Annotated in this window: 176 protein-coding genes and 1 pseudogene (1 of these 177 only partly in view); 77 read left to right on the top strand and 100 right to left on the bottom strand. The window is 72.0% G+C overall.

Annotated elements, in window-relative coordinates; genetic code table 11:
* The first annotated feature begins 133 nt into the window (after window positions 1–133).
* Window positions 134–688 (top strand): GH25 family lysozyme, encoded by a 555-nt coding sequence (locus tag ACH4S9_RS13130; protein ID WP_311730363.1) that lies wholly within the window; start codon window positions 134–136, stop codon window positions 686–688.
* A gap of 45 nt (window positions 689–733) precedes the next feature.
* Complete coding sequence (locus tag ACH4S9_RS13125; protein WP_311730364.1) at window positions 734–1,042, top strand: hypothetical protein; 309 nt, start codon at window positions 734–736, stop codon at window positions 1,040–1,042.
* A gap of 50 nt (window positions 1,043–1,092) precedes the next feature.
* Here ACH4S9_RS13125 and ACH4S9_RS13120 read toward each other — a convergent pair whose 3' ends face one another.
* The 5 genes from ACH4S9_RS13120 to ACH4S9_RS13100 all read right to left on the bottom strand — a co-directional run bounded on the left by ACH4S9_RS13120 (window position 1,093) and on the right by ACH4S9_RS13100 (window position 5,375).
* Window positions 1,093–1,302, bottom strand: coding sequence for an EF-hand domain-containing protein (locus tag ACH4S9_RS13120; RefSeq protein WP_311730365.1), 210 nt, complete (start codon window positions 1,300–1,302; stop codon window positions 1,093–1,095).
* A gap of 78 nt (window positions 1,303–1,380) precedes the next feature.
* Window positions 1,381–1,998, bottom strand: coding sequence for a peptidoglycan recognition family protein (locus ACH4S9_RS13115; RefSeq protein ID WP_311730366.1), 618 nt, complete (start codon window positions 1,996–1,998; stop codon window positions 1,381–1,383).
* A 437-nt stretch (window positions 1,999–2,435) separates the two neighbouring features.
* On the bottom strand, window positions 2,436–2,939 hold the full coding sequence (locus ACH4S9_RS13110) for an ATP-binding protein (protein WP_311730367.1): 504 nt from the start codon (window positions 2,937–2,939) through the stop codon (window positions 2,436–2,438).
* Window positions 2,940–3,299: 360 nt separating this feature from the next.
* Window positions 3,300–4,067 carry an enoyl-CoA hydratase-related protein gene (locus tag ACH4S9_RS13105; protein ID WP_311730368.1) on the bottom strand — a complete coding sequence of 256 codons (768 nt, stop codon included), beginning with the start codon at window positions 4,065–4,067 and terminating at the stop codon, window positions 3,300–3,302.
* A 78-nt stretch (window positions 4,068–4,145) separates the two neighbouring features.
* Window positions 4,146–5,375 carry an Ig-like domain-containing protein gene (locus tag ACH4S9_RS13100; RefSeq protein WP_398371849.1) on the bottom strand — a complete coding sequence of 410 codons (1,230 nt, stop codon included), beginning with the start codon at window positions 5,373–5,375 and terminating at the stop codon, window positions 4,146–4,148.
* Window positions 5,376–5,717: 342 nt separating this feature from the next.
* Here ACH4S9_RS13100 and glgX point away from each other — a divergent pair, with 342 nt between their 5' ends.
* The 4 genes from glgX (at window position 5,718) to ACH4S9_RS13080 (ending at window position 13,169) form a co-directional block, all read left to right on the top strand.
* The gene (glgX, locus tag ACH4S9_RS13095; protein WP_398371673.1) at window positions 5,718–8,099 is read left to right on the top strand and encodes a glycogen debranching protein GlgX; all 2,382 of its coding nucleotides are present in this window, start codon (window positions 5,718–5,720) and stop codon (window positions 8,097–8,099) included.
* Between the two features lie 161 nt (window positions 8,100–8,260).
* Window positions 8,261–10,066, top strand: coding sequence for an ABC transporter ATP-binding protein (locus tag ACH4S9_RS13090; RefSeq protein WP_398371671.1), 1,806 nt, complete (start codon window positions 8,261–8,263; stop codon window positions 10,064–10,066).
* Window positions 10,063–11,943, top strand: coding sequence for an ABC transporter ATP-binding protein (locus ACH4S9_RS13085; RefSeq protein WP_358847342.1), 1,881 nt, complete (start codon window positions 10,063–10,065; stop codon window positions 11,941–11,943). Before ACH4S9_RS13090 ends, ACH4S9_RS13085 begins: the two co-directional genes overlap by 4 nt.
* Complete coding sequence (locus ACH4S9_RS13080; RefSeq protein ID WP_398371668.1) at window positions 11,940–13,169, top strand: HEAT repeat domain-containing protein; 1,230 nt, start codon at window positions 11,940–11,942, stop codon at window positions 13,167–13,169. The genes ACH4S9_RS13085 and ACH4S9_RS13080 overlap by 4 nt, the downstream gene beginning before the upstream one ends.
* A 54-nt stretch (window positions 13,170–13,223) precedes the next feature.
* Here the strand turns inward: ACH4S9_RS13080 and ACH4S9_RS13075 are convergent, their stop codons facing one another.
* Genes ACH4S9_RS13075 through ACH4S9_RS13060 form a run of 4 tightly spaced genes read right to left on the bottom strand, consistent with a single transcriptional unit; the run spans window position 13,224 to window position 17,394 of the window.
* Window positions 13,224–13,865: an aspartate/glutamate racemase family protein gene (locus tag ACH4S9_RS13075; RefSeq protein WP_398371666.1), complete on the bottom strand. Its 642-nt coding sequence runs from the start codon at window positions 13,863–13,865 to the stop codon at window positions 13,224–13,226.
* Window positions 13,862–14,677: an AroM family protein gene (locus tag ACH4S9_RS13070; protein WP_385344226.1), complete on the bottom strand. Its 816-nt coding sequence runs from the start codon at window positions 14,675–14,677 to the stop codon at window positions 13,862–13,864. The genes ACH4S9_RS13075 and ACH4S9_RS13070 overlap by 4 nt, the downstream gene beginning before the upstream one ends.
* A gap of 52 nt (window positions 14,678–14,729) precedes the next feature.
* Window positions 14,730–16,409: an OPT family oligopeptide transporter gene (locus ACH4S9_RS13065; RefSeq protein WP_361189597.1), complete on the bottom strand. Its 1,680-nt coding sequence runs from the start codon at window positions 16,407–16,409 to the stop codon at window positions 14,730–14,732.
* A gap of 22 nt (window positions 16,410–16,431) precedes the next feature.
* Window positions 16,432–17,394, bottom strand: coding sequence for a DUF1177 domain-containing protein (locus ACH4S9_RS13060; RefSeq protein WP_311730378.1), 963 nt, complete (start codon window positions 17,392–17,394; stop codon window positions 16,432–16,434).
* A 161-nt stretch (window positions 17,395–17,555) separates the two neighbouring features.
* Between ACH4S9_RS13060 and ACH4S9_RS13055 the strand changes: the two genes are divergently transcribed.
* Together ACH4S9_RS13055 and pepE are read left to right on the top strand one after the other, a co-directional pair.
* Window positions 17,556–18,371 (top strand): IclR family transcriptional regulator, encoded by an 816-nt coding sequence (locus ACH4S9_RS13055; protein WP_398371663.1) that lies wholly within the window; start codon window positions 17,556–17,558, stop codon window positions 18,369–18,371.
* A gap of 75 nt (window positions 18,372–18,446) precedes the next feature.
* Window positions 18,447–19,181, top strand: coding sequence for a dipeptidase PepE (gene pepE / locus ACH4S9_RS13050; RefSeq protein WP_385344220.1), 735 nt, complete (start codon window positions 18,447–18,449; stop codon window positions 19,179–19,181).
* Between the two features lie 10 nt (window positions 19,182–19,191).
* On the opposite strand, the gene ACH4S9_RS13045 is transcribed toward pepE, so the two are convergent.
* On the bottom strand, window positions 19,192–19,716 hold the full coding sequence (locus ACH4S9_RS13045) for a DinB family protein (RefSeq protein WP_398371661.1): 525 nt from the start codon (window positions 19,714–19,716) through the stop codon (window positions 19,192–19,194).
* A 401-nt stretch (window positions 19,717–20,117) separates the two neighbouring features.
* On the opposite strand from ACH4S9_RS13045, the gene ACH4S9_RS13040 reads away from it, so the two are divergent.
* The 3 genes from ACH4S9_RS13040 to ACH4S9_RS13030 all read left to right on the top strand — a co-directional run bounded on the left by ACH4S9_RS13040 (window position 20,118) and on the right by ACH4S9_RS13030 (window position 26,122).
* Window positions 20,118–22,340, top strand: coding sequence for a M4 family metallopeptidase (locus ACH4S9_RS13040; RefSeq protein WP_398371847.1), 2,223 nt, complete (start codon window positions 20,118–20,120; stop codon window positions 22,338–22,340).
* A gap of 353 nt (window positions 22,341–22,693) precedes the next feature.
* Window positions 22,694–24,301 carry a M4 family metallopeptidase gene (locus ACH4S9_RS13035; protein ID WP_398371659.1) on the top strand — a complete coding sequence of 536 codons (1,608 nt, stop codon included), beginning with the start codon at window positions 22,694–22,696 and terminating at the stop codon, window positions 24,299–24,301.
* 171 nt (window positions 24,302–24,472) lie between these two features.
* Window positions 24,473–26,122: a M4 family metallopeptidase gene (locus ACH4S9_RS13030; protein ID WP_385344419.1), complete on the top strand. Its 1,650-nt coding sequence runs from the start codon at window positions 24,473–24,475 to the stop codon at window positions 26,120–26,122.
* A gap of 69 nt (window positions 26,123–26,191) precedes the next feature.
* Here the strand turns inward: ACH4S9_RS13030 and ACH4S9_RS13025 are convergent, their stop codons facing one another.
* The 3 genes and pseudogenes from ACH4S9_RS13025 to ACH4S9_RS13015 form a co-directional block, all read right to left on the bottom strand.
* The gene (locus tag ACH4S9_RS13025; RefSeq protein ID WP_385344210.1) at window positions 26,192–27,127 is read right to left on the bottom strand and encodes a MerR family transcriptional regulator; all 936 of its coding nucleotides are present in this window, start codon (window positions 27,125–27,127) and stop codon (window positions 26,192–26,194) included.
* A 54-nt stretch (window positions 27,128–27,181) separates the two neighbouring features.
* Window positions 27,182–28,208: pseudogene (locus ACH4S9_RS13020) on the bottom strand (aldo/keto reductase).
* A 98-nt stretch (window positions 28,209–28,306) separates the two neighbouring features.
* Complete coding sequence (locus tag ACH4S9_RS13015; RefSeq protein WP_398371656.1) at window positions 28,307–28,870, bottom strand: helix-turn-helix domain-containing protein; 564 nt, start codon at window positions 28,868–28,870, stop codon at window positions 28,307–28,309.
* A gap of 275 nt (window positions 28,871–29,145) precedes the next feature.
* Between ACH4S9_RS13015 and ACH4S9_RS13010 the strand changes: the two genes are divergently transcribed.
* Both ACH4S9_RS13010 and ACH4S9_RS13005 read left to right on the top strand, forming a co-directional pair.
* Window positions 29,146–29,739 (top strand): SMI1/KNR4 family protein, encoded by a 594-nt coding sequence (locus ACH4S9_RS13010; RefSeq protein ID WP_398371654.1) that lies wholly within the window; start codon window positions 29,146–29,148, stop codon window positions 29,737–29,739.
* Between the two features lie 118 nt (window positions 29,740–29,857).
* Window positions 29,858–31,297: an FG-GAP-like repeat-containing protein gene (locus tag ACH4S9_RS13005; protein WP_398371652.1), complete on the top strand. Its 1,440-nt coding sequence runs from the start codon at window positions 29,858–29,860 to the stop codon at window positions 31,295–31,297.
* Between the two features lie 24 nt (window positions 31,298–31,321).
* Here ACH4S9_RS13005 and ACH4S9_RS13000 read toward each other — a convergent pair whose 3' ends face one another.
* Together ACH4S9_RS13000 and ACH4S9_RS12995 are read right to left on the bottom strand one after the other, a co-directional pair.
* Window positions 31,322–32,293, bottom strand: coding sequence for an aldo/keto reductase (locus tag ACH4S9_RS13000; RefSeq protein ID WP_398371650.1), 972 nt, complete (start codon window positions 32,291–32,293; stop codon window positions 31,322–31,324).
* A 41-nt stretch (window positions 32,294–32,334) separates the two neighbouring features.
* A complete protein-coding gene (locus ACH4S9_RS12995) occupies window positions 32,335–32,976 on the bottom strand; it encodes a LysE family translocator (protein ID WP_311730909.1) in 642 nt (213 codons plus the stop codon).
* Window positions 32,977–33,104: 128 nt separating this feature from the next.
* Here ACH4S9_RS12995 and ACH4S9_RS12990 point away from each other — a divergent pair, with 128 nt between their 5' ends.
* From ACH4S9_RS12990 to glgB, 9 genes are all read left to right on the top strand, one after another.
* Complete coding sequence (locus ACH4S9_RS12990; protein WP_398371647.1) at window positions 33,105–34,697, top strand: sensor histidine kinase; 1,593 nt, start codon at window positions 33,105–33,107, stop codon at window positions 34,695–34,697.
* Window positions 34,698–35,145: 448 nt separating this feature from the next.
* Complete coding sequence (locus tag ACH4S9_RS12985) at window positions 35,146–37,065, top strand: rhamnogalacturonan lyase (RefSeq protein ID WP_398371645.1); 1,920 nt, start codon at window positions 35,146–35,148, stop codon at window positions 37,063–37,065.
* A 101-nt stretch (window positions 37,066–37,166) separates the two neighbouring features.
* Window positions 37,167–37,979 carry a pectate lyase gene (locus ACH4S9_RS12980; RefSeq protein WP_311730914.1) on the top strand — a complete coding sequence of 271 codons (813 nt, stop codon included), beginning with the start codon at window positions 37,167–37,169 and terminating at the stop codon, window positions 37,977–37,979.
* A 74-nt stretch (window positions 37,980–38,053) separates the two neighbouring features.
* A complete protein-coding gene (locus ACH4S9_RS12975) occupies window positions 38,054–38,956 on the top strand; it encodes a helix-turn-helix domain-containing protein (RefSeq protein ID WP_398371642.1) in 903 nt (300 codons plus the stop codon).
* A 298-nt stretch (window positions 38,957–39,254) separates the two neighbouring features.
* Window positions 39,255–40,475 (top strand): S8 family peptidase, encoded by a 1,221-nt coding sequence (locus tag ACH4S9_RS12970; RefSeq protein WP_398371640.1) that lies wholly within the window; start codon window positions 39,255–39,257, stop codon window positions 40,473–40,475.
* Between the two features lie 303 nt (window positions 40,476–40,778).
* On the top strand, window positions 40,779–42,773 hold the full coding sequence (locus tag ACH4S9_RS12965; protein WP_398371638.1) for an alpha-1,4-glucan--maltose-1-phosphate maltosyltransferase: 1,995 nt from the start codon (window positions 40,779–40,781) through the stop codon (window positions 42,771–42,773).
* Window positions 42,770–44,506, top strand: coding sequence for a maltose alpha-D-glucosyltransferase (gene treS, locus ACH4S9_RS12960; RefSeq protein WP_311727986.1), 1,737 nt, complete (start codon window positions 42,770–42,772; stop codon window positions 44,504–44,506). Before ACH4S9_RS12965 ends, treS begins: the two co-directional genes overlap by 4 nt.
* A 266-nt stretch (window positions 44,507–44,772) precedes the next feature.
* Complete coding sequence (locus tag ACH4S9_RS12955; RefSeq protein WP_398371635.1) at window positions 44,773–46,341, top strand: phosphotransferase; 1,569 nt, start codon at window positions 44,773–44,775, stop codon at window positions 46,339–46,341.
* A 31-nt stretch (window positions 46,342–46,372) separates the two neighbouring features.
* A complete protein-coding gene (gene glgB / locus ACH4S9_RS12950; protein ID WP_398371633.1) occupies window positions 46,373–48,889 on the top strand; it encodes a 1,4-alpha-glucan branching enzyme in 2,517 nt (838 codons plus the stop codon).
* A 37-nt stretch (window positions 48,890–48,926) separates the two neighbouring features.
* Here the strand turns inward: glgB and ACH4S9_RS12945 are convergent, their stop codons facing one another.
* Window positions 48,927–50,177 (bottom strand): nucleotide disphospho-sugar-binding domain-containing protein, encoded by a 1,251-nt coding sequence (locus ACH4S9_RS12945; protein ID WP_398371631.1) that lies wholly within the window; start codon window positions 50,175–50,177, stop codon window positions 48,927–48,929.
* 158 nt (window positions 50,178–50,335) lie between these two features.
* On the opposite strand from ACH4S9_RS12945, the gene ACH4S9_RS12940 reads away from it, so the two are divergent.
* On the top strand, window positions 50,336–50,980 hold the full coding sequence (locus ACH4S9_RS12940) for an antibiotic biosynthesis monooxygenase family protein (RefSeq protein WP_311727983.1): 645 nt from the start codon (window positions 50,336–50,338) through the stop codon (window positions 50,978–50,980).
* Between the two features lie 6 nt (window positions 50,981–50,986).
* On the opposite strand, the gene ACH4S9_RS12935 is transcribed toward ACH4S9_RS12940, so the two are convergent.
* The gene (locus ACH4S9_RS12935; RefSeq protein ID WP_398371628.1) at window positions 50,987–52,153 is read right to left on the bottom strand and encodes a nucleotide disphospho-sugar-binding domain-containing protein; all 1,167 of its coding nucleotides are present in this window, start codon (window positions 52,151–52,153) and stop codon (window positions 50,987–50,989) included.
* Window positions 52,141–53,388, bottom strand: a complete 1,248-nt coding sequence (locus ACH4S9_RS12930; RefSeq protein ID WP_385338895.1) for a nucleotide disphospho-sugar-binding domain-containing protein — start codon at window positions 53,386–53,388, stop codon at window positions 52,141–52,143. Before ACH4S9_RS12930 ends, ACH4S9_RS12935 begins: the two co-directional genes overlap by 13 nt.
* Before the next feature lie 176 nt (window positions 53,389–53,564).
* Between ACH4S9_RS12930 and ACH4S9_RS12925 the strand changes: the two genes are divergently transcribed.
* The 3 genes from ACH4S9_RS12925 to ACH4S9_RS12915 all read left to right on the top strand — a co-directional run bounded on the left by ACH4S9_RS12925 (window position 53,565) and on the right by ACH4S9_RS12915 (window position 57,472).
* Window positions 53,565–54,818 carry a nucleotide disphospho-sugar-binding domain-containing protein gene (locus tag ACH4S9_RS12925; RefSeq protein ID WP_398371626.1) on the top strand — a complete coding sequence of 418 codons (1,254 nt, stop codon included), beginning with the start codon at window positions 53,565–53,567 and terminating at the stop codon, window positions 54,816–54,818.
* A gap of 7 nt (window positions 54,819–54,825) precedes the next feature.
* Entirely contained in the window at window positions 54,826–55,794 is a 969-nt protein-coding gene (locus ACH4S9_RS12920; RefSeq protein WP_398371624.1) for an NAD-dependent epimerase/dehydratase family protein, read from the top strand.
* Between the two features lie 220 nt (window positions 55,795–56,014).
* Window positions 56,015–57,472 carry a glycoside hydrolase family 16 protein gene (locus ACH4S9_RS12915; protein WP_398371622.1) on the top strand — a complete coding sequence of 486 codons (1,458 nt, stop codon included), beginning with the start codon at window positions 56,015–56,017 and terminating at the stop codon, window positions 57,470–57,472.
* A gap of 137 nt (window positions 57,473–57,609) precedes the next feature.
* On the opposite strand, the gene ACH4S9_RS12910 is transcribed toward ACH4S9_RS12915, so the two are convergent.
* The 8 genes from ACH4S9_RS12910 to ACH4S9_RS12875 form a co-directional block, all read right to left on the bottom strand.
* Entirely contained in the window at window positions 57,610–58,038 is a 429-nt protein-coding gene (locus ACH4S9_RS12910; protein ID WP_385338907.1) for a hypothetical protein, read from the bottom strand.
* Window positions 58,039–58,108: 70 nt separating this feature from the next.
* Complete coding sequence (locus ACH4S9_RS12905) at window positions 58,109–58,237, bottom strand: hypothetical protein (RefSeq protein ID WP_385338910.1); 129 nt, start codon at window positions 58,235–58,237, stop codon at window positions 58,109–58,111.
* 135 nt (window positions 58,238–58,372) lie between these two features.
* Window positions 58,373–58,792 carry a hypothetical protein gene (locus ACH4S9_RS12900; RefSeq protein WP_398371619.1) on the bottom strand — a complete coding sequence of 140 codons (420 nt, stop codon included), beginning with the start codon at window positions 58,790–58,792 and terminating at the stop codon, window positions 58,373–58,375.
* Between the two features lie 88 nt (window positions 58,793–58,880).
* Window positions 58,881–59,723, bottom strand: coding sequence for a helix-turn-helix domain-containing protein (locus tag ACH4S9_RS12895; protein ID WP_398371617.1), 843 nt, complete (start codon window positions 59,721–59,723; stop codon window positions 58,881–58,883).
* Window positions 59,720–60,259, bottom strand: a complete 540-nt coding sequence (locus tag ACH4S9_RS12890; RefSeq protein ID WP_398371615.1) for a DUF6879 family protein — start codon at window positions 60,257–60,259, stop codon at window positions 59,720–59,722. The genes ACH4S9_RS12895 and ACH4S9_RS12890 overlap by 4 nt, the downstream gene beginning before the upstream one ends.
* 5 nt (window positions 60,260–60,264) lie before the next feature.
* A complete protein-coding gene (locus tag ACH4S9_RS12885; RefSeq protein ID WP_385338922.1) occupies window positions 60,265–60,468 on the bottom strand; it encodes a hypothetical protein in 204 nt (67 codons plus the stop codon).
* Between the two features lie 130 nt (window positions 60,469–60,598).
* Window positions 60,599–60,832 (bottom strand): DUF397 domain-containing protein, encoded by a 234-nt coding sequence (locus tag ACH4S9_RS12880; protein WP_385338925.1) that lies wholly within the window; start codon window positions 60,830–60,832, stop codon window positions 60,599–60,601.
* A gap of 12 nt (window positions 60,833–60,844) precedes the next feature.
* Window positions 60,845–61,732, bottom strand: coding sequence for a helix-turn-helix domain-containing protein (locus ACH4S9_RS12875; protein ID WP_398371612.1), 888 nt, complete (start codon window positions 61,730–61,732; stop codon window positions 60,845–60,847).
* A gap of 120 nt (window positions 61,733–61,852) precedes the next feature.
* Here ACH4S9_RS12875 and ACH4S9_RS12870 point away from each other — a divergent pair, with 120 nt between their 5' ends.
* The gene (locus tag ACH4S9_RS12870) at window positions 61,853–62,167 is read left to right on the top strand and encodes a hypothetical protein (protein ID WP_385338931.1); all 315 of its coding nucleotides are present in this window, start codon (window positions 61,853–61,855) and stop codon (window positions 62,165–62,167) included.
* Between the two features lie 248 nt (window positions 62,168–62,415).
* Here ACH4S9_RS12870 and ACH4S9_RS12865 read toward each other — a convergent pair whose 3' ends face one another.
* Window positions 62,416–62,598: a hypothetical protein gene (locus ACH4S9_RS12865; RefSeq protein WP_385338934.1), complete on the bottom strand. Its 183-nt coding sequence runs from the start codon at window positions 62,596–62,598 to the stop codon at window positions 62,416–62,418.
* Window positions 62,599–62,699: 101 nt separating this feature from the next.
* Here ACH4S9_RS12865 and ACH4S9_RS12860 point away from each other — a divergent pair, with 101 nt between their 5' ends.
* Window positions 62,700–63,545 (top strand): hypothetical protein, encoded by an 846-nt coding sequence (locus tag ACH4S9_RS12860; protein ID WP_398371609.1) that lies wholly within the window; start codon window positions 62,700–62,702, stop codon window positions 63,543–63,545.
* Window positions 63,546–63,858: 313 nt separating this feature from the next.
* Here ACH4S9_RS12860 and ACH4S9_RS12855 read toward each other — a convergent pair whose 3' ends face one another.
* Window positions 63,859–66,813, bottom strand: coding sequence for an AfsR/SARP family transcriptional regulator (locus ACH4S9_RS12855; RefSeq protein WP_398371607.1), 2,955 nt, complete (start codon window positions 66,811–66,813; stop codon window positions 63,859–63,861).
* A 302-nt stretch (window positions 66,814–67,115) separates the two neighbouring features.
* On the opposite strand from ACH4S9_RS12855, the gene ACH4S9_RS12850 reads away from it, so the two are divergent.
* Window positions 67,116–67,415 carry a hypothetical protein gene (locus ACH4S9_RS12850; protein ID WP_311727977.1) on the top strand — a complete coding sequence of 100 codons (300 nt, stop codon included), beginning with the start codon at window positions 67,116–67,118 and terminating at the stop codon, window positions 67,413–67,415.
* 150 nt (window positions 67,416–67,565) lie between these two features.
* Here ACH4S9_RS12850 and ACH4S9_RS12845 read toward each other — a convergent pair whose 3' ends face one another.
* Window positions 67,566–71,387, bottom strand: coding sequence for a hypothetical protein (locus ACH4S9_RS12845; RefSeq protein WP_398371605.1), 3,822 nt, complete (start codon window positions 71,385–71,387; stop codon window positions 67,566–67,568).
* Between the two features lie 251 nt (window positions 71,388–71,638).
* On the opposite strand from ACH4S9_RS12845, the gene ACH4S9_RS12840 reads away from it, so the two are divergent.
* Window positions 71,639–71,782, top strand: a complete 144-nt coding sequence (locus ACH4S9_RS12840; RefSeq protein WP_311727975.1) for a hypothetical protein — start codon at window positions 71,639–71,641, stop codon at window positions 71,780–71,782.
* 73 nt (window positions 71,783–71,855) lie between these two features.
* Here ACH4S9_RS12840 and ACH4S9_RS12835 read toward each other — a convergent pair whose 3' ends face one another.
* Entirely contained in the window at window positions 71,856–73,259 is a 1,404-nt protein-coding gene (locus tag ACH4S9_RS12835; RefSeq protein ID WP_398371602.1) for a cation:dicarboxylate symporter family transporter, read from the bottom strand.
* Between the two features lie 162 nt (window positions 73,260–73,421).
* On the opposite strand from ACH4S9_RS12835, the gene ACH4S9_RS12830 reads away from it, so the two are divergent.
* The 5 genes from ACH4S9_RS12830 to ACH4S9_RS12810 all read left to right on the top strand — a co-directional run bounded on the left by ACH4S9_RS12830 (window position 73,422) and on the right by ACH4S9_RS12810 (window position 79,495).
* On the top strand, window positions 73,422–75,191 hold the full coding sequence (locus ACH4S9_RS12830) for an ATP-binding protein (RefSeq protein ID WP_398371600.1): 1,770 nt from the start codon (window positions 73,422–73,424) through the stop codon (window positions 75,189–75,191).
* Complete coding sequence (locus tag ACH4S9_RS12825; RefSeq protein WP_311727972.1) at window positions 75,188–75,895, top strand: response regulator; 708 nt, start codon at window positions 75,188–75,190, stop codon at window positions 75,893–75,895. Before ACH4S9_RS12830 ends, ACH4S9_RS12825 begins: the two co-directional genes overlap by 4 nt.
* A gap of 143 nt (window positions 75,896–76,038) precedes the next feature.
* Window positions 76,039–77,085, top strand: a complete 1,047-nt coding sequence (locus tag ACH4S9_RS12820; RefSeq protein ID WP_398371598.1) for a chitinase — start codon at window positions 76,039–76,041, stop codon at window positions 77,083–77,085.
* 134 nt (window positions 77,086–77,219) lie between these two features.
* Complete coding sequence (locus tag ACH4S9_RS12815) at window positions 77,220–78,581, top strand: extracellular solute-binding protein (protein ID WP_311727970.1); 1,362 nt, start codon at window positions 77,220–77,222, stop codon at window positions 78,579–78,581.
* Window positions 78,581–79,495 (top strand): carbohydrate ABC transporter permease, encoded by a 915-nt coding sequence (locus ACH4S9_RS12810; RefSeq protein ID WP_398371595.1) that lies wholly within the window; start codon window positions 78,581–78,583, stop codon window positions 79,493–79,495. Before ACH4S9_RS12815 ends, ACH4S9_RS12810 begins: the two co-directional genes overlap by 1 nt.
* Here ACH4S9_RS12810 and ACH4S9_RS12805 read toward each other — a convergent pair.
* Window positions 79,465–79,665, bottom strand: a complete 201-nt coding sequence (locus ACH4S9_RS12805; protein WP_398371593.1) for a DUF397 domain-containing protein — start codon at window positions 79,663–79,665, stop codon at window positions 79,465–79,467. The two genes, ACH4S9_RS12810 and ACH4S9_RS12805, sit on opposite strands and share 31 nt — an antisense overlap.
* Window positions 79,666–79,668: 3 nt before the next feature.
* Window positions 79,669–80,532 (bottom strand): helix-turn-helix domain-containing protein, encoded by an 864-nt coding sequence (locus ACH4S9_RS12800; RefSeq protein WP_398371845.1) that lies wholly within the window; start codon window positions 80,530–80,532, stop codon window positions 79,669–79,671.
* A 185-nt stretch (window positions 80,533–80,717) separates the two neighbouring features.
* Between ACH4S9_RS12800 and ACH4S9_RS12795 the strand changes: the two genes are divergently transcribed.
* Both ACH4S9_RS12795 and ACH4S9_RS12790 read left to right on the top strand, forming a co-directional pair.
* Complete coding sequence (locus ACH4S9_RS12795; protein ID WP_398371591.1) at window positions 80,718–81,185, top strand: ATP-binding protein; 468 nt, start codon at window positions 80,718–80,720, stop codon at window positions 81,183–81,185.
* A gap of 11 nt (window positions 81,186–81,196) precedes the next feature.
* Window positions 81,197–81,721, top strand: a complete 525-nt coding sequence (locus ACH4S9_RS12790) for an HIT family protein (RefSeq protein WP_398371589.1) — start codon at window positions 81,197–81,199, stop codon at window positions 81,719–81,721.
* Here the strand turns inward: ACH4S9_RS12790 and ACH4S9_RS12785 are convergent.
* The 3 genes from ACH4S9_RS12785 to ACH4S9_RS12775 all read right to left on the bottom strand — a co-directional run bounded on the left by ACH4S9_RS12785 (window position 81,699) and on the right by ACH4S9_RS12775 (window position 85,051).
* Window positions 81,699–82,415, bottom strand: coding sequence for a hypothetical protein (locus ACH4S9_RS12785; RefSeq protein WP_398371587.1), 717 nt, complete (start codon window positions 82,413–82,415; stop codon window positions 81,699–81,701). The two genes, ACH4S9_RS12790 and ACH4S9_RS12785, sit on opposite strands and share 23 nt — an antisense overlap.
* A 97-nt stretch (window positions 82,416–82,512) precedes the next feature.
* Entirely contained in the window at window positions 82,513–83,799 is a 1,287-nt protein-coding gene (locus tag ACH4S9_RS12780; protein ID WP_311727963.1) for a DUF222 domain-containing protein, read from the bottom strand.
* Window positions 83,800–84,268: 469 nt separating this feature from the next.
* Window positions 84,269–85,051, bottom strand: coding sequence for a maleylpyruvate isomerase family mycothiol-dependent enzyme (locus ACH4S9_RS12775; RefSeq protein ID WP_398371585.1), 783 nt, complete (start codon window positions 85,049–85,051; stop codon window positions 84,269–84,271).
* 168 nt (window positions 85,052–85,219) lie between these two features.
* Between ACH4S9_RS12775 and ACH4S9_RS12770 the strand changes: the two genes are divergently transcribed.
* Window positions 85,220–85,702, top strand: coding sequence for a cupin domain-containing protein (locus tag ACH4S9_RS12770; protein WP_311727961.1), 483 nt, complete (start codon window positions 85,220–85,222; stop codon window positions 85,700–85,702).
* An 8-nt stretch (window positions 85,703–85,710) separates the two neighbouring features.
* Here the strand turns inward: ACH4S9_RS12770 and ACH4S9_RS12765 are convergent, their stop codons facing one another.
* A complete protein-coding gene (locus ACH4S9_RS12765; protein ID WP_398371582.1) occupies window positions 85,711–86,199 on the bottom strand; it encodes a MarR family winged helix-turn-helix transcriptional regulator in 489 nt (162 codons plus the stop codon).
* Window positions 86,200–86,347: 148 nt separating this feature from the next.
* Here ACH4S9_RS12765 and ACH4S9_RS12760 point away from each other — a divergent pair, with 148 nt between their 5' ends.
* The 4 genes from ACH4S9_RS12760 (at window position 86,348) to ACH4S9_RS12745 (ending at window position 93,661) form a co-directional block, all read left to right on the top strand.
* Entirely contained in the window at window positions 86,348–87,931 is a 1,584-nt protein-coding gene (locus ACH4S9_RS12760; protein WP_398371580.1) for an FAD-dependent monooxygenase, read from the top strand.
* A 175-nt stretch (window positions 87,932–88,106) separates the two neighbouring features.
* Complete coding sequence (locus ACH4S9_RS12755; RefSeq protein ID WP_311727992.1) at window positions 88,107–88,907, top strand: carbohydrate ABC transporter permease; 801 nt, start codon at window positions 88,107–88,109, stop codon at window positions 88,905–88,907.
* 43 nt (window positions 88,908–88,950) lie between these two features.
* Window positions 88,951–89,379 carry a hypothetical protein gene (locus ACH4S9_RS12750; RefSeq protein WP_398371578.1) on the top strand — a complete coding sequence of 143 codons (429 nt, stop codon included), beginning with the start codon at window positions 88,951–88,953 and terminating at the stop codon, window positions 89,377–89,379.
* Window positions 89,380–89,383: 4 nt separating this feature from the next.
* Window positions 89,384–93,661: a caspase family protein gene (locus tag ACH4S9_RS12745; protein ID WP_398371576.1), complete on the top strand. Its 4,278-nt coding sequence runs from the start codon at window positions 89,384–89,386 to the stop codon at window positions 93,659–93,661.
* A gap of 28 nt (window positions 93,662–93,689) precedes the next feature.
* Here ACH4S9_RS12745 and ACH4S9_RS12740 read toward each other — a convergent pair whose 3' ends face one another.
* The 3 genes from ACH4S9_RS12740 to ACH4S9_RS12730 form a co-directional block, all read right to left on the bottom strand.
* Window positions 93,690–94,856: a hypothetical protein gene (locus tag ACH4S9_RS12740; protein ID WP_398371574.1), complete on the bottom strand. Its 1,167-nt coding sequence runs from the start codon at window positions 94,854–94,856 to the stop codon at window positions 93,690–93,692.
* The gene (locus ACH4S9_RS12735; protein WP_398371572.1) at window positions 94,847–96,181 is read right to left on the bottom strand and encodes a hypothetical protein; all 1,335 of its coding nucleotides are present in this window, start codon (window positions 96,179–96,181) and stop codon (window positions 94,847–94,849) included. Before ACH4S9_RS12735 ends, ACH4S9_RS12740 begins: the two co-directional genes overlap by 10 nt.
* Before the next feature lie 95 nt (window positions 96,182–96,276).
* Complete coding sequence (locus tag ACH4S9_RS12730; RefSeq protein ID WP_311727954.1) at window positions 96,277–97,302, bottom strand: 6-phosphofructokinase; 1,026 nt, start codon at window positions 97,300–97,302, stop codon at window positions 96,277–96,279.
* 381 nt (window positions 97,303–97,683) lie between these two features.
* Here ACH4S9_RS12730 and pta point away from each other — a divergent pair, with 381 nt between their 5' ends.
* The 3 genes from pta to pyk all read left to right on the top strand — a co-directional run bounded on the left by pta (window position 97,684) and on the right by pyk (window position 102,471).
* Window positions 97,684–99,789, top strand: coding sequence for a phosphate acetyltransferase (pta, locus tag ACH4S9_RS12725; protein WP_385339005.1), 2,106 nt, complete (start codon window positions 97,684–97,686; stop codon window positions 99,787–99,789).
* The gene (locus tag ACH4S9_RS12720; RefSeq protein WP_311727952.1) at window positions 99,786–100,931 is read left to right on the top strand and encodes an acetate kinase; all 1,146 of its coding nucleotides are present in this window, start codon (window positions 99,786–99,788) and stop codon (window positions 100,929–100,931) included. Before pta ends, ACH4S9_RS12720 begins: the two co-directional genes overlap by 4 nt.
* Before the next feature lie 112 nt (window positions 100,932–101,043).
* Window positions 101,044–102,471: a pyruvate kinase gene (gene pyk / locus ACH4S9_RS12715; RefSeq protein ID WP_311727951.1), complete on the top strand. Its 1,428-nt coding sequence runs from the start codon at window positions 101,044–101,046 to the stop codon at window positions 102,469–102,471.
* A gap of 142 nt (window positions 102,472–102,613) precedes the next feature.
* Here pyk and ACH4S9_RS12710 read toward each other — a convergent pair whose 3' ends face one another.
* The 4 genes from ACH4S9_RS12710 to ACH4S9_RS12695 form a co-directional block, all read right to left on the bottom strand.
* Window positions 102,614–103,906 (bottom strand): hydrogenase expression protein HypF, encoded by a 1,293-nt coding sequence (locus tag ACH4S9_RS12710; RefSeq protein ID WP_398371569.1) that lies wholly within the window; start codon window positions 103,904–103,906, stop codon window positions 102,614–102,616.
* Between the two features lie 82 nt (window positions 103,907–103,988).
* Entirely contained in the window at window positions 103,989–104,552 is a 564-nt protein-coding gene (locus ACH4S9_RS12705; RefSeq protein ID WP_311727950.1) for a DUF6114 domain-containing protein, read from the bottom strand.
* A gap of 143 nt (window positions 104,553–104,695) precedes the next feature.
* On the bottom strand, window positions 104,696–105,319 hold the full coding sequence (locus ACH4S9_RS12700) for a DUF6230 family protein (protein ID WP_385339012.1): 624 nt from the start codon (window positions 105,317–105,319) through the stop codon (window positions 104,696–104,698).
* A gap of 560 nt (window positions 105,320–105,879) precedes the next feature.
* Window positions 105,880–106,842 (bottom strand): tetratricopeptide repeat protein, encoded by a 963-nt coding sequence (locus ACH4S9_RS12695; RefSeq protein WP_311727948.1) that lies wholly within the window; start codon window positions 106,840–106,842, stop codon window positions 105,880–105,882.
* A gap of 128 nt (window positions 106,843–106,970) precedes the next feature.
* On the opposite strand from ACH4S9_RS12695, the gene ACH4S9_RS12690 reads away from it, so the two are divergent.
* Window positions 106,971–107,627, top strand: coding sequence for a TetR/AcrR family transcriptional regulator (locus ACH4S9_RS12690; protein WP_398371565.1), 657 nt, complete (start codon window positions 106,971–106,973; stop codon window positions 107,625–107,627).
* On the opposite strand, the gene ACH4S9_RS12685 is transcribed toward ACH4S9_RS12690, so the two are convergent.
* From ACH4S9_RS12685 to ACH4S9_RS12650, 8 genes are all read right to left on the bottom strand, one after another.
* Window positions 107,603–109,321, bottom strand: a complete 1,719-nt coding sequence (locus ACH4S9_RS12685; protein ID WP_358843192.1) for a methylmalonyl-CoA mutase family protein — start codon at window positions 109,319–109,321, stop codon at window positions 107,603–107,605. The genes ACH4S9_RS12690 and ACH4S9_RS12685 overlap by 25 nt on opposite strands.
* Window positions 109,322–109,388: 67 nt before the next feature.
* Window positions 109,389–110,441, bottom strand: a complete 1,053-nt coding sequence (locus ACH4S9_RS12680) for an acyl-CoA dehydrogenase family protein (protein ID WP_361184311.1) — start codon at window positions 110,439–110,441, stop codon at window positions 109,389–109,391.
* Between the two features lie 65 nt (window positions 110,442–110,506).
* Entirely contained in the window at window positions 110,507–111,454 is a 948-nt protein-coding gene (locus ACH4S9_RS12675; RefSeq protein WP_398371563.1) for a carbohydrate ABC transporter permease, read from the bottom strand.
* Entirely contained in the window at window positions 111,451–112,293 is an 843-nt protein-coding gene (locus ACH4S9_RS12670) for a carbohydrate ABC transporter permease (RefSeq protein WP_361184317.1), read from the bottom strand. Before ACH4S9_RS12670 ends, ACH4S9_RS12675 begins: the two co-directional genes overlap by 4 nt.
* A 3-nt stretch (window positions 112,294–112,296) precedes the next feature.
* The gene (locus ACH4S9_RS12665) at window positions 112,297–113,760 is read right to left on the bottom strand and encodes an ABC transporter substrate-binding protein (protein WP_385339025.1); all 1,464 of its coding nucleotides are present in this window, start codon (window positions 113,758–113,760) and stop codon (window positions 112,297–112,299) included.
* A gap of 485 nt (window positions 113,761–114,245) precedes the next feature.
* Entirely contained in the window at window positions 114,246–114,584 is a 339-nt protein-coding gene (locus ACH4S9_RS12660; protein ID WP_043490159.1) for a DUF3817 domain-containing protein, read from the bottom strand.
* Window positions 114,585–114,648: 64 nt separating this feature from the next.
* Window positions 114,649–115,158, bottom strand: a complete 510-nt coding sequence (locus tag ACH4S9_RS12655; protein WP_361184322.1) for a MarR family transcriptional regulator — start codon at window positions 115,156–115,158, stop codon at window positions 114,649–114,651.
* A gap of 43 nt (window positions 115,159–115,201) precedes the next feature.
* Complete coding sequence (locus ACH4S9_RS12650) at window positions 115,202–116,545, bottom strand: MFS transporter (RefSeq protein WP_398371559.1); 1,344 nt, start codon at window positions 116,543–116,545, stop codon at window positions 115,202–115,204.
* 84 nt (window positions 116,546–116,629) lie between these two features.
* On the opposite strand from ACH4S9_RS12650, the gene ACH4S9_RS12645 reads away from it, so the two are divergent.
* A complete protein-coding gene (locus tag ACH4S9_RS12645; protein WP_398371557.1) occupies window positions 116,630–117,610 on the top strand; it encodes a DUF5937 family protein in 981 nt (326 codons plus the stop codon).
* Between the two features lie 43 nt (window positions 117,611–117,653).
* Here the strand turns inward: ACH4S9_RS12645 and ACH4S9_RS12640 are convergent, their stop codons facing one another.
* Complete coding sequence (locus ACH4S9_RS12640; protein ID WP_054233191.1) at window positions 117,654–117,947, bottom strand: MTH1187 family thiamine-binding protein; 294 nt, start codon at window positions 117,945–117,947, stop codon at window positions 117,654–117,656.
* Window positions 117,944–118,288 (bottom strand): DUF3817 domain-containing protein, encoded by a 345-nt coding sequence (locus tag ACH4S9_RS12635; RefSeq protein ID WP_311727937.1) that lies wholly within the window; start codon window positions 118,286–118,288, stop codon window positions 117,944–117,946. The genes ACH4S9_RS12640 and ACH4S9_RS12635 overlap by 4 nt, the downstream gene beginning before the upstream one ends.
* Window positions 118,289–118,448: 160 nt before the next feature.
* Between ACH4S9_RS12635 and ACH4S9_RS12630 the strand changes: the two genes are divergently transcribed.
* The 4 genes from ACH4S9_RS12630 (at window position 118,449) to ACH4S9_RS12615 (ending at window position 120,976) form a co-directional block, all read left to right on the top strand.
* Window positions 118,449–119,087 carry an AIM24 family protein gene (locus ACH4S9_RS12630; RefSeq protein ID WP_398371554.1) on the top strand — a complete coding sequence of 213 codons (639 nt, stop codon included), beginning with the start codon at window positions 118,449–118,451 and terminating at the stop codon, window positions 119,085–119,087.
* Complete coding sequence (locus ACH4S9_RS12625) at window positions 119,087–119,737, top strand: AIM24 family protein (RefSeq protein WP_358843183.1); 651 nt, start codon at window positions 119,087–119,089, stop codon at window positions 119,735–119,737. The genes ACH4S9_RS12630 and ACH4S9_RS12625 overlap by 1 nt, the downstream gene beginning before the upstream one ends.
* Complete coding sequence (locus ACH4S9_RS12620; protein ID WP_311727934.1) at window positions 119,734–120,414, top strand: AIM24 family protein; 681 nt, start codon at window positions 119,734–119,736, stop codon at window positions 120,412–120,414. The genes ACH4S9_RS12625 and ACH4S9_RS12620 overlap by 4 nt, the downstream gene beginning before the upstream one ends.
* Before the next feature lie 85 nt (window positions 120,415–120,499).
* On the top strand, window positions 120,500–120,976 hold the full coding sequence (locus ACH4S9_RS12615) for a MarR family transcriptional regulator (protein WP_311727933.1): 477 nt from the start codon (window positions 120,500–120,502) through the stop codon (window positions 120,974–120,976).
* On the opposite strand, the gene ACH4S9_RS12610 is transcribed toward ACH4S9_RS12615, so the two are convergent.
* The gene (locus ACH4S9_RS12610; RefSeq protein ID WP_398371842.1) at window positions 120,973–122,331 is read right to left on the bottom strand and encodes an ATP-binding protein; all 1,359 of its coding nucleotides are present in this window, start codon (window positions 122,329–122,331) and stop codon (window positions 120,973–120,975) included. The genes ACH4S9_RS12615 and ACH4S9_RS12610 overlap by 4 nt on opposite strands.
* Before the next feature lie 13 nt (window positions 122,332–122,344).
* Window positions 122,345–123,007, bottom strand: a complete 663-nt coding sequence (locus ACH4S9_RS12605) for a response regulator transcription factor (protein ID WP_311727931.1) — start codon at window positions 123,005–123,007, stop codon at window positions 122,345–122,347.
* 110 nt (window positions 123,008–123,117) lie between these two features.
* On the opposite strand from ACH4S9_RS12605, the gene ACH4S9_RS12600 reads away from it, so the two are divergent.
* Both ACH4S9_RS12600 and ACH4S9_RS12595 read left to right on the top strand, forming a co-directional pair.
* The gene (locus tag ACH4S9_RS12600; protein WP_398371550.1) at window positions 123,118–123,627 is read left to right on the top strand and encodes a PepSY domain-containing protein; all 510 of its coding nucleotides are present in this window, start codon (window positions 123,118–123,120) and stop codon (window positions 123,625–123,627) included.
* 58 nt (window positions 123,628–123,685) lie between these two features.
* A complete protein-coding gene (locus ACH4S9_RS12595; RefSeq protein ID WP_398371548.1) occupies window positions 123,686–124,336 on the top strand; it encodes a PhzF family phenazine biosynthesis protein in 651 nt (216 codons plus the stop codon).
* 189 nt (window positions 124,337–124,525) lie between these two features.
* On the opposite strand, the gene meaB is transcribed toward ACH4S9_RS12595, so the two are convergent.
* Both meaB and ACH4S9_RS12585 read right to left on the bottom strand, forming a co-directional pair.
* Window positions 124,526–125,497 (bottom strand): methylmalonyl Co-A mutase-associated GTPase MeaB, encoded by a 972-nt coding sequence (gene meaB, locus ACH4S9_RS12590; protein WP_398371546.1) that lies wholly within the window; start codon window positions 125,495–125,497, stop codon window positions 124,526–124,528.
* Between the two features lie 48 nt (window positions 125,498–125,545).
* Complete coding sequence (locus tag ACH4S9_RS12585; RefSeq protein ID WP_385339046.1) at window positions 125,546–126,739, bottom strand: acetyl-CoA C-acetyltransferase; 1,194 nt, start codon at window positions 126,737–126,739, stop codon at window positions 125,546–125,548.
* Between the two features lie 136 nt (window positions 126,740–126,875).
* Between ACH4S9_RS12585 and mce the strand changes: the two genes are divergently transcribed.
* The 6 genes from mce to ACH4S9_RS12555 all read left to right on the top strand — a co-directional run bounded on the left by mce (window position 126,876) and on the right by ACH4S9_RS12555 (window position 136,303).
* Window positions 126,876–127,379 carry a methylmalonyl-CoA epimerase gene (mce, locus tag ACH4S9_RS12580; RefSeq protein WP_311727926.1) on the top strand — a complete coding sequence of 168 codons (504 nt, stop codon included), beginning with the start codon at window positions 126,876–126,878 and terminating at the stop codon, window positions 127,377–127,379.
* 327 nt (window positions 127,380–127,706) lie between these two features.
* Window positions 127,707–131,720: a polarized growth protein Scy gene (gene scy, locus ACH4S9_RS12575; RefSeq protein ID WP_398371543.1), complete on the top strand. Its 4,014-nt coding sequence runs from the start codon at window positions 127,707–127,709 to the stop codon at window positions 131,718–131,720.
* Window positions 131,721–131,949: 229 nt separating this feature from the next.
* Window positions 131,950–132,888 (top strand): cellulose-binding protein, encoded by a 939-nt coding sequence (locus ACH4S9_RS12570; RefSeq protein ID WP_311727924.1) that lies wholly within the window; start codon window positions 131,950–131,952, stop codon window positions 132,886–132,888.
* Between the two features lie 202 nt (window positions 132,889–133,090).
* Window positions 133,091–133,936, top strand: a complete 846-nt coding sequence (locus ACH4S9_RS12565; protein WP_385339053.1) for a hypothetical protein — start codon at window positions 133,091–133,093, stop codon at window positions 133,934–133,936.
* Window positions 133,937–134,015: 79 nt separating this feature from the next.
* Complete coding sequence (locus tag ACH4S9_RS12560; protein ID WP_311727922.1) at window positions 134,016–135,266, top strand: ATP-binding cassette domain-containing protein; 1,251 nt, start codon at window positions 134,016–134,018, stop codon at window positions 135,264–135,266.
* Window positions 135,263–136,303 (top strand): ABC transporter permease, encoded by a 1,041-nt coding sequence (locus tag ACH4S9_RS12555; protein WP_385339057.1) that lies wholly within the window; start codon window positions 135,263–135,265, stop codon window positions 136,301–136,303. Before ACH4S9_RS12560 ends, ACH4S9_RS12555 begins: the two co-directional genes overlap by 4 nt.
* 16 nt (window positions 136,304–136,319) lie before the next feature.
* Here the strand turns inward: ACH4S9_RS12555 and ACH4S9_RS12550 are convergent, their stop codons facing one another.
* The gene (locus ACH4S9_RS12550) at window positions 136,320–136,646 is read right to left on the bottom strand and encodes an ATP/GTP-binding protein (RefSeq protein WP_311727920.1); all 327 of its coding nucleotides are present in this window, start codon (window positions 136,644–136,646) and stop codon (window positions 136,320–136,322) included.
* A gap of 207 nt (window positions 136,647–136,853) precedes the next feature.
* Between ACH4S9_RS12550 and ACH4S9_RS12545 the strand changes: the two genes are divergently transcribed.
* Window positions 136,854–137,915 carry an LLM class flavin-dependent oxidoreductase gene (locus tag ACH4S9_RS12545; RefSeq protein ID WP_311727919.1) on the top strand — a complete coding sequence of 354 codons (1,062 nt, stop codon included), beginning with the start codon at window positions 136,854–136,856 and terminating at the stop codon, window positions 137,913–137,915.
* Between the two features lie 72 nt (window positions 137,916–137,987).
* Here the strand turns inward: ACH4S9_RS12545 and ACH4S9_RS12540 are convergent, their stop codons facing one another.
* Window positions 137,988–138,380 (bottom strand): SCO5389 family protein, encoded by a 393-nt coding sequence (locus tag ACH4S9_RS12540; protein ID WP_311727918.1) that lies wholly within the window; start codon window positions 138,378–138,380, stop codon window positions 137,988–137,990.
* 211 nt (window positions 138,381–138,591) lie between these two features.
* Here ACH4S9_RS12540 and nucS point away from each other — a divergent pair, with 211 nt between their 5' ends.
* A complete protein-coding gene (nucS, locus tag ACH4S9_RS12535) occupies window positions 138,592–139,254 on the top strand; it encodes an endonuclease NucS (protein ID WP_311727917.1) in 663 nt (220 codons plus the stop codon).
* 86 nt (window positions 139,255–139,340) lie between these two features.
* On the opposite strand, the gene ACH4S9_RS12530 is transcribed toward nucS, so the two are convergent.
* The 4 genes from ACH4S9_RS12530 to ACH4S9_RS12515 form a co-directional block, all read right to left on the bottom strand.
* Window positions 139,341–141,914, bottom strand: a complete 2,574-nt coding sequence (locus ACH4S9_RS12530; protein ID WP_398371538.1) for an ATP-binding protein — start codon at window positions 141,912–141,914, stop codon at window positions 139,341–139,343.
* A 226-nt stretch (window positions 141,915–142,140) separates the two neighbouring features.
* Window positions 142,141–142,464, bottom strand: coding sequence for an STAS domain-containing protein (locus ACH4S9_RS12525; protein ID WP_311727915.1), 324 nt, complete (start codon window positions 142,462–142,464; stop codon window positions 142,141–142,143).
* 257 nt (window positions 142,465–142,721) lie between these two features.
* The gene (locus tag ACH4S9_RS12520) at window positions 142,722–143,570 is read right to left on the bottom strand and encodes a 3-hydroxyacyl-CoA dehydrogenase family protein (RefSeq protein WP_311727912.1); all 849 of its coding nucleotides are present in this window, start codon (window positions 143,568–143,570) and stop codon (window positions 142,722–142,724) included.
* Window positions 143,571–143,660: 90 nt separating this feature from the next.
* Window positions 143,661–144,302 (bottom strand): TetR/AcrR family transcriptional regulator, encoded by a 642-nt coding sequence (locus tag ACH4S9_RS12515; protein ID WP_398371535.1) that lies wholly within the window; start codon window positions 144,300–144,302, stop codon window positions 143,661–143,663.
* Window positions 144,303–144,381: 79 nt separating this feature from the next.
* On the opposite strand from ACH4S9_RS12515, the gene ACH4S9_RS12510 reads away from it, so the two are divergent.
* The 3 genes from ACH4S9_RS12510 to ACH4S9_RS12500 are packed head-to-tail and all read left to right on the top strand — an operon-like array spanning window position 144,382 to window position 146,551.
* Window positions 144,382–145,164 (top strand): ABC transporter ATP-binding protein, encoded by a 783-nt coding sequence (locus ACH4S9_RS12510; RefSeq protein ID WP_398371533.1) that lies wholly within the window; start codon window positions 144,382–144,384, stop codon window positions 145,162–145,164.
* A 20-nt stretch (window positions 145,165–145,184) separates the two neighbouring features.
* Window positions 145,185–145,940: an ABC transporter permease gene (locus ACH4S9_RS12505; protein ID WP_398371531.1), complete on the top strand. Its 756-nt coding sequence runs from the start codon at window positions 145,185–145,187 to the stop codon at window positions 145,938–145,940.
* A gap of 38 nt (window positions 145,941–145,978) precedes the next feature.
* The gene (locus ACH4S9_RS12500; protein ID WP_385339071.1) at window positions 145,979–146,551 is read left to right on the top strand and encodes a cob(I)yrinic acid a,c-diamide adenosyltransferase; all 573 of its coding nucleotides are present in this window, start codon (window positions 145,979–145,981) and stop codon (window positions 146,549–146,551) included.
* Here ACH4S9_RS12500 and ACH4S9_RS12495 read toward each other — a convergent pair whose 3' ends face one another.
* On the bottom strand, window positions 146,552–147,229 hold the full coding sequence (locus tag ACH4S9_RS12495; protein WP_398371529.1) for a hypothetical protein: 678 nt from the start codon (window positions 147,227–147,229) through the stop codon (window positions 146,552–146,554).
* Window positions 147,230–147,307: 78 nt separating this feature from the next.
* Between ACH4S9_RS12495 and ACH4S9_RS12490 the strand changes: the two genes are divergently transcribed.
* The gene (locus tag ACH4S9_RS12490) at window positions 147,308–148,543 is read left to right on the top strand and encodes a histidine kinase (RefSeq protein WP_311727906.1); all 1,236 of its coding nucleotides are present in this window, start codon (window positions 147,308–147,310) and stop codon (window positions 148,541–148,543) included.
* A complete protein-coding gene (locus ACH4S9_RS12485; protein ID WP_398371526.1) occupies window positions 148,540–149,232 on the top strand; it encodes a response regulator in 693 nt (230 codons plus the stop codon). The genes ACH4S9_RS12490 and ACH4S9_RS12485 overlap by 4 nt, the downstream gene beginning before the upstream one ends.
* Before the next feature lie 306 nt (window positions 149,233–149,538).
* Here ACH4S9_RS12485 and ACH4S9_RS12480 read toward each other — a convergent pair whose 3' ends face one another.
* From ACH4S9_RS12480 to ACH4S9_RS12425, 12 genes are all read right to left on the bottom strand, one after another.
* Entirely contained in the window at window positions 149,539–149,994 is a 456-nt protein-coding gene (locus ACH4S9_RS12480) for a DUF2550 domain-containing protein (protein ID WP_311727904.1), read from the bottom strand.
* A 120-nt stretch (window positions 149,995–150,114) separates the two neighbouring features.
* Window positions 150,115–150,492, bottom strand: coding sequence for a F0F1 ATP synthase subunit epsilon (locus ACH4S9_RS12475; RefSeq protein ID WP_311727903.1), 378 nt, complete (start codon window positions 150,490–150,492; stop codon window positions 150,115–150,117).
* Between the two features lie 177 nt (window positions 150,493–150,669).
* A complete protein-coding gene (gene atpD / locus ACH4S9_RS12470; RefSeq protein ID WP_385339076.1) occupies window positions 150,670–152,124 on the bottom strand; it encodes a F0F1 ATP synthase subunit beta in 1,455 nt (484 codons plus the stop codon).
* A gap of 5 nt (window positions 152,125–152,129) precedes the next feature.
* Window positions 152,130–153,044 carry a F0F1 ATP synthase subunit gamma gene (locus ACH4S9_RS12465; RefSeq protein WP_311727901.1) on the bottom strand — a complete coding sequence of 305 codons (915 nt, stop codon included), beginning with the start codon at window positions 153,042–153,044 and terminating at the stop codon, window positions 152,130–152,132.
* A gap of 2 nt (window positions 153,045–153,046) precedes the next feature.
* On the bottom strand, window positions 153,047–154,618 hold the full coding sequence (gene atpA / locus ACH4S9_RS12460) for a F0F1 ATP synthase subunit alpha (protein ID WP_385339081.1): 1,572 nt from the start codon (window positions 154,616–154,618) through the stop codon (window positions 153,047–153,049).
* Between the two features lie 103 nt (window positions 154,619–154,721).
* On the bottom strand, window positions 154,722–155,537 hold the full coding sequence (locus ACH4S9_RS12455; protein WP_311727898.1) for a F0F1 ATP synthase subunit delta: 816 nt from the start codon (window positions 155,535–155,537) through the stop codon (window positions 154,722–154,724).
* The gene (locus tag ACH4S9_RS12450) at window positions 155,534–156,103 is read right to left on the bottom strand and encodes a F0F1 ATP synthase subunit B (protein WP_311727897.1); all 570 of its coding nucleotides are present in this window, start codon (window positions 156,101–156,103) and stop codon (window positions 155,534–155,536) included. The genes ACH4S9_RS12455 and ACH4S9_RS12450 overlap by 4 nt, the downstream gene beginning before the upstream one ends.
* A 40-nt stretch (window positions 156,104–156,143) precedes the next feature.
* On the bottom strand, window positions 156,144–156,395 hold the full coding sequence (locus ACH4S9_RS12445; RefSeq protein ID WP_311727896.1) for a F0F1 ATP synthase subunit C: 252 nt from the start codon (window positions 156,393–156,395) through the stop codon (window positions 156,144–156,146).
* A gap of 78 nt (window positions 156,396–156,473) precedes the next feature.
* On the bottom strand, window positions 156,474–157,283 hold the full coding sequence (gene atpB / locus ACH4S9_RS12440; protein WP_311727895.1) for a F0F1 ATP synthase subunit A: 810 nt from the start codon (window positions 157,281–157,283) through the stop codon (window positions 156,474–156,476).
* Window positions 157,284–157,547: 264 nt separating this feature from the next.
* Complete coding sequence (locus ACH4S9_RS12435; protein ID WP_311727894.1) at window positions 157,548–158,003, bottom strand: hypothetical protein; 456 nt, start codon at window positions 158,001–158,003, stop codon at window positions 157,548–157,550.
* A gap of 325 nt (window positions 158,004–158,328) precedes the next feature.
* Entirely contained in the window at window positions 158,329–159,684 is a 1,356-nt protein-coding gene (locus tag ACH4S9_RS12430) for an MraY family glycosyltransferase (RefSeq protein WP_311727893.1), read from the bottom strand.
* A 160-nt stretch (window positions 159,685–159,844) separates the two neighbouring features.
* Complete coding sequence (locus tag ACH4S9_RS12425; RefSeq protein WP_398371521.1) at window positions 159,845–161,188, bottom strand: glycosyltransferase; 1,344 nt, start codon at window positions 161,186–161,188, stop codon at window positions 159,845–159,847.
* Window positions 161,189–161,333: 145 nt separating this feature from the next.
* Between ACH4S9_RS12425 and ACH4S9_RS12420 the strand changes: the two genes are divergently transcribed.
* Complete coding sequence (locus ACH4S9_RS12420) at window positions 161,334–162,620, top strand: glycosyltransferase (protein ID WP_398371519.1); 1,287 nt, start codon at window positions 161,334–161,336, stop codon at window positions 162,618–162,620.
* Between the two features lie 27 nt (window positions 162,621–162,647).
* Here the strand turns inward: ACH4S9_RS12420 and ACH4S9_RS12415 are convergent, their stop codons facing one another.
* Entirely contained in the window at window positions 162,648–163,487 is an 840-nt protein-coding gene (locus ACH4S9_RS12415) for a hypothetical protein (RefSeq protein WP_398371517.1), read from the bottom strand.
* Window positions 163,488–163,491: 4 nt separating this feature from the next.
* Complete coding sequence (locus tag ACH4S9_RS12410) at window positions 163,492–163,701, bottom strand: MbtH family protein (protein WP_311727889.1); 210 nt, start codon at window positions 163,699–163,701, stop codon at window positions 163,492–163,494.
* Between the two features lie 307 nt (window positions 163,702–164,008).
* Here ACH4S9_RS12410 and ACH4S9_RS12405 point away from each other — a divergent pair, with 307 nt between their 5' ends.
* Together ACH4S9_RS12405 and desII are read left to right on the top strand one after the other, a co-directional pair.
* A complete protein-coding gene (locus ACH4S9_RS12405; protein WP_398371514.1) occupies window positions 164,009–165,136 on the top strand; it encodes an aminotransferase class I/II-fold pyridoxal phosphate-dependent enzyme in 1,128 nt (375 codons plus the stop codon).
* Between the two features lie 5 nt (window positions 165,137–165,141).
* Window positions 165,142–166,599, top strand: coding sequence for a dTDP-4-amino-4,6-dideoxy-D-glucose ammonia-lyase (gene desII, locus ACH4S9_RS12400; protein WP_398371512.1), 1,458 nt, complete (start codon window positions 165,142–165,144; stop codon window positions 166,597–166,599).
* 18 nt (window positions 166,600–166,617) lie between these two features.
* Here the strand turns inward: desII and ACH4S9_RS12395 are convergent, their stop codons facing one another.
* The 12 genes from ACH4S9_RS12395 to ACH4S9_RS12340 all read right to left on the bottom strand — a co-directional run bounded on the left by ACH4S9_RS12395 (window position 166,618) and on the right by ACH4S9_RS12340 (window position 209,184).
* Complete coding sequence (locus ACH4S9_RS12395) at window positions 166,618–167,529, bottom strand: TIGR03621 family F420-dependent LLM class oxidoreductase (RefSeq protein WP_311727886.1); 912 nt, start codon at window positions 167,527–167,529, stop codon at window positions 166,618–166,620.
* A 24-nt stretch (window positions 167,530–167,553) separates the two neighbouring features.
* Window positions 167,554–168,798, bottom strand: coding sequence for a crotonyl-CoA carboxylase/reductase (ccrA, locus tag ACH4S9_RS12390; RefSeq protein ID WP_398371509.1), 1,245 nt, complete (start codon window positions 168,796–168,798; stop codon window positions 167,554–167,556).
* Window positions 168,798–187,037, bottom strand: a complete 18,240-nt coding sequence (locus ACH4S9_RS12385; protein WP_398371506.1) for a non-ribosomal peptide synthase/polyketide synthase — start codon at window positions 187,035–187,037, stop codon at window positions 168,798–168,800. Before ACH4S9_RS12385 ends, ccrA begins: the two co-directional genes overlap by 1 nt.
* A gap of 1 nt (window position 187,038) precedes the next feature.
* Window positions 187,039–201,318, bottom strand: a complete 14,280-nt coding sequence (locus ACH4S9_RS12380) for an amino acid adenylation domain-containing protein (RefSeq protein WP_398371502.1) — start codon at window positions 201,316–201,318, stop codon at window positions 187,039–187,041.
* Window positions 201,319–201,762: 444 nt separating this feature from the next.
* Window positions 201,763–202,698, bottom strand: coding sequence for a TauD/TfdA family dioxygenase (locus ACH4S9_RS12375; RefSeq protein WP_311727882.1), 936 nt, complete (start codon window positions 202,696–202,698; stop codon window positions 201,763–201,765).
* A complete protein-coding gene (locus ACH4S9_RS12370) occupies window positions 202,695–203,546 on the bottom strand; it encodes an enoyl-CoA hydratase/isomerase family protein (protein WP_398371500.1) in 852 nt (283 codons plus the stop codon). The genes ACH4S9_RS12375 and ACH4S9_RS12370 overlap by 4 nt, the downstream gene beginning before the upstream one ends.
* Before the next feature lie 10 nt (window positions 203,547–203,556).
* Window positions 203,557–203,925 carry a nuclear transport factor 2 family protein gene (locus ACH4S9_RS12365; RefSeq protein ID WP_385339113.1) on the bottom strand — a complete coding sequence of 123 codons (369 nt, stop codon included), beginning with the start codon at window positions 203,923–203,925 and terminating at the stop codon, window positions 203,557–203,559.
* A complete protein-coding gene (locus tag ACH4S9_RS12360; protein ID WP_398371497.1) occupies window positions 203,922–204,746 on the bottom strand; it encodes an alpha/beta hydrolase in 825 nt (274 codons plus the stop codon). The genes ACH4S9_RS12365 and ACH4S9_RS12360 overlap by 4 nt, the downstream gene beginning before the upstream one ends.
* Complete coding sequence (locus ACH4S9_RS12355) at window positions 204,728–206,323, bottom strand: amino acid adenylation domain-containing protein (RefSeq protein WP_398371495.1); 1,596 nt, start codon at window positions 206,321–206,323, stop codon at window positions 204,728–204,730. Before ACH4S9_RS12355 ends, ACH4S9_RS12360 begins: the two co-directional genes overlap by 19 nt.
* Complete coding sequence (locus ACH4S9_RS12350; protein WP_311727877.1) at window positions 206,307–207,512, bottom strand: acyl-CoA dehydrogenase family protein; 1,206 nt, start codon at window positions 207,510–207,512, stop codon at window positions 206,307–206,309. Before ACH4S9_RS12350 ends, ACH4S9_RS12355 begins: the two co-directional genes overlap by 17 nt.
* Window positions 207,509–208,900 (bottom strand): TrpB-like pyridoxal phosphate-dependent enzyme, encoded by a 1,392-nt coding sequence (locus ACH4S9_RS12345; RefSeq protein WP_358843151.1) that lies wholly within the window; start codon window positions 208,898–208,900, stop codon window positions 207,509–207,511. Before ACH4S9_RS12345 ends, ACH4S9_RS12350 begins: the two co-directional genes overlap by 4 nt.
* Window positions 208,897–209,184: a phosphopantetheine-binding protein gene (locus ACH4S9_RS12340; RefSeq protein WP_358843150.1), complete on the bottom strand. Its 288-nt coding sequence runs from the start codon at window positions 209,182–209,184 to the stop codon at window positions 208,897–208,899. Before ACH4S9_RS12340 ends, ACH4S9_RS12345 begins: the two co-directional genes overlap by 4 nt.
* 355 nt (window positions 209,185–209,539) lie before the next feature.
* Between ACH4S9_RS12340 and ACH4S9_RS12335 the strand changes: the two genes are divergently transcribed.
* From ACH4S9_RS12335 to ACH4S9_RS12305, 7 genes are all read left to right on the top strand, one after another.
* Window positions 209,540–210,967 carry an aldehyde dehydrogenase family protein gene (locus tag ACH4S9_RS12335; protein WP_398371492.1) on the top strand — a complete coding sequence of 476 codons (1,428 nt, stop codon included), beginning with the start codon at window positions 209,540–209,542 and terminating at the stop codon, window positions 210,965–210,967.
* A gap of 62 nt (window positions 210,968–211,029) precedes the next feature.
* Window positions 211,030–212,058, top strand: a complete 1,029-nt coding sequence (locus ACH4S9_RS12330) for a hypothetical protein (protein ID WP_358843148.1) — start codon at window positions 211,030–211,032, stop codon at window positions 212,056–212,058.
* Between the two features lie 93 nt (window positions 212,059–212,151).
* Window positions 212,152–213,048, top strand: coding sequence for an oxygenase MpaB family protein (locus tag ACH4S9_RS12325; RefSeq protein WP_311727872.1), 897 nt, complete (start codon window positions 212,152–212,154; stop codon window positions 213,046–213,048).
* On the top strand, window positions 213,045–214,115 hold the full coding sequence (locus tag ACH4S9_RS12320; RefSeq protein WP_311727871.1) for a cysteine synthase family protein: 1,071 nt from the start codon (window positions 213,045–213,047) through the stop codon (window positions 214,113–214,115). The genes ACH4S9_RS12325 and ACH4S9_RS12320 overlap by 4 nt, the downstream gene beginning before the upstream one ends.
* Window positions 214,116–214,122: 7 nt before the next feature.
* Window positions 214,123–215,283, top strand: coding sequence for a CaiB/BaiF CoA transferase family protein (locus tag ACH4S9_RS12315; RefSeq protein WP_398371489.1), 1,161 nt, complete (start codon window positions 214,123–214,125; stop codon window positions 215,281–215,283).
* Window positions 215,273–216,937, top strand: coding sequence for a class I adenylate-forming enzyme family protein (locus tag ACH4S9_RS12310; protein ID WP_398371487.1), 1,665 nt, complete (start codon window positions 215,273–215,275; stop codon window positions 216,935–216,937). Before ACH4S9_RS12315 ends, ACH4S9_RS12310 begins: the two co-directional genes overlap by 11 nt.
* Window positions 216,934–218,004 carry an LLM class F420-dependent oxidoreductase gene (locus ACH4S9_RS12305; protein ID WP_311727868.1) on the top strand — a complete coding sequence of 357 codons (1,071 nt, stop codon included), beginning with the start codon at window positions 216,934–216,936 and terminating at the stop codon, window positions 218,002–218,004. The genes ACH4S9_RS12310 and ACH4S9_RS12305 overlap by 4 nt, the downstream gene beginning before the upstream one ends.
* 77 nt (window positions 218,005–218,081) lie before the next feature.
* On the opposite strand, the gene ACH4S9_RS12300 is transcribed toward ACH4S9_RS12305, so the two are convergent.
* The gene (locus ACH4S9_RS12300) at window positions 218,082–218,744 is read right to left on the bottom strand and encodes a DUF6875 domain-containing protein (RefSeq protein ID WP_394816831.1); all 663 of its coding nucleotides are present in this window, start codon (window positions 218,742–218,744) and stop codon (window positions 218,082–218,084) included.
* Between the two features lie 39 nt (window positions 218,745–218,783).
* On the opposite strand from ACH4S9_RS12300, the gene ACH4S9_RS12295 reads away from it, so the two are divergent.
* Window positions 218,784–221,243 carry a BTAD domain-containing putative transcriptional regulator gene (locus ACH4S9_RS12295; RefSeq protein WP_398371485.1) on the top strand — a complete coding sequence of 820 codons (2,460 nt, stop codon included), beginning with the start codon at window positions 218,784–218,786 and terminating at the stop codon, window positions 221,241–221,243.
* 43 nt (window positions 221,244–221,286) lie between these two features.
* Here ACH4S9_RS12295 and ACH4S9_RS12290 read toward each other — a convergent pair whose 3' ends face one another.
* The 9 genes from ACH4S9_RS12290 to rho form a co-directional block, all read right to left on the bottom strand.
* Window positions 221,287–222,510: a cytochrome P450 gene (locus ACH4S9_RS12290; protein ID WP_311727864.1), complete on the bottom strand. Its 1,224-nt coding sequence runs from the start codon at window positions 222,508–222,510 to the stop codon at window positions 221,287–221,289.
* A 92-nt stretch (window positions 222,511–222,602) separates the two neighbouring features.
* On the bottom strand, window positions 222,603–223,931 hold the full coding sequence (gene glyA, locus ACH4S9_RS12285) for a serine hydroxymethyltransferase (RefSeq protein WP_385339130.1): 1,329 nt from the start codon (window positions 223,929–223,931) through the stop codon (window positions 222,603–222,605).
* Between the two features lie 91 nt (window positions 223,932–224,022).
* Window positions 224,023–224,682: a protein-tyrosine-phosphatase gene (locus tag ACH4S9_RS12280; protein ID WP_385339133.1), complete on the bottom strand. Its 660-nt coding sequence runs from the start codon at window positions 224,680–224,682 to the stop codon at window positions 224,023–224,025.
* Complete coding sequence (locus tag ACH4S9_RS12275; RefSeq protein WP_311727989.1) at window positions 224,679–225,326, bottom strand: L-threonylcarbamoyladenylate synthase; 648 nt, start codon at window positions 225,324–225,326, stop codon at window positions 224,679–224,681. Before ACH4S9_RS12275 ends, ACH4S9_RS12280 begins: the two co-directional genes overlap by 4 nt.
* 68 nt (window positions 225,327–225,394) lie before the next feature.
* On the bottom strand, window positions 225,395–226,240 hold the full coding sequence (prmC, locus tag ACH4S9_RS12270) for a peptide chain release factor N(5)-glutamine methyltransferase (RefSeq protein WP_311727862.1): 846 nt from the start codon (window positions 226,238–226,240) through the stop codon (window positions 225,395–225,397).
* A 49-nt stretch (window positions 226,241–226,289) separates the two neighbouring features.
* Window positions 226,290–227,360, bottom strand: a complete 1,071-nt coding sequence (gene prfA / locus ACH4S9_RS12265; RefSeq protein WP_311727861.1) for a peptide chain release factor 1 — start codon at window positions 227,358–227,360, stop codon at window positions 226,290–226,292.
* Window positions 227,361–227,512: 152 nt separating this feature from the next.
* Entirely contained in the window at window positions 227,513–227,737 is a 225-nt protein-coding gene (gene rpmE / locus ACH4S9_RS12260) for a 50S ribosomal protein L31 (RefSeq protein WP_311727860.1), read from the bottom strand.
* A gap of 192 nt (window positions 227,738–227,929) precedes the next feature.
* Window positions 227,930–229,060: an LCP family protein gene (locus tag ACH4S9_RS12255; protein ID WP_385339140.1), complete on the bottom strand. Its 1,131-nt coding sequence runs from the start codon at window positions 229,058–229,060 to the stop codon at window positions 227,930–227,932.
* A 368-nt stretch (window positions 229,061–229,428) separates the two neighbouring features.
* Window positions 229,429–230,686, bottom strand: partial view of a transcription termination factor Rho gene (rho, locus tag ACH4S9_RS12250; protein WP_385339143.1) — the 3' portion only. 908 nt of this gene lie beyond the right edge of the window; 1,258 of the gene's 2,166 nt are visible here — the last part of the coding sequence; its start codon lies beyond the right edge, outside the window; it ends in the stop codon at window positions 229,429–229,431.

Below are 230,686 nucleotides of genomic sequence, written 5' to 3'. Positions count from 1 at the left end.
CCGGTTGAGCCGCGCCTGACGCCTCGTTAGCCTGCGCAGTCTGCGGTGCACACCGCCCCTCACCGGGCATGACAAGGACACAGACTCTTCCCCAGCCTCCCCCCACACTCCGTCTCTCCTCAAGGCAGGCAGCATGCTGCGCGGCATCGACGTCAGTTCGCATCAGAGCACGTTCGACACGGACGGACTCGCCTTCGTCTTCGTCAAGGCGACTGAGGGCCGTTCGTACATCAACCCACGCCAGTCCGCACAGGCGGCCCGCGCCCGCTCGGCGGGGTGCGTGGTCGGCTTCTACCACTTCCTGTGGCCCGGCAACATCGCGGCCCAGGCCGCCTATTTCGTGGAGAAGTGCGCCTCCCAGTCGCACGATCTGCTCGCCGTGGACTGGGAGACCACCTCCGAGGGCACCCACGCGAGCAACGCCGAGAAGGACCGGTTCATAAGGGAGGTCAAGAAGCTCCGCCCGGGCCACCGGGTGCTGCTCTACTGCAACCGCACCTACTGGCTGAACATCGACACCACGTCGTATGCCGGGGACGGGCTGTGGATCGCCGACTATGTGACGGCGGGCGAGCCGCGCATCAAGGCGACGTGGCGGATCCACCAGTACGCCGAGCACCCGGTGGACAAGAACGTGGCGCGCTTCGGCAGCAAGGCCGACCTGGTCGCCTGGGCCCGCAAGGAATAACCGGCGCCCGGGGGCGCTGTCGGTGGCGGCGCCTACCCTTCCGGTATGAGCTACGCAGACCTGCGCGAACTCCGCAGCGCGCTGACCACCGCGTCGGACATCGCCTTCGCCCTGGACGCCGCGCCCTCCGGGCAGGAGGCCGAGCAGCTCTCCGACGCGCTGCGCCGGGCGCTCGCGGCCGCCGGGGCGCTGGGGGCGGCGCATGGCGCCACGGGCTGCCCCGAGCATCCGCGCGGCGCGGTCGACCCGCTGTACGGGGACAAGGACGACCCGCTGCCGCCCGGATATGGCCGCTGTCTGCTGTGCAACGACCGCCGGCGGCGGGCGAGCGCGCAGCGGCGCGGCTGGCGGTGATCCGCCGGCCGCGCCGCGGGCTCCGGGCGCCGGAGCGCCGGGTTCAGTCCTTAGTTCTGGGCCGCCCAGAACTCCTCGAAGGAGAGCAGTCCGTCGCCGTTCGAGTCATGGGAGTTGATCACGGCCTGGGCGACCGGCTCCGTGACGTACGGGTCCCCCAGCTGAGCCATCACGCTCTTGTACTCGGCCGCGCTGATCAGTCCGTCCCCGTTGAGGTCGTACCGCTCGAACGCTTTCCGCGCCGCCTCGATGTCCGCCACGTGATCCACCCCTTCTGTGCGCTTGTCTGACCCGCACAGATTAGCGGGCCGGGGGCCCGGGGCCCGCGCGGCCGCGGCTCAGGCCGACTTCACCAGGTCGATGTAGCGGTCCCAGTCCCAGTACTGGCCGGGGTCGGTGTGGTCGGCGCTCGGCACCTCGTCGTGGCCGATGATGTGGGCCCGGGTCTTGGGCACGCCGTAGCGGTCGCAGACGGCCGCGGTCAGGGCCGCGGAGGAGGCGTACATCTCGTCCGTGAAGTACTCCGGCTTGTCGACCCAGCCCTCGTGCTCGATGCCGATGCTGCGGTTGTTGTAATCCCGGTTCCCCGCGTGCCAGGCGACGTCCTTCTCGCGCACGAACTGGCCGATGTAGCCGTCGGCCGAGGCGACCATGTAGTGCGCGGAAACCTGCTTGGCCGGGTTCTGGAAGATCTTCATCGCGTCCTGGAACGTCTCCTGCGTCACATGGATGACGACGAAGTCGATCGGATACGAGGTGGGGCGGCTGGAGACCCGGTAGTTGGAGGTGCTGGCCGGGATCCAGTGGGTGGGTGGGTAGGCGACGGCCGCGCGATCGTGTCTGGCCTCGGCGCGTGCGGGGGTCGTGGCGGCGGTGAGCCCCGCCGCGGCGGCGCCGAGGTAGGCGCCGGAGCGCAGCAGGGTACGGCGTGACGGGGTGCGGCCGTGCGTTTCCATGGGGGGTCTCCCGGGATCCATAGCCGTGACAGTGGGGGTGTGACGCGCGTAGCGCCGTTCCATGGTGGGGTGTCGACAGGGCCATGCCAAGGATTGCGAGGCAAAGAAAGAATTCGTGTCACGGTATGGACCTCTGAAAATCCGCCTTACGCAAAGACAACGCAAAGGAAATGCCTCACGACTGCCCACCATTAACAAGGCGGGTGTCATACCTCACCTTGGATTGAGTTGGTCGCGGCATCGGGCCTCTGCGATAGTGAAACGGGCGACCCCCATCGACCCGGGCCAGGTCGTTCACCCCTCTGCCACAGATGACACCCCTTTCCATCCGTGGCGCACACGAAAGAGGCCCCGCGTCGTCGCGAACCGACGGCAGGGGCCTCTTCGTCATACGGCGGGCATACGGCAGGCATCCGGCGGGCGCCCCGCCGGGACGGTCAGGGCTCGGTCACCCGCATCTCGAACCAGGTCGTCTTGCCGCGCGGCAGCAGATCCGCCCCCCACCGCTGGGAGAGCAGATCCACCAGCATCAGCCCCCGCCCGCTCGTATCGAGCTCGGCCACCGGCATCAGACAGGGCAGCCCGCGCGACGGATCGCGGACCTCCACCCTGATCCAGCCGCGCCGCCGCAGCATCCGCAGCCCGAAGGTGCGGGCTCCGGTGTGCCGCACGGCATTGCCCACCAGTTCGGATACCAGCAGCACGGTGTATTCGGCCAGCTGATGGGTCAGGCCCCAGTCACGCAGGACGACGTATTCGGCCAGCCGGCGGGCGGTGCCCGCCGATTCCGGACGGGAAGGCAGCCGCACCTCGTCGACCGCGGGATTTCCGAACAGGTCGACCGCCTTGGCGGCCGATTCGTCATCGACGGACGGCGCGCGCCGAGCCGCGGCCGTACCGATGCGCCGCTGCGGCTGCTCCATACCCTCCAAGCCCGCCATGCCCCCCATCATGGCCGCCCGACAGGCCCTTGGGGGCGGAACCGTGGGATTCCGAACACCCGAGCCCTAGGCTCCACAAACCCGGTCCAACATATGCCAGCGGCCGCGAGATGGCCCAAATACCCCACCTGACCAGCGATATCACGCCGCGTATGCGCGATCACCCAGCGTACCGGACCGGGTTGTCCAAGGGTCCGCGAGTGGCCAAACAAATTCGCTCGCACGGGGCATCCGCCGGGCCCGAACCCGCGCGGAAACCCGGCCCGGAACGCGCGCGGAAACCCTCGCGCAGACCCGGGCGGAAACCCTCGCGCAAACCCGGCCGGAAACCCGGGCGGCGGCCGCCGCCCGGGCCGCCGCTCACCGGAATTTGGCCTTCCCCGGCCCTTCCTCCACAAAGCTCCGCATCCCGATCTCGCGGTCCTCGGTGGCGAACAGCCCCGCGAACCAGCTGCGTTCGATGGCGAGACCCGTCTCCAGGTCGGTCTCCAGACCCGCGTCCACCGTCTCCTTGGCCGCGCGCAGCGCGATCGCCGGACCCCGCGCCAGCCGGGCCGCCCAGGCGTGCGCCTGCTCGTAGACCTCCTCCGCCGGTACGACGCGGTCCACAAGACCGAGCGTCAGCGCCTCGTCGGCCTTGACCTGACGGCCCGTGAAGATGAGGTCCTTGGCGCGGGACGGGCCGATCAGCCGGGCCAGCCGCTGGGTGCCGCCCGCGCCCGGGATCAGGCCGAGCAGGATCTCCGGCTGGCCGAGCTTGGCGTTCTCGCCGGCGATCCGGTAGTCGGCGCACAGCGCCAGCTCGCAGCCGCCGCCGAGGGCGTAGCCGGTGACGGCGGCGACGACGGGCTTGGGGATCCGGGCGACGGCGGTGAAGGAGTCCTGGAGGGCGCGGGACCGGGCCACCATCCCGGCGTGGTCCATGTCCCGCATCTCCTTGATGTCCGCGCCGGCCGCGAACACCTTCTCGCCGCCCCAGATCACCACGGCCCGTACGTCGTCGCGGCCGGTCACCTCCTCGGCGAGTTCCCGCAACCGGTCCTGTGTGGCGATGTCCAGCGCGTTCATGGGCGGGCGGTCCAGCCGGATGGTGCCGACGCCCTCGGCGACCTCGAGGTTCACAGTCATGGCCGCAGGTTAGCGTCCGTTAGCACGCGGCCCACAGACCGGCCGTTCTCCGCGCTGCCTCCCGCGCCTACTGGTCTCCTACTGGTCGGCCTTCCACTTCGACCACGACATGTTCCATCCGTTGAGCCCGTTGTCCGGCTGGATGGTCCGGTCGTTCGAGTTCTTCACCACCACCACGTCACCGATGATCGAGTTGCGGAAGAACCAGGCCGCCGGGGTCGACCTGTCGCCGCCGCCCCGCTGGTCGAAGAGGCCGACGCAGCCGTGGCTGACGTTCGCCGAGCCGAAGGTCGGCCGGCCCGCCCAGTAGTTGCCGTGGATGAACGTGCCCGAGGTGGACAGCCGCATCGCGTGCGGCACGTCCTTGATGTCGTACTCGCCGTCGTAACCGACCGTGGCGCCGTTCATCCGGGTCACCGCGAGCCGCTCGCTGATGACCATCTTGCCGTTGTACGTCTCGTAGCCGGGCGCGCCGGAGGTGATGGGGAGGGTCTTGATGGTCTTGCCGTCCCGCTTGATCACCATCTTCTTGCTCTTGGCGTCGACCACGGAGACCTGGCTGCGGCCGACGGTGAACTTGACGGTCTTCGTCTGCTCCCCGTACACACCCGGCCGGCCCTCGATGCCGTCGAGGTTCAGCCGGAGGGTGACCTTGGTGCCCGGCGCCCAGTACTTCTCCGGCCGGAAGTCCAGCCGGTCGTTGCCGAACCAGTGGCCCTCGATGGGCACCGACGGGGAGGCCGAGACCTCGATGCCGCGCTCCACGGCCCCGGGGTCGGTGATGCCCCGGGAGAAGCGGATCGAGACCGGCATTCCGACGCCGACCTTGGAGCCGTCCTCCGGTGTGAAGACGCCGAGGAAGGTCTTCTTGGGGCGGAGGGTGGTGAAGGCGGAGTGCTTCGCGGCGGTCAGGCCCTGGGAGTCCTTGGCGACCGCGTCGACCGTGTATGTGGTGTCGGAGCGCAGATGCCGGGCGGGCCGCCAACTGGCGCCGTCCGCGGCGATCTTCCCGTCCACCTCGTTGCCCTTGGCGTCCTTGACCTTGACGGAGGTGAGCCGGCCCTTCTCCGAGGTCACCTTGAGCGCGCCCTGGGTGTCGACGCCCTTCGCCCCGTCCTTCGGCGCGATCGCCACGACGGCGCGCGAGGTCTTGACGCCGCCCCCGCCCTTGTCGCCGTCCTTCTTCTTCCCGTCGTCCGACCCGCCGTCACCGCCGCCGCAGGCGGCCACGAGCAGCAGCATCGCCCCGGTCAGCAGCGCGGGCAGCCCCCTGCGGCCCCGCCTCGTCAATGACCCCATCGGCCCCATCGACCCCGACGGCCCCATCGACCCCGACGGCCCCGATATCGGCTGGTCTTCCACTACGGCTCTCCCCTCACCCCGCGCCGCGTCCCGCGGCACCCCCGAAGACACTGCGCACATGCGCGCATACGCGCCGGTGACAGGTAATCACATGTCACCGACAATGGGCTGCCGGTCCAATGTCACGGTTGCGTCCCAGGTGGGAGGGGTCAAGACCGCTCAGCCCCGGGCGTGCGGGGCGAAACGTGATGCTTGACCCGATCGCGGGCAGAACAGGTGAGAGGGCGGCAGCACTCCGCGCGGCACGGGACGCCGCGCGGGCTCAGCCGCGAACGCCGGAGGCGCCACGTGTCGAACGCAGCCGACCACAGGACGGCGCACAACGGGCTGCCCAGGCCCCGCTCGGGCGCGGCGGCCATCGAACTCGGCGCCCGCCGCGCGGACTCGGGGCCGCCGCCCGCGCCCGCGGCCCTCCCCGACCCGCACGGCGAGCCCGCCGGGGGCGCCCCGGTGTGGCCGGGCAGCGCGCAGCCGCTCGGGGCGCGGGTGCGGACCGGGCCCGGCGGGGTGGTGGGCATCAACTTCGCGCTGTGGGCCGGGGGCGCGGAGGCCGTGGAGGTGTGTCTGTTCGACGACGACGGCACCGAGATCCGATGTCCGCTCACCGAGCGGACGCATGAGATCTGGCACGGCTTCGTGCCCGGCGTGCTCCCCGGGCGGCGGTACGGCTACCGGGTGCACGGCCGCTGGGACCCGTGGACCGGCGCCCGCTGGAACCCCGCCAAGCTGCTGCTCGACCCGTACGCCCGCGCCGTGGACGGCGACTTCGCGGGCGCGGGGGTCGTTCCCCGCCCCTGGCACGGCCCCCTGCCGCCCGAGGTCTACGGCCATGTGCGGGACTGGCCGCAGCAGCACATCGCCGACACGGTGCGCGACGACCGCGACTCGGCGCCGTACGTCCCCAAGGGCGTGGTCGTCGGCGACGACGACCCGGGCGGCCCGCCCGACGAGTGGCTCGACGACCGGCGCCCGAAGACCCCCTGGGCCGACACCGTCCTCTACGAACTCCATGTGCGCGGCTTCACCAAGCGCCACCCCGGCATCCCGCCCGAGCTGCGCGGCACCTACGCCGGGCTCGCGCACCCGGCCGCGATCGAGCACCTCACCCGGCTCGGGGTGACGGCCGTGGAGCTGCTGCCGGTGCACCAGTTCGCCCACGAGGACCATCTGCTGCGGCGCGGGCTGCGCAACTACTGGGGCTACAACTCCATCGGCTACTTCGCGCCGCACGGCGCGTACGCGGCGACCGGCACCCGCGGCGCGCAGGTCGGCGAGTTCCGGCGGATGGTGCGCGCGCTGCACGACGCGGGCATCGAGGTGATCCTCGACGTGGTCTACAACCACACCGCCGAGAGCGGTGAACTGGGGCCCACGCTCTCGCTGCGCGGCATCGACAACCGCGGCTACTACCGCCTCCAGCAGGACCCGCGCCGCTACGCCGACTACACGGGCTGCGGCAACACCCTGCATGTGGTGCGGCCCCACGTACTGCGGCTGATCACGGACTCGCTGCGCTACTGGGTGACCGAGATGGGCGTGGACGGCTTCCGCTTCGACCTCGCCGCCACCCTCGCCCGCTCCGCGCACGACGTGGACATGCTCTCCCCCTTCCTGTCGGTCATCGCCCAGGACCCGGTGCTGCGCCGTGTCAAGCTGATCGCCGAGCCGTGGGACGTGGGCCCCGGCGGCTACCAGGTCGGCGCCTTCCCCCCGCTGTGGACGGAGTGGAACGACCGCTACCGCGACGCGGTGCGCGACTTCTGGCGCGGCGCCCTGCCCGACGTACGCGACCTCGGCACCCGGCTGTCCGGCTCCAGCGACCTGTACGCGTGGGGCGGCCGGGGCCCGTACGCCTCGGTCAACTTCATCACCGCGCACGACGGCTTCACCCTCCGCGACCTGGTGAGCTACGACCGCAAGCACAACGAGGCCAACGGCGAGGGCAACCGCGACGGCACCGACGACAACCGCTCCTGGAACCACGGCGCCGAGGGCGAGACCGAGGACCCGGCCGTACGGGCGCTGCGCCGCCGCCAGCTGCGCAATCTGCTCACCACGCTGCTGCTGTCCACCGGCGTCCCGATGCTGGTCGCGGGCGACGAGATGGGCCGCACCCAGGGCGGCAACAACAACGCGTACTGCCAGGACAACGAGACCGGCTGGCTGGACTGGGCGCTGCTGGAGGACCCGGGCTGGCGCGCGCTCGCCGACCTCACCGCCCGTCTGGTCCGGCTGCGCCGCGACCACCCCGTGCTGCGCCGCAGGACCTTCTTCTCCGGCCGCGCGCAGGGCCCCGACGGGCTGCGCGACCTGGCCTGGTTCACCGCGCGGGGCACCGAGATGACCGAGGAGGACTGGTACGCGCCGACCGCCGCGCTCGGCCTGTATCTGTCCGGCCGCCACATCGCGCAGCGCGACGCGCGGGGCGCCCCGGTCACCGACGACAGCTTCCTGGTGCTGCTGCACTCGGGCCCCGCGCCGGTGGACTTCACCCTCCCCGGCCCGCCCTGGGCCGCCTCGTACGAGCTCCTGCTGGACACCTCGCGGGAGGACCAGGACGCGCCCCCGAGCACCCCCCATCGCGCCGGCTCGCCGATCGTGCTCCCTGAGCGCGCGGTGCTGCTCCTACGCGCCGTCACGGCCACGGAGGCGGACCGGAAAACCGAGTGAGCGCTGTCAGTGCCGGACCGTAACCTCGGCAGGTGATGGCTGCGACAGATGAACGACTCAGGGGACCGGAAAGGGAAACGCACCGGAGCGACGCGGAGGGGGAGGCAGAGGGGGAAGCGGGAAGTCCGTCGGCGAGGAACGCGGGGCGCGGGCGCTCGGCCGTGCGCTCCCTCTCGCGCCTGTGGCCGTATCTGCGCCCGGTCAGAGCGCGCTTCTTCACGGCGGCCGGGGTCGCGGTCGTGGCCTCCTGTCTGGGCCTGGTCATCCCGCTCGTGCTGAAGTGGATGGTGGACGGGCCGGTGGCCGACCGGGACCCGGGCGGGGTGTGGCTGGGCGGCGCCCTGCTGCTGGTCCTCGGGATCGCGGAGGCGGGGCTGTTCGGGCTGCGGCGCTGGCTGGTGGGCCGCCCGCTGGCCGCCGTGGAGGCCTCGATGCGCACCGACCTGTACCGGCATCTTCAGCGGCTGCCGGTCTCCTTCCACGACCGCTGGTCGTCCGGGCAGCTGCTCTCGCGCGCGACGACCGACCTGATGCTGCTGCGGATGTTCCTCGCCTTCCCGCTCACCTTCCTGGTGGTCAACGGGGTCACGGTCCTCGCCGGGTTCGCCATCCTGTTCGCGCAGCAGTGGACGCTGGGCCTGGTCCTGCTGCTTCCGGCCGTGCCGCTGGTGGTCCTCTGCTCCGTCTTCGAGACGCGGTACGCGGTCGTCGCCCGCGCCGTCCAGGACCAGACGGGCGATCTGACCACGGTGGTCGAGGAGGGGGTGCTCGGCGTCCGGATCGTCAAGGGCTTCGGACGCCACCGCAGCCAGGCCCGCGCCTTCCGGGCGCTGACGGAGCGGGTCCGCTCGACGGAGCTGCGCAAGGCGGGCCTGCTGGCCACGATCTGGGCGCTGATCATGACCCTGCCCGAGCTGGCCATCGGCACGGCCCTGGTGCTCGGCACGGTGCAGGTCGCCAACGACGAACTGTCGGCGGGCACGCTCGTCGCCTTCCTCTCCACGGCGCTGACGCTGCGCTGGCCGGTGGAGTCGCTGGGCTTTCTGCTGGCGATGAGCCAGGACGCGGCGACCGCGACGGACCGGTTCTTCGAGGTGATGGACGAGCCGACGGCCGAGCCGCAGCCCGCAACACAAGAGGCCGCAGCACAGCAGGCCTCCGCGACGCGGAACGGCAGCGCGCCGAGCAGCGGCAGCGTGCCGAGCAACGGCAGCGCGCCCCGGGACGGGCTGCGCTTCGCGGGCGTGGAGTTCCGCTACGCGGACGCGCCGCCGGACGCCCCGCCCGTGCTGGCCGGGGTGGATCTGCACATCCGCTCCGGCGAGACGATGGCCCTGGTCGGGGCGACGGGCTCCGGCAAGACCACGCTCACCGCCCTGGTGCCGCGCCTCCACGAGCTGACGCACGGCCGGATCACCCTCGACGGGCGGGACATCACCGCCCTCCCCCGGGACGAGCTGCGCGAGCTGGTCGCCGTCGCGTTCGAGGAGCCCACGCTCTTCTCGGCGACGGCCGGTGAAAACGTCATGATGGGCGCGGCCGAGGTCACCGAGGCGGATCTCCTGCGGGCGCTCGACGTGGCCCAGGCCGACTTCGTACACGCCCTGCCGAAGGGCACCGACACCCAGGTCGGCGAGCAGGGACTGAGCCTGTCGGGCGGTCAGCGCCAGCGCCTCGCCCTCGCGCGCGCCGTCGTCGGGCAGCCCCGCTTCCTCATCCTCGACGATCCGCTGTCCGCGCTGGACGTGCACACCGAGGCCCTGGTGGAGGCCGCGCTCCGCCAGGTCCTGGCCACGACGACGGCGCTGGTGGTCGCCCACCGCCCGTCGACGGTGCTGCTCGCCGACCGCGTCGCACTGCTCTCCGAAGGCCGTATCACCGCCGTCGGCACCCACCACCAACTGCTGCGCGACAGCGCGGAGTACCGGTCGCTGATGTCCGGTGACGAACGGGAGGAGGCCCGATGACCCAGACCGCTCCCGGCACCGGAACCGGCACCGGAACCGGCACGAAGGCAGACCGGGCCGTGGACAAGCCCGGGGCGACCCCGGACGGCGACCCCTTCGACCAGGACGTGCTGCCCACCCCGAAGGGCGCCTCCCTCACGCTGCTGCGCTCGCTGCTCGCCCCGCGCCGCGGCCGGGTCTGGTTCGCGGCCGTCCTGCTGCTCCTCCAGCAGGCCGCGGTGCAGGCCGGCCCGCTGCTCGTCGCGTACGCCATCGACACCGCCGTGCCCGCCTTCCGCGACGGCGGCCACGGCCCGCTCATCGCCGTCGGCGTCGCCTACCTCGGCTGCGCGCTGGCCTCCGGGGCGCTCCAGTACACCTTCATCCGCACCTCGGCCCGGATCAGCCAGGACGTGCTGCTCGATCTGCGGGGCAGGATCTTCCGCCATGCGCAGGCGCTCAGCGTGGACTTCCACGAGCGCTACACCTCGGGACGGCTGATCTCCCGCGCCACCACGGACGTCGAGTCGCTGCGCGAGCTGCTCAACGAAGGGCTGGACGAACTGCTCGGCGTCGTTCTCTCCGGCTTCTACATCTCGGTGATGCTGCTGTATCTGGACTGGGGCCTGGGCGCGGCGGCCGTGCTCTCCTTCTGGCCGCTGTATCTGCTTGTCCGCCTCTTCCAGCGCCGCTCCATGCTCGTCTACCGCAAGCGGTCCACGGCCATCGCCGCCGTCATCGTCAAGTTCACCGAGACCATGAACGGCATCCGGCCGGTGCAGGCGTTCCGCCGCGAGCGGGTCAACGACGCGGACTTCCACGCGCTCAACCACCGCCACGAGCGGGTGAACGGGGACGCGATCCTGGAGATGGCCCGCTATGTGGTCGGCTCCCGGCTGGTGGCCAACACGGCGGTGGCCGCGATCGTCCTGTGGGGCGCGTACCGGGTGGCCTCCGGGGGCCTGGCGCTGGGCGTGCTGGCCGCGGCCGCGCTGTATCTGCGCAGGCTCTACGACCCCATCGACCGGCTGGGGATGTTCCTGAACTCGTACCAGTCGGCGGCCGCGTCGCTGGAGAAGATCGCGGGCCTGCTCGCCCAGCGGCCCTCGGTGGCCGAGCCCACCGACCCCAGGCCGCTGCCGCCGCGCTCCGCCGAACTGCCCGGCCGCGAGGTGGTCTTCGACGGCGTGCGCTTCGCCTACCGTACGGGCGGCGAGGTGCTGCCCCGCTTCGACCTCACGCTGCCCGCCGGGCAGACGGTGGCCGTGGTGGGCGCGACCGGAGCGGGCAAGTCCACCCTCGCCAAGCTGCTCGCCCGCTTCTACGACCCCACCGGCGGCCGGGTCCTGCTCGACGGCGTGGACCTGCGCGAGCTGGCCACACCGGAGCTGCGCCGCGGCGTGGTGATGGTCACCCAGGAGGCGTTCCTGTTCTCCGGCACGGTCGCCGACAACATCGCCATCGGCCGCCCCGACGCCACCCGCGCCGAGATCGAGCACGCGGCCAAGGCCATCGGCGCACACGACTTCATCGCCGCCCTGCCCGACGGCTACGACACCGATGTGCGCAAGCGCGGCGGCCGGATCTCGGCGGGCCAGCGCCAGCTCGTGGCCTTCGCCCGGGCGCTGCTCGCCGACCCGTCCGTGCTGATCCTGGACGAGGCGACGTCCTCGCTCGACATCCCGGGCGAGCGCGCGGTGCAGCGCGCCATGCACACGGTGCTGCACGGCCGCACCGCCGTCGTCATCGCCCACCGCCTGTCGACGGTGGAGATCGCCGACCGGGTGCTGGTGATGGCGGACGGCCGGGTCGTCGAGGACGGCTCGCCGCAGCGGCTGATCGCGGGCGAGGGCCGGTTCGCGGCGCTGCACCAAGCATGGCGGGAGAGCTTGGTTTGACCGCCACCGATGGGGACGACGGGGGAGACGCTGTGCAGACCGCCGGCAGCGCGGTGGAGGTGGAGTCACTCGCGTTCGCGGACGACTTCGAATTCGACCTGGACACGCCGGGCGAGGCCTCCGGCGAGGCGCTGGATCTCCTGCTCGCCGACCTGGCAGGCGACCTGGCAGGCGCCCCGGTCGAGCGCCCGTGCGAGTGGCTCGACGCACTGGCGCTGGCCCTGGAACACGGGGTGGACGCGGTGCTGCGGCGCGTGGCACACGCTGACCCACGCATCGGGCGGATCGCCGCGCATGTGCTGGCGTACGCGCGCCTGGACGAGGCCGCTCTCGCCGCCCTCCTCCCCCGGCTCCTGGCCTGCTTCGACCAGGTCGAGGACGAAACCGTCCGGGCCGCGCTGCTGTTGGTGATCAGCCGCGCGGCCGGGACCTCCGCGACGGCCGACGACCCGGCGGCCCGCGTGCTCCGCGAGTGGCTCACCGCCGCCGACCGGCCGGGGCTGCGGCTGACCGCCGCGCTGGCCCTGGAGCGCCGTGGAGCGTACGACGAGGCCGTCGCCGACGCCCTGGTGTCGGGGGTGGTCAAGGGCGGCGGCGCGGTGCTGGAGCCGCTGGCCTGGGCGGAGTGGGGCAGTGTGGAATGGCTCGTGTCCTACGCCTTCGAGGAGCGGGCCGGATGGTTCGGCCGGAGGTACGCGCCCTCCCCGGAGCGGAGGCGGACCCGGGTGGCGCACATCCTCCGGCTGATCTCCGAGGCGCCCACCCAGCTGGCCGTCGAGATCGCCGGGGGCATGCTGTACGACCGCCCCCGGTCCCAGCCGCTGGCGGCGGCGCTCGGGCGGCTGCTGAGCCACCCCGAACCGGCGCTGCGTTCGGCCGCGTTGTTCGGCCTCGCCCGGCACTACCCGCCGCCCGAGGCCGTACGCGACGACCTCGCCCGCGCCCAGTCCGACCCAGTGATCGGCTGGAAGGCCTCGGTCACCCTGGGCCGGATGGACGACGCGCGCGCCCTCCCCGCGCTCCTGAAAGCCCTGCCCGAACGGCGCAAGGAGGTCTACATCGCCCTGCGCCGGATGAGCGCGCACGCCGAGGTCCTGATGCCGGCCATCCGGGCCCGGCTCGCCGCCCCGGCCGACGAGCTGGAGACCTACGAGCTGACCCAGGTGCTGCACGAGTGGGAACACCCGGAGGAGGTGCCGGAACACGGGTGGTGGCTGACCTACTGAGCCGGGCCTTCTGCTGAGCCACAGGGCCCCGCTCCATACCGGCACCCGCTCCGCTCAGCTCCGCGTGTACGAGGCCATCAGCCCGGCGGCGAGCACCGGGTCCACGACCGGCACCCCCAGCCGGTCCTCCAGCAGCGGGCGGATCCCGATCGTGTTCAGGCCGGTGCAGGCCAGCAGCAGGGTGTCCGCGCCCGACTCGACCAGCCCGGCCGCGGCCTCCAGCACCGCCGCGGGGCCCTCGGGGGCCTGAAGGTCCGTCGTACGGTGCACGCCCCGCGGCCGTGCCTCCCCGGCGAAGCGCTCGCCGAGGACCGCGCGCACGGCGGGCGGCGCCTCGTCCCTGATGCCCAGCACCCCGACGCGGCTGCCGAGGCCGAGCGCCACGGCGGCGGCCGCCGAGCCGGCGCCGATCACCGGCACGTCGACCGCCTCGCGGGTGCGTTCCAGCGCCGGGTCGGCGGCGCAGCTGATGACCAGGGTCCCGGCCCCGTCGGCGGCCAGTTCGCGGGCCAGGGCCACGATCTTCGGTTCGGCGCGGCGCTCGGACTCGTCGTCGTGGATGCCGTGCGGCTGCCCGGGGATGCAGCGGGAGACGGCCGGAATGCCGTACCGCTCCTCGATCACCCTGCCGTGGGCCGCCACGGTCGAGGCGTCATCGCTGGTGAGGACGCGGATCACGCCGATGTGCGCGTTCATGAGCCGCTCCCGGGGCGGGCCGCGGGCGTCTCGGAGGGGCGGCCGAAGGCGGCCACCACCTCCCCCGCCATGCGGACCGCGATGGCCCTGGCCAGGAGGACGGGGCGGCCTGCGGCGCGGACCGCGGCCTCCCGCATCCGCTCGGTGTAGCCGATGCAGTCCAGGACGATCCAGGAGCTGCCGGCCTCGGCGAGGGCGCGCGCGGCGGCCGCCACCTCGTCCAGGGCCTGCTCGGGCGGCGCGTAGGGATTGGCGGGGGCGGCCCGGACCTCGCCGGAGAGTACGTCGGACCAGCGGCGGGTCGCGTCCTCGGCCTGGTCCGGGTGGGGGCAGACGATGCCCACCGGGTCGGAGCCGACGGCTGCCGCGACGCCGCGCAGCACCAGCGGTTCGGCGAACAGCAGCGGCCGGTCCGCCCGTACGGCGGGGAAGTGGCCGGTGCACAGCAGCAGGGTCGCGGCGGCGCCGTCCCGCTCCGCGCGGGCGACGGCCCGCTCGATGCGCGGGACCAGCGCGGTGTGGCCGAGCATCACCGAGCCGCCGTCGCGCAGCCGGGTGACCAGCGGGGCCTCGCCGGGCTCGGGGGCGAGCAGCCGGCGGGTCTCCTGCTCGGCGGGGCCGTCGAACCGCTCGCCGTCGAGTGCGCCGTGTTCCACGAGGCGCACCCCCGGCAGCAGTGGTTCGGCGTCGGGCCGCAGATCGGCGCGCGGGGCCTGGCCGATGGTGACGAGGCCGAGGGCCGGGGCGCTCGGGCGGACGCGGTCCGCCGCGAGCTCCGGCTCCGGCTCCGGGTTCAGGACCGGGGCGGTCACGGGTGAGGCTCCTTCCGTGTGCGGGGCGTGTGGTGACAGGCCACGTGGCGGGTCACAGGGCCTTCGTGAGCTGGCCCACGTCGTTCAGCGAGCTTCCGGCCACCAGGCCCGCGCCCACGAGCGACAGATCGTTCTCCGACTGCTCGTCGCACTCCTTGCGGGCCTTCGCATCGGTCAGCCCGCGCCGCCGCCACATCGTGTACGCCTGGCGGATGGCCAGGGCGCCGAGCACCATCCACCCGGCGTCGGGCGTGGCCACCAGCAGACCGGTGGCCAGCAGGACGCCCATCTGCCGGGACGGGCCGCCGAGGAACTGGATGAGCGCTCCGGGGATCGCCCACAGCAGCATGGTGGTCATGGTGCCGGGCTCCAGGCCGCCCTTGATGGTGGCCACGTACACCTCGGACACCGGCGGCACCCGCCCGTCCGAGAAGAACGACTTCCACGCGACGGCCACCACGACGAGCGCGACACCGAAGCCGACGAGCTGGGCGAGGTACTGCTGGCGCCGCCCCTCGATCTCGAAGGGCTGCCACGGCACGGCGTCCCGGCGCAGCAGCCAGCCGGCCTTGAAGTCGTAGCCGAGGTCGGCGAAGGCGGGGCCGGTGGAGGCCGTGTAGCCCACCATCAGGGCGAGCGGCACGGTCGGGATGTGCAGGACCAGGCCGATGATCAGGAAGATCAGGGTGACCGCGAAGGCCGGGAACCACCCGGAGTGCATGGCCGCCAGGCCCACGATGAGCTGGTGCACGATGGCGGCGATTCCGGCGAGCGCCACCCAGCCGACCAGGGCGGGGACGGACAGCCGGCCGGCCACTCCGCCCGCGATGGCGACCACGATCGCGCCGCACACGAACAGCCCCATGCCCTCGAGCAGACCGCGGCGCAGCTGCGGGGCCTTGACCGTACGCTCGTCGTCATCGGAAGCGGAGACGGTGTCATGGGCGGACGCCGGGCCGTCGCCACGCCCCTTGCGGGTCCGCATCAGCAGCAGCGCCTGGATCAGGGCGACCAGCCCGGCGCCGACCATCAGGCCGTGCGGCACCCGCTCGGCGCCCAGGTCGAAGCCGAAGTCCGGGGCGTACTGGCCGGCGGCCAGCCCGATGCCGAACATCGCGAGCGCCCAGATGTTGCCGAGGAAGCCGACGCCCGCGGCGCTGGTGGGGAACTTGAACAGCGCGCCGACCAGGCCGACGAGCGCGCCCACGCCGAGCACCGCGGCCTTGCGCCCGCCGGTGTCCCCGGCCTTGATGGTCTCGGCCGCGGCGATGCCCGCGGGCCAGGAGCCGGTGGCGGGCAGCAGCTTGGAGTCGAACACCCGGTACAGCACCCAGCTGTCGACGGCCAGCCCGATGACGGCGCCGCCGAGCATGGGCCACACCAGGTCGGTACGGCCCAGGGCGAAGGGCACGGCGATGGGGGTGAGGAGGGAGTTGGCGGCGGCGAAGGTGGAGCCGGAGATCGCCGACTGCACCAGGTTCTGCCGGTGCTGGGAGCGCATCCGGGCCAGCATGCCGACCGGGATGCGCCCGATCAGCATCGCCACCAGGGCGCCGATCACGGCCGTGTTGGGGGACACGCCGAGCGAGGTGATCAGCACGATGCCGATCAGGGCGCCGAGGACTGACATCAGGATGGTGATGACGAGGGTGATCGGTTCGAAGGCTCTGGGGTGAGCTTCGACCGGCGCGGAGGTGGCCTCCGCGGCGGTCTGGGTGTTCGAGTCGTTCATGGGGACTCCTGGGCGCGTGGGCTCACTGCGCGGGGACGGGCGCCTGAAGGTGGGTCATGGGGCCGTACAGCTCGACCAGGCGCGCGAACTCCTCGTCGTCGAGGAAGCGCGCGACTCCGCGGCCGAACTCCTTGGCGGTCTCGATCGCGAACCGGGCGGCGGCCGCGATGTCGGTCTCGTGGCTGGCGCCGGTGGCGCAGCCGGCCACGGCGGTGGCGGCGGTGATGGCGAGGCCGACGACGGGGGCCTTGGTGGCGACGGCGGGCTGGAGGATGGAGTTGAGGTGGTGCACCCCGTTGCCGTACGGGGTGATGTCCTGCGTGGTGATGGGCAGCACGCGGGCGGGCTCCCCGGTGACGGTCTCCAGGATCGACACCAGGTCCTCGCTCACCCGGAGGATCCAGCCCTCGCGGACCGTCGGCGACAGGGCGAGGCCGCGGTGGTTGAGCAGCCGGTTTCCCTTGGTGGTGTCGATGGAGACGACCGCGTCCATCTCGGGGGAGATCTCCTCGCGGTTGCACACCAGGGTGTCCACCGGGGAGTCCATGAAGGGCACCGGGTCGTGCGGCTGGGTGGGGGCCCATCCGCACACATGGGTGGAGAGGGTCACATCGCCGTCCAGGACGTCGCCGCGGGCGTGCATGTCCAGCAGCTTGGCGGCGGCGGACAGCGCCGCAACCGCCCCGTCGGCGTCGGAGACCAGGCCGATCCGCTCCGGCCGGGCGCCGACTCCGCCGAGCCGGCCGAGGATGCCGAGGGTCGGCGCGTCGCCGCCCGCGGCCCGGCCGCGGCGGCCGGGGACGGTGACGGAGACGAAGTCCGTGCTGCCCTTGTCGCCCTCGACCGTGCGTACCTCGATCCGCGGCGCGGTCGCCGGGTCGGCCCCGGCCGCGGTCTGGACGGCCCGCAGGTGGTCGGCGAGCAGCTCCCCGCTGGTCTGCGGGCGGTCGAGGAGTTCGATGATCTCAAGGACGTGTTTGAGCACGGGGGCCTCTCAGGACGAGCGAGGTCGCGGGTGACGCGGTCGGACAGCCGGTCCGGGCGAGCGGCGATGAGGAGGCCCGGGTTCCGGTCGCCCCAGAGTCAGCCGACCGTTCCGCCGAGCGCAATGTTTTCTCGATATGCGGGATTGTTTACTCTTCCTTCATGGCCGAGCAGTCACCCGTAACCGGTCCGCCGCCTTTGCAGACCGCGGACCGCGTCCTCAATGTCCTGCTGTCCTTCGACCGGGAGCGCCCCGAGTGGGGCGTCACCGAAGTGGCCGCGGAGTTCCGCCTGGACAAGTCGGTCGCGCAGCGGCTGCTGGCCGCGCTGGCGTACCGCGGCTTCCTGGTCTCCGACCAGCGCACCCGCCGCTACCGGCTGGGCCCGGCGGTGTGGCATCTGTCACGTGTGTGGGAGCGCGGCGGCGGCATGGCCAGCCTGGTCCGGCCCACGCTGGAGGCGCTCGCCGAGTCGGCCGGGGTCGGCGCGCTCTTCGCGGTGCCGGACGGGGTCCACATGCGCTGTGTCACGGCCGCGGACGGGGCGACCGGCCCGCTGCGCTACTACGCCCTGGCGGGCGAGCTGTACCCGGCACACGCCGGGGCCACCTCGCGGGCCTACTTCGGTATGCTGCCGCCCGGCGATCGGGCCGTCCTGCTGTACGGCCGCCCGATGGCGCGGTTCAGCGAGAACACGCTGACCGATCCGGTGCGGCTGGAGGAGCGCTTCGCCGAGGTGCGGCGCCTCGGCTACGCGTACTCCGAGGGCGAGTACGATCCGCAGACCGCGGCGCTCGCGGTCCCGGTGCTCGTCGGAAGGCGCCCGGTGGGCACGCTGTCCCTGACCGCGGCCCTCGATGACCTGCGGGGCCGCCAGGAGGAGCTGACCGGCCCGCTTCAGCAGTACGCCGCGGACCTGGGCAAGCTGCTGACGCCGACCCGCCCGCGGCAGGTCCCGCCGCGCCGCGACGGGCGCTGAGCGGCTGCGCCACATGTGTGGCGCCGAGCCGCCGCGCCACATTTGTTCTGTCCGTCCCAGAAAGGGCCATCCACCATGCGGTTGCTGCTGCTGTCCAACTCCACCGCCCCCGGGCACGGTTACCTGGAGCACGCGCGGGAGGAGATCGGCGCGCTGCTCGACGGCGTACGCCGGCTGGTGTTCGTGCCGTACGCCCTGGCCGACCGGGACGGCTACACCGCGCAGGTGGCCAAGGCGCTGGAGCCCCTGGGCATCGAGGTGACCGGCGCGCACACCGCCGCCGACCCCGCCGAGCTGATCGGCGGCGCGGAGGCGGTGTTCGTGGGCGGCGGCAACAGCTTCCGGCTGCTGAAGGCCCTGCACGAGCACGGTCTGGTGCGGGCCATCCGCGAGCGGGTGGCGGCGGGCGCGCCGTACATCGGGTCGAGCGCGGGCACCAACATGGCCTGCCCGACCCTGCGCACCACCAACGACATGCCGATCGTGCAGCCGCCCAGCTTCGAGGCCCTGGGCCTGCTGCCCTTCCAGATCAACCCGCACTACCTGGACCCGCGGCCGGACCTCGGCCACATGGGCGAGACGCGCGCCGAGCGGCTGGAGCAGTTCCTGGAGGAGAACGACGTGCCGGTGGTGGGGCTGCGCGAGGGCACCTGGCTGAGCAGGGACGCGGACGACCGGCTGACGCTCGGCGGGATCGCGGCCGGAGCCGTCCTGTTCCAGCGTGGCGCGGCCCCTGCGGAGCTCGGCCCCGGCGCGGACCTGAGCGCCCTGCTGGACGAGCGCCCGCGGTTCGACAGCCCCGCCTGCTGACCCACGCGGCTCACTCCCCGACCGTGCCGTCGGCCAGCTCGCGTACGACGTCGAGCTGGCCGGCGTGCCGGGCGTACTCCTGGAGCAGGTGGAAGAGGATCCAGCCGAGCGTCGGGGCATCGGCCTCGGTGGCGAACCGGCCGCCGGTGGGCGCCCGGCGGCCGAGGGGAACGTCCGCCACGGCCCGCCGCGACCAGGCGCACTGCTCCTCGAACCGCGCCCGGACCTGTGCCGGTGACATGTCCTCGGGGACGTGCCAGCGGTCGTCGGGGCCCCGGTCGCCCCAGGGCGACTCCACCGGCTCGCCGAGGAACCCCCAGCGCAGCCAGCGCCGTTCGACGTGGGTGAGGTGGTGGAGCAGCTCCAACGGGGTCCAGCCGGAGGGCAGTCGGGAGGTGCGCAGCTCGCTCTCGCCGAGCCCGTCGAGCTTATGGAGCACAACGCTCCGGTAGTAGTCGAGAGAGGCGTCGAGCATCTCGCGGGTGTCCGCGAGCGAGTGCGGCGGCTCATCGATGGGGTTCACAGGCGTCGGCATGCGGCGATGCTACGGACGGGCCCCGCCCCATCCGGAATGCGAACGCGCGCCGATTGTCAACGAACGCTTTCCGGCCAAGTTCTTGTCGCGCTCCTGACAGGACTAGTCCACCGATGACACTCTTCCCTCGTTCGGCGCACAGCTCCCCCACAGCTCACGGCTGAGCTTCGACACCGTCGGCACCCGCATGCACACCTTCGCACCTTCCCCCCACGCGCACTCCCCCGTCATGCCCGGGCGGCCTCACCCGGCCGTCCGGTCGTACCCGGTCGCGCCACCGCGCGGCCAGCGCAGAAGGAGTCAGTGTGAGATCGACCTCCCAACGCCCCCACAGACCCCACAGACCCCAGGCATCCCGCCGGCGCGCCGTCGCGAGCGGCGCGCTCGTCGCCGCGGCGGCCATGCTCGCCGTCGGGCTCCAGACCGGCACCGCCGCCGCCCGCCCGGACGGCTCCGCCCCGGCGTCCGGCACCGTCTTCGCCAAGCCGGACCCCGACGCCCTGCCGGTGGCCCTCTCCCCCGCGCGGCGCGCCGAACTGATCCGTGAGGCCGACGCCTCGAAGTCCGCCACCGCCACGTCACTTGGCCTCGGCGCCAAGGAGAAGCTGGTCGTCAGGGACGTCACGAAGGACGCCGACGGCACCGTCCACACCCGCTACGAGCGCACCTACGACGGCCTCCCCGTCCTCGGCGGCGACCTGGTCGTCGAGGAGGCGAAGAGCGGCGCCGTGCGGTCGGTCGCCAAGGCGACCAAGGCGCGGGTGAAGGTGGACTCGACCACCGCCGCCGTCGCCCCCGCCACCGTCGAAAAAGCGGCGGTGAAGTCGGCCGACGCGCAGGGTGCGCGCAAGACGGAGGCCGAGCGGGCGCCCCGCAAGGTCATCTGGGCGGCGAAGGGCACGCCCACGCTCGCGTACGAGACGGTCGTCGGCGGCCTCCAGGAGGACGGCACGCCGAACGAGCTGCACGTCATCACCGACGCGAACACCGGCGCCAAGCTCTTCGAGTTCCAGGGCGTCAAGGAGGGCACCGGCAACAGCCAGTACAGCGGGCAGGTCACCCTCGGCACCTCGGGCAGCTCGGGCTCGTACAACCTGACCGACGGCGGCCGCGGCGGCCACAAGACGTACAACCTCAACCGGGGCACCTCCGGGACGGGCACGCTCTTCACCGACGCCGACGACGTCTGGGGCAACGGGACGACGAGCGACGCCGCGACCGCCGGTGTGGACGCGGCCTACGGCGCCGCGCTGACCTGGGACTACTACAAGAACGTCCACGGCCGCACCGGCATCCGGGGCGATGGCGTCGGGGCGTACTCCCGGGTCCACTACAGCAGCAACTACGTCAACGCGTTCTGGCAGGACTCCTGCTTCTGCATGACGTACGGCGACGGCTCCGGCAACGCCAAGCCGCTCACCTCCATCGACGTGGCGGCCCACGAGATGACCCACGGCGTCACCGCCGCGACCGCCAACCTCACCTACAGCGGTGAGTCCGGCGGCCTCAACGAGGCCACCTCGGACATCTTCGCCGCCGCGGTCGAGTTCAACGCCAACAACGCGAACGACCCGGGCGACTACCTGGTCGGCGAGAAGATCGACATCAACGGCGACGGCACCCCACTGCGCTACATGGACAAGCCCAGCAAGGACGGCGCGTCCAAGGACAACTGGTACTCCGGTGTCGGCAACGTCGATGTGCACTACTCCTCCGGCGTCGCCAACCACTTCTTCTACCTGCTGGCCGAGGGCAGCGGTGCGAAGGTGGTCAACGGCGTCAGCTACGACAGCCCGACCTACGACAACCTGCCGGTCCCCGGCATCGGGCTGGCCAACGCCGAGAAGATCTGGTTCAAGGCGCTGACCCAGCGCATGACGTCCAGCACCAACTACGCGGGGGCGCGGGACGCCACGCTATGGGCGGCGGGCGAGCTGTTCGGCCAGGCCAGCCCCGAGTACAACACGGTGGCCAACACCTGGGCCGCGGTCAACGTCGGGTCCCGGATCGTCGACGGCGTGTCCATCACCGCGCCCGGCGACCAGACCAGCATCGTCGACCAGGCCGTCAGCCTCCAGATCGCGGCCACCAGCTCCAACCCGGGCGCGCTCACCTACGCCGCCACCGGGCTGCCCGCCGGGCTGTCGATCGACTCCTCGACCGGCGTGATCTCCGGCACCCCGACCACGCTGGGATCCGGCACCGTGACGGTCACCGTGACCGACGCGGCCGGCGAGTCGGCCACGGCCTCCTTCACCTGGACCGTGAACACCACCGGCGGCAACGTCTTCGAGAACACCACGGACGTCCCCATCCCGGACGCCGGTGACGCGGTCACCTCCTCGATCACGGTGAGCCGGGCCGGCAACGCGCCGTCCAACCTCCAGGTGGGCGTGGACATCGTGCACACCTGGCGGGGTGACCTGGTGATCGACCTGCTGGCGCCGGACGGTACGGCGTACCGGCTGAAGAACTCCAGCTCCACGGACTCGGCGGACGACGTGCGGACCACCTACACGGTCGATGCCTCGTCCGAGGTGGCCGTCGGCACCTGGAAGCTGCGGGTGCAGGACGTCGCCGCGCTGGACACGGGCTACATCAACAGCTGGAAGCTGACGTTCTGAACGGGCTGACGTTCTGAACGCTGCGCACATCCGGATGCGGCGCTGAGCCCTCCGGTCAGCGGACAGGCGCCGCCAGGGGTGACTCCGACTCCCCCTGGCGGCGCCTCTTTTGTCGTCACGGGGCGTACAACTCCACTCCGGGCCCTGTCGATATGCCGCTCCGCCGCGCGGCGACGTTTGATCAACACCAGACGAACATTTTGCCGCCCACCTGCAAGGAAGCGCGTGACATGTACGCGCCCTGTGTGACAGTCTGCCCACGCGATCGCATCCACACCTCTTGTTCAGGTCCGGGCGGCTCTTCCCCGCCGCCCGGGGCTGACCCCCCACAGCAATGAGGAGTCCGAGTGAGCGTGCGCAAGAGCACGAACCTGCCCATTTCCCCTGCCCGTTCCACCGCCCGCGGCAAGCGCCGCACAGCGGCCACCGCAGGCGCCGCCGTCGCGGCGGCCGCGCTGCTGGCCACCGCCGTCACCACGGGCCAGGCCGGGGCCGCCACCACAAGCACCACCACCACAACCAGCGACGCCAAGGCGCTGGGTCTCGGTGCCAAGGAGAAGCTGGTCGTCAAGGACGTCGTACGGGACGCCGACGGCACCGTCCACACCCGCTACGACCGCACCTACGACGGCCTTCCCGTCCTCGGCGGCGACCTGATCGTCCACAAGTCCGCGAGCGGCACCGTCAAGGGCGTCACCAAGGCCGTCAAGGCCACCCTCGCCGTGCCCTCCACCACGGCCAAGGTGACACCGGCGACCGCTGAGCGGGCCGCCGTCAAGCGCGCCCAGGCGGACGACTCCCGGCGGGCCGCCGCCGACGGCGCCCCGCGCAAGGTGATCTGGGCCGCCACCGGCAAGCCCGTCCTCGCGTACGAAACCGTCGTCGGCGGCGTACAGAAGGACGGCACCCCCAACCAGCTGCACGTCATCACCGACGCGAACACCGGCGCCAAGCTGTACGAGTACCAGGGCATCAAGACCGGCAGCGGCGACAGCCAGTACAGCGGCAAGGTCGACCTCGGCACCACCAAGGAGGGCAGCGGCTACACCCTCACCGACGCCGACCGCGGCGGCCACCGGACCACCGACCTCAAGGGCGCCGAATCCGGCGAAGGCGCGGCGTTCACGGACGACGACGACACCTGGGGCAGCGGAGCGCCCGACGACCCGCAGACCGCGGCCGTCGACGCGCACTACGGCGCCGCCCTCACCTGGGACTACTACAAGAACGTGCACGGCCGCGACGGCATCGCGGGCGACGGCAAGGGCGCGTACTCCCGGGTGCACTTCGGCCACGACTACGTCAACGCCTTCTGGGACGACAGCTGCTTCTGCATGACGTACGGCGACGGCCAGGGCGACAAGGCCCCGCTCACCTCGATCGACGTCGCGGCCCACGAGATGACCCACGGCGTCACCTCCGCCACCGCCAACCTCCAGTACAGCGGCGAGTCGGGCGGTCTCAACGAGGCCACCTCCGACATCTTCGCCGCCGCGGTGGAGTTCAACGCGAAGAACGACAGCGACCCCGGGGACTACCTGGTCGGCGAGAAGATAGACATCAACGGCGACGGCACCCCGCTCCGCTACATGGACAAGCCCAGCAAGGACGGCGCGTCCGCCGACAACTGGTCCGACTCCGTCGGCGACTTGGACGTGCACTACTCCTCCGGTGTCGCCAACCACTTCTTCTATCTGCTGTCCGAGGGCAGCGGCGCCAAGGAGGTGGGCGGCGTCCAGTACGACAGCCCGACCGCCGACGGCTCCAAGGTCGAGGGCATCGGCCGCGACAAGGCCGAGAAGATCTGGTTCAAGGCCCTGACCACCTACTTCACCTCCACCACCGACTACCACGCCGCGCGCGAGGCGACGCTGAAGGCCGCGAGCGACCTGTACGGGGCGGACAGCGCCGAGTACAAGGGCGTGGATTCGGCGTGGGCCGGAGTGAACGTCAAGCCGTAAAACCGCGTCAAACAATGTGCACCACATAGCCGGTGCCCGGGTCCCGTTCCCGGGCACCGTCATGTTTCCGCACTTTGTTCTGCCGGTGGCCACTTCGCCATCCGGCACCCCACAGCAACAGGAGACAACGTGACGCAAAGCTCGGCCTCCGGCAGACCCAGCACTTCGCGCATATCCCGCGCCGCGGCGCGGCGGCGCTCCCGCACCGTCGTCGCCGCGGGGGCGGCGACACTCGCCGGAGCCCTGATCGCGGGCGGCGCCACCGCCGGCACCGCGGGCGCGGCCACCCCGCCGCCCCCGCCCACCGCGACGGGCGCCCAGTCCCTCGCCCTCTCCCCCTCCGTCCGCGCGGAGCTGCTGCGCGAGGCCGACGCCGCCACGTCCGGCACCGCCCGCTCCCTCGGGCTCGGCGCCAAGGAGAAGCTGGTCGTCAAGGACGTCGTCAAGGACGCCGACGGCGCCGTCCACACCCGCTACGAGCGCACCTACGACGGCCTCCCCGTCCTCGGCGGCGACCTCGTCGTCCACGAGGCGGCCGACGGTTCGAGCGACGGCGTCACCAAGGCCACCGACGCCACGATCAAGGTGTCCGACACCCGGGCCGCGATCGCCCCGTCCGCCGCCGAGCGGACCGCTGTGAGCGCCGCGAAGTCCGCGGCGGGCGACGAGGCCGACACCACGGCCACGCCCCGCAAGGTGATCTGGGCCGCCTCCGGCAAGCCCGTCCTCGCGTACGAGACCGTGGTCGGCGGCTTCCAGGACGACGGCACGCCCAGCAAGCTGCATGTCATCACCGACGCCGACACCGGCAAGAAGCTGTACCAGTTCCAGGCCGTCCGCAACGGCACGGGCACCGGCCAGCACAACGGCAAGGTCACCGTCGGCTCCACCAAGAGCGGCACCCAGTACCTGCTCAAGGACACCGCGCGCGGCGGCCACATGACCTACAACCTCAAGCACGCCGAAGAGGGCAAGGGGTCGAAGTTCCTGGACGCCGACGACGTCTGGGGCAACGGCAAGCCGACCATCGCGCAGACCGCCGCCGTCGACGCCCACTATGGCGCGGCCAAGACCTGGGACTACTACAAGAAGGTCCTGGGCCGCAACGGCATCAAGAACGACGGCAAGGCCGCCTACTCGCGCGTCCACTTCAGCAACGAGTACGTCAACGCCTTCTGGGACGACGAGTGCTTCTGCATGACGTACGGCGACGGCGAGGGCAACAAGAAGCCGCTCACCTCGCTCGACGTCGCCGGCCACGAGATGAGCCACGGCCTCACCTCCGCCACCGCGAATCTCGAGTACAGCGGGGAGTCGGGCGGCCTCAACGAGGCAACTTCCGACATCTTCGGCACGGCCGTCGAGTTCTACGCCAAGAACCCCAAGGACGTCGGCGACTACCTCATGGGTGAGAAGATCGACATCAACGGGGACGGCACCCCGCTGCGCTACATGGACAAGCCCAGCAAGGACGGCCTGTCCTACGACTACTGGTCCAGCACCATCGGCCAGGACGACCCGCACTTCACGTCCGGGCCCGCCAACCACTTCTTCTACCTGCTCTCCGAGGGCAGCGGCCGCAAGGTCATCAACGGCGTGACCTACAACAGCCCGACCAAGGACGGCCGCACCGTCGAGGGTATCGGCCGCGCCAAGGCCGAGAAGATCTGGTACAAGGCTCTGACCACGTACATGACCTCGACCACCAACTACGCCAAGGCGCGCACCGCGACGCTCAAGGCGGCGAAGGCCCTGTACGGCGGGACCAGCGTCGAGTACAAGGCGGTCGACAACGCCTGGGGCGGCATCAACGTGCGATGACGCACTGAGCCCCGCGCTCGGTGGCCGGGCGGGCGCACCGCCCGCCCGGCCACCGGCGCTCCCCCGGCATCACGCCGCGCCGGACATCCGGGCCCGCAGAGCCGCCCCGGCCCAGCCGAGCACCGGCGCCAGGCTCTCGGGCGCGGGCCAGCCGTTGACCCGCGCGAGCAGCCGCACGTACCGCTCCCGGCGCGGGTCGTCGACGCTCTCCAGCCGGGCCAGCAGCCGACGCCGCAGCGCGACACCATCCGGTTCGCCGGCCAACTGCGCGTAGTGCCCCACGAACCCTGCCACGACCGGCTCGGCCTGCCGCGAGTCCGGTTCGACCCCGGCCGCCAGCGCCGGCCCGACCCGCTCGCGCACCACCGCGGCGATGTCCTTGCGGGGCCCCCCGCCATTCCGCTCGGCCGCCTGCTCCTCGACCACCCGCCGCATCCCGGCCCGGAACTCCGCATCCCGCGACAGCTCGGCCAACTCCACCCACGCCCGGACCTGCTCCGCCTCCGGGCTCTCGGGCAGCTCGGGCGTCATCGAGCGCCTGGCCGCCGCGAACTCCGGATTCCCCGCAAGACCACCGAAGACGGCATCCAGAAATTCCCCGATCAGACTTCGACGCTCGTCCTCCGAGAGCCTGGCCAATGTGTGCATGAGTGCCATCTCCTCCGTACTCGCCCCGCGCTCCGCCACCGCCGTCAACACCGCCCGCCGCAGCCGCAACGTCCGGATCTGCACCGCCAGCGCCTCCGCATGCGCCGCCGCGACCTCAGCCAGCGACAGCTCCCGCTCCACGACCTTCCGGACCGTCGCGAGATCCAGCCCCAGCTCGCGCAGCGTCCGCACCAGCTCAAGACGGGCGACGGCGTCGGTGTCGTACAGCCGGTATCCGGCCGGGCTGCGGCCCGCCGGCACAACGATCCCGCGATCGGAGTAGAACCGAATGGTCTTCACCGTGAGCCCGGTCCGCCGGGCCAGCTGACCGATCGAATAACGCGTGCCGCCGTCCATGCCCTCAGCATCGCGCCTCCCCCTACGGGAGACTCAACCCGGCCCGTCTTCCGCTCATCCGGCGTGGCGGCCGTCAACCTGCTTTCCGCTGGATCCGTAGACGAAGTCGGTCGTGGTGTCCAGGATGAATTCCATGGGGAAGCCCAGGTCGATCGCGCTGGCCTTGTCCAAGCGGCCGACCGCCTCGTCGGGCAGTTCCAGGTCGATCGCGGCGAGGTTGTCCGTCAACTGCCCCACGGTGCGGGCGCCGAGGATCGGGTGGATCCAGGGCCGGCGGGCCCGCGTCCACGCGATGGCAACCTGCGAGGAGGACACGCCGAGCTCGTCGGCCACGGCGTCCACCGTGCGCGCGATGGTCAGGTCGCCTTCGGAGACGGCGGAGCGGTCGACCCGGGAGGGACCATCGGCCCCGGAGCGGGTGAACTTGCCCGACAGAACACCACCGGCCAGCGGCGACCACGCGGCCACCGACAGTTCCAGAGCCGAGGCCATGGGCAGCAGCTCCCGCTCGATGTCGCGCTTGACCAGGCTGTAGGGCAGCTGTAGCCCGGCGAAGGGCGCCCACCCTCGGAACTCGGCGATGGTGTCGGCGCGGGCGACCAGCCACGCGGGCGCGTCGGAGATCCCGACATACAGCACCTTGCCCGCCCGCACGAGATCGTCGAGAGCCCGCATCGTCTCCTCGATCGGCGTATTGGGGTCCCAGATGTGCACCCACAGCAGATCGATGTACTCCGTGCCCAGCCGCTCCAGGCCGGCCTCCACCGAACGGACCAGATTCTTGCGGTGGTTGCCGCTGGCGTTGGGGTCGGTACCGTCCATGGTCAGCGTGTACTTCGTGGACACCACGAAGCGGTCGCGGTCGGAACCCAGCAGCTCCCCCGACGATCCGCTCACTGCTGCCCTCGGTGTACCGGTTCGCGGTGTCGATCACATTCCCGCCCGCCTCCGCGTAGGCGGTGAACATCTTGCGGCACTCCTCGACGGAGGCGCCCCACCCCCACTCCTCGCCGAAGGTCATCGTGCCCAGGAACGCTTCGGACACCCGCAGCCCGGTGCGTCCAAGCAGTCGGTAACGCATCACCATCACCCATGCTCACGCTCGTGCCAAGTCGGCCTCGCGAAGGAAACCAACTGTGCTGGTCACCCGCCGTATTGCACGTTCTTGCCCCTCCCGGCTCAGCGCACGGCCAGACCGGCCCACTCCGTACCCCGATACGTCGACTGGTACCTGGCGGGTGTCACCCCGTAGGCCCCGGCGAACACACGGGTCAGATGGGATTGATCGTGGAATCCCGTCTCGTACGCGACCTCGGCAATCCCCGTGCCACGCCGGAGCAGTTCCCTGGCCCGGTCGAGCCGCAGCCGCAGATGCAGCTTGTGCGGCGGCAGGCCGAACCACGCCGTACACGCCCGTGCGAGCCGGTACTTGCTCAGCTCCGCCACCGCACTGAGCTCGTCCAGCGTCACGTTGCGGGCCAGATTCGCCCGCAGATACTCACGCACGATCTCGGGCACGCGCCGCCCCGTGCCCTTCCCGCCCTCGGCTCCGTACGAGCGCCGCGCCAGCACGGAGATGAACTCCAGCACCCCCGTCTCCCGCCCCAGCGCCGAACCGGGTTGTTCCGAAGGCTGGTAGAGGGAGCCGTGTACGGACCGGAAGCGGCCCGCCAGCCCGCTGTCCCGGATCACCGGATCCCCGTATCGCACGCCCTGGGGCACGGCGACCTCGGCGATCGGCATGGACTTGCGCTTGTGGTGAGTTTGGGACGGCGACACGCCGAAGCGACGGCGTGTCGCCGTCCCAAACTCACCACAAATTCACTGGCGGGTCGTGCGACATGAGACGTACGGCGCGGAGGCCCACCGTACGCGTGAGAGCCGGACGGCACACAGCGAAGTCCGGCCCTCGGAGATCAGGCCGGACTTCGCTGCTCAGCTGCCGCTCAGAGCCCCTGCCGGTGCTGAGCACGGTTCACATAGGTTTGAGCTCCTCGGAGAGAAGAAGGAGCAGGCCAGTGGGCGGAAACGACTCGGTGGCGGCGCTGGCGCCGCTCATACCGGTGGCGGACGGCGTGGACGAGGGGATCGACTGGAGCGAGGTCGAGGGGATCTGGGGAAGACGCTTCCCCTCGGACTATGTCCGCTTCATGGAGGTGTACGGGGCCGGGCTGGTCAGCGAAGAGATCGTGATTCTGCTGCCGGTGCCGCGAGCCGGCACGTACACGGACGCGTCGGGCCTGGGAGACGAGACCGAGAACGCCCGCCTCGCCTGGGAGATGTGCGGGGACGAGGCCGACTTCGACGTGGACCCCGGGTCCATCGTGGCGTGGGGCGTCACCACCGGCGCCGACATCTACTGCTGGCTGACCACGGACGAGGATCCGGACCGGTGGCCGGTGCTGGTGTGCGGACGGCACACCAGCCCGTCGTTCCAGGTGCACTCGTTCGGGATGGCCGAGTTTCTTCGGCGGCTCCTCGGCGATGCCGAGTTCCAGGAGGAGACGATCAGCGTGGCGCTGCCGGAAGAGAGGGCCTTCGCCAACTGGCGTGAGCGGGAGCGCCGCCGCGAGGCGGGGGTGAACCCGGCCACCGGGCGGCCCTGGAACTAAGGCCACAACTTTTTACCGGGCTTGGCGGTCAAGGTGAACGACTGCCGTATACAGGCCCAACTGCCAGTGCCGAAGCGCCGTGGCCGATGGGCGAACCGACGTACCGGAGAAGACCTGGATGTCCCGCGCCACCCACCCTCGCCCCGCCGCCGTGGCCGCCCTGCTGACCGCCTCGTTGGCGGTGTCCGGCGGCCTCGCCACGCCGGCCGCCGCCACCGCCGCCGCCACTGCCACCGCCGCCACCGCCGCCAAGAGCCCGAGGCCGCCCGTCGTCGACTTCAACGGTGACGGCTACGCGGACCTCGCCGTCTCCGCGCCCGGCGGCACCGTCTCCGGCATTCCGGAGGCTGGCTACATATCGGTCCTGTACGGCTCCGCGGCCGGTGTCGACACCGCGCACCCGAAGCGGATCACGCGGGCGACCACGGGCGTGCCGGGGGACGTCGAGCAGTACGGCGCCTTCGGCCGCACCACGGCCGCGCGTGACCTCGACGGCGACGGTTACACGGACCTTGTCGTGGGCGACTACAACGCCCCGGCGGTGCTCTGGGGCTCCGCGAACGGTCTGCGCACAGGCACCGCGCTCCCCGGACCCGCCGCCACCCTCGCGGCGGGCGACATCAACGGCGACGGCCACGCCGACCTCGTCACCAACACCGACCAGGGCCTCCAGGTGCGCTACGGCCCCTTCTCCCGCGCCGCGGTTCCCGCCTCCGCTCAGACGCTCCCCTTCGAGGACGGGGACCACCCCAAGGCCATCGCCGTGGGCGACATGACGGGCGACGGCGCGGACGACATCGTCACGACGCACAGTTTCGACGATGTGCCGGGCAAGTCCCGCTTCTGGGCGGGCGGAAAAGACGGCCTCAGCCGCACCTTCAGAACCACCGGCCACCTCACCACCGGCGGGGTCATCGCCGATGTGAACAAGGACGGCTACGGAGACCTCGTCGCCTCGCAGGTCGACCAGGTCTCGGAGGACCGCGACGCCGACGCCGGCACGATCCGCGTCGTCTACGGCTCGGCGTCCGGCCCCTCCACCCGCACCGCGAAGATCACCCAGGAGACGCCGGGCGTCCCCGGCAAGAGCGAGGCGGGCGACCACGACGTCAACTCCGGCGACATGTTCGGCTACTCCCTGGCCGCCGGCGACGTCACCGGCGACGGCTACCCCGACATCGCCGTGGGCGTGCCCGGCGAGGACATCGGCTCGGTCCGCGACACGGGCGCCGTCGTCCTGCTCAAGGGCAGCGCGGCGGGCCTCACCGGCAAGGGCGCGCAGGCCTTCCACCAGTCGACCCCGGGCGTGCCCGGCATCTCCGAGGAGGGCGACTACTTCGGCCGGACCGTGCTCCTCGCCGACGTCAACGCCGACAACCGCGCCGATCTGGTCGTGGCCACTCCTTACGAGGACGGCCGCTACGCGGACTCGGGCGCCGTATGGGTCCTGCGCGGCTCCAGGTCGGGTCTGACCACCGGCAACATCGCCTCGTTCGGCCCGCGCGCGCTGGGCGCGCCCGAGAAGGAGGCCCGCTTCGGGGACAGCCTCGCCCGGTAGCGGGCGCAACTTCTACAGCTCAGCTCAGCTGTAGAAGTTGCGCGGCCAGCGGTGGTTGGCGAGGGTGGCGAGCTGGGCGGCGGTCAGCGGGTGGCCGTCGCTCAGGGCCGTGTTGCGTTCGACGTTGCGCACGGTGCGCATGCCGGGGATGACGGTGGACACGGCCGGGGAGCTGAGCACGAACCGCAGGGCGGTCTCGGCGATCTCGTCGGGAGCGATGCCGAGGTCGGCGACGATCGCGGACACCCGCTGTTCGACCTGAGCCGGGCGGTCATCGCGGAAGTAGCGGTTGCGGAAGTCGCCCTCGGGGAACGTCGCGCCGGCGGTGATCCGGCCGGTGAGGCCGCCCTCGTCGAGCGCCACCCGCACGATGACGCCGACGCCGTGCTCCTCGCAGGCCGGCAGCAGCGTGTCGGCGGGCGCCTGGTCGAAGATGTTGTAGATCACCTGCACGGTGTCCACGGCGCCGCTCGCGACGAGCGCGAGGGCGTTGTCGGGCTCGTGGTCGTTGATGGAGACGCCGAACAGCCGGATCTTCCCCTCCTGCTTCAGCTCGGCGACCGTCTCCAGCCAGTCGCCGCGGCCGACCCATTCGTCGCTCCAGACATGGAACTGGAGCACGTCGAAGTGGTCCAGCCCGCTGACGCGCAGGCTGGTCTCCAGGCTTTCGCGGATGTGCGCGCCGGGGAAGGTCTCGGCCGGGTCCAGGCCGTCGGGGGCCGGCCAGACGCGGTTCTTCGGGGGGACCTTGGTCGCGACGAGCACCTCGTCGCCGGACCCGGCCCGCTCGCGGACGACCCGGCCGACGATCCGCTCGCTCTCGCCGTAGCCACGGGCGGTGTCGATGAAGTTCACGCCGAGGTCTACGGCGCGGTGCAGGGCGCGTACGGATTCGTCCTCGGTGGCGCCCACCCAGTTGGACTCCCCGATGCCCCAGGCGCCGAAGCCGATCTCGGACACGGTCAGTTCACTGCGGCCCAGTTCGCGGTAGTGCACCTTTTCATCAACCTTCCGTCGGGGTCCTGCTCGTCGGGGTTTCAGTCCTTGCGGCCGGTCGCGGCGACGGTGACGCCGAGGCCGATCATCGCCAGCCCGCCGACCCCGCCGACCATGGACAGCCGCTGCGGTGAGCGGGCGAACCAGCCGCGCGCGGTGGCGGCGACGAGGCCCCAGACGCTGTCGGAGGTCACGGCGATGACGTTGAAGACGAGACCGAGCAGCAGCATCTGAAGCGCGACATGCCCCTGTCCGGGGTCCACGAACTGGGGCAGTACGGCCGCGAAGAACACGATCGTCTTGGGGTTCGCCACGCCCACCGCGAACCCCTCCCAGAACGTGCGCAGAGTGCCCTGCGACACCGCCCCCTCGCCGGTGAACGCGGCCCGCAGCGAGCCCCGTTGCCGCACCGCCTTGACCCCGAGATACACCAGGTAAGCGGCGCCCACCAGCTTCAGCGCCGTGAAGACGAGGACCGAGCGCTCCACGATGGAGCCCACCCCCAGCGCCACGGCCACCACCAGCACATACGCGCCGACCGTGTTCCCCAGGACGGTGGTCAGCGCGGCCCGGCGCCCCTGCGCCAGGGCCCGGCCGATCACGAACAGCACGCTGGGGCCGGGGATCACGATCAGCAGAAACGACATGGCCGCGAAGGCGAGAAGGCGATCAGTGGACACCATGGGCCCATACAAGCACGCCCGGCCCCCGCCCTGGCAGCCCTTTTTCGCGTGGGGGCACAGTCGGGTGCGGGCACAGGGTGACTTTCGTCAGGGGCGCGCCGGGTCCGTCGCGGAGGATGCTGGGGCGCATGATCCGGTGGATACGACACGGCGGTGCCGCGCGCACGGCCCTGCTCCTGTGGCTGACGGCCTGCGCGCCCGTCCTGCTGAAGGCCACCTCGGCGAGCGGGCGCGAGCTGTGGGTGCTGCTGGCCGGGTTTCCGCTGCTGGCGGGCGCGGCCGCGGTGGCCAGGACACGGCCGCTGGCGGGGCTGGCGGTCGCGGTGGGGCTGAGCCTGGCCCTCAACGTGGAGCTGTACACCTCGTCGTACTGGGCGGCGCTGGCGCTGTGGGGCTGTCTCACCGGGCGGTGGACGGCGGGCGCACGGCCCGCGCTGTGGTTCTTCGGGGCCTGCTCCGTGGCGGGCGCGCTGCTCGCCTGGGTGACGGACTCCGGGGTGTGGGCCTGGTTCACCGCGCTGACCACCCTGCTGTTCAACGTCGTGCTGCCGTGGCTGCTGGGCCGCTACCGCCGACAGTACGAGCATCTGGTCCGCGCCGGCTGGGAGCTGGCGGACCGAATGGAGCGGGAGCAGCGGGCCGTCGCCGACCGGGCGCGGCTGCGCGAGCGGTCCCGGATCGCCGGGGACATGCACGACTCGCTCGGCCATGACCTCGCCCTGATCGCGCTGCGCGCCGCGGCCCTCCAGGTCGACCCGGAGCTGAGCGACCGCCACCGGGCGGCGGCCGCCGAGCTGCGGGAGGCGGCCGCGGCGGCCACCGGCCAGCTGCGGGACATCATCGGTGTGCTGCGGACCGGGGACGACCCCGCCCCGACGGTCCCCGCCGACGACGGCGTCGGCGCGCTGGTGGAGCGGGCGCGGGCCTCCGGCCTGGCCGTCGAGCTGGAGTACGGGGAGGGGTACGGGCCCGAGGACAAGCGGCACGACAGCGCGGGCGCCGCCCTACCGCCGATGGCCGACCGAGCGCTCTACCGCGTGGTCCAGGAGGCGCTGACCAACGCCGCCAAGCACGCCCCGGGCGCGGCAGTCCGTGTCCAGCTGGGACGGGACCGCGAGGCGGGCGAGATCGCGGTGTCCGTCGCCAACGGCCCACGCCCGGCCGACGGCACCCCGCCGGATCCGGCCTCGGGCGGCAACGGCCTGGTGGGCCTGGACGAGCGGGTACGGCTGGCCGGCGGGGTGCTGGCCCACGGCCCGTCGCCGGACGGCGGCTTCGAGGTGTCCGCGCGGCTGCCGCTGACCGCCGGCGTCGCGCTCGTCGCCGAGCGGGCGGCGGCCCCGGCGTCCACGTCGGCGCGGGAGCTGGCGCGCGCCCGGCAGCGGGTGCGGCGCAGGCTGGTGGAGTCGATCGCGGTGCCGCTCGCCGTGACCGCCGGACTGGCCGTCCTGTGGGGCGGGTTCGCCCTCTATACGCAGTACCACTCGGTGCTGGACCGGGGCACCTACGACCGGCTGGAGATCGGCGAGCCCCGCGCCGACGTCGAGTCGCGCATGCCGCCGTACACGATGGACGGGCCCCCGGACGGCGTCGAGGCGCCGCCCCGCGGCTGGGACTGCGCGTACTACTCGGTGCGCCGGTACGAGGGGCGATCCGCGTACCGGCTGTGCTTCGTGGACGGCCGGCTGATCGCCAAGGACGTGGTCACCAGCCGCCTCTAGGCCCTGTCTCCCCGATCTCTGTGACGGTGACATCAGCGGCTCCGCCGCGGGGGCCCGCGGCGTCAGGGGGCACCTCCCAGCGGTAGCTGGGGGCGCGTGCGATCGCAAGGCGGAGGGTCGCCCTCGCGGGGGCACCTCCCGGCCGAAGGCTGGGGGCGGGCCTACTCGGGCGAGCCCGACAACGCGGCGCGGGGGCACCGCCCAGCGGTAGCTGGGGGCGCGTGCCAGGCGTCGCGGGCCCGCAGAGATCGGGGAGACAGCGTCTAGGGGGCGAGGGCGGCGGTGGGAACGCGGGCGGCGCCGCGTCCCGCGCCCGGGAATCCGGGGCGGGAAATCCGTGGGGAGGGGCGGCAACCTTTCCGGTCAGAGCGGCGACCACACCCCGACACCCCCCGCACCCGCCACCCCCACCCCCATCCCCCCATCCCCCCATCCCCCAGGAGGTCCCGTGGCATCCCCGCACGGTTCGCCCGCCCCCTCCGCCCGCCTCCGGGCCAGACGTGTCAGACGGGCCGCGCTCGCCGCGGCCGCCGCCGGGGCGCTGCTCGCCACCGGCCCGGCCGCTCTGTCGCACGCCGCCCCCGCCGCCCCCGCCGGCCCCGCGGAGAGCGGCACGCCCAAGGCCGCCATCCAGGCAAGCCAACTGGAGAAGCTCGACCGCGGGCTGGTCAGCGTGCACACCGGCAACGACAACCTGGTCAGCTGGCGCTGGCTGGCCACCGACCCGGACGACGTCACGTTCAACCTCTACCGGGGCAGCGTCAAGGTCAACGCCTCGCCCATCACCACCACCAACTACCTCCACAAGGACGCCCCCAACAGCGCCGACTACACCGTCCGCGCGATCGTGGGCGGCACGGAGCAGGCCGCCTCGCCGAGCGCCATGCAGTTCCGCCCCGGCTACTTCGACGTGCCGATCTCGCCCCCGTCCGGCGGCTCGGACTACACCTACGAGGCCAATGACGCCTCGGTGGGCGACCTGGACGGCGACGGCGACCTCGACATCGTCCTCAAGTGGCAGCCGACGAACGCCAAGGACAACTCGCAGTCCGGCGTCACCGGGAACACCATCGTCGACGGCTACACCCTCCAGGGGCAGCGGCTGTGGCGGATCGACCTGGGCCGCAACATCCGCTCCGGCGCCCACTACACCCAGTTCCAGGTGTTCGACTACGACGGCGACGGCAAGGCCGAGGTCGCGATGAAGACCGCGGACGGCACGGTCGACGGCACCGGCAGGACCATCGGCAACGCCTCCGCCGACTACCGCAACTCCAGCGGCTATGTGCTGGACGGCCCCGAGTTCCTGACCATGTTCAACGGGCAGACGGGCGCGGCGGCCTCCACCGTCGACTATGTCCCGCCGCGCGGCACGGTGTCCTCGTGGGGCGACTCGTACGGCAACCGCGTGGACCGCTTCCTGGCCGGCACCGCCTACCTGGACGGCTCGAAGCCCTCGCTGATCGAGGCGCGCGGCTACTACACCCGTACGGTCATCAGCGCCTGGAACTACAGCGGCGGGCAGCTCACCCGCAAGTGGACGTTCGACACCAACAGCTCCACCAACACCGGCAAGGGCTACGACGGGCAGGGCAACCACGCCCTGGCGGTCGGCGATGTGGACTCCGACGGCAAGGACGAGATCGTCTACGGCTCGATGGCCGTGGACGACAACGGCAACGCCCTGTGGACCAACAAGAACGGCCACGGCGACGCGGCCCACCTCGGCGACCTCGACCCGTCCCGGCCCGGTCTGGAGTACTTCAAGGTCGACGAGGACTCCTCCAAGCCGTCGTCGTACTTCGCCGACGCCAGGACCGGCCAGGTGCTGTGGTCCACGGGGGCGAACGGCGACAACGGGCGCGGCGTGGCCGGGGACATCTGGGCGGGCAACGACGGCGCCGAGATGTGGTCCGCGAAGGACGACCAGATCCGCGACGAGGGCGGCGGCGCCAAGGGCCGCAAGCCGTCCTCGATCAACTTCCTGTCGTGGTGGGACGGCGACCCGGTGCGCGAGCTGCTGGACGACACGCACATCGACAAGTACGGCACCTCAGCCGACACCCGGCTGCTGACCGGCTCCGGAGTGCACTCCAACAACGGCACCAAGGCCACCCCGTCGCTGTCCGGTGACATCCTCGGCGACTGGCGCGAGGAGGTGATCTGGCCGACCTCGGACAACAAGGCGCTGCGGATCTACTCCACGCCGTACGAGACCGACCGGAAGATCACCACGCTGCTGCACGACCGGCAGTACCGGACGGCCCTGGCCTGGCAGAACACCGCGTACAACCAGCCGCCGCACCCCAGCTTCTTCATCGGGAACAAGATGGCGACCCCGCCGCGGCCGAAGATCGCCGCGCGCTGAACCGCCGCCCCCTGAACGACCGTCCCCCGCACCACCGGCTCCACTCGCTCCACCGGTTCCACCCGCACCCCCCACGCATCAACCGGACAGAGGAGAGTGACATGGCACTACCCGCACCGCGCACCAAGCACCTGAACAGGAAGCGGGCGATGGCCGGCCTCCTGGGCGCCGTCGCCCTCACCACGGGCGCCATCACCACCGGTCTGACCCTCCCCACCGCCTCGGCCGCCACCTGGCCCTCGCCCAGCGGCACCCCCCAGGCGGTCACCAAGACCATCCCGGTCAGCGGGTCCATGGACGGCGGCATGAAGCGCTACTACGGCTCCGGCGACCTGGGCACCGGCGGCCAGAACGAGGACCAGGACCCGCTCTTCAAGCTCTCCGACGGGGCCACCCTCAAGAACGTCATCCTCGGCGCCCCGGCCGCCGACGGCGTCCACTGTGAGGGCAGCTGCACCCTCCAGAACGTCTGGTGGGAGGACGTCGGCGAGGACGCCGCCACCTTCCGGGGCAGCGGCAAGACGTTCAACGTCATCGGCGGCGGCGCGCGCAAGGCCGCGGACAAGATCTTCCAGTTCAACGGCGGCGGCACGCTGAACATCTCCAACTTCGCCGGCCAGGACTTCAAGACCTTCGTCCGGTCCTGCGGCAACTGCTCCACGCAGTACAAGCGCACCATCAACGTGAGCAACACGGAGCTCACCGCGCCCGGCAGCGTCGGCGGCGGGATCAACACCAACTACGGCGACTCCCTCACGCTGCGCTCGATCACCATCGTCGGCGACAGCAGCAAGAAGATCGTCCCCTGCCAGAAGTACATCGGGAACAACACGGGCGCCGAGCCGACGAAGAACGGCAGCGGCCCGGACGGCACGTACTGCAAGTACTCCACCTCGGACATCACCTACAAGTGATGAGGGGCCGGCCCGGCGTGCCTGACCCTGGCAGGGGCAGGCACGCCGGGCCCGGCTGTCGCACACTGGTCCCCATGGACACACCCGCCGCGCTGGGAGACTTTCTGCGCACCCGCCGCGCCCGCCTGCGCCCCGAGGACGTCGGGCTGGTCTCGTACGGGACCCGCCGCCGCGTGCCCGGGCTGCGCCGCGAGGAGCTGGCGCAGTTGGCCGGGGTGAGCGTGGCCTACTACACGCGGCTGGAGCAGGGCCAGTCGACGGGCGCGTCGGACGGCGTGCTCGACGCGATCGCCCGCGCGCTGCGGCTGAGCCCCGACGAACACGCGCATCTGCGCAATCTGGCCCGCCCGGCACGGGCCGGACGCCGTCCGGCGCCGCGCGCCGAGGCCGCCAGGCCGAGCACCCGCCGACTGATCGAGGCCATGGACGGGGTGCCCGCCCTCGTGCTGACGGCCCGCTTCGACGTCCTGGCCTGGAACCCGCTCGGGCACGCCCTGGTCGCGGGGCATCTGGCCGCCGACGGCCCGGAGCGCCCCGCCGACCGCCCCAACACCCAGCGGCTGCTGTTCCTGGACCCGCACACCCGCGAGCTCTACCCCGACTGGGAGGGCGAGGCGCGGCGCGCGGTCTCCTCACTGCGGCTCGCGGCGGGCGAGTACCCCGACGACCGGCGGCTGGCGGAGCTGATCGGCGAGCTGACCATGAAGAGCGGGGAGTTCGCGGCGCTGTGGTCGCGCCACCCGGTGCGCAAGTGCGCCTTCGGCGTCAAGTCCTTCCACCATCCGCTGGTCGGGCCGCTCGAGCTGACCTTCGAGATGACGCCGCTGCGGGACTCCGCGGGCCAGTGCCTGCTGATGTACGGCGCGGAGCCGGGCTCTCCGTCGGAGGCGGCCCTGCGGCTGCTGGCGACGGGCGTCGCGTCGCCGCCGCCGACGACGACGACGACGGCAACGACGAGGACGTCGGCGCCGCGCTAGGCCCCGTCCGGGGATCTGTTCCCCACCCCGCCCCTTGCCTCAACTGGGGCTCCGCCCCAGACCCCGGGGGTCCAGGGGCGAAGCCCCTGGAACGGGAAGGGGCGGGGTGGGGACGGGCCCGCCGCAGGCGCCCAACTCCACCACCAACGACCGGAATTCGACGCAACCTCTCTTCACCCACCCCGCCCACCCCATCGCCGACCTGGCCGATTTAACCCCCCAAAGCGGTCTTGTCCCGATCCTCCTCCCCACGAGAGGCTGACGCCGTCGAGTTGGGGGCCGGGGAGGGGATCGATCCATGCCGCATACGGGTGCCGGCCGCCGGCACCGGGTCTCGGCCGTCGTCGTGGGCCTGGCCACGGCGGTCCTGGCGGCCGCGATGCCGTCGGCCGCAGCCGCCAGGGCGGACGCGGCGGCCACGGCTGACGGCAGCTACATCGTCACGCTGAAGGCGACGGGGGGCCTTCGCGCGGACTCCGAGGGGGGAAGGAAGCTCGCCGCGCGCTACGGGGCGAGAATCAGCCGCACATACAGCACGGCGCTGAACGGCTACGCGGTACGGGCGGACAAGACACAGGCCGAGCGGCTGGCGGCCGACCCGCACATCGCCTCCGTCGCGCCGGACGCCCGGGTGTCACTGCGCGCCGAGCGACAGCAACGGCAACGGCAACGGCAACAGCACCCGCCGTCATGGGGCCTGGACCGGATCGACCAGCCGCAGCGCCCGCTGGACGCCTCGTACGCCTGGCCGCGCGGCGCCGGGCGCGGCACGACGATCTACGTCCTGGACACCGGTGTGCGCACCACCCACCGGGACTTCGGCGGGCGCGCCCGCTCGGGCTGGGACTTCGTCGACGACGACCCGGTCGCGGAGGACAACAACGGCCACGGCACGCATGTCGCGGCCACCGCCGCGGGGACGGAGTACGGGGTGGCGAAGAAGGCGGAGATCGTCGCCGTACGGGTGCTGGACGACAGGGGCGAGGGCACCACCACCCAGGTGCTGGCGGGTCTCGACTGGGTGATGAAACACGCCCACAAGCCCGCCGTGGTCAATCTGAGCCTGGGCTCCACGCTGCCCGACCCGGTCCCCGAGTGGGACGAGGCGGTGCGGTCGGGCATCGCGTCCGGCCTCACCTTCACCGTCGCGGCGGGCAATGAGGACCGGTCCGCGGGCGCGTACTCGCCGGGCCGGGTAGCGGGGGCGGTCACGGTGGGCGCGACGGACCGGGACGACCGGCGTGCGGCCCTCTCCAACTGGGGCCCGGCGGTTGACCTGTTCGCGCCCGGGGAGCGGATCGTCTCGGCGTCGAACGCGAGCGACACGGCGACGAGAGTCATGTCGGGCACCTCGATGGCCGCCCCGCACGCGGCCGGTGCGGCCGCGCTGTATCTCGCGGACCATCCGCGGGCGACCCCGGCCGAGGTGAGCGCGGCCCTGATCGCCCACGCCGCCAAGGGCAAGGTGCGCGACGCGGGAGACGGCTCGCCGAACCTCCTGCTGCACGTCGCAAACTGACTGGGCGGCAGCCGACAACATCGCCCACCCACTCGAAACCCGTCGGCCCCGCGCGATTCCTGTTTCAGGAAGCGCGCGGGGCCGAGCGCGTTACGCACGGGAAGTTAACGGGAACCCGGATTGTCCCCCCTCGCCGCGTGGGAAGGCTTTCCGAACACGCCCCCCATGGCCGACCCCATCCGCCCACCAGAGTGAACGCGGACAGGAGCTGTCATGCCCGCAACCCGCCGCAAGGCGGCACAACCGATACAAAGGACAAAAGCCGCCAAAGCATATACGCCCGCAACGCCGTCAGGTGATCCTATGATCGGTCGCATCCCCGTCCTGGACATCCGCCCGCTCATCGACTGCGGCCGCCGCCCCGCGAAGGCGGTGGTGGGCGAGACCTTCCAAGTCAGCGCCACCGTGTTCCGGGAGGGCCACGACGCGGTCAGGGCCAATGTCGTGCTGCGCGACCCGGCCGGGCGCTCGGGCCCCTGGACACCGATGCGCGAACTCGCCCCCGGCACCGACCGCTGGGGCGCCGATGTCACCCCGACCTCGCCGGGCCGCTGGTCGTACACGGTCGAGGCCTGGAGCGACCCGATCGGCACCTGGCGCCATCACGCCACCGTCAAGATCCCCGCCGGGATCGACACCGATCTGGTCCTGGAGGAGGGCGCGCGGCTGCATGAGAGAGCCGCGGGGGCCGTCCCCAAGAGCGACGGCCGGGAGTCGGTGCTGCGCGCCGTCGACGGACTGCGCGACGAGCGGCGCCCGGTGGCCGACCGGCTCGCCGCCGCCCTCGCCCCCGAGGTCGCCGAGGTCCTCGGCCGCCACCCGCTGCGCGAGCTGGTCACCGCCTCCCGTTCGATGCCGCTCCTGGTGGAGCGGGAGCGCGCGCTGTTCGGGTCCTGGTACGAGCTGTTCCCGCGCTCGGAGGGGGCCAGGGTCGCCGAGGACCGGCGGCCGGTGAGCGGCACCCTGCGCACCGCGGCCGAGCGGTTGCCCGCCGTCGCGGCCGCGGGCTTCGACGTGGTGTACCTCCCGCCGATCCACCCCATCGGCAGCTCCTTCCGCAAGGGCCCCAACAACGCGCTCTCGGCAGGCCCGTACGACGTCGGCTCCCCCTGGGCCATCGGCTCCGCCGACGGCGGCCACGACGCGGTCCACCCCGACCTCGGCACCCTCGCCGACTTCGACCACTTCGTGGCCCGCGCCCGCGAGCTGCGCATGGAGGTCGCGCTCGACTTCGCCCTCCAGTGCTCGCCCGACCACCCCTGGGTGAACAAGCACCCGGAGTGGTTCCACCGGCGGGCCGACGGCACCATCGCGTACGCCGAGAACCCGCCCAAGAAGTACCAGGACATCTACCCGATCGCGTTCGACACGGACTTCACCGGGCTGGTCCGCGAGACCGAGCGGGTGCTGCGCTTCTGGATGTCCCGCGGCGTGCGGATCTTCCGGGTGGACAACCCGCACACCAAGCCCGTGGTCTTCTGGGAGAAGGTGATCGGCGACATCAACCGGACCGACCCCGATGTCATCTTCCTCGCCGAGGCCTTCACCCGGCCGGCCATGATGCACACCCTCGGCGCCGTCGGCTTTCAGCAGTCGTACACCTACTTCACCTGGCGGAACACCAAACAGGAGCTCACCGACTACCTCACCGAGCTGTCCGGCGAGGCGGCCGGATCCATGCGGCCCAATCTCTTCGTGAACACCCCGGACATCCTGCACGCCCACCTCCAGCAGGGCGGCCGCCCCGCCTTCGAGGCGCGGGCCGTGCTGGCCGCCACCCTCTCCCCCACCTGGGGCGTCTACGCGGGCTTCGAGCTGTGCGAGAACACCCCGCTGCGCCCCGGCAGCGAGGAGTACCTGGACTCCGAGAAGTACCAGCTGCGGCCGCGCGACTGGGCGGCCGCCGAGCGCGCGGAGCGCACCATCACACCGCTGCTCACCTGTCTGAACCGGCTGCGGCGTCGCCAGCCCGCCCTGCGGCAGCTGCGCAACCTGCGATTCCACCACGCCGACAACGACTCTGTCATCGCCTACTCGAAGCGAACGGGCGACTCGTGCGTGCTGACGGTCGTCAACCTGGACCCCCACCACACCCAGGAGGCGACGGTCTCGTTGGACATGCCGGAACTCGGCCTCGACTGGCATGAGTCCGCCCCGGTGCGCGACGAGCTCACCGGCGAGACCTATCACTGGGGCAGGGACAACTATGTGCGCCTGGAGCCGGGCCGTCCGATGGCTCCCGCGCATGTGCTGTCCCTGCGACCGTCCTCACCGATCGGAGGGTCACCCACATCATGATCTTCAACGAGCCCGTCCCGGATAAGTTCGAGGACACTCCGGCCAAGGACCGCGATCCCGACTGGTTCAAGCGCGCCGTCTTCTACGAGGTGCTGGTGCGCTCCTTCCAGGACAGCAACGGCGACGGCGTCGGCGACCTCAAGGGGCTCACGGCCAAACTCGACTATCTCCAGTGGCTGGGCGTGGACTGCCTCTGGCTGCCACCCTTCTTCGCCTCCCCGCTGCGCGACGGCGGCTACGACGTGTCCGACTACACCGCCGTGCTGCCGGAATTCGGGGACCTCGCCGACTTCGTCGAGTTCGTGGACGCCGCCCATCAGCGCGGGATGCGGGTGATCATCGACTTCGTCATGAACCACACCAGCGATCAGCACCCGTGGTTCCAGGAGTCCCGCACCGACCCGGACGGGCCGTACGGCGACTACTACATGTGGGCCGACGACGACAAGCAGTACCAGGACGCCCGGATCATCTTCATCGACACCGAGACCTCCAACTGGACCTTTGACCCGGTACGCAAGCAGTACTACTGGCACCGCTTCTTCGCGCACCAGCCGGACCTCAACTTCGAGAACCCCGCCGTCCAGGAGGAGGTACTGGCCGCCCTGCGCTTCTGGCTGGACCTGGGCATCGACGGTTTCCGGCTGGACGCCGTCCCCTATCTGTACGCGGAGGAGGGCACCGACTGCGAGAACCTGCCCCGCACCCACGAGATGCTGAGGCGGGTCCGCGCCGAGATCGACGCCCACTACCCGGACACCGTGCTGCTCGCCGAGGCCAACCAGTGGCCCGAAGACGTCGTCGACTACTTCGGCGACTTCACCAAGGGCGGCGACGAGTGCCACATGGCCTTCCACTTTCCGGTCATGCCGCGCATCTTCATGGCCGTGCGGCGCGAATCCCGCTACCCGGTCTCGGAGATCCTCGCCAAGACCCCCGCCATCCCCTCCGGCTGCCAGTGGGGCATCTTCCTGCGCAACCACGACGAGCTGACGCTGGAGATGGTCACCGACGAAGAGCGCGACTACATGTACGCGGAGTACGCCAAGGACCCCAGAATGCGGGCCAACATCGGCATCCGCAGACGACTGGCGCCGCTGCTGGACAACGACCGCAACCAGATCGAGCTGTTCACCGCGCTGCTGCTGTCCCTGCCCGGCTCGCCGATCCTCTACTACGGCGACGAGATCGGCATGGGCGACAACATCTGGCTCGGCGACCGCGACGCCGTGCGCACCCCCATGCAGTGGACCCCCGACCGCAACGCAGGCTTCTCCTCCTGCGACCCGGGCCGGCTGTTCCTGCCGACGATCATGGACCCGGTCTACGGCTACCAGGTCACCAACGTCGAAGCGGCCATGAGCAGCCCCTCCTCGCTGCTCCACTGGACCCGCCGGATGATCGAGATCCGCAAGCAGAACCCCGCCTTCGGGCTCGGCTCCTTCACCGAGCTGTCCTCCTCCAACCCCGCCGTCCTCGCCTTTCTGCGCGAGGCGCCGCCGACGGAGGACGGCGGGGACGACCTCGTGCTGTGCGTGAACAACTTCTCGCGCTTCGCCCAGCCCACCGAGCTCGATCTCCAGGCCTTCACCGGCCGCCATCCGGTCGAGCTGATCGGCGGTGTCCGCTTCCCCGCCATCGGAGAGCTCCCGTATCTGCTGACGCTCGCCGGCCACGGCTTCTACTGGTTCCGGCTGCGAGCGGGCGACGCGGCGGGGCACTGGACGGACTGACCTCCCGGGCGCGCCGCTCTCGTCCGTACGCGCCCATCCCGGGCGCGTACGGGCGTTTTCGGCACCACATCATGGGCAGCCTCCCTACTACCACACGGGCGGAGCCGATCGCGTACTCCGTACTGCTCCGTACTCCTCCGTACTGCTCCGTACTCGCCGTACGGACGATCCTCGCCCGACACGTCCCGCACCGTCGCACAGTCAATGCCGCAATCCGGGACACTTTGCCCTGATCTGTCGTGTGCCCGGGGAAAGGACGCGACGCCATGCCGGAAGCTTCATTCTCCCGGGGGGCACAGCACCCGCCGACGGCTGTACCGCGGGCCGACCCCCCGCCGTCCCCTACCCGTGTCACTCGCGCCACCGCGGCCACGGGCCCCACCGGGCTGCTCGCCTCCCTCGCCCCCCTGCTCACGGAATGGCTGCCCCGACAGCGCTGGTTCGCGGGCAAGGGCCGCCCCGTCACCGGCTTCGCGCTCGTCTCCGCGACCGAACTGCTGCCGTGCGCGACCGGCGGCACCACGCCCGGCCTGCTCCATCTCCTGGTCCGCGCCCAGCAGCCCGAGCCCCCCGGTCACCGCCACGGCTCCGGCTGCGGGCACCGGCGCGGCGCGGCGGCCAGCGACTGCTACCAGCTCCTCCTCGGGGTGCGCGCCACCCTCCCGCCCCGGCTCGCCCCCGCCCTCATCGGCCGCCCGAGCGGCGGGCCGGTGCACGGTCTGACCGTCTACGAGGCGCTGCTGGACCCCCGCCTCGCCACGCTCCTCCTCGAACGGCTGCGGATGCCCGGCACCCTCGGGCCGCTGCGCTTCCTGTGCGAGCCGTCCGCGGCCATCCCTTCGGGGCTCGCGCCCCGGCTGCTGACCACCGAGCAGTCCAACTCCTCGGTGATCTACGGAGATACGTTTATCCTCAAGCTCTTCCGCCGGGTGAGCCCCGGCACCAACCCCGACCTCGAGCTGCCCCTGGCCCTCGCCCACACGGGCTGTACCCGGGTGCCCGCCCCGGCCGCCTGGTTCGAGGCCGCCCCACCTGTCGAGGGCGCGGGCGCGGGCCCGCGTACCGATCCCTTCACCCTCGGCGTGCTCCAGCCCTATCTCGCCGGCTCCACCGACGGCTGGCAGCTCGCCCTCGACGCGCTGACCACCGGGGACGACTTCACCGAAGCCGCACACGCCCTCGGCCGGGCCACCGCCGAGGTCCATCTGGCGATGGCCCGCACGCTGCCCACCTCCGTTCTGCGCAGGCCCCAGATCGAACACCTGGCGGCCGTGATGTCCGAGCGCCTGGACTCGGCCGCCGCGGCCGTACCCGCCCTCCACCCCTACCGCGCCGCGCTGCACACCGCGTACGAGGACCTGGCCGCGCTCGGCCGCGCCGGGCGCACCTGGACGGCCCAGCGCATCCACGGCGATCTGCACCTGGGCCAGGTGCTGCGGCAGTCCGCCGGGGGCGGCACCGGCAGTGACGTGGCGGGGGGCGAGGTGCGCTGGTCCCTGATCGACTTCGAGGGCGAGCCTTCACGCCCGCTCGACGAACGCCGCCGCCCGCAGCCACCGGTGCGCGACATCGCGGGCATGCTCCGCTCGTTCGACTACGCGGCGGCCGTGGGCGGCCACGACAGCCCCCCGGACTGGGCCGGCCGCACCCGGGCCGCGTACTGCGCGGGCTACGCGGAGGCGTCGGGTACCGACCCGCGCGACGAACCGGAGCTGCTGCGGGCCCATGAGACCGACAAGGCGGTGTACGAGGTGGTCTACGAGGCCCGCCACCGCCCCGAGTGGCTGCCCGTCCCCATGTCCGCCATCCGCCGTCTGGCGGCCGCCCGCACCTGACACACACCCAGTCCCCTGGGAGGACACCCCCGTGACCGCACGTCCGCCCTCCGACCAGACCCCGCCCGACCAGCCTCCGCCCGACCCGTCCGCACCACTCCCGCCTGTCCCCGCCACCTTCCGCCCGGACGCCGCCCACCGCGCCGCCGCGCACGGCCCAGGAGACGGCCCCATGTCCCGCTCCTCGTACGCCGCCCCGCCCACCCCCCGGGCGCCCAGGCCCGACCCCGCCGACCCACCGGCCGCCGACCCGCCGCGCCCGCAGGCCACGCCCCGCCGCGAGGCCGCGCCGCCCTCCGGCGGAGGTGTGCGACCCGCGGCGCCGCTCGGGGACACCGACCGGCAGCGGCTGCTCTCCGGCTCCCACCACGACCCGCACGCCCTCCTCGGGGCCCACCCCGTGCGCGGCGGAATCCTCTTCCGCGCCCTGCGCCCGTACGCCCGGTCCGTGGCCGTCACCGCCACCGGGCTGAGCGCCCGGCTGCGGCCCGAGGGGGACGGGCTGTTCTCCGGGGTGATCCCGCTCCGGGAGATCCCCGACTACCGGCTGCTGGTCGACTACGAGAACGGAGAGGACAGGGGGTACGGGTACGGGGACAGGGGGTACGGGGACGGGGACAGGGACGGGCAGCACGACCCGTACCGCTTCCTCCCCGCCCTCGGCGAGCTCGATCTGCATCTGATCGGCGAGGGCCGTCACGAGGAGCTGTGGCGCGCGCTGGGCGCGCATCCGATGACGCACCAGGGCGTGGCCGGGACCCGGTTCACGGTGTGGGCGCCGGACGCGCGCGGCGTGCGCGTGGCCGGGGACTTCAACTACTGGGACGGCACCGCCTTCCCGATGCGCTCGCTCGGCGGCAGCGGCGTGTGGGAGCTGTTCCTGCCCGGCGTGGGCGAGGGCGCGGTGTACAAGTTCGACATCACCCGCCCGGACGGGAGCCACACCCAGCGGGCCGACCCCATGGCGCGCCGCACCGAGTGCCCGCCCGCCACCGCCTCGATCGTGCACACCTCCCACCACAAGTGGCGCGACGAGGAGTGGCTGGCGCGCCGGGCGGGCCAGCGCGTCCACGAGTCGCCGTTCTCGGTGTACGAGGTGCATCTGCCCTCGTGGCGGCCGGGCCTGAGCTACCGCCGGCTGGCCGAGCAGCTCCCCGCGTACGTCAAGGACCTCGGCTTCACGCATGTCGAGCTGATGCCGGTGGCCGAGCATCCCTTCGGCGGCTCGTGGGGCTACCAGGTCACCGGCTTCTACGCGCCCACCGCCCGGCTCGGCACCCCCGACGACTTCAAGTACCTGGTGGACGCCCTGCACCAGGCGGGCATCGGGGTGCTGGTCGACTGGGTGCCCGCGCACTTCCCCCGGGACGACTGGGCGCTGGCCGAGTTCGACGGCAGGCCGCTGTACGAGCCCGCCGACCCGGCCCGGGCCGCGCACCCGGACTGGGGCACGCTGGAGTTCGACTACGGCCGCACGGAGGTGCGCAACTTCCTGGTGGCGAACGCCGTGTACTGGTGCGAGGAGTTCCATGTGGACGGCCTGCGGGTGGACGCCGTGGCCTCCATGCTCTACCTCGACTACTCCCGCGAGCCGGGCCAGTGGACACCCAACGTCCACGGCGGCCGGGAGAACCTGGACGCGGTCGCCTTCCTCCAGGAGATGAACGCCACCGTCTACCGCCGCTGCCCCGGTGTGCTGACGATCGCCGAGGAGTCCACCGCCTGGGACGGCGTCACCCGGGCCACCCACCATATCGGCGCCAGCGGCTTCGGCGGCCTCGGCTTCGGGCTGAAGTGGAACATGGGGTGGATGCACGACTCGCTCGGCTACATCGGCCACGAGCCGGTGCACCGCAAGTACCACCACCACGAGATGACGTTCTCGATGGTGTACGCGTACAGCGAGAACTACGTGCTGCCCATCTCGCACGACGAGGTGGTGCACGGCAAGCGGTCGCTGGTGTCGAAGATGCCCGGCGACTGGTGGCAGCAGCGCGCCGACCACCGTGCGTACCTGGGCTTCATGTGGGCGCACCCGGGCAAGCAGCTCCTCTTCATGGGGCAGGAGTTCGCGCAGGGCGCGGAGTGGTCGGAGAGCCACGGCCCGGACTGGTGGCTGCTCGACCCCTCGTACGCCGCCGAGCCCGACCACCGCGGCGTACGCGACCTGGTGCGTGAGCTGAACCGGGCGTACCGGGCCACCCCCGCGCTGTGGCAGCGGGACACCGTCCCGGAGGGGTTCGCCTGGGTCGAGGGCGACGCGCGCGAGGACAATGTCTTCGCGTTCCTGCGCTTCGCCGCGGACGGTTCGCCGCTGCTGGCCATCAGCAACTTCTCGCCCGTCGTACGCCCCGACTACCGCGTCGGCGTGCCCGACCGGTTCCCCCTGTGGCGCGAGGTGCTGAACACCGACGACGCCCGCTACGGCGGCAGCGGTGTGGCCAACCCGGAACCGCTCAAGGCCGAGCCCACCGCCTCGCACGGGCGACCCGCAAGCATCCTGCCGGTGCTGCCGCCGCTGGCCACGGTCTGGCTGCGGCCCGCCTGACGTCGGCGCGGCGCTCCCTCAGGCCGCCGCCCCGCCCTCAGGCCGCCGCCGCCCGGCCCGGTTCCGCCGGTGTCGCCGACGCCGCCGCCTCCAGTACGGCCACCCGCTCGGCCGGGGACGGGACGCGGCACATGGCGGCGCTCAGCCGGGCGGCGGCCCGCGCATGGCGGGGGTCGTCCAGCAGCGCCTCCACGGCCTCGCCGATGACGGCCGGGTCGGCCTGCCGCTCCGGGGGCGGGAGCAGCCCGGCGCCGGCGTTCCGCAGCCGCTCGCCGATCTCGGCGGTGACCGGGATCCGCGGCAGCACCAGCTGCGGCACCCCGGCCGCCGCCGCGGTGAGGCCGGTGCCCGAGCCGCCGTGGTGGACGACGGCGGCGCAGGTGGGCAGCAGTTCCGACATGGGCACGCCGGCGGCCACCCGCACCCGGTCCGGCAGCCCGGCCAGCCGCCCGGCCTGAGCCGCGTCCACGGCCAGCACCACCTCCAGGCCCCGGCCGGCCAGCGCGTGCGCGGCGCCGGTCAGCAGGTCCGGGGGCGCGCCGGGGCCCGTCTTGGCCGCGGACACCCCCGCGGTGACGCACACCCGGGGCCGGGAGCGTTCCTCGACCACCCAACGGGGCACAACCCCGCGGCCGTTGCACGGGATGTAACGCACCCCGACGCGGTGCCGGGGCGGCCCGGGGTCGGGCAGCCGCAGCGCGGGCGGGCAGGGGTCGAACCAGGCGGTCGGCCCGTCGCGGGGCTCCACGTCCAGGTCGGTGAACAGCCGGGTGTAGCCGGGGAGCGGACGGGCCCCGAGGTCCTCGTTCTCCACCCGCATGACGGTCGCGGACCCCCAGGTGTGGCCGTAAGCCGGCACGCCGACCGCGGCAGCGGCCACCGTGCCCGCGTAGGCCAGCGTGTCGTGGACGACCACGTCCGGGCGCCAGTGGCGCGCGAAGGCGACGAGCTCGGCGCCCATCGCGCGGGCCACCGCGAACTGCTTGTCGGCCAGGGCGGCCAGCACCGCGCGCTGCCCGGCGTCCAGCAGCTCCGGGCGGGCCGCCCAGCCCTCGGGCCAGCGGCCCGGGGAGCGCCAGGGCGCCAGGTCGGCGCGGTTTCTGATCTGGTCCACGGCCACGTCCCGCCCGACCGGTACCGCGGTCAGACCGCTGCGGGTCACCGCCGCCGCGCACGGCGGCGGCGCGGCGATCCGTACCTCGTGCCCCGCGGCCTGGCAGGCCCAGGCGAGCGGGACGAGGCTGAGCAGATGGGTCGGTTCGGCCCAGGTCACGAAGAGCGCACGCATGGCGGCGAGGTTCGCGCCACACCCTCGTACGGTCCTTGTACGGCCCTCGGACAGCCCTCGCACCCTGGTCGAACGCGCCCCTCGACCACCCTGCGATCCATGGTCGAGAGCCCCCCGCGAGGCTGTGCCGCCCCTCAACGCGGGAGAGGAACAACGACATGAACGAGACCGCACCGGTCGTGGTGGTCGCCCACTTCGAACTCGCCGACGCGTGCGAGCAGAACGCCGACGCTTTCGAGAAGGCATTCGCCCAGTACTGGGACTACTGCGCCGACCAGGAGGGCTTTCTGCGCGCGCTGCTTCTGCGGTCGCCGGACAGCCTCGGCAGCCAGGTGATCCTCACCGAATGGCGCGACGCGCTCGCCTACAAGGCAGCGGTGTCCTCCCCGGCCTTCTATGTGTGCGCGGGCGCGGAACTGCTGGACCTCGCCGACCTCGACAACGACCACGGGAAGGTGCTGGCGGCTGCCGGCGGGGGTGGTCAGGACGGCGGCGGGGGCGGCCCGCGGTGCGTGCTGACGACGTACACCCTGCGCGAAGGCGCCGCCGCCGGGGAACTGGAGCGGGCACTGGGCGCGGAGCTCGGCGACGCGGCGCGGCAGCCCGGCTTCGGCCGCGGCTCGGTCATCGCCTCGGCGCGCCGCGCGGGCCGGTACACGACCGTCGTACGGACGGAGGACGCGGCCCGCGCGGTGGCCCGGCTCTCCGCGGCCCGGGCGGACGCGGACCACGAGACGCGGGTGTACGACGTCATCGCGCAGAGCCCCGCCCCGGCCGCGGAGAACGGGACCGCCGCCCGCTGAGCGCGGTCAGCCCACCAGCCGCTCCAGGTCGGTGACGATCTGGGGCGGTGCGGGCAGCCGCCGCATCTCGCGGCTCAGCTCAGCGGCGGCCTTGGCGTAGCCGGGCTCGTCCAGGAGGGCGGTCAGGGCCTCGCGCAGCCGCTCCGGGTCGTCCTGGGCCGCCGCGTCGTCGAAGGTGATGCCCGCGCCCGCGGCGGCGATCCGGTCGCCCGCGTCGAACATGTCGGTCAGCTGGGGCAGCACGAGCTGGGGCAGACCGAAGGCGGTCGCGGTCAGCGCGGTGCCCGCGCCGCCGTGGTGGACCATCGCGTCGCACGTGCGGAGGAACAGATGGAGCGGGGTGGGGTCGATCAGCCGCACATTGGACGGCACGGGACCGACGCGTTCGCGGTACGCCTCGTCGATGGTCGCGAGCGCCTCGACGTCCCCCAGTCCGTCGAAGGCCCGCAGCAGCCGCCGCACATGCGGGATGCCGCCCAGCTCCAGCGTGCGCACCCCCAGGGACACGGCCACCCGCCGCTTCCCCGGACTCCGCCGGTCCGCGCGCAGCCAGGACGGCACCGGGCCGCTGCCGTTGGACGGGATGTAGCGCACCGGGGTGCCCGGCAGCGCGTCCGGGAGCTGAAGCACCGGCGGGCACGGGTCGAGCAGCACCGCCGGATCGGGCAGGCCCTCGAGCCCCAGGCGGCGGCACACGCCCTGGAGGGCGAGCCGGGCCGCGGGGTACGCGCCGGCCGTGTACGGGTCGACGCCCCAGCGGTGCTGCACCGCCGGTACGCCCAGCACCCCGGCCACGATCGGCGCGCCGAACTCCAGCATGTCGGAGACGACGAGGTCGGGGCGGAACACGCGGGCGAAGTCGAGGTAGTCCGGCAGCACATACCGGGTGTGCGACATCCACACCCGCGTGGATCCCACCACCTCCTCGGGCGTGGGGCGGCCGCGCGTCTCGATCAGCCGCTTCCCTTCCGGGAGCGTGGCCCGCAGAATCTCGTCGGCGTGGAACCACTCGCCCATGGTCACGGTGGACAGCCCGGCCGAGCGGACCGTTCCCGTCACATCCGGCTGCCCGGCGAACAGCACCTCGTGGCCCGCCGAGCGCAGCGCCCAGGCCAGCGGCACCAGGGGCTGGGCATGGGTCGATACGGGCGTGGACAGCATCAGGACACGCATCCGGACTCCTCCGTCCTCTCGGACTCATCGATCCCTGCCGACCCCGCTGCCCCCACCGACCCCGCTGCCCCCACCGACCCCGCGACGAGCTGTTCGAGGTCCGCGGCGACGCGCGCGGGCGAGGGCATCCGCCGCACCACCGAAGCCAGTTCGGCGGCGGCCGCGCGGTAGCCGTCCTCCGCGAGCAGCGCGCCGAGCGCCTCGCGTACCCGCCGCGGGTCGTCCTGGTCCGCCGCGCGCTCGATGCCGATCCCCGCGCCGACGGCGGCCACCGCGTCGCCCGCGGCGAACTGGTCCATGATCTGCGGCAGTACGAGCTGCGGCAGGCCCGCGGCGGTGGCGGTCATCGCGGTGCCGCAGCCCCCGTGGTGGACGATCGCGTCGCAGGTGTCCAGGAACAGGCTCAGCGGCGTCGGATCGACGACACGTACCGCGTCCGGCAGGTCGCCGAGGCGCGGCTGAAGGCTCGGGTCGACGGTCACCACGGCCTCCGTGTCCGGCAGCCCGTCGAAGGCCGCCAGCACGTGGCGCAGCAGCGGCATCCCGTTCAGCAGCAGCGTCTGCTGCCCGAAGGTGACGCACACCCGGCGCGCCGCGCGCCGCCGGCGTACCCACTCGGGCCTGGTGCCCCGGCCGTTGAAGGGCACGAAGCGGATGGGGGTGCCGGGCGCGGCGTCCGGGACCTGGAGCACCGGCGGACACGGGTCGAGGACGAGCGTGGGCTCCGGCAACCCGTCAAGCCCCAGCCTGCGGCACAGCCCGTCGAGGAACACCTCCGCTATCGGCCGGGCCGGGCCGCTGAGCGGGTCCACGCCCCAGCGGTGCCGTACGGAGGGCACTCCGAGCACCCCGGCCACCACGGGCGCGGCGAAGTCGAGCTGCTCCCCGACGACCAGGTCCGGCCGCCAGTCGCGGGCCACCTCCAGATAGGCGGGGATCAGATAGCGGGCGTGGACGGCGACCGCCTTGGCGTTGCCCGCCAGGGCCATCCGGTTGTCCCGCCCCAGGGCCTGAAGCGGCCGGACCCCGGGCGGCAGATAGGGCTCCAGCCAGTCGTTGTGGTGGAACCAGCCGCCCACGCACACGCTGTCGAGCCCGGCCGCGTGCGCCATGTCCTGGACGTCGGGCTGCCCGGCCACCAGCACCTCGTGGCCCGCGGCCCGCAGCGCCCAGGCGAGCGGCACCATCGGGGGCAGGTGGGTGGGCATGGGCGTGGTCATCATCAGTACACGCATGGCCGGGAGTGTGCGCACCGGGCGTCGAGCCGGTCTCGCGGGCGGCTCGACGCCCGCTCGGCTCCGATCCGCGATGGCCCACCGGGGGACGCGGCGGCCCCGCCACCCTCCTTCGAGGGGCGCTCGACCGCGCCCCTGAATGCTCCTCGCGGAGCGAAGAGGAAGGAACCCCGCTGATGCGCGTGCTGTTCACCGTGTCCGACTGGCCCAGCCACTGGTTCTCGATGGTGCCGCTCGGCTGGGCGCTACAGGCTGCCGGCCACGAGGTACGAGTCGTCTGCCCGCCCGCCCAGGCCGAGCCGCTCTCCCGGGCCGGGCTGATGCCGGTCCCCGTCCTGGAGAAGGAGTGCGGCGACATCCTGGCGCGGATCGGCAACTTCTCCGACGCGCAGCTGGGCCGCTGGCCCTTCGCCGAGCTGCCGCCGCACCCGGTCACGGGCGAGCCCATCACCTCGTTGGACGCGTTCGAACCGGTCACCTGGCTCGGCGAGAACCGGAAGCAACTGGCCGCCGCCTCGCGCCGCAGCACCGACGCCGCCGTGGAATTCGCCCGCTGGTGGCGACCGCGGCTCGTGGTGCACGACCTGCTGAGCCTGGAAGGGCCGCTCACCGGAAAGGTGCTCGGCGTGCCCTCGCTGCTCCATCTGTGGGGGCCGTTCGCCCAGCACGACGGGGATCTGGGACCGGGGCTCCTCCCCATCGACTTCAGCCGCGCGTTCCGCCGCCATGGTCTGACCGCGCTGCTGCCCGACACCTACGAGCACGTCATCGACCCCTGCCCGGTGAGCGTGGCACCGCCGCTCGGCGCGGCCCGGCGGCATCCGGTGCGCCATGTGCCGTACAACGGTCCCGGGGTCATGCCGACATGGCTGCCGACACTGCCGACACCCGGCGAGCGGCCCCGGGTGTGTGTGGTGTGGAGTACGGCGGTGACCGGGATGTTCGGGCCGTCCACCTTCCCGGTGCCGAGGGTGGTCGAGGCGCTGGCGGCCCTGGACGTGGAGGTGCTCATCACCGTCACCGGCTCCGATCGGGAACGCATCGGCGAACTCCCGCCCGGGATGCGGCTGCTGGAGCTGACCCCGCTCCAGTTGCTGCTGCCCGCCTGCGATCTGGTGATCCACCATGGCGGGGGCGGCTGCGCCATGACCGCGCTCGCCGCCGGCATCCCTCAGCTGATGCTGTCCAACGGCTGGGACCAGGGCACCATCGCCAACCGGATCGCGGCCTCGGGAGCCGGCCTGGCGATGCCCAACGCGGCCGCGGACCCGGCGGCGATCCGCGCCGCCGCCACCGCACTGCTGGGCGACGGCACGCACCGGGCGACGGCGAAGCGGCTGCGGCAGGAGATGGAGTCGCAGCCCGACCCCGCCGAGCTGGTGACGTCCCTGTGCGAACTCGCCGAGGGCGCCGCCCTCGCGGCGCGCTGAGCCGGTCGTGACCCCGCGTCTGACGGTCGTGGTGCTGGGCGGCACCGGCTTCCTCGGCCGGCATATCCGCGAGGCGTTCGAGACGGCCGGCGCGCATGTGCTCGGCGTCTCCAGGAGCGCCCCCGTACGGCTCGAACTGACCCGGGCGTCCACGGACCGGCTGCGCGGCCTGTTCGCGGAGGCGGACGCGGACGTCGTCGTGAACGCCACGGGCCTGATCTGGGGCGCGGACGAGGCCGAGCTGACGGCGGTGAACGCGACCTCGGTCGCCCGGCTGGTCGAAGCGGTCGCGGGCCTGAACCGGAGGGTCCGCCTCGTCCATCTGGGCAGCGTCCACGAGTACGGCCCGGTGCCGCCCGGCACCGGGATCACCGAGGACGTCCCGCAGGAACCCGCCACCGTCTACGGCCGCTCCAAGCTGCTCGGCAGCCGCGCGGTGCTGGACGCGGCGCACGCCGGGGCGGTGGACGGCACGGTGCTGCGGATCGCCAACGTCTACGGGCCCGGCGCCCCGCGCGCCAGTGTGCTGGGCGGCGTCGCCCACCATCTGGCCGCCATCGCGCGCGGGCGGAAGACGGGTGGCGGGCCGGGCGGCAGGCCGGGCGACGCGCCGGACGGCGGGCCTGTCGCTCCGCTGCGGCTGGCCCCGATGGACGTACGGCGGGACTTCGTGGACGTGCGGGACGTCGCCGAAGCGGTGCTGGCGGCCGCGCCGGCGCCGTCGGTCAGCGGTCAGGCCGTCAACATCGGCCGTGGCCAGGCGGTCGGCGTCCGCCGGCTCGTCGATCGCATGATCGCGCTCAGCGGGCTCGCCGTCCCGGTGGTCGAGGAACCGCGCGATGACGCGCGCCGGCCGGAGGCCGAGTGGCAGCGGATGGACATCTCCAGGGCGCGGCGGCTGCTGGACTGGCAGCCACGGCGCGGTGTGGACGAGTCACTGCGCGACCAGCTCGCGGCCCAACTCGCGGGCGTGTGAGCGCGCGGAGGCACACGGAGGGTTGAGATACGCGGGCGCGGCCTCACCAAGGCGTGCCGCCATCAAGGCGCGCCTTCACCAAGTAAACGCGCGCGTGGCATTGACGACCTCACCGTGTGCACCTACATAAGCGTGAGAGCGCTCTCATCCCCGCGACACCCCCCAGTACCCCCCAGCACCCCCCAGCACCCCCCACGGAGCTTCCTGGAGGTCGTTCCCCGTGAGCACACGCACGAGCACCAGACCCAGGGCACCCCTCACCGCCGCGCTGGCCGTCGCCGCACTCGCGCTGGCCGCCCTCGCCACGCTGTTCGGCACCTCGCCCGCGCGGGGCGACGTGCCGCCCGCCGCCGGCTGGAACCTGCAATGGAGCGATGACTTCAACGGCTCCGCGAACACGCTGCCGTCCTCCGCCAACTGGCAGATAGACACCGGCCACTCCTACCCCGGCGGCCCGGGCAACTGGGGCACCGGCGAGATCCAGAACTACACCGACTCCACCAGCAACCTCAGCCTCGACGGCAGCGGCAACCTCCGCATCACCCCGCTCCGCGACGGCGCGGGCAACTGGACCTCGTCCCGCGTCGAGACCAAGCGCGCCGACTTCAAGGCCCCGGCGGGCGGCGTGCTGCGCATCGAGGGCCGCATCCAGATGCCCAACGTCACCGGCAACGCCGCGCTCGGGTACTGGCCCGCGTTCTGGGCGCTCGGCAGTCCGTACCGGGGCAACTACTGGAACTGGCCCGGCATCGGCGAGTTCGACATCATGGAGAACGTCAACGGCATCAACTCCGTCTGGGGAGTGCTCCACTGCGGCGTCAACCCGGGCGGGCCCTGCAACGAGACCACCGGCGTCGGCGCCAGCCGCGCCTGCCCCGGCGCGAGCTGCCAGTCCGCCTTCCACACGTACCGCTTCGAGTGGGACCGCTCCACCACACCCAACCAACTGCGCTGGTACGTGGACGACCAGCAGTTCCACAGCGTCAGCCAGAACAGCGTCGACGCCGCCACCTGGTCGAACATGACCGACCACGCCGGCTACTTCATCCTGCTGAACGTCGCGGTCGGCGGTGCCTTCCCCGACGGCGTCCACGGCTCGGCCACCCCCACCGCCGCCACCGACCCCGGCCACCCCATGCTCGTCGACTACGTCGCGGTCTGGACCCGCGGCGGCGGCACCACCGACCCGCCCACCGACCCGCCCACCGGCTCCGCCACCCGCTACCTGGGCAGCGGCGGGGCGCTCGGCGCCGCGTCCTCCTCCGCGTCCGCCGCGACCATCGCCTCGGCGGGCGGCGCCAACCACGACGGCACGCCCAACCAGCCCCAGACCTTCACCGCCTCCGGGCTGAACGCCACCTACAACGGCGGCGCCACGCAGTTCGACCTGTTCGTGGACGCGGGCACCACTGTGGCCAACGGCCAGCAGGTCCGTATCTCCTACGACCTCACCGGCGACGGCAGCTGGGACCGCACCGAGACCTACCAGTACTTCGCCACCGACCCCGTCGCGGGCTACGAGCACTACACCCAGGCCCGCGGGCTGAAGTCCGCCACCGGCTCGCTCGGAAACCTGGCCAACGGGAAGGTACGGGTCGAGGTCTGGAACGCCATCGGCAACGGCAGCAGCACCCTGGGGACGGGCAACCAGTCGTACGTCCGGATCCCGTTCGGCTGAGTTCCGCTCGACTGAGCGGAAGGCGGCATCGACAGGGGTACGACATGCGACCTCGCCGGGACGGCTCCAGCCCGTCCCGGCGGTCGCCGATCCCACCTGGCCGCGCGCACTGGGTACAGAACAGCCAGCGGCGCCCCTCACCGCTGTGGGCATCCGAACTCCGGCCGGAATCGGTGGGAACCGCAGGCGATCAGGCTGATGGACAGGAACCGCGCACCCGTGAGATACCAGCCCCCAACGGCGTCCTCCCCGTTCGCCACGTCCTCGGCCACCCGAGCGAAGCGATCCGCCAGGGTCGACGCCGCCCGTTCATACTCCGAGGTGAACGACGGCGTGTGCCCGCGCACCACGTCCGCGAACCAGTCGGCGGCGTCCTGAGGGCTGCTCCACGTGCCTTGGATGAGCGCGGCCGGTTTCAGCAGCCAGTGTGCCCGCTCCAGCGGCACGACCTTGTTCGACATGAACTCGGGGTGCGACGGGCGTCGCGGCCCGTCCTTCATCAGCTCGAACCCGGAGCCGAGCCACATGTATCCGTGGTGGTGATCGGCTGTGCTGTGCGACGTCATCGCTCTCCCTCGTGGACCGGGACGGCCCTCGGACGAGGACCGCCCCATCGGCTGTGTGCGGCCGGCCGAATCAGTGCCGACCGCACCCGTCGCCGGAGCCGCAGCCGCCTGGCTGCGGGGGTGTGGTGTCGTCGGAGTCGGGCATGGTGTCTCCGTCCTCCGGGTCCTGGTGGGCGGAGAGTGCGAGAGGACCAGGCATGGGTAACCTCCTCATGCGGGTGTGCTGACGCCAGGGCCTTCCTCGCGTCGTCGTGCGCTTGCGGCCCGCCTCGGCCGTTCAGGCTGTCCAGGTCCTTTGGCCGGGGCGGGGCTTCATCCCGTAGTGCCGGGACGTCTACGGCGCCACTCGGGCTTCTGAGAGCGCGCGGCGCAGCGCGGCGGGCGGTACGAGTGGGAGCGGGCGGGTGCGGCTTGGCGGTGTGATCCAGTGGACGCCGGCGTTGTCCGCGTCGAGCGTTCCGGTGACCGTGACATAGCAGCTCTCGCCGAGGGCGCTGGTGTCAGGCTCGGTCCAGCACCGTGCCGTGTGCGCGGGCACCAGGAAGTGGACGCGGGGCTTCGGGCCGAGTGGGTCGCAGAGGACCGGGCCGGGGCATCCCGCGTCGCGCAAGCGGTCGGCGACGGCGTGTCCGAGGGGGCCGTCGATAGCGACGGCGTCCCACCAACGCCCGGCCGGGACGGCGTCGATGACGCCGTGGTCCGGTAGCCATGGTGGCCTTGGGTTGCGAGGCGTGATGACGGCGCTTGGGCTCATGAGCAGGACCGTAGGGACAGCGGTTGCTCAGGAGCGCGCCGATTGCACTGGATTGCGTCGGGATGGACCCCGAGTTGCGAGGGGTTGTCTACACGTCCTTCAGCGCGGCCCGCGCTCGAGCGATAAGACGGTGCACTTGGGCCCCGTACACGGCGGACTCGTTCAACCGTTCCCAGACTCGCGTGTACAAGGCGACGTCCGCAGATGACTCAAGGTGCAGCTCGGTGTTGATCGTCTCAACGATTACACGCTTATCGTCGAAGATCCAGAAACCGTGCTTGGGTGTGAGTTTGAGCGCCGCCCCGAGCGGAATGACGCCGAAGTAAACTCCGCTCATGCCGATCAGGCCGACAAGTCGGTCAAGCTGGGCCGCCATGACGTCTCGGGGACAGATCAGGGTGTGCAACACGCCTTCCCAGACGATGACATCGAAGGTCTTGCCCGGCTGGTACAGCACTTCCTGCCGTTTCATCCGGGCCCGTACGGCCTCGTCGGTATCGCGCGGCGACTGCATCAGTTCGGCATTCTGCGTGAACAGGGAGCGAGCATAGTCCGGCACCTGGAACAGCCCCGGGATCACGGTGGCCTCATAGGCCCGCACGGACGCGGTCCGGTGGTACTCAACAACGTACTTCTCCTGCACGCCGCGATGCCCTGCCGCGAGCTGTCGCCGCCATGACCGCTGCTGTGATTCAAGCCCGCGCAGCCTCGCCTTGAGGTCTGCGGCCTCGCTCGGAGCCCCGACCGCCCGGGCCCATGCCTCAAGGTCTTCGGCAGTTGTTGTCTGCTTGCCGTTCTCCAGCCGCGACACCTTCGAGCGCTGCCAGCCGAGTCGGCTCGCTATCTCCTTGCCGTTGAGTCCGGCCTCGGTGCGCAGCTCACGCAGCCGCGCACCGAGGGCGATACGGCCGGCCTGGAAATCGGTGCTCACATGGCTGACGGTACCTGGGCCTGGAACTCTCTCGTAGCCACCGCATAGTGCCAGGCGGCATCGCGAGCCTGGCACGCCCTGACAACCGATTCAGCATCCTCCAGGACGAGCACGCCTTGCGTGACGCCCTCGCCGTCGATCACGAACTTGATGACGACGCGAGAATCGAACAGCCAGAAGTCGTAGTCGGGCAGACCGCTGCGCCGCGCATCCGACCTGCGCAGATTCCGGATGTCCTCTCCGGCTTCCACGTTCCCGAGTCCGGACGCGAGCAGGAAGCGTTGCCCCTCCGTGGGCGGGTCGTCGACCAGCCGAACCCGCTCGAAGCGCTTGCCCGCACCGGTCTGGGCCCGAACATTGGCGTGCCAGGGGTGCTGGGGTTCATAGCGCCCGATGGCTTCGCCCGCCTTCCAGCGTTGCCAATTCGCGCCTTGGCTGTCGGAGGCGTAGCCGCGCTGCGTCTCCAGCCGCCAGGCGGTGTGCTCGAAGTCCTCGAAGAGGTGGGTGATCTCCTCGAAGGGGATGAGGTCGGGCACGCGATCTACTCCTTGGGGGCGTAACGGGTGAGAAGTTCACGAGGCACGACGACGCATGCTTCGGAGCCCTTGAGGTTCCGCACCTGGCCGAGGTGGGCCGGGTCGGTGAGGAGGTCTCCCTGCACGACGAGATCTCCGGTTTCTTCGAGCTCGTACAGCGTGGGGCAGTTGCCGTGTTCGGACGTGGTACCAAGGAACCTGAGCGCCATGGGCGTCGCCTTCCTGCTGGAAGTTGATCAGGCCAGCAGGATGTCGCGGATGGCCGCATCACGCTGGGCGATTGCGCGGGATTGCGAATGTCATTCACCCGCGAGTGTTGCGCCACTCCCTCTCGGCGAGTCACACCAGGTCGTCGAACTCCCCGGCCTTGACGCCCTTGAGCCACGCGTCCATCTCCGAGCGCGTGAAGAAGACGATGCCCGCCTCGGGGGTCTTGCTGTTGCGCACGGCTATTCGGCCGTCGGCCAGCGGCGCGACCTCGACGCATTCGGGGGCATCCTGCGTGCCTCCGGAGAAGCTGCTCTTGCGCCAGTGGGCGTGTGCCAGGTCCGTTTGAGTCGTCGAGTGATCCACTTCGCCCTCTCCCTACAGGAAACGCTCGGCCGCCTCGGCGATAACCTCAAGGGATTCCGCCTGCGACAGAGCCGCTCCGGCCAGCATGCCAAACCTCATGGTCAGAGTCCGCACTCGTGCCCGGTCTTCGATGTACGCGGTACCGGCCGGCCCTTCGGCGTATCCGATATCCGGAGTGGGTTCCGGCAGGCTGAGAATCGAAAACGGCCCTTCCAGGCCGGGGCTTCCGCCGCCGTCATGGGGCAGCACTTGAATGGTGACGTTCTCGCGCTCAGACACATCGAGCAGCTTGCGCATCTGGTCACGCATCACAGCCTTGCGGCCCACAACACGGTGCAGGATGGTCCCGTCGAGGATGAAATGGAACTGTGGCGCGTTCTCCTTGGCGATGATCTGCTGCCGGACCATCCGGGCGGCCACCCGGCGCTCCACCTCGACGGGCGAGAACATCCACGGGTTGACCGCGTCGATCACAGCGCGGGTGTACTCGCCGGTCTGCAACAGCCCTGGTACCAGTTGACTCTGGAAGTCCCTGCGGGCCATCAGTCCGGATTCGAGGCTGAGGAGCGGCCTGAGGCTGGCCGGGACCTCGTCATTGCTGAACCCGGCCCACCAGCCCGGCTCGCTCGCGGCAGTGGCCAGCCGCATCAGCGACTCCAGCTTCTTCTTGTCGGAGATGCAGTAAGCCGCGAAGATCTGCTCCACCTCACGCGGTTTGATGTTGTGCTCGCGGATCTCGACTCGCGAGAGCTTTGAGCGCGACCAGCGTCCGTCCCCTGCCCGCAGCCGCTCGACCGCCTGTTCCTGGGTGAGTCCGGCCTGCTCCCGCAACTCCTTCAATGCGGCGGCGAGTTGCCATCGCAGAACGATGGATCCGCCGCCTTCGACGCCTTGGCTCACAGCGCCCTCCCTGCCCCATCGTGGTGAAATCTGGGATTCCCACTTGCATTGCCGAGCAGGCTACTTCACGCTCTCGGTTACGCACAACGTTCGCCCGAATACTCTGCGTTGGGAGTCATCATGCCTGCCCAGAACGATTACGCCCGCACCCCCGAGCCGTCCCCCTTCGACAAGGAGGTCTGCGAACTGGTCAACGACACCGCGCCCCGCCCGTTCGCCGTCGTCCAGCAGTACGGCCAGGAGGAAGACGCGAGGGTCGCCGCCTGGGGCATGGCATTCGACGACCATTCGGAAGTCACCAGCGTCGAGGGCACCCTGCGGATCAGCACCACCTCGGCCGAGCGCGCCGCGCGGCGGTTCGACCGTAAGCCCCATGTGTCGGCCCGACTGGTGTGGCTCACCCTGACCGGGACTGCCACGTTCGCCCCGCAGTAACCAAGGCAGGTCCGCAGGGTCTTCGTTCGGCGACCCATCTTTGTTCCACGCGCTGGAACGGGTCGCCGAACAATCGCACCGCCGCTGTACTCACTTCCGTACGGCCGAGCAAAGGCGGAAGGAGGACAACATGAAACAGCGGTTGTTGCGGGCGCTCTCCATCGCGCTCATCGCGTGCGGTCTCGTCACCGCGTCCGGCATCACGGCGACGACGGCGAGCGCCGCCCCCGTCTCCAGGTGCTGCTAGTTCACCCGAGCCGGCCGAGTTCCTCGCGGACCCGGCCGGCGTCCGGGTGGCCGAGGGTGTCGAACATGGTCAGGGCCTGCCGCCAGGTGTCCCGGGCGCCGCCCGACGTCGTCGGCGGCCAGCTGGGCGCCGCCCAAGCGGTACATGGTCTCGGCCGCAACAGGTCTTCAGACGGCTCCGGCATGCGAAGGCCGCTTCGACGACCCAGCGGTGGACACCCAGGCCGGAGCCTCCAAAGAACCCAGGGCGGTTCATGCACTCACCGGACCGGTACGGTCCCAAGCTGTGCCTATCACCGAACAGTTCCTGACGCAGCTACGCGCCCGCGCGGTGGCGGGCAACCCAGCCGCCGCACGTGAGCTCGGACGCCTGCTCAACCTGCCGCCGGGCGACCCAGCGGACATGGAGGCGGCCGATCTCCCTGGCGAACGACCTGGCTGGCCCGGTGAGCCGTGGTTGCGTGCGGCGCTCACGGCCCGTGCCGACGACACCGCCGCAGCCCTGCTACTCGCTGGTCAGCTCCTGCGGCAGATACACGAGGACAACATGCTGGGACCGAGCGACATCGCCGGCCTGGCGAAGTCCCGCAGGACCAACCAGAGGAGAATGCAGGAGACCGACGAGCTCTACTCGCAAGTGCGGCGGTCGGATCCGGGCAACGAAACGGCCAAGGTGGGTCTCCACGTGCTCACCAAACTGCGAGAGGGAAAGTGGCTGGATCCTGTTGACGACTCTTCGGTTTCCGCCTACAGCTTCTACCTCCTGACCATGGAGATCTACTCAGGCTCGGCTGGCTCGGTTTTTCGATGGGCGGTACCCGACCTCGACGAGCTGCGCTGGGCCTTCGATGTCGTGACGCCCCTCATACAGGATTATCTCTTCCTTGACGGTGGTAAGAGGCCGTCCGCCGAGCTGACTCTTTCCACAGTCGACGCCGGGCGGGTGGTCCACTCGATCGACCTAGGTAGATGCGTTGTCCATGACGAGGAGGTCGGCCTCGACCGCTTGAGCTGGGACGACCTTGACGTGCCGCTGCTGCGGGGCGAGCCGTTGCCGGTTGGGCACATAGTGGCGGTGATCGACCAGGACTATCCGATCCACTACGGCTTCTCCGTCCACCACGACATCTGAATCAGAGCGCGCCGCGCGGCGGTTCGACCGTAAGCCCCATGTATCGGCCCCACTGGTGTAGCTCGTCCTGGCCGGGACCGCCACGTTCGCCCCGTAGGGCTTTGTTCCGCGCGGTGGAACGGGTCGCCGAACAATCGCACCGCCGCTGTACTCGCTTCCGTACGGCCAAGCAAAGGCGGAAGTCAGGAGGACAACATGAAACAGCGGCTGTTGCGGGCGCTCTCCATCGCGCTCATCGCGTGCGGTCTCGTCACCGCGTCCGGCATCACGGCGGCAACGGCGAGCGCCGCCCCGGTCTCCAGGTGCTGCTAGTTCACCCGAGCCGGCCGAGTTCCTCGCGGACCCGGTCGGCGTCGGGGTGGCCGAGCGCGTCGAACATGGTCAGTGCCTCCTGCCAGGTGTCCCGGGCGCCGGGGACGTCCCCCGCGGCCAGCTGGGCGCTGCCCAGGCGGTACGTGGTCTCGGCCGCCCTGACCCGCTCGCCGCGCTCACGGCGCAGCTCCACGGCGTTCCGGAAGCAGACGATGGCCTGCTCGTGGTCGCCGAGGCGGTGGTGGGCGTAGCCGAGGCTGTCCCAGGCGGCCGAGGCGCCCCGCCCGTCGTGCGCCTCCCGCAGCATCCGCAGGGCCTTCTCGCAGTGGATCAGGGTCTGCTGGTACTGGCCGACCATGGCGTACGCCCAGCCGACGTTGTTCAGCGCGTACGCCTCCCCGCTGCGCTGGCCGACCTCCCGGTACAGCTCGAGGGTGCGCTGCGCGTGGTACAGCCCCTCCTCGTGGCGGCCCTGCCGCTCGCCCGCCAGGTTGAGCGCGACATGGATGAGCGCCTGACCGGCCGCGTTGTCGGTCCTGCCGTGCAGGTCCAGGGCGCACATCAGGTGGTCGCGGGCCCGGTCGTAGCGGGCCATGCGCAGATCGGCGAGGCCGAGGCCGTGGTGGGCGTGCGCCTGCCCGGTCAGGTTGTCCGTACGCTGCGCCGCGTCGAGCGCCACGGTGTGCACGACGCCCTGGTCGTGCCAGTGTCCGAGCTGGTCCAGGAACTCGGCGAGCGACCAGGCCAGCTGCCAGGCGTGGGGCTCGAATCCGCTCTCCGCGGCCTGCTGCTGCGCGGCGACCAGCACCGGATGCCCGACGGTGAACCAGGTCAGCGCCTCGCCGTAGTCCGCGAACGGCTCGGTGCTGACGCCGGGCTGCGCGGCGGGGAGGGTGAGCGGCGTGCGCTGCGGGGTGAACACACGCCCGGCGGCGACGGCGGTGTGGAGGTAGTGGTCGAGCGTCCGGTGCAGCGCGGCGCGCCGGTCGGCCTCGGAGTCGTACGCCTCGGCCAGCTCGGTGGCGTAGGCGCGCAGCAGGTCGTGCAGCGCGTACTGGCCCGGGCTGCGCTCGGTGAGCAGGTGGGCCCGGGTCAGCTGGATCAGCAGCCGCCGGGCCTGGGGCACGGGCAGCGCCACCAGGCTGGCCGCGGCGACGGCCGAGATGTCCGGTCCCGGGTGCACGCCCAGCAGCCGGAACAGCCGCGCGGCGTCGGTGCCGAGGGTGTGGTACGACCACGAGAACACCGCCCGGACGTCGGTGGTGGCGTCACCGCCGTCGAACGCGTCCAGGCTGCCGCGGGCGTCGTGCAGCTCGCGGGCGAGGGCGGCGAGGGAGAAGCGGGGGTGGGTGGCGGCGCGGGCGGCGACGATGGCCAGCGCGAGGGGCAGCCCCGCGCACACCGTGATGACGTCCTCCACCGCCTCCGGCTCGGCCGCCACCCGCTCGGCGCCCAGCCGGCGGGCGAGCAGCCCGCGCGCCTCGGCGCGGTCGAGCAGATCCAGCGGCAGCGGCTGGGCCTGCTCGGCGACGACCAGCCCGGTGAGCTCGTTACGGCTGGTCAGCAGCACCAGACAGCCCGGCGATCCGGGCAACAGGGGACGGACCTGATCGGCGTCGCGGGCGTTGTCGAGCAGGATCAGCACCCGTCTGCCGGTTAACAGACTGCGGTACAGGGCGGTCTGGGCCTCGACGGTCGCCGGTATCCGGTGCGCGGGCACCTGGAAGGCGTCCAGGAAGCCGCGCACCGCCTCGGAGGGTGTCATCGCCGAGCCGGTGGGGCCGAAGCCGCGGAGGTTCACATACAGCTGCCCGTCGGGGAAGCGGTCGCGGACCCGGTGGGCCCAGTGCACGGCGAGCGTGGTCTTGCCGAGACCGCCGCTGCCCGCGATCACGGAGATCAGCGCCGCGGTGCGCGCCTGCCCGTCCCGGGCCCCGAGGGCCGGCCGCAGCAGCGCGTCCAGACCGGCCAGCTCCCGCTCCCGGCCCGTGAAGTGGACGACGTCGGCGGGGAGTTGCTGCGGCACCGCGACCTCGGCGGGCGGGGAGGACGGCTGTGGCGACGGCTGGGGCCGCGCGGGCGAGGGGTCCTCCGGGGCGGAGGCCAACCGGTCCGCGTCGGCCTGTTCGAGAATGGTGGGCGGGACGGGTGGGGCCGGCGGCACCGGCGAGACAGGCTGGACCGGCTGTTCGGGCGACGCGGCCTGGGCAGGTGGCGCGGCCGGGGCATCCAGCACCCGCCGGTGCAGCCGCTGGAGGTCGTCCCCCGGCTCGATGCCCAGCTCGTCGACGTACCGCTGCCGCGTACCGCGGAAGAGCGCGAGCGCGTCGGCCCGCCGGCCGCTCCGGTTCAGCGCCTCCATCAGCAGCCCCACCGACCGCTCCCGCAACGGGTGCTCCGCCACCAGAGGGGACAGCACGGCGACCGCCTCCTGGTGGCGCCCCGAGCGCAGATCGATCGCGGCGCACTCCTCCATCGCGGCGCGCCGCTCCTCCTCGAGGCCCGACCCGACGGTCTCGGTCAGCCAGCCGCCCGTGACGTCCGCGAGCGCGGGGCCGCGCCACAGCTGGAGCGCCGCGCGCAGCAGTTCACCGGCCGGGCCGTCGCCGACCGTCCGGGCCTCGCGCACCAGTTCCCGGAACCGGTGCAGATCCACCCGCACGTGGTCGACGGCGAGACAGTAGCCCTGGGCGGAGGTGGTCAACTCGGTGTCGGGCAGCGGGGCCAGGATCCTGCGGAGCTTGGATATCTGGACCTGTACGGCGTTGCGCGCCGACCCCGGCGGGTCCTCGCCCCATACGGCCATGACCAGCCGGTCCACCGGGACCACGCGCCCGGGCTCCAGCAGCAACATCGCGAGGACGGAGCGCTGTTGGGCGGCGGTGGGGCCGAGACCCAGCTCGCCCCGCCATATCCCGACCGGGCCCAGCAGACGAAACTCGGTCCCGTGGTGCACGCGCTTCCCCCGTCGGTACCTGAGATTCCCTGCGGCCATCTCGCAGCCTACCCACAGCCACAGGTCAACGCCGCATCAGCGGGAGATCAGCCGCCCGTTGCACTCTACGGGCAATGAGGGCGCCGCGGCGCACCCACGCTCACGTCCGGCGCAGACCCCGCTGGATGGGGAGCCCGCGGTAACGGGGAGCCCTCTCGACCCATACACACGGGGGCGGCATGGGGGGCTTGACTCGCGTATCGACCGCCAGACCGGCCGAACAGGCCAGACCGCGCCGGACGAGTGGCCGATACCACCGGGCCTTGGCCGCCGGACTCCTCGCGGTCGGCTTCCTCGGGGCGGCCGGCTACAAGGCCGAGGCGGCCAGAAGCGCGCCAACAGGCGGCGCAACGGCGAAAGGGCAGCTCATGACGGCTACGGGACAGACTCGCATCACTCCTCGGATAGGCGACCTCGTGTACGACATCGAGCGCGAGGCCATGGGCCGCGTCGCCTACATCGACACCGGCGGTAACGTCGCCTGGGTCAAACCCCAGGACGACGGCCCCGAATGGACCGCGCTCCCGGAACAGCTGCGGCCGATCATCGACGGCGAGCGCTGAGGCGCCTTCCTCGAGCCCTGCTCGGCAGCAAGCGCTTAACTCCCGCTGATGTCCCGCTGATGTCGGCCAGGTGACGTAAGCGCCCATGTTCGCCCGCGTCTTCCACGGGGGGAGGCGCGGGACTCTCGGCTGACAGCCCGCCGGTACCGCTCAACACACGTCGCGGTACGGCACCTCCGGGATGTACGTCTTCCAGTCGGCGCGGGAGAGCCCGCCCCCGGCGCGCTTGCAGACGGCGGCGGTGACACGCTCCGGGTCGACGGCGAACTTCTGGAGCGGCACGTGTTCGCCCGCGACCAGCAGGGTCCTGCCGTCATTGGTGAAGGAGATGGCCTGGACGGGGTCACTCGCTGTGGGCAGTGCGGCCCCCAGCGGGCGGCTGGACGCGACGTCCCACAGCCGCACGGTGCCGTACTCGCCCGCCACCGCCAGGATCCGCCCGTCGGGCGAGTAGGCCAGCGCGCTCACAGGCTCCGCCGGGGCTCCCTCCGCGACCGCGAAGTTCTCGGAGATGACGGCTGTCCGACGCTCGGCGCCGCCGTTCCAGACACTCACCTGGCCTGTGAAATCGCCTGTCGCCAACCGGTCGCCAGCAGGGCTGTAGGCGAGCTGGACTTCCTCGCCCAAGTCACTGCCGGCCTCGCGGAGCGACGGCAGGGCGAACCCCCCGCCGAACGCGGTGGCCAGCATCTTCCCGTCGGGCCGTACCGCCAGGGTGCCGGGCATGGCCCCCGTCGCCGAGTACCAACCGCCGGTCTCACGCGCCTTCGACGCCCTTTCCAGCTTCGCGCTCCGCACGCCCCAGCGTTCCATGACCGTAGGATCCTGCCGAACGGCATACAGCGACTCCCCATCCGAGGCCAGCGCGATCGCGTCGGCGCCCTGTTTGCGGGCACCCTTGGGCGCGATGACGAGGGCCGTCCTCTTACGTTCCCGTCCCGCGTCGCCCACGTCCCAGATGGTGATCCGTTCCGGGACCGCCAGTCCCTCCCCATTGCCGTTCCGTACGCTGACGCCATAGGCGAAGGTCCGACCGTCGCCGCTGAAGGCCATGAGCACGACGCATGACACCTCGTCCATCACCACCCCGCGCTGGCCGGTCAGACAGTCGGCGGGCGGCAGGGTCACCACGGCGGGCCGCCCGCCGTCGGTGCGCCTGAGCTCGAATCGCTCGTACCTTCCCGTGGTGCGGGCGGTGGCGACCAGCCGTCCGTCAGGGCTGAACCCAGCCATCGTCGTCTGCCTCCGGCCGACCGGCTCGAAAACGTGATCCACCGCGATCGTCCTCACCGCCCCGCTGCTCTTGAGGTAGCGGATCACCCCCTGATCCGCGTCCACCCGCAGCATGTCGGGGCTACCGTCCGTCAGGGGGTACCGGTAGACGGGCTCATCGGGTGAGGCGACCCGCCACACCAGGATTTCCCGCTCGTCGGACGTGACCAGGAACCGTCCGTCTCGGCTGAACTCGGCATTCCCGTAGCCTTGGTGTTCGATAGCGGGCAGCTCCTTCCCGGACCGCAGATCCCATCTCCGCACGGAGTTATCGTCGTCGACGACGAGGCTGCGGCTGTCGGGCGTGAACCCGAACTCCTGAGTCTCGGTGGTGCCGTCCTTATAGAGAGGGCCGCAGGCCAGGCGCGACACGGCGGCCGAGGGAAACGTACGCAGCCTGCGGCTGCGGGGCACATCCCACACCTGGAGAGACCGGTCCGCCGCGCAGAACGCGAAGAACCGGTCGTCGGCGCTGACACTCGGCTCGTCGACCTCTTCTCCACCGACCTGCTTGAACACGAAGCGCCGCTGCCGCAGGTCCCATAGCCCCACCGCACTGTCGCCCGCCAGCACGACGGTGCGTCCGCTGGGGCCGTACTCGGCGGTTGAATAATCGAGGTCCCCCACGGGCGGGCCGAGCGGCTTCCCGGTGGCGAGGTCCCGCACCCGCCAGCCATCGTTCTCGGATACCAGGGCCCGCCGCCCCGTCGGATCGAGGCTGACTATCGGCATCTCCACCGGCACCCGCAGCGACCCGATCGCCTTGTGGGAGACGACATCCCACGCGGTGAGCCTGCCGTCGGCGCTGCCTACCATCGTCCGGCCGTCAGCACTCAGCTGATTGTCGCCGTCGAAGTTGGTCGAGGGCGGGGTGAAGGAGTCCCGCTCGGGCCGGGTCATCGCCCCCATCAGCGCCGCCTTGGCCTCCGCCGTGTGGCTGATTCGCCACGACGCCAAGCTCAGCCGCATGGCCGCCACCGGATCCGAGTACCGCATGTTCCCGTCCGCGACGGCCGCGATCCGTCGGGACACGGCCTCCTCCCGCCGCTGCTCCCCCGCCCGGTTCTGCTGCCACGCCACCGCCCCCGCCACGAGCGCCAGCACCACCAGCACCGCCACGGCACCCACGAACGTACGCACCCGTCGGCGCTCCCGCGTGCCCGCGGCCCGGCTGGCGGCCAGGAAGTCGCACTCGGCGGGGGTGAGTTCGGCCGAGCTGTCGGGCTCTTCGAACGCCTCCCGCGCCTCCACCAGCCGCGCGCCCCGGTAGAGCGCGCCGGGATCCCGTCCCAGCTCCTCCCAGGTGCGGGCGGCCTCGGTCAGCTTGCGGTGGGTACGCAGCCGTTGGCGGTCCTCGTCGATCCAGCCGCGCAGCCGGGGCCAGGCCGTGATCAGGGCCTCGTGGGCGAGGTCGACCGTGCCCTCGTCGAGGGTGACCAGGCGCGCCCGTACGAGGCGTTCCAGTACGAGAGCTGTATCGCCGGAGCCGGAGGCAGAGCCGGAGCCGGGGGGTGTGTCGGGACCCAGCCCCAGCTCCTCCCGGTCCACCGGGCGCCGGGTGTCCTGGGCCCCCTCCCCCGGGGTGATCAGCCGGAGCATGATCCGCCGGGCGGCCTCCGCCTGCTCCTCACTGAGCTCCCCGTACACCCGCTCGGCGGTCAGGGCGATCGCCCCGTGGACGCCGCCCGCCGCCTCGTACGACTCCACGGTCAGCGCCCGGCTTCGGCGGCGGCGCCAGGTCTCCAGCAGGGCGTGGGACATCAGAGGCAGGCCGCCGGGTTCGTCGACGACCTCCTCCACGATCCTGGCGGTCAGCGTCCGCTCGACGATCAGCCCGTCCGCCGCGGCCGGCTTGACGATCGCCTCTCGCAGCTCCGCCCGCCCCATCGGCCCGACCAGCAGGGTGGCGCCGCGCAGCGCGGCCGTCAGCTCCCGGTGTTCGGCGCAGCGGCCGAGGAAGTCGGCCCGTACGCCGATGACCACGCGCAGCCGACTGCCCTCGTCCCGGGCGGACAGCAGCCGTTCGATGAATCCGGCGCGCTCAGCCGGGTCCTGGCAGAGGGTGAAGACCTCCTCGAACTGGTCGACCACCAGCCAGGTGTCCCCGTCTCCGCCCTTCGGCGCGAGCGCGTCGGCGTGGGTGCGCAGCGGGCGGTCGCCCGGGGTGAGGACGCGGATCACGGACGGGCGCGGCAGCGGCTCCGCCGCGCCGTCGCGCAGGGCCGGGATAAGACCTGCTCGCAGCAGCGAGGACTTCCCGCTGCCCGAGGGGCCGAAGACGGCAGCGAACCTGCTCTCTCTCACCAGCTCCAGCAGATCCGCGACGAGTTGGTCCCGGCCGAAGAACCGCTCGTGGTCGCCCGGCTCGAAGCGGGCCAGTCCGCGGTAGGGCGGGGTGGCGTCGTCGTCCTCGCGGGGGAGGCCGGTCGCCTCCTCCGCCGCCTCGCGCCAGCGCGCCTCCCAGGCGGCCCGGTCGGCCCCGTCCCCGCCGCACGCCTCCACGTACGCGAGCGTGACCGGCAGCGAGGGGAGTTGCTCTCCCGCGGCGGCCCGGGACAGCGTGGTGAGCGAGTACGGAACCCGATGCGCCATCGCCCGGTAGGTCGGTCCGCCCGCCTCGCTCCTCAGCTTGCGCAGTTCGTACGCGAATCGCTCGACCGGACCCGCGCTCGGATCCAGCGGACTCTCCCGGCGGCCCATGTCCGATCCCCCCACCTCGACGGCCTGGTCCGGCCCAGACGGTACTCCCTTTGTTTCGAGCCCCTTTGTTTCGGCTGCCTTTGTTTCGACTTCCTTTGTTTCGTGGCGAGACGGGGCTGCCGAACAACCGCCGGACCGCTGAAGTGGACCGTGTGCACCGGACGGTGCCGGGCCGCACCAAAACTCCGTACGCCTTTCGCGGGGGTGAGGGCGTACGGGGACGGCCACACACAGGAAAGGGAGGTGGGCTGATGCCTCTTTGGGGGCGGATCGCCACGGCGGTCACGGGGGCCGTCCTCTTGGCCGCCCCGTTCCTCCCCTTCGTCCCGGGGATCCACGCGGAGGCGGCGACGGGGGTCGTGCACTTCCCCGCCGGGTTCTCGGGCGGGGCGTGAACGCGAGCGGCCCTGCCCCGATGCGAGGGGCAGGGCCGCGAGGCCGTGCGGTGAGGCCGGAGTGGCCCGCGGGTCAGATGGCCGCGTGCTTCTTGGTGGTGTCCACGTGAGCGTCGTCGTCCGCGTCGTCCCCGCTGTGCGGCGAGTGGTCGTCGACGAGCGTGGTCTCGTCGAACGGCAGCCGCCCGGCGAGCACCTCCTGCATGCGGTCCTTGTCGATCTCCTTGGTCCAGGTGCCGACCAGGACGGTCGCGACCGCGTTGCCCGCGAAGTTGGTGAGGGCGCGCGCCTCGCTCATGAAGCGGTCGATGCCGACGATCAGGCCGACGCCGTCCACCAGGTCCGGCCGGTGCGACTGGAGACCGCCGGCCAGGGTGGCCATGCCCGCGCCGGTCACGCCCGCCGCGCCCTTCGACGCGATGATCATGAACGCCAGCAGGGATATCTGCTCGCCGATCGAGAGCGGGTTGCCCATGGCCTCGGCGATGAACAGCGAGGACATGGTCAGGTAGATCGCGGTGCCGTCCAGGTTGAAGGAGTAGCCGGTCGGCACGGTGATGCCCACGACGGGCTGGCTGACGCCCGCGTGCTCCATCTTGGCGATCAGGCGCGGCAGCGCGGACTCGGACGACGAGGTCGACACGATCAGCAGGAACTCGCGGGCCAGGTACTTCAGCAGCGCGAAGATGCTCACGCCCGCGACCAGCCGCAGGACCGTGCCGAGCACGAGGAACACGAACAGCGCACAGGTGATATAGAAGCCGATCATGATGATGGCCAGCGACTTCAGCGCGTCCACGCCCGTCTCGCCGACCACCCCGGCTATCGCGCCGAAGGCGCCCACCGGCGCCGCCCACATGATCATGGACAGCACGCGGAACACCAGCCGCTGGATGTGGCCGATCCCGCGCAGCACCGGCTCACCGCTCTTGCCCATGGCCTGGAGCGCGAAGCCGACCAGCAGCGCGATCAGCAGGGTCTGGAGCACCTCGGGCGCGGTGAAGGCGGAGACCATCGTGGTCGGGATGATGCCGAGCAGGAAGTCGGTCGTGGACTCGTGGGCGCCCGCCGCCTGGCCCTGTCCGGCCTTCGCCGCCTCGCTGGTCAGGTGCAGGGTGCTGCCCGGCTCGATGATGTTGCCGACGACCAGGCCGATGGCGAGCGCGACGGTCGACATCGCCAGGAAGTAGCCGAGCGCCAGGCCGCCGACCTTGCCGACCTTCGCGGCCTTCCGCACCGAGCCGACGCCGAGCACGATCGTGCAGAAGATGATCGGCGAGATCATCATCTTGATCAGATTCACAAAGCCGGTGCCGATCGGCTTGAGCTCCACCGCGGTATCGGGGGCGACGAAGCCCACCAGGATGCCGAGCGCGACCGCGCCGATCACCGCGAGGTAGAGGTAGTGAATCTTGTCCTTCTTCGTCCGCCCGGCATCCGTCTGTCCGGACGCGGACGGCGAGGTCTGCGCAGCCACGGTGCTGCCTCCTTCTGCTCTGCCGTCCAGCTGTCCCGGCTGATGCGTCGTGCGGCTCGCACTTCGCCCTGAACGGTCCCGAGGACTATGCACCCCGCCTGTGATGGCGGTCACCCTTCCGTTCATTTCGTTCACGAAACGGTCATGTGCACACTGTGTGGCATGCGCGTCCCCCGTCCCCGGAGTCTGGCAGGCCAGCTCTTCGCGATGCAGGTCGTCCTGGTCGCCGCCGTGGTCGCCGGGTGCGCGATCTTCTCGTACGTCACCGGCCGGAGCCAGGCGGAGGAGTCCGCACGCCGCCAGGCCACCGCCGCCGCGACCGCCGTCGCCGACTCCCCGACCGTCGCCGAGGCCGTACGGTCCCCCGACCCCACCGCCCGGCTCCAGCCATACGCCGAGCAGGTGCGCCGCGACACCGGTGTCGCCTTCGTCACCATCATGAATACGCGAGGGATCCGCTGGACGCATCCCGACCCGGCTCGCATAGGAGAGAAGTTCCTCGGCAACACCGGGCCCGCGCTGCACGGCCAGATCTTCGACGAGACATACACCGGCACCCTGGGCGCCTCCGTGCGCGTGGTGGCCCCGGTGCGCGACGCACAGGCCGGCGGCAAGATCACCGCGCTGGTCAGCGCGGGGATCACCGTCGACACCATCAGCGCGCAGGTGCGCCGCCAGATGCTGGCGCTGCTCGTCGTCGCGTTCGCCGCGCTGGCGCTCGGCGGCATCGGCACCTATGTCATCAACGCCCGGCTGCGCCGCCACACCCACGGCATGAACGCCGCCGAGCTGAGCCGGATGCACGACTACCACCAGGCCGCGCTGCACGCCGTCCGCGAAGGGCTGCTGATGCTGGACGGGCGGCGGCGGATCGCGCTGATCAACGACGCCGGGCGGGAGCTGCTCGGGCTGTCCGGGAACCCGGTCGGCCGGTACGTCTCCGACCTCGGGCTGCCCCCGCCGCTGACCGGCGCCCTGCTGTCCGCCGAACCGCGGGTGGACGAGCTGCACCTGACCGCCGAGCGGGTCGTGGTCGTCAACACCTCCCCGGTCAGCAGTGGAGAGCAGCGCGGCACGGTCGTGACGCTGCGCGACCACACCGAACTCCAGGCGCTGTCCGGCGAGTTGGACTCGGTACGCGGCATCACCGAGGCACTGCGCTCCCAGGCCCACGAGGCCGCCAACCGGCTGCACACCGTCGTCTCGCTGATCGAGCTGGGGCGGGCCGAGGAGGCGGTCGACTTCGCGACCGCCGAGCTGGAGCTGGCGCAGGCGCTGACCGACCAGGTCGTGGGGGCGGTCGCCGAGCCGGTGATGGCCGCGCTGCTGCTGGGCAAGGCGGCCCAGGCCAATGAGCGCGGTGTGGAGCTCGTCCTCGCCCCGGACAGCCGCATCGACGACGGGCTGCTCCCGCCCGCCCTCCCCGCCCGCGACCTGGTGACGATCCTCGGCAATCTCATCGACAACGCGACGGACGCCGCCGCCGAGGGCGCCGGGCGCGGCGCGGCCCGCAGCGCCCGGGTCACGGTCACGGCGCGCGCCATCGCCGACGAGCTGACGCTGCGCGTGAGCGACACGGGCCCCGGTCTTGACCCGGCGACGGCCGAGGTGGCCTTCGGGCGCGGCTGGAGCACCAAGTCCCCGGGCCGCGGGCTGGGGCTGGCGCTGGTGCGGCAGGCGGCGCGGCGCAACGCCGGGACGGTCGAGGTGTCCCGGGCGGTGGAGGGCGGCGCGGAGTTCACGGTCCACCTGCCCCTGGCAGAATCCCGGGCCGAACCCGTACCCGTGCCCGTACCCGTACCCGTGCCCGTACCCGTGCCCGAACCCGAACCCGTACCCCAACCCCGACCCGAACCCCACCTCGAACCCGCACCCCGCGATGAGCCCGCACCCCGGGACGAAACCGCGCCCCGAGAGGAATCCGCCCGATGAGCCCGTCGCAGGCGAACCCGGACCGGCCCGCGCCGATCCGGGTCCTCGTCGTCGAGGACGACCCGGTCGCCGCGGACGCGCACCGGATGTATGTCGAGCGCGTCCCCGGCTTCACCGTGGTCGGCTCGGCGCGGACGCGCGGCGACGCACAGCGCCAGCTGGAGCGCACGCCCGCCGACCTTCTGCTGCTGGATCTGTATTTGCCCGATGGACACGGTCTCCAGCTCGTCCGGGGGCTGCGTGCGGCAGGTCACACCACGGACGTCATAGCGGTGACCTCGGCCCGAGACCTCGCGGTGGTCCGGGAGGGCGTCTCGCTCGGGGTCGTCCAGTACGTACTCAAGCCGTTCACATTCGCAACGCTACGGGACCGGCTGCTGCGCTACGCCGAGTTCCGCGCGAGCGTGGGCGAGGCCAGCGGCCAGGACGAGGTGGACCGCGCGCTGGCCGCACTGCGCGCGCCGCAGCCGGCCGAGCTGCCCAAGGGGCTGACCCCGGCCACCCTCCAGGCCGTGACCGACACGCTGCGCGCCGCCGAGAGCGGGATCTCCGCCACAGCGACGGCGGAGGCGGTGGGCATCTCGCGGATCACCGCGCGCCGGTATCTGGAGCACCTGGTGGACGCGGGGCGCGCGGCGCGGGCGCCGCAGTACGGACAGGTCGGCCGCCCGGAGCTGGTCTATCGCTGGCTGAGCACGCAATAGGAAACTTTCCTATCCACCATCTTGTCGGCGCGGCACCGACTCGCTAGCGTTCACATCCGCAACCCCGCCCAACAGACAGTTGTTCGGTGCACGTATGCTCCCCTCTCGTCCTTGTTGCGTGTGTTGTCCGGAGGACTCCCCCCATGAAGAACATGTCCAAGCGCACCCGCAGGCTCGTGCTCACCGCGACCTGCGCGCTCATAGCCACGGGCGGCGCGGCGACCCTCGCCGCCACCGGCGCCCAGGCCGCCCCCACCGCTCCCACCACCCAGGCCGCCGAGGCCGCCCCGAGCACGGCCGCCGCGGCCAGCGGCCAGACCGGCCCGTACCTCTACCTCGGCTGGGGCAGCCCGCCCAAGGCCACCGATGTGATGTCGGCCACCGGCACCACCCAGTTCACGATGGCCTTCATCCTCTCGGACGGCGGCTGCAACCCGAAGTGGGACGGCTCCCGCGCGCTGACCGGCGGCAACGACCAGTCCACGATCAACTCCATACGCTCGGCCGGCGGCGATGTCACGGTGTCCTTCGGCGGCTGGAGCGGCAACAAGCTCGGCGAGAAGTGCTCCTCCGCCTCCGCCCTCGCGGGCGCGTACCAGAAGGTGATCGACGCCTACAAGCTCAAGTCGATCGACATCGACATCGAGGCGAGCGAGTTCGAGAACGCGACGGTCCGGCAGCGGGTGATCGACGCGTTGAAGATCGTCAAGCAGAAGAACAGCGGCATCAAGGTGTACGTCACCTTCGGCACGACCACCAGCGGCCCGGACGCCAACGGCAAGGACCTCATCAAGCGCGGCGCCGCAGCCGGCGTCGACGTGGACGGCTGGGCCGTCATGCCGTTCGACTTCGGCCAGGGCTCCGTCGACATGGCGGCGGCCACCAAGTCGGCGGTGGACGGCCTGAAGAACAGCGTCGCGAGCGCGTACGGTCTGTCGTCCGACGACGCGTACCGCAAGGTCGGCTTCTCTTCCATGAACGGCAAGACCGACGTCGCGGGTGAGACGGTGACCCTCGACAACTTCAAGTCCGTGGTCTCGTACGCCAAGAGCCACCACCTGGCCCGGGTCAGCTTCTGGTCGCTCAACCGCGACCGCAAGTGCGGCTCCGGCGGGGACGCGGACGCGTGCAGCGGCATCGACCAGGGGACGTACGACTTCACCAAGGTGCTTGCGGGCTACACCGGCTGAGCACGCCACCCGGGCTGACGACCACCGGGCTAACGTTCGATCAAGGGCGTTCCTGGTCAAGGGGATTGACCTTGTAATGGGCCCGACCGTACGGTCGGCCCGCAGCCCCAGAGGCCAGCAAGGAGGTCGTGCCCGTGCGCCACACCGCCCCACTGATCCTCACAGCCGTCACCCTCGTCGCCGCCGCAGGACTCACTGCCTGCGGCGGCGGCTCGGGCAGCGACCCGGACACCGTCAAGGTCGCCTACAAGCGCAGCACCGACAACAAGATCAGATTCCAGGACAACTACCTGGCCGGAGTGAAGAGAGAGTTCGAGAAAGCGAACCCCGGCAAGACGGTCAAGCTGATCCCGATCCAGGCCCAGGACAACGACTACGCCACCAAGGTCCAGCAGATGATGCGGTCCCCCAAGACCGCGCCGGACCTGGTCTACGAGGACACCTTCCGGATCAACTCCGACATCAAGGCGGGCTATCTGCGCCCCCTCGACGACTATCTGGCCAAGTGGCAGACCTGGGACCAGTTCGTCGACACCGCGAAGGCCGCGGCCAAGGCGGAGGACGGCAAGACGTACGGCATCCCGGACGGCACCGACACCCGCGGCCTGTGGTTCAACAAGGACATCTTCGCCAAGGCCGGGCTGCCGGCCGACTGGCAGCCGGGAAGCTGGGACGAGATCCTCGCCGCGGCCCGCACGATCAAGGAGAAGGTCCCCGGTGTCACCCCGCTCAACGTCTACACCGGCAAGGCCCCGGGCGAGACCTCCGTCATGCAGAGCTTCGAGATGCTGCTGTACGGCACGGGCGAGAACCCGCTGTACGACCCGAAGGCGAAGAAGTGGGTCACCGGCGGCCAGGGCTTCAAGGACACCCTGAGCTTCATCAAGACCGTCTACTCCGAGAAGCTGGGCCCCGACGTCTCCGACGCCCTCGACCCCAACGTCGGCACCACCGTCTACAGCGAGTGGCTGCCCGAGGGCAAACTCGCCATCGACCTCGACGGCTCCTGGCTCGGCCAGAACTGGCTGAAGACCGGCGGCAAGCCATGGCCCGAGTGGTCCAAGACCCTCGGCCAGGCGCCCATGCCCACCCAGAACGGCCAGGCCCCCGGCAAGGTCAGCATGTCCGGCGGCTGGACCTGGGCGATCACCGCCAAAGGCAAGAACCCCGACCTGGCCTGGAAGTTCGTCGAGCAGCTCCAGACCAAGAAGAACGCCACCGAATGGTGCGTGACCGGCGCGCAGATCGCGGTCCGCGACGACGTCGCGAAGGACCAGCGCTATCTGTCCTCCATGCCGGGCATCGACTTCTTCACCGGCCTCGTGAAGTACACCCACTACCGGCCCGCGCTCCCCGTCTACCCCCAGGTCTCCACGGCGATCGGCGAGGCCATGGAGTCGGTGACCACGGGTGACGCCTCCCCCGACAAGTCGGCCAAGTCGTACGACGACCAGCTGAAGTCGATCGCCGACGGCGCCACGGTGGCCAAGGGCTGATGGCGACCGCGACCAAGGTGGCGGCGGCCCCGGTACGCCCCGGGCGCCGCCGCCCCCTGCACCACCGCCCCCTGCGCTGGTTCCCGCTCGCCCCGGCGACGGTGCTCCTGCTGCTCTTCCTCGGCGGCCCGATCGGCTACTGCGTCTACATCGCCTTCACCAACATGCAGCTGACCGGCGCCTCCACCACGGACTTCGTCGGCCTCGACAACTTCCGGCGCGCCTTCGCGGACGACGACTTCCGCAACGCGGTCGTCCTCACGCTCGTCTTCACCCTGCTGTCCTCGCTGATCGGCCAGAACACTCTGGGCCTGGCCCTGGCCACCGCGATGCAGCGCGCATCCAAGCCGGTACGGACCATCACCGGCTCGATCGTCATCGCGGCGTGGGTGGTGCCCGAGATCGTCGCGGGCTTTCTGCTGTACGCGTTCTTCCGCCGCGAAGGCACGCTCAACGCCATCCTGGACTGGCTGCACCTGCCGTCCCAGAACTGGCTCTTCACCCTCCCCATCATCGCCGTCTCCTTCGCCAACGTCTGGCGCGGCACGGCCTTCTCGATGCTCGTCTACTCCGCCGCGCTCTCCGAGATCCCCAAGGAGATCAACGAGGCCGCGGAGGTCGACGGCGCGAGCGGGCCGCGCCGCTTCTGGCACATCACCCTGCCGATGATCCGCCGCTCCATCGGCACGAACCTGATGCTCAACACCCTCCAGACGCTGTCCGTCTTCGGCCTCATCTGGGCCATGACCCGAGGCGGCCCCGGCAACCGGAGCCAGACCCTCCCGGTCTTCATGTACGACCAGGCGTTCAACAAGTCGCTGATCGGCTACGGCACGGCGGTGGCGCTGTTGCTGCTGCTGGTGGGTGCGCTGTTCTCGCTGGTCTACCTGCGGTTGATGCGCGACGAGGTCTGAACGACGGCCTCCCGGAAGGCGGCCCATGCGGCGGGCGCCACGCGCAGTATGGGGCCTTCCGGGCGCTTGGAGTCGCGTATCGCGACGCTGTCGGGGTGGTTGGTGGCCACCTCGACGCACTCATGGTCAGCGGTGCTGTAGCTCGACTTCCGGAACTCAAGCGCGGTCATCTCTCACATCTCTTCGCGGAGGACGTTGATGAATGCCTTGCTCTCCGGCTCAGTGAGGGCGCTTCGGGAGATCTTCTCAAAGAGATCCTGGTGCTGGGCGGCTTCGTCCCCTCCCTCAACCCACAGCTGACCGAAGGCGGTCTCTGTATACACCACATCCATGGCGCCGGGTTCGGCGAACGAGATGATGTTGAAGGTGCCACCCATACCCAAGTGCGCTCCGGCCGTGAACGGCAGGACCTGGAGCCTGATATGCGGCTGATCGGCGGCATGGGCGAGGTGCGCCACCTGCGAGCGCATCACCTCCAGCCCGCCGACTTGATGCCGGAGTGCACCTTCGTGGATCAACGCCCACAGCTCCAGCACGGGTTCTTCCGAGAGCCGCCGCTGACGGGCGACTCTCGCGGCGACCAACTGTTCGCCGTTGTCCGGGTGATCGCGCCTCGAGTTGCCGAGGGCCAATGCTCGCAGGTAGTCAGGGGTCTGGAGCAGTCCGGGTACAAGGCTGAGCTGCCACGTCCTGATGCTTGTCGCCACGTGTTCCAGGGCGACGTACTCCTGCATGACGCCGAGGTCCGGGAAGTCGTTCCACCACCCCTTGGCCCTGCGGCGCTCGCGGTCGACCCGCGCCAGCTCCAGCAGCCCGCCCACAACCGCCGGATCGCTCACGCCGTACAGCTCGCACAGGGCCCGGATGTCGGGGTCGCGCATGGGGACCCAGCCGCGTTCCATCTTGGCGACCTTGGTGGTGGACGCCGTAAGGCTTTTGGCGGCGTGCCCCTGCGTCAGCCCCGCCTCGGTGCGGAGCTTGATGAGCTCGCCGCCGAGTCTGCGTCCCAGAACGGTCGAGGTGCTGTTCCCCTGCATCAGCTGACTCATAGTCACGCGACCAGTCTGGCGTCAGCAGACGCACCCCGCAAACCAGATCGGAGGAATTCCTCCAAGAGGAACTTGTGTTGATCTACTAGACGACGCTACGGTCCGTGATGAACCGATCGCGCAGCGAGGCGACTCGCGCGCTCAGGCCCCAAACCGCCTGCTGGAGGTGTGCGATGGCATTCGCGCCCCAAGACCCACGGATCCCGGACCCCAACGACCCCGTCGTCCATCACGACCGCGTCGACTACGCCCCGTTCCCCAAAAGCGTGACCGTCGCCCGCCGCTACGCCGCCAAGCTGGTCGCCCACTGGGGCTACCCCGCCCTCGCGGACGACACGGCCCTGATCGTCTCCGAGCTGGCCGGCAACGCCGTGCTGCACGGCGGCGTCCCGGGGCGTCACTTCCGCGTCCAGCTCACCCTCACCAAGAACCTCCTGCGCATCGCCGTCTCCGACGCCAAGGGCGAACGCCTCCCTCGGCCGCGCCGGCCCACCGCCGACGACAATTTCGGACGCGGGCTCCTCATCGTCCGCGCGCTGGCGACCCGCTGGGGCGTACGGGAGCGAACCGTGGGCAAGGAGGTCTGGGTCGAACTCGACCTGGCGACCTGCCCGGTCGAGCTCGACCCAGACCTTCAGTGAAAGGGGCACGCATGCCACCGGAACGACAGTCGATGGACCTGGAGACCTACACGGCCAGGACACGCCGTGGGCCGTGCTTCCTGTGCGCTTTCGTGTCAGGGGACCCCGACTACGCACATCACACGGTCTTCGAGGACGACGACCACGTCGCCTTCCTCGACCGGTGGCCCACCCTGACCGGCAAGGTTCTGGTCGCCCCGAAGAGACACATCGAGCACGTCGTCCGTGATCTCGACCCGGAGGCCTACGGACGGCTCATGCTGGTGGTGCGGGAGGTCGCCCTCGCCGTGGAGGACTGCGTGGGAGCCGAGCGGACGTACCTCTACTCCTTGGGCAGCCAGCAGGGGAACGCCCATCTGCACTGGCACATCGCCGGGCTGCCGCCGGGCACCCCATACGAGCGGCAGCAGTTCGCGGCGCTGATGACCGAGAACGGCGTGCTGGCCATGGCCCCCGAGGAAGCCTCCGACATGGCCGAGCGCATCCGTGACCGCATCGCGGCCAGGGGCTGGCTCAACGCACCAGGTAGGGGCTGAAATGCCCCGCGACGTCATCGGCGATGGCCATGGCGTCGCGGGAACCGTCGACTTCCAGTACGCGGATACCCAGCCCGCGGGCGGTACGCACAGCCTCCTCGGCGATGAGACGGTCACGGGCCAGGCGGTTGGCCTGCGCCCTGGCCGGGTCGCTGACGCGGTGATCGAGCGCGGCGGCCCGGGGCAGTACGCGAACCTGGTGTTCGCGGAACTCGGGTGTGGGCACCATGACGATCATCCGGCGCGGTGAGTCGATGATGGGCGCGACGAGCTCGGGGCGGAGGCCCCAGCCCTCGGCGATGATCGGCCGCCCGGAGACCAGCGCGCGCAGGTCGTCCAGTGTCCATTCGAAGCGGACCGGGAATTCGGCCAGGGTCCGGGCGGCCATCGCCTCAGGGGTGGTGTTGACCCACACCTCGTCCAGGCCGGGTTCGGCGGCGGGCTCGCCGAGGCCGATGCGACGTGCGAGGCGGCGATCGTTGTGCGCGCGGGCGTCGTGGTAGTCGTAGTGATAGGCGGTGACGCCGTATCTGGCCGCCAGGATTCGAGCGACGGTCGATTTTCCGGCCCACTGGCCGCCGCAGATCCATAAGGCCTGATGCAAGGTGCCCAACGGATCCCACACTTCGCTGCCGGTGTCGAGGTCATAGCTGGTCATGCGATGCCTTTCCACGCCTGTTGTCGCTGTTGTCATCTGCCGACCCCGACCCCCTAAGCCGCAGGCGAGTGCGGGTTTCGTCTCGCGCCTTCGGCGCAAAGTGGTGGGCTGCGGGGTTCGCGGGGTGGGGTGGCTATTCGAGGTAGTTGCGGGGTGGGTTGGTGTAGGTGTGGCCGGTGGGTGCGGTCCACGTGGTGATCCCGGTGTCGGGGTCGCGGGTGACTCGCCATCCCGGGTGGTGGGTCTTCATCAGGTGATGCCGTCGGCACAACGGGCTCAGGTTCTCCGGAACCGTCTGACCTCCCGCCTCCGGATCGTCGTGGTTGAAGGGCTGGACGTGGTCGAGGTCGCAGCGGTGGGCGGGCATCTGGCAGGTGGGGAAGGTGCACCGGCCGTCCCGGGCAATCACATGCCGCTCCGTCTCCGCCGTCGGCTTGTACGTCGTTGGATCCGTCTTGACCAGCATCCCGGTCTTCGGCTCGATGATCAGACGCCGCCAGATCGTCCCCTCGGCAAACGCGATCTCCCTCGCCTGCCCCGCGGTGATCGGCCCGTACCCCTTCAACTGCGCGGGCTCCTCACTCTCCCCGATCAGCACATCCAGCGGAACGGTGACCTGCACAACTGCCGCCGACCGCCCACCCGAACCCTGCTCCCCCGCGCTGCCGGTGCCGCCGGCGCCGGCGGTGCTTGTGGCGGTGGTGCGGTTGACGACCAGGTCGAACAGGGCGTCCACCCGCTTCTGCTCCAGCGTCCGCCCCTCATCCGGCAGAGTCGCCGCATGCGCGTCCACGGCCTGATTCATACGTGCGGCCTGCTCGGCGGGCAGGATCGCGCCCCACATCGCCATCCCGTCAACCTGCGCGTAGTGGACCATCTGCCGCTCGCGCTTACGCTTGCGATGCCGCTCCTCCGCCCCGTACGGGTCGGCCCGGACGATCTCCCGGGCCAGCACCCGCCGGGTCTGTCCGGTGGCGAGGCCGGGCATCTTCCCGGCCACGGCGGCTTCGACCTCCGCGGCAAGCAGCGGGTCGAGGACACCACAGGCCTCAGTGACGGCGACGGCCTGCATGTAGCAGATCTCCCCTCGCTCCAGCAGCCCGAGCGTGGTCGGGTAGTGGCTGTCGAGCTCCCGAGCCACTTGTAGCCGCTTGGCCGCCGTCGTCCCCGACAGCTTCAGCGCACAGGCCACTTCCTCACACGCGAAGTTCAACTCCCCCTCGATGCCCTCGCTCCACTTCCCCTCCGGCAGCGCGGCCTGCGCATCAGCATCCAGCGCGGCCAGGATGTGGACCTGCTGCGCCTGGATCCACGCCGCATGCCGCTCCAGCGCCTTGAGCGCGTCGACACGGCCGGTGTGGGACAGCTTCCCCGGATCCAGCAGCGGCAGCACAACTGCCGTCTGCGGCCCCGGAGCCATGTTGGCAAGGTAAGCGGCCCATTCGTCCGGCGTCCCCGGAACCAAAGCCGAAGCCGCAGACGGAACCGGTGCCGGTTCCGGAGCCGAGCGAGCGGTATGTGTGACCGTGGTCGTAGCGTTGCTCCCCATGGCGATCACCCCCCAGTGATGCGCTCAACGCCCGCCTCCCCCAGCGGGCTCAACACCTCCATTCTCTCTCACTCTCCGTAACACGGCCAGGTCACAACCCCCAACTCCACTCCTTCGAGTGACAGTTCGGAACCCGGAACTCCACCCACACCCACCCGCCGACCACCGCACCCACCCCGCCGCCACCAGCAGCAGCAGCAGCAGCAGCAACGGCGCCAGCCCGAACCCCCTCCCTTCCCGCTGCCAGCCGCTTTGCGCCGAAGACGCGAGACGATGCGGGCGCTCGACGACCGGAGGCTGCCGCTCAGCGGCGCCAATTGCCATCGGTCAGCTCGACGGCTCACTCGTGGAGCCAGAAGCCCGTTCGCTTCAGCCACAGGTCGAGCAGGGCGCGCTCGCCGTGGATCTCGGTCCGCTCGTCGACGGGTCGGCCGTAGACGAGCAGCAACAGTTCCGCGACCGGGCCACGGACGGTGACGGCCGCATCGCCGCCGCCACGCCGCCACCGGGGGACGTCGCCGGTGAGGTCGACACGCCACTCCCCGGACGGGTCGTCGGTGGCCCGGAAGCAGAGCGTGCGGCCGGCGCCGAGCAGCGGTTCCGCGTCCGTGGGGTCGTACGCCTCGGGGACCGTGCCGAAGCCCATCCACTCGTCGAGGCCGTCCCGCGCCACCGCCGCGTCGACCTCGTAGCGGGCCCCCACGGTCCGGGCGGCGTCGGCGCGGTGGACGACGGTCTCGAACAGCATGCGCCGCGCCCAGAACACGATGGGCTGGTCGGGCACCACGGTCCACACACGGGTGTCGGGGCCGGCCTCGGTCAGGTGGTCCGTGAGCAGCCGCGCGCCCTCGGCGAGCCAGGCGTCGACCACGGCCATGTCCTTGTCGCCGTAATGGAAGACGTCGTTGACCTGGTCCTCCGGGACCTGCTCGGTGGCCCGGGTGCGGACGATGGTCTCCACCCAGCGATGGGCTCCGCTGACGTGCCGTAACAGCTGGCCGAGGTTCCACTCGGGGCAGGTTGACACGTGGACGGTCGGGTCGGCGTCCTTCACCAGGGTGCGCAGCAAGTCGGTCTGGGTGAGGATTTCGGCGCAGTAGCGGTCAAGGTTCCAATCAGACATGCGGCCAGGCTACGAGGCGCGGGGCGGCGGGGCGAGGGCGTCTTCCGACCGAGCCGATGGGCCTCGCGTCCTGGTCCCCAGGTCCCCTGACACTCCGTTCTCCAGGCCGACGACCACGGGTTCCGTCCGTGTCCACAATGCGGTGACGATCAAACAAAGGAGCCGAACATGTCGTATCCCGAGCCCCGCTATCTCGGCGAGAACGGCGAGGTCAACGCGGTGTACAGGCCGGTGGACACCCAGCCGGAGCTGGACTCCCCCTCGGGCAACCGAACGCACTACCTGGCCACGCACGCCTCCACCGGGGGTGAATTCGGGCTGTACCGGGTTGACATGGGACCCAGGTCGCCGGGCCCCACCACCCACTTCCACCGCTCCATCTCGGAGTCCTTCTTCATCCTGTCGGGGGCGGTGCGGCTGTACGACGGCGACCACTGGATCACGGCGCGCTCGGGGGACTTTCTCTATGTGCCGGTAGGCGGATTGCACGCGTTCAAGAACGACTCCGACGACCCTGCGTCCCTGCTTCTGCTCTTCGCCCCGGGCGCACCGCGCGAGGAGTACTTCGAGCAGGTCGCGGAGATGACGCGGCGTGGCGGCAAGGAGCTCGAGGAGTTCCGTATCCGCCACGACAGCTTTTTCGTGGATTGAGTGGGCCGTCACTCGACGGTGTGGTTGTCCCTGGCGACCGAGTCCAGATGAGCTGACAGGTCATCGACCATGCGGCCGAGGAGGCGGACCAGCTCTCGCCGGTCCGGGTCGGACCATGCGGAAAGGGCCTCGCCGAACCAGCCGTTGATGACCCGCAGATAGCGGTCGACGAGCTGCTGGCCGGCCGCGGTGAGGGTGATCAGCCGGGCCCGCTGGTCGTCGGGGTCGGCCACCCTCTCCACCAGTGCGCGCTGCTCCAGCCCGTGAATCTGGCGGGTGGCGTGCGGGCCGGCCACCTGCATCCGCTGGGCGATCTCCCCGACCCGCAGGGGCCGGTCGGCCACGTTGAGGATGACCAGGACGGTCACCGCGGGCCGGTCCAGGGTCACCCCGGCGGTGGCGGTGGCCCGCTCGAAGAGCTGTCCGCGGCTCAGCGTGCCGCTGAGCCGGTTCATGGCGGGCAGCAGGCCCATCAACACGTCGTTGTCGGCCGTCATGAACAACCTCAATCTTGATAGATACCTAACTTAGGTATACATTCACCTCGACCAGTCGGCGCCCCCGATGGACGCCTACCGTAAATAAAGATACCTAAGTTAGGTAAGAGGTGCCATGACCAACATGCCCAAGAGGTGTGACTCGACCATGAGCGACGACGTCCTGGACGTCCTCATCGTCGGTGCCGGACCCGCCGGACTGACGCTGGCCTGCGATCTCGCCCGGCGCGGCATCGCCTGCCGCGTCGTCGACGGCGCGGAGCGGCCCAGCAACGCCTCTCGCGCCAAGACCATCCAGCCGCGCTCCCTGGAGGTCGCCGACGACCTCGGCGTGATCGACCGCGTTCTGCGGCTGGGGACCATCGACGTCCCGACCCGGCACTACGACCGGGAGCGAGTGGTCTCGGAGGCCGTCGAAGTGGCCGTGGGCAAGCCCACCCCCGGCGCCCCCTACGCACCGGTCTGGCTGTCACAGCCGCGGTTCGAGTCCATCCTGCGCGACCGCCTGGCAGAGCTCGGCGGTCAGGTGGAATGGGGATCGGCCGCGACCGGCCTCAGGCAGGATGCCGGCTCCGTCACCGCGACCGTACGAACTGCGGCCGGGCGGCGCGAGATCCGCGCGCGCTACCTCGTCGGATGCGACGGGGCCCGCAGCCTCGTCCGGCAACGGACGGGGGCCACCCTGCGGGGCACCTCGTACCCGGACCAGCGCTGGTACCTGGGCGATGTGCGCGTCGCGGGCCTCGACCGGCACTGCCAGCACCTCTGGATGAGCCCCGAGCACGGGATCCTGTCGCTGTTCCCGCTGCCCAGCACCGACATCTGGCAGCTCCAAGCGTCCGTCCCCGCCGACGAACAGCAGCCCGTCCCACCCTCGTTGGAGCTGTTCCGCCACATCTTCGCCGAACGCGCGGGCGTTCCCGGCCTGGTCATCGACGACGCGGGCTGGCAATCGCTGTACAAGGTCAACGTATGCCTGGTCGACCGGTATCGCGTGGGCCGGGTCTTCCTCGCCGGAGACGCGGCTCACATTCACTCGCCCGCCGGCGGGCAGGGCATGAACACCGGCATCCAGGACGCCTACAACCTGGGCTGGAAGCTCGCCGCCGTCCTCGACGGTGCGGACGCCGCCCTGCTGGACACCTACGAACAAGAACGCCGCCCCGTCGCGCAGTCCGTCCTCGAAGACAGCACCACCCGTCTGCACGCCATGATGCGCGCCTCCGGCAACGGCGACGGTTCGGACGCCCTGCGCGGCCTCACCGACGACTTCACCACCGGACTGACCATCGCCTACGCCGACAGCCCGCTGACCCGTCACCGCCACCTGCCGCCGCGCCCCGAAGGCCCCCGGGCCGGCGACCGGGCACCCGACGCGCCCTGCCTCGACGCCGCGACGGGCCGCGAGCGCCGCATCTTCGACCTGCTGCGCGGCCCGCACTGGACGCTGCTGTCCTTCGGCCACGACCACGACCACGACCACAGCCATGACCCGGTACGCGATCTGATCGCCGATGAGACATCCGTCCCGCTGCGCACCTATCGGGTGACGACCGACGCCACCGCGACCGGCCCCGACACGATCTTCGACGCCGACGGCCATGCCCATCGGCTCTACAACACCGACGGAGACGAACTCGTACTCATCCGCCCGGACGGCTACATCGCCACCCGCGCTCACGCCCTCTCACGTGACGGCAGTCTTCCCCCCACGGCCGGACGGGCGGTTTGATGTACGGAACGCTGATCGACTGCGCTCGCAGGCGCGAGGAGGTCCGAGGTTGTCCGCACTCTCCGGCCGCACCTTGTCCCGTCCGGCCAAGTCCGCCCCGCTCAGATCCCGCAGATCCCGCAGATCCCGTAACGCCGCCCCCCGGACCGCCTGGTCCCCCCGCACCCGCCGCCGACTGGCCGCCGACGCCGCCCTGCTCGTCGTCGCCGCGGCCTTCGTGCTGCCCCTGGCCTGGCTGATCCTGGCCTCTGTGGACAGCGAGGCGACCTTGCGCGTCTCCGCTCCCGGCTCCCCCACCCTGGACAACTTCCAGGCGGTGTGGACGGACGAGATCACCTTCACGCCGATGCTCAACAGCCTGCTGCTGTGCGGCGGGGCCACCATCCTGACCGTGGCGTGCGCGGCGCTGGCCGCCTATCCGCTGTCCCGGTTCCGCTCCCGCCTCGTACGCCCGTACCTGCTGACGATCCTGTTCAGTACCTGTCTGCCGATCACCGCGATCATGGTCCCGGTCTACGGCCTCTTCGTCCAGGTCGACCTGATCGACACGATGTACGGGACGGCCCTGTTCCTGGCCGCCTCCCAACTCCCCTTCGCCATCTGGCTGATGAAGAACTTCATGGACGGGGTGCCGATCATCCTGGAGGAGGCCGCGTGGACGGACGGCGCGTCCTGGCTCCAGAGCCTGACGCGCGTCATCCTCCCCTTGATGGGGCCGGGCATCACGGTCGTGATGATCTACAGCTTCATCATGATGTGGGGCAACTTCTTCGTGCCCTTCATGCTGCTGCTCACCCCCGAGCAACTCCCGGCGTCCGTCAGCATCTTCACCTTCTTCGGCAACTACGGCCAGGTCGTCTACGGCCAGCTGGCCGCCTTCTCGATCCTCTACTCGACCCCCGTGATCCTCCTGTACGTGCTGATCGCCCGCCGGATGGGCGGCGGCTTCGCGCTGGGCGGGGCTGTCAAGGGGTGACGTCGGAGGGTGACGGGTCGTGAGAAAATCCGCTGTTACGGCGGTGAGCGAGCGAGGGGGCGCGCGGATGGAGCAGGTGGAGATCGGCTTCCGTTTCGACGAGGGGGACGACGAGGGCGAGGCTCTGCGGTCGCTGTACCGGCATCTCTACCGGGATGACTCCCTGGAGCGGACGTCCACGGTCGAACTGCGGGAGGCCCCGCCTCTGGAAGGCGCCATGGGCGGCGTCTGGGACACGGTGAACATCGTGCTGACGCACGCCACCGCGCTGTCCGGCCTGGCGGTGTCCGTGGCGGCGTGGCGCCAGAGCCGACCGTCCACGCCGCCCCTGAACGCCCAGTCGAACGGGACCACGGTCACCGTGCAGACCGACGACCCGGAGGCCGTACGTCGGCTGCTGGAGGCCCTGAACAGCGCCGGCAACACCAACTCCGACGACTCCGGTGACTCCGGCGACTCGTCGGAGGGCTGAGGGCGTGCACCTGCCAGACCCGGCCACCTCGCGGGCGGTGCTGATCGGAGTCCATGACTTCGAGCACCTGCCGCCCTTGAAGTCCGTGGCCAACAACCTCAACCGGCTGCGCGACGCGCTGACCGATCCCGAGCTGTGGGGGCTCCCCAAGGAGCACTGCCAGGTGATCCCCCAGCCGCGCTACGACCGCGAGGTGCTGCACGCGATCTCCAAGGCGGCAGGCGAGGCGAAGGACACGCTCTTCGTCTATTACGCCGGACACGGGCTGACGGACCCGGATGCCGTGGACCCCTCGGACCAGCTCTACCTGGCGCTGTCCGAATCCAAGCGCACCGAACTGTACTTGTCCTTGCGCTACCGGGACGTGCGCACAGAGCTGCTGAAACCTCGCCGGGCGCGGCGCAAGATCGTGGTGCTCGACTGCTGCCACAGCGGTCACGCGGCAGCCGTCATGGGGCCGTCCGGGCCCCAGGAAGAGGCGGAGATCGAGGGCGCATACGTTCTCGCCTCCTCCGGTTCCAACGCCGTGTCGTTCGCGCCACCGGACGCGGAGCTGACGGTCTTCACCGGCGAACTGCTGTCGCTGATCGAGGGAGGTGTGCCGGGCGGCCCCGAGCTGCTCACCGTGGAGGACCTGTTCCAGAAGGTCCGGCAGGCCACCATCCGCAAGAACCTCCCGGCCCCGCGCAAGCTGGCGACCGACTCGGCCGGCCAGATCCCCCTGGTACGCAACCGCGCCTACGTACCCGAACTGCCCCCGGCCGTCCCCGCCGTCGATCAAGGCAACGCACCGACCGTCCGGCTGAGCCGGTTCGACCTGGACCGCCTGATCGAGGACCAGAAGAGCAGGGCGAACAGCTTCCCGTACCCGGACCTCCTGCGCGGGCAGCGCCGCCCCCGCTTCACCGAGGTGTACGTACGCCAGCAGGTGTCCGCCCAGGGCACGGACGGGGATCAGCGGACGGAGCGCGCGTCGGATCCGGCACGGCACGGCGACTGGTCCCGCGCGCGGGAGCGGGAGGAGCGGCGGGCCGAGGTCGGCGCTCCGGCGTCGGACGGCAAGCAGGACCGCCGGGTCTCCCAGTCCCTGAAATCCGTGCTCGCGTCGCCGGAACATCTGCTCATCACCGGCGGCCCGGGCATGGGCAAGTCGTCCCTCATCAGCCAGCTGCACCGGGAGCTGCCGGAGAACGCCGTCCCCATCCGGGTCACCGCCAGACACCTCGCCCCTCACGCGGCCAGGCACAAGCCCTGGCAGGAGGCGATCGCCGCGGCGGTGGAGGACGATCTGCTCCCGGCGGGGCTGCTGCGGCTGCCGGACCGGCCCACGCCGGACGGGCAGTGGGTGGTCCTCATCGACGCGCTCGACGAGGTCTCCGGCGTCCGGGACCGGGGGGATCTCGTCGACTGGATCGACGGCGTTCTGCGTCGGCAGGACCTGCCGTTCCGGATGATCCTCACCAGCCGCCCGCCGACACAGGCCGACCGGCGCAGGCTGAGCCACGCGGGCATGGTGCACTACACCCTGGAACCGTTCACCGCCGACGGCTTGGAACGCTTCGCCAAGGGGTGGTTCCTCGACTCCCCCGAGCCGGATCTGGCGGATCGGTTCCTGATCCAGCTGCGCGAGGGCCATCTCCTCGACGTGACCAAGGTGCCGCTGCTCGCCACCATCGCCGCGGTCGTCTTCGAGAGCTCTCCGGACACCCCGCTGCCCAAGCAGCGGTTCGGCCTGTACGAAGAGTTCCTGACCCAACTGGCGGAGGGCCGGAACAGCAAGAGGGTCGATGAGGACCTGCGGAGGTTGCTCGACGCACTGCCCCACGGCGAACGGCTGGCCGTGCAGATCCGGCTTCGGCGCTCACAGCTCGGACAGCGGCTGGCGGTGGCGGCCTCCCAGGGAGAGACGAACCTGCTGCGTCACGCGGATTCCTGGGTGCGAGAGCTCGCCGAGGAGCTGGAAGCGCCCATTCCGAGAATCCCTATGTGGTCCACGATCCTGTTCTCCCTGGCGGAGTCCACCGGGCTCGTCACCCGTGACGACGACAACGTCCGCTTCTGGCATCTCTCCTTCGCCGAGCATCTGGCGGCGCAACACCACGAGCAGGACCTCCCGGATGCGTTCGACCCCAGGACGGAGGTCTGGGGCTCCTGGCTCGCCCGCGTCTTCGACGGCGCCGGACAGGAGGAGGTCGCGCGGCTCGTACTGGTCCGGCACACCCACAGCCACCCGGCCAGCACGCTGCTCCCCTGGCTCCAGCAGCAGACCGACCACCATCAGGCACTCGTCGGCGAGCTGCTGCTGCGTGGGGCACAGGCCACAAGCCCGGTGCTCGACGCCTTCTGCGACGGTCTCCGTCGGGTTCTCTTCGTACCCGACAACGATCACTACGACGACATGCTGACCACTGCGGCGCTGCTGGGCGACCCCAGGGTATCGGCCACCCTCACCTCGGTCATGGAGGACGAGGAGGCCCCGACCACGGCGCGCGTCGCGGCGGCCCAGCTGCTCACTGAGCGCAGCGGGCCCACGGCGAAGGCGGCGGTCGACCATTTGTGGACCGTCATCGACAACCCGCACCTCACGGACGCCGATCGAGTACGCGGCGCCGCCGCGGTCGCTCGCACCCAGCACTCCTCACGGGACCGGGCGGCCGACGCCCTGCTGAAGACGGCCCGGGACGAACGGGTCAGCATCGCACAGCGCCGCTCGGCGGCCGAGGCTCTGGCGAGCATGGGAGGCGAAGTCCTGAAGCAGGCTCAAGCCTGTCTGAGCGACCTCATGCACAGCCCCGGGGCCCTCGTCCAGGACGTCGTGACGGTTGCGGAAGCCTTGACCAAACTCTCCCCGTCGTCATTTGACGAGACGCTGTCCGCCCTCGAGGCGATGGCCGAGGACCCGGCGACGTCCGTCTTCGACCGGATCGACCTCATGCGCGTCATCGCCGTCCTGGATCACGGCCGCAGAGCCCGCTCCATCGACATGATGGACAAGCTCATGACCTCGCCTCGGGCCGGTGCCCATATCCGGGCGAAGGCGGCCGAGGCGCTGGCGGACGTCGCGCCGGACCGTATCCAGCTGTCCGTGGATGTACTGCGGGGACTGGTCCTGAACTCCCGGCTGGACATGGACGACAGGATCGACGCGGCGGAACGGCTCGCTCGAGTCGACGCCGACCAGCGGGCGGACATGGCTGATGAGCTGTTCCGCCTGGCGCAGTCGTCACACTGCGGGCTGACGGACAAGGTCAAGGCGGTGGTGAGGTCCGCTTCTCTCGCGCCCGGCAAGAGAAGGCGCTGTGTGGACCTGCTCGCCGCGACCGCGTGCAATACGGCGCTGAGCCTGAGGGATCGGCTTTACGCGGTCTCGCGCTTGAACACCATGGACCCGCAGAACACCGAACGGGTGGTCCCCGTGCTGGAAGAGGCCCTGGGCACCCCGGGTGTGCACCCGAACTCGCAAGCGGAGGCCGCACGCCACCTCGCAAAACTGAGTGACGCCCACCGTGCGCGCGCCATCGAGATCCTGCGCCGACGGGTCATGGCGCCAGAGACCTCCCCAGAGGAAGCCTCGGCACTCGCCAAGACCCTGGCACAACTGGCTCCGGAGCAGACCGATGAGGTCGAGGCGGTCCTCATGCGGGTGGTGGAATCCCGCTTCACCGATGCATATGAGCTTCGTGAGGCGGCGGAATCGCTGGTCAGCCTGGTACCGCGGACCCGGCCCCAGGTCGTCGCCGCATTGCTGCGCCATGCGCAGGAGGAGCCGGAGGCGATCTACATGCGGTGGATGTTGAATGCCGTGGTCTCGATCGACCCGGGTCGACACGAAGAGGCCGCCCGCATCGTGCACACACGGCTGACCGCCCCCGGCGAATCGGAGGCCACCCGCAAACAGCTCGTCGAGACGCTGGCGAAACTGGGTGGTGCGCAAGAGCGCGCGGATGCCGTGCGTATTCTCTCGGCCTGCGTCACCGATGCCGCCATCGAGACCGATGTACGACTTGACGCCACGGACTCGCTGGCCTCGATCGACCCCCTGGCGGTGGAATCCGTGGCCGACCAGCTCTCGGACCTCGCCGCCGATCAAACCTGCCCGGCGCGATACCGAATCCGCGCGGCCACGCGAATCGGTGGACTCGGCCGGGCCCACCACGAGCAGGCCAAGAAGCTCCTCGAGGCGATCGCCACCGACGAACGCTGCGATGTGACTCACCGGGATGAGGCACAGGAAGAGCTGCGAAAACTACAGGATGTCCCGCCACCCGTGGACCCGGCCTGAGCGCCCGGCCTGAACGGCAGGCGGCCGTTCACCCGCCCGGCGTGTCCGGCGCCCCGCACCCGTGGCTGCGCGCCGAGGCCTCCGCGAAGGCCTTGAGGGCGGCGCGCTCGTAGGACAGGTCCGGCTCCCGGCGGGTGTTGTCCTTGGTGCTGTCCGCGCGGACCAGGAACAGCGCGTCCTCGGCGTTGTCCGGGCAGGAGGCGCTGGCCCAGTAGGCGCTCTGGCCCAGCCGGCCCGAGGGTTCCTCGGAGGGGTTGGGGCCGTCCAGGCCCCGGTCGGCGCTGTACTCGGCGCGGGCCTCCTCGGCGTACGGGCCGTAGTACGCGTCGAGGCGGTAGCGCGGCGAGCCGTCGCGCGCGCCGAGGGCGCAGGACTCGCGCGGTGCGCGGTCGCGGGCGGTCTCCCGGGCCGTGGACACCGCGGAGCGGGAGGCCGTCGGGACGCCCTCGCAGGTGCCGTCGGCGCCGAGCAGCGGCTCGTACTCGTCCTCGTTAACCGGCAGGCCCACCGTGTCGACCGGCTTGCCCAGGCGGGCGCCGCAGCCCCAGTGGTCGTTGGCCGCCTCGGCGGTGGCGGTCGCGGTGCGGACGTAGTCGGGGCGGGCGGCCGGGTCGTCGAGGGTGACGCCGATGAGCTCCGTCTCGACGGTGATCAGCAGGCTGGTGCCGCCCTTGACGCAGTCGAGCAGCACGGCGGTGGTCGCCTTGCCGTCCTCCCTGCCGTCCGGGCGCTCGTTGGCCGTGCCGAAGAGCCCGGACCAGCCGTGGCCGAGGGGGACCGCGAGGGTGCTCCCCCCGGGGACGGAGGTGTACGTCCCGGCGAGGCCATAACGGGTGTGGGGCCGCGGCGCGCCCGCGATGGTCACCTTGACGCGGCCCTTGCCGTCGCCCTTCACCTCACACTGTACGGAGAGGGTGTTGGCCACACCCTCCTCGCTCTTGCGGTCGGCTTCGAGGTCGGCGTCGAAGGTGCCCTTGGTGCGGTTGCTGACGCTGATCTCGCCGTCGCCGAGCACCGCGCGGACCTCGTCCGCGGCCAGCACCCCGTCGCAGGCCGCGTCGAGCGCGCGGTCGTCGCTGCCGGCCGTCCAGACGATCGTGCCCGTCAGCGCGGCCAGCGCCAGCACGGCGGCCCCGAGGCCCCATCGGCGACGGCGGGTCAGCCGCCCGCCGAGTCGCAGTCTGTTCAGTGCCATTCCTCGACCTCCCCCAGCACCTTCGTATCGCGGCACCCCGCCGACTTGGGCCAGCCGTCCTCGGCGCTCAGATAGCGGTCCAGCACCGAGCGTGCGGCGCGGGAGAGCGCGGCGCGGTCCTTGGCGCCCAGGGTCGCCGTATCGCCGTCCTCGATGAGGATCGAGGGCTCCACCGAGACGCGGTGGTAGGTCTCGCGGCCGCCGCACACCGAGCGTGCCCACAGGGCGAGTTGGGGGTCGTCGACGTAGGAGGAGATACGGTCCTCGCCCTTGCCGCCGGCCGTCCCGCCGCCGCCCGTGGGCTTTCCGCGGTCCTGGGACACCCCCCACCCCGGCACATGGCCCTCGCGCTCGTACGAGTTGTACGCGGTCCGGCCGAAGATGCCCGCCCAGCTCGCCGCCTCGACTCCGGTGACCTGCCAGTCCTCCGGCTGCTCCCCGTCGTTCTGCTCGGCCTCCGAGTCCCAGATGCCCTGGCAGGCGTTCACCACGCCGGACTCCTGGAGGTCGCCGAGCGTGGTCCAGGTGCCGGGCATCACCCCGGAGAGCGACCGGGCGTTGATCCAGCCGCACTTGCGCAGGCCGCGGCCGGGCTCCACGATGCGCTCGGCCTGCGAGCCCCCGTCGTGTTCGTGGGTGTCCAGGACCCGGGTCGGGGCCTTGAGCGGGTCGCTGCCGCAGTCCTGAGCCTCGGTGATGGCGTTCGCGACGTGCACGGCGGTGCGGAAGCCGGTGAGTGCGGCGGCCTTTTCGGCCCTGGCCTGCTCCTCGCGCTCGGCGCGGTTGTCGGCGGCCTTGCGCTCGCCGTCGGAGACGCGCGCGGACACATACAGGTCGGTCGTGGGCCGGACCCGGCCGCGCAGGCCGCCCACGCACTCGGCCACCACCCAGGCGCCGCGCCGGTCGTACTGGCCGGTGGTTCCGGGGGCCACGTGGGTGCCCTCGACGTCGCTGCCCTTCCCCAGGAGATCCTTGGTCTCCATGTCCTCGGGGATGTCGGAGACCAGCGCCTCGGCATGGACGGTGACGCTGTAGCCGTCCCCCCAGGACAGCTCGCAGTCCAGCAGCGAGCGGCTCTCCTGGTCGGGTTCGAGCATCGTGCCGTGCTGGCTGAGCTCGCCCGCCTGGCCGTCGCGGACGAGACGTTTCAGGTCCGCGTACGGGAGGGTGCCGTCGCACGCCTTTCTCAACTGGGCACGGTTCGCCGCGAGATGGCCGCCCTCGTCGCTGTCGCGGTTCGCGATGACGAAGACCGCGACCAGTGCCATGACGAGTACCACCAGGGCCGTGTAGCGCAGCCACACGCGAGCCCACAAACGACGCATCCCGCCCCCGCTCCTTCGTCCCCCTTGATCAGTTGATCAGCAGTCCACCTTGATCAAGCCGGGACAGTAGCAGAGCGGCGCGGCGGGAGCCCGGGTCAGTAGACCGACTCCGCCTCGTCCATGCGGTGCACCGGGACCGTCTTGAGCTCGGTGACCGCCTCCGCGATCGGCACCATCTTGATGTCCGTGCCGCGCAGCGCGGTCATCATCCCGAAGTCGCCGCGGTGGGCGGCCTCGACGGCGTGCCAGCCGAAGCGGGTGGCCAGGACCCGGTCGTACGCGGTCGGGGTGCCGCCGCGCTGGACGTGGCCGAGGATGACCGGGCGGGCCTCCTTGCCCAGCCGCCGCTCGAGTTCGGCCGCCAGGCGGTTGCCGATGCCGGTGAACCGCTCGTGGCCGTACTGGTCGATCGCGCCCTTCTTGTACTCCATCGTGCCCTCGGCGGGGTGCGCGCCCTCGGCGACACAGATGACCGCGAACTTCTTGCCGCGGGAGAAGCGCTCCTCGACCATCTTCACCAGCGCGTCGATCTCGAACGGCCGCTCCGGCAGGCAGATGCCGTGCGCGCCGCCCGCCATGCCGGACTCCAGCGCGATCCAGCCCGCGTGGCGCCCCATGACCTCGACGACCATGACCCGCTGGTGCGACTCGGCGGTGGTCTTGAGCCGGTCCATGGCCTCGGTGGCGACGCCGACGGCGGTGTCGAAGCCGAAGGTGCGGTCGGTGGAGGAGATGTCGTTGTCGATGGTCTTGGGCACGCCGACGATGGGCAGCCCGGCGTCGGAGAGCATCCGGGCGGCGGTGAGCGTGCCCTCGCCGCCGATCGGGATCAGCACGTCGATGCCGTAGTCGCGGGCGTGGTCCTTGGAGGTCTCACAGGCCTCGCGCAGCCGGGCCCGCTCCAGGCGGGAGGAGCCGAGGATGGTGCCGCCGCGGGCGAGGATGCCGCTCACGGCGTCCAGGTCGAGCTTGCGGTGGCGGCCGTCGAGGAGCCCCTTGAAGCCGTCCTCGAAGCCGATGACCTCGTCTCCGTGTCCGACCACGGCCCGGTGGACGACCGAGCGGATCACAGCGTTCAGGCCGGGGCAGTCGCCGCCTGCGGTGAGAACTCCGATGCGCATCGTGCTGTGTCTCCTGCTGCGTACGGGTAAGTGTGAGCCAGTCCGATTGTTCCACGGGCCTGGCGGTGCCATGTCCCTGCATACCCGACTCCGCCCCCGGCTCCAACCCCCGCTCCGGCCGGACTCCGGATCGGGCCCCGGAACCTGCCCCGGAGCATGGCCCCGACCAGGCCCCGGACCAGGCCCCTGATCCGGCCCCGGACCGGGCGAGCGTTCTATCGATGGCCGCAGGTATTGTCAAGGGGACAGGGCCGCCAATACGGCCGTTTTCAGGAGTTTCGACCGGAAACAACCGGAAACAACCGGACGCACCCACCGCACCCACCGCACCGGACGCACCGGACGCACCGGACGCAGTCGACAAGGATCGGAGAGCAGGGCGTGACGCGCAGCGTGTACGTGACCGGGATCGAACGCGGCGACGGCCGCCAGGTCGTCGAGCTGGGGGTCATGGAGCTCCTGACCCGCCATGTCGACCGGGTCGGCGTCTTCCGCCCCCTGGTGCACGACAACCCCGACCGCCTCTTCGACCTCCTGCGGGCCCGCTACCGGCTGGGCCAGTCCCCCGAGTCCGTCTTCGGGATCACCTACGAGGAGGCGTCCGCCCTCCAGGCCGAGCGGGGCACCGACGAGCTGGTGGCGCACCTGGTCGGCCGTTTCCACGAGGTGGCCCGGGACTACGAGTACGTCCTCGTCCTGGGCAGCGACTACGCCGCGACCAGCCTCCCCGACGAGCTGGGGCTGAACGCGCGGCTGGCCAACGAGTTCGGCGCCTCGGTGATCACCGTCGTGGGCGGCCAGGACCAGAGCGCCGAGTCCGTGGGCGCCGAGGCGCACAACGCCTACCGCGCCTACGACGCGCAGGGCTGCGATGTCGTCGCCGTCGTGGTGAACCGGGTGGCCCCCGGCGACCGGGAGGCCGTGGCCGAGCGGCTGAGCGGCCGCCTCCCCGTCCCCTGCTACGCGCTGCCGGAGGACGCCTCGCTCTCCGCGCCCACCGTCTCCCAGGTGGTGCGCACCCTGGACGCCGAGCTGCTGCTCGGCGACCACGCGGGGCTGTCCCGGGACGTGCGGGACTTCGTCTTCGGCGGCGCCATGCTGCCCAGCTTCCTGCCCGCGCTGACCGAGGGCTGCCTGGTGGTGACCCCCGGCGACCGCGCCGACCTGATCATCGGGGCGCTCGCGGCGCACAGCGCGGGGGCCCCGCCCATCGCCGGGGTGCTGCTCACCCTGGACGAGCGGCCGGGCCCGGACATCCTGGCGCTGGCCTCCCGGCTGGCCCCGGGCACCCCGGTGGCGGCCGTGGCCGGCGGCAGCTTCCCGACCGCGGCCGAGTTGTTCGCGCTGGAGGGCAAGCTCACCGCGGGCTCGCCGCGCAAGGCCGAGATCGCGATCGGCCTGTTCGAGCGGCATGTGGACACCTCGGAGCTGACCAACCGGATCTCGGTCGCCCGCTCCGGCCGGGTCACCCCGATGATGTTCGAGCACGAGCTGATCGAGCGGTCCCGCGCGGGCCGCCGCCGGGTCGTCCTCCCCGAGGGCACCGAGGAGCGGGTGCTGCGCGCCGCCGATGTGCTGCTGCGCCGCGATGTGTGCGACCTCACGCTGCTGGGCGCGGAGGACGTGGTGCGCAAGCGCGCCGCCGAGCTGGGCATCCAGCTCGCGGACGCGCAGATCATCGACCCGCAGACCTCGCCGCTGCGCGACCGCTTCGCCGAGCTGTACGCGAAGCTGCGCGCCCACAAGGGCGTCTCCTACGAGCTGGCCTACGACGTGGTCGCCGACGTCTCGTACTTCGGCACGCTGATGGTGCAGGAGGGCCTGGCCGACGGCATGGTCTCCGGCGCCGTGCACTCCACCGCGGCCACCATCCGGCCCGCCTTCGAGATCATCAAGACCGCGCCGGGCGCCCAGATCGTCTCCTCGGTCTTCTTCATGTGCCTGGCGGACCGGGTGCTGGTGTACGGCGACTGCGCGGTCAACCCGGACCCGGACGCCGAGCAGCTCGCGGACATCGCCATCCAGTCGGCCACCACGGCCGCCCAGTTCGGCGTGGAGCCGCGGATCGCGATGCTCTCGTACTCGACCGGCACCTCCGGGTCCGGCGTGGACGTCGACAAGGTGCGCAAGGCGACCGAGCTGGTCCGCGAGCGCCGCCCGGACCTGCTGGTCGAGGGCCCGATCCAGTACGACGCCGCGGTGGACGCGGCCGTCGCGGCGACCAAGCTGCCGGACTCCGAGGTGGCGGGCAAGGCCACGGTCCTGGTCTTCCCGGACCTGAACACCGGCAACAACACCTACAAGGCGGTGCAGCGCTCGGCGGGCGCGGTCGCGGTCGGCCCCGTGCTCCAGGGGCTGCGCAAGCCGGTGAACGACCTCTCCCGCGGGGCGCTGGTCCAGGACATCGTCAACACCGTCTCGATCACCGCCGTCCAGGCCCAGACGCCCACCCCCGCCTCCCCCGCACAGAAAGCACCCACCGCGTGAACGGCTCCCGAGTCCTCGTTCTCAACTCCGGCTCCTCGTCGGTCAAGTACCAGCTGCTGGACATGGCCGACGGCAGCCGGCTCGCCTCCGGCATCGTGGAGCGGATCGGGGAGGGCCCCGTCGCCGACCACTCGGCCGCCCTCAAGCAGGTCGCCGAGGAGCTGGCCGGGCAGGGCCTCGGCCTGGACTCGCCCGCGCTGGCGGCGGTCGGCCACCGGGTGGTGCACGGCGGCACCCGGTTCACCGAGCCGACCCTGATCACCGACGAGGTGGTCGAGGAGATCGAGAAGCTGGTGCCGCTGGCCCCGCTGCACAACCCGGCGAACGTCACCGGGATCAAGGTGGCCCGCGCGCTGCGCCCGGACCTGCCGCAGGTGGCGGTCTTCGACACCGCGTTTCACTCCACGATGCCGGAGGAGGCGGCGCGCTACGCCATCGACCGGGCGACCGCCGACCGGTACGGGGTGCGGCGCTACGGCTTCCACGGCACCTCGCACGCGTTCGTCTCCCGGGCCACCGCCGCGCTGCTGGGCCGGGACGTCTCCGACGTCAACACGATCGTGCTGCACCTGGGCAACGGCGCCAGCGCCTCCGCCGTGCGCGGCGGGGTGTGCGTGGACACCTCGATGGGGCTCACCCCGCTGGAGGGCCTGGTCATGGGGACCCGCTCCGGGGACCTGGACCCGGCGGCGATCTTCCACCTGGCCCGGGTCGGCGGGCTGTCGGTCGACGAGATCGACACCCTGCTGAACAAGCGCAGCGGGCTGCTGGGGCTGTGCGGGGACAACGACATGCGCGAGATCGGCCGCCGGATGGGCGAGGGGGACCCGGAGGCGCAGCTGGCCTTCGACGTCTACATCCACCGGCTGCGCAAGTATGTGGGCGCGTACACCGCCGTGCTGGGGCGGGTGGACGCGATCGCCTTCACCGCGGGCGTCGGGGAGAACTCCGCGGCGGTGCGGGAGGCGGCGATGCGCGGCCTGCCCGCGTTCGGCATCGAGGTGGACGCGGTCCGCAACGCGGTGCGCGGCTCCTCGGCGCGGCTGATCTCCACGGAGGCCAGCCGGGTCGCGGTGGCCGTGGTGCCGACCGACGAGGAGCTGGAGATAGCGAGCCAGGCGTACGAACTGGTCACTGCCTAGCCTCCTGGTCACCGTCCGGCCTCCGGCTCTTCCGCCGTGCTTGCCCAGGCATTGCACCGGCGTACATAAGCTTAAAAATTCCGCTCCGAAACAAACCGATAGGATCTGCCTCATGCGCCGTTCCAAAATCGTCTGCACTCTGGGCCCCGCCGTCGACTCCTACGACCAGCTGAAGTCGCTGATCGAGGCCGGGATGAACGTGGCCCGATTCAACATGAGCCATGGGAGCCACACGGAGCACGAGGAGCGGTATCACCGCGTCCGCAAGGCCTCCGAGGAGACCGGGCGCGCGGTCGGCGTGCTCGCCGACCTCCAGGGCCCCAAGATCCGGCTGGAGACCTTCGCCGACGGCCCGGTGGAGCTGGTGCGCGGTGACGAGTTCACCATCACCACCGAGGACGTGCCGGGCGACCGCACGATCTGCGGCACCACGTACAAGGGGCTGCCGGGCGATGTCTCCAAGGGCGACCAGGTCCTGATCAACGACGGCAACGTCGAGCTGCGGGTCACCGCGGTCGAGGGCACCCGGGTCAAGACGATCGTCATCGAGGGCGGGGTGATCTCCGACCACAAGGGGATCAACCTGCCGGGCACGGCGGTCAATGTGCCCGCGCTGTCCGAGAAGGACATCGTGGACCTGAAGTTCGCGCTGGCGATGGGGTGCGACATGGTCGCGCTGTCCTTCGTCCGGGACGCCGCCGACGTCCGCGATGTGCACCGCGTCATGGACGAGGTGGGGCACCGGGTGCCGGTGATCGCCAAGGTCGAGAAGCCGCAGGCGGTCGCCAACATGGAGGAGGTCGTCGCGGCCTTCGACGGCGTCATGGTGGCCCGCGGTGACCTGGCCGTCGAGTATCCGCTCGAGAAGGTCCCGATGGTGCAGAAGCGCCTGATCGAGCTGTGCCGCCGGAACGCCAAGCCGGTGATCGTCGCGACCCAGATGATGGAGTCGATGATCACCAACTCGCGTCCGACCCGCGCCGAGGCGTCCGACGTCGCCAACGCGATCCTCGACGGCGCCGACGCGGTCATGCTGTCCGCGGAGTCCTCCGTCGGCGCGTACCCGCTGGAGACGGTCAAGACGATGTCCCGCATCGTCCAGGCCGCCGAGCAGGAGCTGCTCTCGCGCGGCCTCCAGCCGCTGGTCCCCGGCAAGAAGCCGCGTACGCAGGGCGGCTCGGTCGCCCGTGCGGCCTGCGAGATCGCCGACTTCCTGGACGCCGAGTCGCTGGTGGCCTTCACCCAGTCCGGCGACACCGCCCGCCGGCTGTCCCGCTACCGGGCCCAGCAGCCGATCCTGGCCTTCACCACCGACGTGGCCACCCGCAACCAGCTGACGCTCAGCTGGGGCGTGGAGTCGTTCGTGGTGCCGTATGTGGAGCACACCGACGCGATGGTGGACCTCGTGGACGCCGAGCTGTCGAAGCTGGGCCGCTACAACGAAGGCGCTACCATGATCATCACGGCCGGTTCGCCCCCCGGCGTCTCCGGCACCACCAACATGGTCCGGGTGCACCACCTGGGCGGCGAGGGCAAGTAACGCGCCCGGCTGACGAGCGACCGGCCGCTCGAACAGGCGGCTGACGCGCCGGTGGGCACCGCCCCGACTGGGGTGGTGCCCACCGGCGTTCGCCCTCCCGGAGGAGGGCTGTGCGGCTCCCGAACGGGTCTGTGTCCCGGGGTTAATCCCCCGTCTTGTAGAGGTGCATGCCGGGGATGGTCAGGTCGCCGCCGAACTGGCCGGCCTGCGTGACCGTCACATCGGTGAAGAACACCTCGGGGAGGTTGATCGGCGGCGGGCTCTTCGGGCTGAAGGTGATCGGGATGATCCCCAGCAGATTGCCCGACAGCTCCTCGGTGTACATGGTGATCGGGCCGTTGTTGAAGGTCGAGGTGGAGCCCTCGCGCGCGGCCACGTGGTTGGTCGTCCCGCCGGTCCCGACCGTCAGCTGGTGCAGATCCTTGATCTCAATGCCGGAGGCCGTGAACTTGAGGACCTTCTTGACCTGCCCGCTGTACGTCTTGACCTCGACGATGCCCTTGTAGTCCAGGCCGTGCAGGGTCAGCAGGGTGCTCTTGAGGGTCCAGGGGTCCTCGGGCACCAGGGCGGCGGTCGGCTCGGTCTCGGCGTTGTCGTACGCCTCGGCGTCGAACGTCGGGCAGGGGAACGGCTCCTTGCCGCTCTTGTCCCCGTCCTCGGCCTTGGGGGAGGACGAGGAGCTGGGGCCGGGCGACGGAGTGGAGCCGTCGGCCTTGTCCTCGGCGTCCTTGGCGTCCTCGGTCTTGTCCTTGGCGTCCTGGGCTTTGTCCTTGGCCTTTTCCTCGGCCTTGGACTCGTCCTTGTCGGCGGTGTCCTTCGCTTTGTCGGCCGCGTCTTCGGTGGGGTCGGCGGTCTTGCCCGACGAGCCGGTCGAGGAGTCCGACGGGGTCGGCGTGGTGCTCGGCTCGGCCGTCTCGTCCTTGTCGTCACCGCCCCCGGTGAAGATGTCCTTGAGCGCGTCCCCGAGGCCCAGCGGGTCGAGCGGGTTCTTGGTCTTGGTCGCGGACGGGCTCGGTGAGGCGGAGGGCGTCTCCGGCGTCGCGTCGTCCGTCGCGTCGTCCGTCTTGTCGCCCGTCTTGGTGCCGGACGTGGCCGACGGGGTCGGCGTGGCGCCGGGCTCGGAGCCTTTGTCGTCCGAGCTCTTGCCCTCAGAAGTCTTGTCCTCGGAACCCTCGGAGCCCTTGGAGTCCTTGGAGTCCTTGTCCTTGGAGTCCTTGGACGTCTCGCCGGCCTCGTCGGTGCTCTTCTGGTCCTTGGCGTCGTCCTTGTCGGCCTCGTCCGACTGGGAGACGCACGGCCCGGGCTTGTAGCGGTCCTCGGCCCGGGAGGTCGCCTGGGCGAGCTGCGGGGTCAGCCCCATGCCCATCAGCACGGCCGTCGGCATGGCGGCGAGCGCTATCGCCTTGCCGGCGGGCATGTGCAGGCGGGTGAGCATCGACTTCTTGGGGGCCGCGTGCCGCGGCCCCGTTCTCGCCTTGCGTGGACTGGTGACGCTCGCACCCTCCGACTCGTCTTGTTCACCCCGCACGGTGCCTCCCATCCCTGGATTCCTGGTCCCGCGCGGCCCCCGCGACGGCCGGCTCCGGCTCGCCGCCGCCCGCGCCGTCTCCAGCGTCCGCGTCGTCCACGCCGTCCGAACTGTCCGTGGGTGCGGGCCCCGTGTCCTTCGCCGGCTGCTCGGTGGGCGTCTCACCCGGCGCCCAGGCGACGCTCATCCCGCCGCCGAACAGGGTGAGCAGGAAGCCCACCAGGAGTCCCCCGAAGTTGGCCACGGGGATCGAGACCAGGCCGAGCAGGATGGTGGCGACTCCCGCGAAGACCCGCACGATGGGCTGGAACCACATGGTCAGGCCCAGCACGACCAGCAGGACGCCGATGATCAGCGCGCCGGACCCCGTGGTGGTCGACATCCGGACGGTCATCTGACCCAAGGTGATGTTGGCATACGGCAGGTACCCGATCGGCAGCCCGGCCAATATGGTGAAGAGCCCTGCCCAGAACGGGCGTTGCCAGCGCCAATGCCTGAAAGCCAGGCGCAGACGGCTGATACGGTCACGCGCCCCCGGCGACTCGGCACTCAATGAAAACAGCTCCCTGGGGCCGGCGATCTGGACGATCGCAAGTGTTCTGATGCGGTACTGACAGTCGCGGTGCCGGTGCCCCGACGCCGCTGAGCGATCCCGGGTGAGGGGCGGCTGACACGGCCCCCCACCCGCTCAACGGGTCAGAAGCACTCCTTGCCCTTGCCACTGCCCTTGTAGATCTTCATAGAAAGGTCGGGGAGCTTGAACGTGCCCGCGTTGGTCGCCCATGCGGTCTGCTCGACATCGGTCAGCAACGCCGTGTCGGCTTCCTGACCGAAGGAACCGGGGTCCTTCTTGTTCGAGTCGTTCGTCGGCCCCTTGGACGTGTCGCCGGCCGCCACGCCGATGTTGATGTTGCCGAAGACGGCGTCGGCCTTGAGCTGGTCGAGGTCGATGAAGAGGTTCTTCGCGACCACCTTCCTGCCGTTGCCGCCGGCCTCCAGCCTCAGCGTGACATCGCCGAAGAGCGGGACCGGGACCACCACCGACTGGCACAGGCTTTCGATCTTGGCGCTCTTGAACGCCGACACGGCGACGGGAATCTTCTTGCCCCCGTGCTGGGTGTCAAGCGTGCCGTACTGGACAAAGCCCCTGCCGTCGAGCTCTTTCACCTTCACCTTGAACTGCTGGCCGGACACGCTGAACGAGGCCGCGAGCGCACCCTGCGCGACGGCTACACCGATCGCCGCCGTGGCAGCGACGCTCGGCACCATGACAACGGCGAACCGCTTCCATCTGGTCCCGCCACGAGCCTGGGACTCCATGACTTTCCTCCTTCTCGGACGTACATCTCCGGCTGGGGCCGCGGCCCGAGCCTGGGATGGGAGAAGTGCTACGTCCTCGGGAAGGAGAGCGCCCACGTCTCGCAGGCGCGTACCGCACCCGAAACACCGGCGATCACCCCCGAGCGACAACCACTGGCCACGCCTTTCGCGCAACCTCCTGGACAGGCTCTGCCGGTAGGCAGAGACCCCCCTGTCCACGGCCGACGCCACTGCCGTCGGCCTGCTCGGTGGGGACCCATCACACCGACCGCGCCGACCGGATGCCGGACTGAGGGGATGGACCGAGCTTGGCCGATCGTGGTCCATTTACGGGCGGGTGCACAAGGGGTTCGTTACCAGCGAGTAACGGGCGGATAACCGTACTGCGGCAGGCCGGTAGAGACCGGGCACTCAGGGTCGCCGTCACATGACCGGAAAGAGGGGGCAATTCATGCCATGACCGGACAACGAACTGCCGTTTACTTACTGCCAGTTACAGCGACCGCGATTACCAAGTTTTGGTAAAGCGCGGTCGCTTCTCTGTTTGAGGTGGCAAGAGATCAGAACAGTACGCGAGCCAGCGCACCGCGCGCCGCGACCACTCTGGGATCATCCGCGCCGATCACCTCGAAGAGCTCCAGCAAGTGGACCCGTACCGCCTCCCGGTCCTCGCCGACCGTCCGCCGGACCGCGTCGACCAACCGCCCGAAGGCGTCCTCCACATGACCCCCCACCAGGTCGAGATCCGCGGCCGCGATCTGCGCCGCCGGATCCGCCGGATTGTCGGCCGCCGCCTTGCGCACCACCTGGGCGTCCGCGCCCTGCACCCGGCTCAGCAACTCGGCCTGAGCCAGGCCCAGCTTGGCCTCGGTGTTGCCCGGGTCGTCGGCCAGCACATTGCGGTACGCCTGCACCGCACCGCCGAGATCGCCCGCGTCCAGCGCCTCGTGTGCCGCCGCGAGCGCGCTGTCGTACGGGGTGGCGGGCTGCTGCGCGACCGGCTCATCGCCCTCGGCGTCCGCGTCCTGCACCGGGGCGCCCACGATGCCGAACTGCTGCTCCGCCGCCAGGATCAACTGGTCCAGCACCTGCCGGATCTGGGCCTCGGGCGCGGCGCCCTGGAAGAGGGGCACCGGCTGGCCGGCGACGACCGCGAACACGGCGGGGATGCCCTGCACCCCGAACTGCTGGAAGAGCATCTGGTTGGCGTCGACGTCGATCTTCGCCAGGACGAACCGGCCCGCGTACTCCCCCGCCAGCCGCTCGAGGACCGGACCGAGCTGCTTGCACGGCTCGCACCACTCGGCCCAGAAGTCGATGACGACCGGTACTTCGGTGGAGCGCTGGAGGACCTCCTGCTGGAATCCCGCCTCGTCGACGTCGAAGATCAGACGGGTGGGCACCGCGGTGCCCGTGCGGGCCGCCTCGGCCCGCGCCTTCTCCGCCTTCTGCTTCGCTTCTCCGGCCGCCTTCACCGCGGCGAGGTCGACCACTCCACTCATGGACATGTTCCGTGGCTGCATGGTCCTATCCTCCCCTCTTCCCGCGGTGAATGGAAAAGCGCACACCCTTACGCTACGAGCCGTAGCGTAACTGGAAGCGCCCTCGGAGATCCAGGGGCCAAAGCGGGCGTACGGGTAGGGTCACGGGCATGAGCCCGCCAACGCGGCGCACCGGCCGCCCCCGCAGTGCCGAGGCCGACCGCGCGATCCTCGGCGCGACGCGGGCCGCCCTGGTCGAGCTCGGCTGGCCGAAGCTGACGATGGGCGATGTCGCGGCCCGGGCGGGTGTGGCCAAGACCACCCTCTACCGCCGCTGGGCGAACAAGAGCGAGCTGGTGGTGGACGCGGTGGCGGCCCTCCTCGACGAGGAGATGGAACTGCCCGACCTGGGGTCGCTGCGCGCCGATGTGGAGGAGACGGTGCTCCGGTTCGCCGCGCTGCTGGACCGGCCGGAGGCCAGGACCTCGCTGATGGCCGTGGTCGCCGAGGCCACCCACGACGAGGCGCTGCGGCAGCGGATCCGCTCCGTGATCGTCGACCGGCAGAAGCGGCTGGTGCTGCTGGGCCGGGAGCGGGCCCAGGCCCGCGGCGAGTTGCCGCGCGAGGCCGACACCGCCGCGGCGGCCCGCAGCGCGGACCTGATATTCGACGTGATCGCCGGCGCGGTGGTGCACCGGACGCTGGTGAGCGCCGATGTCGTGGACGAGCTCTGGGCGCGCGACTTCGCCGAGCTGCTGCTCCGCGGCTTCCCGGCCATCGTCCAGAGGCCGGCCGACCCCGCTCAGAAGCCGGCCGGCTCCGTGTAGCCGCCCCACTCCTCGCGCAGCGCGCCGCAGATCTCGCCGAGGGTCGCCTCCGCCCGGACGGCCTCCATCATGGGCCCGATCATGTTCGAGCCGTCACGGGCGGCGGCCAGCATGTCCTTCAGGGCGGCGGACACCCGGGCGTCGTCGCGGATCTCCTTGCGGGCGGCGAGCACCTGCACCTGCTCGCGCTCGACCTCGTGGCCGACCCGCAGGATCTCCAGGTCGCCGGTGACCGAGCCCTCGTGGCAGTTGACGCCGACGATCTTCTTGTCGCCCTTCTCCAGCGCCCGCTGGTACTGGAAGGCCGACTCGGCGATCTCGCCGGTGAACCAGCCGTCCTCGATGCCGCGCAGGATGCCGGAGGTGATGGGCCCGATGGGGTGCTGCCCGTCGGCCCCCTCACCCTGTGAGCTCAGTGCCCGGCGGCCGCGCTCCCTGATCCGCTCGAAGATCTTCTCGGCGTCGGCCTCGATGCGGTCGGTCAGCGCCTCGACGTACCAGGAACCGCCCAGCGGGTCGGCGACGTTGAGGATGCCGGTCTCCTCCATCAGCACCTGCTGGGTGCGCAGGGCGATCTCGGCGGCCTGCTCGCTGGGCAGCGCGAGCGTCTCGTCCAGGGCGTTGGTGTGCAGCGAGTTGGTGCCGCCGAGCACCGCGGACAGCGCCTCCACGGCGGTGCGCACCACGTTGTTGTACGGCTGCTGCGCGGTGAGCGAGACCCCGGCGGTCTGGGTGTGGAACCGTAGCCACTGCGCCTTCTCGGTCTTCGCCCCGTACACATCCCGCATCCAGCGGGCCCAGATCCGGCGGGCCGCGCGGAACTTGGCGATCTCCTCGAAGAACTCGATGTGGGCGTCGAAGAAGAAGGACAGGCCGGGCGCGAAGGTGTCGATGTCGAGCCCGCGGGAGAGCCCCAGCTCAACGTAGCCGAAGCCGTCGGCGAGGGTGTACGCGAGCTCCTGGGCGGCCGTGGACCCGGCCTCGCGGATGTGGTAGCCGGAGACGGACAGCGGCTTGTACGCGGGGATGGAGCGCACGCAGTGCTCCATCAGGTCGCCGATCAGGCGCAGATGCGGCTCGGGCTGGAAGAGCCACTCCTTCTGTGCGATGTACTCCTTGAAGATGTCCGTCTGGAGGGTGCCGTTCAGCACGGAGGGGTCCACGCCCTGGCGCTCGGCGGCGACCAGGTACATGCAGAAGACGGGGACGGCGGGGCCGCTGATCGTCATCGAGGTGGTGACGTCGCCGAGCGGGATGTCCTTGAAGAGGAGCTCCATGTCGGCGGCGGAGTCGACGGCGACGCCGCAGTGGCCGACCTCGCCCAGCGAGCGCGGGTCGTCGGAGTCGCGCCCCATCAGCGTGGGCATGTCGAAGGCCACCGAGAGCCCGCCGCCGCCCGCCTTGAGGATCATCTTGTAGCGCTCGTTGGTCTGCTCGGCGTTTCCGAAGCCCGCGAACTGGCGGATGGTCCAGGCGCGGCCGCGGTAGCCGGTGGCGTACAGCCCGCGGGTGTAGGGGAACTCGCCGGGCCAGCCGATGCGCTCGAAGCCCGCCACGGTGTCGCCGGGGGCGGGTCCGTAGACCGGGTCCACGGGGTCTCCGGACAAGCTCGTGAAGTCTGCCTCGCGCTTGCGGGCGGCGTCGTACCGGGCCTGCCAGCGCCGGCGGCCCTCCTCAATGCCTTCGGCGTCCATGGCTACAAATTTACTAGGATGTCCAACTATCTGTCGACGCGACACGGGCCCCACCGGCCCATTCGGGTCAGTCGCGCAGTGCCCGCAGGTGGGCGCTCCGTACGTCGGCGGTCTGGCCCTGGACGACCAGGAACAGGCCCTCCCGGGCCAGTCGCTGCGCCGGGCTGCCCAGGCCGAAGGCGCGGCCGCCGCCCGCGACGATCGCCGCGGTGGTCGCCGCGCGCAGAACGTCGTAGGCCCGCGTCTTCACCGCCAGCCGGTCCGCCGGCCGCTCGCCCGGCTCCACCTCGTCGACCAGCGCGTACGCCTCCCGCCTGACCTCGTTCAGCCGCTCGCCCAGCACCCGCGCCGTCTCCGCGGCCTCCGCGTCCCCGGCGGCCTCCAGCAGGGAGAGTGCGGCGCGGGCCACGCCGAAGACGGCCGGGTTGGGGTTGGTGTTCTTCGGCCGGTCCGCGACCGCCCACTCCTCGTACGGGCGGCTCCAGACGACCGCCTCCTCGGGCACCACCAAACCGTCCAGCTCCAGGCCGACCGTCCGGGTGCCGGTCAGCGCCGCCAGCCGGAGGGGCGGCGTGGGGCGCAGCCCGGGCTGCTCACGGGCGTCCGCGAAGGCGAACAGGACCTCGCCGTCCTCCGTGACCCCGCCGAGCAGCAGCACATCGTTCAGGCCCCAGCCGGTGTACCAGGGCACCCGCCCGTCGAAGCGCCGTCCGCCCGCGACCCGGCCGACCCGCACCGGGGTGCGGGGGAAGGCCCGCAGGTGGGAGAAGGCGATGCCGGACAGCAGCGTGCCGTCGCACAGCGGCCGCAGCAGCCGCTCGCGGGCCGGGGAGGCGGACGACGCGAGCATCCTGACCGGGCTGTGGTGCTGCGCCTGGACGAAATACGTGGAGCAGCAGGCCCCGGCGAGGGTCTCGGCGATCTCCCGGGCGACCGGATCCGGCGCCTGCGCCCCGCCGTACGCCGCGGGGCCGCTCACCCCGAGCACTCCGGACGCCTTGACCGCGGCGATCGCGGCCGGGGTGACCCCCTCGCGGTCGGCGGACTCGGCGCCCGGGGCGAGCACCTCGTCGGCGAGGCGCCGGGCCGCCTCGATCAGGGTCGGGGCGGGGGCGGTCATGGCCGCTCCTTTCATTGACTCGTCCATTGTTGTCACCGGGGCTTCCCTGTTCGGGGCTTCCCGGGTCAGCCCGTGGCGCGCTCGGTGCGCCGGTAGGCGCGCAGGTAGAGCCAGGCGCCGACGACGAGGAGGATCGCCACGGACACCGCGAGGGCGGAGGCGAGGCCGAGCTCCTGGTCACTGAAGGCGATCTTCCTGATGGCCAGCGGCACGGTGGTGGAGCTGTCCAGCGGTCCGCCCTGGGCCAGCAGATACGGCAGGTCGAAGTCGTACGCCGTCCAGATCGTGCGCATCAGCATGGCGACGATCAGCGCCGGGGCGATCCACGGCAGCGTCACATGGCGGAAGGAGGCCATCCGCCCGGCCCCGTCGAGCGAGGCCGCCTCGTACAGCTCGCGCGGCACGGTCTGGAGCCGGGCGAGCACGACGATGACGATGAACGGCACGTACTTCCAGCAGTTCACCGCGATCAGGGCGAGCATGACGGTGTCGGGGTCGCCGAAGGGGTTCACCGGCTGGTCGCTCGCGCCGGAGGCCCTGAGCAGATAGCCGACCAGGCCGGTGGTGTCGTTGAACATGAAGCGGAACACGATCGCGGCGACGACGGCCGGGACCACGTAGGGGAAGAGCACCAGGCCGCGGGCGAGCGTCTGCCCGCGCAGCCCGGCGTTGAGGACGAGCGCGACGGCCACGCCCACGCCCGCCTGGATCACGACGTTCCCTGCCACCCACAGCACGCTGCGCCCGAAGGCCGCGCGGGTGGCCGGGTCCTCCCACAGACGGCGGTAGTTGCCGAGGCCCAGGAACTCGCGCTGCCGGGTGAGGAAGTCGATCTGGAAGAAGCTGTCGACGACGGAGGCGAGGAACGGATAGACGGCGAAGCACAGCAGCAGGGCGAGCGCGGGCAGCAGCATCAGGGTGCCCAGCTGCCGGTCGCTCAGCCCGCGCCGGGTCCGCTCGCTCCGGGTCCGCCCGCGCGCGCCCGCGGCCACGCCGGTCTTGCGCACGCTCATTTGACCGCCCCCTGGCCCACGCCGCCCACCAGGAACTTCTGCACGAACGCGAACAGCACCACGACCGGCAGCACGACGATCACGGCCGCGGCCATGAGCACGCCCCACGAGTAGACCCCGGTCTGGTCCATGAGCAGCGCGAGCCCGGGGCTCAGGGTGAGGTTCTCCGGGTCGGTCATCAGGGTCGCCGAGAAGAGGTACTCGCTCCAGGCCGCGTTGAAGGTGAAGACGGCGGTGGCGATGATGCCGGGCAGCGCCTGGGGGACCACCACCCGGAGGAAGGCGCCGAAGCGGGTGCAGCCGTCGACCATGGCCGCCTCCTCCAGCTCGACGGTGAGCCCGTGGAAGTACGAGCGCAGCGTCCACAGCGCGAAGGGCAGCAGCGTGGCGGTGTAGAGGACGACGAGCGCCGTCCTGTCGTTGGCCAGCCCGAGCCGGTTCACCAGCTGCGCCATCGGGACCAGGACCAGGATGGGCGGCACCATGTAGGCGAACAGCGACAGCTCCCCCACCCATCGCAGACCGGGGAGGGTGAAGCGGCTGAGCGAGTACGCGGCGAGGGTGCCGAGGACCACCGTGGCGGCCGTCGCGGCGAGCGAGACGACCGCGCTGTTGGCGAGGTAGGTGCCGAAGTCCGAGATGGCGAAGAGGTTGGTGAAGTTCTGAAACGTCAGCTCGTGCGGATAGAGGGTGGGCGGGTAGGCGACGATCTCTGTGTCGGGCTTGACGGCGGTGAACACGATCCACACCAGCGGCAGATCCGCGACCACCACGATCACGGCGAGACAGACGTACTGGAAGACCCGGAAGGGGCTCGGGCCGAGGCGCGCGGCGGTCACGGCTCAGACGCTCGGCTTCCAGTCCGGATGGGCGGACTTCCACTCCTCGGCGGCCTTCTCCAGCTTGGCCACCGCGTCCTGCCACGCCTTCTCGGGGTCGGTCCCCCGGATCAGGATGTCCTGGATCATCGCGCCGTCGGCGGGCGGCGGGGCCCACGCCTTGCCGGCCCAGGGGCACGGGTTGGACAGCCGGCCGTCGTAGGTGTGGTCGTGCACCGAGCCCATGCTGAGGTCGGGGCTCATGGCGTCCGGGACCAGGTCCATGATCGTGGCGACCCAGTCGCCGTGCTTCTTGAGGTACGCGTCCTCGGACTTCGGTATCTCGGCGCGCAGCCGGGCGGTCACCGACTTCAGCGGCGGCAGCAGATGGCCGGGGACGGTGAGGGAGAAGGCGAGCGCGTTGGCGCCGGTGGTGAGCGCCTTGAGGAAGGCGATGGCCTCGGCGCGGTGCTTGGTCCTGGCGTAGACGCTGTACTGGTTCTTGCCGCCGTAGGCGAGCTTGCCGGTGCGGAACGGCCCGGCCGGGACGGCGATCACGCCGGTGTTCTCGGCGATCTTCGGATTCTGCTTGGCGAGGTTGACCCCGAGGCGGCCGGCCATGGTGGCGAACGCGGCGCGGCCGGAGATGTAGGTGTTCATCAGGTCGGGGTAGTTGGTGTTGTACGCGCCCTTGCGGGCGTGCCGCATGATCGCCACATGGCGTTTGACGCCCTCCAGGACCTCGGGCCTGCCGAACAGCACCTCGCCGTCGGCGCCGTAGTAGTCCCAGCCGGACTGGTAGACGTACGGGGCGAGGAACTGGGTCGTCATGCCGGGGGTGTTGCTCGCGCCGGAGGAGATCCCGTCGACGCCGTCCTTGCCGTCGAGCTCGGTGACGGCGTCGAGGAAGTCCTGGTAGGTCCTGGGCGGCCGGAGCCCGGCCGCGTCCAGCAGGTCCTTGCGGTAGTAGAGCACCGAGGCGCCCGCCTGGAAGGGCATGGCGTAGTCCTGGCCCTTGACCCGGATGCGGGTGCCCGCCAGGAAGTCGTCCTCCCCGATGTCCTTGACCAGGTCGGTCAGCGGCAGCAGATAGCGCTTCTCCGCCCAGTCCAGGATGTTGGCGGCGGGGGGCGCGAAGACGCCGATGTCGTTGCCCGTCTGCATCGCCGTCTGGAGGTACTGGAGCTGGTTCTCGTCCTGATAGAGGGTGATCTTGACCTTGACGCCGGGGTGGGCCTTCTCGAACTTCTCGATCACCATCTTGTAGAAGGCGAGCGACTGGGGATCGTTCTCGGTCGTGTAGAAGGGGACGGTCTTCTTCCCGGAGCCGGAGTCCGCTCCGCAGGCGGTCAGCAGGGCGGCGGCGGACATGCCCGAGGCCAGGGAGAGAAACGACCGGCGGCCGATGCGGCCGCGGCGCAGCTGATCACTCAGCTCGTCGAGGCGGCGCACTTCTTCGCGTATGCGGGAGCGCGAGGTGGAGGGCATGACAAGTCCTCATCAGAACGGGGAAACGAGACGGCAAGGCCGCGCACGAGGGCGCGTACGCCAAGGAAAGTCAGACGCCAAGGAAGGACAGGCGCCGAAGAAAGACAGACGTCAGAGCAGGCCCGACGCCTGGAGAACGCTGGAGAGAGCCGACGCTCCGGGAACGGCCGTCAGCAGAAACAGCTGGAACAGCTGGTGCTGGAGCTGCGCCGCAGATCGAGGTAGAGGCGCGCGGAGAAGAGGCGGCGAGGCAGGGGGAGGGCGGGACGTGCCGAAGCGCGGGCCGTCATCCTTCCCCCCGATTCCCGGCACACACCGGATGTCCCGGCGCTGCCGCACGTTTGTGTATGCCGCAAGTAAAGCTGCGACGGAAGCTAACCTTCCGCGCCGGTGCGTGTCAACAAGATCGCGCGCCCCGTCCGGGGTCCGGACGGGGCGCGCGGGGTGCTGGAGGTGAACCGGGCCCACAAAGGGGCGGGGGTGGTTCAGGCCTTGGCGGGCTCCGGCTCGGCGCCGCTGACCAGCGGCTCGATCTCGGCCACGACCTTGCGCTCGACGAAGAAGACCGCCGTGGGGACGGTGCCGGCGAGCAGCACCCAGGCCAGCTTGCCGAAGGGCCACTTCGCCTTGGAGCCGAGGTCGAAGGCGAAGACCAGGTAGAGGACGTACAGCCAGCCGTGTGCGATACCGACGACGCTGACGAAGCCGGACGCGCCGTCCACGTCCAGCAGGTACTTGGCGATCACGCCGATCGTGAGCAGGATCAGCAGGACGCCGGTGACATAGGCCATGGTCCGGTAGCGCGTCAATACGCTTCGCTTCATGACGTCGAGCGTAACCGTCCGTTCCGGGGCGATCTTCGCCGCCCCCGCCGGTGCCGCTCCCCCGTCACACCTCGTCGAAGTCGCCCGCCGCGACGCGCAGCGGCCGCAGCAGCTCGAAGATGCCCGAGCAGTCCTCGGCGTCGTACACCCCGAGGCCGAAGTCCATGGCCATCAGGTCGCGGGTGGCCGACTCCACCACCTCACGGCCCCGGTCGGTGATCGAGGCGAGCGTGCCGCGGCCGTCGTTCGGGTTCGGCCGCTTGGCCACCAGACCGGACTTGACCAGCCGGTCCACGGTGTTGGTCACCGAGGTCGGGTGGACCATCAGCCGCTCGCCGATCTTGGACATGGTCAGCTCACCGGCCTGGGAGAAGGTGAGCAGCACCAGCGCCTCGTAGCGGGCGAAGGTCAGCCCGTACGGCTTGACCACCGCGTCGACCTGGCCGAGCAGAATCTGCTGGGCCCGCATGATCGAGGTGATCGCGGCCATCGACGGCACGGACCCCCACCGTCGCTTCCACAGTTCGTCTGCGCGAGCGATGGGGTCGAAGGAGAGGCTGAGCGGTTTGGGCACGTTACCGACCCTACCGGCCGGTCATATCGTGGTCAGCCCGGTCTCACGTTTCGAGCGGGGCGGGCCGGCCGGGAGCGTTGCCGCGCCGCACCATCACCACCACCAGCAGCGAACACACGGTGCCTGACACCCCCGCCGCGGTGACCACCAGGTGCACCGGAGCCACCTCGGCGACCGCGCCCGCCGCCGCCATGCCCAGGCCCTGCGCGGTCATCAGCCCCGCCGTCAGCAGCGTCATCGCCCGCCCCCGCAGCTCCTCCGGCACGGCCGCGATGAACCACTGGTCGAGGCCGAGGCTGTACGCCATGCCACAGCCCGTCGCCACCTGGAGGGCCAGCGCCCAGCCGAAGGAGGGCTCGAAGACATACCCCAGGGACGGCAGCATGCACAGCACCGCCACCACCAGGGTCAGCCGCGCCCGGCCGGCCGGGCCGAGCAGGGTGCCCGCCAGGGTCTCGCTGACGATCGCGCCGATCGGCATCCCGCACATCAGCAGCCCGAGCCCGGTCGAGCCCAGGCCCAGACCGTCGGAGTACGGGGTCATCAGCGCCTCCGACATCACCACGAACGTCGGCGGCACCCAGTTCAGCAGGAACAGCGCCCGGATCCGCGGGACGGCGGCCAGCTGCCGGATACCGCGCAGCGAGTCGCCGAGCAGCGCGCCGCGCCGGCCGTCCGCACGGGCCGCACGGCGGCGGGTGCCCAGCCGCAGCACCAGGGCCGACGCCACGAACGACGCCGCCGTGATCGCGAGCACCGCGCGCGGCGAGACCGCGGTCAGCAGCAGCCCGCCCGCGGCGAACCCGGCGAGCTGCGCGCCCTGCGCGGTGAGACGGATGACGGACCGGCCGAGCACGAACAGATCGCCCTTCCCCAGGATGTCGCCGAGGGTCGCGGCCCGCGTTCCGCTGAACACCGGAGAGATCGCGGCGGGCACACAGCGCAGCACCAGCAGCAGCCCGACGGGCATGCCCGGCACCACCATCGCGGCCACGCACAGTGCGCTGGCCAGATCGCACACGACGAGTACCCGGCGGGCGGGGTAGCGGTCGGCGACCGCGGACAGCAGGGTGCCGCCGATGACGTACGGCAGCAGCGCGAAGGCGAAGGCCAGCGCGGACAGCAGCGGCGAGCCGGTGGCCCGGTAGACCAGGACGGACAGCGCGATCCCGCAGACCACCTCGCCGAGCATCGACAGCAGATGCGCGACGAACACGGCCCGGAACTCGCGCACCGCGAAGACGGCGGAGTAGCCAACGCTTTCCGGGCGGGGTTCCGGGAGAGCGGGTCCCTCCGCGCACTCGGCCGCGGGCTCGGGTCCGGAGGCATCTGCGGCAGGGCGCGCAGGGGTGGGGTCCGTCGTCCCGGACCCGGAAGGCGTTGGCATGGCGGCAGCGTGCCCGGAGCGGTCCGGGGCGCTCTAGTGTTTCGCCCTGGGGCGAATCTTCGGGGGGGACCTGTGGCACTGCACATGAGCTTTGGAACAGACGACCTGCTGCGCTGCCGGTTCGCGATTTCGCCGCTGTGCCAGACGCACGAGGCGGTGCGGACGCTGCTGCGCTCCGAGCGGCACGGCTATCACCTGCCGTGGCTGCGCCGCATCCGCTCGGCCGTGGCCGGGCTCGACCTCTCCCTGCTCGCGCTGTTCATCCCCATCCGCGGCTACACCCCGGATTTTCTGGGTCCGCCGCCGGCGGTGCCGTATCCCTCGTTCGAGGAGGAGCTGGCGCGGCTGCGGGCGACCGAGCCGGAGGCGGCCCGCCGGGAGATGGCCCTTTCCTTGGCCGACACACCGGGGGCCACCGAGTCCGCGGCCGGGCGCTCGGTGCTGGAGGACCCCGCGCGGGCGGTGCGGCGGCTCGGGGATCTGACCGAGCGGGCCTGGCACGCGCTGCTCGAGCCGGACTGGCCCCGGGTGCGCGACCTGTTGGAGGCCGATGTGGCCTATCGGGCCCGGCAACTGGCGGACGGTGGCCTCGAGCGGCTCTTCGCCGATCTGCGCCCCTCGGTGTCCTGGGCCGATGGGCGGCTCACGGTCCGCACCCGCGCCGGGGGCCCGGAGGTGCAGGAGCTCGACGGCCGGGGCCTGCTGCTGATGCCGAGCGTGTTCGTCTGGCCGGACGTGGTGAGCGGCTTCGTGCCGCCCTGGCAGCCGACGGTGATCTATCCGGCGCGCGGGGTGGGCGGGCTCTGGCAGGAGTCCGCGGAGGGCGCGGCGGACGCGCTCGTACGGCTCCTCGGCGCCAACCGCGCGGCCGTTCTGAGCGCCCTCGAGGAGCCCGCCGCCACGACGGCGCTGGCCCAGCGGCTGGGCCTGGCGCCGTCGTCGGTGTCGGCGCATCTGGCGGTGTTGCGCGCGGCCGGCCTGCTGACGTCGCGCCGCGACGGCCACCGGGTGCTGTACGAGCGCACGCCGCTCGGAATCGCGCTGCTGGGCGGCGACGCGGCCTAGCGGCGCGCGCTCCGTACGACTGCGTCTACGGCTACGGCTACGGCTACGCGGACAGGTGCCGCTCGACCGTCTCGACCTTCGAGGTGAGTCCGTCCGTGACGCCCGGGCGGATGTCCGCCTTGAGGACCACGGACACCCGCGGCGCCCGGGCCTCCACGGCCGCGACCGCCCGCTTGACGACGTCCATGACCTCGTCCCACTCACCCTCGACGGAGGTGAACATCGCGTCCGTACGGTTCGGCAGGCCCGACTCGCGCACCACCCGAACCGCGTCCGCGACGTACTCCCCCACATCCTCGCCGACGCCGAGCGGCGTCACGGAGAAGGCGACGATCATGCGTTGACCACGCCCTCACGGCGCGCCCGGTCGGCGATCACGCTGGCCTCCGCCTCCCGCTTGAGCATGCGCTCGGCGAAGAAGCCGCCGGTCGGCAGGACGGACAGCGCGAAGTAGAGCGCAGCGGTCTTGCCGCTCCACTTGGCGCGCTTCCAGGCGTCCAGCCAGAAGACCACGTACAGGATGAAGAGGACGCCGTGCACCATCCCCATCACCGGGACCGCGTTGAAGTCGGTGGTGCGCTTGAGCACCGAGCAGACCAGCAGCAGGAGGAAGGAGACGGCCTCGGGCGCGGAGACCAGGCGGAGCCGCCGCAGTGCGGTGGCGGTCTTGAAGTCCACGGGAGCAGCACCTTTGGGGAGAGGACGAAGGACACAGAGGGAGAGCTTGTGAAGTGATGCACAAACTCTTCCTCGCATTGTCGCAGCCTCGTAACCGATCACCGCGCCGGGGTCCGGCTGTCCCTGTTCCGAGGCGTTCGGTCCCGATAACGTCAGATCCGTGGCTCAGTTTCGGCTCCAGGGGAGCAAGGTGCTCGCCGTCGACATGACCGGCGATTCCGTGAAGGCCAAGAACGGCTCGATGGTCGCGTACGAGGGGGAGATGACCTTCAAGAAGAAGACCGGCGGAGGGGACGGGCTGCGCGGGATGGTGACCCGGCGGCTCACCGGCGAGCAGATGGAGGTCATGGAGGTGAAGGGGCACGGCACGTGCTACTTCGCCGACCGGGCGAGCGAGATCAGCCTGGTGTCGCTGCACGGCGACGCGCTCTATGTGGAGGCCAGCAATTTGCTGTGCACGGACTCCGCGCTGCGCACCGGGACCTCCTTCACCGGGCTGCGCGGCTCCTCCCAGGGCAACGGCCTGTTCACCACCACCGTCGAGGGCACCGGGCAGGCGGCCATCCTCTCCGACGGCACGGCGGTGGTGCTGCGCGTCACCCCGGAGCTGCCGCTCCAGGTCGACCCGGGCGCGTATATCGCCCATACGGGCAAGCTCAAGCAGCACTTCCAGTCCGGGGTGAACTTCCGCACGCTCATAGGCGAGGGCTCGGGCGAGGCGTTCCAGATCCGCTTCGAGGGCGAGGGACTGGTGTACGTACAGCCCAGCGAGCGCAACACGGTCGGCGGTGACGTCTGATGCCGTTCAACGTCCTCAACTCCCGCATGGTCGAGGCGCAGGTGCTGCCCGGCCAGACGCTCTTCAGCCAGCGCGGCGCGATGCTGGCCTACCGGGGCGAGGTGCGGTTCACGCCCAGCATCACCGGCGGGCAGCGCGGGGTGATGGGCATGATCGGCCGCCGGGTCGCGGGCGAGTCGACCCCGCTGATGACCGTCGAGGGCAGCGGCACGGTGATGTTCGGGCACGGCGGCCACCATGTCGAGGTCGTCCACATGGCCGGCGACAAGCTCTATGTCGAGTCGGACCGGCTGCTCGCCTTCGACGGGTCGCTGCGCCAGGGCACGATGTTCATGGGCTCGCAGGGCGGGGTGATGGGCATCGTGCGCGGCCAGGTCACCGGCCAGGGACTGTTCACCACCACCCTCGAGGGGCATGGCTCGGCGGCGGTCATGGCGCACGGCGGCGTCATCCAGCTGCCGATCGCACCCGGCCGCCCGGTCCATGTCGACCCGCAGGCGTATGTCGCCCACCGCGGCGAGGTGCGCAACAAGCTCTCGGCCGCGCTCGGCTGGCGCGAGATGGTCGGCCGCGGCTCGGGAGAGGCCTTCCAGCTGGAGCTCTCGGGCACCGGCACGGTGTATGTCCAGGCATCGGAGGAGAAGCTGTGAACGGCCCGGTCATCCATGACGCGTACACCCTCCCGGTCGACGACAACATCAATCCGTACGCCTTCAGCGTGGAGCTGAACGGCCAGTGGTTCCTCCAGAAGGGGAAGATGATCGCCTACTACGGGCGGATCGACTTCCAGGGCGTGGGCCTGGGCCGGCTGGACCACCTCATCGCGCACAGCTTCCACTCCCCGATGCACGCCGCTGACTGGGTGGTGGCCGAGGGGCAGGGCAAGATGGTGCTCGCGGACCGGGCCTTCGACGTCAACTCCTACGACCTCGACGACGGCAATCTCACCATCCGGTCAGGAAATCTGCTCGCCTTCCAGCCCTCGCTCTCCCTCAAGCAGTCGATCGTCCCGGGCTTTCTCACCCTGATCGGCACCGGCAAGTTCGTCGCGGCCTCCAATGGCCCGGTGGTCTTCATGGAGCCGCCGATCCGGGTGGACCCGCAGGCCCTTGTCGGCTGGGCGGACTGCCCGACGCCCAATCACCACTACGATCACGACTATCTGCGGGGCGTCCTCGGCGGGATCCGCGCACACACCGGCATCGGGGGGACGTCTGGCGAGGAGCACCAGTTCGAGTTCGTCGGCGCGGGGACGGTACTGCTCCAGTCGACGGAAGAAGTCCTCGATGAGGTGCCGATAGGGAGCACGGGGGGCACCGGTTCGTGAGCGCAAGCATGCGGAGTGTAACCTCGAACAGGTGACCTCATATCCATTGGTTCGAAATTCAACTTCTATAGGTAGAATGCTTCCCATGGAGACCGAGAACGGCACGCGCTGGCTCAGCGACGAGGAACAGCGCGCCTGGCGCATCCACCTGGACGTCAGCCGGCTGCTGACCTACCAACTCGAACGAGACCTCCAGCCGTTCGGCTTGACCATGAACGATTACGAGATCCTGGTCAACCTCTCGGAGTCCGAGGGCCACCGGCTGCGCATGAGCGACCTCGCCGCCGCCACCCTCCAGTCCAAGAGCCGTCTCTCCCACCAGATCACCCGGATGGAGAACGCCGGCCTCGTCCGCCGCGAGCACTGCGAGTCCGACCGGCGGGGGCTCTACGCGGTGCTCACCGAAAGCGGCTGGGAGACCATGCGCAAGGTCGCGCCGCACCATGTCGAGTCGGTGCGCAAGCACTTCATCGACCTGCTCTCCCCGGAAGCGCTCGAAGCCGTCCACGACTCCCTGAACCCGATCGCCGACCACCTGCGCGCCCAGCGCGGCCGCGTCTAGCTCACAGGCGCCTTCCGGGGCAGCCGCACCGCGAACAGCGCGCCGCCGCCCGGCGCGGTCCGCACATCCAGCCGTCCGCCGTGCCGCAGCACCACGTCTCGCGCGATGGCGAGGCCGAGCCCGGCCCCGCCGTCGTCGCGGCTTCGGGCGTCGTCGAGCCGTACGAACCGCTCGAAGATGCGCTCCCGCTCCTCCTCGGGCACCCCGCTGCCGTCGTCCTCGACCTCCACGACCCCCCAGCCGCCCTCCTCCCGCACCGCCACCCGCACCTCGCTCCGGGCGTGCCGCTGCGCGTTGTCCACCAGGTTCCCCAGCACCCGCGCCAGCTGCCCGCGCGACCCCGCCACCTCCACCGCCCCCAACTCGCACCGCACCGCCACCCGGTCCCCCACCCGCTGCGCCAACTCCTCGCGCACCAGCTCCGCGAGCGCCACCCGCGCCCCCGAGGGCCGCTCCCCGGCGTCCAGCCGGGCCAGCAGCAGCAGATCGGCGGCCAGCCGCTGAAGCCGCACCACGTCCTCCACCGCGCCGTCCACATCCAGCAGCCCCGGATGCGCGGCGCCCACCTCCAACTGCGTCCGCAACGACGCGATGGGGCTGCGCAGCTCATGGGAGGCGTCGGCGACGAACGCCCGCTGCCGTGCCACCGCCCCCTCCAGCGCCGCGAGCGTCTCATTGGTCGTACGCGCCAGCCGGGCCACCTCGTCCCGCGACCAGGGCACCGGCACCCGCCGGGACAGATCCGTACTGGCCGTTATGGCCGCCATCTCCCGGCGGATCGCCTCCACCGGCCGCAGGGCGCGCCGGGTCACCAGCCAGGTCACCGCCGCCACCACCGCCGACAGCAGCGGCAGCCCGAGCAGCATCGCGTCCCGCACCGAGTCGACCGTGCCGGTCGCCAGCGGGGCGCCCGCGTACACCGTGACGGACTCCTCCGTCGGGGTGGTCGCCCGCACCGCGGCCCACACGTAGTCCGCCTCGCGCCCGTCCACCCGGGCGGTGCCCTCGGCGAACCGGGGCTTCTGGGCCTCCACCCTCCCCGCGTCGTCCTCGTCCTCCACCTCGAGCTCCACCGGCACCACCGAACGGCTCCCCGCCCCCGTCACGGCCTCCAGATCGTCGCTCACCGCCCGCACCCGCCCCTGCCCGTCCACGATCTGCACGGGGTCCTCGCCCAGCTCCAGCCCGTCGAACCGCGCCCCGGCCGCGACCCGCGAGGCCACCGCGCGGGTATGCACCTCGGCCCGCAGCTGGGCCTGCTCCGACAGATTCGCCCGCAGCACCCCCAGCACCGCGAGCCCCGCGGCGACCAGGGCCCCGGCCACCACCAGCGTCGCCCCCACCGCGGCCCGCATCCGGACCGAGCCGCTACGCACGCCCCACCAGCCGATACCCGGCCCCCCGCACGGTCTCGATGACCCCGGCCCCGAGCTTCCGCCGCAGGGCGCTCACATACACCTCGACGATGTTGGGGTCGCCCTCGTACGCGAAGTCCCACACATGCTCGAGGATCTCCGCCTTCGACACGATCTCGCCGGGCCGCACCACCAACTGCTCCAGCACGGAGAACTCCTTGGCGGTCAACGCGGCCTCGCACCCATCCCGCTCCACGCGGCGAGCCCCCCGGTCCACCACCAGATCCCCCACCCGCACCACCGGCGAGGCGCCCTGCCCCCGCCGCCGCAGCAGCGCCCGCACCCGCGCGAGCAGCACCACATACGAGAACGGCTTGGTCAGATAGTCGTCGGCGCCCGTGTCGAGCCCCTCGGCCTCGTCGTACTCCCCGTCCTTCGCGGTCAGCATCAGGATCGGCACCTCGCACCCGGCGGCCCGCAGCGCGCCGCAGACGCGGTAGCCGTTCATCCCCGGCAGCATGATGTCGAGCACGACCAGGTCGTACGTCCCCTCCTGGGCCCGGTGCAGCCCCTCCCGGCCGTCGTGCACCACATCCACGGCGAAACCCTCCGCCATGAGCCCCTTGGCCAGCGACACCGCGAGCCGCCGCTCGTCCTCCACAATCAGCAAACGCATGGGGAGAGCGTCCCAAAGACAACCTGAAGATCCCTTCAGGCGACTTCAGCCTGGCTTCAGCCCCACTCCGCCACCGTAATTCCCGTCAACACAACTGGGGAGGAACCCACATGAAGCGCATGCCCATCATCGCCGCCCTGGCCGCCGCGTCCCTGGCCACCGCCTCGGCCCTGACGGTCGCCACCGCTACCGCGGCCCCTCGCCCCTCGACGACATCGAAGTCCACGTCACTCGTCCAGGCGGCAGAGGCGGCGATCAAGGCGGTACCGGGCACGGTGGCGTCCGTCGAGCGCGACGACGACCGGCCCGGCTGGGAGGTGGAGGTCCTCGGCAAGGACAACGCGTGGCACGAGGTCAAGGTCGGGGCGAACGGCCAGGTCCTGGGCCAGAAGCTCGACAAGGACGAAGACGACCGGAAGGAGGCCACCGTGCTGCGCACCGCCAAGGTCGGCGCGGTGGCCGCGGCGGAGCGGGTCAAGGGCACGGTGACCTCCGTGGAGCTGGACGACAAGGCCTGGGAGGTCGAGCTCGCGGGCAAGTTCCGCGAAGTGAACGTCAACCCGCAGACCGGCGCAGTCACCCAGTCCCACGAGGACGACCACCACGAGGACGAAGACTGACCCGCCCCGGGCGGCCGCCGGAGCCGGCGGCCGCCCGACGGCGTGATGTACTGCACAGGTGACCGATTACGACGTACTGCGCGTCTTCTGCGGCCCCGACGGCCGCCACGGCAACACGCTCGGTGTCATACGCCAAAGCGGCGCGGGCACGGCCGAACGCCAGGCCATCGCGCGGAAGCTTGGCTTCAGCGAGACCGTGTTCGTCGACGACCCCGAGCGCGGCGTCATCGACATCTACACGCCGACGCTGCGGCTGCCGTTCGCCGGGCACCCGTGCGTGGGCGCGGCCTGGCTGCTCGACGTGCCGGAACTGGTCACACCCGCGGGCCTGGTGGGCGCCAGGCTCGAAGGGGAGTTCAACTGGATCGAGGCGCGCCCCGAGTGGGCGCCACCACGCACGCTCAAGCGATACGACACGGCAGCCGAGGTCGACGCACTGCAGGTGCCACCGCCGGGTGAGTGGATCTACGCCTGGGCGTGGGAGGACGAGGCGGCCGGCCGGATCAGGGCGCGCGCCTTCCCCGGGCGCGGCGACGGCATCGACGAGGACGAGGCGACGGGCGCGGCAGCGCTGCTGCTGACGGCCCAGCTGGGGCGCGCCCTGAACATCGCGCAGGGCCGCGGCTCACAGATCCTGACGGCGCCGCGGCCGGACGGGCTGATCGACGTGGGAGGCCGCGTACGGCTGGAAGCCACGGAGCGGCTGTAGCCGCCGACGAGACGTGAGGGGGTGGGGGTGCAGGGGTGGTGCCCTGGACGCTTACGCATATTTGTGGCGCCAAGTTCCGGGCCACCCCACGCTTCCGGGCACCGGCGCCGTAAATATGCGGTCCAGGGTGACAGCCCCGGAGGCCCCGCCCCCGCCGGACCACGCACAGCAGGCGCACACCCACGCGCCTCAGGCCGAGGAGGTCACCGAGGAGGTCACCCCGGCCACCAGCTCATCCGCCGCCGCATAGGCGTCCAGCTCCCCGGCGGCCACGCGCTCGGCCAGCGCGCCCAGCCGCCGGTCGCCGTGCAGGTCGCCGATCCGGGCGCGGAGCGCCGTCACGGCGATGGTCTCGACCTCGCCCGCCGCCCGCCGCAGCCGCCGCTCCGCCAGCACCCCGTGCTCCTCCATCCACGCCCGGTGCTTCTCCAGGGCCTCGACCACCTCGTCGACGCCCTCGCCCCGCGCCGCCACCGTCTTCACGATCGGCGGCCGCCAGTCGCCCGGAGCGCGGGCCTCGCCGAGGCCCAGCATGTGCCCCAGTTCGCGGACCGTCGCGTCGGCGCCGTCCCGGTCAGCCTTGTTGACCACGTACACATCGCCGATCTCCAGGATCCCGGCCTTGGCCGCCTGGATCCCGTCGCCCATCCCGGGCGCGAGCATCACCACGCTCGTATCGGCCTGCGCCGCGATCTCGACCTCGGACTGCCCGACGCCCACGGTCTCCACCAGCACCACATCGCACCCGGCCGCGTCGAGCACCCGGATCGCCTGCGGGGCGGCCCAGGCGAGCCCGCCCAGGTGCCCGCGGGTGGCCATGGAGCGGATGTAGACGCCGGGGTCCGAGGCGTGCTCGGACATCCGCACCCGGTCCCCGAGGAGCGCGCCGCCGGAGAAGGGCGAGGAGGGGTCCACGGCGAGCACCCCCACCCGCTTCCCGGCCTTGCGGTACGCGGTGACCAGCGCCGAGGTCGACGTCGACTTGCCGACCCCGGGCGAGCCGGTCACCCCAACCACGTACGCGCCCCCGGCCAGCGGAGCGAGCGCGGCCATGACCTCGCGCAGCTGCGGTGAGTCGCCCTCGATCAACGAGATCAGCCGGGCCACCGCGCGGGGCCGTCCCTGCCGCGCCTGCTCCACCAGCGTGGACACATCAGCCATCGCCGCCGCGCTCCCTTCCGTCCACACGCCCGAGGCCCCGAGCACTACCTACGACGAGCGCGGCACCCGCAGGATCAACGCATCCCCCTGCCCACCCCCACCACACAGCGCCGCCGCGCCCACGCCACCGCCGCGCCGCCCCAGCTCCAGGGCCAGGTGCAGCACGATGCGCGCGCCCGACATCCCGATCGGATGCCCGAGGGCGATCGCGCCGCCGTTCACATTCACCTTTTCGGAGGAAACTCCAAGATCCTTCATTGACTGGACCGCGACCGCCGCGAACGCCTCGTTGATCTCGATCAGATCAAGATCCGAGACCTCGAGCCCCTCCTTCCCCAGCGCGTGCGCGATCGCGTTGGACGGCTGCGACTGGAGGGAGTTGTCGGGTCCGGCCACATTGCCGTGGGCCCCGATCTCCGCGATCCACTCGAGCTCCAGCTCCTCCGCCTTGGCCTTGCTCATCACGACCACGGCGGCCGCCCCGTCCGAGATCTGCGACGACGTCCCGGCGGTGATGGTCCCGTCCTTGGCGAAGGCGGGCCGCAGCTTGCCGAGCGACTCCGCGGTGGTCTCCGCGCGGATGCCCTCGTCCTTGTTGAAGACGACCGGGTCGCCCTTGCGCTGCGGGATCTCCACGGGGGTGATCTCGGCGTCGAACAGGCCGTTCTTCTGGGCCGCGGCGGCCCGCTGGTGGGAGAGCGCGGCGACCTCGTCCTGGTCGGGCCGCAGGATGCCCAGCCGGGTGTTGTGCTTCTCGGTCGACTCGCCCATGGCGATGCCCTCGAAGGAGTCGGTGAGCCCGTCGTGGGCCATGGCGTCGAGCATCCCGACCGCGCCGTACTTGTAGCCCTCCCGGGACTTGGGCAGCAGGTGGGGGGCGTTGGTCATGGACTCCTGGCCGCCCGCGACCACGATGTCGAACTCGCCGGCCCGGATCAGCTGGTCGGCCAGCGCGATGGCGTCGAGCCCGGACAGGCAGACCTTGTTGATGGTCAGTGCGGGCACCGCCATGGGGATGCCGGCCTTGACCGCGGCCTGCCGGGCGGGGATCTGCCCGGCGCCCGCCTGGAGCACCTGCCCCATGATCACGTACTCCACCTGCTCGCCGCCGATTCCGGCCCGCTCCAGCGCCGCCTTGATCGCGATCCCGCCGAGGTCCGCTCCGGAGAACGACCGCAGGCTGCCGAGCAGCCGCCCCATCGGCGTGCGCGCGCCCGCCACGATCACAGATGTCCGAGTCATGGTGCGTCCTCCAGAGGAGAAGGAAGTTAACGAGGGTTATCGTCAATGTACTGACGAGTACCCGCCCGGTCACCGGGCCATCAGTGTGATCGCGCGCACGTTGCGTAACCAGCCGTGTGGGCGGTGCACTGGAACCATGCTGACCAGAATCGACCACATCGGGATCGCCTGCTTCGACCTCGACAAGACCGTCGAGTTCTACCGTGCCACGTATGGCTTCGAGGTGTTCCACACCGAGACCAACGAGGAGCAGGGGGTCCGCGAGGCCATGCTCAAGATCAACGAGACCTCGGACGGCGGGGCCTCGTACCTCCAGCTCCTGGAGCCCGTCCGGGAGGACTCGGCCGTCGGAAAGTGGCTGGCCAAGAACGGCGAGGGGGTGCACCACATCGCCTTCGGGACGGCGGACGTGGACACCGACTCCGAAGCCATCCGGGACAAGGGCATCCGGGTGCTGTACGAGGAGCCGCGCCGCGGCTCGATGGGCTCCCGGATCACATTCCTGCACCCCAAGGACTGTCACGGCGTGCTCACCGAGCTCGTCACGTCGGCGGCCGCCCAGACTCCCGAAAACCACTCCGAAGCCCACTCCGCGGACCAGCCCGAGAACCCGTCCGAGACCCCGCCCGCAGACCACTGACCTCAGCAAACCCCCCGCCGGACCCGCCTACCCGACCGAAGCGACCCGCACAAGCGGGAGCGAGGAAGTCCACCACTCAAGCGGACCACTGACCTTCCGCTTCCCCGGCCGGTAGAGTGCAACCTCGGCCGGGGTACGGGAACGAGATCGGAAAGGATCAGGGTCCGGCCCAGGCATTGCCGATGATCTGACACCATTTCTTCGGAAGGGCTAGCTCCGGTCCGGCCGCCACGGCCGGGCGCCAGGTCGGGACCGCGAGGTGCCACGTGGCACCCCCAGGTACGGAGTCGGCCGCCACCGCGACCAGGGGACGGATGGGACCGCGCAGTGCGGGGCTACGACCGCTACGAGCCTGACGACCACCTCTCGAAGTTCGAGGCCGAGATGGAGCGGCTGAAGACCGAGCGGGAGAAGGCCGTCCAGCACGCCGACGACCTCGGCTACCAAGTCGAGGTGCTGCGCGCCAAGCTGCACGAGGCGCGCCGCAATCTCGCGAGCCGCCCTGCCTACGACAGCGCCAACCTCGGCTACCAGGCAGAGCAGTTGCTGCGCAATGCGCAGGTCCAGGCGGAGCAGCTGCGCGCCGACGCCGAGCGCGAGGTGCGCGAGACCCGGGCCCAGACCCAGCGGCTGCTCCAGGAGCAGGCCGAGCGGCAGGCCCGGCTCGAAGCCGAGCTGCATGCCGAGGCGGTGGCGCGCCGTCAGCGGCTGGACCAGGAGCTCTCCGAGCGCCGTGCCACCGTCGAGTCGCACGTCAACGAGAACGTCGCGTGGGCCGAGCAGCTGCGGGCCCGGACCGAGGCGCAGGCGCGCCGGCTCATGGACGAGTCCCGGGCCGAGGCCGAGCAGGCGCTGGCCGCCGCCCGCGCCGAGGCCCAGCGGCTGGCCGACCAGACCCGCGACCGGCTCGGCTCGGAGGCGGAGTCGGCCCGCTCGGAGGCCGAAGGGATCCTGCGCCGCGCCCGCACCGAGGCCGAGCGGCTGGTGAACACGGCCGGCGCCCAGGCGCAGGAGGCCAGCCACCACGCGGAGCAGCTGCGCACCTCCACCGCCTCCGAGTCCGACCAGGCTCGCCGGCAGGCCACCGAGCTGACCCGGGCGGCCGAGCTGCGCATCCAGGAGGCCGAGACGTCGCTGCGCGAGGCGCGCCTCGAGGCCGAGAAGGTGCTCGCGGAGGCCAAGGAGGCGGCGGAGAAGCGGCTGTCGGCCGCCGAGACGGACAACGAGCAGCGCACCCGCACCGCGAAGGCGGAGATCGCCCGGCTGGTCGGGGAGGCCACCAAGGAGGCCGACGCGCTGCGCGCCGAGGCCGAGCAGGTGCGGGACGACTCCCGCGCCGAGGCCGAGCGGCTGCTCGCCGAGGCCGAGGACACGGCGCGCGCCAAGGTCGCCGAGGACTCGGCGGCCCAGCTGGCCAAGGCCGCCCGCAGCGCCGAGGAGGTGCTGACCAAGGCCTCGGAGAACGCGCAGGCCACCACGAAGGCGGCGGCCGACGAGGCGGAGCGGATCCGGGGCAAGGCGGAGGCCGAGGCGGACCGGCTGCGGGCCGAGGCGCACGACACCGCCGCGCAGCTGAAGGGCGCGGCGAAGGACGACACCAAGGAGTACCGCGCCAAGACCGTCGAGCTCCAGGAGGAGGCGCGCCGGCTGCGCGGCGAGGCCGAGCAGCTGCGCGCGGAGGCGGTGGCCGAGGGCGAGCGGATCCGCGCCGAGGCCCGCCGGGAGGCGGTCCAGCAGATCGAGGAGGCGGCGACCACCGCCGAGGACCTGCTGGCCAAGGCGAAGACCGGCGCCGAGGAGACCCGCGCGGGCGCGACCGCCGAGAGCGAGCGGGTGCGGACCGAGGCGATCGAGCGGGCCGCGTCGCTGCGCCGGCAGGCCGACGAGGCGCTGGAGCGGGCCCGCGGCGAGGCCGAGGAGCTGGTGACCTCGGCCGAGACGCAGGCCGAGCAGGTCAGGACGGAGGCGGCGGACGCGGCCCGGCGGACCCGCGAGGAGGCCGAGGCGGCCGCCGCCGACCGCCGCGCGGAGGCCGAGGCCCAGCTGGCCCGGCTGCAAGGGGAGGCCGAGCAGCGGCTCGCCTCGGCCGACCAGGCGCTGCGGGACGCCCGTGAGGAGGCCGAGCGGCTGCGCCGGGAGGCGTCCGACGACACGGAGCGGCTGCGCGCCGAGTCCGCCGACCGGCTGGCCGCGCTGCGGCAGCAGGCCGAGGTGGAGGCGGACCGGCTGCGCGACGAGGCGGTCGCGGACGCGTCGAACATGCGTGCCGAGGGCGAGTCGGTCGCGGTGCGGCTGCGCGGCGAGGCCGCCGCGGAGGCCGAGCGGCTGCGCACCGAGGCGCAGGACACGGCCGACCGGGTGCGTGCGGAGGCCAACGCGGCGGCCGAGCGGATCGGGGCCGAGGCCGCCGAGGCGCTGGCGGCCGCGCAGGAGGAGGCGGCCCGCCGCCGCCGCGAGGCCGAGGAGACGCTGGGCGACGCCCGCGACGAGGCCCAGCGCGAGCGCAGCCTGGCGCATGAGCAGAGCGAGGAGCTGCTGGCCGCCGCCCGCAACCGGGTCACCGAGGCGCAGGCCGAGGCGCAGCGGCTGGCCGAGGAGGCCGAGCGGCACGCGGCGGAGCTGGTGGCCGCCGCCGAGCAGACCGCGCAGCAGGTGCGGGACTCGGTCGCGGGGCTGCACGAGCAGGCCGAGGCGGAGATCACGGGCCTGCGTACGGCGGCCGAGCATGCGGCGGACCGGACCCGCCACGAGGCCCAGGCGGAGGCGGACCGGGTCCGCGGGGACGCGCACGCCGAGCGGGAGCGGGCCGCCGAGGACGCGATGCGGCTGCGGCGCGAGGCCCACGAGGAGTCGGAGGCCGCCAAGGCGCTCGCGGAGCGCACGGTCTCGGAGGCCATCGGAGAGGCGGACCGGCTCTCCGCCCAGGCCCGGGAGGAGGCCAACCGGCGCCGCTCGGACGCCGCCGAGCAGGCGGACCGGCTGGTCACCGAGGCCACGAGCGAGTCCGAGCGGCTGCGCGGCGAGGCCCAGGATGTCCTGGACGATGCGCGGCGGAGCGCCAACAAGCAGCGCAGCGAGGCCGCTGAGCAGGCCGACACGCTGGTCACCGGCGCGACCGAGGAGGCCCAGCGGCTGGTCTCGGAGGCCAATGCGCGGGCGCAGCAGCTGCGTACGGAGGCGTCCGACGCCCGGGCGACGGCCGAGCAGGACGCGGCGCGCACCCGGGCCCAGGCCCGCGGGGACGCCAACAACATCCGCTCGGAGGCGGCCGGGCAGGCCGACCGGCTGATCACCGAGTCCACGAGGGAGGCCGAGCGGCTGCTGGCGGACGCCGGCGCGGAGGCCGAGCGGCTGCGCACCGAGGCGTCGGAGACGGTGGGTTCGGCGCAGCAGCACGCGGCGCGCACCCGCGCGGACGCGGAGCGGGTGGCGGCCGAGGCGTCAGCGGAGGCGGAGCGGGTCCGCGCCAAGGCGCAGTCCGAGGCCGAGCGCATGGTCGACGGCGCACGCGAGGACGCCAACAAGCGGCGCTCGGATGCGGCGAACCAGGTCGACCGGCTGATCACCGAGTCCACGGCGGAGGCGGACCGGCTGACGAAGGAGGCGCGGGAGGCCGCGCTGCGGTCCGCGACCGCCGCCGAGGAGCAGGCCGACATGATGGTCGGCGCCGCCCGCAAGGAGGCCGACCGGCTCGTCGGCGAGGCGACCGCGCAGGCGAACAGCCTGGTGGAGAAGGCCCGTACGGACTCCGACACGATGCTCGGCGAGGCCCGGGGCGACGCGACCGCCATCCGGGACCGGGCCGAGGAGCTTCGGACCCGGGCCGAGGCCGATGTCGAGGAGCTGCACCAGCGGGCCCGCCGGGAGTCCGCGGAGCAGATGAAGGCGACGGGCGAGCGGGTGGACAAGCTGGTCGCCGCCGCGACCGCGCAGCTGGTGAAGGCCGAGGAGAAGGCCAAGACGCTGGTCTCGGACGCCAACAGCGAGGCCAGCCGGGTCCGTATCGCCGCCGTGAAGAAGGCCGAGTCGCTGCTCAAGGAGGCCGAGCAGAAGAAGGCGGACGCCACGCGGGACGCGGACCGCAGGCGCGCCGAGGCGGAGGCCGAGGCCAAGCGGATCGTGGACGACGGCAAGCGGGAGCTGGAGCTGCTCAAGCGGCGTCAGGAGGACATCAACGCGGAGATCTCCCGTGTCCAGGACGTGCTTGCGGCGTTGGAGTCCTTTGAGGCCCCCGCGTCCGGGGGCAGCTCGGGCGGAAACTCGGGAAGGAACGAGAGCGGTGGGGTGAAGACGGCGGCCGGTGCCGGGACGCGATCGAGCGGCAAGCGCTCGGACGGCTGAGCGGTCCTGGGGGCGGGTGCTGCCGAATCGTAGTGTTCGTGGGCAGGGGCGCTAGAGACACACCCCGTGTCGTGTCCGTATCATCCCGACGAGTGACAAGCCGTCTGGCTGTCTGCCACTCAAAAGGCTGGACATTCTCCAGATCAAACGGACGTTGACTCGATGACACGCCGTTTGGCCCCCTAGGATTCCCTCTATCACCTCACCGGTCTCTTTCGACAGGAACCCCATGAGCGACACTTCCTCCCCCTTCGGCTTCGAGCTCGTGCGGCGTGGGTACGACCGCGGTCAGGTGGACGACCGCATTACCAAGCTCGTCGCCGACCGTGACAGTGCACTGGCCCGCATCACCTCTCTGGAAAAGCGCATCGAGGAGCTGCACCTCGAGACGCAGAACGCCCAGGCCCAGATCACCGACGCGGAGCCGTCCTACGCGGGGCTCGGCGCGCGCGTCGAGAAGATCCTCCGTCTCGCCGAGGAGGAGGCCAAGGACCTGCGCGAGGAGGCCCGCCGGGCCGCCGAACAGCACCGTGAGCTCGCCGAGTCGGCGGCCCAGCAGGTGCGCAACGACGCGGAGTCCTTCGCCGCCGAGCGCAAGGCGAAGGCGGAGGACGACGGCGCGCGTATCGTCGAGAAGGCCAAGGGCGACGCGGCGACGCTGCGCCAGGAGGCTCAGAAGGACGCGCAGCAGAAGCGCGAGGAGGCCGACTCCCTCTTCGAGGAGACCCGCGCCAAGGCCGCCCAGGCCGCCGCGGACTTCGAGACGAACCTCGCCAAGCGCCGCGAGCAGTCCGAGCGCGACCTGGCCTCCCGTCAGGCCAAGGCCGAGAAGCGGCTGGCGGAGATCGAGCACCGGGCGGAGCAGCTGCGCCTGGAGGCCGAGAAGCTGCGTACGGACGCCGAGCGCCGCGCCCGCCAGACGGTGGAGACCGCGCAGCGCCAGGCCGAGGACATCGTGGCCGACGCCAACGCCAAGGCGGACCGCATCCGCAGCGAATCCGAGCGCGAGCTGGCGGCGCTCACCAACCGCCGCGACAGCATCAACGCCCAGCTGACCAACGTCCGCGAGATGCTGGCCACGCTGACCGGTGCCGCGGTGGCCGCGGCCGGCTCCCCCACCGAGGACGAGCCGATCTCGCGCGGTGTCCCGGCCCAGCAGAGCCGCTGACGCCCAGGACTTCCTGACGTCGGATCACGCGCTCATCTCGTGCCCCGCGCCCGCCTCGTGCGGCGCGGGGCACGCGCATGACGGCGCGTCGGCCGCGGGCGCTACCGGTACCCGGCGTCCTGGGGTCGTACGGCGCCTTACGGCTGGGCGACGGGCGTACGACGTCTTACGGGCGTGCGGCCGTGGCGCGTAGCCTCCCCGTGTGACCGACCGCACCCTCGCCGCCCTGGGGTTCGCCGATGTGCCGGCGATACGGCCGCTGACCTATCCCGGCCGGCCCGTGACCGCGCCCGCGCTTCTCGCGGGGGGTGAGCTGTGGGAGTTGACGCCCGGTCCGGGCGGGCCGGGCGGCTGGCCGGTGCCCGGGGCGCCCTTCGACCCGCCGGGCGAACCGCTCGACGCCGTGCTGGCGCGGCTCGGCCATGTGCCGTCGGGGCAGCGCCATCCGGTCATCGCGGTCGGCTCCAACGCCTCGCCCGCGCAGCTGCACCACAAGCTGACGGCGCTCGGGGCTCCGGCCGCCGTGCCGATGGTGCCGGTGCGGGTGCGCGGCATAGCGGTGGGCTGCTCGGCGCACATCGGACGGTACGGGTATGTCGCCGCCGCGCCGTACGCGGACCCGGCGGCCGAGACCCCGCTGGTGGTCAGCTGGCTCGACGGCGACCAGCTGGCGTCGGTGGACGCCACCGAATTCCCCAACTACCGGCGCGTCCTGCTGCCCGGCGCGAGCTTCCCCATGGTGCTGCCGTCCGGGGAGCCGCTGGGCGGCGCGTATCTCTACGTCAGCGTGCGGGGTGTGCTCGCGAGCCCCGACGGCGCGCCGGACCGGCCCTCCGGCAGGCCGCGGCCGGGCGGCGGCGACCAAGGCGCGCTGCTGGCGGGGCTGCTGGCGTCCTCGGCGCGGCTGCGGGACCTGCTGGGGCCGGACCCGCGGGCCTGGATCCGGCGCGCGGCGGCGGACCGTACGGTGCGCGAGGCGGCGGCCTCGGTGCTTGCGGCGGAGGGGTGGGTGCTGCGGGGTTACGATCCGCTCTCGACTCTCGCTTAACGGGAACCGCCGCCCCGCGGTTATTCTCCTTACCCGCACGGGGGCACGCGCCCCGGACGCATCGCACGAGGGGCGGAGCATGATCGAGGCAGTCGGCCTGACGAAGCGCTACGGCGCCAAGACGGCCGTGTACAACCTGTCGTTCCAGGTGCGGCCGGGCACGGTGACCGGCTTCCTGGGACCCAACGGATCCGGCAAATCGACCACGATGCGCATGATCCTGGGGCTGGACGAGCCCACCGCCGGCCATGTCACCGTGGGCGGCTACCCCTTCCGCCGACTGCCCAACGCCCCCCGGCAGGTCGGTGCCCTCCTCGACGCGAAGGCCGTGCACGGCGGCCGCAGCGCGCGCCAGCATCTGCTGTGCCTGGCCCAGCTGTCGGGCATTCCGGCCCGCAGGGTCGACGAGGTGCTGGGCGTGGTCGGGCTCCAGAGCGTGGCGAGGAAGCGGTCCAAGGGGTTCTCGCTGGGCATGGGGCAGCGGCTGGGCATCGCGGCCGCGCTGCTGGGCGACCCGCAGGTGCTGCTCTTCGACGAGCCGGTCAACGGTCTGGACCCGGAGGGCATCCTGTGGGTCCGCAACCTCATGAAGCAGCTGGCATCCGAGGGCCGCACGGTCTTCGTCTCCAGCCACCTGATGAGCGAGATGGCGCTGACCGCCGAGCGCCTGATCGTGATCGGGCGCGGGCAGCTGCTCGCCGACATGAGCGTCAAGGACTTCATCTCCTACAACTCCGCGGACTTCGCGCGGGTCCGCACCCCCGACGGGGAGCCGGACCAGCGCGAGAAGCTGACCGCCGCGCTGAGCGAGGCGGGCGGCCAAGTGCTGCCGGAGCAGGACGGCGCGCTGCGGGTGACCGGGCTGCCGCTGCCTCGGATCAGCGACCTGGCGCATGGCGCGGACGTCCGCCTGTGGGAGCTCTCCCCGCACCAGGCGTCGCTGGAGGAGGCGTACATGCGGATGACGCAGGGCGCCGTGGACTACCGCTCGACCGCCGACCAGCGGGCGGGGCTCCAGGAGGCCGTGCCGGGCATGGCCCCGCAGGGCGCGTACGGCTACGCCCCGCCGACCGCTGGCGGCGTGCCCGGCGGCTATCCGCCCATGGGCGGCATGCCGGGCTACAACCCGCCGCCCGCGCCCGGCCAGCCCGCCCCGGGCCAGCCCGCGCCCGGCCAGCCCGCCCCGGGTCAGGCCCCCTGGCAGCCGCAGCAGCCCCCGGCCGGGCAGGGCGCGCCCGCCGCGCCGCAGACTCCCGCCGCTCCCCCGGCTCCGGCCGCCGCGCCGGCCCCCGCCGACATGAACAAGCGCGACAGCGAGGACGCCCGATGAGCACTCCTTACCAGCAGCAGGCCCAGGCGTCCCAGCCGCCCACCCCGCCGCAGCCGCCCCAGCAGGCGCCTCAGCAGGCGCCTCAGCAGCAGCCGGGCGCGCCGGGCATGCCGGCCGCCCCGCAGCAGGCGCCGCACCCGCAGGCCCAGCAGTACGCGCCACAGCAGGCGGCACAGCCCGGCATGCAGGCCGTGCCGGGGATGCCGGCCGCGCCGCAGCAGCCCTACGCCTCCGCCGCCCCCGTCGCCGGATACACCTCGCCGATCCCGATCCGGCGCACGCACCTGGGGAATGCGCTCGCCTCCGAGTGGACCAAGATCAAGTCGGTGCGCTCGACGATCTGGACGCTGAGCGTCATGGTCGCGCTGGTCATCGGCATCGGGCTGCTGGTGGCCTCGGGCACCAAGGACAGCGACTACTCCTCCACCCCCACCACCATCCCCGGCCTGTTCGGCACGCTGCTGGGCCAGCTGTGCATCGTCACGCTCGGCGTGCTCGTCGTCACCTCCGAGTACGGCACCGGGATGATCCGCACCACCTTCACCGCCTCGCCGCAGCGCTCGCGCGTGCTGACCGCCAAGGCCCTCGTCTTCTTCTTCATGTCCTTTGTGACCACGACCGCCGCGCTCGCGTTCGTGGCCTTTGTGAGCACGGGGATGCACAGCGGGCCGGGCGTCCAGGAGCCGACGAGCAAGCAGTTGGTCGGGGCGACCCTGGGGGCCGGGCTGTATGTCTCGCTGCTCGGGCTGCTGTCGCTCGCGGTCGGCAGCATGCTGCGGCACTCCGCCGGCGCGATCACCGCGATGCTCGGTGTGGTGCTGCTGCCCGCCATCCTCCCCGCCTTCCTGATGATGTCGAGCAGCCTTCAGACCCTGGGCGAGAAGATGCAGAAGTATTCCTCGCCCCAGTCTCTGGCCGCGCTCTTCCAGGTCGACGACAGTCTCGGGACCGGCTGGTCGCAGGTGGGGATGCTGGCCGGGATCACGGCCGCGGCGTTCATCGCGGCATACGCGCTGCTGGAGAAGCGCGACGTGTGATGGGCTGATCCCCCGGTCAATACCTCGGTGCGTTACGGGACCGCTGGAGCTTCGCGCTCCGGCGGTCTCGCGCGTTCCAGCAGGACTTGTGCCAGTGGCGGCGGTCGTCCACGCCGCTGTGCTGCTGCCAGGCCACAATGTGCGGCACACCGGGCGGGATCTCCTGGTCGCAGCCGGGGCAGCGGTAGTGCTTGGCGGCGGCGCCACCGCCGACCTGGCGCACCACCCACTCCTCGCCCTGCCAGCACTGGGTCGACTCCAGCCCATAGCGGTCCGCGCGGTCTTCGTCTTGGCTGCCGATCGGCTTCTCGCCGCCTCGCGGGCGGTTTCGGCGTGGGGACACGGGGCACCTCGAAGGACGCTGGGCTACTGGCTGTGACCAGCGTACGCGTTACCGTCACGGTCCCGGAAAGCCGTGTCCACAACCGTCCTCCGATCATCATGAGAATTTCTTGCCAGGCCGTGCCTTTGGCACGTGTCAGGCGTTATTGCCTGTGCGGGGGAGGGTGCCCGTGTCAGCGGCGGCGGCCGCAAGAGGAGGCAGATGGCAATGCGCGTGGGGGCTTTCATCCTCGCCGCTCAATTCCCGGGTCAGGGCCAGGGGGAGGCGCTGCACCGGGCGGTACGGTCCGCGCAACTCTCCGAGGAGTCGGGGCTGGACGCGGTGTGGCTCGCCGAACACCACTTCGTTCCGTACGGGGTGTGCCCGTCGGCGGTCACGCTCGCCGCGCTGCTGCTCGGCCGTACCCGCAGGATAGGCGTCGGCACGGCGGTCAGCGTCCTGCCGACCGCGCATCCGGTCGCGCTGGGTGAGCAGGCGGCGCTGCTCCACCTCGTCTCCGGGGGGCGCTTCACCCTGGGGGTCGGCCGGGGCGGGCCCTGGGTCGACCTTGAGGTGTTCGGCACCGGTCTGCGGGCGTACGAGCGGGACTTCCCCGAATCGCTGGACCTGCTGCTGCGCTGGCTGCGCGAGCCGCGGGTGGCCGCGGCGGGCGAAAGATTCGTCTTCCGCGAGGTGCCGGTCGTACCGCGCCCCGACGAGGCGCTGCGTGTCGAGGCGCTGGGGAACGAGGCGCAGGGCGCACCCGGCCCCCAGGTGATCGTGGCCTGTACTTCACCGGGAAGTGTGCGGCTGGCCGCCGAGCGCGCGTTGCCCATGATGCTGGGGATGCACTGTGGAGACGATGAGAAGGCCGAGGCGGTCACGCTGTGGCGAGATTCCGCGCTCGCGGCGGGCCACTCCCCCGAGAAGGTGGCGGCGGTGGCGGCCGAGCATGTCTCGGCGGGGGTGGTGCAGGTCGCGGACGCCCGCCCCGCGGCGGTGGAGACCCTCGTCAAGGCCATGCCCGGCTGGCTGCGCCAGGGGCTCGACGCCCATGTGACGGTGGACGGACGGCCGCGCCGGATGCGCGACCCGCTGGCCTATGCCGAGCTGCTGTGCGGGCTGCACCCGGTCGGGCCGCCCCGGCTGTGCGCGGACCGGCTGGCGGCGACGGCGGAGCGCACCGGCATCCGCCGCTTCGCGCTGCTGGTCGAGGGCTCGGGAGACCTGGCGACCACGGAGGAGAACGTGCGCCGGCTGGGCGCCGAGGTGCTGCCGCTCCTGCGCTGAAGACCTCCGCCGCACTGAAGACCTCCGCGCTCAGGACACCTCCCCCTCATGGAGCGGCAGCGGGCAGTCGGGTCAGCAGTCGCGCAGCTCGGGGGACTGGTTCAGCAGCTGCCCGCGCGTCGACGTGAAGCGGGCGAGTCTCTCGTCAACCGACGCGTCCAGCGGGAACACCGCCACGCGGTGGCAGTTCTGGAAGGCGAGCCGAACCCCGAAGTGGCGCTGGAGCGCACCTCGTATCGCGTCACTCGCGAGCGCCCGCAGCAGCTGGCCGCGGGCCTGCTCGTCCGGCGGCGGCGTCTGGTTGTCGGCGAATTCCCCGCCGTCGACCTTCAACTGGGCTACCAGAGAGCTGATCATCTCCCATGCGTAGGGAAGGGAGGTCCGGACGCAGTCGACGAAGTCGGCTTCGTCGACCTCGCCTCGCTCGGCCTGCGCAAGAAGGGCCGGTGAGACGTCGAGCGACATGGAATCTCCTCTCGCGACCCCGGGGACCGGGGTCTCAGGGACGGATGAGCGGACGGCGACGGAGCGTACCCGCATGACGACCGCCCGCTTCAACGGTAATTCGGCCACTGCGGGCGCACCAGGAGAATGCGTTCACAACCAGCCACTCTCGAAGGGGGCCATCGTCGGGCGAATCGCGTAGGCCACCCGCCGTCGAGTAGCGTTGCCGACCATGCGTCTCGTCATCGCCCGTTGCTCCGTGGACTACGCCGGCCGGCTCACGGCCCACCTCCCCTCGGCACCCCGTCTGATCCTCGTGAAGGCCGACGGCAGTGTCTCGATCCACGCGGACGACCGGGCCTACAAACCCCTCAACTGGATGTCTCCGCCGTGCACCCTCAAGGAGGGCGACGGCGATGTGTGGACGGTGGTGAACAAGGCCGGCGAGAAGCTCATCATCACCATGGAGGAAGTGCTGCACGACTCCTCGCATGAACTCGGCGTGGACCCCGGTCTGATCAAGGACGGGGTGGAGGCCCATCTCCAGGAGTTGCTGGCCGACCGTATCGAGACACTTGGCGATGGCTGGACGCTTATTCGGCGTGAATACCCCACTGCCATTGGCCCCGTGGACATTCTCTGCCGGGACTCCGACGGCGCCACCGTCGCGGTGGAGATCAAGCGGCGGGGGGAGATCGACGGTGTGGAGCAGCTCACCCGCTACTTGGAACTCCTCAACCGCGATCCGCTGCTGGCCCCGGTGAAGGGGATCTTCGCGGCGCAGGAGATCAAGCCCCAGGCGCGGGTGCTGGCGACGGACCGCGGCATCGGCTGCGTCGTGCTGGACTACGACGCGCTGCGCGGCATCGAGGACGACAAGCTGCGGCTGTTCTGACCCCGCGGCCGATTCGGCCCGCAACGCGCCGCGGCGCGGTCCGGCATCGCCGGGCCGCGCCGCGTGCTGTATGCCGCCGTCGCGCCTTACGCCGACACGCTCGGCGAAGACGCAGAAGACGCAGAAGACCCCGGCGAGGTCGGGGAGCTGCTCGCCGTGGTCGCCGGTCCGCTGGCCGTGTTGGTGGTGTCGCCGCCGGGGCTCGTGGTGGAGCTGGTGGGCGGAGTGGTGGGCGGGGTGGTCGGGGGCGTCTTGGTGGGCGTCGGCGGGGTGGTCGGCGGCGTCGTCGGGCGGTGGGTCGGGGGACGCGTGGTGGGCTCGGACGAGGACGGGGACGGCGGCTCGGCCGTGGGCGACGCCTCGCCGCTGGACGACGGGGCGGTCGGGCTCTCGGAGGCGCTGGGCGAGTCGCTGCCGAGCGTGGACGGGGCCGTGGGCGTCCCGGGGGCGCTACTGGGGCCCGGCTGCCCGCTCTCGCCCGCGTCACTCGTGGGCTCCTCGGCGGTCAGCCCCTTGTCGTCGTCCTTCCGGGAGGACGACTGGCCGGGCTTGACGGTGTCGGTGGAGCCCTTGTCCCCGTCGCCCGAGGCGATACCGAGGGCCACCACCGTGCCGAGGACGGCCACGAGCAGTGCGCCCGCGCCCGCCGCGAGCAGATTGCGCCGGGTGCGGGTGAGCGCCGCGATGCGGCGGCCCAGCGGGGTCCGGCCGCCGCCCTGGCGGCCCGCACCGGCTCCGCCGCCCTTGCCCTCGGGGCCGCCCGGGCCGGCCGCGCCGATCGCGGCGAGCACATCGGTGCGGTCGATGCGCGTGGTCGTCTCGACCCGCGGCGTGACGACCGTGATCTCCGTGTCGGCCGGGTCCCGGCGCCCCGCGGACACCCCGTCGAACGGCGCGGCCGACGTGTCATGGCGCGCGTCCGGGCCCTCCTCGCCCGCCCCCGTACGGCCGCCGGGCGCGGCGAAGACGCCGGGGCCCGCCGGGCCGCGGGTGCGGTCGGTGACCAGGGCCAGGGCGCGCCGGCCCGCGACCGTGCCGCGCTTGTCGGCCAGCACGCCGCGCAGCCCGATGGACGCCTCGAGTTCGGCCCGCGCCCGGTCCGGATTGCCCGTGCACAGCGCGAGGACGCCCAGCTCGTGGTGGAAGTACGCCTCCTCGGCGACCTGCCCCGCCAGGCGTGCGGCCTCCTGGCCGTGGCGCAGGGCGCGCTCCCAGGCGCCCCAGTGCAGCGCGGCGGCGAAGGCGGGGGTGGCGCTGCGGGCCAGCAGCACGGCGGTCTCGGCGCGGCCCGGCTCGCGGGCGGCGACCAGGGCGGCCATCGCGGTGAGGATCGCGTCGGCCTCGACGGCGACCCGCTCCGGGGCGACCGAGGGGTGGCCGGTCCACCAGGCGTAGTGCTGGGCGACGGCGCTCGCCCGCTCGGACTGCCCGTCCGCGTAGCCGTCGGCGGCCAGTTGGTCGGCCACGCCGACCGCCAGCCGGTAGTGCGGCCCGGCGGGCGTGACCAGGCCGCCGGCGATCAGCTCGCCCAGCGCGGTGTCGGCGTGGGTGTCCCCGGCCAGCGCGGGGAGATGCGACTGGTGCGGGCACTCGCCGCCGAGCGCCACCGCGAACCGCAGGGTGTCGCGGGCCGCTTCGCTCAGCCGGGAGGCGATCAGCGCGACGGGGGCCGCGCCCTCGGCGAGCGTCGGCAGCGGGATGTCGCGTGCCCCGGCCCCGTCCGAGTGCCCGGCAGTGCCCGAGGCGTCGGCAGAGCCCGCCTCCTCCTCGGGAGCGGCCTGTTCGGCGCGCAGCGCGTCGCGCTGCCGCAGCAGCGCTCCCGCCTGGACGAACCGCAGCGGCAGCCCCTCGGACTCGAACCACAGGTCCGCGGCCCAGCCCCGCTCGTCCTCCGCCAACGGGCGCCGTACGGCCCGCTCCAGCAGCTCCAGGGACCCGCTGCGGCTCAGCCCGGCGAGGAAGACCTCCTCGAGGTGCGAGTCGGCGGAGGGCGCCGCGACGGAGGGGGTGGCCGAGATCAGGAAGGCGCACTCGGGCATCGCGTCCAGGAACTCGTCCAGCGCGGCGCCGCCGAACTCGATGTCGTCCAGGACGACGACCGCGCCGACCTCCGCGACCGCCGCCGACAGCTCCGTGCGGTCGGGGCGGTACAGGGGGGCGCGGTAGACCGCCGCGTACAGCTCGTACAGGAGGTCGGTGGGGGTGCGGCGGTAGCCGGAGAGGCGGATCACCCCGTCGGGCGCCAGGGTCTCGCAGTCCGCGGCGACGGCGTCCAGCAGCGTGCTGCGGCCCGCGCCGGAGGGCCCGGTGACCCGCACCGAACGGCCGCGGGCGAGGAGCCGCGTGAGGCGCTCGCGCTCCAGCACCGGCACCTCGAAGCCCACCGCGCCCGCGGGCAGCGGCGGGGCGGCGGCGCGGCGCAGCTCGGCGCGCTCGTCGGGGCCGCGGCGCTCGGGGAAGTCGGGCCGCTCTCCGGGCGGGCAGGGCTCGATCTCGCTGCCGTCGACCGGGTTGATCGTCAGCAGGTAGTCGCCGGAGACCAGCTGGACCGTGCGCACGGGCGGGGGCGTGGGGCTGTGGCCCTCGGCCGGGCGCGGGGCCGGGCGCGTGGTCGGGTGGTCACGACCGGGCTCCTCCGGTCTGTGGTTCGTCGGATCCATGGTGAAAGCCCCCCAGGTGCGTGGCGTTCTGTCCGGCTTCCGGCCTGTCCGCACGCTCGCCTTGCCGTCTCTTCCGGTGCGGTGCCCGCCGTAGGGAATGGTGTCCGGCGGAGTGACCGAACCCTAGATCTCCACACAGTATCCACCGACGGGAAGGGGTTTCGCGCCGCCCCGCGCCCCGTCCCGGAGCCTTCGCGCCATCTGACGGCCCGCTACGTTCCCGCACTCACACGCGCGGCAGCGACTCCACTTCGAGTCCGCCCTCGATGGCCAGGATCCGGTGCAGCCGGGTGGCCACGAGCAGCCGCTGCATCTGGGGCGGCACCCCGCGCAGCACCAGCCGCCGGCCCGCTCGGCCGGCCTTCCGGTGCGCCCCCATGATCACGCCGAGCCCGGTGGCGTCCCAGGAGTCGAGCTCGGTCAGGTCGAGTACGAGGTCCCCGCCGCCGGATTCAAGGGCGGTGTGCAAGGCCGTACGGGCGTCCGCCGCGCTCCGGACGTCGAGTCGGCCCCCGACGGCGAGCTCGGCGTGGTCGCCCCTGATATACATATGCGCTCCCCAATGTGGCGTTCCCCCAGCCCTCGTCGGCGGGGGCGCCCCCTGTCTCCCATTTGTCAATCTGGTCTACCGAATTGACTGTGTCTCATGCGGTGAAGTTGCCGCTTGTAAGCGAACCGATACCGAATTCACCCGCAAGGGTGCGTCTGCCCCCGATTGCGTTTGAGATGTGCGTCAGGGGCAGATAGAGCGTCCATGTCGGGCCGGATCGGTGCCGCCGGGTCGGTACCGGCGGTCAGTAGCGGCGGTCAGTAGCGGTAGAACCCGCCGCCGCTCTTGCGTCCGATGTCCCCGGCGTCGACCATGCGGCGCATGATCTCCGGCGGCGCGAACTTCTCGTCCTGGGACTCGGTGTAGATGTTCTCCGCGGCGTGCAGCAGGATGTCCACGCCGGTCAGGTCGGCCGTCGCGAGGGGTCCCATCGCATGGCCGAAGCCCAGCTTGCAGGCGATGTCGATGTCCTCGGCGGTGGCCACTCCGGACTCGTACAGCTTGGCCGCCTCGACGACGAGCGCGGAGATCAGCCGGGTGGTGACAAACCCCGCGACGTCGCGGTTGACGACGATACAGGTCTTGCCGACGCCCTCGGCGAACTCCCGGGCGGCGGCGAGGGTTTCGTCGCTGGTCTTGTATCCGCGCACCAGCTCGCACAGCTGCATCATCGGCACGGGCGAGAAGAAGTGGGTGCCCACGACCCGCTCGGGGCGCTCGGTGGCCGCCGCGATCTTGGTGATCGGGATGGCGGAGGTGTTGGAGGCGAGGATCGTCTCGTCCTTGACCAGGCCGTCGAGCGTGCGGAAGATCTCCCGCTTGACCTCGATCTTCTCGAAGACGGCCTCCACGACGACATCCGCGTCGGCGGCGGCGTCCAGGTCGGTCGTGGTCGTGATACGCGCCAGCGCCTGCTCGGCGGCCTCCGCCTCGAGCTTGCCCTTGGCGACGAACTTCTCGTACGAGGCCCGGATGGCGTCGGTGCCGCGGCGCAGCGCCTCGTCGGTCACGTCACGGAGCACCACGTCCCAGCCCGCCTGGGCGGAGACCTGTGCGATGCCGGATCCCATGAGTCCGGCCCCGATGACCGCGAGCTTCCTGGCCACGTCCACGTCCTTTCGTACGTTGAGTAACTGACGCCAATGGCCGGACCTTAACGCCCGTTCACCCCTTGTGGCAGCCCCTAGTAAGGCGCGTCACGGTGTGTTCTTCACCGCATAGTTGAGAACGCTCTCACTGAGGAGCGACTCCATGACGTCGATCTGCCGCAGCAGCTCCGCGGAGAGCTGCTCGGAGGTGCCGCCCGTGGCATGGCAGCGCGCGATGTTGCGGTGGACGGCGTTCTGCATGCCGACGAGCTGGTGGGCGATGAACTCGGGCGTCGGGTCGTCCGCGGCGGCGCCGGTCTCCTCGCGCAGGGTGGTGGCCAGCCGGTCGACGATCTGGCCCTGCATCCGCAGCAGCCGGGCCATCAGCGTCGGCGACTCCTGGATGACCTGCATGAAGCGTGCGTAGCCCGGGTCCATCCCGGCGTACGGGTTGCGCTCCGCGACGTCCTGGCGCAGCCGGTCCAGCACCGCCCGCACCGCCGGCACGCCCTCTCCGCGCTCCCGGACGAGCCGCGAGGGGCGTTCGACGACCTCGTCCTCGCGGTCGAAAAGGAGGTCTTCCTTGGCGGGGAAGTAGTTGTAGACGGTGTTGACCGAGACGTCCGCGACCTCGGCGACCGCCGCGATCGTGACCGCCTCGAAGCCGTGTTCCAGGAACAGCGCGGTGGCCATGTCCGAGATGCGCTGCTTGACCTGCCGCTTCTTCCGCTCCCTGAGTCCTTCCGCCATGGCCTCATCCTAGCTTCGATGGAGCCTCTCAATTTTTGGGGTCGTTGCAAAATTTAAGTCTCCCTGCTTTTCTAGGCGCATGCCTGTCATCAGCACGGCCGGGCTCGCCCGGACCTTCCAGACCAAGCACGGCCCCGTCGAGGCCGTGCGCGGTATCGACCTCACCGTCCGGCCGGGCGAGATCCTCGGCTTCCTCGGCCCCAACGGCGCGGGCAAGACCACGACCCTGCGCATGCTCACCACGCTGCTCCCGCCCACCGGCGGGGCCGCGACCGTCGCCGGGCACGACCTCGCCCGCGACCCGGCGGGGGTGCGCCGGAAGATCGGGTACGTCGCCCAGTCCGGCGGCGTCGACCCGTCCGTCTCCGTCCGCGAGGAACTCACCACCCAGGGCCGCCTCTACCGGCTCGGCAAGGCCGAGGCGACCGCCCGCGCCGAGGAACTCGCCGCCGACCTCGGCCTGACCGAGCTGCTGGACCGCAAGTGCGGCGCCCTGTCCGGCGGGCAGCGGCGCCGCCTCGACATCGCCATGGGCCTCACCCACCGCCCCGCCGTCCTCTTCCTCGACGAGCCGACCACCGGGCTCGACCCGGGCAGCCGCGCCGATCTGTGGGAGCTGATCCGGCGCCTGCGCGCAGATCACACCATGACGGTCTTCCTCACCACCCACTACCTCGACGAGGCGGAGGCGCTCGCCGACCGGCTCGTCATCGTCGACAAGGGCACGGTGGTCGCCGAGGGCACCGCGGCGCGGCTCAAGGCCGAGTACGGCGGATCGCCGGACGCCACCCTCCAGGACGCCTTCATCGCCATCACCGGGCGCGGCGCACAGCGGCCCGACCCCGACCCCATCGCCGTCTGACGACCCAGGAGCCTTACGCCGTGTCCAACCTGTTCTCCGACACCGGCCTGATCTTCGGCCGCTATCTGCGCCAGGCCATGAACTCCAAGGTCGCCGTGGCCTTCGGGCTGCTCCAGCCCATGTTCTACCTCGTCTTCTTCGGTCCCCTGCTGCGCGACGTCCCGCTCGGCGGCGAGGGCGACTCCTGGCAGACGCTGGTCCCCGGACTGCTCATTCAGCTCGGCCTGTTCAGCGCCGCGTTCGCCGGCTTCGGCATCCTCCTGGAGAAGCAGTTCGGGGTGATCGAGCGGATGCGGGTCACCCCCGTCAGCCGGCTCGCGCTGCTGCTGGGCCGCGCGCTCAAGGACGTGGTCCAACTGCTGGTCCAGTCGCTGGTGCTGGTGATCGCCGCCGTTCCGCTGGGGCTGCGCGCCCCCGTGCTCGGGGTGGTCGTCGGCTTCGTCTTCGTCGGCCTGCTCACCATCTCGCTGGCCTCGCTGTCGTACGCGCTGGCCATGCGGGTCGACGGCCCGCAGGGGTTCGCCCCGGTCATCAGCACCGTCAACATGCCCGCGATGCTGCTCTCCGGCATCCTGCTGCCGATGGCCCTGGCCCCGGGCTGGCTGAACGCCGTCTCGCGCTGTGTGCCGTTCCGCTACCTCGTGGACGCGGTGCGCGCCGCGTACGTCGGGGACTACGGCTGGGACACGGTCGGCGTCGGCGCGCTGGTCGGGCTCGCCCTGTGCGCGGTGTCCATGACGATCGGCACCCGGGTGTTCCGCAAGGCCGGGGCGTAGCGACTGTTCTCCATCCCCCCGCGCGTAGGCTCGGACACATGGTCAGACTCACCCGCATCTATACGCGCACCGGAGACAAGGGCACGACGACCCTCGGCGACATGAGCCGCACCACCAAGACAGATCCGCGGATCGCCGCATACGCCGACGCGAACGAGGCGAACGCCGCGATCGGGGTAGCCATCGCGCTGGGGGCGCTGCCCCCGCAGATCGTCAACGTGCTGGTCCGCGTCCAGAACGACCTGTTCGACGTGGGCGCGGACCTGTCCACCCCGGTCGTCGAGAACCCCGAGCACCCGCCGCTGCGCGTCGAACAGAGCTATATCGACAAGCTGGAGGCGGACTGCGACCTCTTCCTCGAAGAGCTGGAGAAGCTGCGCAGCTTCATCCTCCCCGGCGGCACGCCCGGCGCGGCCCTGCTGCACCAGGCGTGCACCGTCGTACGCCGGGCCGAGCGCTCGACGTGGGCGGCGTTCGACGAGTACGGGGAGTCCATGAACCCGCTCGCCGCCACCTATCTGAACCGCCTCTCCGACCTGCTGTTCATCCTGGCCCGGGTGGCCAACAAGGAGGTCGGGGACGTGCTGTGGGTGCCTGGCGAGAACCGCTGATCAGGATTTGGTGAGGGACCGGGGCCGGTCCTGGTCCCCGGTCGCCTTCTTGCCTCCCTTTTCCTTGGGCGGCGCGACGGTGTAACAGATGGCGACCAGCAGATGGATACCCGCGATCATGCCCATCTGCCGCTGCCACCCCACCATCGGTTCGCTGCGGTCCCCGTCGCCGATCAGCCAGACGCACACCTGGAGCACGGTCACCGCGATCGCCACCGCGATCAGCGTCATCCGCCACAGCCGCCACTCGTGCCGCACCCGCGCCGCGCCGTACTTCGGCGGCTTGACCGGGGGCGGGCCGCCCGCGAACCGGTGCGCGAAGCGCCCGTCCGCCCAATTGATCATGTAGTGCCCATACGCGACGGAGAAGCCCAGGTAGACCGCGGCCAGCCCATGGGCCGTCGACGGCTCGGCGCCCCGCCGCAGATCGACCACGGTCGCGACCAGCAGCACCACGTCCAGCAGCGGGACACAGGCCAGCAGCGCCGCCCCCACCCGCGGCTTCCTCAGGACATACCGCACGCACAGGCCCGCGAGCAGCATCACCCAGAAGCCGACCTCGCTGGCGACGATCAGTCCCACGATCACGGCCCGTTCTCCCTTCTCCTGCCCGTCTCCCCTACCGTCCCGCGAGATCCGGGCCGCCGCGTCGTCGGCGGCGACGAGACCGGACTGCATCCTTCGATGTACGGCCGCGCGGCCCGCGCCCGTCGGGAAGGGGACGCGGCCCTGGCGGCGGCGTGTTGTGATGGACCCATGCCGTCCCGCCTTCCGGCGCCGCACCGCGTCGACGTCGCCATCGCCGTAGGCGGGTTGCTGGGCGGGCTGCTGCTGATGGGGCTCGGGTTGCGCGGCGGGGTGTATCTGGGCGAGCTGTCGCCCATCACGCTGCCCCCGTGGTCGACGGTCACCGCGCTGACCGCCATGGCGGTCGCCGAACTGCTGCGCCGCATGGCCCCGGGCACCGCCCTGGCGCTCGGCACCGCCGCCCTCGCCGTGGACCTGTGCGGCGGCTCGCTCATCGCGACCGTCCTGATGTACACGGACCTGGTGTACGCGGCGGTCCTCTACGGACCGCCCTCCCTGGCCCGGCGGCTGCCGCCCGCGTGTGTGGCGACCACCGTGGTCGCCACGGTCGTGCCGCTGGCGCTGCTGCGCACCCCCGAGTCGCTGTTCATCGGCCTGGTCACCGCCCTGCTCACCTTCGCCCCGGCCGGCACCGGGGCGATCGTGCGCAATCACCAGGAGGCCGCCGAGGCCGCCCGGCTGGAGGCCGAGCGGACGGCCCTGCTGGCCGAGCTGGACCGGCGGGAGGCGGTGGTGGCCGAGCGCGCCCGCATGGCCCGCGAGCTGCACGACCGGGTCGCCGGCCATCTGTCGGCCATCGCCATCCACTCCACCGCCGCGCTGTCCCTGGGAGACGCCGCCGCGACGGACGACGCGCTCGGCGTCATCCGGGAGAACAGCGTGCGGGGCCTGGCCGAGATGCGTCAGCTGATCGAGCTGCTGCGCGACGCGGGCGGGGAGACGGAACCCACCGCGGCGCCCACCCTCGACGCCCTTGACGCGCTGATCGAACGCGCCCGCGCGGACGCCCCCGCCGTCAGCGGGCTGAAGTTCGCGCTGCGCGACGAGCGCGCGCCGGGCACCGCGCTTCCCGCGCCGGTCGAGCTCGCCGCGTACCGCATCGTCCAGGAGTCGCTGACCAACGCGCTCAAGCACGCGGCCCCCGGCGAGGTGACCGTACGCCTCGCCCACCGCGCCGACGGTCCGGCCGGGGCGAGCGTCCTGGATGTCGGCGTCACCAGCCCGTTCGACACCCGCCCCGGACCCCGCGCGCCCGGCTCCGGCATGGGCGTCATCGGGATGCGGGAGCGCGTCTCCCTGCTCGGCGGCACCCTCGAAGCCGGCCCGCACCCCGAGCCGGCCGGACCGGTGTGGCGGGTACGGGCGGCGCTGCCCCTCGACGGCAAAGGAGCCCTGACACAGTGAACGCACCGCGGCCTCAGGGGGAGGCTGAACCGTCCAGGGTCCGCGTCCTGGTCGCCGAGGACCAGTCGGCCGTACGGGCCGGGCTGGTGCTCATCCTGCGCTCCGCCCCCGACATCGAGGTGATCGCGGAGGCGGCCGACGGCGAACAGGCCGTCCGCCTCACCCGGGAGCTGCGCCCCGACCTGGTGTTGATGGACGTTCAGATGCCGCGTCTGGACGGGGTCTCGGCCACCCGCGAGATCGTCGCCGAGCAGCTGGCCGACGTACTGGTCCTGACCACCTTCGACCTCGACGAGTATGTCTTCGGCGCCCTGCGCGCCGGGGCGGCCGGCTTCCTCCTCAAGGACAGCGACGCGGCGGGCCTGCTGGAGGCCGTACGGACGGTGGCCCGCGGCGAGGGCATGATCGCCCCGGCCGTGACCCGCCGTCTGATCGCCGAGTTCGCCCGCCCGAACCCCGCACCGGCCGCCGCCACCGCCGACCCGGCGGCGCTCGCCTCCCTCACCCCCCGCGAGCGGGAGGTGCTGGGCGCACTGGGCCGGGGCCTGTCCAACGCCGAGATCGCCGATCACCTCGCCATGGCGGAGGCCACCGTGAAGACACACGTCAGCAGGGTGCTCGGCAAGCTGGGGCTGCGCAGCCGGGTGCAGGCGGCGGTGCTGGCCCAGGAGCTGGGCGGAGTCGGCTGACCCCCACAGAGAGTGGGGAGCCGCGGCGCAGAGCTCGGGGGAAGACTTCCGCGCCGCGGCCGTATCAGGAGGGAAAGCAAGCGATATCGGCACGCCATACACAGGCGCATGCCATACGAGGCGAAAGCCTTTCCCCCGCGCCGCCGGACCGAAAACAAGATCGAATGCGGCTACGCCCCGATCGTGCCACATCCACGACGAGCGCAGAACGCATTCCGCCGTGAGCCATATCACGCCCATCCAGTGGACACGAAACAACAAAATGGGCCCCCTTCTTTCAGGCGACCCATTAAGAGAATTCAAAACCTATGCCACATTCACCCGCTGGCCGGGCGGGGCGGCCTCCAGCCAGGCCAGAAAGCCGGTCAGCGCGTCCTCGCTCATCGCCAGCTCCAGCCGCGTGCCGCTGTGCAGACAGGCCAGCACCACCGCGTCGGAGAGCAGCGCCAGCTCCTCCTCGCCCTTCGGCGTACGCCGCTCCAGCACCTCGATCGAGGCACGCTCCAGGACCCGGCGCGGCCTGGGCGCGTAGGAGAAGACCCGGAACCACTCGATCCGGTCACCGTTGTAGCGAGCGACGCCGTACACCCAGCCCTTGCCGCTGGGTTCCGGCTCGGCCTCGGGGCCGGGCGCGTCCCAGCGCAGTGAGCAGTCGAAGGTTCCGCCGGACCGCTGGATCAGCCGCCGCCGCAGACCGAAGACGAAGAGCCCCACGACCACCAGCGCTACGACCACGCCGCACACAAGCAGAGCGAGGGCCATCTTCACCGACCTCCTCGCGTCATCCGGAAAAACCGCACCTGCATCGCCTCAGCCGCGGACCGGCGCAGGGAAGTTCCCACGCGGCCCGCGGCTGAGGGTTTCGACCGTTCGTGACAGGCTTCAGTGCGCTCCCGCCACCGCGCGCAGCCGGACGTCGGCACGCCGCTCGGCGGCGGCGTCCGCCTCCGCCTTGGCACGCTCCAGCGCCCGCTCCGCCCGCTTGACATCGATCTCGTCGGACAGCTCCGCGATCTCCGCGAGCAGCGAGAGCTTGTCGTCCGAGAACGAGATGAACCCACCGTGCACCGCGACGACGACCGTTCCGCCCTCGCTCGTGCGGATGGTCACCGGGCCGGACTCCAGCACACCGAGCAGCGGCTGGTGGCCGGGCATGACGCCGATGTCACCGGATGTGGTGCGCGCGATGACCAAGGAGGCCTTGCCGGACCAGACACTACGGTCCGCCGCGACCAGCTCGACATGCAGCTCAGCAGCCAACGTGGCTCCTCGGGTCTTCACCTGCCGGGTGCGACAGGGCTTTCGTCAAAGGATAACGGGCGTACGGAGAGGGGTGGGACGCGGCCCACCCCTCTCCGGTGACCTCGGGCTTATGGAAGGTCCAGCTTCAAGAAGGCCAGGCTTCTCAAGAAGACCGGACTTCCGGAAGACCGGGCTTCAGGAGACGCCCAGCTCCTTGGCCTTGGCCTTCAGGTCGTCCAGGCCACCGCACATGAAGAAGGCCTGCTCCGGGAAGTGGTCGAACTCACCGTCGGCGATCGAGTTGAACGCGGCGATGGACTCGTCCAGCGGCACGTCCGAGCCGTCGACGCCGGTGAACTGCTTCGCCGCGTGGGTGTTCTGCGACAGGAAGCGCTCGATACGGCGGGCGCGGAAGACGGTGAGCTTGTCTTCCTCGCCGAGCTCGTCGATGCCCAGGATGTTGATGATGTCCTGGAGGTCCTTGTACTTCTGGAGGATGGACTTGACCCGCGAGGCGCAGTCGTAGTGCTCCTGCGAGATGTAACGCGGGTCCAGGATCCGGGAGGTGGAGTCCAGCGGGTCCACCGCCGGGTAGATGCCCTTCTCCGAGATCGGACGGGAGAGCACCGTCGTCGCGTCGAGGTGCGCGAAGGTGGTCGCCGGGGCCGGGTCGGTCAGGTCGTCCGCGGGGACGTAGATCGCCTGCATGGAGGTGATCGAGTGACCGCGGGTCGAGGTGATGCGCTCCTGGAGGATGCCCATCTCGTCGGCCAGGTTCGGCTGGTAGCCCACCGCGGAGGGCATACGGCCGAGCAGGGTCGAGACCTCGGAACCGGCCTGGGTGAAGCGGAAGATGTTGTCGATGAAGAACAGCACGTCCTGCTTCTGCACATCGCGGAAGTACTCCGCCATGGTCAGACCGGCCAGGGCGACCCGCAGACGGGTGCCCGGGGGCTCGTCCATCTGGCCGAAGACCAGCGCGGTCTGCGGGAGAACGCCGGACTCGGCCATCTCCTCGATCAGGTCGTTGCCCTCACGGGTGCGCTCGCCGACGCCGGCGAACACGGAAACGCCCTCGTGCAGCTTGGCCACACGCATGATCATTTCCTGGATGAGGACGGTCTTGCCGACACCCGCGCCGCCGAACAGACCGATCTTGCCGCCCTTGACGTACGGGGTCAGCAGGTCGACGACCTTCAGGCCGGTCTCGAACATCTCGGTCTTGGACTCGAGCTGGTCGAAGGCCGGGGCCTTGCGGTGGATGGACCAGCGCTCGGTGACCTCGGACTCGGCCTCGGGCTCGTTGAGGATCTTGCCCAGGGTGTTGAACACCCGGCCCTTGGTGACATCGCCGACCGGGACGGTGATGCCGTCGCCGGTGTCGGTCACCGGGGCCTGGCGGACCAGGCCGTCGGTGGGCTCCATGGAGATGGCGCGAACCACGCCCTCACCGAGGTGCTGGGCGACCTCGAGGGTGAGCGTCTTGGTCTTGCCCTCCTCGGAGGGGTCCGCGACCTCGACGTTCAGCGCGTTGTAGATCTCCGGCATCGCGTCGACGGGGAACTCCACGTCGACGACCGGGCCGATGACCCGCGCGACGCGGCCAGTGGCCACGCCGGCAGGAGCGGTCGGCTCAACAGTGGTGGTCATAGTTGTCAGTCACTCCCCGCAGAAGCGTCGGCCAGGGCGCTGGCGCCACCGACGATCTCGCTGATTTCCTGGGTGATTTCGGCCTGGCGGGCCGCGTTGGCAAGCCGCGAGAGCGACTTGATGAGCTCTTCGGCGTTGTCGGTCGCCGACTTCATCGCCCGGCGGGTGGCCGCGTGCTTGGACGCTGCGGCCTGGAGCAGGGCGTTGTAGATACGGGACTCGACGTACCGCGGCAGCAGCGCGTCGAGCACCTCCTCCGACGACGGCTCGAACTCGTACAGCGGCGCGATGACATCCTTCGCCGCCGTCTCCTCCGCCGTCTTCTCCATGCTCAGCGGCAGCAGCCGGTTGTCGACCGGCTGCTGCGTCAGCATCGAGACGAACTCGGTGTAGACGATGTGCAGCTCGTCAACGCCGCCCTCGGCGGTGTCCTGCTGCACGGCCTCGATCAGCGGGCCCGCGATCTTCTTGGCGTCCGCGTAGGTCGGGTTGTCGGTGAACCCGGTCCACGACTCCGTGACCTTGTACTCACGGAAGCCGTAGTAGGCGACACCCTTACGGCCGACGATGTAGGTGTCGACCTCCTTGCCCTGCTCGGTGAGGGCCTTGGTGGCCTGCTCGGCCGCCTTGATCACGTTCGCCGAGTAGCCGCCGGCCAGGCCGCGGTCGCTGGTGATGAGCAGCAGCGCGGCCCGGGTCGGGTTCTCCGCCTCGGTGGTGAGCGGGTGCTTGGTGGTGGAGCCGGTGGCCACCGCGCCCACCGCCCGGGTGAGCTCACTGGCGTACGGAGTCGACGCGGCCACCTGGCGCTGCGCCTTGACGACGCGCGAGGCGGCGATCATCTCCATCGCCTTGGTGATCTTCTTGGTCGCAGAGATGGACTTGATCCGCCTCTTGTAGACCCGGAGTTGGGCACCCATGCTCAGCCCTCGCCCAGCAGCTTGCCGTCCGAGGTCTCGAACTGGCGCTTGAAGCTCTCGACGGCCTCGCCGAGCGCGCCGATGGTGTCATCGGACATCTTGCCGCCCTCGATGATGCTGGTCATCAGGCCCTTGTGCTCACGGTGCAGGTAGTCGTGCAGCTCGCTCTCGAAGCGGCGGATGTCCCCGACCGGAACGTCGTCCATCTTGCCGGTGGTGCCGGCCCAGATGGAGACGACCTGGTCCTCGGTGGCGAACGGGGCGTACTGCGGCTGCTTGAGCAGCTCGACCATGCGCGAACCGCGCTCCAGCGAGGCCTTGGAGGCCGCGTCCAGGTCGGAGCCGAAGGCGGCGAACGCCTCGAGCTCACGGAACTGGGCGAGGTCCACCCGGAGCCGGCCGGAGACCTGGCGCATGGCCTTGTGCTGGGCCGTGCCACCGACGCGGGAGACCGAGATACCGACGTTCAGAGCCGGGCGCTGGCCGGCGTTGAACAGGTCGGACTCCAGGAAGCACTGGCCGTCGGTGATGGAGATGACGTTGGTCGGGATGAACGCCGAGACGTCGTTGGCCTTGGTCTCGACGATCGGCAGACCGGTCATCGAACCGGAACCCATCTCGTCGGAGAGCTTGGCGCAGCGCTCCAGCAGCCGGGAGTGCAGGTAGAAGACGTCACCGGGGTACGCCTCGCGGCCCGGCGGGCGGCGCAGCAGCAGCGAGACGGCGCGGTAGGCGTCGGCCTGCTTGGACAGGTCGTCGAAGACGATCAGGACGTGCTTGCCCTGGTACATCCAGTGCTGGCCGATGGCCGAGCCGGTGTAGGGGGCCAGGTACTTGAAGCCCGCCGGGTCGGACGCCGGGGCGGCGACGATCGTCGTGTACTCCAGGGCGCCGGCCTCCTCCAGCGCGGCGCGCACGCTGGCGATGGTGGAGCCCTTCTGGCCGATGGCGACGTAGATGCAGCGGACCTGCTTCTTCGGGTCGCCGGAGCGCCAGTTGTCACGCTGGTTGATGATCGTGTCGACGGCCAGCGCGGTCTTGCCGGTCTGCCGGTCGCCGATGATCAGCTGACGCTGGCCGCGGCCGATCGGCGTCATCGCGTCGACGGCCTTGTAGCCGGTCTCCATCGGCTCGTGGACCGACTTGCGGTCCATGACCGTGGGGGCCTGCAGCTCGAGGGCGCGGCGGCCCTCGGTCTCGATCTCGCCGAGGCCGTCGATCGGGTTGCCCAGCGGGTCGACGACGCGGCCGAGGTAGCCCTCGCCGACGGCGACCGAGAGCACCTCGCCGGTGCGCTGCACCTGCTGGCCCTCTTCGATGCCGCTGAACTCACCGAGGACGACCGCGCCGATCTCGCGCTCTTCCAGGTTGAGCGCGAGGCCGAGGGTGCCGTCCTCGAACTTCAGCAGCTCGTTCGCCATGGCCGAGGGAAGACCTTCGACCTTCGCGATGCCGTCGCCGGCAACGGTGACCGTACCGACCTCCTCGCGCGAGGCCGCGTCCGGCTTGTACGCCTGGACAAAGTTCTCCAGCGCGTCCCGGATCTCCTCCGGCCGGATCGTGAGCTCCGCCATCTGGGTTCCCTGCTCTCCTTGTTGGGCCCGAAGTATCTGACTACGGCCCAACTCGGGCCGCTTGCATGCTTGTTGAGTTGGCTTTTGAGTTGGTACGGCCGGGTCAGCCGGCCATCCGCCGGGCCGCCTCGTCCAGGCGCTCGGCGATGGTGCCGTCGATGATCTCGTCGCCGACGCGTACCTCGATCCCGCCGCGGACCGCCGGGTCCACATCCAGGTTGAGGTGCACCTTGTGGCCGTACAGCTTCGCCAGAGCCGCACCGAGACGCTGCTTGTGCCGGTCGCTGAGCGGCACAGCCGAGGTCACCACCGCGACCAGGCGGTCGCGGCGGGCCGCGGCGAGCCGCGAGAGGCCCTCGAGCCCCGCTTCCAGGCTACGTCCCCGCGGCTGAGTCACAAGACGGGTGACCAGCCGCTCGGTGGCCGGATTGGCCCGGCCGCCCAGCAGCTCGCGCACCAGCGCGACCTTGGCCGAGGTGGTCGCGACCCGGTCGGTCAGCGCGGACCGCAGCTCGGTGGAGGAGGAGATGATCCGGCCGAACCGGAACAGCTCGTCCTCGACGTCGTCCAGGGCACCGGCCCGCTGGGCCGCGACGAGGTCGGCGGAGGACGCCAGCTCCTCGATCGCGTCCACCAGGTCGCGCGAGCGCGACCAGCGGGACCGGACCATGCCGGACACCAGGTCGACGGTCTCGCCGCCGACCTGCCCGGTCATCAGGCGCGCGGCCAGCTCGGCCTTGGCCTCGCCGGGCTGCGCCGGGTCGGTGAGGACCCGGCGCAGCGAGACCTCGCGGTCGAGCAGCGCGGTGACGGCGGCCAGGTCGTCCGCGAGCTTCGTGGCGTCGACGGAGACGCTGTCCGTCAGCGCGTCGAAGCGCTCGCGTGCGGCGGCCTGTGCCTCCCGGCTCGCTCCGTTCATCGGCCGGCCTCGGCCTTCGTCTCGGCCGCGGCGTCAGCCTTCGTCTCGAGCTCGTCGAGGAACCGGTCGATGACGCGGCCCTGGCGGGCGACGTCCTCGAGGGACTCGCCGACGATCTTGCCGGCCAGGTCGGTGGCGAGCTTGCCCACGTCCTGGCGCAGCGTCTGCGCCGCCTGCTTGCGGTCGGCCTCGATCTGGGCGTGGCCCGCGGCGATGATCTCCTCACGCTGCCGCTGGCCTTCCGCGCGCATCTCGGCGATGAGCGCGGCACCCTGCTCCTGCGCCTCCTGGCGCAGTCGCGCGGCCTCGTGACGGGCGTCGGCGAGCTGGGCGCGGTAGTCCTCGAGGACCTGCTGGGCCTCGGCCTTGCGCGCGTCGGCCTCCTCCATGCCGCCCTCGATCGCCGCACGGCGCTCGTCCAGAACCCGGTTGATGTTCGGGAGGAGCTTCTTGCCGAGGAAGAAGAAGACGATGGCGAAGGCGATGAGGCCGATGACGAGTTCGGGAATCGGCGGGATGAGCGGGTTCTCCGGCTTGTCAGCCGCCAGGGTCACCAGGGCGTTCACATCATTGCCTTTCGTCCGGGGGACCGGTCAGCCGCCGCGGTCACTTGTAGGGGTAGACGAACGGCATGACCAGACCGATCAGGGCGAGCGCCTCACAGAGAACGAAGCCGAGGATCTGGTTGGCGCGGATCAGACCGGCCGCCTCGGGCTGCCGGGCAAGCGCCTGGGTGCCGTTGCCGAAGATGATGCCGACGCCCACGCCGGGGCCGATGGCCGCGAGGCCGTAGCCGATCGAACCGAGGTTGCCCTTGAGCTGGACAGCGTCGGCAGCGAGGGTCTGGAGAGCGGACATGCCGTTTCTTCCTTCTCTTTCACGGACCGGTGGGGGTTGGCCACCGGACGCCTGTTTGGGACGGGACTGGCCGGTGGCTCAGTGGTGCTCGGCGAGAGCGCCCTGGATGTAGGCGCAGGCCAGCAGGACGAAGACGTAGGCCTGAAGGGCCTGGATGAACAGCTCGAAGGCGGTCATCGCGATGACCATCACGAACGAGACGCTCGCGTAGGCGATGCCGATGCCGTTCAGCAGGTACCAGCTGGCGATCGTGAAGATCAGCAGCAGCACGTGACCCGCGAACATGTTGGCGAAGAGCCGGACGGCGTGGGTGAACGGCCGGATGATCAGGTTGGAGAGCAGCTCCAGTGCCATGACCAGCGGCAGCACCGCGCCGAGCGACTTGTCGTAGCCGCTGATGTTCTTCAGGCCGCCGACGAAGCCGTGCTTCCGGAAGGTCAGGCTCACCCACAGGATGTAGACGATCGCGGCGAGGCCGGCCGGGAAAGCGATGATCGACGTCACCGGGAACTGGGCGACCGGGATGATCGACCAGAGGTTCATGATCCAGACAAAGAAGAACAGCGAGACCATGAGGGGGACGTACTTGTCGCCCTCCTTCTTGCCCAGGGCCTCGTAGACGATGCCGCGGCGCACGACGTCATAACCCGCCTCGCCGATCAACTGGAGCTTGCCGGGGACGACCTTGGCCCGGCCGAAGGCGGCCCAGAAGAAGCCCACCACGACCACGGTGCTCAGGAGCGCCAGCAGCATCGGCTTGTTGATCTCGAAGCCGCCGATCGTGGCGATCGGCTCGAACGTGAACGAGTGGAGCCCTGGGGCCGGGAAGCCGCACCCTTCGAAGATGTGGCAATCGGTCTCGAAGGCGAGCGTCTGGTCAGGACTCACCGCGAGCTCCTTCAGCGTGGCGCATGGGTACGGCAACCTCGTTGTGTCGGCGCGGCACATGGCCACGGAACGGCACTGGACTGGTCTTACGAATGTGGGGGCGGCTTGTCGGCACAAGTCCGGTGTAGTCGGTGGGCAGCAGCTGCATGGGCCGCCGATTCCGTCCCGTGGAATCCGGGGGTTCAGCCGCCTGCGCCCGCTGTGCCTCAGATGGCACCGGACGATAGCAGGTGAGCGGACGTGCCCTTATACCGGCCCTACAGCTCACGATGGAGACCCGGCGGGAGAAGCCTTCTTCTCCCCCGCCGGGTTCCGTTCGTCTTCCGCTTCCGGCTGCACGTAAAAGATCTTGGCCTTCATGTGCGCGCGGGTCTGCGCGGTGATCCACGTCAGCGTCGCGGCGAGCAGCGAGAAAGCGAAGGCCCTGGTGTTGAACAGCGTGGTGTCCTTGAAGATGGCGAGTACCAATGCCATCAGCAGGAACTGCACGGCATAGAGCGCGAGACCCATCATCTGGAAGATCTGCGGAAGCTTGTTCGCGGTGCGCACCAGCACGATCAGGTCGACGGTCATGATCGCGGTCACCAGGATCGCCCCGAACGCGGCTCCCAACGCGCCTTTGCCACCGGCGAGTACGGCACCGACGACAACGGCGGCGGCGCCGACGGCTGCGGTGGGCACGGCACACTGCAGGAGCGTTCGGGCGTCGTTGGACTGCATGAAAGGGTTCTCCGGCAAGAGTCGGAAGCAACGGTTCGTCGTTGACGAGCGTATCCCCGGAAGTGAAAGGAACCTCACGACGAAGGACAGTCGCACTACGGCCCTTCGGCTCTGGCACCGGGTTTTCGTGAACGGTATCACAAACTATTTGATGAGGTCTTTACCTGCCCAATGTGCTGCACGTCACACGGGAGGGTGAGCCAACCTATCATGCGTTGACGACTGCGAATCGCCCTTTATGGGGCCGTTGCCCGGATAGCGAAGCGGGAAGGTGTTAGCGGGAAGGCGATATCGGAAATTGATCACACGGAGCGCTCGGTGGACCTCACCGAGAGCTACCGATCTTGCCCCGCTGGGTGAAGCGGGAGCGGTCGCCGATCGCGGTGGCCCCATTGATCCCCGCCGGGATCCGGCCCACCGGCTCACACCCCGGCGCGTGCTCCGCCTCTCCGTCCGGCGCTCCGGCGGATGCCTCCCGCACGATCTCCCGTGAGGCCGCGGCGACCGGGCCCTTGCGGCGGCGGTACCGCGGCGGAACGAAACGCTCCGCCCAGCGCGGCACCCGCGGGGTGAAGCGCGGCAGCAGCAGGAGGACCAGCCCCGTCGCGCTCAGCGCGACGATCGAGAGCACGAACCACATGCTGACCGAGTTCACCGAGTACGCCACCGCGCCGAAGGCGATCAGCGCCGACCAGAAGTACATGATCAGCACCGCGCGGCTGTGCGAGTGGCCGATCTCCAGCAGCCGGTGGTGCAGATGGCCGCGGTCCGCGGCGAACGGCGACTGGCCCCGCCAGGTGCGGCGGACGATGGCCAGCACCAGGTCGGCGAACGGCACCGCGATCACGGTCAGCGGCAGCAGCAGCGGGATGTAGACCGGGACGGTGGCGTGCACCGCGGCGGTCTCGGAGCCGGCCCACAGCCTCAGCGAGTCCGGGTCCACCTGGCCCGTGACCGAGATCGCGCCCGCCGCCAGCACCAGGCCGATCAGCATCGAGCCGGAGTCGCCCATGAAGATCCGGGCGGGGTGGATGTTGTGCGGCAGAAAGCCCAGGCACATCCCCATCAGGATGGCGGCGAACAGGGTCGCGGGGGCGGCCGACTCCAGCCCGTGGCCGTACCACATGCGGTACGCGTACATGAAGAACGCCGCGGCAGCGATGCACACCATGCCGGAGGCCAGACCGTCCAGGCCGTCCACGAAGTTCACCGCGTTGATGGTGATCACCACGAGCGCGACCGTGAGCAGCGTGCCCTGCCAGGGCGTCAGCGACACCGGGCCCACCCCGGGCACCGGCAGCCACAGGATGGTGAGGCCCTGGAGCACCATCACACCGGCGGCGATCATCTGGCCGCCCAGCTTGATCAGCGCGTCCACGCCCCACTTGTCGTCCAGCACGCCCAGCAGCCAGATCAGCCCCGCCCCTGACAGCAGCGCGCGCGGCTCGTTGGACAGCTCGAAGGCGCCCTTGAGATTGGTGAGATGCGCGGCCACCAACAGCCCCGCGCACAGCCCGCCGAACATCGCGATACCGCCGAGCCGCGGTGTGGGCTCTCGGTGCACATCGCGCGCGCGGATCTCCGGCATCGCGCCCACCACAATGGCGAACTTACGAACCGGCCCGGTCAGCAGATAGGTGACCGCGGCCGTGATGCACAGAGTCAGCAGATATTCACGCACAGACTGCCCCACAGATGTCGCCGGCCATCTCAGCAACACACACTAGCCGCCTCCGACGAGTGAGACGGGCCATCGACGAGGACGTCGGCCTTCCCCGAGTCGGTTCCGGCAAACGCCACGGCGAAGCCGGCCGGGACGCATTTCCCGGCGGAACGGACGATCAGGACGACCGGGCCGGTTCGGGCATGGGGTGGCTCCCCCGCTGAATCTCCTCCAATACCCGCACCGCGTTCTCCGCTCCCTTCTCCCCTTTCTCTCCTTCGGCCTTCCGGGCCGACCGGGCCATCCGGTCGACGGTTCGGGCGATCGCCGGGTCGGTCAGGGCCGTGTCGATGGCGGCGGCGAGGGCGTCCGCGGTGAGATCGCGCTGCCTCAGGGGCGGCGGGGCGACGCCGAGGTCACGCAGGTGGTTCCCCCACATCACCTGATCCTTGTGGAACGGGCAGGTCACCTGCGGGATACCGGCCTCCAGGGCCACATTGTGGGTGCCGGGCCCACCCGCGTGCACCGCGGCGCGCACCCGGGGGAACAGCCAGTCATAGGGGACGTCGTTCTCCACCCGGATGTGCCGAGGGGGGTCGGCGATGCTGATTCCGCCCCAGCCCGTGACCACCACCGCGCGCACTTTGGTACGCCGCACGGCTTCGAGGACCAGCTGCCCGGTGGCCTCGGGATCGGTGCCCGAGAGGCTGGCGAAGCCGATGAACACGGGCTTCTCGCCGTCCTCCAGGAAACGCACCAGCTCGGGTGCGGGCCGCCAGTCGGCCTGCCGCGGAAGCGACCAGAAGCCGGTGGTGTGCACCCAGGCGGGCCAGTCCGGCGCCGGCTCGATCACATGGGGGCTGAAACCGTGCAGGACGGGGGCCGGACTTCCGTCGGCGCGGAACCGGGAATCCAGAAACCCCTCCCGGGGCGGAAGCCCGAGGGTCTTCTCCCGCCAGGTCGAGATCAGGTCCACGAGCAGCGGCTTGAGGGGCTGCCGGGCGGCCCTCTCGTGCTGTTCCAGGTTGTCCGGCCGGGCGTCGAAGGTGCCGATCTCACTGGGGTACCGGCGGGAGGCGACAAAGTGCGGATAGAGCGTGGCCAGCACGTGCGGGACGCCCAGCTTCTCCGCGATCTGATGCATCACCTGGCGCGAGTGATGGGAGTGGACCACGATGTCGGCCCCGCCCCGGGCCGCGTCCCACAGCTGCTGAAGCAGCACGGGATACGTCTTGGGCATGAATTCGTTGAATATCTTCTCGCGGGCCTTGCGATACTCGCCGATCTCGCTCTCCGGCCGGTCGCTGTGCAGCAGAATTCTGCGGACATCGGGCCTGGAGAGGATTTTCACGCCTTCATCGGTCAGCGGCTCGAATCGCACTCCGTAGGCGGCCGCGAAGGTGGCGTACATCTGCGGTCCGACCAGCGTGGCGGAGTGGCCCGCCCGATTGAGGGCGTAGGCCAGGGCGAGATATGGCTGGAGGTCCCCACGGGTGCCGTGGCAGTAGATCAGCGCCTTCACGTTCGCAGCCTAGGCCGGGTCCGGGGCGGCCGGCTGAACGCGGTCTGGACGCGGCAAGCTGCCTCTTGCCCGCCCGCGCCGCGCCCCGCGACGATGCGTGAATTCGGACGCGACGGATCGGACGCGACAGAAGGGGGCCCGCTCCATGAAGGCGCTGGTGTACTGCCATGGAAGCCGAGGCGACGTCGAGCCGTATCTGGCCCTGGCGTATGCGCTCAACCAGGCGGGACATACGGCCGTGCTGGCCGCCCCCGCCGTTTTCGCGCCCTTCGCCGCCGCCTACGGAGTGGAATTCGCCCCGCTCGACGACTGGGCGGTGACCTTGTGGCGCCGCCCCGAAATCCGGCAGCTGCGGTGGACGAGCGATCAGCGGACCCCCGAGACGGAGGCGAAGCGGGCCGCCATCCGGAAAGAGGCGACCGACCGCTATCCGGTGCTGCTGCGCGATATGTGGGAGGCGGCCGCGGGCCACGCGGACGGGCTCGACGTCATCATCCACTCCCAGGCGTCCCGCGAGCAGATCGCCCAGATAGCGGAGCGGCTCGGCGTCCCGAATGTGCTCGCCGTCCTCTATCCGAACTTCGTCGTCTCCCGGGACTATCCGGCCTTCGGCCGTATCTCGGAGGTCTTCAGCGACCGGGAGGACCTGCGCGGCACGGATCCGAGGACCTATATCTCGCCGGAGCTCATCGGGATGATCGCGCACTGGCGGACGGAGACGCTCGGGCTGCCGCCCAGGGAGGGATTCCTGGACTTCCGGCACCGCGCCGACGGAAGCCCGACCCCGGTGCTCCACATCTTCAGCCCGCAGGTCCTCGCGCCCGCCGCCGACTGGCCCGACTGGGTCCACACCCATGGGTTCTGGCATCTGCCGCCCGCGCCCGGCTGGCAGCCGCCGGGCGATCTGGTGCGCTTCCTCGGCGCGGGGGACACCCCGCTCTTCATCGGCTACGGATCCACCCTGAGCCCGGACCCGCGGGCGAACGCGCGGACCGTCCTCGGCGCACTCCGCGAGACCGGGCACCGCGCCGTGGTCGTCGAGGGCTGGGGAGGGATCGAGGTCACCGACGCCCCGGACCAGGTCATGGTGGTCAAGGACGTGCCGTACGCCTGGCTGCTGCCCCGGGTACGCGCGGCCGTGCACGCGGGCGGGCCCGGCACCTACAACGCGGCGCTGCTGGCCGGCGTCCCCCAGGTGATCTGCGCGCTCGAGACGAGCCAGCGGATGTGGGGGGACCATCTGCACCGGCTGGGGGTCGCCCCGGCCCCCATGATGCAGCGCGAGCTGACCGCGGAAGGCCTCGCGGCGGCCGTCCGCGAGGCCGTGACCGACCCCCGGATCACGGCCGCCGCGGCCCGGATGGGGGAGGCGCTGCGGGCGGAGGACGGGCCGGGGGCGGCGGTCAAGGTGCTGGCGGAGATCGCGGGGTGAGCCCCCTCCCCCGCCCGCGGGGCCCGGTCAGGTCCAGGACACCACCGTGCTGTCGTCGGTGAACCCGAAGATGCCCGCCAGCGTGGTGCGCCTGCTGTCGCCGCTGGTGTTGGGCTCCACGGCGTGGACGTGGGAACCGTTGAAGACGTACACGTCCCCGGCGTGGATGTCGATCTCCTGGCGCCCGATGCCCTCCAGCATCCGGGGCGGATACGGCGAGCCGGTGTAGTGCAGCCCGAGCCGCCGCTTGCAGGCGTCGTCCGGCTGGATGTTCCAGACCAGCAGCCGGCCGCCGTCACCGTTCTCCAGGCAGATGTTGAGGGCCGTGGGGTCGAGCACCCGCTGGATCTCGAAGTCCGCCTGCCGCGGCTCGGTGCACTGGGAGCGGTCCTCGTGCGGGTCCAGGGCGTAGCGCCCGTCGCCGTGCCAGGACCGCAGCAGCGCGCGGCACGCCCGGCGGCCGTCGTGCTCGGCCTGTCGCACGGTCACCCCCTCGGGGGCGAGCGCCTCGGCCAGTCCCCGGTAGAAGGCGGTCAGCGGGTCGCCGGGGACGTCGAGCACCCGGTCCAGCGCCGCGGCGGTCCGCGTCGACTCCTCCAGGTAGTCCGCGGTCGTCTTGTGGTAGTGGTACGTGCCCAGGTAGTAGCTCGGGGCCTCGGTGCTGCGCCGCAGCCGGTCGGGGCTGGCCCAGAACCTGGCCGACAGCTCGGCGCACAGCGTGGGGCCCACCATCCCTCGGAAGACCACGCCCGCGCTGGTGCCCCGCAGAACATCGATCACGGCTTCGGGGCGGAACTCCTGGTACTCGCGGAAGGCGAAGTACCCGGCTTCACCGCTCCAGCCGGTGAGCCTCTCGTCGCCGCTCATCCCGTCAGCCGCTCATCCGCTCGATGAGGCTCTTGGGCCGCATATCCGTCCAGTGCTCCTCGATGTAGTCCAGGCACGCCTGGCGGCTGTCCTCGGGATGGGCGACCGTCCAGCCCTCGGGCACATCGACGAATTGCGGCCACAGCGAGTGCTGTCCCTCGTGATTGACCAGAACCACATACCGGCCGTCGGGGTTCTCGAACGGGTTCGTCATCCGGCCTCTCCTGGGCGTCCGGGAATTTATGCGACGCTACTTCCACTGAACACCGGATAATGCCCTGCGAATGCTCGGACGGACTGTACTCGACCTATACGTGAAACTGCCCTCGGCCGTGCTCGGGTGTTCTTCGCGGATAGCAGCGGATAGCATCTGGCACGGCCGGGAACCGGGTTGTAGGCTGCGGCTGCTGTCACACAGGAATGTTTTACGCCCGGATATCTACCCTGGGAGTGCCGTGAAACGGGGAATCGGCGATCTCGCGCTGTTCGGAGGCCGACCCGCCTTCCTGCATCCGTTATATGTGAGCTCTCCCGGTCCGGTGGACCGTGGCCGGCTGTTCGACCGAATCAACTGGGCGCTGGACAACCGGTGGCTCTCCAATGGCGGGCCGCTGGCCCTGGAATTCGAGGGGCGAATAGCCGAGCTGGCGGGCGTACGCAACTGCGTCTCCGCCTGCAATGCCACCGTCGGGCTCCAGTTGCTGTGCCAGGCGGCGGAGCTCACCGGCGAGGTGATCATGCCCTCGCTGACCTTCGTCGCGACGGCGCACGCGGTGCGCTGGATCGGGCTCGACCCGGTCTTCGTGGACATCGACCCACTGACCGGCCAGGTGGATCCCGCCTGTGTGGCCGAGGCGATCGGGCCGCGGACCTCCGCGATCCTGGCGGTCCATCTGTGGGGGCGCGCCTGTCCCGCGGAGGAGCTGGAGAAGATCGCCGCCGCGCACGGTCTGCCCCTGTTCCTCGACTCCGCCCACGCCATCGGCTGCACCGCGGGCGGCCGCCCCATCGGCGGCTTCGGCACCGCGGAGGTCTTCAGCTTCCACGCCACCAAGGTGGTCAACGGCTTCGAGGGCGGGGCGATCGTCACCGACGACGACGCGTTCGCGCAGCGCCTGCGCTCGCTTCAGAACTTCGGCATCGGCCTGCCCCCGGGCGGCAGCCCGGCGGGAGGCACCAACGGCAAGATGAGCGAGGCGTCCGCCGCCATGGCGCTCACCTCGCTCGACGCCTTCGAGCAGGCCGTCGAGTGCAACCGGGCCAACTTCGAGACCTACCTCACGGAGCTGGCCGCGACGCCCGGCATCTTCGTGATGCCCCACGACCGGCGTGAGTCCAACAACTACCAGTATCTGATCGTCGAGCTCGACGAGGACCTGACGGGCCTCGGCCGGGATCTGCTCATCGAGCTGCTGCGGGCCGAGAACGTCGTGGCCAAGCCGTACTTCTCCCCCGCCTGCCACCAGTTGGAGCCCTACGCGTCCCGGCAGCCGGTCCGCCTGCCGCACACCGAGCGGCTGGCCTCGCGGGTGCTCGCCCTGCCCACGGGCTCGTCCGTCTCCCGCGAGAGCATCCGGCGCATCTGCGACGTCATACGGCTGGCCGTCGCCAAAGGCCCGGAAGTAACCGCCCGTCGGCAGAAGGGGTGACCGAGATGACGGTGGCAAGCGACCCGAGGGCGGAGGCCATCGCGCGCTGCGCGGCCCCCGGCGGCGACCGGGAGGACGCCGCCGCGGCCGTGCGGCGGCTGCTGGTGGCCGACGGCCACTGCCCGCCGGACGAGGCGGACGCCGCCGCCGCGAGGCTGGTGGGCCTGGCCCGGCGCTACGGAAGCCATCCGTTCACCACGCTGGAGGAGACGCGGCGCGAACTGAGCCTGGACCGGGACGCGTTCCGCCGGCTGCTGGGGCTGTTCGCCCGCCTTCCCGGGCTGCGCTCCGCGGTGCTCGCGGGGCCCGCCGGGAAGTACTGGTCCAACACCCTGCTGCCGCTGGAGGAGCGCGGGGTGCTGGACGCGACCTTGGCGGGCAAGCCCCGCTTCCCGCATATCGTGGGCCTGTATCCGGGGCCGACCTGCATGTTCCGCTGCCACTTCTGCGTCCGGGTGACCGGGGCCCGCTATCCGCATGCCACGCTCGCGGACGGAAACGAGGCGCTGGCCGCGGTCATCGACGAGATGCCCGCCGACAACCCCCACGGGCTCTATGTCTCCGGCGGGCTCGAACCGCTCACCAACCCCGGCCTCGGCGCCCTGATCAGCCGGGCGGCCGCCCGCGGCTTCTCGATGACCCTGTACTCCAATTGCTTCGCGCTGACCGAGAAGGCGCTCGGCGGGGAGTCCGGGCTGTGGGATCTGGGGGCCGTCCGGACCTCGCTGTACGGCCTGACCGACGACGAGTACGAGGCCACCACCGGAAAGCGGCACGCGTTCCGCCGGGTCGAGGCCAACCTGCGGCGCTTCCAGCGGATGCGCGCCGAGCGCGAGCGGCCGGTGCGGCTGGGGCTGAACCACATCGTGCTGCCGGGGCGCGCGCGACGCCTGCTGGACCTGGTGGACTTCATCGCGGAGCTGGACGCCGCGGCGCCCGAGCGGCCGGTGGACTTCCTGAATCTGCGCGAGGACTACAGCGGCAGGCCCGACGGCGCCCTGTCCCCCCGGGAGCGTGCCGAACTCCGCGAGATCCTGCTGGAGTTCGAGGAGAAGGTGCGACGGGTGACGCCCACGCTGGACGTGGACTACGGCTACGCCCTGCACGCGCTGAAGTCCGGGGCCGACGCGCAGTTGGTGCGCATCCGCCCGGAGACCATGCGGCCCGCCGCGCACCCTCAGGTCGCCGTGCAGGTCGATGTGGCGGGCGATGTCTACCTGTACCGCGAGGCGGGCTTCCCCGGCCTGCCCGGGGCCGATCGCTACATCGCCGGGCGGGTGGGGCCCGGCTCCTCGCTGTCGGGTGTCGTGGAGCGCTTTGTGACCGAGCGGGTCCAGGTCGCCCCGAGGCCGGGCGACGAGTACTTCATGGACGGTTTCGACCAGGTGGTGGCGGCCCGGCTGAACCAGCTGGAGGCCGATATCGGCGCCGGGTGGCGGGAAGAGCGAGGGTTTCTGCGCTGAGCCGCGCTGAGACACGGCTCAGGTTCCCGACAGCCGCGCCACGACGGGCTCGAACTCCTCCGCCCGCGCGGCGGGCACCACCCAGTAGCTGATGCCGAACCGCTCCCGCCGGGCCCGCAGCCGGTCGCAGATCTCCGGAACCTCGCCCGCGAGCACCACGGGCGAGTCGAGGACCTCGGCCGGCGGCAGCCCGAAGGCCGGGGCCAGCACCCGCTCGGCGTGGTCCCGGCTGTCGCGGACCACCGCGGCGGCGGTGAGCAGGCACTGGAGCTCCAGCTCGGCCAGCCGGTCCCCGGCGTCCTCGCGGATCCAGCGCACCCGCGTATCGAAGCGCTCGGCGCTCGCGTTGGCGCCGAGCGGGACGTCCTTGCGGGCGGAGGAGAGCTGAGCGGTCAGGGAGACGATGTCCGCGTGCCGCACCGCGGTCCGCAGCATCCTCCGGCCGCCGCCGCCCATGACCCACCGGGCCGGGGCGGGGCGCGGCTGGCCGATGGCGCCGGTGACCGAGCAGGCGCCCTTGTCCCACAGCTCCCGCACGATGTGGACGGTCTCCTCCAGCCGGGCGATCCGGGTGGCCGGGGGGTCCATGGGCACCCCGGCGCGCTCGAAGTCGGCGGCGAGCCACCCGGCTCCCAGGCCGATCTCCAGCCTCCCGGGCGCCGCCTGGTCCAGCGTCGCCAGCTCCTTGAACAGCACGGCGGGACGGCGCAGATCGGCCGCGAGCATCAGGGTCCCCAACGTGAGGCGCGAGGTCCACCCGGCCGCCAGCGCCAGGGAGACCAGCGGTCCCCACCGGTGGTCCAGATGGTCGGGCACCAGCAGGGAGGAGTACCCGGTCTCCTCGGCCCGCCGGACCAGCCGGCGGAAGGCGGCCAGATCGGGGAACGCTCCGGCCAGGACGCCGAAGCGGAACGGGCGGTGGGCGGTCATGGCCCGGTCCTTTCTGGCGGCTGGTCAGGGCATCCCGGTCAGGCCGGGCCCGGGCGCGTTCACCAGCACCGCGGTGTTCCCCGCCGGGTGTTTGTTCTCGTACACGAGCTGGTGCGCGGCGCCGATCTCCTGGAACGGCGTCACCTGGCTCATGCACGGGTCGATCCGGCCCGAGGCCACCAGGTTGATGATCGCCCGGGTCTCCCGCACATTGGCCGCGTGCGAGCCCTGGAGGCGCTTTTGGAACATCCACAGGAAGCGCAGGTCGATATCGCCGTTGTAGCCGCTGGTGCCGGCGCAGGTGACCACCATCCCGGCGTTGTCGCAGACGTACACGGAGGTGGCGAGGGTGTCCCGGCCGGGGTGTTCCAGCACGATGCGCGGCGAGCGGCGCTCGCCCAGCACCTCCCAGATCCTGCGCCCGAAGGCCCGCGCCCCTTCCAGCCAGGACTGGAAGGCCGCGGTGTCCTCGGCGTCCGGGAGCCGGCCCCAGTGGTCGAACTCGCGCCGGTTGATGACCCCTTGGGCGCCCAGCCGCAGACAGTGGTCGGCCTTGGCCTCGTCGGAGATCACGGCGACCGGAATCCCGCCGAAGTGCCGCACGATCTGGATCGCCATGGAGCCCAGGCCGCCGGAGCCGCCCCAGATCAGCACCGGGTCGCCCGGCTGCACGGTGTGCGGCGGCCAGCCGCTCAGCTGACGGTAGGAGGTGGAGCCGCCACCGAGGAAACAGCCGGCCTCCTCCCAGGTCAGATGGTCCGGCTTGGGGTGGCACTGGTACTCGTCGACCACCGTGAACTGGGCGAAGGAGCCGAAGTTCAGCTCGTATCCCCAGGCGCGCTGGCTGGTGGAGGCCGTGGGGTCGGTGCCCATGCGGATGTCGGGCGCCGACTCGTTCCAGCGCACCCCGCCCACGATCGCCTGGTCGCCCACCCGGAACTGGGTGACGCCCTCGCCGACCGCCCACACCACGCCCGCCCCTTCGGAGCCCGCGATGTGGAAGTCGTGCGGATCGCCCCTCTTCCGCCGGGCCGCGATGACGTCGGCGGGCGTGCCGAGCGCGGCCCACACTCCGTTGTAGTTGACCCCGGCCGCCATCACCATCAGCAGGATCTGGCCCCGGCCCACCGGGGGCACCTCGACCTGCTCGATCTCGATCGCGTCGGCGGGCCTGCCGTAGCGGTGCCGCCGGATCAGCGCCGCGTGCATATAGCGGGGCACCTCGCCGAGCGGCGGCATCTCGCCGAGCGCGTAGATCTCCCGTCCCATCAGGCCTCCTTCTCGGTTCGGTGGTGACGCGGGTCTTCGAGGCGGGCGGTGACGAGCCGGCCGATCTCGGCGAGCGGTTCCGGCAGCATCATGTCCTCGTGCCGGCAGCGGACCCGGTGGCCGAGCACCCGCCCCCGGACGTAGGGGCGCCAGCGCTCGCTGCCGTCGTCGGCGCCGTCCCCGCCGTCCGGGCGGGCGGCGACGAGCAGCGCGTCGCCGTGGAACACGCCGGGCCTGAAGGCGTGCCGCAGGGCCACGTGGTCGCCGAAGGCCCGCAGGATGGTCTCCAGGTTGCCGGCCAGCAGGTCGGTGAGCGGATTGCCCTGGGCGCGCAGCGTCCGCGCGACCGCCTCCCGGGTCAGCGGCTCACCGGGCCGTGGCGCATCGCCGTGGGCGGTGGCTCCCGGGGCGACGACCTCCAGCAGGGCCCGCATCAGATCGTTGTCCGTCTCCCCGTCCTCTTTGTCCTCCCCGTCTCCCCCGTCTCCCCCGTTCTCGTACGCGCGGTCCCCGGCCGACGGGGCCGTGACCTCCGCGACCGGGTACGCGTCCAGCATCGCCAGCAGCCCCACCTCCTCGCCCTGTTCCTGGAGCCGGGTCGCCACGGCGTGGGCGACGAGACCGCCGAAGGACCAGCCGAGGAGGTGGTACGGCCCGCTGGGGGCCACGCTCCTGATCCGCTCCAGGAAGTCGGCGGCGATCTCCTCGATGTCCGCGGGCCGGTAGCCCGGCGTCCCGAAGGCGCGCGCCTGGAGTCCGTACACCGGGTGTTCCGGCGGCAGATGGCGCAGCAGTCCGGCGTAGCGCCAGCTCAGGCCGCCGCCGGCGTGGAAGCAGAAGACCGGGGGACGGCTGCCCGTGGTCCGCAGCGGCAGCAGCACCTCCAGGCCGTTGCGCTCGTCCGGGCCGAGCCCGGCCTCCAGCCGCCGCGCGAGGCCGCCGGGGGTCGGCGCGGTGAACAGCGCCTGCATGCCGAGGCGGGAGCCGAGCGTGGTGCGGATGCGGCTGATGAGCGCGGCCGCGGTCAGCGAGTTGCCGCCGAGCAGGAAGAAGTCGTCGTCGATGCCGACTTCGGGGACGCCGAGCGCGTCGGCGAACAGCCCGCACAGCACCTCCTCCTGGGGGCTGCGCGGCCGGCGCGCCGGCTCCGTGTGGTACTCGGGGGCCGGGAGGGCCGCGCGGTCCAGCTTGGTGTGGTCCGTCAGCGGCAGCGCGTCGAGCACGACCAGGGCGGAGGGCACCATGAAGTCCGGGAGCCGCCCGGCGAGCCGGGCCCGCAGCGCGGCCGGGTCCGGGGCGGGGGAGCCGGAGTCCGGCACCACATAGCCGACCAGACGCTTGTCGCCGGGCCGGTCCTCCCGTACCAGGGCGACCGCCTGGCCGATGCCGCCGCAGGAGCTGAGGGCGATCTCCACCTCGCGCAGCTCCACCCGGAAGCCGCGCAGTTTGACCTGCTCGTCGGCCCGGCCCGCGAACTCCATGAGGCCGTCCGCGCGCCATCGCACCAGGTCGCCGGTGCGGTACATCCGGGTGCCGGGCGGGCCGAAGGGATCGGCGACGAAGCGCTCGGCGGTCATGGCCGGGTTGTTCTCGTAGCCGCGGGCCACCCCGGAACCGGCCAGATACAGCTCCCCGACCACCCCGACCGGCAGCGGCTCGAGGCCGGGGCTGAGGACGTAGGCGCGGGTGCCGTCCAGCGGGCGGCCGATGGGTACGCTCTCGGGCACCGGGTCACCGGCGCGCATCGAGTGCCGGGTGGAGAACACGGTGGTCTCGGTGGGCCCGTAGCCCGCGGTGACCCAGGTGTCGGGGCAGTGGGCGAGCGCCTTGCGGACGGCGTACGCGGGCACCACGTCGCCGCCGGTACGGACCTCCCGCAGCCCGGCGAAGCACTCCGGGTGCTCCTCGGCGAGCAGCCGGAACAGCCCGCCCGAGGCCCACAGCCCGGTGATCCGCTCCGTGACCACCAGCTCCGCGAGGGCGTCCAAGTCGAGCCTGCCGGGCGGGGCGACCACGATCTCCCCGTGGTTCAGCAGCGGGACCCACCACTCCAGGGTGGAGGCGTCCCAGGCGTGCGGGGAGTGGAAGAGGACCTTGTGGGCCGGGTCCAGCCGCCACCACTGGTCGTCCGCCAGTTCCACCACGTTCTGGTGGGTGACCGCCACGCCTTTGGGGGTGCCGGTGGAGCCCGAGGTGTAGATGACGTACGCCAGTTGGCCGGGGTCCACGGTGACCTCGGGCGGGGTCGGGGCCTGGGCGGCGAGGCCGGGATCCGTGTCCACGGCGACCGTTGTGACGCCGTCCGCGGGCTCGGCCGCCCAGGCCTCGGCGCGCACCCGGTCGGTCAGCAGCACCGGAGCGGCCGTCTCGGCCAGCAGCAGCCGCAGCCGCTCCCGGGGGTGGTCGGGCTCCAGCGGCACATAGACCGCCCCGGCCTTGAGTACGGCCAGCACCGCGACGATCAGGTCGGGGCCGCGGTCGAGCTCCACCGCGACGCGGGTCTCCCGGCGCACGCCGAGCTCCACCAGGAGCCGGGCCAGCCGGTTGGCCCGCTGGTCCAGCTCGCGGTAGGTCAGCCGAAGGTCGCCGTAGCGGATGGCGGTGTCGTCGGGGCCCCGGCCCACCGCGTCGGCGAATCTCCGGTGGATCGTCATCGGCCCCGGGGGCGGCGGCGCTTCGGCGCCGTTCCACCCGTCGACCAGCTGCCGCCGCTCGTCCGGGCCGAGGACGCCGATCCGGCCGACCGGCCGGTCCGGGTCCGCGCCGACCGCCTCGAGGACGCGCACCAGCCGGTCCAGCAGCTCCTCGGCGGCGGAGCGGTCGAACAGCTCGGGCCGGTAGTCGAGCCGCAGTCGCAGCCCGGCCGGTGCCAGGACGGCGACCAGGGCCAGCGGGTAGTGCGCCGCGGCGCGGCTCTCCGAGGCCGTGGCGCGCGGCCCGGTGGCGGGCTGGTCGCCGGCCGGGGCGACCGGGAAGTTCTCGTACACCACCAGCGTGTCGAACAGCTCGCCGAGCCCCGCGAGCTGCTGGACGCGGGCCAGTCCGAGCTGGTGGTGGGCGCTGAGGGCGGACTGCTCCTCCTGGAGCCGGGCCACCGCCGACCGCCAGCTCCGGGCCGGGTCCAGCCTGACCCGTACCGGGAGGGTGTTGATGAACAGGCCGACCATGGACTCGATCCCGGGGATCTCCGGGGGGCGGCCGGAGACGGTCGTCCCGAAGACCACGTCGTCGCGGCCGAGCAGCCGTCCGATCAGCACCGCCCACGCCCCCTGGAGGATCGTGTTGACGGTGACCGCGGCGTCGGCCGCGTGGTTCCGCAGCGCCGCCGTGAGCGGGGGCGGCAGCAGGCGGACCACGGTCTCCGGCGCCCGGTCCGGGGGGCCGGCGTCCGCGGGCGCCAGCAGGGTGGGCTCGGTCAGCCCGGCCAGGGCCCGGCGCCAGGCGTCCTCGGCCGCCGCGGGGTCCTGGGCGGCAAGCCAGGTCAGATAGTTCCGGTACGGCACCGCCGGGGGCAGGGCCGCCGGGTCGCCGCGGTGGTGGTAGAGCGTGATCAGGTCCCGCAGGAAGATCGGTACGGACCAGCCGTCGAGCAGGATGTGGTGCTTGAGGACCAGCAGCCGGTGCCGCTCGTCCTCGACCCGGATCAGCCAGAACCGCAGCAGCGGCGGGCGGCCGGGGTCGAAGCGGTGGTGGCGGGCCCGCTCGGTGAGCCGGTCCAGTTCGGCCCCGCGCTCGGGCTCGGCCAGCCCGGACAGGTCCGTCTCCTCCCAGGCGAGTTCGGCCTGGCGCGGAATGATCTGCACCGCGTCGCCCGCGGCCCGGTGGCGGAAGCGGGCGCGCAGATTCGGGTGGCGCTCCAGCACGGCCCGCGCCGCGGCCCGCAGCGCCGGGCCGTCCAGCGGGCCCTCCAGGTCCAGCCTCATGTGCATGGTGTAGACGTCGGGGCCGGTGTCGGCGTACAGGGCGTGGAACAACAGCCCTTCCTGAAGGGGGGAGAGCGGCAGCACGTCCGCCACCCCACCGGGCTCCGCCTCCCACGTGTCGATCTCGGCCTGGGTGGCCCGGACCAGCGGGAGATCGGCGGGGACGAGTCCGCCGGCGCCCGGGCGCCGCGCCCCGTCGGCCAGCGCGCGCAGCGCGGTGAGCCAGGTGTCGGCCAGGTCCTGGATCTGGGCCGCGGTGAACAGGGCGCCCGGCCACGCGCAGTTGATGCTCAGCCGCGGCCCGTCCGGGCTGTCCCGGGTGACCGCGCCGATCTCCAGGGCGTGTGCGAAGGGCAGTTCGCCGTCGGACGGGTCGAGACGGACCTGGGGATGTGCGGCGACCGACCATCCGGCGGGTTCGGGGCTCTCGTCGAGCCCGCCGCCGTTCATCCGGCCCAGGTAGTTGAATCCGATCTGCGGGGTGCGGTACTGGGCGAGCAGCGCGGCGGTGTCCGGGTTGAGATAGCGCAGCAGCCCGTATCCGAGGCCGTTGTCGGGGAGTTCCCTGATCCGGCTCTTGATCCGCTTCAGGGCGGCCACGGTGGCCCGGCCCCCGGCGAGCGCCTCGTCCAGGTCCACCTCCCCGGGGTCAAGCCGGAGCGGGTGGATGCTGGTGAACCAGCCGACGGTGCGGGAGAGGTCCACCTCGTCGGCGATCTGCTCCCGGCCGTGTCCCTCGACGTCGACCAGGAGGGTACGGCCGTCGCCCCAGCCGTGGCGTTCCCGCCAGCGGGCCACGGCGAGCGTGAGGCCGGTCAGCAGGATCTCGTTCATCCGGGCCTGGTAGGCCTGTGGCGCGGCGGTCAGCAGGGCGTCGGTGATGTCCGCGGGGACGGTCACGGTCAGGTGCTCGGCCGTGGCCCGGGTGTCCCGGGCGCGGCGGAACGTCTCGGCGCCGAGGCGGGGTTCGGGCCCGTCGAGCATGTCCGTCCACAGCTCCAGCTCCGCGGCCCGCTCAGGGCTCTGGGCCTCGGCGAGGAGCAGCTGCGCCCAGCGGCGCAGCGAGGTGCCGACCGGGGCCGGCCGGGGCGTCCCGCCGTCTTCGGCGGTCCGCCAGGCGGTCACCAGGTCGGGCACCAGGATGCGCCAGGACACCCCGTCCACGACCAGGTGGTGGGCGATCAGCAGCAGGCGGCCTGGCCGGTCGTCCCCGGCGTCGAACCAGACCACCTGGAGGAGGGCCCCGGCCTCCGGGTCAAGGCGCAGCCGCGCGGCCTCGCCCTCTGCGGCCACCACGGCGGACAGCTCCGCGGAGCCGTCCGGGTGGCCGCTGATGTCCACCCGCCGTATGCGGTCCTCGGCCCGTACGCTGCCCGGCGGAGTGACCTTGAGCCCCCAGGTGACGCCCGTCGGGGCGCCGGCCAGGACCGCGCGCAGCGCGTCGTGGTGGTCGAGCAGGCACTGCACGGCGGCCGTGAGCGCGGGCAGCCCCAGGGGCGGGACGGCCAGCAGCACCGACTGGTTGAGGTGCGCCACGGGTCCGCGCCGCTGGGCGAGCCAGCGCATGACGGGGGTCGGCGGTACGGCGCCCACGCCGTCGCCCCGGGGCTCCTCCGCCCGCGCCTCGGGCTCGCGCACGGCGGCGGCCAGTTCGGCCACCGTCTGGTGGCGGAAGAGGTCGCGGGGGGTGAGGACCAGACCGGCCCGGCGGGCCCGGCTGGCGGCCTGGAGGGCGGCGATGCTGTCCCCGCCGAGGGCGAAGAAGTTGTCGTCGGGCCCGACCCGCGGCAGGCCGAGGACGTCGGCGACGACCTGGCACAGGATGTCCTCCGGGCGGGTGCCGGGGCGGGGTCCCGCGTCGGCCTCCGGCGGTGTCCGCCGCGGTGCCGGCGGCGCGGGCAGCGCCTTGTGGTCCACTTTGCCGTTCACCGTCAGCGGTATGCGCTCCAGCGTCATCAGCACCGTCGGAACCATGTAGTCGGGCAGCAGCTCCGCCAGCCGGGTGCGGAGCCGCGTGGCGTCGGCCTCGGCGCCCGGGGCGGGCCTCAGATACCCCACCAGACGCCTGTGGCCGGGCTGGTCCTCCCGTACGGTCGCGACCGCCTGGGCCACCTCCGGGAGGGACTCCAACGCCGCCTGGACCTCGCCCAGTTCGATGCGGTATCCGCGGATCTTGACCTGGCCGTCCGCGCGGCCGACGAACTCCAGCTGCCCGTCGGCCCGCCACCGTACGAGGTCGCCCGTGCGGTACATGCGGTCCCCGGCGGGCCCGAAGGGGTCCGCCACGAACCGCTCCGCCGTCAGCGCGGCACGCCCCAGATACCCCCGGGCCACGCCGACTCCCGACACGTACAGCTCGCCGGGGACCCCGGGCGGGACCGGCCGCAGCAGGTCGTCCAGGACGTAGGTGCGCAGGTTGGGGAGCGGGCCGCCGATCGGCGGTATCCCGTCCACGGCCGGAAGCGGACCGGCCATGGTGCACGAGACGGTGGTCTCCGTGGGCCCGTACGCGTTGAACATCCGCCGCCCGGACGCCCACGTGGGCACCAGACCCGGCTGGGCCGCCTCGCCCGCGATCACCAGGTTCACCACGGACGGCAGGCTGTCGGCGGGCAGCCGGGTGAGGATCGCCGGCGGCAGCGTCGCGTGGGTGATCCCGTAGCGCCGGATCAGCTCGGGCAGTTGGTCCACCTGGGCGAGCATGTCGGCCGGGCCCAGCACCAGGCAGGCCCCCGCGCTCAGGGGCGTACAGATCTCGGACATGGCGGCGTCGAAGCTCAGCGACGCGAACTGGAGCGCCCGGCTGCCCGGCCCCATCCCGTACGTCCCGATCCTGGCCAGCACGATGTTGGGGATGGAGCGGTGCTCCACGACCACGCCTTTCGGGCGCCCGGTGGAGCCCGAGGTGTAGATCACATACGCCGGGGTGCGGGGGGTCAGCGGAGCCCGGCGGTCCGCGTCGGTGAGGTCCGTGCCCGGCAGGCTCAGCGACTCCTCCACCGTGGCCGGGCTGTCCAGGACGACCCGCCTGCCGGGCGCCGGCTCGGGCAGGGTGTGTGCCGTCCCGGCCGTGGTCACCAGAAGTTCCGGCCGGGCGTCGGCCAGCATGTAGGCGATCCGGTCGGCCGGGTACGCGCTGTCCACCGGCACATAGGCCGCGCCGGACTTCAGCACCGCGAGCACGGCGACGATCATCTCCACGGAGCGCGGCACCATCAGCGCGACCCGCCGCTCCGGACCGGCGCCCCGCGCGACCAGCAGCCGGGCCAGGCGGTTGGCACGGGTGTTCAGCTCCGCGTACGAGACGGTGGTGTCCCCGCACCGCACGGCCGGGGCGTCGGGGGTGCGCGCCGCCTGCTCCTCGAACATCCGCGGCAGCAGCGCGCCGGGCAGCGGCCGGGCGGTGTCGTTCCAGCCGTGGAGCAGCTGTCGGCGTTCCGCCGGGGCCAGGATCTCCACCTCGCCGATCGGGCGGCCCGGGTCGGCGACGACGGCGGTGAGCAGCCGGACGAACCGCGCCGCCAGCGCGGCCGCCGTGGCCGGTGCGAACAGATCCAGCGCATAGGCGAGGGACCCGGTCAGACCCGCGGGGGCGCCCTCGGCCGAGCGCCGCTCGCGCAGCCGCACGGACAGGTCGAACTTCGCCCTCCCGGGGCCTTCCACGGGCGCGTCCATGCCGTCGTCGGTGTCCTCGCCGGCGTCCTCGTCAACTGCGCTCAGCCCGGGCAGCACCGCGTCGGGGCGGGCGAAGTTGTCCAGCACCAGGGCCACCTGGAACAGCGGGTGGTACGCGGGCGACCGCGCCGGGTCGACCGCGTCCACCACCCGCTCGAAGGGCACGTCCTGATGCGCGTACGCCGCCAGGTCCGTCTGCCGCACACGGTCCAGCAGCTCCTGGAACGAGGGGTTGCCGGAGGTGTCGGTCCGCAGCACCAGCATGGTGGTGAAGAGGCCGACCAGGCCGTCCAGCGCCTCGTCGCCGCGCCCGGCCAGCGCGGTGCCGATGGGGAGGTCCTCGCCCGCCCCCGACCGGGTCAGCACGGCGGCGAGCGCCGCCTGGAGCACCATGAACGCCGTGGCCCCGCGCGAGCGCGCCAGCGCCAGCACCGCCCGGTGCAGCCCGGCGTCCAGCTCGAAGGGCACCACGCCGCCGCGGTGGCTGGGCTCGGGGGGCCGGGGCCGGTCGGCGGGCAGGGCGATCTGCTCGGGGAGGCCGGACAGGGTCCGGGCCCAGTAGGCGAGTTGCCGTGCCATCTCGCTGTCCTGGTCGCCGGCGTCGCCGAGCAGCTCCCGCTGCCAGAGGGCGTAGTCGGCGTACTGGACGGGCAGCGGCGCCCAGCCGGGCGCCTCGCCGGCCAGCCGGGCGGCGTAGGCGGTGGCCAGATCGCGCAGCAGCGGCCGGACGGACCCGGCGTCACCGGCGATGTGGTGCACCACCAGCACCAGGACGTGTTCGCGCGGTCCCAGCACCAGCAGCGTCGCCCTGAGTGGGGGCTCGGCGGTGAGCGTGAAGCCCCCGCCGCGCGCGGCGGCGATCGCCCGGTCCAGGCCGTCGCGCGACCCGACCTCGACCGTCCGCAGCAGCGGGCCGGGCAACTCGGCGGGGTCCAGCACCCGCTGGCAGGGCTCGCCGTCCGTCTCGGGGAAGACGGTCCGCAGGCTCTCGTGACGGGCCACCACATCGCCCAGCGCGGCCCCAAGCGCCGCCCGGTCCAGCGCCCCGCGCAACCGCGCCACCAGGGGAATGGTGTACAGCGGGCCGGTCTCCCCCAGCCCGTTCAGCACCCACAGCCCGCGCTGGGCGAACGACAGGGGCAGCACGTCCGGCCGCGGGCGGGGCGCGGGCCGCCGCCGGGCGGAGGCGGCCCGGCCCGCGTACGCCGCCAGACCCGCGACGGTGGGCGTCTCGAACACGGCCCGGATCGGCAGCTCGACCCCCAGAGCGGCACGGACGCGCGCCACCAGCCGCGCGGCCAGCAGCGAATGGCCGCCCAGGTCGAAGAAGTCGTCGTCGGCTCCGACCCCGCCCACGCCGAGGACATCGGCGAACAGCCGGCCCAGGATCTCCTCCTGAGGGGTACGGGGGGCCGTGCGCGCCGCGTCGCCCGCCTCCGGCGCCGGCAGCGCCCTGCGGTCGGTCTTGCCGTTCGGCGTCAGCGGGACGGCGTCCAGCGCCACCACCACCGAGGGCACCAGGTGGGCCGGCAGCCGGGCGGCCAGGGCCTCGCGCGCCGCCCGCGGGCCGCCCTCGTCCGCCCCTCCCACCACATACCCGACGAGCCGCGGTTGGCCGTCCGGGCCCGGCAGCACCGCCGCGACGGCGTCCGTCACGCCGGGCAGGGCGCGCAGATACGCCTCCACCTCGCCCAGTTCGATCCGGTGGCCGCGGACCTTGACCTGGTCGTCGGCGCGGCCGGCGAACTCAAGCTGCCCGTCGGCCCGCCACCGTGCGAGGTCGCCCGTGCGGTACATCCGTGCCCCGGCCGGCCCGTACGGGTCGGCCACGAACCGGGTGCCGGTCAGGCCCGGCCGGCCCAGGTAGCCGCGGGCCACGCCGTCGCCCGCCAGGTACAGCTCGCCCGCGACACCGTCCGGCACCGGGCGCAGCCTCGCGTCCAGCACATAGCAGCGGGTGTTGGCCAGCGGTGTGCCGATGGGCGGCGGCCCGTCGGCGCCCTCAGCCGCCACGGGCGCGCTCGTGGACCAGATGGTGGTCTCCGTCGGCCCGTACATGTTCCGTACCGAGGCGGCCCGGCCCGCCAGCGCCGACGCCAGCGAGGAGTCCAGCGCCTCGCCGCCGACCAACGCCCGCAGGCCGTCGACGGCCTCCGGGTCGGCGTCCAGCAGCGCACGCCACAGGCTGGGCGTCGCCTGCATCACCGACCCGGCCCGCGCGCGCAGTTCGCGGCCGAGCTCGCGCGGGTCGCGCACCACATCACGCTCGACCACCACCACCTGGGCACCCGAGACCAGGGGCAGGAACACCTCCAGCAACGCGATGTCGAACCCGAACGTGGTCACCGCCAGCCAGCTGTCGCCCGGCGCCACCGCCACCGACGGGGCCACCGCCGACACGAGATTGCGCAGCGCGCCGTGGGAGACGACCACGCCCTTGGGCCGCCCGGTCGAACCCGAGGTGTACAGCACATACGCCGGGTGGTCGGGCCGCGCCGCGACCGCGGGCAACGGCCGCTCGGCGGGCTCCACCTCGTCGAGCACCACCACCGGTACGCCCAGATCCCGGGGCAGCCGCTCCACCGCCGCGCGCACCGTCAGCACCACGGCGGGCGCCGCGTCGCCGAGCACGAACCTCACCCGCTCGGCCGGGAAGTCCGGGTCGACCGGCAGGAACGCGGCGCCCGCCCGGCCCGCGGCGACCATGGCCACCACCGCGTCCACCGAGCGCGGCACGGCCAGCGCCACCACCGACTCCGGGCCGACGCCCCGCCCGGCCAGCAGGCGCGCCACGCCGTTCGCCCGGGCGGAGAGCTCCGCGTACGAGAGGGTGACGCCCCGGCACGACACGGCGGCGGCCTCCGGCGTACGGGCCGACTGAGCCTCGATCAGCGCCGGTATCAGGGGCGACGGCTGCTGTGCGGCCGTGTCGTTGCGGCCGTACAGCAGCCGCTGCCGCTCACCGGCGTCCAGGATCTCGATGTCCGCGATCCGCACGTCGGGCCCGTCCGCCACGGCACGCAGCACCCGCTCCAGACGCTCCAGCACCGATGCGGCCGTGGCCGCGTCGAACAGCTCGGTGGAGTAGTCGACCACGCCCTCGAGACCGCCCGGTTCGCCGCTCGGCGTGTGCAGCTCGCCGAGGCCGAAGGACAGATCGAACCGGGCCCACCGGCTTTCGCCCGGCACGCCGGCGACGTCCAGGCCCGGCAGCGCGAGCTCCGCGGCCTTGGTGCTCCGCACCGTCAGCATCACCTGGAACAGCGGGTGACGGGTCAGCGACCGCCGTGGGTTGACCTCCTCGACCAGCCGCTCGAACGGCAGGTCGAGGTGGTCGTACGCGGCGAGGTCCGTCGCCCTGACGCGGTCGAGCAGCTCGCGGAAGGTGGGGGCGCCGGAGGTGTCCGTGCGCAGCACCAGCGTGTTGAGGAAGAAGCCCACCAACCTGTCCAGGGCCGCGTCGCCGCGCCCGGCCACGGGGGTGCCGATGGGGATGTCCTCGCCCGCGCCGAGCCGGGTCAGCGTCGCCGCCAGGGCCGCCTGCACCACCATGAACAGGCTGGCGCCGCTCTCCCGGGCGAGCGCCAGCAGCCGGCCGTGCAGCTCGGCGTCGAGGAAGAAGCGGAGCCCCGCGCCCCGCTGGGGGCCCGAGGCGGGGCGGGGCCGGTCGGTGGGCAGGGCGAGCTCCTCGGGCAGGCCCGCCAGGGCGCCCGTCCAGTAGGCCAGCTGGCGGGACAGCTCGCTGTCGGCATCACCCGACTCGCCGAGGAGTTCGCGCTGCCACAGGGCGTAGTCGGCGTACTGGACCGGCAACGGCGCCCAGGCGGGGGCCTCGCCGCCGCGCCGCGCCGCGTAGGCCGAGGCCAGGTCGGTGGCGAGGGCCTCGATCGACCACGCGTCGCCCGCGATGTGGTGCAACACCACGACCAGGGCGTGTTCCCGGGGCCGCAGCGACAGCAGCGTGGCGCGCAGCGGGGGCTCCGAGGTCAGGTCGAAGCCCTCCCCGACGAGGGGGGAGACGGCCGCGGCCAGGCGGCTGTCTCCCCCGTCGTCAGGTTCTGGGGTGGCTCCGGGTACGTGGGCGGTCCGCAGGCGCGGGCCGGGCACCTCGGCCGGGGTCAGCACCCGCTGGCAGGGCTCGCCGTCCGACTCGGGGAAGACGGTCCGCAGGCTCTCGTGACGGGCCACCACATCGCCCAGGGCGGCCTCGAGCGCAGCCAGGTCCAGCTCGCCGCGCAGCCGCACCGTCAACGACAGGTTGTACAGCGGGCTCGCCGGATCGAGGCGGTTGAGGAACCACAGGCGGCGCTGGGCGAAGGACAGCGGAATCGCGTCCGGCCGGGGGCGCGGCGTCAGGGCCGCCCGCGCCGCGGTCCTGCCGTCCAGGCGCGGCGCCAGACCGGCCACCGTCGGCGTCTCGAACAGCGCGCGGATGGGCAGCGTCGCCCCGAGCGTGGCGCGGATCCGGGACAGCAGCCGGATGGCGAGCAGCGAGTGGCCGCCCAGGTCGAAGAAGCCGTCGTCGATCCCCACCCGGGCCACGCCCAGCACCTCGGCGAACAGCCCGCACAGGATCTCCTCCCGGGGGGTGCGCGGCCCCCGGCCGGCCCCGGCCGCCTCGGGCGCGGGCAGCGCGCCCCGGTCGACCTTGCCGTGGGGCGTCAGCGGCAGCGAGTCCAGCACCACCACGGCGGACGGCACCAGGTACTCCGGCAGCGCCGACGCCAGCTCGCGGCGCGCCGCGACCGCGGCCACGCTCGCGCCCGGGGCGGGCACGGCGTACGCGACCAGCCGCCGGTCCCCGGGCGTGTCCTCCCGTACGAGGGCGACGGCCCGGTCCACCCCGGGCAGCGCGGCGACCGCCGCCTCGACCTCGCCCGGCTCGATCCGGTAGCCGCGCACCTTCACCTGGTCATCGGCCCGGCCGAGGAACTCCACCACGCCGGCGCGCGTCCAGCGCACCACGTCCCCGGTGCGATACATCCGCGACCCCGGCGGGCCGAACGGATCCGCCACGAACCGCTCGGCCGTCAGCCCCGGACGGTCCCAGTACCCGCGGGCCACGCCACGGCCGGCCACATACAGCTCCCCCGGAACGCCGTCCGGCACCGGGGACAGCCCCGCGTCCAGGACGTACACCCGGGTGTTCCACATGGGCCGGCCCAGCGGCACCGGGCCGTCCGCGAGCACCGCCCCCGCCGGAATCGGGTGATCCAGACAGCCGACCGTGGCCTCGGTGGGGCCGTAGTGGTTGACCACCTCGACGCCCGGATGCCGGGCCCGCCACGACGCCAGCCGGGCGCCACTCAGCGCCTCACCGCCGACGACCAACTGCCCCGTGGGCGAACACGCGTCGGGCAGCTCCTGAAGGACCGGCAGATGGCTCGGCGTCACCTTCGCGAACGTCACCCCACCCGGCACCGAAAGACGCTCATCCAGATCCGCGACCACCAGAGCGCCACCCGCCGCCAACGTCCCGTACAACCCCGTCAACCCCAAGTCGAACGACAGCGGCGAATGCAACAACGTCCGCCCCGCCAAACCCGGATACACCACCACACACCGCACCACGTAATCCACCAACGAACCCTGCTCCACCACCACCCCCTTCGGCCGCCCCGTCGAACCCGACGTATAGATCACATACGCCACATCACTCGCCGACACCCGCACACCCGGGTCGTCAGCGGGCTCCCGGTCCAGCGCCGCCACCGTCTCCGCCGCGTCCAGCACCAGCGCCCGGGTCGCCCCCCACACCGGCTCCACCCCGGCGCGGGTCACCACCAGCGACGGCCGCGCGTCCGCCAGGACCAGGCCCAGCCGGGCCCCCGGCTGCTCCGGGTCCAGCGGCACATACGCCGCCCCGGCCTTGTGCACCGCCACCATCGCCACCACCGCGTCCGCCGAGCGCGGCAGCGCCAGCGCCACCAGCGAGCCGGCGCCCACCCCCTGACCGCGGATCACCCGCGCCAGCCGGTTCGCCCGCGCGTCCAGCTCGGCGTAGGTCAGCGCACCGGCCGGGCCCGACGGGCCGCTCACCACCGCCGGCGCCTCCGGCGCCGCCGCCACCCGCTCCTGGAACACCTCCAGGAACGACCCTGCCGCCACAACGTGCCCGGTGTCGTTCCGCAGCGACAGCGCCTCGTCCCGCTCGGCCGCGTCCAGCAGTTCCACCCGGCCGATCCGCAGCCCCGGATCGGCCGCCACCGCCTCCAGGAACCTCACGAGCCGCGCCGCGAGCGCCTCCACCGTCTCCCGGTCGAACAGATCGGCCGCGTAGGTGATGGTCCCGGCGATGCCGGCCGGGGCGCCGTCCTCGGCGCGGTGCTGCGCCGCCTGCACCAGGAGGTCGAACTTGGCCCGGCCCGCCTGTTCGGCCAGCGGGGTGTCCACGCCGCCGTCGCTGGTCAGGCCGTCGAGCCGCACCCGTTCGCGGTCGAAGTCGTCCAGCACCAGGCGGACCTGGAACAGCGGGTGATACGCCAGCGAGCGCTCCGGGTTGATCTCCTCCACCAGCCGCTCGAACGGCAGGTCCTGGTGGTCGTACGCGGCCAGGTCCGTCTCCCGCACCCGGGCGAGGAGGTCCCGGAAGGTCGGGTCGCCGGAGGTGTCCGTGCGCAGCACCAGGGTGTTGACGAAGAAGCCCACCAGCCGGTCCAGCGCGGCGTCGTCGCGCCCGGCCGCGGGGGTGCCGATGGGGATGTCCTCGCCCGCGCCGAGCCGGGTCAGCAGCGCGGCCAGCGCCGCCTGGACCACCATGAACGGGGTCGTGGCGGTGGCGCGGGCCAGCTCCAGCAGCGCGGAGTGCGGTTCGGGGGCGACCGTGAACGGCACCACGCCGCCCTGGTGGGTGCCGGCGTCCGGCCGGGGGCGGTCGGTGGGCAGCGCCAGTTTCCGGGGCGCCCCGGCCAGGGCGCCCTTCCAGTAGGCGAGTTGGCGGGACAGCTCGCTGTCGGGATCGCCGTCGTCGCCGAGGAGTTCCCGCTGCCACAGCGTGTAGTCGGCGTACTGGACCGGCAGCGGGTCCCAGGCAGGGGCCTGGTCGCCGCGCCGCGCGGCGTACGCGGCGGCCAGGTCGGCGGCGAGCGGGCCGACGGACCACGCGTCGCCGGCGATGTGGTGCAACACCACGACCAGGACGTGTTCCTGAGGATTCAGCGCCAGCAGCGTCGCGCGCAGCGGCGGCTGTGCGGTGAGGTCGAAGCCGGTCCGTACGGACTCGACCGCCGCGGCGAGCTCGCTCTCGGCCACGTCGACGGTGCGCAGCAGCGGGGTGGGCGGCTCCTGGACGTCAAGCACCCGCTGGCAGGGCTCCCCGTCGACGGCGGGAAACACCGTCCGCAGGCTCTCGTGGCGGGCCACCACATCGCCCAGCGCGGCCTCGAGCGCAGCCAGGTCCAGCTCGCCGCGCAGCCGCACCGTCAACGACAGGTTGTACAACGGGCTGGCCGGATCGAGCCGGTTGAGGAACCACAGGTGCCGCTGGGCGAAGGACAGCGGAATCGCGTCCGGCCGCGGGCGGGGCGTCAGCGCCGCCCGCGCCTCGGTCCGGCCGCCGTCCAGGCGCGGCGCCAGACCGGCCACGGTGGGCGACTCGAACAGCGCGCGGATCGGCAGGTCCGCGCCCAGCGTGGCGCGGATCCGCGCCATCAGCCGGGTGGCGAGCAGCGAGTGGCCGCCCAGGTCGAAGAAGCCGTCGTCGATCCCCACCCGGGCCACGCCCAGCACCTGGGCGAACAGCCCGCACAGGATCTCCTCGCGCGCCGTGCGCGGCCCCCGGCCGGCCCCGGCCGCCTCCGGCGCGGGCAGCGCCCTGCGGTCCACCTTGCCGTTCGGGGTCAGCGGGAGGGAGTCCAGGCCGACCACCACCGAGGGGACCAGATACTCCGGCAGAACGGAGCCCAGGGCCCGCCGGATCTCCCCGGGGTCCGCCGCCCCCACCACATAGCCGACGAGCCGGGGCCGCCCCTCGGGGCCGGGGACGGCGACCGCCACCGCGTCCGTCACCCCGGGCCGGGCGCGCAGATACGCCTCGACCTCGCCGAGTTCGATCCGGTGGCCGCGGACCTTGACCTGGTCGTCGGCGCGGCCGAGGAACTCCAGCGCGCCCCGCTCCGTCCAGCGCACCACGTCCCCGGTGCGATACATCCGCGACCCCGGCGGGCCGAACGGATCCGCGACAAACCGCTCACCCGTCAGTCCGGGCCGCCCCAGGTACCCCCGCGCCACCCCCGCACCCGCCACATACAGCTCCCCCGCCACCCCGTCCGGCGTCAGGCGCAGCCCCTGGTCCAGCACATACACCCGGGTGTTCGCCAGCGGTTGGCCGATCGCCACCGGACCGCCCGCCTCGACCGGCGCGCTCGCCGACCAGATGGTGGTCTCCGTCGGCCCGTACATGTTGCGCACCCACACCGCGCGCGAGGCCAGCCCCGAGGCCAGCGCCCCGTCCAGCGCCTCGCCGCCGACCAGCGCCCGCAGCCCCGCCACCGCTTCCGGGTCCGCCTCCAGCAACGCCCGCCACAGGCTCGGCGTGGCCTGCATCACCGTCACGCCCCGCTCCCGCACCGTCCGGCCCAGCGCCACGGGGTCGCGCACCACCTCACGGCCCGCCACCACCACCTCGGCGCCGGACAGCAGCGGCAGGAACACCTCCAGCAGCGAGATGTCGAACCCGAAGGTCGTCACCGCCAGCCACCGGTCGCCCGGCACCGGCTCCACCGACGACATCGCCGCCAGCAGGTTGCGCAGCGCCCCGTGCGACACCACGACACCCTTCGGACGCCCCGTCGAGCCCGAGGTGTACAGCACATACGCCGGGTGTCCGGGCGCCACCGCCACCGGGGGCAGCGGCTCCCCGTCCGCGTCCTCGATCAACACGACCGGGACGTCCAGACCCGCGGGCAGCCGGTCGCGCGCCTCACGGGTGGTCACCACCACGGCGGGGCACGCGTCGTGGAGCACATACGCCACGCGCTCGGCCGGGAAGTCCACGTCCACGGGCAGAAACGCCGCCCCCGCCGTCATGACGCCCGCCATCGCCACCACCGCGTCCACCGAACGCGGCACCAGCAGCGCCACCACCGACTCCGGGCCGGCCCCGTGCCCGGCGAGCAGCCCGGCCACCGCGCGCGCCCGCGTGTCCAGCTCCGCGTACGACAGCGCCACTTCCCCATCGGACACGGCCACCGCGTCCGGCGTACGGTCCGTCTGGGCCCGCAGCAGCGCGGGCACCAACGGCGGCGGCAGCTCGCGCGCGGTGTCGTTGCGGCGCAGCAGCAGCCGCTCCCGCTCGGCCGCGCCCAGCACGTCGATGTCCCCGACCGTGAGGTCCGGTGTCGCCACCGCCGCGCGCAGCACCCGCTCCAGGCGGGCCGCCACCGACTCGGCCATGGAGCGGTCGAGCAGGTCGGACCGGTAGTCCACCCGCATCCGCAGCCCGTCCGGCGACGTGGCCACGACGAGCGTCAGCGGATAGTGCGTGGCGTCCCGGCCCTTGGCGCCCACCAGCCGCAGACCGGAGTCCAGGCGGGCGGCCGTGGCGGGGTCCACAGGGAAGTTCTCGACGATCAGCGTGGTGTCGAACAGCTCGCCGACCCCGGCGAGGGCCTGGATGTCGCTGAGGCCGAGGTACTGGTGGGGTCCCAGGTCCGACTGCTCGTTCTGAAGCCGAACCAGCGCCTTGGCGAAGGGCTCGGAGTCCTGGAGCCTGACCCGCACCGGAACGGTGTTGATGAACAGTCCGACCATGGACTCCACGCCGGGCACCTCGGCGGGCCGGCCGGAGACCGTCGCGCCGAACACCACGTCGTCCCGCCCGGTCAGCCGCCCCAGCACCACGGCCCAGGCCAGCTGGAGCACCGTGTTCAGCGTCACCGCGTGCCCGGCCGCCAGCCGCCGCACGGCGCCCGCGAGATCGGCGGGCAGCAGCGTCTCGACGCGGTCCGGCATGCGCTGCGCCCGGCCCGGCTCGGCCGGGGTCAGCCGGGTGGGTTCGGCCACCCCGTCCAGCGCCTTGCGCCAGGCCTGCTCGCCGACCGAGCGGTCCTGCCCGGCCAGCCACCGCAGATAGTCGCGGTACGGGGTCACGGGCGGCAGGGCGTCCTCGCCCCGCTCGTAGACGGTGAACAGCTCCCGCAGCACCAGGGGCGTCGACCAGCCGTCCAGCAGGATGTGGTGGTTGGTGATCACCAGGCGGTGCTGCTCGGGCCCCTGGCGGATCAGCAGGGCGCGCAGCAGCGGGGGTTCGGCCAGGTCGAACCGCTCGGTGCGGTCCCGGTCCGCGAGCCGGGCCGCCTCCGCCTCGCGCCGTGCCGCGTCCAGCCCGGCGAGGTCCGCCTCCCGCCAGCCCGCCTCGGCCCGGCCCGGGATGAACTGGACCGGCTTGCCCGAACGCAAGGGCCGGAACCCGGCGCGGAGGTTGGGGTGGCGTCGCAGCAGCGCGGCCAGCGCGGCCTTCAGCCGGGGCGCGTCCAGCGGTCCGGCGAGGTCGACGGCGAGCTGGACGGTGTAGACGTCCTCGCCCTCGCCCTGACCCGTGTAGAGGGAGTGGAACAGCAGGCCTTCCTGGAGCGGGGACAGCGGCAGGACGCCCTCCAGCCCGGACGACGGCTTCCCCTCCGGTCGGACGTTACGGGTCACGTCACTTCCTCCAGTCAGCTTCGAGCTCGCCGAGCTCATCGAGCTCGTCCGGGTCCAGGTCCACCAGGGAGGTGTCGGGCGAGGTGCGGCCGTTCGCCTCGGGCCGGGCGGTGGCGAGGCGGGAGGTGGCGGCGCGGGCGGTGGCGTAGGACGTCAGGGCGTCCAGGGCGGTGAACCACAGGTCGGCCAACTCCTGGACCGCGGACTCCTCGAACAGCCCGGCGGGCCAGGTCCATGTGACGTTCAGCCGGGGGCCCTCGGGCCCGTCGTGGACGACCGCGTTGAGTTCCAGCGCGTGGGCGAAGGGCAGGTCCGGGTCGGCGGGCGCCACCCGTACGTCCTCGGGGGCCGCGCCCCACTCGGCGGGCCCGCTCTCGGGACGGACGCGCCCCAGGTAGTTGAACCCGATCTGCGGGGCGGGGGCGGCGGCCAGCTCGGCGGAGGCCCCGGGGTTGAGATGGCGCAGCAGCCCGTACCCGACGCCCTTGCCGGGCAGCGCGCGCACCTGCTCCCGTACCCGCGCCGGCGCGCCGCCCGCGGCCGCGCCCCCGGCGCGGAACTCCGCCCAGCCGACGCCGGCGTCGATCCGCAGCGGATGCATGGCGGTGAACCAGCCGACCGTCCGGGAGAGTTCGGCCCCCTCGCCCTCGCCCCGGCCGTGGCCCTCCAGATCGACCAGCACCGGGCCGTCCGCGCCACCGCGGCGCCGCCGCCACTCCGCGACGGCCGTCGCGAACGCGGTGAGCAGCACCTCGTCCGCCGCCGCGCCCGTCGCGCCGGGCACGGCCGTCAGCAGCGGCCCGGTGCGCTCGGGCGGCAGCACGGCCCGGTGGCGGCGGAGCGTCCGGTGGGTGTCGACGGCCGGGTCCAGCGGCCGGTCGGACAGCAGCGGGTCCGGGTCGCCTGCCATCCGCCGCCACAGCGGGAGTTCGGCTTCGACGGCCTCGCTCCCGGCCCGCCGGGGCAGCTCTCGCGCCCAGGTGCGGAAGGAGGTGCGCACGGGCTGGAGCGCCGCCTCCCGCCCGGCCGCGGCGGCCGACCAGCAGTCCATCAGGTCGGGGAGGAGGATGCGCCACGAGACCCCGTCGACCACCAGGTGGTGGGCCATCACCAGCAGCCGCCCGGGCCGCAGGTCCCCGGCGTCGAACCAGACCACCCTGACCATCGCGCCCGCGTCCGGCGCCAGTTCCCGGCGGGCCGCCTCGGCGTGCTCGGCCAGCACGGGCGCGAGCCGCCCCTCCGGGCGGTCCGCGATGTCGACCCGGCGCACACAGCCCGCCGCGTCCACCGCCCCGGCCGGGGGCACCTCGAGACGCCAGGGCCCCTCGCCCGACCGGTCGAGCCGGGCGCGCAGCACGGCGTGCCGGTCCAGGACCGCTTGTACGGCGGTGACCAGCGCGTCCTGGGTGAGCCCCGGGGCCACGCGGAGCAGCACGGACTGGTTGAACCCGGCCACCGGGCCGCCCAGTTCTCTCAGCCACTCCATGATCGGGGTGGCCTGGACGGTGCCGGTGCCGTCGTCGGCCGCGGGTGCCTCGGGGTCCTCGTCCGCCGCGGTGGCCGCGAGCGCGAGCTCCGCGGGGGTCTGGTGCAGGAACACATCGCGCGCGCTGATCGCCAGCCCCGCCTGCCGCGCCCGGCTGACCAGCTGGATGGAGCCGATGCTGTCGCCGCCGAGCACGAAGAAGTTGTCGTCGGCGAAGACCTCGGGGGCGCCGAGCAGCTCCGCGAACAGCGAGCACAGCAGCCGTTCCCGGTCGTCCCGCGGCCCCCGGCCACCGCCGCCGCCGTAGTCGGGCACGGGCAGGGCGGAGCGGTCCAGCTTGCCGCTGCGCCCCAGCGGCAGGGCCGCCATCGGCACGAACGCCGCGGGCACCATGTAGTCCGGCAGCAGCGCGCCCACGTGCTCGGCCAGCGCGGCGATGTCCAGCGCGGCGGTGTCCAGGGCGGTGCCGGTGGCGGGCACGGCGTAGGCCGCCAGCCGCCGGTCCCCCGGCCGGTCCTCGCGGACGACCACGACGGCCTGGGCCACGCCGGGGAAGGAGGCCACCGCCGCTTCGACCTCCCCCAGTTCGATCCGGAAACCCCGCACCTTGACCTGGGCGTCGGCGCGGCCCGCGAACTCCAGGGCGCCGCCGGGGCGCCACCAGACGCGGTCGCCGGTGCGGTACATGCGCGAGGACGGGGGCCCGAAGGGGTCGGCGACAAAGCGCTCGGCGGTCTGCCCCGGCCGCCCGTGGTAGCCGCGGGCCACGCCCTCGCCGGCCACGTACAGCTCTCCGGTGACGCCGGGCGGCACGGGCCGCAGGCGCTCGTCGAGGACGTACACCCGGGTGTTGTCCAGGGGCCGTCCGATGGGGATGGCCGCGCGGCGCCCCTCGACGTCCTCGCGGGTCAGCTCGTGGTGGATGACGCACTGGGTGCACTCGGTGGGCCCGTAGGTGTTGGTCAGCCGGGCCCCGGGGACGTGGTCCATGACCTTGCGGGCGGCCACGGCCGAGACGGCGTCACCGCCGACGTAGATGTCCCTCAGGCCGTCGAAGCTCTCCAGGTGGTTCTCGGCGAGCAGACGGAAGACGCCCTCGCTGAACAGCCCCACGGTGACCCGGTGTTCGGCCATGGTGCGGGCGAGGGCCGCGATGTCGGTGGCCTCGCCGTCGTACGCGACGATCCGGCCGCCCGTCAGCAGCGGCCCCCACAGCTCGTAGGTCGAGGCGTCGAACGACACCGGCAGGTGCATCAGCATCCGGTCCTCGGCGGTGTGCCCCCACCAGCGGTCCAGGACCATGTCGACGACACTGCGGTGGGAGACCGCCACGCCCTTGGGCTCACCGGTGGAGCCCGAGGTGTGGATGATGTACGCGAGGCCGCCGGCCGGCACGGCCGGCGCCGAGTGCCCCGTTCCGACGGCGTCCGGCGGCGCCACGCCGTCGGTCAGGACGAGCGAGACGTGGCCGGACGGGACGCGCGGGGCGGTCCGTGCGTCGGCGACCACCACCACCGCCTGGGTGCCGGTGAGGATGTGCCGCTGCCGGGCCTCGGGGCTGCGGGCGTCCAGCGGTACGTACACCGCTCCCGCCTTGGCGACGGAGAGCACGGCCACCACGTGGTCGGCCCGCCGCTCCAGCAGCAGCGCCACCCGGTCCTCCCGGCCGACACCCCGGGCCAGCAGCGCGGCACACAGCTCGTCGGAGCGCGCGTCGAGCTGTTGGTATGTCAGGCGCAACTCCCCCTGGACCAGAGCGGTGGCGTGCGGGGTACGGGCCGCCTGCCGGCGGAACAGCTCGGGCAGGGAGGCGTCGGGCAGGGCGTGTGCGGTGTCGTTGCGGACGACCAGCAGCTCGTGCAGCTCCTCCTCGGACAGCACCGGAAGCGCGCCGATCGGGCGATCCGGGTCCGCGACCGCCGCGCTGATCAGCCGGACCAGCCGGGCCGCCCAGGTCTCCATGGTGGCGCGGTCGAACAGGTCGGCGGCGTAGCGGATCTGTCCCCGGATGCCCGCGGCGGCGCCGTTGTCGGAGTACTGCTCGGTCAGGCTGAACGACATGTCGAACCGCGCCACGGGGGCCTCGGCCCCTTCCACCCGCCCGCGCAGACCGGGCAGATCGAGCTCCAGCCGGTCCGTGTTGTGCAGGATGAGCATCACCTGGAACAGCGGGTGCCGGGCGAGCGAGCGCTTCGGGTTGAGCTCCTCCACCAGGCGCTCGAACGGCAGGTCCTGGTGGTCGTACGCGGCCAGGTCCGTCTCCCGCACCCGGGCGAGGAGGTCCCGGAAGGTGGGGTCGCCGGAGGTGTCCGTGCGCAGCACCAGCGTGTTGACGAAGAAGCCCACCAACTCGTCGAGGGCATGGTCGGTGCGGCCCGCGCTGGGGGCGCCGAGCGGGATGTCGGTACCCGCGCCCAGCCGGGTCAGCAGCGTGGCGAGAGCGGCCTGGAGCACCATGAAGACGCTGACCCCGCTCGCCTTGGCGAGCGCCACGACGCCCGCGTGCGCCTCTGCGCCGAGCGCCACCGGCACCCTGTCGCCCCGGTAGCTGGCGGCCTCGGGGCGGGGGCGGTCGGTGGGGTACGCCAGCTCCTCCGGCAGGCCCGCAAGCCGGGCTGCCCAGTGGCGCAGCTGCCGGGAGAACTCGCTGTCGGGGTCGGTGTCGTCGCCGAGGAGTTCACGCTGCCAGAGGGTGTAGTCGGCGTACTGGACCGGCAGCGGCGGCCAACCTGGCTGATCCTCGCCGCCCAGGCGCGCGGCATACGCCTGTGACAGGTCGCGCAGCAGCGGGGCGTGCGACCAGCCGTCGCCGGTGATGTGGTGCATGACGACCACCAGCGCGGCGGTGTCGCCGCAGACCAGCAGCCTGGTCCTGAGCGGCGGCCGGCTGACGAGGTCGAAGCCCTCGGTGACGGCCGCGTCGATGGCGCCCGGCAACTCGTGCGGGGCGACCTCGGACTCCTCCAGTTCGGGCGTGCCCCGCTCGGGGTCCAGGACCCGCTGGAAGGGCACGCCGTCGACGGCGGGGAAGACGGTGCGCAGGGTCTCGTGCCGGGCGACCACGTCGCGGAGGGCCGCGCGCAGGGCGGGCCGGTCGATGTGCCCGGTGAGCCGCAGCACGAGCGGGATGTTGTAGGTGGCGCTCGGCCCTTCCATCTGGTTGATGAACCACAGGCGGCGCTGGGCGAAGGACAGCGGGACGGTCTCGGGCCGCGGCCGCGCCGACAGGGCGGGCCGGGCGGGCGCCTCGCCGTCCAGGCGCGGCGCGAGCCCGCGGACGGTGGGGGCCTCGAACACGACGCGCAGCGGCACGTCCGCCCCGAGGGCGGCGCGGATGCGGGACACCAGCCGGGTGGCGAGCAGCGAGTGGCCGCCGAGGTCGAAGAAGCCGTCGTCGACGCCGACCCGGGCCACGCCGAGGACGTCCGCGAACAGCCCGCACAGGATCTCCTCCCGGGCGGTACGGGCCGTCCGGGAGGCGGTGACCGGCACCTCGGGCGCGGGCAGCGCGCCCCTGTCCACCTTGCCGTTCGGGGTGAGCGGCAGCGTGTCCAGGACGACCAGCGCGGGCCTCGCGTAGTCGGGCAGCCGGGCGGCCACCCAGGCGGCCAGCGCGGCCGGGTCCACAGCCGCGCCATCCCCGGCGGCGGGTACGGCGTAGGCGACCAGCCGCCGGTCGTCCGCCCGGTCCTCGCGGACGAGGGCCACGGCCCGGTCCACCCCGGGGAACGACGCGACCGCCGCCTCGACCTCGCCCGGCTCGATCCGGTAGCCGCGCACCTTCACCTGGTCATCGGCCCGGCCCGCGAACTCCAGCACGCCCGCGCCGGTCCAGCGGGCGAGGTCCCCGGTGCGGTACATCCGGGAGCCGGGCGGCCCGAAGGGATCCGCGACAAACCGCTCCCCGGTCTGCCCGGGCAGGTTCAGATAGCCCCGGGCCACGCCGGTGCCCGCGATGTACAACTCGCCCACCACGTTGTCCGGCACCGGGGACAGCCCCGCGTCCAGGACATACACCCGGGTGTTCCACATCGGACGGCCGACCGGCACCGGGCCGTCCGCGAGCACCGCCCCCGCCGGAATCCGGTGGTCCAGACAGCCGACCGTGGCCTCGGTGGGGCCGTAGTGGTTGACCACCTCGACGCCCGGATGCCGGGCCCGCCACGACGCCAGCCGCGCGCCACTCAGCGCCTCACCTCCGATGACCAACTGCCCAGTGGGAGAACACGCATCCGGCAGCTCCTGAAGGACCGGCAGATGGCTCGGCGTCACCTTCGCGAACGTCACCCCACCCGGCACCGAAAGACGCTCATCCAGATCAGCGACCACCAGAGCGCCACCCGCCGCCAACGTCCCGTACAACCCCGTCAACCCCAAGTCGAACGACAGCGGCGAATGCAACAACGTCCGCCCCGCCAAACCCGGATACGCCACCACACACCGCACCACGTAATCCACCAACGACCCCTGCTCCACCACCACCCCCTTCGGCCGCCCCGTCGAACCCGACGTATAGATCACATACGCCGCATCGCACGCCGCCCCCTCCACCCCGGGGTCCTCGTCGCTCGCCTCCGCCAGCGCCGCCACCGTCTCCGCCGCGTCCAGCACCACCACCTCGGCGGGCCCCGCAGGCGGCGCCGCCCCGTCCAGGGACAGCACCAGCGTCGGCCGCGCGTCCGCCAGCAGCAGCCCCGTCCGCGAGCCCGGCTGCTCCGGGTCCACCGGTACGTACGCCGCCCCGGCCTTCTGCACCGCCAGCATCGCCACCACCGCGTCCGCGGAACGCGGCAGCGCCAGCGCCACCAGGGATCCGGCGCCGACGCCCCGGTCCAGCAGCAGCCGGGCCAGCCGGTTCGCCCGCGCGTCCAGCTGCCCGTACGTCAGCCGCAGCGCGCCGCACAGCACCGCGGGCGCGTCGGGGGCGGCCGCCACCCGCGCCCGGAACAGCTCCGGGAACGTCGCCTCCGGCACCTCGCGCGCCGTGGCGTTGCGCTCCGTCAGCACCCGCTCGCGCTCGGCGGCGCCCAGCAGTTCCACCGTGCCGATCGGCCGGTCCGGGTCGGCCACCACCGCCTCCAGCAGCCGCACGAACCGAGCGGACACCGCCTGTGCCGACGCGCGGTCGAACACCTCGGCCGAGTAGCCCACCAGCGCCTCGACGCCGGCCGGTTCGCCCCGGTCGTCGTATCGCTCGGAGACGCTGAACTGGAGGTCCAGCTTGGCCAGGTCGGGGTCGTACGGCAGGACATCGGCGTCGAGCCCCGGGAGGGCGAAGCGGGCGCGGTCCAGGTTCTGGAGGAGCAGCTTCACCTGGAACAGGGGGTGGCGGCCCGGCACCCGCCGGGGGTTGAGCGCCGCGACCAGCCGCTCGAACGGCAGGTCCTGGTGGGCGAAGGCGGCGATGTCGGTGCGCCGCACCCGGCGCAGCAGCTCGCCGAAGGAGGGGTCGCCCGAGGTGTCGGCGCGCAGCACGAGCGAGTTGACGAAGTAGCCCACCAGCTCGTCCAGGGCGTCGTCGCCACGGCCGAACACCGAGGTGCCGATGGGGATGTCGGTGCCCGCGCCGAGCCGGGTCAGCAGGGCCGCGAGGGCGGCGTGGAACACCATGAACGGGGTCGTGGCGGTCGCCCGGGCCAGCCGCACCACCGCGCGGTGGGTCTCGGCGCTCACCTCGAACGGGACCACCCCGCCCCGCAGGCCGTCCGCCGCCGCCGGCCGCGGCCGGTCGGTGGGCAGCCGCAGCTCGTCCGGCAGCCCGGCGAGGGTGTCCTTCCAGTAGGCGAACTGGCGGGAGATCTCACTGCCCTGGTCCGACTCGTCCCCCAGCAGTGCCCGCTGCCACAGGGTGTAGTCGGCGTACTGCACGGGCAGCGGCTCCCAGGCCGGGGCCTCGCCCCGCAGGGCCGCCTGGTACGCGAGGGACAGATCGCGGGCGAGCGGCGCGGCGGACCAGCCATCGCTGGCGATGTGGTGGGCGACGACGACCAGGATGTGCTCGCGCGCGCCGAGGACCAGCAGCGACACCCGCAGCGGCGGCTCGTGGGCGACATCGAATCCGGCACCGGCCGCGGCGGCGATCAGCGCGCGCACACCCTCGTCGTCCTCGCCCTCCGCGGCCACGACGGACACGGCGGGCACGGCGTCCGCGGGGTCGAGCACGACCTGCCGGGGGACGCCGTCGGCCTCGGGGAACACGGTGCGCAGGCTCTCGTGGCGGGCCGCCACATCGCCCAGCGCGGCCTCCAGCGCGGCGATGTCGAGTTCGCCCGACAGGCGGACCACCAGGGGGACGTTGTAGGTGCCCCGGCCGGTTTCCAGCCGGTTGATGAACCACATGCCGCGCTGCACATACGACAGCGGCAGCACCTCGGGCCGGTCCCGGCGCACCAGGCCGGGGCGGGCGGGTCCGGCGGCGCCCAGGCGCCCGGCGAGCGCGGCGGGGGTGGGCGCCTCGAACAGCGCGGCGACCTCGACCTCCACGCCGAGGGCCGCGCGGACGCGGGACACCAGACGGGTGGCCAGCAGGGAGTGCCCGCCCAGGCCGAAGAAGTCCGCGTCGGCTCCGACCCGTTCCAGCCCCAGCGCCTCGGCGAACAGCGCGCACAGGATCTCCTCCTGCGGGGTGCGCGGCTCCCGGTTCACGGTGCCGGGGAGGTCCGGCACCGGCAGCGCCTTGCGGTCCACCTTGCCGTTCTCGGTCAGCGGGACGGCGTCCAGCGCCACGACGGCCGACGGCACCAGATGGTCGGGCAGCGCGGCGGCGAGCGCCTCCCGCACCTGGCGGGGACGCGCCTGACCGACCACGTACCCGACGAGCCGGGGGTGGCCCGCGGGGCCCGGCACCACGGACGCCACCGCGTCCGTCACCCCCGGCAGCCCGCGCAGCCCGGCCTCGACCTCGCCCAGCTCGATCCTCCGGCCGCGGATCTTGATCTGGGTGTCCCGGCGGCCCAGGAACTCCAGCTGCCCGTCCGGCAGATACCGCACCCGGTCGCCGGTGCGGTACAGCCGGCCGCCGGGCGCGGCGGCGGGGTCGGCGAAGGGGTCGGCCACAAACGTGTGCGCGGTCCTGGCCGGGTCGCCCAGATATCCGCGGCCGACGCCGACGCCCGCCACGTACAGATCGCCGACGACGCCCACGGGGACGGGCTGGAGCTCGTCGCTGAGCACATACAGCCGGGTGTTGCGGATGGCCCGCCCGATCGGGGACGTGGTGCGGCCGGGGTCTTTGGTGATGACCGCGTGCGTGACGTCGTCGGAGCACTCGGTGGGGCCGTAGGCGTTGACGACCGGGATGCCGGGGAAGCGGGCGAACCAGCGGCGGCACAGTTCGCCGGGCAGCTCCTCGCCCGTGACGACCAGCCACCTCAGGGACGGCAGGGCGGGCAGGGGCTCGCCGTCGTCCCAGGCGTCCAGCGCCGCGCGCAGCAGCGAGGGCACCACTTCGAGGACGGTGACCTCCGCCCGGATCACCAGCCGGAACAGGCCTGGAGGATCGGCCGCGAGCCGCTGGGAGACCGCGAGGGCGCGACCGCCCACGACCAGCGGGGCGAGCATCTGCCACACGGAGATGTCGAAGGTCAGCGGGGCGTTGGCCACCACCGTGTCCGCGGCGGTGAGGCCGAGGTCCGCCACCTTGGCCGACAGGTGGTTGTTCATCCCCCGGTGGTGGACCATCGCCCCCTTGGGGCGGCCGGTGGAGCCGGAGGTGAAGATGACATAGGCGAGCTGGTCCGCGGGCGGCGCGCCCCCGGCGGCCGCGGGCCCGTTCCCGTACGCGTCCTCGTCCGTGTCCGTGTCCGGGCCGAGCGGCAGCACCTGTACCCCGCCGGATGTCCCGCCGGACGCTTCTGCCGCCTTGGCGGCCGCCTCCCGGTGCCCCGGCCCGGCCAGCAGCCACCGCGCCCCGGCGTCGGCCAGCGCGGCCGCGGAGCGCTCGGTGGGCGCGCCGGTGTCCAGCGGCAGATACGCGGCCCCGGCCGCCAGCGCGCCCAGCAGCGCGGCCACCGCCCAGCGGCCCCGGTCCGCCAGGACGGCGACCACCGCGTCGGGGCCCGCACCCGACGCCCGCAGCCGACGGGCCAGCCGGTCGGCGTGGGCGACGAGTTCGCCGTAGCCGAGGTCTCCGTCGTCGTCGGTGACCGCGACGGCGTCCGGCCGGTCCGCCGCCAGCTCCCTGACCCGGCCCACCACATCGCGCAGGGACTCGGGTGCGGCGGTGTCGTTCCAGTCCGTCAGCAGCCTGCGGTATTCCTCGTCGGCGAGGATCCGGGCGCCCGCGACGGGCGCGTCCGGGTCGGCCATGGCCGCGCTCAGCAGGCGACCGTAACGGCGCAGCAGCTCCCGTGCGGTGGACTCCTCGAAGACATCGGCGCGGTACTCCAGCGCCACCAGGATCCCGTCCGCCGCTCCTTCGGGGGTGAAGCGCTCCCGGACGTTGAACGACAGGTCGAACTTGGCGGTCCCCGTGGGCACGTCCAGCAGCCCCGGCCGGAGCCCGTCGAGCCCGGGCGGCGTCCGGTGCGAGCTGTCCATGGCCAGCATGACCTGGAACAGCGGGTGCCGGGCCGCCGAGCGCGGCGGGTTGAGCGCCTCCACCAGCCGTTCGAACGGCAGGTCCTGGTGGGCGTAGTCGGCCAGATCGGCCTCCCGCACCCGGGCGAGAAGCTCACGGAAGGTCGGCGCGCCCGAGGTGTCGGTGCGCAGCACCACGGTGTTGACGAAGAGTCCCACCAGGTCCTCGAGCGCCTCGTCCCCGCGCCCGGCCACGGGCACGCCGAGCGCGATGTCCTCCCCGGCGCCGAGCCTGCTCAGCAGCGCCGCCAGCGCCGCCTGGAGTGCCATGAAGGTACTGGCGCCGCATCCCCTGGCGAACTCGCCGACCCCGCGGTGGAGCGCGGCGTCGAGATCGAGGGTGACCAGGGCGGCCGGCGCGGTGGCGACCCGGTCCGGGTGCGGCCGGTCGAAGGGCAGGTCGAGCGGGCCGGGGAGGGAGGCCAGCCGCTCCTTCCAGTAGGCCGTCTGCCTCGCCGGGTCCGCGTCGTCGCCCAGGGTGCGCCGCTGCCAGGCGGCGTAGTCGGCGTACTGCACGGGCAGCGGCGGGAGTGCGGGCGCCCGCCCGGCCCGGCGGGCCCGGTAGGCGGCCGCGAGGTCGCGCAGCAGCGGGCCGTAGGACTCCGCGTCGGCCGCGATGTGGTGCACCAGCAGCAGCAGGACGTGCCGTCGCGCCGCCGTCCGGAACAGCCGGGTCCGCAGGGGCGGCTCGGTGGCCAGGTCGAAGGGGTGGGCCACGGCCGTGGCCAGTTCCTCGCGCAGCCGCGTCTCGTCGCAGGCCACGATGGTCAGCCCGGGGTGGGCGCCGGGCGGCAGGATGCGCTGGACCGGCACGCCCGCGCGGTCCGGGTAGACGGTGCGCAGGGTCTCATGGCGGTCGGCGAGGTCGCCGAGGGCCGCGGCCAGCGCGTCGGGGTCGAGGTCGCCGTCGAGGGTGAGGACCAGCGGGATGTGGTACGCGGCGCTGGGGCCCTCCAGCCGGCTCAGGAACCACAGCCGCGCTTGCGCGTAGGAGAGTTCGAGCTCGCCGTCACGGGGCACCGGGACCGGTCCGGGACGGACGGGCTTCCCCCCGCCCGAGCCCCCCTTGCCCGAGCCCTCCCCGCCCGATTCCGCGCCGCCCGGTTCCGCTTCCTCGCCGCCCGTTTCCTCGCCGCCCGCTTCTTCGCCGCCCAGCTCCGCCGCGAGCCGGCGCACGGTGGGGGCGCGGAAGACCACGTCGACCCCGCACTCGACCCCCAGCCGGGAGCGGATCCGCTGCATCAGCCGGGCGACCAGCAGGGAGTGCCCGCCGAGTTGGAAGAAGTCGTCGTCGATGCCGACGGCCTCGACACCGAGCACCTCGGCGAAGAACCCGCACAGCGCCCGCTCGCGCTCGGTGCGGGGCGGGGTGACGGTCCGTTCGGCCGCCGCGGACGGGTCCGGCAGCGCCTTGTGGTCGATCTTGCCGTTGGGGGTGACCGGCAGCGCGTCGAGCACCGTGAAGGTGGCGGGCACCAGATAGCCGGGCAGCCCGCTCTCCAGTGCCTCGCGCACCGCCGCCGGATCCGGCTCCGCCCCGGCGGCCGGTACCAGGTAGGCGGCCAGCGACGGCTCACCGCCCGGCTCCTGACGGACCACCACGGCGGCCTGGCCGACGGCGGGCAGCTTCAGCAGGGCGGCCTCCGCCTCACCCGGCTCCACCCGGTAGCCGCGGATCTTCACCTGGTCGTCGGCGCGCCCCAGGAACTCCAGCGCCCCGTCCGGGCGCCGCCGGACCAGGTCGCCGGTGCGGTACATGCGCTCGCCGGGGGACCCGAAGGGGTTGGCGACAAAGCGCTCGGCCGTCAGCGCGTACCGCCCCAGATACCCCCGGGCGACGCCGACGCCGGCCACGTACAGCTCACCGGGGACGCCGGGCGGCACCGGGGCGAGCCCGGCGTCGAGCACATAGCCCCGGGTACCTGGGATGGGCTCGCCGATGGGCGGCCGCTCCGGCCCCGACAGCGGCCCGCTCATCGTGGCGACCACCGTGGCCTCGGTGGGCCCGTAGGCGTTGACCAGCAGCCGCTCCGCCGACCAGCGCTCGGCCAGCTCGGCCGGGCACGCCTCGCCGCCCACGTAGAGGGCCATGTCCTCGGGGAGATCGCCGCGCGGGTCCATGACGGCCAGTGAGGACGGCGGCAGCAGCGCGTGGGTGATCCGCGCCCGGCGGGTGAAGGCCGCCAGCGGAGGGCCGGGCAGCAGCTGCTCCGCCGGGGCCGGCACCAGGGTCGCCCCGGACAGCAGCCCCATGCACAGCTCGGAGACGGCCGCGTCGAACCCCATGGACGCGAACTGGAGCACCCGGCCGCCGGGCCCGATCCCCAGGCGCCCGGTCAGCGCCCCGGCCAGCGCCGGGATGCCGCGGTGGGTGACCACCACGCCCTTGGGCGTGCCGGTGGAGCCCGAGGTGTAGATGACGTACGCGGGCCGGTCCGCCGTCAGTGGCGCGGTGCGCTCGGCGTCGGTGAGGTCGCCGTCCGGCAGGTCCGCCAGGGCCCGCGCGGTGGCGGGCGCGTCGAGGATCAGCGGCGCACGGTCGGCGGCCGCGGTCAGGTGGGCGGTGGCGGCGTGCGCCAGGACGCACCCGGGCGCGGAGTCGCTCAGGAGGTGGTCGACGCGCTCGGCCGGATAGCCGGGGTCGATCGGCACATAGGCGGCGCCCGCCTTCATCACCCCGAGGGCGGCGGTCACATAGTCCGCCGAGCGGGGCAGCAGCAGCGCCACCCGGTCCTCCGGGCCCACGCCCCGGCCGGCCAGCAGCCGGGCGAGCCGGTTGGCCCGCCGGTTCAGCTCCGCGTAGCCGATCGAGGCGCCCTCGTACTCGACGGCGGGGGCGTCCGGCGCGCTGCGGACCCGCTCCTCGAACAGGCCGGGCAGGGTCGGCCCCGGGGCCGGGTGGGGCACCGCCTCGTCCGGCGGGGCCACAGCGGCGCGGAGTTCGTCGTCGCTGAGCAGCGCCACCCGGGCCAGCGGGGTGGCCGGCTCCGCCAGGGCCCGGGCGATCCGGCCGACGAACCGCACATAGCGGTCCTGGTGCGCGGCGAGTTCGGCGGGGCCGTACAGCTCGGGGTGGACGTCGAAGTCGACCCGGATCCCGCGGTCGCCGACCCGGTCGTAGACCGAGATCGCCAGGTCCTGGATGAGCCGCAGCGACATGTTGTGCGCGTCGGCCCGGCTGTCGGCGAAGCGCAGGTCGTAGTCGAAGGGCACGACGTTGAGCTGCGGCCCGAAGAACCTGCGGTGGTCGCCTCGCAGGCCGAGGTCCCGGCGCAGGTCCTCGCCCCGGTAGCGCTGGTGGGCGAGCAGCCCGCGCAGCGCCGTGCGGGTGCGCTCCAGCAGCCCGCCCACGGTGGTGCCGGGGGCGACCTCGACGCGCAGCGGCAGCACGTTGGCCGCCATGCCGGGGACGTTGCGGGAGGCTCCGCCGGGGCGGGCGGTCACCGAAAGGCCCAGCACCACCTCGGCGGATCCGGTCATCCGGTGCAGATAGGCCGTCGTGGCGGCGACCAGGATCCGGGACCGGGAGACCCCGGCGCGCTCGGCCGCCCGGTCCAGGTCGCGCCGTATCCCGTCGGGCAGCCGGGCGCTGCGGCGGAGGAAGTCGGGGGTGGGCCGCAGCGGGCGCGGGGACAGCGCGCCGGGCTCGGGCCGGCCGTCGTACGTCCGGCGCCAGAACTCCCGGTCCTCGCGGATGGATTCCGAGTCGCGGTAGGCGGAGTCGGCGGCGAGCAGGGTGCGCACCGACTCGAACGGGGTGGCGTCCGGGGCGGTACCGGCCGTGAGCGCGCTGTAGACGTGCGCGACCCTGCGCACGAACAGGGAGGCGCCCACGCCGTCCAACAGGATGTGGTGGTAGGCGTGGTACCAGAACCAGCGGTCGGCGGCGACGCGGAACAGGGCGTAGGTGAACAGCGAGGAGCCGGTGAGGTCGATCTTCCTGCGCAGATCCCGGCCCATCCACTCCTCCGCGGCCCGCCGGGGGTCCGGCTCCGCCGAGACGTCGACGATCCGCAGCCGCCACCGGGGCTCGGGCCCCACCACCTGGCGGGGTCCTTCCTCGGTGTCCAGGAACCTGAGGTGCAGGGCGTCCGCCTCGGTGACCACCTGACGCAGCGCCCGCTCGAATATGCCGGGGTCGACCGGGCCGTGGATTTCCAGATACTCCGCCGCCCGGAAGATGGGGCTGTCGGGGTCGACCCGCTGGGCGAACCACACCCCCGCCTGCGCTCCGGTCAGCGGAAGTGATTCCTTTTCACCACACGCTTCAGCGCCGGCTTCACCGCACGCTTCACCACCAGTTTCACCGCACGCTGCACCACCGGCTTCACCCTCAACTTCTCCACCAGCGAAAGCCTGAGATCCGGCCATGACTCCTCGACTCCTCGCCATTCACCTGCGGATGGGGGCGGGGCAGGCCGGGCGGGAGGGAATTCCGGGCATGACGGTTCTCCGCTCGGCCGTCAGGAATCGCCGGGCGGTTCTCCGTCCGTGCTGTGCCTGCCTGGTTTACGCCTGGTTTACCGGACACTATCCAGGCCCTTCGCGGCCCGGCTGGACCGGCCCTGTACGGATATCTGCCGCCGGGTGAGCCGGGCGCGCGGGGTGGAATTCCCCGGAAATCGCGTGGACGATTACCGGGGTGCCGGCCTTTCGGCGGTATCAGTCGGACATGGCCACGAGAATGCGCCGCGGCCCGGTGTAGGCACGGCGCCCATGGGCCACCGCCACATTGTCGACGAGCAGCAGATCGCCGGCCTGCCAGTCGACATCGACCGCCAGCCGCATCCCGGTCTCCTGGACATGGGTGATGTAGTCGGCCGGGATCGGGCTGCCGTCGGCGAACACGACGTTCTGCGGCAGCTCTTCCTCGGGCAGCAGGTCCGCGAGCATCGCCGCGTCCTCGCCGAGCCCGGCCGGGTGCCACTGGTCGGCCTGGTTGAACCACACCTCCGCGCCCGTGACGGGGTGTTTCAGCGTGGCCTGCCGGAGCTGGGTCACCCGCAGCGAACCGTCGGGCCGCCACTCCCAGTCCGCGGCCGCGCCCTCCAGGAACGCCTCGGCCCCGGCCCGGTCCTCGGTCTCGAAGGTCTGCTGCCAGCTCTTGCCGAAACCCATGCCGTCGTGCAGGTTCTGGGTGTAGCGGACGCCGGGGGCGAAGGCCGCGCGGACCTCAGGGTCCAGGGACTCCAGCCACAGCACCCCGTCGACCACGGGGGTCGCCCCGCCGGTGTCCGGCGCCCGCTCGCAGTGGAAGAGAATCCGCGCGGGCCAGGTGTGGCTGTAGGACATCTCGTTGTGCATCGAGATCTCGTAGGCGGGCGGGTACTCGGTGGAGGTGTAGACGTTGCGCCCCACCTTGGTGCGCGGCGAGTTGCCGTGCACATACGCCAGCCGGTGGGGCAACAGGTCGCCGGCGGCCCGGTCGTAGGTGTCGGGGGAGATCCCGAAGCCACGGAAGACCACGGCCCTCTCGCGCGTCAGCAGCTCGGCGAGGTCGGTTTCCCGCAGATACTCCCGCAGTCCGTCCGGGGTCGCCGGGGCGCCGGTGCCGCCGGGGTCGACCACCGCGGGCCGCCAGGCCGGGTCGGTTGTCACCGTAGTTCCTCCTTGGTGTTCGTCGAGGGCTCCGTCGGGGGTTCGGGGGCCGCGGGGGCCGACGCCCGGCGGCCGCGGAAGGCCGCCACCGCCTCCTGGACCTCCGGTGAGCCGGCGGCCACCACCTGTGTCGACGCCTCCCGCTCCAGCGCGACGGCGAGGGAGGGTGCGTCCGTGTTGGACTGGAGGATCCGTTTGGTCAGGGCCAGTGCGACGGGGCTGTTGGCGGCGATCCGCTCCGCCAGGTCCAGGGCCGCGGCGGGCAGCTCCGACGGGTCGGTCACCCGGCTCGCGAGGCCGCGGGCGAGGGCCTCGTCCGCGTCGACGGGCCGGCCGGTGAGCATCAGCTCCGAGGCGTAGCCGTAGCCGGCGATCCGCGGCAGCAGCCAGGAGGCCCCCATGTCCCCGCCGGACAGGCCCATCCGTACGAAGGAGGCCCGCAGCCGGGCCCGCGAGGTCAGCACCCGGACGTCGGCGGCCAGCGCGAGGGACAGCCCGGCGCCGACCGCGGCCCCGTCCACGGCGGCGACCACCGGCTGCGGCAGGTCGCGCAGCGCGGTCACCGCCGCCCCCTGCCGCTCCAGCAACGCGAGGAGTTCGGCGGGGGGCAGCGCCGCGATGCGGCCCACTTCGTCGATGTCGTAGCCGGCGCAGAAATCCTCGCCCGCCCCGGTCAGGACCAGGACCCGCGCCGAGGAGTCCTCCCTGAGGCCGGCGCACAGCTCGCTCAGCGCGCGGAAGGTGTCCTCGGTCAGGGCGTTCATCCGGTGCGGCCGGTTCAGGGCCGCGACCACGACCCCGGGGCGCGGGCGGGTCAGCAGGAGGGGCGGGGCGGCGGCGTGGTTCACGGGGCCCTCCTCATACCAGCGGGGTGAAGAAGAAGGTGTCCCGCCGGGAGAAGCGCCCGTCGTCGGCGAGTTCGAAGAAGTCCGCGAAACGCACGCGCACCGACCTCCCGTCCTTCAGCAGCCCTTCGAAGTCGCCGTGCACCGCGACCCGGCCCGGCTCGGCCACCACATCGCGCAGGAAGTGCTTTCCGGACACGATGACGCGGTCGTTCCGGTAGAAGGCCTCCAGGTCCCCCATCCCGCGCATCGGCGGATAACCGGGACGCTCGTACACGGCGTCCGACGTGAACAGCGACACCAGGCCCGGAATGTCGTCCCGGTCCACCAGGTCGTAATACCGCTCGACGCGCCGTATGGACTTCTCGGCATCGCTGGTCATACGAAGGACACCCCGTTCTTCCTCGCTCCGGTGAGGTGGCGCGCCACGAAGGCCAGCGACGCGGGCAGGGCGCGGTTCACGAAGTCCAGGTCGTGGCCGCCCGGCCGCTCGTGGTACTCCGGGCTCCAGCCCCCGTTCCGCAGGGCGTCGCGCACCCGTCGGTTCACCTGGATCATGCGGTCGTAGTCCCCCGTCCCCACGTCCAGGTAGAGCGCGGGCCGGGGGGCGGGCTCCTGGCCGATGAGCCGGTACGGGTCGTACCGCCGCCGGGTGGCGCTCCCGGGCGGGCCCCAGACCCGCCCGTGGCTCTCCTCGGTGGGCATCACGAAGCCGGGGTCCGCGCGGTACGCGGCGTAGGGGTCACCGCGCCGCAGCGGCGCCTCGAAGGCACCGGCGTGCGAGGCCACGGCGCCGAACACCGAAGGGTGGCGCAGGGCCAGGAACAGCGCGGCGGCCCCGCCCATGGAGAAGCCTCCGACGGCGCGGGCCGAGCGCTCGGCGCGGGTGTTGAACCCGGCGTCCACGGCCGGTACGAGATCCTGGAGGAGGTAGTCCTCGTAGCGGAGCCCGGCGTGGTCGTTGATGAACCACCGGCGCCCGCTCTCGGGCAGCACCACGATCAGCCGGCTGTCCCGCACCAGCTCCACCAGGTCGGTGCGCAGCAGCCAGGTGTCCCGGCCGCCGCCGTAGCCGTGCAGCAGATACAGCACCGGATGCCCCGGGCCGCGGGCCGCGTATCCGCCGGGCAGCACGATGTTGACCCGCTTGCCCCGGCCCAGCGCCCCGCTGGGCCACTGCCGCGTCACGACCTCGACGGGCACGGCGCCTCCCGGTCTCGTTCCGCCGCCGCGGCCAGCGCGCGCCGGTCGGCCTTGCCCGTCGAGGTGCGGACGAGGTCGGCCACCAGCCGGAACCTGGCCGGGACCATGTAGCGGGGCAGCGTGTCCAGGCAGTGGCGGCGCAGCCGGGCCTCGTCCGGCGACCGGCCGGCGGCGGGCACCACATACGCCTCCAGCCGGAGCCCGGCGTCGGGGTCGGCGCCGTCCGGGGCCGTGACGCACACGGCCTCGTGCACCTCGGGCAGGGCCAGCAGCGCGGCCTCGATCTCGGCCGGTTCGATCCGGTAGCCGCGCACCTTGACCATGTGGTCGCGGCGGCCGACGAAGCGGTAGCCGTCCGCGCCCTCGTGGCGCGCCAGGTCACCCGTGGCATGGGCGCGCACGGGCGGCGCGCCGCGGTCGGCGGCGTCCCAGTAGCCGAGCATCACCGAGTCGCCCTCGACGACCAGTTCGCCCTCGGCGCCCGGCGTCCCCGGGACCGGCCGGCCGTCGGCGCCGACCAGCCGGACGGTCGCGTACGGACAGGGGCGGCCGATGGGCGGCGGCGCGGTGCGCCCCGGCGCCAGGTCGGCGTCGGTGACCCGGTGGTAGGTGCAGACGTTGGTCTCGGTGGGGCCGTAGAGGTTGTACAGCCCGGCGTCCGGCAGTGCCGCGCGCAGCCGCCGCAGATGCTTGACGGGGAACTCCTCGCCCGCGAAGAGGACTCGGCGCAGCGGGGAGGAGCTCAGCTGCTGGTGGTTCCGCGCGTCCAGCATCCGGGTCAGCGCCCCCGGCACCGAGTACCAGACGGTGATCCGCTCCTCGGCCACCAGCCTGTTCAGCGCCACGCCGAGGGCCTTGTGGTGCTCGGGGACCAGCACCAGGCAGGCCCCGGCGGCGGCCGCCGCGAAGACGTCGAGGACGGACAGGTCGAAGTGGAGGGGGGCGTGCGAGGACAGCCGGTCCCGGTGGGTGATGCCGAATTCCCCGACGGCCCAGTCGACGAAGGCCAGCGCGTTGCGATGGGAGAGCATCACGCCCTTGGGCGCCCCGGTGGAGCCGGAGGTGTACAGCACATAGGCCAGGTCTCCCGGGTCCACCGGCACCGGCGGTAAGCCGTCGGGGAGCGGCCGTTCCACCGCCTGCCGCCAGCCGATGACCTCGGCGGGGGCGTCCGGCGGCGCCTCGTCGAGCAGTACCACCGGGCCGGGCGCGGGCCGCCGCGCGGGGTCGGGGCCGGTCAGCGTGGCGAGCCTGACGCTGTCGGTGACCAGGCAGCTCACCGCGCAGTCGCCGAGGATGTACGCGGCGCGGGCCGGGGGCGCGGCCGGGTCCACCGGCACATAGGCGGCCCCGCACCTGAGCACCGCGTGGACGGCGACGATGCCCTCGGCCGACTTGGCCGTCCACAGCCCCACCCGGTCCCCCGGGCCCACCCCGGCCTCCCGCAGGGTGGCGGCGAGCGCGTCGGCGGCCCGGTCGAGCGCGGCGTAGTCCAGCGAGTTCCCGCGGTGCCGGACGGCCTCGGCCCGCGGGTGGCGGGCCACCGTCCGCGCCAGCCGGTCAACGAGCGTCGCCACCGCCCTCACCCCCCGCCGACCGGGCCGGTGCGGCGCGCCGCGCGCGGGCCGTGATCCCCATCTTCTCGGCCATCACCCGGCGTTGCATGTCCGAGGTGCCGGAGGAGATCCGGGTGCCGAGGGCGTCGCGGAGGTTCCGTTCCGCATCGGTGCCGGTGGTGTAGCCGAGCCCGCCGTACACCTGCATGGCGTCAAGGAAGGTCTGGACGGCGGCTTCGCTGGTGCGCAGCTGGGCCGCCTCCGGGAAGACGGAGGGGATGCCCTGCTCGAGGTCCCAGGCCGCCCGGTAGGTGAGCAGCCGGGCCTCCTCCAGCCGGACGCGCATGTCCACGATGCGGTGGGAGACCGCGTCGTTGCGGCCGATGGTCCGGCCGAACTGGACCCGGCTCCTGGCGTGGGCGACGCAGTCCTCGATCTGGCGCCGCATGGTGCCCAGCATCGGTGCCAGGATCAGGGAGCGCTCCCAGGCCATCGTCCGGGCCAGGATCCGCGAGCCCTGCTTCTCGGCGCCCAGCCGCCGGCTCGCCGGCACCCGGCAGTCCTGGAGGGTGATCTCGCCCCAGGGCGCGGTGCGCAGCCCGGTCTTCTCCGGGCCCGGCTCCACCGTCAGCCCCTCCTGGCCCCGTTCGACCAGAAAGGCGGTCACCCCGGTGAAGCCGAGGCCGGGGTCGACGGTGGCGTGGACGATGAAGAGGTCGGCGATGGGCGCGTTGGTGACGAAGCGCTTGGTGCCGCTGAGCAGATAGGTGTCGCCGTCGCGGCGGGCCCGCGCGGTCAGTGCCAGGGCGTCGGACCCCGCCTCGGCCTCGGTGATCGCATGGGCCCCCACCAGCCGGCCGTCGCCGAGCGCGGGCAGGTAGCGGCGCTTCTGCTCGGGGGTGCCGAACTCCCTGACCGGCAGCTCGACCGCCCACATATGGGCGCCGAGCGCGATCAGCAGCCCGTTGTCCCGGCAGCCGTGGCCGAGGCCCTCCAGCGCGTACGCGCACGCGAGCGGGGACAGCCCGGGCCCCCCGTACTCCTGGGGCAGGGGCAGGGCGAGGACCCCGGCCTCCGCACACCGCTGCCAGTCCCCCGGCTCCAGGCTCTGCGACCGCTCCCGCGCGGCCACTTCCTCGCCGAGCTTCTCCCCGAGGTCGCGCAGGCGCTCGTGCAGGGCCCGCTGCTCCTCGGTCCAGTCGAGGTTCATGAGGTCGCGCCGGCGGAAAGGACCTCGGGCAGCGCGGCGAGCGAGGCGGCGATCCGCTCGTCGGAGACGGTGTGGTCCTCCAGGCTCCCCGCCAGGTACTGGTCGTAGGCGGACAGGTCGAGCAGCCCGTGGCCGCTGATGTTGCACAGGATGACCGTGGACCTGCGCTCCTCGCGGGCCCGCACGGCCTCGTCGATGACCGCGCGGACCGCGTGGGCGGACTCGGGGGCCGGTACGACGCTCTCGGTGCGGGCGAACAGCGCGCCCGCCTCGAACACGGCGTTCTGGCCGTACGCCACGGCCTCCATCCACCCACGCTCGTACAACGCGCTGACCAGGGGCGCGGCGCCGTGGTAGCGCAGCCCGCCGGCGTGGAGGCCGGGCGCGACGAAGGTGTGTCCGAGGGTGTACATCTTGGTCAGCGGCGTGGTGCCGGAGACGTCGTTGTAGTCCCAGGCGTAGCGGCCCCGGGTCATCTTGGGGCAGGCGTCGGGTTCCACGGCGATCAGCCGGGTGGCGGCGCCGGTGCGCAGCCGTTCCCGGTGGAAGGGGAACGCCAGGCCGGCGAAGTTGCTGCCCGCTCCCATCGAGGCGACCACGACATCGGGGAACTCACCGGCCAGTTCCATCTGGCGCAGTGCCTCCTCGCCGATGACCGTCTGGTGCAGCAGGACGTGGTTCTCGCCGCTGCCGACCGCGAAGCGGGCGTCGTCCGTCCGGCGGGCGTGCTCCAGGGCCTCGGCGTTGGCGATGGCCAGGCTGCCGTCGCTGTCCGGGGACGTGGCCAGCACCGCGCGCCCGGCCTCGGTGTCCGGGCTGGGGCTGGGGATCACCCGGGCGCCGTTCAGCCCCATCAGCACCCGGCGGTACGGCTTCTGCCGGTAGCTGCACCGGACCATGAAGACGGTGCACTCGAGATCCATCGACTGACAGGCCATCGCCAGCGCGGTGCCCCACTGTCCGGCCCCGGTGCCGGTGGTCAGCCGCCGCACCCCGGCCTTTTTGTAGAAGTACGCCTGGGCGAGCGCCGAGTTGAGCTTGTGGCTGCCGGCCGCGTTGGTGCCCTCGTACTTGTAGTAGATGTGCGCCGGAGTCTCCAGGGCGGCTTCGAGGCCGCGGGCCCGCACCAGGGGCGTGGGCCGCCAGCGCTGGTACGCCTCGCGCACCTCGGCCGGGATCTCGACGAAGCGCTCCCGGCCGACGCTGCCCCGGTACATGGACAGCGGGATGTTGGGTGCCTGCCGGTTCGGCTCGTCGGTGCGGTCGGGGCGGTCGGGGCGTGCCCGGCGCACCTCGGCCACCGGTACGTCGAGGTCGGCGAGGATGTTGTACCAGTGCGTGGGGACATCGCTCTCGTCCATCAGGAACCGGTTGCGGACCGCCTTCACGCCTCGCCCTCCGTCCGCGGACCGCCGACCTGGCCCTGGACCAGCCGCAGCAGGTCGCCGACGGTGACCAGGTCCGCCTCCATGACGTCCTCGTCCTCGATATGGCGGCCGAACTCCTCCTCCACCGCGACCAACAGCTGGAGCAGGTTCAGCGAATCGAGCTGAATCGTCGGCGAGTAGAGCGGGATATCGGGGGTGATCTCCTCCGGGTTCAACCGCAGATCCAGGACATCGACCATGATCTTGCGCACCCGGTCCGCGATCTCGTCGTCGGTGCAGTTCATTCAGGACTCCTTGGACTCGTACCGAATCCGCCGGGTCCGCGCACAGGTCCGTTCGAGAAGCGCGTACGCCGGAACTCGGCACAAGGAATACCGGGCGCGGACTGCTTCGACATCTGCTTCGACATCAAAAACGCGGTTCGGCACCCTGAGGCGGGCAGACAAGGGCCAGTCTTTTCCGGCTCCGTACCCTAGCCGGTCCTCGGCGTTCAGTCACCGCCCGAACGCCGGGGGGCAGTTCTCCATACAGCTTGCTTCCAGGCTGCCGATGTCCGCGTCCGTAAGGTGGCTTTGCTCGACTTCCAGCACGCGAACCGGTACACACATCGGCGACCGGTAAAGGAGCCGCTGCCCAGCCATGGAATCCCTTCCGTTTGAGTCGATATACGTCGGCGGTCAATGGATTCAACCGGATACCCGGAAGACCATCGCCGTTGAGAACCCCGCCACGGAAGAGGTCGTGGCCAAGGTACCCGCCTGCGGCCGGGATGATGTCCGGCGTGCGGTGGAATCGGCCCGGGCCGCCTTTCCGGAATGGTCGGCCACCGACGCGGCGACCCGCGCCGAGACGCTCACCTCGCTGCGCGACGCGCTGGTGAAGAACCAAGAGGAATTGTCCGAGCTGATCACCCGGGAAATGGGCTCGCCGATCGCCTTCTCCCGGCGGGTGCAGGTGGGCCTTCCGGTCAAGGCCCTGGAGGGCTACGCCGAGGCACTGGCCGCTGCCACGGCCGAGGAGCGCATCGGCCATTCGCTGGTGGTCAGGGAGGCGGCCGGGGTGGTGGCCGCCGTCACCCCGTGGAACTACCCGCTGCACCAGGCGGTCGCCAAGATCGGCGCCGCGCTCGCCGCCGGATGCACGATGGTGCTGAAGCCGAGCGAACTCGCCCCCCTGTCCGCCTGCTTCCTGGCCACGCTCATCGACGGGCTCGGGCTGCCGGCCGGGACGTTCAACCTGGTCCAGGGCGAGGGCCGGGCCGCGGGCCAGGCCCTGGTCACGGACGAGGGCGCCGATGTGATCTCCTTCACCGGCTCGGTCCGGGTGGGCCGGGAGGTCGGGGCCGCGGCGGGCCAGGCGGTCAAGCGGGCCTGCCTGGAACTGGGGGGCAAGTCCGCCACGCTGGTGCTGGACGGCGCCGACCTGGCCGCCGCCGTACGGGACGGGGTCCGCGGCGCCCTGCTCAACGCGGGCCAGACCTGCTCGGCGCGCACCCGGCTGCTGGTTCCCCGGTCCCGGCTCGAGGACGCCGTGGACGTGGCGCGTTCCGTGGTCGCCCAGTACGTACCGGGCGACCCGACGGACCCGGACTGTGCGCTGGGCCCGCTGATCTCCGCCGCCCAGGCCGACAACGTACGGGAGAGGCTGTACCGCGCGGCGGACCGCGGGGCGCGGCGGGTGGCCGGGCCCGACCCCGGCCAGGTGCCGACGGTGGGCCACTACGTGGCGCCGAGCGTCTGGACGGACCTCGCGCCCAGCGCTCCGCTGGCCCGCGAGGAGATCTTCGGCCCGGTGCTGGTGGTGCTGCCCTTCGAGGACGAGGACGAGGCGGTGTCCCTCGCCAACGGCACGCCTTACGGCCTGGCGGCGACGGTCTGGGCGGGCGACACCGAGCACGCCGCCGCGGTGGGCCGCCGGCTTCGGGCCGGTCAGGTCGATCTGAACGCCGCGAAGTTCAACCCCGCGGCGCCGTTCGGCGGCTATGGGCTCTCCGGCGTGGGGCGCGAGCTCGGGCGCCACGGCATCCAGGAGTTCCAGGAGGTCAAGTCCCTCCAGTTCCCCGCCTGACCCCGCGACCGGCATGCGCCGGACCTCCCGGCCCCATCGGCCCCTCAACCACGGGTGGCATCGTGACTCTCCAATATCCGCCGATCCGCGCGGACTTCCCCGCCGAGATCAGCCCCTTCGTGGACCAGGTGGAGGACAGCACCCGCGCCTTCGTGCGCCGGTTCGGTCTGGTCCCCGACGAGGCGGCCCGGCTCCACCACGAGCGGTCGCTGCTCGGCACCCTGATGTCCCGTGCCTACCCGCACGCGGAGCCGACCGAGCTGGCCCTGGTGACGGACTGGATCAGCTGCATGCTGGTCCTCGACGACCAGTTCGACGAGACCGACCTGGGGCTCGCGCCCGAGCGGCTGCGCCTGGTGTGCGACGCGGTGCTCGGCTGGCTGACCCCCGACGGCAGCGTGGCGAAGGCCCCGTCCGCCGCCACCGCCTCCGAGCACTCCCTCCTCACCGTCTTCCGGCCCGCCTTCGCCGACCTGTGGCGCCGCACCCGCCCGTACACCTCGGACACCTGGCGGATCCGGATGGCCGGGCACATCGCCGCCTTCTTCGAGGTGTGCGTGTGGGAGGCGGAGAACCGCCGCGCGGGGCGCGTCCCGGGCCTGGAGGAGTACATCCGGATGCGCGGCCGGGCCCTGATGCCGTATCTGGACCTCATCGAGGTGACCACGCACGCCGAGGTCCCCCCGGAGATCTACCGGCTCCCGGAGTTCACCGAGCTGAACCAGTCGCTGTCCGACGCCGACCTGTGGACCAACGACCTGTTCTCCTGCGAGAAGGAGGACCTGCTGGGCGACCCGCACAATCTGGTCCTGGTCCACCGGCACGCCCACGGCACCGATCTCCAGACCTCCGCCGACGCGGTCGGGGAGATGATCCAGGGCCGCTTCGACCGCTTCACCGAGCTCAGCCGCGCCTTCCCCGCCGTCCCGCTGGGAGACGGGCTCGACCCGGACCTGACACGGATGCTGCGCCGCCATGTCGCCGGACTGCGCAGCTGGCTGAGCGGCCAGCTCCAGTGGCGCTACGAAACCCTGCGCTTCGACCCCGGCCGGCCCGAGGTGGTCAGCGCCACCGGTTCCACGCCGCTGTAACCCGATTCCTCGACCGCCCTCCCCCCGTGCCCTTCCCCCGTGCCCTTCCCCTGTGCCCTCCCCCTGTGCCCTCTCCTGTGATCGAGGTACGGAATGCGAGCCCGGTACGCCACGCTGAGACGGCTACAGGCCCTTGATCCCAAGTCGGACCACCAGAGAATCCACCGGATATCCTCCGACACCGAATTCCCCTGGGACTACGGCCGGGGCCTGGAAGTGGCCATCTGGCGCACCTGCTGCGTGCCCGGCATCTCCGAGACCCTCGACGGCAGCGGCGAGTTCGCGCTGCGGGCGCAGAAGCGCTACGACGACACCCGCATCCTGCTGGGCGAGATGGTCCGCGGCGGCTACGACTCCGACCGCGGCCGCGAGGCGCTGCGCCAGATCAACCGGGCGCACCGCCACTACGACATCGCCAACGACGACATGCTCTATGTGCTGTCGACGTTCGTCTTCGAGCCGGTCCGCTGGATCGACCGCTGGGCCTGGCGCCCGGTCAGCGAGACCGAGCGGCTGGCCGCGTTCTACTTCTACGTCGAGGTCGGGCGGCGGATGAACATCCAGTCGCTGCCGACCGACTACGCCGAGTTCGAGCGGTTCAACCGGCGTTACGAGCGCGAGCGGTTCCGCCCGGCCGCGTCCAACCACCGGGTCGGCGCCTCGGTGATGAGGCTCTACTCCTCCTGGTATCCGGGGCCGGTGGCCCGCCTGGTGGCCGCCACCCTGCCGTGCCGCCTGGACGCCCACGCCCGCTGGGCACTGGGCATGGCCGTCCCGCCGCTGTGGGCGACGGCCGTCCACGGGACGGCCCTGCGCGCCCACGCGCGGGCCGAGCGGCTCGCCCCGGCCCTGATGGCCCGGCTGATGACCCGGCCCACGGCCAGGACGTACCCCGGCTATCCCAAGGGCTACCGCATCGGTGACATCGGCCCCGGCCACGCGGTCCTCGCCGCGTCGGGCGCCGAGAGCACGGGGGCTGATCACCGATGACCGATGTCGCGCCCGCACCGGAGGCCACCGGCCGTACGGCTGGCCTCCGGGGCACCCCGCTGCGGCCGGTCCGGGTCCCCCTCGGCGGCGGGCGGACGGCCCGTATCTGGCTGAAGCTGGAGGCGCAGCAGCCGTTCGGCTCCATCAAGGCCCGTACCGCCGAGGCGCTGCTCGACCACCTGGAGGCGGCCGGGGCGCTGCGGCCCGGCCGGCGGGTCGTCGAGTCCACCTCCGGCAACCTGGGCATCGCGCTCGCCGGGCTCTGCGCGGCCCGCGGCTACCGGTGCACGCTGATCGTGGAGCCGACCACGCCGGGCAGCAGCATCGACCGGATGACGGCCTACGGGGCTGAGGTGGTGACCGTCGCCGAGGTGCCCGGCGGCAGGACGGTCGACGCCCGGCTGGACGCGGTGCGCCAGATCCTGCGCCGCGACGGCGACGCGGTGTGGACCAATCAGTACGAGAGCCCGGCCAACCCCCGCGTGCACACCACCCGGACCGCGGCCGAGCTGGTACGGGACGCGCCGCGGGGGCGCTTCGACGCGGTCGCCGTCGCGGTCTCCACCGGAGGCACGCTCGCCGGTGTCGCCGAGTACTTCCGGGACCGGCTGCCGGACGCCCGGATCATCGCCGTGGACGCGGTGGGCTCGGCCGCCCTGGGCGGCGCCCCGGCCGACCGCCCGTTCAAGCTGGCCGGGTTCGGCTCCGGGCGGGTCTCCGGGTTCGTACGGCCCTGCCACTTCGACCACCGCGCCCTCCTCAGGGACGAGGACGCGGCCGCGGCCTGCGCCCGGATCCGGCGGCGCACCGGGATCTCGCTCGGCGGCAGCGCGGGCGCCGCGGTGCTGGCCGCGACCGTCCACGCCGCCCGCGACCCGGCCCTGCGCGAGCTGGCCTGCGTCTGCCCCGACAGCGGCGAGAAGTACGCCGAACTCACCGACGGCGGTGACGGCGGCGACGGTGTCCCAGGCGAACCGCCGGGGGCTCCCGCGGAGATCTCGGCGGCGCTGGCGCTGCTGGAGGGCGTCTGCCCGGACGAGGCCCACGATGTCCCACCGGCCGACTAGGAGACTGATGGAACCGACAACGGGGTGGCCCGGCCTGGCCGGGGTCCGGGTGCTCGACCTGTCACGGCTGCTGCCCGGGGGCTTCGCCACGTCGCTGCTGGCCGACCTCGGCGCCGACGTCATCAAGGTCGAGAGCCCCGACCGGGGCGACTACGGACGGCTGGTGGACCCGGACACCTTCGCCGCCCTCAACCGCAACAAGCGCTCGGTGATCCTCGATCCGCGCGAGGACGCCGGCCGCGAGGCGCTGCTGCGCCTGGTGGAGAGCAGCGACGCGGTGGTGGAGAGCCACCGCCCCGGGGTCATGGAGAGCCTGGGGCTCGGCTACGAGCGGCTGCGCGCCGCCAACCCGCGCGTGGTGCTCTGCTCGATCACCGGTTTCGGCCAGACCGGCCCGTACGCCTCGCGGCCCGGACACGACGTCAACTTCCTCGCGCTGTCCGGCTTCTTCGCGGTGCCGCACCGCCCGGAGGGGCCGGTCGACCGGGTGGGGGTGCGCGTCGCGGACATGTCGGGCGCCATGTACGCGGCGCTCTCCACGGTCGTGGCGGTCTTCGGGGCCCGGGCCACCGGTGCGGGCCAGCACCTGGACGTCTCCCTGCACGAGGCGGCCGCCGGCTGGGCGGCTCCGCTGGCCCTGCCGCTGTCGGGCCGTGACGCCGCCGCCGAGAGCCCGCTCGTCACCGGGGACAACGATGTGTTCGTCCTGGCCGACGGGCGTCGGCTCGCCTTCGCCACCTTCGAGGACAAGTTCTGGCGCGCCTTCCGGCTGCGCTTCGCCGGGGAGTTCCCGGCGCTCGCCGACGACTCGTACGACCGCCGGGCCGACCGCACCCGCGCCAAGGGCGAGGTGCGTGCCCTGCTGGCGGAGGTCTTCGCCCAGCGCGACCTCGCCTGGTGGTCGGCGGCCCTGGCCGAGCTGGACGTCCCCTGGGCCCCGGTCTACGAGTCGGCGGCCGAGTTCCTGGCCGACCCGCATGTCGCGGCCCGCGGCCTGGTGGGGACCGTGCCGGCCTCGGCTACCGACGGCCCCCGCAAGCAGGTCCGGTTCCCCGTGCTCTTCGGGGCGGGGCTCGAATCCCTGCGCGGCGCGGCCCCCGCACACGGTGAGCACACCGCCGAAGTCCTCGCCGACACCGTCCCCCCGAGGAGCCCCAGTGCCCCATGACCCCACTGCCACCGAGCGCGGCCACGCCCCCCTGCTCACGGCCTCGTACCGCCCCGCGGACACCGCGGCCCCGCTCTACCGGCACACGGTCGGACAGCTGCTGCGCACCACCGCCGCCCGGCGCCCGGAGGCGATCGCCCTGACCGGCATCCCGGACGACGGGAGCGGGCCGCGCCGCTGGACGTACGCCGAACTGCTCGCGGAGGCGGAGAGCATTGCGGCCGGCATCCGCGAGCGGGTCCCGCTGGGCGGCCGGGTCGCCGTCTGGGCGCCGAGCGTCCCCGAGTGGCCCCTCGTCGAGTACGCCGCGGCGCTCGCCGGAGTCACCCTGGTGACGCTGAACCCCACGCTGCGCGCCGGGGAGCTGACGCACGCGCTGGGCGTCAGCGAGACCGAGATGCTGATCCACGCGGACCGCAGCCGCGCCTACGACATGGCCGCCGTGGTGTCCGGCGCCGCGGCCTCCCTGCCCCGGCTGCGGCACATCGTCTCCCTGTCCGACTGGGAGGAGCTGCGGGGCGGCGCCGCCCTCCCCGCCGAGGACGACATCGCCGCGGCCCGCGTCCCCGCCCAGCTCCAGTTCACCTCGGGCACCACCGGCGCCCCCAAGGCCGTACTGCTGTCCCACCGGTCGGTGCTCAACGTCTCCCGGTTGACCTTCGAGGCGCTCCGGGTCCGCGACACGGCCGAGGTCGTCTCGCCGCTGCCCATGTTCCACACGGCCGGCTGTGTCATCTCCTGTCTGGGGCCGCTGTGGAGCGGCGGCACGTTCACGCTCATGGAGCGCTTCGACCCCAAGGTGCTCCTCGAGGTGCTGCGGCGGACCCCGGGCGCCGTGCTGACCAGCGTCCCGACCGTGCTCGCCGCCCTCAACGAGGCCGCCCGCGGGGCCCCCGACCTTCCCCCGCTGTCCGCCGTCCTCACCGGCGCGGCCCCGGTGCGCGCCCAGCTCATCGCGGAGACCGAGGAGTTGTTCTCGACCACCGTGTTCAACCTGTACGGGCAGACCGAACTCGCCTCCGTGCTCACCCTCACCCGGCCCGACGACCCCCTGGAGCTGAAGACCACCACCGTCGGCCGGCCGCTTCCGCACGTCGAATGCAAGATCGTCCACCCCGGCTCGGGCCGGGTGCAGCCGCTCGGCGTCACGGGCGAGATCTGCGCCCGCGGCTACCAGCAGATGGTCGCCTACTACGGGGACCCCGGGGCGAGTGCCCGCAAGGTGGACGCGGACGGCTGGCTGCACACCGGCGATCTCGGCTCGATGGACGCCACCGGAACGCTGCGGCTCGAGGGCCGGCGCAGCGATCTCATCATCCGGGGCGGCGAGAACATCTCCCCCGTCTCCATCGAGGACGTCCTCACCGCCCTGCCCGGGGTGAAGGAGGCCGTCGTGGTGGGCCTCCCCGACGAGGTCTGGGGACAGGTGGTGGCGGCGGTCCTCCAGACCGAGCCGGGCGCGGCCGTCGACCTGGAGGACGTGGTGGCCCTGTGCGCGGAGCGGCTCTCCCCGTACAAGATCCCCGTCCACTGGTTCACGGCCAGGGACCTCCCGCTGACCGCCTCCGGGAAGATCCAGCGGTTCCGGGTACTGGAACTCGCCGTCGAGGGCGCCTTCCGCCGGCTCGGCGGCGCCGAGGGGGAGGCTCTGTGAAGATCTCCATGCAGCTGCGGTACGAAGGGGGCGCCGCCGATGTCGTGGCCGCCGCCGACCAGGTCGCCGGGCTGGAGCGGGCGGGTCTCGACCTCATCTGGGTGCCCGAGGCGTACGCCTTCGACGCGCCCAGCTTCATGGGATACCTCGCCGCCCGCACCAGTCGGGTGGAGATCGGGGCCGGCATCCTCTCCGTCTTCACCCGCACCCCCGCACTGCTGGCGATGACCGCCGCCGGGGTGGACGCCCTGTCGGGGGGCCGCTGCCACCTGGGCCTCGGCACCTCGGGACCGGGCGTCGTCGAAGGGCTGCACGGCGTCCCGTACGCCGAGCCGCTGGCCCGCACCCGGGAGACCGTCGAGGTGCTGCGCGCCTTCTGGAAACGGGACAGGCCGGTGACGTACGACGGGCGGGTGCTGCGGCTCCCGCTGCCGCCGCCCGACGGCGGGGGCGAGGGCGGCGGCACGGGCCTCGGGGTCCCGATGAGGCTGCTGACGCCGCCCGTCCGGCCCGCCGTGCCGGTCTGGGTGGCGGCGCTGGGCCCGAGGAACGTCCGGCTGACCGCCGAGGTCGCCGACGGCTGGCTGCCGATGTTCTTCGTCCCCGAGCGGTGCGAGGAGATCTGGGGGGCCGAGCTGCGGGCGGGAGCGGCCGCCCGGGACCCCCGGCTGGGGCCGCTGCGCGTCTCCGCCGGTGGTCTGCTGGCCATCGGCCCCCACGCGGCCCGCGAGCGCGACCGCGCCCGCGGGCAGCTCGCGCTGTTCATCGGCGGCATGGGCGCGCCGGGGCACAACTACTACTACGACCTGGTCTGCCGGTACGGCTACGCCGCCGAGGCCGCGGCCGTCGCGCGGCTCTACCGCGCGGGCGACCGCGTGGGAGCGGCGGCGGCCGTCCCCGCCGAGCTGCTGGAGGCCACCACTCTCTGCGGCCCGGAGAGCTACATCAAGGACCGGATCGACGCCTACCGGGCGGCCGGGGTGACGCATCTCCAGGTCCAGCCGGTGCCCGGGGAGGGCAGGACGCCGGCCGCGCAGGTGGCGCGCCTGGCCGAGCTGTGCGCCTGACGACCGGGCTCGGCGCCTGAGCGGGGCCGCGCGGCCGACCCGGGCGCGCCGCCGCGGCCCGCCCCGGCGCACCACGATCAGACGCCGCCGGCCTCCCCGGGGGTGGCCAGGAGCGCCTCGAGTCCGAACTCGCGCGCGGCCGCCATCGCGTCCTGTGCCACCTGAGGCGGAAGGTCCCGGCCGTAGCGGTCCAGGTACTGGGCCAGATACTCCGGATCGTCCTTGAGGAAGGGAAAGTCGGTCGGGACCATGTGGCGCATCGCCAGCAGCGGGACCGGGCTGCGCAACGGACGGAAGCCGGGGTTCCACAGCCCGGGCTTGGCGGGCGGCCCGTCATGGAACTCACCGATCATCAGGCCGTGTGAGACATAGTCGGCCTTCAGCAGGTCCTGAGCCCCGTCGATGATGCCGGACACCTTGTCCGGGGGCAGTTCCGGGAACAGCACCAGGATCGTCGTGTAGTGTGCCGCGGCCCCACTCTCGGCGGCGAGCTCGATGAACCAGTCGCGGTACTCGCGCAGCGACTCGGCGACCTCCGTCACATCGCCCGGCACGCCGGGCTGCACCGCCAGATAGAACAGGCCCTTGTGCATCGAGGTCTTTACAAAGGGACAGACGTGCCCTCGTCTACCTATATCCGGGTGCGGCCGGGAAAGATACGTGGACGCCCAATCTATGACCTCGCGAATCGGCTTCTCATAAGCGACCGAAACCGGGGCGGGCGGCACATCGCGCCCCATATCGCCCAACTCAATCAGCGTTAACCCCGACGCGCCCGCATGACTCAACACGCCCCAATCACCCCCGCGCCAGTAAATTCTCGGCGATCGCGCCAGGCACAAACAATGCGGCGATGGATCCGGGGTCGACATTCATATATGCGGAACCCATCTGCGGCAGGTATTGTCACGGAGTTGCTTCACGCGCGTAACGGGATGCTACAGACACTTTCCAACGGCACACTTGACATGCCCTATACGCGCGATCTGCCTCTTTCCCACCACCACTCCGGCATGTGGAATACAGAGCGAACAAGCGTCGCCTGCCGGACCTCGACCACGGTGCGGAACCAGGCGGCCGCAGCAAGTTCCGCAACGCATCCGGGCGGGCCGCTCGCCTTGCGTTACGGCGTACCGGAAAGGCAATTGCGAAAACGGGGGCAGTCAGTGGCAAACGTACCCAGAGCCATTCCCGGCCACCCCGTCCACCTGGGCGAGGTGGTCAGGGACGCCAGAGACCGGGCTCGGCTGAGCCAACGCGCCGTGGCCGAGAGATCCGGCGTCAGCCTGCGTACTCTTCGTGAGATCGAAAGCGGCCGGGTCCGTATGCCCCGGCTTCGCTCCATAGAGCGTCTGGCGGAAACGTTACAGGATTCCCGGCTGCTCGAGCACGGGGCGACCGGCGCGTCCGGGGACGATATCGCGTACGGACACGACGACCATCTGATATTGCGGGTACTGGGACCGCTCAGCGCCACTCGCGGTCACTCCGTACTCAATGCCGGAACCCCGATGCAGCAGAGCCTCCTGGGTTTGCTGGCCCTTCACGCGAACCGCAGCGTATCGCAGGAGGAAATGGCACACGTCCTGTGGGGAGAGGAGCCACCCAACTCTTTTCACCAGCTCATCCACACCTATGTTTCGCGGTTGCGCGCCCTGCTGACAGCACACCAGGACCCGGAGACCGGGACGCCGTCGATCGTGCGCCGAAACGCGGGTTACGAGCTGCGTATCGAGGCCGAATGCCTTGACCTCCTCCAGTTCAGGGAACTGACCCGGCGGGCCGAATACGCGCGCCTCAGCGGCGACCTCACGCTCGAAGTACAGCTGCTGCGGGACTCCTTGCAAATGTGGTCGGGCCTGGTGCTCGAAGGATTCTCACCGCGCCTGCGGGAACATCCGCTCGCCATGGAATGCGGCCAGCAGCAGATTTCCTCGGCGCTGAGATTCAGCTACCTCGCCGTCACCTCGGGCCACTACGAACAGGCGATCGACCAGCTGCGGCCGATCGTGCGCCACCACCCCCTGCACGAGGGGCTCCACGCCCGGCTGATGATCGCGCTGGCCGGTGCAGGACAGCAGGTGGAGGCCCTGGCCCTGTTCAGCAGGCTCGACCGGGCCCTTCGCAATGACTTCGGCATCGAACCGGGGGCGGAACTCCGCGCCGCGCAGATGGCGGTGCTCCGCGGCGTCGCACCGGTGGAGAACAGCGCGCCCGCGGCGGACCACACGGCCGGGCGGAAGGTGGAACGGCCCTATGAGCTTCCCCCGGACACCCACGATCTCGTCGGGCGCGCCGAACACCACCCGGTGCTGCTCCATCTCACCCAGGGCGGCTCGCACACCGGTCTGTTCGGGCCCTCGCCGGTAGCCGCCATGTACGGACCGCCCGGCGCGGGCAAGTCCGTCCTGGCGGTCCGGGTGGCCAACTCCAGCCGGCTCCACTACGTCGACGGCATCCTCTACGCGGATATCCGGAACGAAACATCCGGGGCCACCCAGACGAGCGCGATCCTGGAACGGTTCCTCCGCGTCCTGGGCACACCGGAGCGCGGCATTCCCAAGGGGCTGACGGAGCGCATCTCCTGCTACCGCAGTCTGCTGGCGGAGCGCCGCGTCCTGGTGGTCGTCGACAACGTCGCCCGGGAGGAGCAGATAGCACCCCTGCTGCCCGGTGGATTCAGCAGCGCACTGCTGTTCAGCAGCCGGACGCCGCTCGTCGGCATTCCCGGAGCCCGCCATTTTCCGCTGTCGCTGTTCACCACCGAGCAGGCCTTCAGGCTGCTGGCCAGGATCGTGGGAGAGGACCGGGCCCACGCCGAACCCGACCGGGTCGCCGAGATCGCCGAGCTGTGCGGCCATCTGCCGCTCGCCATCAGAATCGTCGGCCGGCGGCTGGCCGCACGCCCCCACTGGTCGCTCGCGCGCATGGCGCAGCGGCTCCGGAACGAGGAAGGACGGCTGTCCGAGCTCGCCCACGGCGACCTCGATGTGCGGTCCCGCCTCGACACCCATGTCGCCTCGCTGGAGGAGCCACTCCGACAGACCCTCATGCTGCTCACCGACTGCGCCGGTCCCTTCACCGTCGACACCGCCGCGGACACGCTCGGATGTTCGCCCGCGGCCGCCGAAGACCTGATCGACTCCCTTGTCGATCACCAGCTGCTGACCGGCCCCGATGCCACGGGACGCTATGAGCTGCCCGTGCTGACCCGCCTGCACGCCCGGACGCGGGCCTAGGACGGCCCCTTCACCGCCGGATGAGCCGCCGGATGAGCCCCGCTCATCCGGCGGTGAAGGAGACCGGGAGACTGCTGATCCCGTCCAGAAAGTTCGAGTGGACCCGCCGCGGTTCCGAGGTGACGGCCAGGTCCACGACCCGGGACCGCAACGCGTCGAGCACGGCGGCCACCTCCGCACGGCCCAGATAGGCCCCGATACAGAAGTGCGGCCCGTAGCCGAAGGTGAGGTGCCGGTTGGGCGTGCGGGCCAGCAGGAAACGATCGGGGTCCGCGAACACCCGCTCATCCCGGTTCGCCGAGGAGTTCCACAGGGTCACGATCTCGCCCGGGCGGACGGTGTGGGACCCGATGGTGACCTCCTCCACAGCGGTGCGGCCGAAGTGCATGGCCGGAGTGGTCCAGCGCAGGACCTCCTCCGCGGCGGTGTCCACACCCACCTCCCCGCTCCTCAGCAGCGCCCATTGGGCCGGGTGCTCCGCCAGCGCCGGAATCGCTCCGATCATGCTCATCCGGCTGGTTTCGTCGCCGCCGATGATGAGGCTGTAACAGTTGAAGACGATCTCTTCGTCGGAGAGCTTCCCCTCGTCTTCCCGCCCGTTCGCAAGGCCGCTGATGATGCCCTCGCGAGGGTTCTTCCGAACCCCGTCGAGCAGATCCAGGAAATAGAGCAGAATCTCGTTCCTGGCCCATACGGCGGAGGACTCCGAGGCGTTCTCGTGATCCGAACTCAGCGCGGATTTCGTCAGCTTCAGAAGAAGATCCTGGTCGCTCTCCGGAATACCCAGCAGATAGCAGATCGTCCCCATGGGGATCTTCTCCGCCACATCCCTGGCGAAGTCGCATCCTCCCTGCTCGACAGCGCCCCCGAGCAGCCGCCGCGCCATCTCGCGGACACGCTGCTCGACGGATTCGAGAAAACGCGGCGAAAAGACCCTCAGCATGACGTTGCGCAAGCGCTTGTGCCGTGCGCCGTCCGTGACCGCGAGCATCTTCCCGGCCGCCGAATCCCCGCCCGCCAGCAGCGTCGTCAGCACATTTCCGCGCTCCGAGGTGAATCTCCGGTTGTCCCGGTAGACCTCCATGATGTCCGCGTGCCGGGTCAGCACCCAGAATCCCGGCCGACCGCTCCCCGGCGGATGCCAGAACACCGGCCGCTCCGCCCGGAGCCGCCGCCACATCTCGTTCCGGTCATAGCGCTGGAACGTTCTGGGATCGGTGAGGTCCAGCGTTGTGCAGTCGTCGGGGAGTTCCTCGACCACGTTCATCGGTTTCCCCCGCCTCCCGACCGGACCGACCCACCAGGCACCTGAGATCGGGCAACGCTAGCAACCCGAACCGGCCCGCCTCTCCACGCGATCTATACGCGCAGCTCCGGATACGGCGGAAACCTCCCGGCCAGCTCGGCCACCTCGCGCCGCACCGCCCCCTCGCCCCGCAGCGCCGCCATCAGCAAGGTGGCGATGAGCGCCATCTCGTCCGGCCCCATTCCCTGCGTGGTCACCGCAGCGGTGCCCAGCCGGACGCCCTTGACGCAGCCGCCCGGCTCGGTCGCGGACGCCAGGGCGCAGCTGTCCAGCACGAGGCCCGCCGCGGCGCAACGGCCCCGGGCGGCGGGGCCGTCCAGGTCCAGCGGGGCGGGGTCGAAGGTGATCAGATGGGTGTCGGTGCCGCCGGTGGTCACCGGGAGCCCCTCCGCCATCAGGGCGTCGGCGAGTGCGTGGGCGTTGCCGACGACCCGGTGCGCGTACGAGGTGAACGCGGGCTGCGCGGCCTCGCCGAACGCCACGGCCTTGGCGGCGACGCTGTTCATCTGGGCGCCGCCCTGCGTGAAGGGGAAGACCGCGCGGTCGATCCGCTCGGCGAGGTCCGCGCCGCACAGCACCATCCCGCCACGGGGCCCGCGCAGCACCTTGTGCGTGGTGGCGCACACCACGTCGGCGTACGGCACCGGGTTGGGCGCCACCTTCCCGGCCACCAGGCCGATGGGGTGGGCGGCGTCCGCGATGAGGTAGGCGCCGATCTCGTCGGCGATCTCCCGGAAGGCGGCGTAGTCCAGATGGCGGGGGTAGGTGATCGAGCCGCAGACGATCGCCTTGGGGCGGTGGGCCCGCGCCAGGTCGCGCAGTTGGTCGTAGTCGATGAGGCCGGTGTGCGGGTCCACGCCGTAGCCGATGAAGTCGAACCAGCGGCCGGAGAAGTTGGCCGGGGAGCCATGGGTGAGATGTCCGCCGTGCGCCAGCGCCATGGCCATCACCGTGTCGCCGGGCCGCAGCAGCGCGGCGTACGCGGCGAGCACCGCCGAGGAGCCCGAGTGGGGCTGCACATTGGCGTGCTCCGCGCCGAACAGGGCCCGCGCCCGGTCCATGGCGATCCGCTCGGCGACGTCGACCAGCTCGCACCCGCCGTGGAAGCGGGCGCCCGGGTAGCCCTCGGCGTACTTGTTGGCCAGCGGCGAGGCCAGGGCGGCCAGCACGGCCCGGGAGGTGAAGTTCTCCGCCGCGATCAGCTGGAGTCCGGAGCTGACGCGGTCCAGCTCGCCCAGGACCACCCCGGCGATATCGGGGTCCTGCCGGCGCAGCGCGTCGAAGTCGGGCTGCCATGGGGCACCGGTCATACGGACCGCCCCGGCATCGCTGCCGGGCGGCCCGGCCGGGGTGCCGCGGGGCGGCGCGGGGGTAGCGGCCATCGGCTCACCGCCTCGGGTAGAACAGGCGCACGTGGGAGCAGTGGTGCGCAGGGGTGCGTCCTCCCAATGTAGGCCCGGGCCCGGCCTGGGGCTACGCGGGAGCGGGCACCCCCGTCAGGGCCGTCACCACCGGGTCCAGGGCCTCGTGGATCTCTTCGCCGATGCTGCGGAAGAAGGTGATCGGCGCCCCGTACGGGTCGTGCACCTCGTCCGCCTCCTCGGTCGGCGCCAGCAGCCAGCCGCGCAGCGCGGCGGCCGCCTGGACCAGGGCGCGGGCGCGGTCCACCACACCGCCCGCCTCCTCCGGATCGGGCAGCGTCGCGGGGTCTATGGCCCGCACCAGCCGGGTGAACTCCTTGAGCGTGAAGGTGCGCAGCCCCGCCGAGTGCCCCATGGAGATGACCTGGGCGCGGTGGTCACGGGTCGCGGTGAGGACGAGGTCGGCGCGGATGACGTGCTCGTCGAGCAGCTCGCGGCCGAGGAAACCGCCCGGGTCGGCGCCGAAGTCGGTCAGGACGGTGGCGGCGTGCGCCTCCATGGGCGCGCCCTCGTGGCCCCAGGTCCCGGCGCTCTCCACGATCAGCCCGCTGGTGCGCTCGCTGCCCAGGCGGTCCGCGAGGGCATGCCGGGTCAGCCGCTCGGTGATCGGCGAGCGGCAGACGTTGCCGGTGCTGACGTGGAGGATGCGGAAGGTGTGGTCGGCGCTGTGGTGACGGTGTTCCGCTATGCCACGCCCCTCAGGGGCTGTCAATTGGCCACCTCGAGGTCGGGTACGACCTCCCGGAGCTGCTCGGCGGTGAGGGCGCCCGCGCGCAGCAGCACCGGTACCTTGCCGGTCACATCGACGATGGAGGACGGGACGGCGGCGGGGGTGGGCCCGCCGTCGAGGTAGACCGAGACCGAGTCGCCGAGCATCTCCTGGGCCGCGTCGCAGTCCTGGGGCGAGGGGTGACCCGTGAGGTTGGCGCTGGAGACGGCCATCGGGCCGAAGTCGTTCAGCAGCTCGATCGCGACCGGGTGCAACGGCATCCGGACCGCGACGGTGCCGCGGGTCTCCCCCAGGTCCCAGGTGAGCGACGGCTGGTGCCGGGCGACCAGGGTGAGCGCGCCCGGCCAGAAGGCGTCCACGAGCTCCCACGCCTGCTCGGACAGGTCGGTGACCAGGCCGTGCAGGGTGTTCGGGGAGCCGACGAGGACGGGCGTGGGCATGTTGCGGCCGCGGCCCTTGGCCTCCAGCAGATCGCCGACGGCCTCGGCGTTGAAGGCGTCCGCACCGATCCCGTACACGGTGTCGGTGGGCAGCACGACCAGCTCGCCGCGGCGGACGGCGGACGCGGCCTCACGCAGGCCGGTCTTGCGGTCGGTCGGGTCGCCGCAGTCGTATCGCCGTGCCATCATTTCTCCTTCGCTGGGTATCCGGCAGTGCGGAACATCACCGGATCGCTACTTTCCGTCCGCTCGGATCACGGCATGGCCTTCCGCGCGGTGGCGAAGCGGGGCCGCTTGTTCAGGTCGGGGTGGTCGGCGGCGTCCGCCCAGCCACGCTCCTCCGTGAAGATCCACGGCACCTGGCCGCCCTGGGTGTCGGCGTGCTCGATGACCACGACCCCGCCGGGGCGCAGCAGCCGGTGGGCGGTGCGCTCCAGCCCGCGGATCACATCGAGGCCGTCCTCGCCGGAGAACAGCGCCACCTGGGGGTCGTGGTCGCGGGCCTCGGGGGCGACATACTCCCACTCGGTCAGCGGGATGTACGGCGGGTTGCTGATCACCAGGTCCACCTGTCCGTCGAGCTCGGGCAGGGCCCTCAGCGCGTCTCCGTGGTGGAGAACGACGCGGGACCCCTCGACGTTCTTGCGGGCCCACGTCAGGGCGGACTCGTCCAGCTCCACGGCGTGCACCCGCGACCGCGGCACCTCCTGGGCCAGCGCCAGGGCGATGGCGCCGGAACCGGTGCACAGGTCCACGATCAGCGGCTCGACGACGTCCATGGCGCGTACCGCGTCTATGGCCCAGCCGACGACCGACTCGGTCTCGGGGCGGGGCACGAAGACGCCGGGGCCCACCTGGAGCTCCAGATAGCGGAAGAAGGCGCGGCCGGTGATGTGCTGAAGGGGTTCCCGGGCCTCGCGGCGGGCGACGGCCTCCCAGTAGCGGGCGTCGAAGTCGGCGTCGGCGACGCTGTGCAGCTCACCCCGCTTGACGCCGTGCACAAAGGCGGCCAGTTCCTCGGCGTCGAAACGCGGAGACGGCACGCCGGCGTCGGCCAGCCGCTGAGTGGCCTGCGCCACCTCGGCGAGCAGCACATTCACTGAATTCCTCCAGCCGGTCCGGACAAAGGCTAAGGCTAAGGGTGTGGCCCTACTGCGCGGCCGCGAGCTTGGCGGCGGCGTCGGCGTCGACACACGCCTGGATGACCGGATCGAGTTCGCCGTCGAGCACCTGGTCCAAGTTGTACGCCTTGAAGCCGACCCGGTGGTCCGAGATCCGGTTTTCCGGAAAGTTGTAGGTGCGGATGCGCTCGGACCGGTCCACCGTGCGGACCTGGCTGCGCCGCGCGTCCGACGCCTCCCGCTCGGCCTCCTCCTGGGCCGCGGCCAGCAGCCGCGAGCGCAGGATCCGCAGCGCCTGCTCCTTGTTCTGGAGCTGGCTCTTCTCGTTCTGGCAGGAGACCACGATGCCGGTGGGCAGGTGGGTGATGCGCACCGCGGAGTCGGTGGTGTTGACCGACTGGCCGCCGGGGCCCGAGGACCGGTAGACGTCGATCCGCAGGTCGTTCTGGATGATCTCGACCTCGACCTCCTCGGCCTCCGGGGTGACCAGCACTCCGGCGGCTGAGGTGTGGATACGGCCCTGCGACTCGGTGGCCGGCACCCGCTGCACGCGGTGCACGCCGCCCTCGTACTTCAGCCGGGCCCACACGCCCTGGCCGGGCTCCGGGTTGCCCTTGGCCTTCACCGCGACCTGGACGTCCTTGTAGCCGCCGAGGTCGGACTCGTTGGCGTCGAGGATCTCGGTCTTCCAGCCGACGCGCTCGGCGTAGCGCAGATACATCCGCAGCAGGTCGCCCGCGAACAGCGCCGACTCCTCGCCGCCCTCGCCGGCCTTGACCTCGAGGATCACGTCCTTGTCGTCGCTGGGGTCGCGCGGGACCAGCAGCAGCCGCAGCCGCTCGGTCAGCTCCTCGCGCCGGCCCTCCAGCTCCTTGACCTCGTCGGCGAAGTCGGGGTCGTCGTGGGCCAGCTCCCGCGCCGTCTCGATGTCCTCGCCGGTCTGCTTCCAGGAGCGGTACGTGCCGACGATGGGGGTCAGCTCGGCATAGCGCTTGCCCAGCCGCATCGCCTCGCGCTGGTCGGCGTGGACCGCGGGGTCGGCGAGCCGCTTCTCGAGGTCGGCGTGTTCGCCGATCAGTTCCTCGACCGCCTCGAACATCAAGGGCTCCTGGTTGCGTGGAATGGGCTGCGTGGGGGGCTGTGTGCAGAGAGTGAAGGACCGTAACGGCGACAACGACAAGCCGTGACGACAAAACGCCGGTCCGGCCGCCCCAGGGAAGGGGCGGCCGAAGACCGGCGCCGTGCGGGTCGCTACTTCTTCGCGGACCCGGCGTTCTTGCCGAAGCGGGCCTCGAACCGCGCCACACGGCCACCGGTGTCGAGGATCTTCTGCTTGCCCGTGTAGAAGGGGTGGCACTCGGAGCAGATGTCGGAACGGATGGTGCCGCCCGCCACGGTGCTACGGGTCGTGAACGAGGCGCCACAGGTGCAGCTGACCTGCGTCTCGACGTACTCCGGGTGAATGTCGCGCTTCAAGGGATTCTCCTAGGTTCGGGAGGGCTCCGGGTCGACAGGCTGGTTGCCTGACGTGAACCGGGGCCGACGGTCCAGTCTGCCAGGACTGGCCGCATCCCCCAAAACCGGGGGTGGGGCCCAGATATTCCCGGGCGCCCCGACCCCCGGGGCCGGGGGTCCGGAGTCCGGGGGCCGGGGCCGGAAGAACCGCACTCAGGGCTTCTGGACGACCTTGCCGGCGCTGGTCGCCTCGCCCGCCGAGCCCTTGGTCGCGGAGGCGGGGATCGGCTTGTCCCAGCGCAGCGCCCGCCAGACCTGCCGGGCCTTGGATTCGATCGGCACCACGCGGTTCGGGTTGTTCGGGTCGTACCGCACGGGCAGCGTCACCATCCGCATGTCCCCCGAGCCGATGTTCTTCAGGCTCTTGGAGAAGCCGTACAGCTTGTTGACCGAGGCCAGCTCGGAGTCGGTGGTCAGCGCCTTGGTGGAGGTGTCGGCGAGCCCGTAGAGCTTCTTCGGGCTGCTGAACAGGTCCACGGACTTGATCTGGTCCAGCAGCGCCTTGACGAACGCCTGCTGGAGCTTGATCCGGCCGAGGTCGCTGCCGTCGCCGACGCCGTGCCGGGTGCGCACCAGGCCCAGGGACTGCTCCCCGTTGAGCTTGTGCGCGCCGGGCGCCAGGTCGAGGTGGCTCTTGGCGTCGTGGATCGGCTTGGTGGTGGTGATGTCCACGCCGCCGAGCTGGTCTATGAGGTGTTTGAAGCCGGAGAAGTCGACCTCGAGGTAGTGGTCCATGCGGATGCCGGTCAGCGACTCGACGGTCTTGACGGCGCAGGCCGGGCCGCCGACCTCGTACGCGGAGTTGAACATCGCCAGGCGCTCGGCAGGGGCCGTCTGGCCGTCCTTCTCACAGGCGGGGCGCCGGACCAGGGTGTCGCGCGGGATGCTGACGACACTGGCCTTCTGCCGGCCCTTGTAGACGTGCACGATCATCGCGGTGTCGGAGCGCGAGGTGCCCTCGTCCTTGCCGTACTGGCCGTTCTTGCCGGCCCGTGAGTCGGAGCCGAGGACCAGGATGTCCATGGAGCCGTTGTCGATGTTCTTGGGACGGTCGGAGCCGAGGGCGGCGTTGATGTTGACCCCGGTGAGGTTGCCGTCCAGTTTGTAGTAGAGATAGCCGATCCCCGCGCCGCCGAGGACCAGCACGGTCCCCAGCGTCCACACCGTGCCGCGCAGCACCCTGCGGCCCGTACTGCGGGGCGCCGGCACCTTGCGGCGGCGGCCGCTGCCCCCGCCCCGGCCCGGGCGCGAATACTCCGGTGTGCTGTTGCCGTCGTCAGCCATGCGCTCCTCAGTCCTCGATGTCCGGTTACCCCCCACCACGGTCAGGCCTGGTCTCGCCGTGATTCGACCTGACAGACGACAGGTCGAGGGTCAGGGTTGCATACGGACCTCTCCCGTTCCGGCGGCGAGCCGATCGACCCCCCGACCGGCCGATCTTCCAGGGCCACCCGGCTGACCTGCGCCTTCGTCGCGTACGACGGAGATCGCGCAGGTCGACGGGGATGAGGAGGGATGTGGCCCAGATCTCAAGAGACTGAGCCACAGGGGACCCGAGCGCCCGGAGGCGAAGCCGCTACAAAAGGGGGCAACGTGACGAGGGCCTCTCCGCCGTGGCGGAGAGGCCCTCGTCATTCGTTGAGCGCTGCTGGTCAGTCGCCGTTGCCCGGGGTGGGCGTGGTCTTGGCGATCTGCATCAGGAACTCGGCGTTCGACTTCGTCTGCTTCATCTTGTCCAGGAGCAGCTCGATCGCCTGCTGCGAGTCGAGCGCGTGCAGCACCCGGCGCAGCTTCCAGACGATGTTCAGCTCCTCGGGCGCGAGGAGGATCTCCTCCTTGCGGGTGCTGGACGCGTCGACGTCGACCGCCGGGAAGATGCGCTTGTCGGCGAGCTTCCGGTCGAGCCTGAGCTCCATGTTGCCGGTGCCCTTGAACTCCTCGAAGATCACCTCGTCCATCCGCGAGCCGGTCTCGACCAGCGCGGTGGCCAGGATGGTCAGCGAGCCGCCGTCCTCGATGTTGCGCGCGGCGCCGAAGAACTTCTTCGGCGGGTACAGCGCGGTCGAGTCGACACCACCGGACAGGATGCGGCCGGAGGCGGGGGCCGCGAGGTTGTACGCACGGCCCAGGCGGGTGATGGAGTCCAGCAGGACGACCACGTCATGCCCCAGCTCGACCAGGCGCTTGGCCCGCTCGATGGCCAGCTCGGCGACGGTGGTGTGGTCCTCGGCCGGGCGGTCGAAGGTCGAGGAGATGACCTCGCCCTTGACCGACCGCTGCATGTCGGTGACCTCTTCCGGCCGCTCGTCGACGAGGACGACCATCAGATGGCACTCGGGGCTGTTGCGGGTGATCGCGTTGGCGATCGCCTGCATGATCATGGTCTTACCGGTCTTCGGCGGGGCCACGATCAGACCACGCTGACCCTTGCCGATCGGCGCGACCAGATCGATGATGCGGGTCGTCAGCCCGCCGGCCTCGGTCTCCAGACGCAGTCGGTCCTGCGGGTACAGCGGGGTCAGCTTGCCGAACTCCGGCCGCCCGCGGCCGGTTTCGGGCGCCATGCCGTTGACCGAGTCGAGGCGGACGAGGGCGTTGAACTTCTCGCGGCGCTCGCCCTCGCGCGGCTGACGGACCGCGCCGGTGACGTGGTCGCCCTTGCGCAGGCCGTTCTTGCGGACCTGAGCCAGCGAGACGTACACGTCGTTGGGGCCCGGCAGATAGCCGGAGGTCCGGATGAACGCGTAGTTGTCGAGGATGTCGAGGATGCCCGCGACCGGGATCAGGACGTCGTCCTCGGACACCTGCGGCTCGTTGCCGAAGTCGTCGCGGCCACGGCGGCCACGGCGGTCCCGGTAACGGCCGCGGCGCCCGCGCCGCCCGCCGTCGAAGTCGTCGTCCATCTCGTCG

The sequence above is a fragment of the Streptomyces sp. NPDC021225 genome, assembly GCF_044332865.1.
Lineage (GTDB): Bacteria > Actinomycetota > Actinomycetes > Streptomycetales > Streptomycetaceae > Streptomyces.
This window is presented reverse-complemented; position numbering and strand designations above follow the sequence as displayed.

What these genes read in the sequence shown, in the direction of transcription:
- ACH4S9_RS12675 (WP_398371563.1), bottom strand. Translation starts at nt 111,454, where the DNA reads ATGAGCGTGCGCAAGACCGGCGTGGCCGCGGGCGCGCGCGGGCGGACC.
- ACH4S9_RS12605 (WP_311727931.1), bottom strand. Translation starts at nt 123,007, where the DNA reads ATGCGTTTGCTGATTGTGGAGGACGAGCGGCGGCTCGCGGTGTCGCTG.
- ACH4S9_RS12600 (WP_398371550.1), top strand. Translation starts at nt 123,118, where the DNA reads ATGAAGCGCATGCCCATCATCGCCGCCCTGGCCGCCGCGTCCCTGGCC.
- meaB (WP_398371546.1), bottom strand. Translation starts at nt 125,497, where the DNA reads ATGGCTGATGTGTCCACGCTGGTGGAGCAGGCGCGGCAGGGACGGCCC.
- ACH4S9_RS12970 (WP_398371640.1), top strand. Translation starts at nt 39,255, where the DNA reads ATGCCGCATACGGGTGCCGGCCGCCGGCACCGGGTCTCGGCCGTCGTC.
- ACH4S9_RS12840 (WP_311727975.1), top strand. Translation starts at nt 71,639, where the DNA reads ATGCCTCTTTGGGGGCGGATCGCCACGGCGGTCACGGGGGCCGTCCTC.
- ACH4S9_RS12820 (WP_398371598.1), top strand. Translation starts at nt 76,039, where the DNA reads ATGAAGAACATGTCCAAGCGCACCCGCAGGCTCGTGCTCACCGCGACC.
- ACH4S9_RS12625 (WP_358843183.1), top strand. Translation starts at nt 119,087, where the DNA reads ATGCCGTTCAACGTCCTCAACTCCCGCATGGTCGAGGCGCAGGTGCTG.
- ACH4S9_RS12645 (WP_398371557.1), top strand. Translation starts at nt 116,630, where the DNA reads ATGAGCTTTGGAACAGACGACCTGCTGCGCTGCCGGTTCGCGATTTCG.
- ACH4S9_RS12995 (WP_311730909.1), bottom strand. Translation starts at nt 32,976, where the DNA reads ATGGTGTCCACTGATCGCCTTCTCGCCTTCGCGGCCATGTCGTTTCTG.
- ACH4S9_RS12490 (WP_311727906.1), top strand. Translation starts at nt 147,308, where the DNA reads ATGCCGTCCCGCCTTCCGGCGCCGCACCGCGTCGACGTCGCCATCGCC.
- ACH4S9_RS13105 (WP_311730368.1), bottom strand. Translation starts at nt 4,067, where the DNA reads ATGACTGTGAACCTCGAGGTCGCCGAGGGCGTCGGCACCATCCGGCTG.
- ACH4S9_RS12795 (WP_398371591.1), top strand. Translation starts at nt 80,718, where the DNA reads ATGGCATTCGCGCCCCAAGACCCACGGATCCCGGACCCCAACGACCCC.
- ACH4S9_RS12810 (WP_398371595.1), top strand. Translation starts at nt 78,581, where the DNA reads ATGGCGACCGCGACCAAGGTGGCGGCGGCCCCGGTACGCCCCGGGCGC.
- ACH4S9_RS12710 (WP_398371569.1), bottom strand. Translation starts at nt 103,906, where the DNA reads ATGCTCACCCGCCTGCACATGCCCGCCGGCAAGGCGATAGCGCTCGCC.
- ACH4S9_RS12780 (WP_311727963.1), bottom strand. Translation starts at nt 83,799, where the DNA reads ATGGCTCCGGGGCCGCAGACGGCAGTTGTGCTGCCGCTGCTGGATCCG.
- ACH4S9_RS12935 (WP_398371628.1), bottom strand. Translation starts at nt 52,153, where the DNA reads ATGCGTGTCCTGATGCTGTCCACGCCCGTATCGACCCATGCCCAGCCC.
- ACH4S9_RS13040 (WP_398371847.1), top strand. Translation starts at nt 20,118, where the DNA reads ATGCTCGCCGTCGGGCTCCAGACCGGCACCGCCGCCGCCCGCCCGGAC.
- prfA (WP_311727861.1), bottom strand. Translation starts at nt 227,360, where the DNA reads ATGTTCGAGGCGGTCGAGGAACTGATCGGCGAACACGCCGACCTCGAG.
- ACH4S9_RS12825 (WP_311727972.1), top strand. Translation starts at nt 75,188, where the DNA reads ATGAGCCCGTCGCAGGCGAACCCGGACCGGCCCGCGCCGATCCGGGTC.
- ACH4S9_RS12615 (WP_311727933.1), top strand. Translation starts at nt 120,500, where the DNA reads ATGGAGACCGAGAACGGCACGCGCTGGCTCAGCGACGAGGAACAGCGC.
- ACH4S9_RS12445 (WP_311727896.1), bottom strand. Translation starts at nt 156,395, where the DNA reads ATGTCCGCTCTCCAGACCCTCGCTGCCGACGCTGTCCAGCTCAAGGGC.
- ACH4S9_RS12365 (WP_385339113.1), bottom strand. Translation starts at nt 203,925, where the DNA reads ATGACCAGCGATGCCGAGAAGTCCATACGGCGCGTCGAGCGGTATTAC.
- ccrA (WP_398371509.1), bottom strand. Translation starts at nt 168,798, where the DNA reads ATGGGACGGGAGATCTACGCGCTCGGCGAGATGCCGCCGCTCGGCGAG.
- pyk (WP_311727951.1), top strand. Translation starts at nt 101,044, where the DNA reads ATGCGCCGTTCCAAAATCGTCTGCACTCTGGGCCCCGCCGTCGACTCC.
- ACH4S9_RS12350 (WP_311727877.1), bottom strand. Translation starts at nt 207,512, where the DNA reads ATGAACCTCGACTGGACCGAGGAGCAGCGGGCCCTGCACGAGCGCCTG.
- ACH4S9_RS12845 (WP_398371605.1), bottom strand. Translation starts at nt 71,387, where the DNA reads ATGGGCCGCCGGGAGAGTCCGCTGGATCCGAGCGCGGGTCCGGTCGAG.
- ACH4S9_RS12435 (WP_311727894.1), bottom strand. Translation starts at nt 158,003, where the DNA reads ATGCAGTCCAACGACGCCCGAACGCTCCTGCAGTGTGCCGTGCCCACC.
- ACH4S9_RS12730 (WP_311727954.1), bottom strand. Translation starts at nt 97,302, where the DNA reads ATGCGCATCGGAGTTCTCACCGCAGGCGGCGACTGCCCCGGCCTGAAC.
- ACH4S9_RS12650 (WP_398371559.1), bottom strand. Translation starts at nt 116,545, where the DNA reads ATGCCAACGCCTTCCGGGTCCGGGACGACGGACCCCACCCCTGCGCGC.
- nucS (WP_311727917.1), top strand. Translation starts at nt 138,592, where the DNA reads ATGCGTCTCGTCATCGCCCGTTGCTCCGTGGACTACGCCGGCCGGCTC.
- ACH4S9_RS13110 (WP_311730367.1), bottom strand. Translation starts at nt 2,939, where the DNA reads ATGGCGGGCTTGGAGGGTATGGAGCAGCCGCAGCGGCGCATCGGTACG.
- ACH4S9_RS13075 (WP_398371666.1), bottom strand. Translation starts at nt 13,865, where the DNA reads ATGAACGCGCACATCGGCGTGATCCGCGTCCTCACCAGCGATGACGCC.
- atpA (WP_385339081.1), bottom strand. Translation starts at nt 154,618, where the DNA reads ATGGCGGAGCTCACGATCCGGCCGGAGGAGATCCGGGACGCGCTGGAG.
- ACH4S9_RS12300 (WP_394816831.1), bottom strand. Translation starts at nt 218,744, where the DNA reads ATGGGGCGCGATGTGCCGCCCGCCCCGGTTTCGGTCGCTTATGAGAAG.
- ACH4S9_RS12910 (WP_385338907.1), bottom strand. Translation starts at nt 58,038, where the DNA reads ATGACGTCGCACAGCACAGCCGATCACCACCACGGATACATGTGGCTC.
- ACH4S9_RS12790 (WP_398371589.1), top strand. Translation starts at nt 81,197, where the DNA reads ATGCCACCGGAACGACAGTCGATGGACCTGGAGACCTACACGGCCAGG.
- ACH4S9_RS12735 (WP_398371572.1), bottom strand. Translation starts at nt 96,181, where the DNA reads ATGCGTCGTTTGTGGGCTCGCGTGTGGCTGCGCTACACGGCCCTGGTG.
- ACH4S9_RS12740 (WP_398371574.1), bottom strand. Translation starts at nt 94,856, where the DNA reads ATGGCACTGAACAGACTGCGACTCGGCGGGCGGCTGACCCGCCGTCGC.
- ACH4S9_RS12325 (WP_311727872.1), top strand. Translation starts at nt 212,152, where the DNA reads ATGCGAGCCCGGTACGCCACGCTGAGACGGCTACAGGCCCTTGATCCC.
- ACH4S9_RS12495 (WP_398371529.1), bottom strand. Translation starts at nt 147,229, where the DNA reads ATGCAGTCCGGTCTCGTCGCCGCCGACGACGCGGCGGCCCGGATCTCG.
- ACH4S9_RS12660 (WP_043490159.1), bottom strand. Translation starts at nt 114,584, where the DNA reads ATGAAGCGAAGCGTATTGACGCGCTACCGGACCATGGCCTATGTCACC.
- ACH4S9_RS12465 (WP_311727901.1), bottom strand. Translation starts at nt 153,044, where the DNA reads ATGGGTGCCCAACTCCGGGTCTACAAGAGGCGGATCAAGTCCATCTCT.
- treS (WP_311727986.1), top strand. Translation starts at nt 42,770, where the DNA reads ATGATCTTCAACGAGCCCGTCCCGGATAAGTTCGAGGACACTCCGGCC.
- ACH4S9_RS12340 (WP_358843150.1), bottom strand. Translation starts at nt 209,184, where the DNA reads ATGAACTGCACCGACGACGAGATCGCGGACCGGGTGCGCAAGATCATG.
- ACH4S9_RS12525 (WP_311727915.1), bottom strand. Translation starts at nt 142,464, where the DNA reads ATGTATATCAGGGGCGACCACGCCGAGCTCGCCGTCGGGGGCCGACTC.
- ACH4S9_RS12765 (WP_398371582.1), bottom strand. Translation starts at nt 86,199, where the DNA reads ATGACGGCCGACAACGACGTGTTGATGGGCCTGCTGCCCGCCATGAAC.
- mce (WP_311727926.1), top strand. Translation starts at nt 126,876, where the DNA reads ATGCTGACCAGAATCGACCACATCGGGATCGCCTGCTTCGACCTCGAC.
- ACH4S9_RS12315 (WP_398371489.1), top strand. Translation starts at nt 214,123, where the DNA reads ATGGAACCGACAACGGGGTGGCCCGGCCTGGCCGGGGTCCGGGTGCTC.
- pepE (WP_385344220.1), top strand. Translation starts at nt 18,447, where the DNA reads ATGCGGTTGCTGCTGCTGTCCAACTCCACCGCCCCCGGGCACGGTTAC.
- ACH4S9_RS12410 (WP_311727889.1), bottom strand. Translation starts at nt 163,701, where the DNA reads ATGACGAACCCGTTCGAGAACCCCGACGGCCGGTATGTGGTTCTGGTC.
- ACH4S9_RS12885 (WP_385338922.1), bottom strand. Translation starts at nt 60,468, where the DNA reads ATGGCGCTCAGGTTCCTTGGTACCACGTCCGAACACGGCAACTGCCCC.
- desII (WP_398371512.1), top strand. Translation starts at nt 165,142, where the DNA reads ATGACGGTGGCAAGCGACCCGAGGGCGGAGGCCATCGCGCGCTGCGCG.
- ACH4S9_RS12415 (WP_398371517.1), bottom strand. Translation starts at nt 163,487, where the DNA reads ATGAGCGGCGACGAGAGGCTCACCGGCTGGAGCGGTGAAGCCGGGTAC.
- ACH4S9_RS12925 (WP_398371626.1), top strand. Translation starts at nt 53,565, where the DNA reads ATGCGCGTGCTGTTCACCGTGTCCGACTGGCCCAGCCACTGGTTCTCG.
- ACH4S9_RS12700 (WP_385339012.1), bottom strand. Translation starts at nt 105,319, where the DNA reads ATGGAGTCCCAGGCTCGTGGCGGGACCAGATGGAAGCGGTTCGCCGTT.
- ACH4S9_RS13055 (WP_398371663.1), top strand. Translation starts at nt 17,556, where the DNA reads ATGGCCGAGCAGTCACCCGTAACCGGTCCGCCGCCTTTGCAGACCGCG.
- ACH4S9_RS12685 (WP_358843192.1), bottom strand. Translation starts at nt 109,321, where the DNA reads ATGGACGCCGAAGGCATTGAGGAGGGCCGCCGGCGCTGGCAGGCCCGG.
- ACH4S9_RS12290 (WP_311727864.1), bottom strand. Translation starts at nt 222,510, where the DNA reads ATGAACGTGGTCGAGGAACTCCCCGACGACTGCACAACGCTGGACCTC.
- ACH4S9_RS12665 (WP_385339025.1), bottom strand. Translation starts at nt 113,760, where the DNA reads ATGCCCTCCACCTCGCGCTCCCGCATACGCGAAGAAGTGCGCCGCCTC.
- ACH4S9_RS12335 (WP_398371492.1), top strand. Translation starts at nt 209,540, where the DNA reads ATGGAATCCCTTCCGTTTGAGTCGATATACGTCGGCGGTCAATGGATT.
- ACH4S9_RS12610 (WP_398371842.1), bottom strand. Translation starts at nt 122,331, where the DNA reads ATGCGGGCCGCGGTGGGGGCGACGCTGGTGGTGGCCGGGGCCCTGGTC.
- ACH4S9_RS12975 (WP_398371642.1), top strand. Translation starts at nt 38,054, where the DNA reads ATGGACACACCCGCCGCGCTGGGAGACTTTCTGCGCACCCGCCGCGCC.
- ACH4S9_RS12930 (WP_385338895.1), bottom strand. Translation starts at nt 53,388, where the DNA reads ATGCGTGTACTGATGATGACCACGCCCATGCCCACCCACCTGCCCCCG.
- ACH4S9_RS12255 (WP_385339140.1), bottom strand. Translation starts at nt 229,060, where the DNA reads ATGGCTGACGACGGCAACAGCACACCGGAGTATTCGCGCCCGGGCCGG.
- ACH4S9_RS12990 (WP_398371647.1), top strand. Translation starts at nt 33,105, where the DNA reads ATGATCCGGTGGATACGACACGGCGGTGCCGCGCGCACGGCCCTGCTC.
- ACH4S9_RS13085 (WP_358847342.1), top strand. Translation starts at nt 10,063, where the DNA reads ATGACCCAGACCGCTCCCGGCACCGGAACCGGCACCGGAACCGGCACG.
- ACH4S9_RS12545 (WP_311727919.1), top strand. Translation starts at nt 136,854, where the DNA reads ATGCGCGTGGGGGCTTTCATCCTCGCCGCTCAATTCCCGGGTCAGGGC.
- ACH4S9_RS12295 (WP_398371485.1), top strand. Translation starts at nt 218,784, where the DNA reads ATGACTCAACACGCCCCAATCACCCCCGCGCCAGTAAATTCTCGGCGA.
- ACH4S9_RS12515 (WP_398371535.1), bottom strand. Translation starts at nt 144,302, where the DNA reads ATGGCGGAAGGACTCAGGGAGCGGAAGAAGCGGCAGGTCAAGCAGCGC.
- ACH4S9_RS12455 (WP_311727898.1), bottom strand. Translation starts at nt 155,537, where the DNA reads ATGAACGGAGCGAGCCGGGAGGCACAGGCCGCCGCACGCGAGCGCTTC.
- ACH4S9_RS12965 (WP_398371638.1), top strand. Translation starts at nt 40,779, where the DNA reads ATGATCGGTCGCATCCCCGTCCTGGACATCCGCCCGCTCATCGACTGC.
- ACH4S9_RS12500 (WP_385339071.1), top strand. Translation starts at nt 145,979, where the DNA reads ATGGTCAGACTCACCCGCATCTATACGCGCACCGGAGACAAGGGCACG.
- ACH4S9_RS13130 (WP_311730363.1), top strand. Translation starts at nt 134, where the DNA reads ATGCTGCGCGGCATCGACGTCAGTTCGCATCAGAGCACGTTCGACACG.
- ACH4S9_RS12980 (WP_311730914.1), top strand. Translation starts at nt 37,167, where the DNA reads ATGGCACTACCCGCACCGCGCACCAAGCACCTGAACAGGAAGCGGGCG.
- ACH4S9_RS12540 (WP_311727918.1), bottom strand. Translation starts at nt 138,380, where the DNA reads ATGTCGCTCGACGTCTCACCGGCCCTTCTTGCGCAGGCCGAGCGAGGC.
- ACH4S9_RS12785 (WP_398371587.1), bottom strand. Translation starts at nt 82,415, where the DNA reads ATGACAACAGCGACAACAGGCGTGGAAAGGCATCGCATGACCAGCTAT.
- ACH4S9_RS12830 (WP_398371600.1), top strand. Translation starts at nt 73,422, where the DNA reads ATGCGCGTCCCCCGTCCCCGGAGTCTGGCAGGCCAGCTCTTCGCGATG.
- ACH4S9_RS13065 (WP_361189597.1), bottom strand. Translation starts at nt 16,409, where the DNA reads ATGAACGACTCGAACACCCAGACCGCCGCGGAGGCCACCTCCGCGCCG.
- ACH4S9_RS12320 (WP_311727871.1), top strand. Translation starts at nt 213,045, where the DNA reads ATGACCGATGTCGCGCCCGCACCGGAGGCCACCGGCCGTACGGCTGGC.
- ACH4S9_RS12680 (WP_361184311.1), bottom strand. Translation starts at nt 110,441, where the DNA reads ATGACCGCCCCCGCCCCGACCCTGATCGAGGCGGCCCGGCGCCTCGCC.
- ACH4S9_RS12510 (WP_398371533.1), top strand. Translation starts at nt 144,382, where the DNA reads ATGCCTGTCATCAGCACGGCCGGGCTCGCCCGGACCTTCCAGACCAAG.
- ACH4S9_RS13115 (WP_311730366.1), bottom strand. Translation starts at nt 1,998, where the DNA reads ATGGAAACGCACGGCCGCACCCCGTCACGCCGTACCCTGCTGCGCTCC.
- ACH4S9_RS12640 (WP_054233191.1), bottom strand. Translation starts at nt 117,947, where the DNA reads ATGATCGTCGCCTTCTCCGTGACGCCGCTCGGCGTCGGCGAGGATGTG.
- ACH4S9_RS12870 (WP_385338931.1), top strand. Translation starts at nt 61,853, where the DNA reads ATGCCTGCCCAGAACGATTACGCCCGCACCCCCGAGCCGTCCCCCTTC.
- ACH4S9_RS12420 (WP_398371519.1), top strand. Translation starts at nt 161,334, where the DNA reads ATGAAGGCGCTGGTGTACTGCCATGGAAGCCGAGGCGACGTCGAGCCG.
- ACH4S9_RS12955 (WP_398371635.1), top strand. Translation starts at nt 44,773, where the DNA reads ATGCCGGAAGCTTCATTCTCCCGGGGGGCACAGCACCCGCCGACGGCT.
- ACH4S9_RS12800 (WP_398371845.1), bottom strand. Translation starts at nt 80,532, where the DNA reads ATGCAGGGGAACAGCACCTCGACCGTTCTGGGACGCAGACTCGGCGGC.
- ACH4S9_RS12865 (WP_385338934.1), bottom strand. Translation starts at nt 62,598, where the DNA reads ATGCCGGAGCCGTCTGAAGACCTGTTGCGGCCGAGACCATGTACCGCT.
- ACH4S9_RS12395 (WP_311727886.1), bottom strand. Translation starts at nt 167,529, where the DNA reads ATGACCGCCCACCGCCCGTTCCGCTTCGGCGTCCTGGCCGGAGCGTTC.
- ACH4S9_RS13005 (WP_398371652.1), top strand. Translation starts at nt 29,858, where the DNA reads ATGTCCCGCGCCACCCACCCTCGCCCCGCCGCCGTGGCCGCCCTGCTG.
- ACH4S9_RS12900 (WP_398371619.1), bottom strand. Translation starts at nt 58,792, where the DNA reads ATGAGCCCAAGCGCCGTCATCACGCCTCGCAACCCAAGGCCACCATGG.
- atpD (WP_385339076.1), bottom strand. Translation starts at nt 152,124, where the DNA reads ATGACCACCACTGTTGAGCCGACCGCTCCTGCCGGCGTGGCCACTGGC.
- ACH4S9_RS13125 (WP_311730364.1), top strand. Translation starts at nt 734, where the DNA reads ATGAGCTACGCAGACCTGCGCGAACTCCGCAGCGCGCTGACCACCGCG.
- ACH4S9_RS13045 (WP_398371661.1), bottom strand. Translation starts at nt 19,716, where the DNA reads ATGCCGACGCCTGTGAACCCCATCGATGAGCCGCCGCACTCGCTCGCG.
- ACH4S9_RS12555 (WP_385339057.1), top strand. Translation starts at nt 135,263, where the DNA reads ATGAGCACTCCTTACCAGCAGCAGGCCCAGGCGTCCCAGCCGCCCACC.
- ACH4S9_RS12760 (WP_398371580.1), top strand. Translation starts at nt 86,348, where the DNA reads ATGAGCGACGACGTCCTGGACGTCCTCATCGTCGGTGCCGGACCCGCC.
- ACH4S9_RS12560 (WP_311727922.1), top strand. Translation starts at nt 134,016, where the DNA reads ATGATCGAGGCAGTCGGCCTGACGAAGCGCTACGGCGCCAAGACGGCC.
- ACH4S9_RS12570 (WP_311727924.1), top strand. Translation starts at nt 131,950, where the DNA reads ATGAGCGACACTTCCTCCCCCTTCGGCTTCGAGCTCGTGCGGCGTGGG.
- ACH4S9_RS12905 (WP_385338910.1), bottom strand. Translation starts at nt 58,237, where the DNA reads ATGCCTGGTCCTCTCGCACTCTCCGCCCACCAGGACCCGGAGGACGGA.
- ACH4S9_RS12805 (WP_398371593.1), bottom strand. Translation starts at nt 79,665, where the DNA reads ATGACCGCGCTTGAGTTCCGGAAGTCGAGCTACAGCACCGCTGACCAT.
- ACH4S9_RS12690 (WP_398371565.1), top strand. Translation starts at nt 106,971, where the DNA reads ATGAGCCCGCCAACGCGGCGCACCGGCCGCCCCCGCAGTGCCGAGGCC.
- ACH4S9_RS12695 (WP_311727948.1), bottom strand. Translation starts at nt 106,842, where the DNA reads ATGCAGCCACGGAACATGTCCATGAGTGGAGTGGTCGACCTCGCCGCG.
- ACH4S9_RS12585 (WP_385339046.1), bottom strand. Translation starts at nt 126,739, where the DNA reads ATGACTCGGACATCTGTGATCGTGGCGGGCGCGCGCACGCCGATGGGG.
- glyA (WP_385339130.1), bottom strand. Translation starts at nt 223,931, where the DNA reads ATGGCCGCTACCCCCGCGCCGCCCCGCGGCACCCCGGCCGGGCCGCCC.
- ACH4S9_RS13100 (WP_398371849.1), bottom strand. Translation starts at nt 5,375, where the DNA reads ATGGGGCCGATGGGGTCATTGACGAGGCGGGGCCGCAGGGGGCTGCCC.
- ACH4S9_RS12775 (WP_398371585.1), bottom strand. Translation starts at nt 85,051, where the DNA reads ATGTCTGATTGGAACCTTGACCGCTACTGCGCCGAAATCCTCACCCAG.
- ACH4S9_RS12940 (WP_311727983.1), top strand. Translation starts at nt 50,336, where the DNA reads ATGAACGAGACCGCACCGGTCGTGGTGGTCGCCCACTTCGAACTCGCC.
- ACH4S9_RS12770 (WP_311727961.1), top strand. Translation starts at nt 85,220, where the DNA reads ATGTCGTATCCCGAGCCCCGCTATCTCGGCGAGAACGGCGAGGTCAAC.
- ACH4S9_RS13025 (WP_385344210.1), bottom strand. Translation starts at nt 27,127, where the DNA reads ATGGACGGCGGCACGCGTTATTCGATCGGTCAGCTGGCCCGGCGGACC.
- ACH4S9_RS12530 (WP_398371538.1), bottom strand. Translation starts at nt 141,914, where the DNA reads ATGGATCCGACGAACCACAGACCGGAGGAGCCCGGTCGTGACCACCCG.
- ACH4S9_RS12480 (WP_311727904.1), bottom strand. Translation starts at nt 149,994, where the DNA reads ATGGCCCTCGCTCTGCTTGTGTGCGGCGTGGTCGTAGCGCTGGTGGTC.
- ACH4S9_RS12275 (WP_311727989.1), bottom strand. Translation starts at nt 225,326, where the DNA reads ATGGCACGGCGATACGACTGCGGCGACCCGACCGACCGCAAGACCGGC.
- ACH4S9_RS13015 (WP_398371656.1), bottom strand. Translation starts at nt 28,870, where the DNA reads ATGCCGATCGCCGAGGTCGCCGTGCCCCAGGGCGTGCGATACGGGGAT.
- ACH4S9_RS12945 (WP_398371631.1), bottom strand. Translation starts at nt 50,177, where the DNA reads ATGCGTGCGCTCTTCGTGACCTGGGCCGAACCGACCCATCTGCTCAGC.